The organism is Rhodanobacter sp. Root561 (assembly GCF_001427365.1).
GTDB lineage: Bacteria > Pseudomonadota > Gammaproteobacteria > Xanthomonadales > Rhodanobacteraceae > Rhodanobacter.
The window spans coordinates 112,571-288,822 of record NZ_LMGH01000012.1 but is presented as its reverse complement, the minus strand read 5'-3'; the positions used below and the strand labels follow the sequence as shown (position 1 = coordinate 288,822).

Here is a 176,252-nt window from a genome sequence, read left to right as displayed (position 1 = left end):
GTTATAGTGCTCATGGAGACTTCCTCTTCTGTTGACGGTTGTTTCGCAACACCATCATGGCCCTCGAGGTCTTAGGGGGAGGAAGTCTCTTTTTACTCATTCAAGCCGACGCCGCTTCGCGGCGCGGCTTAACTCAGGTGTTAGGCCCGCTGGAATCAACTATGGAAAACATCCCCAAAGACATCTACACGGAACCTGAGCCGGCAGTCGATACGCTCGCCAATCTGGGACCGCTCACCGGCATGGCAGGCATATGGGTGGGCACGCACGGCCTCGACGTCAATCCGAAGCCCAACGGCCCCGAAAAGCAGGCTTTCATCGAACACATGGAGTTGCAGCCGATCGATGCACAGACCAATGGGCCGCAATTGTTCTACGGACTGAGGTACCACACGCGGATCGTCAAGCCTGATGACGTCGAGACATTCCACGACCAAGTCGGCTATTGGCTATGGGAACCGGCGACGGGCACCGTGATCCAGACGCTTTCGATACCGCGCGGACAGGCAGCGATGGCCGTCGGCCGTGCCGAGGCCGATGCGAGAACGTTTCGCCTCGAGGCTGTCCGCGGGTCCGAAACAAACGGGATCGTGTCAAACCCGTTCTTGGAATATGCGTTCAGAACGAAGAGCTACATCATCACGGTTGCGATCAATGTCGATGGAACGTGGTCCTACGAACAGGACACTGTGTTGATCATCCCAGGCCAGGCGGAGCCGTTCCACCATACGGATCGCAACACGCTCCGGAAGGTCGGAGAGCCTACGCCCAATCCGACGGCGCAAGCGGCAGCGACCAAACTCCGGAAATCCTAGGGCCAGGGATGAGCCCTAACATTCAGCTCAACACGGACCTGTCGCGGCAAGCCGCGCCAGCCCGGTTAGCTGCACGTTAGGCACTCCGATGCCCATTCCAGCCACTCGTGAAAACCTCACTGCCGCTCTTGCACGGGCCGACGAATCGTCGCGGGCCGCTCGCGTGGAGCGGATTGAGTGGCTGGCTCAGCACTACTTCCATCCGGGTGCCGTGATGGGTGAGCTGGCCGTGCTCCACATGCTGGAAGAGGCTCGGCTCTGTTTCATTTCCGGTCACTTCGTCGGCGCGTTGCTCCTCGCCACGTCCTTCGTAGAGCAGACCCTTAGCGAAGAACTTGAAAACGTGGTGCCTGTACAAGAGCGCCGCACATTCGAGCTCATGATCAAAGCTGGCCGGCAACACCTGCCGCTGCCTAGCGACCTGTTTGACCGCACTGACAGGCTTCGCCTACTCCGCAACCCGTTCACTCACCGCAAAGCGCCTGATCACCCCGAGGCGTTCGGTACGCGATTCCTCGCCACCAAAGCGCACCCCGCTACAATTCTGGAAGCGGATGCGAAGCTAGCCATGGAGGTCATGTATGAGTGGTTCCGGCGTACGCTGCGGAGTGCCTAACAATTCGTCCAAGCCGACGCCGCTTCGCGGCGCGGCTTAACTCAGGTGTTGGTCGATGTCCGCTTCTGGCCGCAGGGCGTCATGCGACCCAAAGCGGACGTGTCGAGTGCCGTACCTGATATCTTCCTCGGCTGATTGTTCCACCCGCTTCGCTTTCTTGGCGCTATGACCCGAAACGTTTTCGAGCATGACCAGTTTCTCGGCGCGCGTCAGACAACTTGGCGTACGTCCGAGTTCTCGGTGTCGGAGTTGGTGCCCACGGTGCCAGAAGACGGTGTTATCGAGCACTCACACGCGGAAGCGCATTTCGTCCTGGTGCTGGAGGGAGACTATGTATCGTCCGCCTGCGGACTGGCAGGTGCCAACAAGGTGTCGAGCACCCGTGCCGGACCGATCCTTGTTTACAACCCGCCGGGGACCTTGCATCGGGATCGCTTCCGCAGCGAGTCCGGCCGGTTCGTCACCGTGTCACGGTCGCTGGCGGCGCAACGGGGGCTGGAAGAGGTCCTGACCCTGCCCGATTACGCCATGACGCCTGGTCCGGCCGCGTTGCATGCAGCGCTGCGGCTAACCCACGCCGATGATGATGGCGCGCTCGCGCTGGAATCGCATTGCATGGAATTGATGAGTGCCACGGCGACGCGTTACGAGGAGGTCTTCGAGCGGGCCCCACCCTGGCTGCTGCGGGCGCGCGACTATTTGCATGACGACCTTGAAAGCTCGCTTGCACTGGTCGAAATCGCCTACGCCTGCGGTGTGCACGCGGTGCATCTGGCTCGTGCATTCCGCAGACATTTCGGCTGCTCACCCGGTGCTTACCGGCGCCGCCTGCGCCTGAATCTTGCCGCGGCGATGTTGACCGCCGACACGGCCGACATGAGCGAGATTGCGATTCGTTGCGGATACTTCGATCAGGCCCATTTTTCGCGCACCTTCCGCGAGGCCTTTGGTTTGCCGCCAGGTAGTTACCGCCAGCGTGCCTGGTCAGTACGGCGACAGCCAGGTTCAACCCGTACAAGATCGCCGCCGCTTTAGTACCCACAATGAACTCAATCCGGACTGCGGTCGCGGTCGCGGTCGAGTATTTCCATCTATCCTGAGGTGTTGTCGATGCGCGTTGCGCTGCTTTGCCTGTTGCTGCTGCTTTCCGTGCCCGCTGATGCGGCTGTTCCGCCTGACCTTGTCGGGCTGTGGGGCAACGAGACAGTTTCCGGCCCACTTCTAGCTGGCACCATTACGGTGGATGGGCGACAGGCACCGTGGCGGGCCAGTTTGGGCGGCCTGTCTGTCACGGTCGATCGCGATGGCGATGCGGTTAGTTTTACCATGCCGGGTGACCAGGGGCACTTCAGGGGCCAGCTTGTCGACGGTGACATCAACGGCTTCTGGATCCAGCCACCCGGTCTGACGCTTGCCAGTGCTTACGCCACGCCGGTGGTTCTGGCGCATGGCCACAGCCAGGTCTGGGTGGGACAGGTAAGTCCTTTGCCGGATCGGGTGACGCAGTACCTGAATATCCAGCGCAAGCCAGACGCCTCGCTGCAGGCCTTCCTGAGCAACCCCGAGTACAACCTGGGTCGTGGTATCGCTTATGACGTGCACGTGGACAACGACGCCGTCGTGTTGACCGATCCCAAACGTAAGGGCTGGGCGTTGAACGGTCGTTTCGACGAAGAGACTGATCAACTACGCATCGATTGGCAGGGCATTGCGGTGTTTCCGTTCACGCGACGCGATCGCGATCATGCGCTTGGCTATTACGTGACGACCCCGGCCGACGCGCACAACACATATCGCGTGCCGGTTCCCGTTGATGATGGCTGGACCACGGCGGCGCTGGGAGAAGTGGGCATGCGGGTCGCCCCGATGACCGAATTGCTGCGGCATGTGCAAACCATCGCCACGCCCGAACCCGGGCATCCACAGGTGCATAGTCTGTTAGTGACGCGGCACGGCAAGCTGGCGTTCGAGGCCTACTTCCACGGCTACTCGCGCGAACAGGCTCACGACACCCGCTCCGCCGGAAAATCCTTCGCGTCCTTGCTCGTTGGCATGGCGATCGATCACGGCGCGAACCTGTCGGCGCAGACGCCGGTGCTTTCCCTGTTTCCCGAGTACCAGAAACTGGAGTATGTCGATGAGGCCAAGCGTGCCATCACGGTAGGCGACTTGATGAGCATGAGCTCCGGTTTGGCCTGCGATGACGATGCTGCCAATTCACCCGGCGCCGAAGACAAGATGCAAGGCCAGCAGGACGAGCGCGATTGGTATCGTTACGCGCTGGACCTGCCGATGGTGCAGGCTCCGGGTGCGGATAAGGCGGTGTACTGCTCGGCCGGCATCAATCTGCTCGGCGGCGTAGTCCGTCAGACTACGGGTCGCCGACTCACCGAACTGTTCCGCGACTGGATCGCCGGCCCGATGCAGATGCGCGGGTATCACCTCAATCTGACGCCGGACGACGATGCCTACCTAGCCGGCGGCATTCAGCTGCGTCCACGCGACATGCTCAAGCTGGGGCAGTTGTATCTGGATGGTGGCGTCTGGCGAGGACAGCGTCTGGTGGACTCGAGCTGGATCGATGCGTCCGTCGCTCGACGCACCACCTTCGGCCCCAACCACGACTATGGCTATGCATGGCATCTGCACACGTTCCGGGCACAGAACCACGACTATCGCGCGTACGCGGCCGAGGGTAACGGCGGCCAATTCGTGATCGTGGTCCCGGAGCTGGATTTGGTCGTGGCGATCACCGCCGGCAGCTATCGTGAGTTCTCTACGTGGTATCAGCTACAGGATCTTGTCACCGACTACGTCATCCCCGCCGCGCTGCCCGCGGGGCGATGAAGCGTCCGCTTCTGGCCGGATAGCGACCGTGCATCGTGTCGCCATCCGGCTTGGCGTTGATCTGATCAGACCTCCGTCTGCTCTGCAATCTCAAGAGCATCTTCTACTTCGATGCCGAGGTATCGCACCGTGCTTTCCAGCTTGGTATGTCCAAGGAGCAGTTGCACGGCACGTAGGTTCTTGGTGCGTCGGTAGATCAAAGTAGCCTTTGTACGGCGCATGGTGTGCGTACCGTACGCAGCAACATCCAAACCAATTCCTGCGATCCACTCATCGACGATCCGTGCGTATTGCCGGGTCGAAAGGTGGTCCGAGTTGTGGATCCGGCTCGGAAACAGATAGGCGTTCGATTGAAGCTGAGCCTGCTTGATCCAAACGGAAATTGCCTCTCGCGTCGGCGCGGTAATTTCAAACTGAACGGGGCGCTGCGTCTTCTGTTGAAGGACGATGGTGCGAGCGGAAATGTGATCCGCAGAACCAACATCGCGTACCCGAAGCTTGACCAGGTCACACGCCCTCAGTTTGCTGTCGATCGCCAGATCGAATAAGGCAAGATCCCGAACCTTCCTTGCCAGCTGAAGGCGGATTCGAATTGCCCAGATGTCGCGGAGCCTGAGCGGAGCCTTTTGTCCGGTAAGTTTGCCCTTGTTCCAGGGTTCGTGGCGTTGGGTGGATGTATCGATCGTATTCATGGTGGACTCCTACCGAGGTGGTGGAGCCTGCCAGCGTGCGCCGATATCTCGAATGGGCAATGTTCGACCCGAAGCGGTCACTTCGATACAGTCCTTAGCACGGCCATTCAAGTATCCTTCGCCTTCCTCATCGGAGATAAAGCGACCGATCAGCTCGAACCCTTAGTGCGTTCGCTGGAAACTCTGCCATCGTCATCGAAATCAATTGCGACAACCTTTAGCGGCACTTCTCCGATCGCTAAGGCCTTCTCAATGGTGAGGGCGCTTCCCCTGTCGGCAAGCAGCGAGCGCAAGCGAGTGAATTCGCCACACCAGATCGTTTCGATGTCTCGGTCCCGACCGCGATCGTGCGTTCCTGAAAGCGAGACCGCGCGCACCTGCAATTTTCCACTTTCCGCACTGCCGCCAACTTCGACGCCATACCCCGGTGTTGCCGTCTTGCGCAGCACGACGCGACCGGCGTCGGCCCATGCGGTTTGCATGCCTTCGCGCACCTCATAGCCTAGGCTGGCCAACCCGTCGAGAACGACCTGGCGACGGGCAAACGCCGCACGGCGCCGCAGTTCGTCCTGGACCGCCGCGACGCAGTGCTCAGTCAACGCGGCAACCTGCTGCAGGTCCGGATCAGGGTCAGCAAGGCAGGCCGCGACTTGTGCGGGCAAATCCGTCGTCTGCTCCAGGAGCAGGGTCTCCAACTCAAGCGCCAGGGACTTCAGCGTGGCCAGTTGGTCTCGGCGCGCCTGGTAGTCAGCTGTGGATTTGGCGATATCCACGATCAAGCTGTCGAGCAGCATGTTCCGTTGCTCGACACGCGGATCCTGCTCGATGGCAGCGAGCCGCTGCAGGAACGGTTCTGCCGTAGCGGCGCCATGCAACGTCTGCAGTTGCGCGATGTGTCGATCGATGCGATCGAAACGTGCCTCGCGGGTGGTGTGTTCTTCCGCCACCCATCTTGACGGGCGCTCGACCTGCAGCGACCTGGCCAGGTCGCGCTGGGCTTCGGTCAGCGAACCGGCAGCATCAATCTGGCCCAGGGCAGCAAACCCTTCAGCCAGAATTGCTTCGGCATCCGCTACGGCGCGACCTTCGGCAATCGCCGGCAACGCGTCGAGAAGCGATTGTTTGACGGGTCCCTTGCTGGACTGCAACGTCCGCAGCAGGGTGGCGGCGTTCTCGCGCAACTGCCGTTGCGATCTACGCTTTTGCGCCGCCTTGGCGACGGCCCGTTCCTCCTTCTGCACCATATCGCGATCAAGAAATTCGATTTCGATGGGCACCTGCTTCTGGAGCTCCGCGAACTGATTGCTACGCAGCAATTGGCGAAGACGCTCATGCCGCGCATGCGTGCTGGCCAGATCCCCTTCTTCAAGTTCTCCGATGCGTCCAGCCCGCTCCTGCCAGTTGGCCAGTGCCTGTGCAAGGCGCCGTAGGTGTCCTTCGCAGATCGTCAGAATCTCCTCGCGGGTGACGATGCGCACAACTTTCGGACCGCTCATGGGAATGCCTCCGTGGAAACCGTCAGGTCGGCATGGGTCGGCGACGTCGGGGGCTCGCCCACCGCAGCCAAGGCGCCTTCAATGGCCTGCCTGAGCGCCCGGCGTTCGGCATCACCGTCGCGGTACCAACCCTGCGATGACACCCGGTGGATGTGCGGAATGGAACGACGCAATACCTTCCGGCGCCAGATCTCGCGCGAGCGGGCGCGGCGGAGCAGTGGGTGTCGCGGGCTATCGCACTCGATACCGAGGGCATAGAGCCGCGTTTCGGGATCCTCGATCGCAAAATCCAGACCAAAAGTATCGCCTTCGTTCGCTGGCACCGGGTCCCAGCCCAGTGACCGGATGTAACCCGCCACCGCCGCGGTGAAACCGTCGCCCTGCAACCGCTGTTCGCCGCGCACCGGTAGACGATCGGTCTGCAAGCGGTTGAGCAGATTCTGGCCATTGGCGAACTCGCCCGACGACAGCAAGCGCGCGTACTCGAGATAGCCCTGCAGGTAATCGCGAGGACTCATCGGCGCCCGCTGCGTGCTGAGCATGTCGGAGACATCGGCAATCGGCATCGAGGTAATCATCACCACCTTCTTGCGCGCGCGGGTCACCGCCACATTCAGTCGACGCTCGCCGCCGGTCTGCCCGAGCACGCCGAAATTCCGGCGGAAGGTTCCCTGGCTGTTACGGCCGAAGGTCGAGGAAAAGACGATGATGTCGCGTTCGTCACCTTGCACGTTCTCGACGTTCTTGACGAACACCGACATGTCTTCGCCGTCCTCGCTGCGCTCCCGCTCTTCGGCGTAGGCGCTCTGAAAGCGATCGTCCTGCTCGGCGCGAAGCTTCAGCCGCTGCTCGATCAGGTCCACCTGTTTTCGGTTGAAGGTCACTACGCCGACGGAAGGCCGTTGCTCGGCCGGTTCGCACCAAAGTTGTGCCAGATACTCGACGACCCGATCGGCCTCCTGCGCATTGCTCTGCTCCTGATAGAGGCCGTTGACGTGGATCATCTCCAGCGGCTTGGCGGCCAGAATTTTGGCGGGTGGGTGACGGGCCGGAATGCTCAGGCGATTGCCGTAGAACGACGCGTTCGAAAAACCGATCAGCTCCCGATAAGTAGAGCGGTAGTGAATTTCCAGCGTGGTCGTCGGAAGCGCGCCACGTGCCAGTTGCAGCAGGTCCGGACAATCCTTGATCTCGCGCCGGTTCCAGGTATCCACGAACTGCTCGTGCTCCTCCTGTTGCGCTTCCTCGTCCGGCATGTCGCCGTCGAAGAGCTCAGCCTCGTCGCTTTCGACGCGGCTGGAGAAGAACGAAGACGGCGGCATCTGCTTTTCGTCGCCGCTGACAATGACCAGACGACCGCGGAAGAGCGTGGGCAAGGCAAACTCGACCGGCATCTGCGATGCCTCGTCGTAGATGACCGCATCGAACAACGCTGGGCGCAGCGGCAGCACCCGACTGGCGACGTCGGGATTCATGAGCCAGACCGGGCGCAGTTTCATCAAACCGATGTCGGCGCCAAGCTCCATGAATTCGCGCAAGCGGCGGGACCGCGGCCCGCGCAATCGGGTGACATCTTCCCACTGCCGACGGGTACCCAGGCCATCGCGATCAATGCCGGCGCCGAGCAACTGTCGATTGAGTTGGCGCATTTGTGTATCGGCTTCGGCGAGGCTAGCGATCTTCGCCAGCGCCTCGTTCTGCTCGAACAGCAGCTCGGGGTGCTCCTGTTCGATGCGCTGCTTCCAGCCCAGGCGCGCCTCGCGATTGATGAGGCGGCGAGTGGCTGCCTCCAGGCGTTCACCGAGCACCTTCTCGAGCACAGCGTGGCGCGAACGCAGAAGTGCGAAAAAGGCCAGGTCCGCCGAAGTCAGGTGCGCTGCCCTGGCGCGAAACTGCTGATACGCCGCCAGGTGCGGCGACGCGCCGGTGAGTGCGCTGAGCAGGGCCCTGTTGCTCTGCCCTTGATCGATCGCGTGGCGCAACTGCCGGATGAAATCGGCCTCGGCCCAATCGGACAGGCGTTGCAAACTATCGAGGCTGTGCTGGCGTGCTGCCTGGCGAATCAGGGCCGCCTCGGTTTCCGTCAGCAGCGCTTCCAGCGCCGGCCGGCTATCAAGAAGCACGGTGGCCTCCAACGGCGCTGCTCGCGGAGCCGCGGCGATCAGTACGGCCAATGCCCGCACCTGGCGCAATTTACCAAGCGTATCGGCCACCCCCATCGCAAGCGCGGAGCCATTGTCGATAGCAGCTGGCGACAGGCCCAGTTGTTCATGCAGTTTGGCAAGCTCGGCCCGCAGCGGGCGCAAGCTGATTTCCAGACGCGCGGCGGCGAACAGGACACCCACTCGGGGCAAATCAGGATGACCGTCGCCGTGCAGGCGGAGGAATGCATTCACCTGGCGGCCGCGAAAGAAATGCAGCGGACTGAGCTTCGCGAACCAGGACGTGGTGCGCAGGACACGCTCGGCCTGCACCATCAGACGACTCAGTTCAGGGGAAGTCAGGGTGCTCAACACGGGCGACAGCTGCTGAGAATAGTCGCGGCTCTCGCACTGCTGGAATTGGCGTTTCAGCTTTACCAGTGCCGAGATCGCGTCCGTGCCAGCATCGGACTCACCGGCCATCGGGCGGCGGAACAGCGGAAGCCAGCGTGCGAGGCGCTGGCGCTGACCTGCGGACAAATCGAGTAGCGCCTGTGCCGAACCCTGCAACCAGTTTCGGTGCGGTGTCGGCTCGTCCACGTCGAAGCCGGCAGGATGGGTTTGCAGAACGTCCAGCCTGGCGGTCTCGGATTCGTCAAAGCGGCGAAGGTCGTCCTGAAATGACTGCAACGTTGCTGCGTCGTAGGCAAATACCTGCAGCTGTGCCAGCGGGCTTTCTTCGTAGTGTGCGGGCAACCACAGCCGCACCAATGGTGCGCAAGCCTCCTCCAGTCGCGCCAGGCTGCCCATGTCCATCTCGGCCAACTTCCTGCGCAAGGCCGGAAACTCCAGCGGCGGCTCGCCTTGCTCCAGTTCAATCAATTCGCCGAGCAATTGGCGGTAACTCAGCCCTGACTGTTCGTCGTTGTCATGTAGGCAGGCATGGAACCGATCCAGCTCGCCTTCCAGTGATTCGATACGGGCAGCGAGTCGCTCGCGCTGACGGTGCCAGGCATGCGCGGCTGGCTCGCTAGCGAACAGTGCATCCACTTGCTCCCGAACGCTGCGGATCACCGGCTCCCTATCACGATTGACATCGTTGAGCATCACGATCCGGCTGCCCAGGCCCTCGGCGATCAGTCGTTTATGCACTACCTCCAAAGCCGCATGCTTCTGGCAGACGATCAAGAGGCTTTTCTGCCGGCCAATCGTGTCGGCCACCATGTTGACGATGGTCTGGCTCTTGCCCGTACCGGGCGGCCCTTCGATCAGCAGCCCCGGTGCCTGCCTGGCCTGGAACACCGCGTGCTCTTGTGATGGATCGGTGGGCGCAGTGAAGAAGCGCTCGAGTTCGGGCGGTGCAACGGCCGGCTGCGTCTCGCTGCCAGCATCAAGACGCAGCGCGGTTTCCAGCCCGGTGCCGCTAGGTGACATGGCCTTGAGTTGGCGAAGATCCTCGCCGATGGCCTGACCCATGAACGTGACATGGAAGAGGACGGCAGCGCAGGCCAATTCATCCTGATAGGCAAGCACCTCGGTCGAGGTTGGTGGCAGGTTTCCGAGCACGCGTGCGCGGGCCGTGGCGAGCAAGCCGAACGCATCCATGATGTCTTGCGCCCGCAGGGCGGATCGGCCAAGCAGTTCATCCACAGCCTTGCGCCAGGCCTTGCATTTCTCAACACCCACCAGCGCCTCCAGCGCGGGGTTGATGCGCACCTCATCGCGCTCGCTATCGAAGGCCACGGATGCCTGACCACGACCACCCAGCTCGACTTGCAGCTTGATCGGCCATAGCAGCAGCGGTGCAATCCGTGTCCGGGTATTGCTGCGTGCATCGCGCGTGAGCAGGAAGGGGAAGCCCAGATAGAGACCGTCGATGCCCGTGTCACGTTTGTACAGCGTGCTTTGCCGGGAAAGCCCATGGAGCCGCTGTTCCAGCGCCGGATTGGCGGCGAACGTTTCAGGGTCCAGCTCGATGGACTGGCCCTGCCGCTGAAGCAGGGCATCAAGCAGCGCTGGCGCCGGGCGACGGTCGGTAGTGAGCTCGTTGACGTCGATACGGGCGGTGGTCTTGCCGATGTTCATCTTGGTCAGCGGACCACGCATGACAGCGGTGCTGATTTTTTTCTCGAAGAAATCGAGAATCTGCGACACGTATTGCTGTTTCTGCGGCTCAAGCCATCCTTCACGCGGTACAGCCAGCAGTACAAGCGCCTTGGCCAACGCGATCCGCCGCTCCAGCCGGAACCGGTCGGCCCAGGCATCCACCGAACCCAGGCCGCAGCGTGAGAAACCGGTGATGCGCTCGTCGACATTTCGATACAGATCCTGACGCCCAAGCTCCAGCAAACTGCGCGCCGTGTCGGCGTCGAACAACGCCACACCTGCATCCGCCGCCAGTTGCACCGCTTCGGCGGTGATCGTATCGGCCGACCGGAACTGGCTGATCGCCGCGCCAAGCAGCACGATCAAGTCTTCCTCGCTGATCACCCGCCTATCGGACAGCGACTGCACGCCGGGATGCTCGCTGTCGGGCAGCAGGCGTTGGCGCTCCTGCCACTGCGCAACCAGGCGCGCCCGCGATGTCGACAGCAGGTAGATGCGCAACTGCTGCTCGTCCAGTTCGATGCTCTGGTGGCGCGCGCGTTGGCGCACCTCTTCGGCGCGCGCCTTCAGTCGCGACAGCCAGTTTTCGCCGCCAATCACTTCGAGCAGATCCGGCACCGGTCCGCTGATCAGCCGGTAACCTTCCAGCGGGTGTTCGAGCAACCAGCCCGGGGTGACGATCTGCCCGCGCTGGATCAGGGGGATATCCGGATTGAGCAGTTTCAGCGCAAGCATCAACCGGAAGTCGTCTTCCAGTTCCTCGTTGCGTGCGACCTGACGCAAACCGGCGAGCGACCGCGCCGCCAGCCCGACCTGCTCGGCCCAAGTGACGATCACTCCCCGCAACAGGTGGTCCAGCGCCTGCGCCCAATGTGGCTCTTCCGCCGCTACCAGCGCGAACTGGTTCGGCGTGTGAAAGCGGCGCGTGCCCAGGGTGATGACCGCACCATCCTCATGACTCCCTTCGACCGGCATCGCAGCCGGTACGCTCACGGGCTCGCCATCGAGCCATGCCTGAACTTGCGGCCATTGCCAACGCTCGTGGCGATCACGTACGAGCAGGCCACGCAGCAGCAACTCCAACTGCGGATCGAGGCCCCCGGGCAGCAGCACGCCGTGCGCCAGCACATGGATCAGATAGGCATTGGAATGGATGCCTTCGAAACAGGCGCCTTGCGTCAGCTGCTCCAGCAGGATCATGCCAAGGCTCCACCAGTCCGACGCCGGCGCGACGCCGCCGGCGATGGCTTCGGGTGCCATGTAGCGACTGATCTCAAGCGGCGAAACGATGTCGAGATCGAACTCGGACAGACGCGCCGAACCGAACCCGCTGATCACCAGGTCCAGTGGTTCGCGGCTTCTCACCAGCAACGTGCCCGGGCGCAGATCGCGATGCCGCAATCCCGCCTCGCTGAATGCATGCAAGGCCTGGCCAAGTTCGCGGACAACATGGCGAACCGTAGCGAGATCGTTGACGACGATGCCTAATCCGGCCAGGGTGCCGCCAGTCAGCTCCTCGGCAACCTCATAGGCACGATCACTCCAGCGACCGGTGGCGATGATCTCGGGCACATGCTCACGAGGCAGACGACGCAACACGACGTAGACCGCCGGGTCCGGCTCGGCACCGGCCCGATAGAGGGTCAGAACGGCCCGCCTGCCGTCCTCGTGTTGGGCCTGGTAGCGTTCGCGCACACCATCGGTACGACTGATTTCCTGCAACAGTCGCCAACCATCGATCAGCGTTTCGGTGTCGCCGGCCGTGCTGTCCGTCTCAGGCCGTTCTATGGTGTCGGACGCCTCGGATGACGGAGCCGATGCAGGTTCGGCGCTGCATTCCAGGCACATCAAATCGCCAGACTGCATGGCATGGCCGTTGGCGCAACGCAGCGTTCCAGCACCGATATCGTCAGGCGATTCCTGCTCGGCCAACGCGTGTCTGGTGACGACGGGCTGCGGCCGCCAGCCGGCTTCGTGGATCGACTCGCCTGCCAGATCCCAGCCACAAGCGCGGTCCTGCACCGTGCCTTCGCAGAAAATTTCGTGAAGCGCGCGCTCAGTTTGGCAATTGGGGCAGAAACGCATCATTCGGGCAGATTTCCTGACGCGCTGCGGGATGCGGTGTCAGCGCTGATCTGCAGACTGTGCCCATCGTTTCGCAGCAGGTCTCGCAAGCGCAGCAAGTCATCACGTGCGGGAATACCTGCCATCCAGACGCTGCCATCGTCGTCGACCATCAGGTCAAGGGCATGATCGTCCGGCCGCAACGGTCGTTCGAAATCCGCAAAGCGCTCACGCCCGAGGTCGGTCAGTAGGTTCAGTCGCTGATTGTCGCTGCCACGCAGCGCCATGGACTGGGGTTGCTGCCGATCGAAGGGATCGGAGATCAGCGCATCGATCAAGCCGTCGGCACGGCCAAGCGTCTCGGCGAGTTGCTCCCGTGGGTACCCGCTGTAGACCAGAATGTCGATGCCACTGCGCTGACGAAACGCCTCCAGCAATTCCAGCAGCGCTTCCGGCTGATCGAACGGCTCACCGCCCGACACTGTGATGCCATCGGCCTCGGCAAGCCAGGGCTGCACTTTGTCGAGCAATTGCCCGACGGTGGTCCGATGACGGCCCGAGCCCCAAGTGTCCGCGGAAATACAGCCGGGGCAGCGGATGCTGCAACCCTGGAACCAGATGCCAAGGCGGCGTCCAGGCCCCAGTGTCGTCACCGGGAAGTGCACTCGCGACAGATCGAGCGGCAAATTCAAAGCGATACCAGCCGCAACCCGCCTGCCGACAATTCCGGCACGTGAAAGCGGTCGCCCGGTTTAGCGTCTTGGTCGAACAACGCTCTTGCCAATGGATTGATCAGATGGGCTTCCAACTGATTGCGGATGCCGCGTCCGCCGTTGGAAAGATCGTTGAGGCATAGCTGGCGCAGCGACTCACGAGCCTGCTCGGCGAGTACGACCTGCAACTGCTGTTCGCCAAGATCACCGAGCGTGGCATCGACCATCTGGTCGAAGATCTCCGCGGCGACATCCTCGCGAATGAAATCGAAAACGATGATGTTCTCGCCGATGCGATTGAGGATTTCGGGGCGGTTGAGCACCAGTTTGAAGTGGCGTTCTATTTCGCTTCCCACCTTCCGTCGGACTGTCTCAAACGCGTCGCCATGCAATACGTTGGCCACCCGTTCGCCGTTTTCATCCTGGCGGTAAATGCCGAGGTTCGACGTAAAGACGATCAGCGCCTCGGAGAAGTAAACGCGGTCACCGCGACCGGAGGTAAGCACTCCGTCGTCGAGAATCTGCAGGAATTTGTCCAGGATGCGCGGATGGGCCTTTTCGATCTCGTCGAACAGCACCACGCTGAAGGGGCGCTCGCGAATGGCATTGGTCAGTTCACCGCCGACGTCGTAACCGACATACCCGGGAGGCGCGCCGATCAGGCGCTGATCGGAATGTTCGGCGCTGAACTCGGACATATCGAAGCGGATATACGCGCTCTCGTCGCCGAACAGCAGGCTCGTGATGGTTTTGGCCAGTTCGGTCTTGCCGACACCTGTCGGGCCGGCGAGAAAGGCGACGCCTCGGGGGCGGCTACCCTTCCGGCTGGCACCGACGCCGGTCATCGCGCGCTTGACGATATCCAGCATGTGGGTAACCGCGTGGGTCTGACCCTTGACGCGACGTCGGATGAAGCCGTCGGCCTCGCGAATTTTCTGGCGATCGATTTTCAACCAGGGATCTTCGGTGACGCCTACTTTGTAGCGCCGCACGGCGTCCGCGATGCGCTCCATCGCCACGCCTTCGACACGGGCCAACTGCGCTATGGCATTGAGATCAAGCAGCAGCAGACCTTCGGTACTTTCGACAAAGCTCTGGCTCGCCTTCTGCAACGCATCTGCCGTGGCGCCCCGGCCGCCATCGAGGCCGCGCAACAAGCTGGCGGCCACCGCACGACGAGCCAGCAAGTCGGGCTTGGACACGGGAATATGTCGCAAGCGCGGGTTGTCCACCAGCAGCCAGTCCGGCAAGTCGCCTTCCTTTTCCACAATCCAGAGCACGGTATTGAAGAACGGCTTGCGCCGCTCGCCGGCAGGACGGGGCCTGGCCTGATGTGCCAACACCAGTGCCTGGGTGAATAGCTGATGTTCGGCAGCTGTCAGCCCATCGCTCCGAACGACGAGGCGCGAAGCGAAATCGACGAGCAAGGCGATCGGTTCGCCACTGCGATTGATGAGACGTGGCAGTGTGGCGCTGAGAAGGTCGGGACCCGCTGCAGCGGCACCCTCCACCGGCGTGAGTCCCAAGTCACGGAGCAGCGTTTCGTCGGTGGCTGGATCGGAGTCGGACCGTGCCAGCACCCGAAAACCTGCCAGCGGATCCCAACTCAGTACCTGGTTGTACCCGGCCTCAAGCAAGGCGTCTCGCAAGCTCAGGTTGAAGGTCTGTGGCGTGATCACGCCGGGCGAAACCTCGCAGGCCTGCAAGTCGCTGACGTTTCCCGACAGGACGAACTGGCTCTTGAGCGGCAGGAAACGCAAGAGATCCCTGAGCCATCGAGGCTTCTGGAAAGACGATGAAGCTTGCACGGTAATAGCCCCTCCCCATGTCGGGCCTAATCCCTAGAGTAGCCGCATTCTGTACCCCGAAACGGCCATTTTGATCACTGGTGTCGAAGGGGCGATCCATAAACCCGTCTCACGGGGTGGGCCGGCCATAACCTATCCCGTCGCGAATGTTTCACTTTGAAATGCTGAGCCGATCCACTGGCTTTTCACTCGGATGCTCGGAGCCTGCATGTTGGTGAATGGCTGTTCTTGGCCGGATAGCGACCGTGCCTTGTGCCGCTATCCGGCGCACAGCCTTTCCGATCAGACTTCGGTCTGCTCTGCGATCTCAAGAGCATCTTCCACTTCGATGCCAAGGTATCGGACCGTGCTTTCGAGCTTGGTATGTCCAAGGAGCAGTTGCACGGCACGTAGGTTCTTCGTCCGTCGATAGATGAGCGTAGCCTTTGTACGCCGCATGGTGTGCGTACCGTACGCAGCGACATCCAATCCGATTCCTTCGATCCATGCATTGACGATTCGTGCGTACTGCCGGGTCGACAAGTGGTCCGAGTTGCGGATCCTGCTTGGGAACAGAAAGGCGTTGGATTGAAGCTGAGCCTGTTTGATCCAAGCGGAAATTGCATCTCGCGTCGGTGCGGTGATTTCAAACTGAACCGGGCGCTGCGTCTTCTGTTGAAGCACGATGGTGCGAGAGGAAATGTGATCCGCAGAGCCGACATCGCGTACACGCAACTTGACCAAATCACATGCCCTGAGCTTGCTGTCGATTGCCAGATCGAACAATGCAAGGTCGCGAGTCTTTCTTGCGAGCTGCAGGCGGATGCGAATTGCCCAGATGTCGCGGAGCCTGAGCGGTGCCTTCTGACCGGAGAGCTTGCCCTTGTTCCAGGGTTCATGGCGCTGAGCGGATGGATTGATCGTACTCATAGCAGACTCCTACCGAGTTGGTGGAGCCTGCTAGCGTGCACCGATGCCACGAATGGGCAATGTTCGACGTGAAGCTGCCGGTGGCGACCGTCTGCTTTCGGAACGGCTAGTTATCGCCGCTGGTGATTACCACAGTGCGGGCAGGTCGCTGAGCTGGCGTCGCGCATGAAGAGCCGGTGCCTACGAGCATCGACGGGGGCTTCGGATGGTCTGATCAATCCTGCTGTCGTCGTGGTTCCGTGGAAACTAGCTACGTGTTCGTTTAGCGCCTGTGGCTTATTGGCTGCCGACGGCTCAGCTGTGCGGTCATGGATTTGCCCACATCGTCTTCATCCGAACTACACGGCAGCAAGTTTCCTGCAAAAGCTGGCTCAGCGATGACCGACTCCGAACGTGGAGGCATCAGGCGGCTGCCGGCCATGGCAGCACCGTCACCGCGGCTAGCAGCGCGCGGCGATCGTAGGGCTTGGGCAGGAAGATCACGTTGTCGGGAAACCATGTGAAGCTGCTGCGTGGATCCGCCGAAGTGAGCACGATCGGCATCTGCCGCTTCATCTGCACGCGCCTAGCGAGTTCGATGCCATCGATACCGCCAGGCATCTGGATATCGCTCAGCAACAGGTCGACGGTGGCGTCGTTCTGCAGGATATCCAGTGCGATGGTGCCATTGCCGGTCGTGATCACCTTGTAGCCTGCGGCCTCTAACACCAGCGCCGTGACTTCACGGGCGTTGCGGTCATCTTCGGCCAGCAAGATGGTTCTGGTCGGGGTAAAAGTCATGAGTGATCTCGGGCAGAAGATGCACCGACCTTGACCCGCGCCATGTAAACACGCGGTGAGGCCGAATTAGCCCTATGCTCGGTCTCCATGACGAGTGCACAAATGAACGATCTTGAGCGCTACCGGCAATTGCTCGCCTTTTCGGCGGACGGCGTCCACGAACTCGACTTGCGCGGTCATATTACCCGCATCAATGCCAGCGGCTGCGCCGTGTTGTGCATCGCCGATCCGGCTGCCGCGCTCAGCCAACCGCTGGCCACGTTTTGGCCGGAAGCGGCCCGTGACGTGCTCGAAGCATCTTTGGCCACCGCGCGCACCGGCCGATCCATGCAGTTCACCCAGGTGCTGCCATCGGCCAGCGGCGAGCCGGGCTGGTGGCTGATCAGCGTTCACCCGTATGTGGATGCGACCCATCAGGTCGATGGCATGGCTGTGATCTGTCACGACATCACTGAAGCGGTCGAAGCGAAGCTGGCGCTGGACACGGCGATCGTCGGCCTGGCCAGCAGACTCAGTCTCAGCGAATCCGCTCGCGCCGTCAGCACGGTTCGCAACCAGAGGCTGGATGACCAGTTGGCGCGCGCACGGGTTTCACATCAGCAGGGCGCGGGCCGTGAGCAGTCGCTGAAGCTTCAGCTTGGCCTGGCCAGCGCGGCCCAAGCGGTCGCAGAGCACGCTGCGCTACAATCGCAGAAGAACGAGGCCATCGGTCAACTGGTGGCTGGCCTATCGCATGACTTCTCCAACATGCTGCAGATTGCTGTGGTCGCGCTCAGCAGCATCCAGGACGATCCGGCCAACCTCACCGATAGTCAGCGCCGCTTGCTGGGCTATTCGATGGACGGCGTGCACCATGCTGCGCAGCTGGCGCAGCGCCTGCTGGCATTCGCTCGCGTGCATCGCTACACGCCCGAGCCGGTCGAGCTGGTCGGCATCGTAGGTGACATCGAGAATTTCGCGCGGCACAGCCTCGGCGCCGGTATGGATTTCCAGATCGAGCGTGCCGCCACCGCACTGTCGACCATGTGCGACCGTCATGCGATCGAGCAGGCCTTCATTAACCTGTGCATCAACGCCCGTGATGCCTGCGGCGGGCAGGGTGTGATCACTGTGCGGCTGGGTGGGTTGACGGTGACCGCGGAGCACGGCAGCACGCTGCGACCGGCTGGCGACTACGTGACCCTGGCTGTGATCGACAACGGCAGCGGCATGGACGAGAGCGTGCGCGAGCGGTTGTTCGAACCCTACTTCACCACGAAGCCCGAAGGCAGCGGCACCGGCCTAGGCCTGGCCCAGGTCTACGGCGTGGTGCGCCAGGCCGGCGGTTTCGTGGACGTCGAGTCCACGTCCGGCGTCGGCACTACCATGACGATGGTGTTCCCGCGCCTGCAACTGCCTTCTGCCGACTAGCGCCTCATGCGTGCGGAAATAGGGGATCGGATTGAGGTTAGCCAATCGTGTTTCGTACGAACCCTGTTGGATGGGTGGGGCGTCGCCGTTTGCATATCAAACGTCAGCTTTGCGGCAACTTGGTTGAGGCTGTGACTGACCGCAGTTGGCCGACCACTGCCGGTCGACCCGCTGGACGGTGCTGTTGCCGAGCCTGGCGAGTTCCACTGGCGATCGTCGGCACGTTCGATGCCGGGAATGATCAGGTTGTTGGCAACAGCGAGCAGTTTGGCAGCCGGCCATGCGCAGTTGCGCTGGCGAAGCTGGTCAATTGCTGTGGCGAAGGCCGGCGGTTGCCTGGCGCCTTAAAGCCGCGCACAGCGGGTGCGTACGCCCGGTGCCGATCAACAAGTCATTTTGCGTCGGACGATCCGATCTCGGATTGATCTGTGGTGCTGGCTCGCTTCTCGTCGCTGCTTCAAGTGGCAGAAGCCGACCTAAAGCGGAAACCTACGCTTCGCTTTGATCAACCCTATTCGCCTCGACCGCGCAGGTGCAGGAGACGGCCGCCTGCTTGCCAAGCACCCACAACCACGACCGCCCGACATGGAGTTCCGTGGCATCACCCTATGCAAAATGGCGCTTCTTGTTTGGGCTCAGAAGAAACGGGGTCGCATTAGCTTCGAACGATTGCACAGCTGAGATGGATGTTCAAAACGCAACGAGGTCGAAGCAGAACTAACTCGCCGCCTGTGAACTATCTCCACATGGGTTCGTCGCAGGCTTCGACGCGGTTCGGAGAAAAAAAATCCGACTAAAAACGCCCGCCATGACGCGGTCTTTGGTCTTGTGCGAGCTAGATAGTCGGAATTTCGGGTCTAGTGGATTCACCCGGCATGGAAATACCTTGTGTCCATACCAAGCAGGGAAAACGCATCATGTCCACGGATCCAGACAAAACCGCACGCATGCCGGAGGCATGCTCGATTCTTGGGCTTTCCGAATCGACGATCCGGAACCGGTACAAGGAGTCTGGTCGCTGGTACGACCCCTCGTTCCCGAAGCCGAAGCGGCTGGGCAGTATGGGCCGTCGTAGCGCGATCGGTTGGAATGCCCAGGACCTTTACAACTGGCGCGATTCGCGCCCGGAGGCGGTCTGATTCAGTGATTCAGATCACTAACTCCACATACATCGTTGGCTCGTGATGCCTTCGTGTCGTCGAGACACCTGATGGCAGAGCAGTCGCAAAAAGCGAGCCTTGATGAGATCAATGATTACGGTTCTTTATGATATTGGAATAGCTCTTTCCAATAGAAGAAGCTAATAGAAATGCCCTTTTATCCATGAGTGATAATCCAGATATTAAATGGAGAGAGTGGGTCGTGTTCATAAATTTAATAAGAGACTGACTGCTATGAAAAGTGCCAAAGATGAAATCCGCCATGATTACGCTGCGCTGGAGTACAACCTTAGGCAGTGCTCCTTCGGCATGCTGCATCTGGCGGGTGGCCGTCGTCGCATCGTCACGGATAACCTGACTGCGTTTGGCCATCTCGCCTGGCTTGAGGAGCTCGCGATCAGGATTGCCACCAAGGACGAGAAGACCACCGAAGCAAAACGGATTGGTGGTTGCGAGGTGAGTTTTCTTACGGCACTTGGGAAAGAGATCTTTGACGTCAGCAATAATCTGGACGACAAGTTCTACAAGAGCTGTGAAAAATACGCCTTCAATCCCTACATAACGGTGATTATTCGAGCGTTTTTTCGCACGCAGAAGGCGCTCGATGCTCCGGTCCCGACGGGCTTTGCAGCGATATCTCCTTGTGAGAGGAGTGTCGCGATGGAGTGGATTGTCCACTTTGTGCGGCGGGTCTGTCGTTCGAAGCGCTTCAAAGCAATCATCCGCAACCATGATCGTCGCGGCCACAAGGACTTTCAGAGCGGCTGTCGGCATCTGGCGCACTGTTTTGCGAACCATTCGCGCATTTTGATCGTCCGGGTTGATCTGTTCTACCGCCCGGAGGATAAAGAATGGAGCTTTACCCCTGAGGCGGATAGGGCCTACAGCCGCTTCACGCGCGCGTTGAGCGAGGGGCGGATTGTCCCCGATGTAATCACCTGGGCCGGTCGTCGCGAGAACGGTTTCGATCGTGGTGTGCACTACCATGTCTTGGTCGCCATGGACGGGCATAAGCATCAGAAAGCTTTTGCATACGCTGTCGCCATGGGAAAATACTGGAGAAAGCGTTGCACCGGACCGAACCAAGTGGGGACGTATTTCAATTGCTACCCTCGGAAGGGCGCGTATCGATTTAACGGCCTCGGCTCGGTACATATCAGCGACGAGCGCATGCTCATTGGTGTGCGGGAAGCCATGCGCTACATCACCAAGGCGTACTACCAAGCTAAGGCTGGCGGTGACGTAACGAAAAACTTCCGGCGCGGTCTGGCGAAGAATCGCGCTAGCAAGCGTGGCGCACCGCGCAAGGCAGAACATGATATGTCACTGGTGATGCGCATTCTTGGAAGCGTGTGACCGCGTTAGATCGCCCCGGTCGCGTGGGGCAATTTGATTCAAGTCAGGCCACCAACGTGGTGGCCTGACTTGCTAATGGCCGGTAGTAGTTTGCTTCGACATCAGCCGGGGAAAGCGTGAGAGAAGTCCATGGTGGCTAAACCGAGTCAGGTAGTCCATCGCGGCCAGCTCCACCGCCACCTTGGCACTTCATGGTCCTGCGGCGGATATTCGCGGCTGTGTAGAGACCTTCCATGGCCGCTGCAGGCACGAGGCGCAGCTGCTGGCCCTGACCCCTCACCGCGCGTCGAACGATGCGGTGGTCGATGAGGTCAAGGCCTGGCAAGCCCGGCCGCTCGATCCGGTCTACCCGATTGTCTACCTGGACTGCATCCACGTGAAGGTGCGCGAGGGGGCCGTGCGGGTCATAGCGGTGTACCTGGCCATCGGCGTCACCATGGCCGGCGAGAAGGAGGTGCTGGGCCTGTGGCTGGCGCAGGCCGAGGGCGCCAAGTTCTGGCTGCAGGTGGTGACGGAGCTGCGCAACCGCGGCGTGTAGGACATCTTCATCGCCTGCGTCGATGGATTGAAAGGCTTCCCCGAAGCCATCGAGACCGTGTTTCCGCACACGGCCGAGCAACTGTGCATCCTGCACATGGTGCGCCACAGCCTGAACTACGTGTCGTGGAAACGCCGGGCGGAAGTGGCGGCTGACCTCAAGCGCATCTATGCCTGTGCCACCGTCGAGGAGGCCGAGCAACGGTTTGCCGAGTTCGAGGCGAAGTGGGACACCGGGTACCCGCCGATCGACCAGTCGTGGGGGCGCAACTGGCCGCGCCTGATTCCGTGCTTCGACTACCCGCTTGAGATCCGCAAAGTGATCTACACCACCAACGCGATCGAGTCGGTCAACATGAGTCTGCGCAGGCTGACCAAGAACCGTGGCTCTTTCCCCAAGCGACGAGGCACTGCTGAAATTGTTCTACCTGGCGCTGCGCAACATCAGCAAGAAATGGACGATGCCGATCCGTGACTGGAAGGCCGCCTTGAACCGCTTTACGATCCAATTCGAGGGACGACTTCCTCAGCGGTAATTCAAATCCCGGTTACACAAAATTCTGTACACCCTCATCGACTCTACCGCGGCCATAGCGATGTCTGGTCTCCGCAGTGCTGCTGCGCCATTGCGCCGCTCCCGCGGCCCTCAGCAGCAATCCTGGTGGATTTGTTCGCGGCTCCAGTCTCTCAAGAGTTGAGCCTGCTCAAATTCCGAGGCGATTCACTTCGGCTTCCATGTGATGAATGCAAGTATCGCTTTCATTTCAGCTACGCCATCGAAACCGTAGCTTTTCAGTTCAGTGGTTAGGGCGAGTAGCGCTGATGTTCCATCGGACGGTCGTTCCTTGCGCCAACCCAACCATAGTCCTGTGGCGTGAATGACGAGTGCCAGCGCGGGACTGACGAACCTCTCACGGTTGGCGTATTCGATGTTCAGTATGTGCAGAGCTTTTGCCGTGAAATCTCGGCGTTGACCATTTTGTAAGCCATGATTTCGCTTGGCATCCGGATCGGCGAGCCTCGCAGCGTGCGGCCTGTTTGTCTTGTTGAAAAGCTTTTCGGGGCCTCGGATACGCAGCTCCTCCAAAGCTTTTTTCCGTCTAGGCGCAGGCTTCTCCTTTGGCCTCAATGGTTCTCGAAAGTGAGTTCTGGCCACCTGAAAAAGAGAGTAAAGGCCCGGAGCACGGCTCTTGAGATTGTAGGGGTCGGATTCGATTTCCGGTGTTGAAGGGGATTTGTTCGGCAGCAGCCTCACTACGTTGCACTCATCGACGTAGACGTCCTTGAGCTCGACCCGCATCGTGACGGCGGGATATTCGTAGACATGCTGCTCGATCAAGCTCTTCACTCTGCGCCCAATGTGGGCGGTTCGACGAAGATAGAGAGGTCGTGACAAAGGCGCCTCAACATACAAACCTTGCCGTTGCTGTTGTGCACCCGGATGTAAGCGAAGGCCGTAAGCAAACCATTGAACATCAACTCGCCCCTCCTCCTTCAGGCTTTTGATATGTTCGGGATTGAGTGCCAGGAACCGGATTTCTGTGTGGCCTCTGGGGAACTCGATATCGGCCCTGGTTGGGATCCAAGGGTCGACAACGACCCTGAAGTCGCCTGGCGATATGAAATCGCCGTCAGGAGAGGCCCTGGTCTCCGCACAGGCCTGCATATCAGGAGGGGTGGCGAAGTACAGGTCATAATTCACGTGCGCACTTTCGACTTGGATCATCGCGTTCGGATCAGTGGATTTCCCTTGCTCGGTCGTAGCACCGGCCGCTACCACCGAGGCGGCGTCGGTCAGCACTCTGACTTGTATTTCCAGTGCGTCTTCTGCACCAGATAACGCTTCCATGAGGGAAACGAGCCGAATTCCTGTCGCGTGCGTCATTTCGCTCCCGCTGGCCTATTTGGCCGCCATCACAAAATCCGCCCAAGCCTGCATCAAGGGGCGCCTCTGCTCAAGCAGGTCTGTCCGATGGTAAGCCGCTTCTACCTTGTTCTGCACCGTGTGGGCTAAGGCCCTCTCGGCCAAGTCACGTGAATACCCCTTCTCGCTGCACCAGTCGCGAAAGCTCGAACGAAATCCATGGGCGGTAGCCGTCCGTCCCGCCACGTCGCTGACAGCTTCTACGCGCCGCAGTAGCGCCGTCAGTGTCATGTCAGACAGCGGAGCACGATCGCGTACCGAAGGAAAAACTAGCGTGTCGTGCAGGCCGTGTTGTTGCTTCAGGATAGCTACCGCCTGATTTGACAGGGGCACGCGATGGATTTGCTTGGCTTTCATCCGCTCCGCAGGCAGCGTCCATACTGCAGCCTTCATGTCGACCTCATCCCAGGTCATGAAACGAACTTCGCCGGAACGGCTTGCCGCCAGGATGAGAAACATCAATGCCTGCCGAGTCACTTCAAACCCGTGGAGTGCGTGCAGCTGTGTCGTGACAAACGCTGGAACGGCTTGCCAAGGCATCGCAGGCTGATGTTGCGTACGGACGGTCTTGCCCGGTTGTAGCGGCAAGAGGTGGCCTACCACGTCCACCGGGTTTGACTGGCAGTAGCCATGCGCCCAGCCCCAAGCCATCACGGCATGCAGGCGCTGCTTCACCCGTCCCGCTGTTTCGGGCTTTTCCAACCAGATGGGCCGAAGGACGTCCGCGATGTGGCGCGGCTGGATCTGATCTAACGGGATTGCCCCGAGCAAGGGGAGGGCGTACTCAGTGACCGTATTGATCCATTGCTGGGCGTGCTTGGCGTTTTTCCAGCCAGGCGTGAGCTCTTTGTGGACCATATACGCCGCCTCGCTCAGGACGGGCAGATGCGGCTTAGTAGCGTCGCTGGCTCTGACTTCCAGAGGGTCTTGCCCCTGGGCGATTTGCTCACGCATGGCGCGAGCCTGTTTCGCAGCATCTGCGAGGCCGACGTCGGGGTAGGGGCCTAAGCCAGCGTTACGACGCTTCTTGGTGACCGGGCTGACATATCGAAGGACCCACTTGCCCTGCCCCTTGTTGTTGGCGGAAGGGTGGAGCGTAAGTCCAGCGACCGCGCCATGGGCTAGGGGCGCGCCGCCGGGTTTAATGCTGCGCGCTTTGGTGTCCGTGAGGAGGGCCATGGGAAGTGACTCGGTGCCGAGATCGGGTATGCCATCCAGTATGCCATTAAGTGCTGGATGTGGTTGGAGCTCATTGTGCTTTGTTGGCTTCAAGTTTCACGATATGCTTGAAAACATGGGGTTTGTTGATAGTTCTTTGCAATGCCTTGACGCTGGTTGCGGACGTTGCAGGCGGTCTCTCTCTCCGCCAGATACGCAAAGCGCCCCGCAAGGGGCGTTTTGCGTATCTGGCGGAGAGAGGTGGTGGACGAACCAACCGTTCGACGAATTTGTCTGGAACAAATTCGGACAGCCGCAGGCTGGCCCTGGAGCGCGCAGCGCGGAAGGGTGAATCCCATGGATGGGATTCACAATCCCGCACTCCATGCCGCCGCGCCACTGACCGGAGCGCACGCCCCGCAAGGGGCGTTTTGCGTATCTGGCTGCGTCACCACAAGATCAAGAGCAACCCACCCCAGCCCTCCCCTGCAAGCAGGGGAGGGAGCGGAGCGTCGGCCTCGTGCTTCTGGCTCCTCCCCCTGCAAGCAGGGGAGGGAGCAAGGCTGCACTCCGTGCGATCTGCCGGGAGCAGCCCCACACCGATCCCGATGAGCAGAACCCGGCTCAGCCCACCGCCAACCCGCGCAGTTCGACGTTGCCCCGATCATCCACCCGCAACACCGAGCCGTGTTCGTACCAGTCTCCCAACACGATTCGCTCGGTCGGTTTTCCATCCACCTCAAGGCGATGGATGGCGGGTCGATGCGTGTGCCCGTGGATCAGTCGCGTCACGCCCGCTCGGCGCACCGCATCGGCTACGGCATCGGCGTTGACGTCCATGATGCTTTCCATGGTGCTGCCGGTGTGCGCCTTGCTGTCCGCGCGCGCCTTGGCGGCAAACGCGCGGCGCGCTTCCAGCGGCATCGCGAGGATCTGCGCGGCCCATTCGGGCGTGCGCACCTGGCGGCGCACGGCCTGATAGGCGGTGTCATCGGTGCACAACACGTCGCCATGCATCAGCAGAGTGGGCCGGCCCTGCACGTCATGCACGACACCGTCGTCGAGCAGGGTCAGGCCGGCACGTTCGGCGAAGGCTTCGCCGAGCAGGAAGTCGCGGTTGCCGACCATGAAATAGACCGGCACGCCGGCGTCGCGCACCGCGCGCGTTGCGGCGGCGATGCGCGCGGGCAGTTCGGCGTCATCGTCGTCGCCGATCCACGCCTCGACCAGGTCGCCCAGGATGTACAGGGCGTCGGCCTGACGGACTTCGTCGCTGGCCAGGTATTTTTCGAACAGCTCGGTGATCTGCGGTCGGCTGGCGTCCAGATGCAGGTCCGCGATGAACAGGGTGCTCATGGGCGGATCAGTCCTTGCCGGCGGGCTTGGCAACTTTCCTGGAAGCCTTCTTGCCGGACTTGGCCGCGTTCGCAGGCGTCGCCGACGAGGCTGACCTGGCGGGACTCGCGGCGCTGGCGGCGGAGGCTGGTGCCTGTTCGCCGATCACCCGGGCGCTTTCGATCAACACCAGCGGATTGGGCACGTCGCCGGCAAAGGGTCCCAGTGCGCGGGTCGGCATGGCGGCGATCTTGTCGACCACGTCCATGCCCTTGATGACCTTGCCGAACACGGTGTAGCCCCAGGTCAGCCCGCTCTGGTTGCCGGCGAAATCCAGCCGCCGATTGTCGACCAGGTTGAAGAAGAACTGCGCGGTGCCGGAGTTCGGGTCCGCTCCACGGGCGACGGCCACCGTGCCGCGCAGGTTGGACAGGCCGTTGTCGGCCTCGCTGGCGATGGCCGAGCGGGTGCGCTTGGGCTGCAGGTCGCGGGTATACAGGCCGCCTTGCACCAGGTAGCCGGGAATCGCCCGGTGCAACAGCGTGCCGTCGTAGAAGCCGTCGCGGACGTACTGCAGGAAGTTCGCCACGCTCTTGGGTGACTTGTCCGGATACAGCTCCAGCGTGATCTCGCCTTGCGAGGTGGTCAGCACGACTTGCGGTGGCGGCGCCGGCGCGGCAGCCGGCACCGGTTTGGCCGTCTGCGCGGTCAGCGTCAGCGGCAGTGACAGAAGCAGGATGGCGAGCAGGGATTTCAGCATGGGCATAAAGATGGTCGGGGCCTCGGGACATCATACGCGGCGACGCCGCGGCGCGGGTTCGCGTCAGCTGCCGGCAAGTTCCAGCCGCAGGCCGAGTTCGGCCATGGGCGCCTGTTCCTGTTGCAGGTCCGCTTCGCTGAGCGGGTGCTGCTCGAACCACGCGTGCGGCAAGGTCAGTCGCAGCGATCGGCTGCTGGCGGCCAGGCGCATCTGCGGCAGCGACTCGGCACGACGCGCGCGGCGGAACAGCACGGCCAGGCGCAGCAGCGCCGTGGTGTATCGGGCCAGTGTGCGATAACGCTGCGGCAGGGCGGTAATCACCGGCTTGTCCGGCTTGCGCCGATGCATGTCGACCACCGCGGCCAGCAGCTGCTGCTCCTGCCGCGAGAAGCCGGCCAAGTCGGCGTGCCGCAGGATGTAGGCGCCATGATGGTGGTGTTGGCTGTGCGCGATGGCCAGGCCGATCTCATGCACGCGCGCGGCCCAGGAAAGCCACTCGCGCGCATCGGCGTCCAGCTTCCAGCTGCGCGCCACCTGGTCGAACAGCATCAGTGCGGTCGATTCGACCCGGCGTGCCTGGGCACGATCCACGCCATAGCGGCTGGCCAGTGCCTCGATGCTGGCAGTGCGCGGATCGCTGCCGCCGGCGCGGCCCAGCAGGTCCCACAGCAGCCCTTCGCGCATCGAGCTTTCGCACACGCGCAGCCGGTCAATGCCCAGCGCGGCAAACGCCGCTTCCATGATCACCACGCCGCCGGCGAGCACGGGCGCGCGGTCTTCGACCAGGCCGGGCAGCTTGAGCGTGTTGATCTGGCCGTGTTCGATCAGTACGTCGCGCAGCGAGGCCAGCGAGGCGGAGGTGATGCCGTCGTCGCAGAATTTCATTTCCTGCACGACCGAGCCGATCGACTTGGCCGTGCCGGAGGAGCCGTAGGCATCCTGCCAGCCGGATTCGCGGTAGTCCTCGGCGAACTGCTGCAGCAGCACGCCGATCTCGCTCACCGCGCGCTGCCAGCGCTTGCGGTTGATCTTGCCGCCCGGGAAGAAACGCAGGGTCGAGGCGATGCAACCGGCCTGCACGCTCTCGGTGTGCAGCGGAGCCAGGCCCCGGCCAATGATGAACTCGGTGCTGCCACCGCCCACGTCGATGACCAGTCGCGGCTCGCGTGAAACGGGCAGGTCGTGGGCGGCGCCGAGGAAGATCAGGCGGCCTTCCTCGCGCCCGGAGACGACTTCGATCGGATGGCCTAGCGCGGCCTCGGCCGAGGTCAGAAAGGTCTGTGGCGAGGCTAACCGGCGTACCGTGTTGGTGGCCACCGCGCGCACCCGTATCGACGGCAGGCCGGCGATGCGCTGGCCGAAGCGGGCCAGGCAGGCGATCGCGCGGGCGCGTCGTTCGGCGTCCAGGCTGCCGTCGGCGCGCAGGCCGGCGGCCATCCGCACGGTGTCGCGCAGGCGATCGATCACGCGCGGCTCGCCATGTTCCATCCGCGCGACCACCATGTGGAAGCTGTTGGAACCCATATCGATCGCGGCGATGAGTTCGCCATCGCGGATCGGTGTCTGTTCGGCTGGGCTCACGCCGGGGCTCCCGCGATGGCAAAGGACGGATTCTCGCACGCACGCGTGAAAGGCTTGCATCGGTTCATGGCGATCGGCTCACTTGCAGTAGCGTTCGAGCAGGCCCTGCTGGGCGCTGTACGGCGGGTGCTCGCCGGGAGTGGCGCGGACATAGCGACCATCGCTGCCCAGCAGCCAGGCCTGGGTGTTGTCGGCCAGGCCGTTGGCCAGGGTTTCCTCGAACACGCGCGCCGCCAGGTCCGGGTCCAGGATCGGGAAGGCCACCTCGATACGCCGCATCAGGTTGCGCTCCATCCAGTCCGCGCTGGCGCAATAGATCTCCGCGTCGCCATCGTTGGCGAACCAGTACACCCGGCTGTGCTCGAGGAAACGCCCCACGATCGAGCGCACCCGGATGCGCTCGGAGATGCCGGGCAGGCCGGGGCGCAGGGTGCACGCGCCGCGCACGATCAGGTCGATCTCCACGCCGGCCTGCGAGGCCCGGTACAGCGCGGAGATCACCCGCGCTTCATTGAGCGCGTTGAGCTTGGCCACGATGCGCGCCGGCCGACCCGCGGTCGCGTGGGCGGTTTCGCGCTCGATCTTCCCCAGCACTTTCGGATACAGCGTGAACGGTGAATGCAGCAGGCGCTTCAGGTCGATGATGGGTCCCAGGCCGGACAGCTGCTGGAAGACCTTGTGCATGTCCTCGCCGATCTCGGGGTCGGCCGTCATCAGCCCGATGTCGGTGTACATCCGGCTGTTGGCCTGGTGGTAGTTGCCGGTGGACAGGTGCACGTAGCGGCGCAGCGCCTCGCCCTCGCGGCGCACGATCAGCATCATCTTGGCGTGGGTCTTGTAGCCGACCACGCCATAGACCACCTGCACGCCGGCTTCCTGCAGCCGCGTGGCCAGGCGGATGTTGGCCTCCTCGTCGAAACGCGCGCGCAGCTCGATCACCACGGTCACGTCCTTGCCGTTGCGGGCCGCCTCGACCAGCAGGTCGACCAGCGGCGTGTCCTCGCCGGCGCGGTACAGGGTCTGCTTGATCGCCAACACCTGCGGGTCGGCGGTGGCTTGGCGCAGCAGATCGATCACCGCGGAAAAACTCTGGTACGGATGGTGCAGCAGCACGTCGTGCTGACTGATCAGGTCGAACTTGTTGCGGTTGCTCTCGAGTGCCGGCGGCAGTTGCGGATTGAACCGCTGGAATTTCAGCTCCGGCCGATCCAGCCATTCGTAGATCAGGCCGGCGCGGATGATGTTGACCGGACCGTCGCAACGGTAGACGTCGGTTTCCTCCAGCTGGAAGTTCTGAACCAGCATCGCGGTGATCGCCTTCGGGCAATCGTTGGCGATCTCCAGCCGCACCGGCCGCGCGTAGCCGCGCCCGACCAGCTCCTCGCTGAGGGCCAGCGCGAGGTTCTCCACCTCGGCCTCCTCGACGATCAGCTCGCTGTTGCGGGTCACCCGGAACTGGTACGAGCCGACCACCCTGAGGCCGGGAAACATCAGGTCGACGAAGGCCTGCAGCAGTTCGGCGAGGAACACGAAATGCTCGCCCGGGCCGCTGACCTCGGCCGGCACCCGGATGATCCGGGGCAGCGAACGCGGTGCCCGCACCAGCGCCATGTGCCCCTCGTGGCCGAAGGCGTCGCGTCCCTTCAGTACCACCGCGATGTTCAGCGTCTTGTTGAGGATGCGCGGGAACGGATGCGCCGGGTCCAGCCCCAGCGGCGACAGCACCGGTAACACCTCGTGCTCGAAATAGCCCTGCAGCCAGCGCCGCTGGCGCGGGTTCCAGCGTTTGCGGGTGAGGATGTGGATCTGCTCGGCATCCAGCTGAGGACCGATCTGTTCCTGCCAGGTTGCGTACTGCTCGGCGACCAGGTCGAGCACGCGACTGCGGATCTGCGCCAGCAGGTCGCCGGAGCTGACCCCGTCGGGACCCGGTGCGGCCGAACCGTACGCATGGTGGTGCTTGAGCATCGCCACCCGCACCTCGAAGAACTCGTCGAGGTTGCTCGCCACGATGCTCAGGTAGCGCAAGCGCTCGAGCAGCGGCACGCTGGGGTCGCGTGCCATCGCCAGTACCCGGAAGTTGAATTCCAGCGCGGCCAGCTCGCGGCTGAGATACAACTCCGGTGCACCGGGATCGGTATCGGGTGAGGGGCAACTCGGTGATGTGGGCATGCTTCATTCTGGCCCATGACGTGCGCCAAATACATCGCGCCCGTGGCAGCGGCTTCACTCGCCGGCGTCGGGAGCCAGCAACCTTGCATCGCCGAAGTGGCAGGAAAAGGTGGAGCCCGCGCCGGCTTCGCTTTCGATCTGCAACCGGGCCTGGTGCAGGTTCAGCACGTGCTTGACGATCGACAACCCCAGTCCGGTGCCGCCGCTGTCGCGCGAGCGGCTGGAGGACACCCGGTAGAACCGTTCGGTCAGCCGTGCCAGGTGGCTGGCGGGGATGCCGAAGCCGGTATCGCTGACCGAATACACCGCGCCGCCGGGTTCGCGCCGCCAGCGGATCGCGATGCTGCCGCCGTTGGGCGTATAGCGCACCGCGTTGCTGACCAGGTTCGACAAGGCGCTGTGCAGGTCCTTCGGTGAACCGAACAGGTCTGCGTTGGCGGTGGATTCCAGGCTGATCTGGTGGCGGCCCTGGCTTAGCGCCGCGGCCTCCTTGCGCACGGTGGCCAGCAGGGCGGCCATCGGCACGCGTTCGTCGATCACCTCGTGCTGGGTCTCCAGTCGCGACAGGGTCAGCAGGTCCTCGACGATCTGGCCCATCCGTTTCGATTGCGCCCGCATCTCGCCGAGCACCGGCGCCAGCTCGGGCACGTCTTCGGGGTCCAGCAATTCGAGATAGCCGTGGATCACCGTCAATGGCGTGCGCAGCTCGTGGGAAACATTGGAGACGAAATCCCGGCGCACCTGTTCCAGTCGCTTTATGGGAGTGATGTCGTGCGCCAGCAGCAGTTGCTGATGCTCGCCGAAGGGCAGCAGGGTGACGTTGAGCTGGTTGTCCTTGTTGCCGGGGGCGGCGACGTCGTCGAGCTGGCCTTTTGCCCCGTCGCGCAGCCAGTCGGCCAGTTCGGAGTGAGCCATCCGCTGGGTCAGTAGCTGGCCGCGGTCCCGCGTCCGGTTCAGTCCGAGCAGGCTTCCCGCGGCGTGGTTGAACCAGCGGATCTGCTGTCGGCGATCCAGCAGCACCACGGCGTCCGGCAGGCGATCCGCGGCCTGGCGAAGGTCGCGCAGATTCGAGGCGAGCAGGTGCGCGCGTGTCATGAGTCGGTCATCCTGCAAGGGGCGGGCAGTCACGGATGCAGCCATCATGGCCCGCTGCAGATGACGGAGCCGAGTCAGCAGGAAGACGACTCCGATGATGGCGGCGATGGCCAGCCCGACCCAGGCGGAATTTCCGGCCAGCCAGCCCAATGCCGCCCCGGCGCACAGGATCGAGGCGAGGAGCGTGGGGAGTTTCCAGTCAGGCATGCGGGGCGGTGGCATCCGTGGGCGTATGCGGCGACCGCCAGCATCGGCAAAAGATGCTGTCGACGCAAGCGAGGCGGCGCCGTTCAGATGCTGGTGGAAAAACGGTAGCCGGTGCCGCGCACCGTCTGCACCAGTTCATCCAGCTTCCAGGGCTCCAGCGTCTTGCGCAGCCGGCGGATATGCACGTCGACGGTGCGCTCTTCCACGTAGACGCTGCCGCCCCAGACGTGGTCCAGCAATTGCGCACGCGAGTAGACCCGCTCGGCGTGGGTCATGAAGAAATACAGCAGCCGATACTCGGTGGGGCCGATCGCCACCGGCTCCTCGCCGGCGAACACCCGGTGTGCGGCCCCGTCGATGCGCAGACCGCCCAGTTCGATCACGCCCGAACCGTCATCGCCCTGGCTGCGCCGCAGGACGGCCTTGATCCGGGCGACCAGCTCGCGGGTGGAGAAGGGCTTCACCACGTAGTCGTCGACGCCGGCCTCCAGGCCATTGACGCGGTCCATTTCCTCGCCGCGCGCGGTCAGCATGATGATCGGGATCTCGCGACTGAGCTCTTCCTTGCGCAGGCGCCGCGCCAGTTCCAGCCCGCTCATGCCCGGCAGCATCCAGTCCAGCAGGATCAGGTCCGGCACCTGTTCGGACAATGCCAGCTGGGCGGCGCGGGCGTCGACCGCCTGCATGGTTTCCATGCCGGCCTTGCGCAGGGCAAAGGCGATCATTTCGCGAATCGAGGTTTCGTCTTCAACGATGAGGATGCGTTTGTGCACGCGGTGGTCTGCCGTGGCGGATGACGAAAGTATTGCAGCGAATCCATGTTACGCGGCGATGACAGTGCAGCACTTATTGCCGCGAATCATCGCCGGGACTGTCCGCGGTCCTGATCTTGCGCTTGTGCAGTTCCAGCACCAGCGGCGTCAGCTCGGTGATCCGCGCCTGGATGCGCACGCGGGCGTAGTAGTCCAGGTCGTCGCGCTTGAGCAGCCGCTTGAGCTGCTCCATGGCGTCGTACGGTCGGCCCGAGTAATAGCTCGCGTCGGCGTAGGCTTCGCCGGCGCGCACGCTGTCGCCAGCCTTGTCGCTGGCGCGGGCGTAGGTGCTGTAGATCTCCGGTTCGCTGGCATTGTCCAGCAGCGGCCGCAACTTGCCGGCGGCGAGCCGGGCCTGGTCCTTGTCGCCGCCGGCGGTGAGCGCATGGGCATACGCCAGCGCGACCGCACGGTTGCGCGGGGACTGGGTGTTGAGTTCCGAGTAGATGGCCAGCGCGGCGGCCCGCTGGCCGGCCTGCAGGCGGGCATCGGCCACGGCCAGCTTCAGCAGCAGGTTCCCCGGGTGGTTGTCCAGCAGTGGCTGCAATTGTCCCATGGCCAGCGCGCCGCGGCCGCTGCGCGTCAGCGCCAGCGCGTAACCGTAGTGATTTGCCGGGGTGTCGAAATCGCGTCGCGTCTGCAGGCTGGACGCGTAATACGTGGCCAGCCGCGTGGCGTCGCCGGCCAGCACGCGGGCGCGTTCGCGCATCAGCGCGTAGGTGTCCAGATCGCCTGCGCGATGGGCAGCGAGCAGGGTGGTGGGGTCCTTCACGAAGGGGATCGGCGCCGTGCTCCTCGCCCATTGCTGCCGATCGATCCCGGTGGTGCCCACGCGCAGCTTCTGCGCGGCGATCAGCGCATCGGCGCGCGCCTTGGCGTCGCTGATCCGGCTGGTCGTCACCGGATGCGTCTGCAACAGCGCCGGCACGTCCTCGCCGCCGGCGCCGGCGCTCATCGCATCCTGCATGCGCTGGAAGAAGCCCGCCATCGCATTGGGGTCGAAGCCGGCCTTGGACAGCGTCTGGATGCCGACGCGATCGGCCTCGATCTCGTCCTTGCGGGTGAAATTGATCGATTTCTGCGCGATCAGCCCCTGGCCGCCGGCCAGCACGGCCATCGGTGCGTCGCCGCTGTGGTTGCTGGCCCCGGCGGCGATCGCGCCGAGCAGCACCAGGGCCATCAGCGGCGCATCCTTCTTCGAGTCCTCGAACGCACGCTGCAGGTGGTTCTGGGTGATGTGGCCGATCTCATGGGCGATCACGCCGGCCAGTTCGCTTTCGTCACGGGTGATCGTGAGCAGCCCCGAGTTCACCGCGATATAGCCGCCGGGCGCGGCGAAGGCGTTGATTTCCGGGTCCTTCACGATGAAAAAGGCGAAATGTTCCTTCGGCTTGTCGCTGCTGGCGACCAGCCGGTAGCCGAGGTCGTTGATGTAGTCGTCCAGCAGCGGGTCGTCGACCACCATGTCCAGCGCGCGCATCTGGCGCAGCATGGAGGCACCGTAATCCTGCGCCTCGCTGGGCGAAATCAGCGCGTTGGCCGAACTGCCCAGGTCCGGCAGGCGCATGTCCTGCTGGGCACTGGCGGTGCTCGCCAGCGCGGCGCAGAGCAGGGTGGCGAGCAGGCAGGGAACGGGACGTGGCGACATGATCATGGGTTCGGCGACAATAGCATTGTGACCGTGTCCTGCTGCGTCGGTTCACCGCAGCCGTCCGGCTTGAGCTGGACGCGCGCGGCCCCATTTTCTGTGAAGTTTCCCCATTGTTTGTGGAGTGTCGTGATGTCCAAGATCGAGGTCTACTCGACCGCCGTGTGTCCGTACTGCGTGTCGGCCAAGAACCTGCTGAAATCCAAGGGGCTGGAGTGGACCGAGGTGCGCGTGGACGCCGATCCCGCGCAACGCGACGCGATGCTGGCGCGCAGCGGCGGTCGCCGCACGGTGCCGCAGATATTCATCAACGACCAGCACGTGGGCGGCTACGACGACCTGGTGGCCGCCGACCGCAGCGGCAAGCTGGCGCAATGGCTGGAGCAGGGCGCATGAGCGACAAGCTTGCCGAATTCACCGCCTTCCGCCAGCGCATGAACGAGCGCATCCTGGCCGAGGACAACCAGGTCGTGCGGCGCTTCTTCGCGCTGGACACGCAGACCTACAAGGCCGGCGCGCTGGACGTGAAGACCAAGGAGATGCTGGGCCTGGTCGCCTCGATGGTGCTGCGCTGCGACGACTGCATCAACTACCACGTGGCCCAGTGCAAGGAGGCCGGCGTGCAGCGCGACGAGTTCTTCGAGGTGTTCAGTGTCGGCCTGGTGGTGGGTGGCTCGATCGTGATCCCGCATCTGCGACGGGCAGTGGACTCCCTGGACAAGCTGGAAGGCGGCGAGTCCGCCACGGCGGAATGCGCCGATCACGGCTGACCCTGCGCGGGAGCCCGTTCGCGGGCGGGGAGGCAAGGGAATGCCTCCCTGCGAGTTTCTGCAATGCTCCGTGCGAGGATTTGCAACGGTTTTCCCGGGCCATCGGCTGTCCGGGAACGGTTGCATGAGCGATAATGGGCGGTCTTGACCTGCGCCGTTCCATGCGCGCACGCAATCGTCCCCCAAGGAGTATCCCATGAACAAAACCATCGCCGTGATCCCGGGCGACGGCATCGGCCCGGAGATCATGACCGCCACGCTGCGCGTGCTCGACGCGCTGGACTGCGGCCTGACCTACGATTTCGTCGACGCCGGCATGGTCGCGCTGGACAAGCATGGCGATCTGCTGCCCAAGGCCACGCTGGACAGGATCGCCGAGCACAAGGTCGCGCTGAAAGGCCCGCTGACCACGCCGATCGGCGGCGGCTTCACCTCGGTCAACGTGACCCTGCGCCGTCTTTTCGACCTGTACGCGAACGTGCGCCCAGCGGTGAGCTTCCCCGGCACCAAGTCTCGCTACGAAAACATCGACATCATCACGGTGCGCGAGAACACCGAAGGCGCCTACCGCTCCGAGGGCCAGACCCTGTCCGCCGACGGCGAGATCGCCGAGTCGGTGGCGCGCAACACCCGCAAGGGCAGCAGCCGCATCGTCCGTTACGCCTTCGAGCTGGCGGTGAAGAAGGGTCGCAAGAAGGTCACCGCCGTGCACAAGGCGAACATCCTGAAGACCAGTTCGGGCCTGTTCCTCAACGTGGCGCGCGAGATTGCGAAGGAATACCCGCAGATCGAGTTCAACGAGATGATCGTGGACAACACCTGCATGCAGCTGGTGATGAAGCCCGAGCAGTTCGACGTGATCGTCACCACCAACCTGTTCGGCGACATCCTGTCCGACCTGTGCGCCGGCCTGGTCGGTGGCCTGGGCCTGGCGCCGGGCGACAACATCGGCGAGCACGCGGCGATCTTCGAGGCGGTGCACGGCTCGGCGCCGGATATCGCGGGCAAAGGCATCGCCAACCCCTGCGCGCTGCTGCTGGCCGCCGCCGACATGCTCGATTACCTGGACATGGTGGCCAAGGGCGACCGGCTGCGCCAGGCGATCCGCGACACCATGACGAATGATCGCGACAGCGTGACGCCGGACATCGGCGGCAAGGGCAGCACCGACAGCTTCGCCGATGCGATCGTGAAGCGCATCAAGGGCTGAGCTGCGGTTTTTCGTCGAGCGTAAAAAAAGCCGCGGCGGCCGCCGCGGCTTTTTTCATGGGCGCGATGTTCAGTGCTTTGCGGGCTGGTACGCGCCCGGCGGGTTCTGGAACGGGATCGCGATGCGGTTCCACGCGTTGATCAGGATCACCGCCATGTTGAGATCGCCCAGTTCCTTTTCGCTGAACTGCGCGCGGGCCTGCTCGTAGACGTCGTCGGCTACCCCGTGGACCGGATCGAGCCGGGTGACTGCCTCGCACCACGCCAGCGCGGCGCGCTCGCGATCGCTGTAGAACGGCGCTTCGCGCCAGGCCTGCAACACATACAGCCGCTGCTCGGTTTCGCCGGCGGCGCGGGCATCCTTGCTGTGCATGTCCAGGCAGTAGGCGCAGCCGTTGAGCTGGGAGGCTCGCATCAGCACCAGCTCGATCAGGGCCGGTTCGAGGCTGCCCGAGTGCACGTATTTGTTCAGGGCGAACAGGGGTTTCATGGCTTCCTGGGTGGGGACCGAGGATTGACGGGATGACATGGGGGAACTCCTTTCTGTGGTGCGGCCGCAGTGGCCGTTCAATGCAAGGACGCAGGGCCGGCCGATTTCGTGACAGCCGCCAGCCGGGCCAGCTTTCCGGGGTGACGCAAGGCGTGGATCGCGCTGATTCCCGTCTCGTCTTCGTCGATCCAGCTGGCGGATATCAGGGTGTCGCCCTGCCAGCTGAGCAGGGCAGGCGTGCCGTTGAGCCGATGGATTTCATGGCGCACGCCCTGTCCGCGCTGATGCAGGGCGATCTGCAGATACAACCGGGCCAGGCGTTCGGCCCCGTGCAGGGGACGCAGGGTGGCGGTGACCAGGCCACCGCCGTCGGAGATGTGCACCGCGTCCTCGGCGAACAGCGCGCGCAAGGTATCCATGTCCGGTTGTTGCAGGGCCTCGGCGAAGCGCTCCAGCAAACGGTGCTGTCGATCGGTATCGGGCGCGTCCGGGCGCGGCCGTTCCTGGCGCAGACGCTGTTTCGCCCGGTGCACGCGCTGGCGGCAGGCGTCTTCGCTGATCTCGAGCATCGCCGCGGCCTCGGCGTGGCTGTAATCGAACACCTCGCGCAGCAGGAAGGCGGCGCGCTCCTCGGCGCTGAGCCGTTCGAGCAGCAGCAGGAAGCTGAGGGTCAGGCTTTCCGCCCGCTCCAGTTGCGCCTCGGGCTGGTCGGCGTCGACCAATAGCGGCTCGGGCAGCCACGGGCCAGGATAGTGTTCGCGCTCGGTCCGGGCGCGGCGCAGGCGGTCGAGCGCCAGCCGGGTGGTGACGGTCACCAGCCATGCTTCGGGATCGTCCAGCGCGGTAGTGTCCTGCGCATGCCAGCGCAGCCAGGCATCGTGCAGCACGTCTTCGGCGTCGGCGGGCGTGCCGAGCATGCGGTAGGCCAGCCCGAACAGGCGGGGGCGGTGTTGCTGGAACAGGGCGGTTTGCGGGTCCATGGCGTTCTCCATCGAGGCATCCTGATCAAGGACGCGCGCCACTCACGCGATGTGACTGCTCAGCGGAACAGCGGCCACGGCGCCAGGAAGATCAGCCACATCAGCAGCACGATGCCGGTGTACTTGAAGGCCTTGTACAGCGTCCGGTGGCGGCGCTTGAACTCCACCTTCCAGCGATGCGTGGCGCCCTTGCGCTGGCTGAGCGCGTACAGGCGGTTCACGAAGCCGGTCTTCTCGGTGCCGGCGTCGCTGTTCGGCGAGGCGGTGATCCTGCCCATGAACGCGCCGACGCGATGGTTGATCGCGCTCATCCAGCGCGTGCGCAGCGGACGCTCCACGTCGGCGAACAGGATCACCCGGGTCTGGTCGGTCTTGTTCTCGACCCAGTGCACGAAGGTCTCGTCGAACACCACGTCCTTGCCGTCGCCCCAGGCGTGCTCCTCGCCGTCGACGAAGATGCGGCAGTCGCGCGAGTTCGGCGTGATCAGGCCCAGGTGGTAGCGCAGCGAGCCGGCGAACGGATCGCGATGCGGGTTGAGCTTGCTGTTCGGCGCCAGCGTGGCGAACATCGCCGCCTTGATGCCGGGAATCGCATTGAGCAACTCGACCGTCTTCGGGCACAGCGCCTCGGCGGAGGCCAGCGGCTCGCCGTACCACTTCAGGTAGAAACGCTTCCAGCCCTGCTTGAAGAAGCTGTTGAAGCTGGCGTCGTCGTTCTTCGCGGCCGCGCGGATGTGGCCTTCGTCGAACAGCTGCAGGGCCTCGTCGCGGATGGCCTGCCAGTTCGCCTGCAGCAGGTCCAGTTGCGGAAAGCCGCGACGATCGAGGATGGGTTTCGCCGGCACGGCGGAGAACGCGTACATCAGCAGGTTGTACGGGGCGAAGATCGCCGAGTGGTCGACCAGCTGGCGGTCGAAACGCAGCCGCACGCGACCGCGCAGGTGCACCAGCAGCACGCACAACGCGAAGAACACGAATACGGCAAGCAGGATGAGGCGGGGGGTGAGGATCATGGCAACGCGAGCAGCCGTGGCAGGGATTCCGGGGCCTGCCATTCTACGCGTTTGCCGCGCCCCGGCTCGGTGCCCGCCGAATCCCCCGCGCGGCATTCAGCCGCGCGGGGAGTTTCCAGTCATCGACGAAGCGCCGGTTTCGGCCTTTCCGAATCCCGAATCCCGTTACTAAAGCGACTCCGCCGCGAAGTCCGCCAGCCGCGACCGCTCGCCGCGGCGCAGGGTGATGTGGGCGGAGTGCTCCCAGTTCTTGAAGCGGTCGACCGCGTAGGTGAGGCCGGAGGTGGTCTCGGTGAGATACGGCGTGTCGATCTGCTCGACATTGCCCAGGCAGACGATCTTGGTGCCCGGGCCGGCGCGGGTGATCAGGGTCTTCATCTGCTTCGGGGTGAGATTTTGCGCCTCGTCGATGATCAGGTAGCGCGACAGGAAGGTGCGCCCGCGCATGAAGTTCAGCGAGCGGATCTTGATGCGCGAGGCGAGCAGGTCGTTGGTGGCCTGGCGGCCCCAGCTGCCGCCGTCCTCGGGGTTGGCCAGCACTTCGAGGTTGTCGGTGAGCGCGCCCATCCACGGCGTCATCTTTTCCTCTTCGGTGCCGGGCAGGAAGCCGATGTCCTCGCCGACGGACACGGTGGCGCGGGTCATGATGATCTCGCGGTAGCGCTGCTGGTCCATCACCTGGGCCAGGCCGGCGGCCAGCGCCAGCAGGGTCTTGCCGGTGCCGGCGTTGCCGAGCAGGGTGACGAAGTCGATGTCCGGGTCCATCAGCGCGTTGAGCGCGAAGTTCTGCTCGCGGTTGCGCGCGCCGATGCCCCAGACGTGATGGTTCGCGTGCGAATGGTCGTCCAGCAGCAGCAAGGTGGCACTGGTCTCGTCCAGGTGCAGCACGCGCAGCTCGACCGCGTTTTCGCCGGGCAGGTACAGGCACTGGTTCGGATGCCAGTCGTCCTGCTCGCGCCGGTTCACCTCGTAATAGGTACGGCCGCGTTCGGTCCACGAGCGCACTTCCGGGTGCAGGTCCCAGAAGTCCTCGGGCAGTTCGGCCGAACCGGTGTAGAGCAGCGAGAAGTCGTCCAGCGCGCGGTCGTTCTCGTAGTCCTCGGCGACGATGCCGTTGATGCTGGCCTTGATCCGGAGGTTGATGTCCTTGGTGACCAGGATGACGTCGCGGCCGGGATTCTGGTCGCGCAACTCGATCACCGCGGCGAGGATCTGGTTGTCCGCCTTGGTGTGGCCGTTGCTGCTGGTGCGATGCTGGAAGTACAGGCGGCCCACCGAGCCGCCGCGCTTGAGCTTGATGCCCTGCGGATTGCTGAGTTCCAGGCCCTCGCCCAGATCGTGCTGCTTGCCCAGTTCGACCAGTTCGTTGAGGAAGCGGCTGACCTGGCGGCCATTGCGCGAGACTTCCGAGGCACCCTTCTTCTTTTCGTCCAGTTCCTCCAGCACGGTCATCGGGATGAAGACATCGTGTTCCTCGAAGCGGAACAGCGAGGTCGGGTCATGCAGCAGGACGTTGGTGTCGAGAGCGTAGATGCGCTTGCTTCCGGTCATGCGGAAGTGTCCTCACTGGTGGGTGGAAGGAACGGGCCGGCGGGTACGTCCAGGGTCAGGCAGCGGGAATGGCGTCGAGCACGGCCTGCGCATGGCCGGAAACTTTCACGCCACGCCATTCCGCGGCCAGCTTGCCCTCCGAATCGATCAGGAACGTGCTGCGGACGATGCCCATGAAGCGTTTGCCGTACAGCACTTTTTCGTGGATCACGTCGAAGGCGCGGCACCAGGTTTCGTCGGCATCGGAGACCAGCGGGAACGGCAGTTCCTGCTTGTTGGCGAAGTTCGCATGCGACTTCTGCGAATCGCGCGAGACACCGATGATCTGCGCATGGCGCTTGCGGAAGGCCGGGTAGAGGTCGCGAAAGTCCTTCGCTTCGGTGGTGCATCCTGGCGTCGAGTCCTTCGGGTAGAAATACACCACCAGCCATTGTCCCTTGAGGCTGGACAGCTTCAGTTCGCTGCCGTCGCCGGTGAGGCCTTTCAGTGCGGGCAGTTTCTTGCCGATATCGGGCATGAGGGGTCCTGCGCGGCGAGGCGATGCCGCGACGTGTGGGAAAAGGAAAGGATGGAGAAGGCCGCTGAGGTCGACGTTGCGACGGCGGCAGGGCGAGCTGTTGCGCCGGAAAGGGTCGGGGTGATTCGACAAGCTGGCTGCAATGCAACGGTCCTCCGGCAACTCACGGCCACAGACTAGCGCGGGTGGCTTGGCGCAGGACAGTCCTTGTCAGGACGCCACGATCGCGCGATGCTCGGCGGATGTCACCGGCTCAGAATTTGACCGGGTCCATGATCGCGTCGAGATTCAGGCCGTCGCACAGTTCCAGGAAGTCGTCGCGCAAGGCGGCGATGTGGATTTCCGCCGGAATGCCGATGGTGAACTGGGCCTGGAACATCTCCGCCCCGGTCTGCATGGCGTGATAGCGGGTGGAGTTGAGCTGCTCCACGCTGATGCCGTGCTGGCTGAAGAAGTCCACGATGCGGGCCACGATGCCCGGCCGGTCGGCGGCCACCACTTCTACCAGATAAGGCAGCAGGTGCGAGCTGTTCTCGCGCGGCCCGGTGCGGTAGTGCACCAGCCGCATGCTCTCGTCGCGGGTCAGCTTGGCCAGGGCCGTTTCCAGCTTGGCCAGGGCGTCCCAGGCGCCACTGGCCAGCAGCATCAGCGAGGTTTCCGTGCCGATGGTGGCGACTCGCGATTCGGACAGGTTGCAACCGGCGTCGGCGATTCGCCGGGCCAGTGCCAGCAGCGGCGACTGGGTCGAGGTGGTAAGCGCGTGGATCAGCAACTGGTTGTCGTTGCCCGAGCGTGCGGAGCCGGAAGTGGATTTCAAGGAGGCCTGCCTGCGTAACGTCGACCGCATGATGCGGAACGGTGAGACTACTCCCATCGAGCTTACTTGCCCGGCTCGCGAAGCGGCAAGTAACATGCAGGGCTTGCCTTGCAATGGAATCGGGTCTTGAACATTCGCGGAAGCATCTGCGCGCTGGCCACGCCGTTCGCGGCCGATGGCTCGCTCGATCTGGCGGCCTTCGGTCGACTGCTTGATTACCAGATCGCCGGCGGCACCCAGGCGCTGGTGGTGGCCGGCTCCACCGGTGAGGCGCACATGCTCGAACACGACGAGTTCGAGCGCCTGCTGGCGTTTGCCGTCGATCGGGTGAACGGACGGGTTCCGGTGATTGCCGGTACCGGCGAGGCGGGCACCGCAAAAACGGTGGCATTGACCCGGCGGGCCCGTGCGCTGGGCGCCGATGCGGCCCTGGTGGTGGCGCCGTTCTACGTGCGGCCGACCCAGGAAGGCATGCGCCGCCATTACCTGGAAGTGGCCGAACACGGCGAGCTGCCGGTACTGCTCTACAACGTGCCGACCCGTACCGGTTGCGATGTCCTGCCGGAGACGGTCGCCGCGCTGCGTGATCATCCCGCGATCGTGGGCATCAAGGAGGCCCGCGGTGACCAGCCGCGGATTTCGGCGCTGGCGGAACTTGTGCGTCCGGATTTCGTCTATCTGTCCGGCGACGACGGCACGGCCGGGCAGGCGATGCTGGCCGGCGCCGCCGGCACCATCTCGGTGGTGGCCAACCTGGTGCCGCGGGCGTTCCGTGACTTGTGCGACGCGGCCACCGCCGGGGATCGGGCGGCCACCGCGCGCTGTCATGCCGCGCTGGAACCCCTGATCGAGGCGCTCAACTGCGCGCCGAACCCGATCGCGGTCAAGGCCGGTTTGCCTGTGCTGGGGCTGGGACTGGCCCTGCCGAGGTTGCCGCTGGTGGAACTGAACGACGGTCCGGATCGCGCCCGATTGCACCAAGCGCTGTCCAGTCTGGCATCCTTGACGACTGCGGCCGGTGGAACGGTTGCCTGACTTACTTTACGGAATCCGATTACATGAAGAAAACTTCGCTCCTCGTGGCCTTGCCGGCCGTGGCCCTCAGTGGCCTGCTGCTCACCGGCTGCGGCGCATTCCGTTCGCACAAGGCCTGGGACACCGCGCTGCAGGAAGCGCCGCTGGAGATTCCGCCCACGCTTGACCGGCCTTCCACCACCGAAGCGCTGGTGATTCCGCCGCCGGGTGGCAACCAGCCGACCGCCAATGGCGCAACGGCCCGGGTCGGTTCGTCGAATGGCCAGATCAGCGACGGCTTCGTGGTCGCCGATGGCGCCGACAGCGTCTATCGCCGTGTCGGCCAAGCCTTGGAAGGCGGCAACCTCGGCGAGGTGATCGCGCATGACGATGCGGCGCACAGCTACACGCTGAACGTGTCCGATGCCGTTGCCCAGCAGAAAAAGAAGGGCTTCTTCGGCCGCATGTTCGGTCGCGACAAGAGCAGCGCGGTGCAGGCGCCGGGCGCCGGCTCGCACCAGGTGCAGGTCAGCATCAACACCAGCGGCGCCAGTGGCAGCGAAGTGCGCGCCACCGGAAATCCGGCCGCGGTGGGCAAGGTGGTGGATACGCTGAAGTCGCGTCTGGGCGGCTGAGTCTTCCGTCCGGCCATTGAAAACGCCGCCCTCGGGCGGCGTTTTCGCATCGGGCATCGGCGCGCCGCGATATCAGCGCTGCAGCAGTTCCAGCTTGCCGGGCTTGCCTTCCCAGTCCTTTGCATCGGCCGGGGCATCCTTGCGCTCGGTGATCACCGGCCAACCCTTGGCCAGCTCCGCGTTCAGCGCCACCAGCGCTTCCTGGCCGGCGGGAACGTCGTCTTCCGGGTAGATCGCATTGATCGGGCACTCGGGCTCGCACAGGGTGCAGTCGATGCACTCGTCCGGATCGATCACCAGGAAATTCGGGCCTTCGTGGAACGCGTCGACCGGGCAGACCTCGACGCAATCGGTGTACTTGCACTTGATGCAGTTGTCGATGACAACAAAGGTCATGGAAGAGGGCTCTCAAAGGATATGCACTGCAGACGAGTGTCGCAGAATGCGAGCTTTTGTGAGGAGTGCGGCCATGGATGGCCGCTTTTGATCTCTACCCGGAGCGCAGTCTGCACCCTAGCTTCTTGCAGTCGATGTTGCAGCGATCATGGATGATCGCACAAGCATTGGTGCTCCCTACGAGACTCGAACTCGTGTTCCCGCCTTGAGAGGGCAGTGTCCTAGGCCACTAGACGAAGGGAGCGTTATGCAGCGAGGCGCGCTAGTATAACGGAATTGTTTCGCCCGGCAATGCTTGCCGTGCATCTGCCTGCGTCGCCCGAAACGGGACCTGCCGGTGCACGTGTCCGGCGCCACGCGGAGCGGCCCGCGTTGCTCTGTGCCGCGATATATTGCAACCGACGGGCAGCTTCGCCCCGCCAAGGATTCCCACCGCTTGAATCTACAATCAAGGACTGACGCCACGCCGACGCTGCGGATCATTCCGCGCGACCAGCACATCATTTCGCGCAAGAACATCAGCAAGGCCGCCTTGCGCGTGCTGTACCGGCTGAACGAGGCCGGGCACACGGCCTATCTGGTCGGCGGTGCGGTACGCGACCTGCTGCTGGGGCTGCAGCCGAAGGACTTCGACGTGGCCACCGATGCCACGCCGGATGAAGTGAAGCAGCTGTTCCGCAACTGCCGCCTGATCGGCCGCCGCTTCCGCCTGGCCCACGTGGTGTTCGGCCCGGAAATCATCGAGGTCGCCACGTTTCGCGGCACCGGCGAGGAGGGCGGCGAGGGCGACCGTCACATCGTCGATGGCCGCATCGTGCGCGACAACATCTGGGGCACCATCGAGGAAGACGCGATCCGCCGCGACTTCCGCGTCAACGCGATGTATTACGACATCAGCGATTTCTCCGTGCGCGACTACGTCGGCGGCATGCAGGACCTGCAGGACCGGATGCTGCGCCTGATCGGCGAGCCGGACGTCCGCTACCACGAGGACCCGGTGCGCATGCTGCGCGCGGCGCGGCTGGCGGCGAAGCTGGACATGCAGATCGACGCCGCCGCGATGGCGCCGTTCGAGACGCTGGGGCCGCTGCTGGCCGACGCCGCGCCCGCGCGCCTGTTCGACGAATCACTGAAGATGTTCCTGTCCGGCAACGGCCTGAAGAGCTTCCGCATGCTGGAACACTGCGGGCTGCTCAAGTTCCTGTTTCCGGCCACCGCACGGGCGCTTCGGCGCGGCGACGACGCGCTGCGTTCGCTGGTCGAGAACGGGCTGGCCAATACCGATGCCCGCATCCACGAGGGCAAGTCGGTCACGCCGGCCTTCCTGTTCGCAGTGCTGTTGTGGGGCGAAGTGCGCGACGTGGCGCACCAGTTGATCGGGCGTGGCGTCGAAAGCAACGAGGCCTGGGCGCAGGCCGCCGCCCGCGTGGTGGGCGAGCAGTGCCAGCGCGTGGCGATCCCGCGCCGGTTCACCTTCACCATGGAGGAGATCTGGTCGTTGCAGCCGCGCTTCGAACAGATCCAGCGCAAGCGCGTATTCCGCCTGATGGCCCATCCGCGCTTCCGCGCCGCCTTCGATTTCCTGCTGCTGCGTGCCGACGAGTCACCGGCGATGCGCGAGCTGGGACAGTGGTGGGCCCACGCCCAGCAGCTGCCGCAGGATGTGCTGGCTTCGGCCCTGCCGGCCGGTGGCGGTGCAGGCGCCAATGATTACGTTCCCGCGCCGGTCGCCGCGAAGCCGCCGCGTCCACGCCGTCGTCGTCGCAAGCCGGGCAACAAATCAGGCTCCGCATGAGTCTGGCCTACGTGGCGCTGGGCAGCAATCTCGGCGATCCCCGGCAACAGGTGCTGGACGCGATGGATGCGCTGGCGCGCCTGCCCGGGACCCGACTGCGACAGCGCTCCTCGCTGTATCGCACGCTGCCGTGGGGCGTGCTGGAGCAGCCGCCCTTCATCAACGCGGTGGTGGAACTGGACACGGAGCTCTCGCCGCATGTCTTGCTGGACGCGCTGCTGGCCATCGAGCAGCGCGCCGGTCGCGTGCGGGCCGAGCGCAACGGGCCGCGCACGCTGGATCTGGATCTGCTGCATGTCGAAGGCGTGCAGCTTGACGATCCCGACCTGACCCTGCCGCATCCCCGCATGGCCGAGCGGGCCTTCGTGCTGCTGCCCCTGTGCGACATTGTGCCCACCCTGCGCCCGTCCGGCCAGGCTACCGTGGCTGAACAACTGGCCCGGCTCGATCCATCCGGTTGTGAACGCGTGGCTTGAGCCCTCAACGTGGCGCGCCGGATAATCGGCGGCCCAGCATCGATCAGGAATTGCCGTGTACGTGCAGAACGCCAGTGTCCCCGACCGCAAGCCGGTGACCGTGCCAGGCCTGCTTGCGATGAAGGCCGAGGGTCGGCGCATCGTGATGCTCACCGCCTACGACGCCAGCTTCGCCTGGCAACTGGAATCGGCCGGCATCGACATCGCGCTGGTCGGCGATTCGCTGGGCATGGTGGTGCAGGGCCATCGCAGCACCTTGCCGGTGACGCTCGATCACATGGTCTACCACACGGCCGCGGTGGCCCGCGGACTGGCGGCCACCATGCTGGTGGCCGACCTGCCGTTCATGGCCGATCGCGATATCGCGCATGCGCTGGAAGCCGGCGCGCGACTGGTCGGCGAGGCCGGTGCGGCGATGGTCAAGATCGAGGGCGCCGCGCCGCACATCCAGGAAGCGATCGCGGCGCTGAGCGCGCGGGCCATTCCGGTTTGTGCGCACCTGGGGCTCACCCCGCAGTCGGTGCACAAGTTCGGCGGCTTCCGCATCCAGGGACGCGAACAGGCCGCCGCCGATCGCGTGCTGGCCGAGGCGCTGGCGGTGCAGGCGGCCGGCGCGGACCTGCTGGTGATGGAGGGCGTGCCGGTGGAACTGGGGCGGCGAGTGACCGAGGCGCTTTCGATTCCGGTGATCGGCATCGGCGCCGGCCCGCATTGCGACGGCCAGGTGCTGGTGATCCACGACATGCTCGGCATCACGCCGGGCAAGCGCCCGAAATTCAGCAAGGATTTCCTCGCCGGGCGCGATTCTGTGGCCGCGGCCATTGCCGCCTATGCCGAGGACGTGCGCAGCGGCGCCTTTCCGGCGCCCGAGCACTGTTTCAACTGACCTTCGTTTTCATTGAGCCCGTTCAACCGGGCTGCGAGTCGACCGATCATGCAGACCGTACAAGACATCCCCGCGCTGCGGGCCGCGATCCGTGGCTGGCGCACGCAGGGCCAGACCGTGGGCTTCGTGCCGACCATGGGCAACCTGCACGCCGGTCACCAGTCGCTGATCAAGCTGGCGCGTGCGCGCACCGAGCGGGTCGTCGCCAGTGTCTTCGTCAACCCGACCCAGTTCGGTCCCAACGAGGATTTCGACCGTTATCCGCGCACCCTGGCGCAGGATCAGGCCGCGCTGGCCGAGAGTGAATGCGACCTGCTGTTCGCACCGGAGGTCGCCACGATCTATCCGTTCGGTGCCGCGCACAGCGTCAGCGTGCGCGTGCCGCGGATCACCGACGAGCTGGAAGGCGCCCATCGGCCGGGCCACTTCGATGGCATGGCCACGGTGGTGTGCAAGCTGTTCAACCTGGTGCAGCCGGACGTGGCCGTATTTGGCCAGAAGGACTTCCAGCAGTTGAAGGTGGTCGAGCGGATGGTGCGCGACCTGGGCCTGCCGCTGAAGGTGATGGCGGCGCCGATCCTGCGCGCCGAGGATGGCCTGGCGCTCAGCTCGCGCAATCAGTACCTCAGCGCCGAGGAGCGGGCGCGCGCGCCGTTGATCCACGACACCCTGCAGAAAATGCGCGAACTGCTGGCGCAGGGACATCCGTGGCAGGCGATCGAGCAGACCGCCGCCGCGCGCCTGCAACGTGCGGGTTTCGTGCCGGACTACGTGGTGATCCGCCGTACCGAAGACCTGGCCGAACCGGCCGACGGCGAGTCTGACGGGCTGATTGCGCTGGTGGCGGCACGGCTGGGCAACACGCGCCTGATCGACAACTTGCTGTTCGACTGAGGTGGCCGCATATCCGGGAACAGGCCGTTGATGTTGCGATGCAGCGTCAGCAGTTCGATAATGCCCGACTTTGCAGGCTGACCCCGCCGGAAACAAGATTCCCATGCACCTGAACATGCTCAAGGCCAAGATCCACCGTGCCACGGTGACCCACGCCGAACTGCACTACGAAGGCTCGATCGCGATCGACGGTCTGCTGCTGGACGCCTCCGGCATCCGCGAGTACGAGCAGATCCACGCCTGGAACGTCAACAGCGGCCAGCGTTTCGTCACCTATGCGCTGCGTGCCGAGGAAGGCTCCGGGATCATCTCGGTCAACGGCAGCGCCGCGCGCAGTGCCCAGGCCGGCGACATCATCATCATCGCCGCCTTCGTGCAGCTTAGCGAAGCGGAGCTGGAGAACTACCAGCCGACCTGCGTCTACGTCGCCGCCGGTCCGGGCAACCGCATCAGCCACACCAATCGTTCGATCCCGAAGCAGATGGCCGACGCCTGAGAAGTTGTGAGTTTCAACTTCTCAGGTCGATCAGGGCGAGGGCATGGATGCCCGGGTTGAGGCAACGCAGGAGCGGTTGCCCGAGGGCCGGACATGCGCCGGACTCGCGATAGAAGAAAACCACAGGACCTGGTTTTCTTCACAGGCCCTGAGCGTCAGCGGCGCTGCTTTGCCAGCGCCCATGCCACGTGTTCACGCACCACCGGCGACGGATCGTCGGCGCGTGCATTGAGTGACTCGATCGCGGCGGCCGATTGGGGTGCATTGCCCAGCGCCACCGCGATGTTGCGCAGCCAGCCTTCGTAACCGGTGCGGCGGATCGCCATGCCTTCGGTGCGCTTGAGGAATTCGTCCTCGCTCCAGGCAAACAGCTCGACCAGTTTCGCGCCATCCAGACTGTGCCGCGGCGCGAAATCCGCCTCGGTGGTGGTCTGCGCGAACTTGTTCCACGGGCAGACCAGCTGGCAGTCATCGCAGCCGAAGATGCGGTTGCGCATCGGCGCGCGCAGTTCTTCGGGGATGCTGCCCTTCAGCTCGATCGTCAGGTAGGAGATGCAGCGTTTGGCGTCGAGCTGGTAAGGCCCGATGATTGCCTGGGTCGGGCAGACCTCGATGCAGCGCGTGCAGCTGCCGCAATGCGCGCTGGCCGGTTCGTCCACCGGCAGCGGCAGGTCGGTGTACAGCTCGCCGAGGAAGAAATACGAGCCCGCACTGCGGTTGATCAGCACCGTGTGCTTGCCGATCCAGCCCATGCCCGCGTTGCGCGCCAGCGCCTTTTCCAGCACCGGCGCCGAATCCACGTAGGCGCGATAGCCGAAGTCGCCGACGACGCCGTGGATGCGTTCGGCCAGTTTCTGCAGGCGGCCGCGCATCAGCTTGTGGTAGTCGCGACCCAGCGCGTAGCGGGAAACATAACCGGCCTCGGCGTCATTCAGCACGCCCCAGGCGTTCGCGGTGCCGGGCGGGATGTAGTCCATGCGCACCGAGATGACCCGCTGGGTGCCCGGCTCCAGTTCGGCTGGCCGGGTGCGTTTGGTGCCGTGCCGCGCCATGTATTCCATCTCGCCGTGGTGGCCGTGATCGAGCCAGCTCAGCAGATGCTGTTCGTCGTCGGCCAGCTGGGTGCCGCTGATGCCGGTGTCGGCGAAACCCAGTTCGCGCGCCCAGCCCTTGATGTCGCGGGCGAGCGTGGCGTAGTCGGGTGTGCGGGCGTCGATGTCGGACATCCGGCTATTGTAGGTGCGCTGCATGCCTATAATTCGCGCATGCCCGTCCACCCGACCAGCCGCAACCTGCATACCGTCGACCAGTTGCGCGCGATCGAGCGCGCGGCGCTGTCGGCGCTGGGCATTTCCGGGCCCGAACTGATGCGGCGCGCGGCCAGCGCGGCGCTGAGCAGCCTGCGCCGGCACTGGCCGCAGGTGCAGCACGTCTGCATCCACTGCGGCCCCGGCAACAACGGCGGCGACGGCTTCCTGCTGGGCCTGCTGGCGCGCGAGGCCGGCCTGCAGGTCGACATGGTCGGGTTGACGGCCAGCTCGCATGGCGACGCAGCGGTGGCGCGCGCGGCATGGGAGTCCGCTGGCGGGCAGGTGCTGGTCTGGGACGAACAGGCCGTGCTTCCCGAAGCGGAACTGCACGTGGATGCGCTGTACGGCATCGGCCTCAATCGCGCGCCGGAAGCGGCTCCGGCACGCTTGATCGAGGCGATCAACCGCAGCGCTCGCCCGGTGCTGGCGCTGGATGTGCCCAGCGGGCTGGACACCGACCGCGGCAGCTGCGCCGCAGCGGCGATTCGCGCCGATGTCACGGTGACCTTCATCGCCGGCAAGCGCGGCCTGCATACCGGGCGCGCCGCCGATCACGTCGGCGTGCTCGAACTGGCCACCCTCGGCGTGCCGGAAAGCGTCTGCGCGGCGGTGCCGGCGGATGCCCGTCTGCTGTCCGCCGAGTCGCTGCCGCCGCGGGACCGTTACGCCAACAAGGGCAACTACGGCCATGTGCTGGTGATCGGCGGCGACCATGGCATGGCCGGTGCGGTGCACCTGGCTGGGGAGTCGGCGCTGCGCGCCGGTGCCGGGCTGGTCAGCGTGGCGACGCGGGCGGCCCATGTGTTCGCGCTGAACGCGGCGCGACCGGAACTGATGGCGCATGGTGTCGACGGTCCCCAGGCACTGGCCACGCAGCTCGACCGTGCCAGCGTGCTGGCGCTGGGCCCGGGGCTGGGCCAGGCGGCCTGGGGTCACGCCCTGTGGCTGACCGCGCTGGACGCGAACAGGCCGCTGGTGCTCGATGCCGATGGCCTGAACCTGCTGGCGCGCGAACCGCGTCGATTCACCGCGCCGACCGTGCTGACGCCGCATCCGGGCGAGGCCGGGCGCCTGCTGGGAATCACCACCGGCGAGGTCGAGCAGGATCGCTTCGCCGCGGCGCGCGAAATCGCGCGCCGCTACCACGCCGTCGTGGTGTTGAAGGGCGCCGGCAGTCTGGTCGCCGATCCGGATGGACGTCTGGACGTCTGTCCGTGGGGCAATCCGGGCATGGCCAGCGGCGGCATGGGCGACCTGCTCACCGGCATCGTGGCGGCACTGCTGGCGCAGGGCTGCAGTGCGTGGCAGGCGGCCGGGCTTGGCGCGGGCCTGCACGCCCGTGCCGGCGACCGGGCGGCGCGGCAGGGCGAGCGCGGCCTGCTAGCCGGTGACCTGCTGGCGCCGTTGCGGGCACTGGGCAATGGCATGACGGGCTACGAACGTGACCATGATTGAACCGGCGCAGGCGGTGTCGACCTGGATGCTTGCCGACGAGGCGGCCACCGCGGCACTGGGCGCGCGCCTGGCGGGTGCGCTGGACGGCGGGCTGGTGATCTACCTGCACGGCCCGCTCGGCGCCGGCAAGACCAGTTTCGCCCGCGCCCTGTTGACGACGCTGGGAGTCGGTGAACGGGTGAAGAGCCCCACCTACAGTCTCGTCGAAGGCTATGCGGCAGGCGGACGGCCCGCCTGGCACCTCGACCTGTACCGGATCGCCGATCCGGGCGAGCTGGAATGGCTGGGCCTGGACGCGCTGGCCGATCCCGACGCGGTGGTGCTGGTGGAATGGCCCGAACGCGGCAGCGGAGCTTTGCCCGCGGCGGATCTTGCCGTGACCCTGGACTACGCCGGGGCTGGCCGTCAGGCATCGCTGCGGGCCCATGGCGGGCGCGGCGCGAGGCTGCTCGACAGGATTGCCAAGTAATTCTTTTCGCTGGAAAAACCTGATTCGGTCGTTCAAGCCAAGGACTTGTGCTGGAAACACGAGTTGCATCCACTAGCTTGATCTCACCTGATAAATGCCCCGCAGGTTATGGATATTCAAGGGAAAGATCTTGCAATGCGCATCGCCCTGCGTTTCAATGCGGAGCATGAGGGCTTGCCTGAACAACCGGATCGGCTGGTGTGCCGTCGCGATCGCGGCGCTGCTGCCCGTGGGCGCGGCCGGTGCCGCGCAGTTGAAGGACGTCCGCGTCTGGGCCGGTCCGGCCTATACCCGGGTGGTGTTCGACGCGTCCGGCCCGCTGCAGTACAAGATCAGCCAAAAGAATGGCCAGGTGCTGATCGAACTGCCGGACAGCAACCCCGGCGGTGATTTCTCCGACCCGTCCGCACAGGGCCTGTTCCACGGCATGACGCATTCCCGCCTTGGCAGTGGCATGCAGCTGACCGCCAGGGTCGATCCGTCGAGCCGGCTGAAAAGCTTCCTGCTGAAACCGAAGGACGATGGCGACTATCGGCTGGTGCTGGATTTCTATCCGGCCGACAACGCCGCCGAGGTCGAGCGTGATGTCGCTGCCGACAGTGCCGCGCCGGCGCCGAAGGCTCCGGTGGCTGCCGCTGCGGTCGCGAAGCCGGCCCCCGTCGAGACCTACAGCAATCCCACGCACAGCCGCCGGGTTGCCGCCGAGCAGGCGGCAGCGATGCTCAACGGCCAGCGCCAGGTGGTGGTGGCGATCGACGCCGGTCATGGCGGCAAGGACCCCGGCTCGCACGGTCCGGGCGGCACGCTGGAAAAGAACGTCACCCTTGCGGTGGCGCGCGAGCTGGCCGCCGAGATCAATCGCCAGCCCGGCATGAAGGCCGTGCTGACGCGCGACAGCGACTTCTTCATTCCGCTGGCGCAGCGCTACAAGATCGCCCGCGAGCACAATGCCGACCTGTTCGTGTCGATCCACGCCGACGCGTTCACCAGCGGCGACGCCAAGGGGTCTTCGGTATGGGTGCTGTCGCCGCGCGGCAAGACCAGCGAGGCTGCGCGGTGGCTGGCCGATCGCGAGAACCGCGCCGACCTGATCGGTGGCACCTCGCTGGACGACAAGGACGACAGCCTGGCCAAGGTGCTGCTGGACATGCAGCAGGGCTGGGCGATACAGGCCAGCGACATGATCGCCGGCAACGTGCTCAAGGCGCTGGGGCGTCTGGGGCCGACCCATCGCGGCTATGTCGAGCGCGCGAATTTCGTGGTGCTGCGTTCGCCCGACGTGCCGTCGATCTTGGTCGAGACGGCCTTCATCAGCAATCCGACCGAAGAGCGCAAGCTGCGCGATCCGGGGCACCAGAAAAAGCTCGCCGAAGCGGTCATGGGCGGCGTGAAGAATTATTTTGAATCGACGCCGCCGCCGGGCACCTGGTTTGCTGCCGAGGCGGCGCGACGCAATGGCGTGCAGCTGGCGTCCAGCGCCAGTCAGTCGTCCGGCAAGGCGTCCGGGCGCGACGTGCACAAGGTCGGGCGCGGCGAAAGTCTCAGCAGCATCGCGCGCCAGTACGGCGTCAGCGTCGGCGCACTGAAGAACGCGAACCAGATCAGCAGCAATACGGTGCGTGCCGGCACCACGCTGACCATTCCCGCCGGCTGACTTTCCCCGCGGCATCGCGGTTGTTCGCTGTTAAAGTTGGCGGATGACCGTCATCCGCCTGCTTCCCCCCGAACTCATCAACCAGATCGCCGCCGGCGAAGTCATCGAGCGGCCCTCCTCGGTGGTCAAGGAACTGGTCGAGAACAGCCTCGACGCCGGCGCCACGCGCATCGAGGTGGACATCGAGGCCGGTGGTGCGCGACTGATCCGCGTGCGCGATGACGGCGGCGGCATCCGTGTCGACGAGCTGCCGCTGGCGGTGGCCTCGCACGCGACCAGCAAGATCGGCAGCTTCGACGACCTGGAGCATGTCGCCAGCATGGGTTTCCGGGGCGAGGCGCTGGCCTCGGTGTCGTCGGTGTCGCGCTTCGCGCTGACTTCGCGCGTGCGCGACCAGGACGCCGCATTTCGCATCGAGGTCGACGGCGGCAAGCTGCAGGCGGCGCGCCCGGCGCAGCATCCTTCCGGCACCAGCGTCGAAGTGCGCGACCTGTTCTACAACGTGCCGGCGCGACGGAAATTCATGCGCGCCGAACGCACCGAGTTCGCGCATGTCGACGACCTGCTGAAGTCGCTGGCGCTGGCCCGCGGCTCGGTGGAATTCCGGCTCAGCCACAACGGCAAGCCGGTGCGCATCTGGAAGGCCGCCCGCGATCAGCAGGCGCAATTGCAACGGGTGGCCGAGGTGCTTGGCGATGAATTTCCATCGCAAAGCCTGCGTATCGATCACGCAGCGGCGGGCCTGCACCTGTCCGGCTGGGTCGGCTTGCCGACCGCCTCGCGGGCGCAGGCCGACTCGCAGTATTTCTACGTCAACGGCCGGCTGGTGCGCGACCGCATCGTGGCCCATGCGGTGCGCCAGGCGTATGCCGACGTGCTGTTCCACGGCCGCCATGCGGTGTTCGTGCTGTACCTGGAGCTGGACCCGGCCGGCGTCGACGTGAACGTGCACCCGGCCAAGCACGAGGTGCGCTTCCGCGAGCAGCGGCTGGTGCATGACTTCCTGTTTCGCACCCTGCACGAGGCGCTGGCGCAGACGCGGGCGGGGCTGGGCACGCTGCCGGTGACGGAAGCTGTTTCGATGCCGGCCCAGGCCCATCCGGCGCCGATGGCCACCGCGTATCCGTCAGCGTGGCCCAGTGCATCCAGCCAGAGTCGGCTGGGTCTGGGCACGCGTGAGGAACCGCTGGCCGACTATGCCGCGTTGCTGGGCCCGTCTTCGTTCGCGCCGGTGGCTGCGGCGCCGCTGCCGGAGTCGGCCGAAGGCGAGGCGCCGCCGCTGGGTTTCGCCATCGCGCAGCTGAAAAGCATCTTCGTGCTGGCCGAGAACGCGCACGGGCTGGTGCTGGTCGACATGCACGCGGCGCACGAGCGGATCACCTACGAGAAGCTGAAATCCGGCCGCGTCGGCAGCAACCTGCGCTCGCAGATGCTGCTGGTGCCGTTGAGCCTGGCGGTGAGTGCCAGGGAGGCCGCCGCCGCCGAGGAACACGCCGAGGCGCTGGCCGACTGGGGCCTGGAACTTTCGCGCAGCGGTCCGGCTACGATCGTGGTGCGGCGCATCCCGGCGTTGCTGGAAGGCGCCGACGTGGCCCAGCTCAGCCGTGACGTGTTGTCCGAACTGGCCCAGCACGGCAGCTCGCGCCGACTGCAGGAGCTGGAGAACGAACTGCTGTCCACCATGGCCTGCCACGGCTCGGTACGCGCCGGTCGGCGCCTGACCCTTCCCGAGATGAATGCGCTGCTGCGCGAGATGGAGGCGACCGAGCGCTCCGGACAATGCAATCATGGGCGCCCGACCTGGGTGCAACTGAGCCTGCCCGAGCTGGACCGGTTGTTCATGCGCGGTCGCTGACGCGCCGTCGAGAAACGTTTCACTGGAGAAACCGATGCTCCGTAACAGCCTTTTTGTTGCCGCCGCCATTCTGGGAGTCGCTACCGTGCACGCCACCGACATCGATAACTACACGCAGGGTATCCAGCAGTGGCATGCCGGCCGTGTGGAACGGCTTACCGCCGCGGACGGCTGGCTCAGCCTGATCGGGCTGGAGTGGCTGCAGCCGGGCGCCAACCGGGTCGGCAGCGCCGCCGACAACGACATCGTGCTGACCGCCGGGCCGGCCCATCTCGGCGTGGTCACGCTGGCGGCCGACGGCAGCATGCGGATCGTGCTGGACCAGGACAGCCATGCCACCATCGACGGCAAGGCCGTCAGCGAAGCCGTGCTGGTGGATGATGCGCACGCCACCGCGGATGCGGCGCCGACGAAGGTGGCGTTCGGCACGGCGAGCTTCTACGTGATCGATCGCGACGGCCGCAAGGGCCTGCGGGTGAAGGACAGCGAAGCGCCCTCGCGCAAGCATTTCCTCGGCATCGACTCGTTCCCGATCGATCCGTCCTGGCGGATCGAGGCGAACTGGGTGCCGGCGCAGCCGGGCGAGACGCTGGAGATGGGCTCGGTGATCGGCACCATCGACAAGTACCCGATACCGGGCAAGCTGGAGTTCACCCGCGACGGCAAGCATTTCGAGTTGCTGCCGGTGATCGAGGAGCCGGGCGACGCGCAATACTTCATCGTGTTCGCCGACCACACCAGCGGCAAGGAAACCTACGGCGCGGCGCGCTTCCTGTACATCGACCCGCCGAAGGACGGCAAGGTCGTGCTGGACTTCAACAAGGCCTACAACCCGCCGTGCGCGTTCACCGGTTTCGCCACCTGTCCGCTGGCGCCGCCGGAGAACCGGCTGGATCTGCGCGTGACCGCGGGGGAGAAGAATTATCGTGGCTCGCATCACTGAAAGGAGCGCGCTGGTCGCGCTGGGCTCGCTGCTGGCAATCTCCGCACCGGCGGCCACGCCGGCTGATTACGTCGCCTCGGTGCAACGCGCGCGCAGCGAGCGCGTCGAGCAACTCAGGCAGATGGACGGTTATCTGGCGTTGACTGCGTCAGGTTGGCTGGAGCCCGGATCGAACAGCGTGGGCAGTGCGCCGGACAACCACTTCCCCGTCTCCGGTGCCCCTGCGCACCTGGGCGTGCTGGAGCTTGCGACGGACGGGCAGGTCAGGCTGCATCTGGCGGATACCCGCGGCATCACCGTCGACGGCGCACCGGCGGCGATCGACAACGTCTTGCGCACGCAAGGTTCCGACGGCAAGCAGCGGCCGACCCGGGTGGGTTTCGGCAGCAGCTATCTGTACGTGATCGAGAACGGCGCGCAGCGCGGCTTGCGGGTGAAGGACAACGACGCACCGCTGCGCACGCACTTCCCGGGCTTCGACTATTTTCCGATCGATCCGTCCTGGCGGATCGAGGCGGACTGGGTGCCGTTCAAGCCGTCGCACACGTTGAAGATGGCCTACGTCACCGGCACCGTGAGCGATACGCCGATCGCCGGCAAGGCGGTATTCCGGCGTGACGGCCGCAGCTACGAGCTGCTGCCGATCGAAGAGGATGGCCGGCTGTTCTTCGTCTTCAGCGACCGCACGGCGGGGAAGCTGACCTATGGCGGCGCCCGCTTCCTGTACGCGGCCGCGCCGAAGAACGGCAAGCTCGTGCTGGATTTCAACCTGGCCGAGAACCCGCCGTGCGCGATCACGCCGCACGTGGTCTGCCCGCTGGCGCCGCCGGAAAATCGTCTGAAGCTGGCGGTGACCGCGGGCGAGAAGAAATTCGACGAAGACGAAAAGTAGGGCAGGCAGCGCCTGCCCTGCGTGCAGGGCCTCAGCGCCCCTTGAACTCCGCCTTGCGCTTTTCCAGGAACGCACCGGTGCCTTCGCGCATGTCCTCGGTGGAAAACGCCAGCGCGAAACCCTGGGTTTCGAATTCCAGGCCCTGGTCGATGGCGGTTTCGCCACCTTGCAGCACCGCGTCGAGGATGCCGGCCGCGGCCAACGGCGCGGCAGCAGCCAGCTGATCGGCCAGCGCGTCGACCGCCTCGTCCAGCGCCTCGGGCGCGACCACGCGGGTGACGATGCCCAGCTCGAACGCGCGCTGCGCGTTGATCACCGCGCCGGTCAGGCACAGTTCCAGCGCGGCGCCGCGGCCGGCCAGGCGCAGCAGGCGCTGGGTGCCGCCGAAGCCGGGGATCAGGCCGAGGTTGATTTCCGGCTGGCCGAATTTCGCCTTCTCGCTGGCCACGCGCAGGTGGCAGGCCATCGCCAGCTCCATGCCGCCGCCCAGTGCGAAACCCTGGATGCGGGCGATGACCGGCTTGCCCAGCCGCTCGATCGAGCTCATCAGGCGCTGGCCGGTGCGCGAGAAGCCCTGGGCCTGCACCGGCGTATAGCCGTTCATCTCGGCGATGTCGGCGCCGGCGACGAAGGCCTTCTCGCCCGCGCCGGTCAGCACCACGACGCGCACGGCGTCGTCCTGGCCGGCCTGCGCGAAGGCGAGGGTCAGTTCGTTCAAGGTGTCGCGGTTCAGTGCGTTGAGCTTGTCCGGACGGTTGACGACGATGGTGCGCACGGCACCGCGGTTGCCGATTTCGAGATTGCGATAGGCCATGGCTGGCTCCTGACAGTGGCAAGCCGCCGATGGTAGCAGCGGGAACCTTTGCCGCCGCCGGGTTTCTCAAGCCACGTGCGCGATCCGCTGCACGGGATGCGCGAACCGCTTAGGATGTTTGCTCGGGATCAAGGCTCGCGTCGGCGAGAGGAAGGATCGGTGGAACAAGGCATCACACATCTGCGTTGCGCCGCGTTCGGCCTGCTGCTGGTTGCCGGCGCGGCCTGCGCCCAGAGCGCTGCTCCGGCACCGGCGCGAACGGACAAGGCCAGCCTGTCGTACGCGATCGGTTACCAGATCGGCAGCCAGTTCGCCGACGGCAAACCCGATGTGGAGATCCCGGTGCTGGTGAAGGCGATCGAGGATGCCTACGCCAGGCGACGGCCCGGCGTGTCGATGCAGGAGATGCACCAGCAGCTGCAGCGCCTCGACCAGCAGATGCACGCCGAGGCGCTGAGCGAATTCAAGCGGATCGCCGCGGCGAATGCACGCAAGAGCGCCGCCTACCTGGCCAGCAACCGGCAGCAGCCCGGCGTGGTGCAGTTGCCGTCGGGCATCCAGTACCGGGTGTTGAGCAAGGGCGACGGCAAGGTCAGTCCCACCGTGACCAGCCTGGTCACGGTGAACTATCGCGGCATGCTGATCGATGGCACCGAGTTCGACAGCACCTGGGCGCATGGTGCGCCGGTCAGCTTCAGCGTCGACAAGGTGATCCCCGGCTGGCAGGACGTGATTCCGCGCATGCATACGGGTGATCGCTGGAAGGTGGTGATTCCGCCGCGGCTGGCCTATGGCGAGGCGGGCGCCCTGCCACGCATCGGTCCGAACGAGGCACTCGTTTTCGAGATCGAGCTGCTGGCGATCAAGTCCGACCCGGCCCGGCCGTGACCCTTGCGGTGATAACATCCCGGGGTCATGTCGAACGATCCCGCCCGCGCTGAAGACGCCTCCCACGATGCCCCGCTGACGCCCTGCATCGGCACCTGCCGGCTGGACCCGCGCGGCTATTGCATCGGTTGCCAGCGCAGCGGCGAAGAGATCGGCCGCTGGCGCATGATGAGCCAGGCCGAACGCCGGTACGTGATGCAGCAGGTCCTGCCATTGCGCCGGCAACCATGATCGACGACCGCATCGATGGCCTGATCGACGCCTTGCTGCCGTTGTCGTCGCCACCGACCGGCCCGGGCTGGAACCATGCGGACATGGCGCAACTGCTTGGCACCACCGAGCGTCGGCCGGCGGCCGTGCTGGTGGGCTTTCGCGAAGGCGTGCAGCCGCGGCTGGTGCTCACCGTGCGCAACGACAACCTGCAGGCGCATGCCGGTCAGGTGGCCTTTCCCGGTGGCGGCACGGATCCCGCCGACGACGACGCACTGGCCACCGCGCTGCGCGAGAGCGAGGAGGAGATCGGGCTGGATCGCCAGCTGGTGAAGCCGCTGGGCTACCTCGACCGCTTCGAGACCATCAGCGGCTTCTGCATCACCCCGGTGGTGGCCAGCATCGACGTCAGTGCGCAGTTGTATCCGGCGCCGGATGAAGTTTCCGAAGTCTTCGAAGTGCCGCTGGCGTTCCTGCTGGAGCCAGCCAACCTGCGCCGCTACACGATGGAGTTCCGCGGCCAGACCCGGCCGATGGTGGAATTCGTCCACGGCGGCCATCGCATCTGGGGCGCCACCGCCTCGATGCTCTACAACCTGCTGCAGAGGATGGGACGGACATGACGCTGAAGACCACCCTGATCGATGTCGATGCACTGGCGGCGCTGCCGTCCGACGAGGTGCTGATCGTCGACTGCCGCGTCGACCTGGCCGACCGCATGCAAGGCGAGCGCACCTACCTGGCCGGCCACATTCCCGGCGCGGTGTTCGCCGACCTGGAACGCGATCTTTCCGACATGTCGCGCGTGCCTGAGGGACTGGGCCGGCATCCGCTGCCGTCGACGTCGGCCTTCAATGCCGTGCTCGGTCGCTGGGGCTGGAAGCCGGACCTGCAGGTGGTGAGCTACGACACCGGGCCGGGGGCGCTGGCAGCGGCGCGTCTGTGGTGGCTGCTGCGGCTGGCCGGCGTGCACAACGTGGCGGTGCTCGATGGCGGCATCGCCGCATGGCAGGCGGCTGGCCTGCCGCTGGAAACGGACGTCCGTCCGCGCACGTCCACCGAGGTGACGCTGGCCCGGGATGCGGGCCAGGTGATCGTCGACCACGCGGCCCTGCATGCCGCGCCGGCGCCGCTGCTGATCGACGCCCGCGCCGGCGCACGTTATCGCGGCGAGGTCGAGCCGCTGGATCGCGCCGCCGGTCACGTGCCCGGTGCCCGCAATCGCCCGTACGTCGACAACCTGCAGGCCGACGGCCGTTTCAAGCCGCCGGCGCAGCTGCGCCAGGAATTCGCCGCCGTACTGGGCGATGCCGCGCCCGGGCAGGTCGTGCACATGTGCGGCTCCGGCGTCACCGCCTGCTACAACCTGCTGGCGATGGAACACGCCGGCCTGCACGGCTCGCGGCTGTACGCGCCGTCATGGAGCGGCTGGGTCAGCGACCCGTCGCGGCCGGTGGCCAAGGGCGAGGAGTGAGTGAAGAGGAGTGAGAAGCGAGATAGAGCTATCGACTCCCACCTTCTCTTCTCACTCCTCGCCACTCACTTCTCGCTCTTGCTCTTCAGTTTCGCCACCAGCGCCTGCAGCACTGCCTGCGTTTCCGGATGGAAGAACGCGTCGACGAATTCATCCAGCGGCAGCGCGTCGACGTCGGCATAGACGCCAGCCAGGTCGGCACGAGCCAGCCGGCGGGTGGTCAGCATGGCGTTGGACGGCAGCGCCAGCAGCTCGCCCAGCCAGTGCAGGGCGCGGGTGGTGACCTGGTCCACGCCGGTCAGTTCGTCGACGAAGCCGCAGGCCAGTGCCGCGTCCGACTCGATCATCGCGCCCGCTACCAGCAGGCGTTCGGCACGGTAAGTGCCAACGACGCGGCGCAATGCCAGCTGGATGGATTCGGGCACGATCAGGCCCACCTGCACTTCGTTGAGGCCGATCCGGAACGGGCCCGAAGCCATCACGCGGTAGTCGCAGAACAGCGCCAGCACGGCGCCACCGGCAGGGCTGTGGCCGGTGATTGCGGCGACCATCGGTACCGGGCAGCGCGCCAGCGTGGCGCACAGCGCGAAGAACTCGCGCCAGTACTCGCGCACGCCGGCCCGGTCGCAGGCGAGCAGGGCGGGCACGTCGACACCGGCGGAGAACAGTCCCTGGGCGCCGGACAGCACGATGCCGCGCACGTTGTCGCGTACTGCCTCATCGATGGCGGCGTGCAGCGCCCGCACCAGCTCCAGGTTCAGCGCGTTGACCGGCGGCCGGGCCAGCTGGATCTCGCGGATCGCGTCGTGATTGATCAGGTTGAGCATGGTTGACTCCGTTCAATGATTATTGCGGCTGTTCGTCGGCGGTCCAGCTGTAGCGCACCGCGTAATCGAGCACGGCCTTGCCGTGGGCGGGCACCTCGATGCGGAACTCCAGCGTGTCCGGATTCTGCTGGCTGGGCTTGCTGCTGGACGATACCAGTACCCACTGGCGCCAGCGGCCGGGATGCTCGCGGACCGTCACGGTGCGCGCGCTCTCGCCGGCATTGCTCAAGTTGATGCGGAACGCTTCGTCCATCGTGCGGGCGGCCTTGTCGATGCTGAAGCTGGTGCGCTCGCGCTCGGCGCGCAGGTCGAACGCGGTGCCCAGGGTGATGGTGGCGTCGCTGCCCTTGGGCGTGTCCTCGATGCGGCCTTCGCCGATGAACTGGGGCGTGCCGTTGCGGTCGGCCGTGAGTACGCGCAGGTAGCCGGCCGGCAGGCTGTCGAAGGCTTTCAGCTGCAGTGTGCTGACGATGGTGTTGCCGCCGCCCTGGTTGAAGTCGCGGTTCACGATCGGCTGCTGCGGCTGGAAGCTGCCGCCGTTCTCGTACAACGCGGTGCGTGTGCAATCCATCGCGCGGCTGGCATACAGCGGCACCTGGCTGACGCTGCCATCCGGCAGCTCGATCGCGCCGGGCAGGGTATAGCTGCGATAGTCGCCGATGCTGTCCTGTTGCGGCATGGCGTCGGCCTTTGCGTTGAATCCGCGTGCCATCGCCATCATCGGTTGCGGGGCCGACGGCTTGGCCATGTTCGGCTCGCCGGCGATCAGGGTGAGTTTCGCATCGTGCCAGTCGCGCCCGCTGCGGTTGGCGATGCTGGCGCGCGCTTCGAACTGCATGCGGCAGGTGGCGCCCGGCTGCAGCGTCGCCACGTAGGCAGCGCGCCAGCCCAGGCCCGAGGTGGGATAGCTGAGCACGGCGCGGGACGTGCCGGCACGTGCGGCGTCCACGCGCAGGCTCAGGCTGGAGCCGAGCGGGAACTTGCCGTCGGTGCTGCGCACCGAGGCGTAGTTGCGCACCAGCGTGGTGCCGGTAACGCCGCGTATCAGCAGGCCGTCACCCGCGCGCAGCAGGGTGCCGTTGGCCAGCGGCAGGCCGCCGGCGCCGAGCACTTCCACCGCATGACCGACCAGTCCGGTCAATGCCGCATTCGCGCCTTGCGCCAACAGCAGGCGCTGCGAAACCACCTTCGCATTGCCTTCGGGAAAGCCCAGCGCCAGCGCCTCGGCGTCGAGCGAATTCGGCAGGTCGCCGATCACCACGTCGTGCGTGCCCGCGGCGAGATCCAGCGTGCGCTGTTCGCGCACCACGGCATAGCCGTCGTTGACATTGCCGCCATCGTTGCCGGCATACAGCGCAGCGCTGTCGCTGCGATACAGGGTGAGTTCGGTGGCGTCGGCGGCATGCGCCGCGGATGTGCCGGCAAGGGCGGCGATGCAGGCGAAGGCGAGGACGGTGCGATGTGGCGTCGTCATGGGGGCGCATTCCATCGTGGGGAGTGGATTGCCATCATAACGAGGGCGGGCGCATGCCGCGTGCCGACTGCGTCGCTGTGTGCGGTGGACGCCTGACTTGCACCTGTTCCCGTGCTGGTCAGGATTGTCCAAGCGTCGGCGCCGGGGATTCACTATCGTGGCGTGCGTATTCCGCATGGAGACCCACCATGTCCGCTACTTCGACGATCGATATCGCCGCCGCCCGGCGGCCGGACGATATCGCGATCGTGCGCGAACTGTTCCTCGAATACGTGGACAGCCTCGGCATCGACCTTTCCTTCCAGGACGTGGCCGCGGAGCTGGCACAGCTGCCCGGCAAGTACGCGCCGCCCCGGGGCGCGATCCTGATCGCGCGCGATGGTGCAGGATCGGTGCAGGGGTGCGTGGCGCTGCGCCCCTGGTCGGAGCCGGGCACATGCGAGATCAAGCGCCTCTATGTTCGACCCGCGGCGCGCGGGCAGGCGCTGGGGCGACGACTGGCCGAAGCGGTGATCGCCTCGGCGGCCCGGGCCGGCTACGTGCGCGTGCTGCTGGACACGCTGGCCTCGATGAAGGCGGCGCGGCAGCTGTATGTCGCGCTGGGCTTTCGCCCGGTCCCGCCGTACTACGACAACCCAGTGCCGGACACACTGTACATGGCGCTTGAGCTCGAGCCGGGGACGCCCTGAGCTATACCGCTGCCCAGCCCGCCTGGAAGGCGGCGGGAGTCATGCCGAACGTCTTGACGAATTCGCGGTTGAGATGGGCCTGGTCGTAGAAGCCCGCTTCGAGCGCCGCGTCGATGATCAAGGCGCGATCGCGCAACAAGGCCTTGGCCTTGTGCAGGGCCAGCATGACGTGGAAGTTGTGCAGGCTGCTGCCGGTCTCGCGGCGGAACGTGCGGGCCAGGTGGCCGGCGGAAACCGCGCAGGCTTGCGCGATCGCTTCCACGTCGGTGTGCAACGAGGGACGCTCGCCCAGCAACGCCCTGGCCTGCACGCCCAACGCATCGCGGGGACCGCCAGCCGGGACATTCTTCGTGGCTGGCGGCACGAAACGCGAGATGAACGCCCAGCCGCTGCCGTCCACCGGCTCGAAGCGGTGGATCACGCCCCCCGGCACCACGACGCTGTCGCCAGCGGCAACCTCGCGGCAGGTCGTGGGAAGGCGCAGCCGCGCCCGGCCTGCCAGCACCTCGACGATTTCGTCGCCGGCGTGGAAGTGCGGCCGGAAGCGCCAGTCATGGCGCGCGCCTGCAATCGTCTCGACCCAGCCGGACCCGCCCGGGCGGACCGTGAATGAGGTGCGGGCGACCGGGATGCGCATGGTCGGCTAGATGGCGGCGCCGCGGATCGCCTCGGGCAGCGGCACGGGCTTGCCGCTGGCCGGGTCCATCCACACCATCACCACGTGACCGTCGCAGTACAGCCGGTCGGGCTGGTCGGCGTCGACCACCCGGTGCGCGATGGTCATCGAGCTGTTGCCCATGCGCTCGCAGAACAACTGCACCTGCAGTTGCGCAGGCCAGGCGATGGGGCGACGGTAGTTGATCTGGCTGGCGGCCATCACCGGCATCGCGTGCTCGTCGAACCAGGGGCCGGGCACGTGGCTCAGCCACTGCAGCCGCGCCTCTTCCAGGTAGGTGAGGTAGCTGGAATTGTTGACGTGGTTGAACGCGTCGAGGTCGCGCCAGCGCACGCCGAGCGAGGCGACGAACAGGGGGACGTCGGACGCCCCGGTTCCGTTTTCGGCAATGCCGGGCGAAGGATTGCTCATGCAGGCTTCTTCTTTTTTCCGCTGCCGCGCATCGGCTTGTACTTGTCGGCCGAGGCGATGTGCTTGGTGGCGGCCTTGATGCGCTTGGCGGTGCCCGGCTTTTTCGGTTTGGCCGGTTTCAGGTGCGGCGCGAGGAAATGGCCGGTGTGCGATGCGGGTGTGGCCGCCACGGTTTCCGGCGTGCCGGCGACCAGGATGCGGCCGCCGCCCGCGCCACCTTCGGGGCCCAGGTCGACGACCCAGTCGGCGGTCTTGATCACGTCGAGGTTGTGTTCGATCACCACCACGGTGTTGCCCTGGTCGACCAGCTGGTGCAGCACGTCGAGCAACTGCTCGATGTCGTGGAAGTGCAGGCCGGTGGTGGGTTCGTCCAGAATGTAGAGCGTGCGGCCGGTGTCGCGCTTGGAGAGTTCCTTGGACAGCTTCACGCGTTGCGCCTCGCCACCCGACAGCGTGGTCGCGCTCTGGCCGAGCTTGATGTAGTCGAGGCCCACGGCGCGCAGCGTGTCGAGCTTGCGCGCGATGGTCGGCACGTTCTCGAACAGCTTCAGCGCATCCTCCACCGTCATGTCGAGCACGTCGGCAATGGTGTGGCCCTTGTACAGGATCTCCAGCGTCTCGCGGTTGTAGCGCTTGCCGTGGCAGACGTCGCAGGGCACGTAGACGTCGGGCAGGAAGTGCATCTCCACCTTGATCATGCCGTCGCCTTCGCACGCCTCGCAGCGGCCGCCGCGCACGTTGAAGCTGAAGCGGCCCGGCGTGTAGCCGCGCGAGCGCGCCTCCGGCACCTGCGAGAACATGTCGCGCAGCGGGGTGAACAGGCCGGTGTAGGTGGCCGGGTTGGAGCGTGGCGTGCGGCCGATCGGCGACTGGTCGATGTCGACCACCTTGTCGAACAAGTCCATGCCCGTGACGGACTTGTGCGGCGCCGCCTGCGTGCCGGCGCCGTTCAATTCGGCGGCGGCGAGGCGGAACAGCGTGTCGTTGACCAGGGTCGACTTGCCCGATCCGGAGACGCCGGTGACGCAGGTGAACAGGCCGGCCGGGATCGCCAGGTCGACGTTCTTGAGGTTGTTGCCGCTGGCGCCTTTCAGGTGCAGCCACGACTCGTCGTCGATCGGCTGGCGGCGTTCCTTGGGTACCTCGATCGCGCGCGCGCCGGAGAGGAACTGGCCGGTGACCGAGCGTGGTGAGTCCAGCATGTCCTGCACGCTGCCCTGCGCCACGATCTCGCCGCCGTGCACGCCGGCGCCGGGGCCGATGTCGAGCACGTGGTCGGCCATGCGGATCGCGTCCTCGTCGTGCTCCACCACGATCACCGTGTTGCCGAGGTCGCGCAGGCGGGTCAGCGTGCCGAGCAGGCGCTCGTTGTCGCGCTGGTGCAGGCCGATCGAGGGTTCGTCCAGCACGTACATCACGCCGACCAGGCCGGCGCCGATCTGCGAGGCGAGCCGGATGCGCTGTGCTTCACCGCCGGACAGCGAGTCGGCCTGGCGATCCAGCGTGAGGTAGTTGAGGCCGACGTCGTTGAGGAAGGTCAGCCGCTCGCGGATTTCCTTGACGATCTTCACCGCGATCTCACCACGCCAGCCGGTGAGCTTCAGTTCTTCGAAGAACTGAAGCGCGTCGTCGATCGAACGATGGGTCAACGATGGCAGCGCATGGTCGGCGACGAACACGTTGCGCGCCGAGCGGTTGAGTCGCTGGCCTTCGCAGACCGGGCAGGGCTGGTCGCTGATGTACTTCGCCAGCTCCTCGCGCACGGCGGCGGATTCGGTTTCCTTGTAGCGTCGTTCCAGGTTGGGCAGGATGCCCTCGAACGGGTGTTCGCGGGTGACCTTGCCGCCGCGTTCGGTGATGTAGCGGAACGCGATGCGTTCCTTGCCGCTGCCGTACAGGATGGCCTTCTGGACGTCCGCCGGCAGCTTCTGCCACGGCGCGTCCACGTCGAAGCAGTAGTGCGCCGCCAGCGACAGGATCAGCTGGAAATAGTGCGCGTTGCGTCGATCCCAGCCGCGCACCGCGCCGCTGGACAGCGCCAGCTCGGGGTGGCCGACCACGCGCCCGGCGTCGAACACCTGGGTCACGCCGAGGCCGTCGCAGGATGGGCAGGCGCCCACCGGCGAATTGAACGAGAACAGTCGCGGCTCCAGCTCGGGCAGCGAGTAGTCGCAGACCGGGCAGGAGTAGCGCGAGGACAGCAACTGTTCCGGTGCGTCGGCCGTGTCCATGTTCGCCAGGATCACCAGCCCGTCGCCCAGCCGCAGCGCGGTCTCGAACGATTCGGCCAGGCGCTGCTTGATGTCGTCGCGCGGGCGGAAGCGGTCGACCACCACTTCGATGGTGTGTTTCTGGCGCAAGGTAAGCGGCGGCACGGCGTCGAGGTCGTACACCGCGCCGTCGACGCGGGCACGCACGAAGCCCTGCGCGCGCAACTGCTCGAACACCTGCACGTGCTCGCCCTTGCGCTCGCGGATCACCGGCGCCAGCAGCATGTAGCGCGTCTCCGCATCGAGCGCCAGGGTGGCGTCGACCATCTGGCTCACCGTCTGCGCTTCCAGCGGGATGCCGTGGTCGGGGCAGCGCGGCGTGCCGACGCGGGCGTACAGCAGGCGCAGGTAGTCGTACACCTCGGTGATCGTGCCCACGGTGGAGCGCGGGTTGTGCGAGGTGGATTTCTGCTCGATCGAGATCGCCGGCGACAGGCCTTCGATGTGGTCGACGTCGGGCTTCTCCATCATCGACAGGAACTGTCGCGCATACGCGGAAAGCGATTCCACGTAGCGGCGCTGGCCTTCGGCGTAGATGGTGTCGAAGGCCAGCGAGGATTTGCCCGAACCGGACAGGCCGGTAATCACGATCAGCTGATCGCGGGGCAGGTCGAGGTCGATGTTCTTGAGGTTGTGCGTGCGCGCACCGCGGATGCGTATGGTGTCCATGGACGCCGGATATGGGGGGGAACCATTACTATACCAAGGAGTTTTGATGGTTCAGTGTCGACGGCGTCAGGTGGCGGTCGAATTTGGCTCACCGTTCCGGCTGTGGCTAAATGCCGGTTTCACCCGTACGGAGGCGAGTCATGAAGAAATGGGCGGGAACCGCTGCTGCTGCAGCGCTGGCGCTGGGCGCCGCCGGACAGGCCGTTGCCGCGCAGCCGAGCGAAAAGCAGGTGCGCGAACTGTTCGAGGTGATGCACATGGATCGCATGTTCGGGCAGATGAACACGCAGATGGTCACGGTGATGGGTCAGGCCGTGCCTTGCGTTCCGGCGTCCTACTGGCAGGGTTTCATCGACGCCAGCGGCACCCGGCAATTGCTGGGTCAGATGGTGCCGATCTACCAGCGCCATTTCACTGCCCAGGATGTCGCCGGCTTGCTGAAGTTCTACCGCTCCCCGCTGGGCCAGAAGGTCATCACGCAGATGCCGGTAACGATGGCCGAGGGCATGAAGGTGGGCCAGGCCTGGGGGCGCGAGCGCGGCCAGACGATGATCAGGCAGCTGCAGCAGAAGGGTACGCTGGACGCCAATGGCCAGTGTCCGGCCAGTCCCGCGGCGGCGAAGCCGGCCGTTCCAGCGCCCGGGCCGGGCCACTGAACGGCTCGCCGCGGGGGCGCGGCAAGGCCGTTCGGGTCCGGCGTGGTCAGTAATTGACCAGCGCGGGGTCACGTCGCTATAATCCGCGGTTCGCCAGACCTGTAAAGGGTCATGGCGATACCCAAGAGAATAACGACAGAAGGGCATTCCCATGAGTTATGCAGTCATCAAGACCGGTGGCAAGCAGTACCGCGTCATGCAGGGCGACGTCCTGCGCGTGGAGCTGTTGACCGCCGAAGAAGGCGCCACCATCAGTTTCGACCAGGTATTGATGGTCGGTACCGGTGAGTCGGTCGTCGTTGGCGCGCCGGTTGTAGAGGGCGCCACCGTCAGCGCCACCGTGCGCAAGCACGGTCGTGCCGACAAGATCCGCATCATCAAATTCCGCCGCCGCAAGCATTACAAGCGTCAGCAGGGTCACCGTCAGCATTTCACCGAAATCGAGATCACGGGCATCAACGCCTGAGCAACTGGAGCATTGAGTCATGGCACATAAAAAAGGCGTAGGTTCCAGCCGCAACGGTCGCGATTCGAACCCGAAATACCTCGGCGTCAAGATCTACGGTGGCCAGGCCATCGAAGCCGGCAACATCATCGTGCGTCAGCGCGGCACCCAGTTCCATCCGGGTGTGGGCGTGGGTCTGGGTCGTGACCACACCCTGTTCGCGCTGATCGACGGCACCGTCAAGTTCGCCATCCGTGGCGACAAGAACCGCCGTTTCGTCGACGTCGTCCAGGCGTAAGCCTGTCGCGATGCGATAGCGAAGGCCCCGCCTCGGCGGGGCTTTTCGTTTGCGGCAGGGAATCGGGAATGGGGAATCGGGAATGGTAAAAGCGGGGTTTCCGCAAGTCCCGTACCCTATCCTGATTGCGCGCTCTTCCCATTCCCGATTCTCCATTCCCTATTCCCGGCTCCCCCATGAAATTCGTCGACGAAGCACACATCAAGGTTATGGCCGGTGACGGCGGCAATGGCTGCATCAGCTTTCGCCGCGAGAAGTTCATCCCGTTCGGCGGCCCCGACGGCGGCGACGGCGGCTTCGGCGGCTCGATCTGGCTGGTGGCCGACGAAGGCCTGAACACGCTGATCGACTTCCGCCACCAGCGCAGCTTCAAGGCGAAGCGCGGCGAGAACGGCATGGGCAGCCAGATGTATGGCAAGGGCGGCGAGGACACCACGATCCGCGTGCCGGTCGGCACCATGATCACCAATGTCGACACCGACGAGGTGATCGGCGACCTGACCAGCCACGGCCAGCGCATGCTGGTGGCCCAGGGCGGCAAGGGCGGACTGGGCAATATCCATTTCAAGACCTCGGTGAACCGGGCGCCGCGCAAGGCCACGCCGGGCACGCCGGGCGACGTGCGCGAGCTGAAGCTGGAGCTGCGCCTGCTGGCGGATGTCGGCCTGCTCGGTTTCCCAAATGCCGGCAAGTCGACCTTCATCCGCGCGGTGTCGGCGGCGACGCCGCGGGTGGCGGATTATCCGTTCACCACCCTGCATCCGAACCTGGGCGTGGTCAGCCTGGGCACCGACCAGAGCTTCGTGATCGCGGACATCCCCGGCCTGATCGAGGGCGCCTCCGAAGGTGCCGGACTGGGCATCCAGTTCCTGCGTCATGTGTCGCGCACCAGCCTGTTGCTGCACATTGTCGACATCGCGCCGATCGACGGCTCCGATGTGGCCGGCCAGGTGCGGGCGATCGAACAGGAGCTGGAGAAGTTCAATCCCGAACTGCTGGAGCGTCCGCGCTGGCTGGTACTGAACAAGGCCGATCTGCTGGCCGAGGACGAACGCCAGGCAGCGGCGGAGCAGGTGGTCGCCGAGCTGGGCTGGACCGCGCCGTGGTTCTTGGTCTCCGCGGCCACCCGCGACAACACCATGCCGGTCTGCCAGCACGTGCAGCGTTTCTTCGAGTCCCAGCGCGAGGAAAACCGGGAGCGTACCGACATGCTGCCCAACGACGTGCGCCTGCGCGGGGAACCGCCGCAGGACTGAACCGCGTCGGCTCGCTGCCCTCCATTCCAACCGGGCTCCTGATCCAGATCAGGGGCCCGCTTGCGTTCTGCTGCCAGAATGACGCCCGTCGCCCGCAGCGATGCCAGCCCCGTGCCTTGCCGGACGGCGGGCTTGAATGCGGGCTTTCTTGTCGCCATGGTTGATAATGATTATCAATCAACTTGATGAGGCATGACCAAGCCATGAAAATCCTGATGTCCGCCTTGCTCGCCTTGATGCTGCCACTGCTGGCCAGCGCGACCGACGTGCCCGGCTACACGCTGACCCTGAAAGACCACCGCTATCAGCCCGCGGAGTTGCATATCCCTGCCAATACCCGGGTGAAGGTGGAACTGGTCAACCAGGACCCGTCACCGGAGGAATTCGAGAGCGATGATTTTCCGGCGGAGAAGATCGTGATGCCGAACAGCCGCATCAGCATCTTCATCGGTCCGTTCAAGCCGGGTCGTTACCGCTTCTACGGCGACTTCCACCAACCCACGGCCCAGGGCACGCTGGTGGTGGAGTAGCGCCATGTGGGCCATCGCCTTGCTGGTATTTCGCGAAGTGCTGGAAGCGGCGCTGATCGTCACCGTGGTCGCCGCCGCCACCCGCGGCGTGCCGCGGCGCGGCTGGTTTGTCGGCGGCGGCATCGCGCTCGGCGTGCTGGGCGCGGTGCTGGTGGCGTTGTCGGCCAACCTGCTGGCCGATGCCTTCAGCGGCGCGGGCCAGGAGTTGTTCAACGCGGCCATCCTGATCGCCGCCGTGCTGATGATCGGCTGGCACGTGTTGTGGATGTCCAGCCATGGGCGGGAATTGAGCCGGCAGATGCAGGCACTGGGCACGGCCGTGCACAGCGGCGCGAGTTCGCTTGGCCTGCTGTTGCTGGTGGTGTCCCTGGCGGTGCTGCGTGAAGGTTCGGAAGTGGTGCTGTTCCTGTACGGCATGCGCGCCGGCGGTGCGGATCACCTGTGGGCCGGGCTGACGCTTGGCGTGCTGGCCGGGGCGGCCGTGGGTTTCGGCCTGTATGCGGGCTTGTTGCGGATTCCGTTGCGCCACTTTTTCGGCGCCACCAACGCCATGCTGGTGCTGCTGGCCGCTGGACTGGCCTCCAGCGCCGCACGCTACCTGATCCAGGCCGACCTGCTGCCTGCCTGGGGGCAGCCGTTGTGGGACAGCTCGTGGCTGCTCGGCAACGGGTCGCTGCTGGGCCAGACCGCCCACGTGCTGATCGGTTACGACGCCCGCCCGGCTGGCATGCAGATGGTGTTCTATGCCATGACCTTGCTGGTGCTGTGCTGGGGCGCATGCTTCGTGCGGCGTCAGCAAACGCAGCGGGCAGGAACCGGCACGATGCCTGCGCGCACCACGTCTGCTGACGATGCCTCGTCGAACCTCGGTCAGCGAACGTTGGCCTGACCTCGGGGTTGCCTTCGCAGATCGGCCGTCCATGCCAGCATGGCTGCCGCGGCGACGACATCACCGGACGACACCAGGTCTGCGCCCAGGCCCGCATTCAATACGGCGTGGAGCACCGGAATGGCCAACAGGAGCGCCAGTCGGACGTAGCCCGAATTGAACGCCGCATAGCGGCTCGCGTGGTGGTACCAGTAGCGACGAACCGAAAGCCACAAGGCCGGGGCGATCAGCACGAGTCCGGGACCGTCCTGCCCCAAAGCGCCAAGCACCACGCCGGCACCGCACAGGAGCGGCACCACGTACTTGCGCGCGGCGCGTTGCCGTCCGGCCGGTTCCCGTTCGATGTACCAGAAGACGAGTGCAGACCAGGCCATCCAGAGAGCCCACAGCGCACTCGGCACCATCATGACGCCGACGACGACCAGCATGGGGCGAAGCGCGATTCTGTCGATGCAGAGCAAGCTCAGCAGCGGCGCCAGCACGATGCCAAGCAGCAGCATGCCCACGCTGCGGACGCCACCCAGGATCAGCCGCGGACGAGTGACGCGCTGACGATCTGCAGCGGCCAGCCAGAACCCGAGCTGGGTGCGGTCGATCGTTTCGGGCAGGTCTTCCGGGTGGTTGTCGCTTACCTCGGCGACGAAGTCCGCGATGCGTTCGGGAACGACGACATTCACGCCCAGCCAGAGCACACGCAGCCAGCGGAACGGGCGCTGCAACTGGCGCAGAACCCAATGCGCCCGCCAGCGTTGCAGCGGCGTATGCAGTTCCAGCCGCGCGCCAAGACTTTCTTCGTCGCTGTCCTGCAGTTGCCAGGCCAGTCGAGAACGCCGGGTGAGCTGCAGCATGGCCAGTGGATCGTGGTCGGCCAGTGCGTGATCGAGATCGAAGAAGCGCAGCAGGGCCTCCATGCAGTCGACCGGCATCGGTGGCACCTGTTCATGGAGCTCGTTCAGCAGGTATCGGCCGATCCGTGTCTTGAACTGCAACGACCACAGTTCCTGGCGGCCCGCCAGCCACGCCTGCAGCGCCGCGGCATCGCCGATCGAAGCCTGCGCAAACACGGCGCTGCAGAAGGCGTCCAGGTCGAAACGAGGCGGCGCGGGTGGCTCGATGGCGGCCGGGAGATCCGGTGCGGCCGTGGCTGCCAAGGATGCGGAGGGCAAGGGCAGGGATGGCTCACGCATCGGCTCATGCGATGGTACGGACTCATGGACGGCCGCGGCCCGGTAATGGGCCAGCGCCGCCTGATAGGCGGCATGCAATTGCTGGAACCCTTGCGGGTCGTCGTCGGGGCGGGTGCTGCGAAGCCGCTGGGCATACGCGCGCTTGATCGCGCGTTCGTCGGCGTCGGCGGCCAGTCCGAGCAGCTCGAGCGGCGACATCAGGCCGACTCCAGCGTATCCAGCGCGCGGCCGAATTCGCGGCGATGCTCGCGGATGATCGCCTCGTCCTGGCTTTCCAGTGCGGTGCGGAAACGCGCGATCCATTCCTGCAACTGGTCGCGCGCATGCAGGTGTTCCTCGTACAGGCGCTCGGCGCGGGCCAGCATGGCGAGGTTTTCCTGCTTGCTGCGCGGATGGATCTTCAGATCGTTCAGCGCCACCAGGCGTTCGCGGATCTGCTGCGCGTCGAGCAGGCCGGGATTCTGTTCCAGCAGCAGCTCGTAGCGACGATCACTGGTGTGCACGTGCGCTTCGACCTGCAGCACACCGTTGATGTCGTAGGTGAAGCGCACGGTCACCGCGTTCTCCGCGATCGACAGCATCGGGTCGATGTCCACCGTCAGCTCGCCCAGCTTGATGTTCTTCTCGACCAGCGGGCTCTCGCCCTGATAGACGTCCAATTGCACTTGCCTTTGCCGTTCCTGGACCGGCCAGAACGTCTCCTCGCGGCTGACCGGCACCGTGCTGTTGCGCTGGATGACCGGTTCGAAGAAGCCCGTCACGGCGCGCCCCTGTTCGTCGCGGCGCGCCACTTCGGTACCCAGCGAATACGGGCACACGTCGGTGAGGATGATCTCGTCCAGGCGCTGGTCGCGCGACTTCAGCCCAGCCGCGATGCACGCGCCCAGCGCGATGGCCTGGTCGGGGTTTACGTGACGCAGCGGCAACCGGCCGAACATACGCGACACCGTGCGGGCGACCAGCGGCATGCGGCTGGCGCCGCCAACCAGCACGATCTCGTCCAGCTGTTCCGGTTTCAGCCGGGCATCGCGCATCGCCCGCTCCAGCGGTGCGCGCATGCGCTGCACCAGCGGATCGGCCAGCCGGTTGAAGCGTTCCTCGTCGATCTGCCAGTCCAGCTGCCGGTCGCCCAGCGGAAATTCGATGCGTGCATGACCTTCGCTGCCCAGCGTGCGCTTGGCCGCCTCCAGCCGCCGTCGCAGCTGGCCGCGCTGGCTGGCGTCCAGCGCGTCGTCGGCGAGTTTCAGGTCGGCGCGGCAGGTCTGCTCCAGCAGGTCGAGGAAGTCCTCGCCGCCAAGGAAGTTGTCGCCGGCGCTGGCATGGACTTCGACCACGCCCTCGAACATCTCCAGCACCGACACGTCGAAGGTGCCGCCACCGAGGTCGAAGACCAGGAAGCGGGCGCCATCGGATTGTTCGCGCAGGCCGTAGGCCAGCGCGGCAGCGGTGGGTTCGTTGATCAGCCGCTCGACGCGGATGCCGGCCAGCTCGCCGGCGGCGCGGGTGGCCTTGCGCTGGGCATCGGAGAAATACGCCGGCACGCTGATGACGGCCTCGCCGACCTTTTCCCCCAGCGCCGCCTCGGCATCGGCGAGCAGCGAGCGCAGGATCAGCGCGGACAGTTCTTCCGGGCGGAAGCTGTGCGTGCCCAGCCGGGTCTCGCGCGAGGTTCCCATCCAGCGCTTGAAACTGGCCACGCTCATCTGCGGATGGCTGACCAGCCGGTCGCGGGCCGGCTGACCGACGATCACCTGGCCGGCCTCATCGACGCTGACCACCGAGGGCGTGAGGAACTCGCCCAGCGCATTCGCGAACAACCGCGGCCCCGTTTCGTCGTAACAGCCGATCAACGAATGCGTGGTGCCCAGATCGATACCGACAATCATCCCTGACTTCCCCTGTGAAGTCGTTGTACCAGACGGAAAAGCTTACATGCGGAACACGCCGTAACGCTGCGGTTCGATCGGCGCGTTCATCGACGCGGAGATGGCCAGGCCCAGCACCCGCCGCGTGTCGACCGGGTCGATGATGCCGTCGTCCCACAGGCGGGCGCTGGCGTAGTACGGATGGCCCTGACGCTCGTACTGCTCGCGCAGCGGCGCCTTGAAGGCTTCCTCCTCGTCGGCCGACCACTCGCCACCCTTGGCCTCGATGCCGTCGCGCTTGACCGTGGCCAGCACGCTTGCGGCCTGCTCGCCGCCCATCACCGAGATGCGGGCGTTCGGCCACATCCACAGGAAGCGGGCGCCGTAGGCCCGACCGCACATCGCATAGTTGCCGGCGCCGAAGCTGCCGCCGATCACCACGGTGAACTTCGGCACGTGCGAGCAGGCCACCGCGGTGACCATCTTGGCGCCGTCCTTCGCGATGCCGGCCTGCTCGTACTTCTTGCCGACCATGAAGCCGGTGATGTTCTGCAGGAACACCAGCGGCACGTTGCGCTGGTTGCACAGCTCGATGAAGTGCGCGCCCTTGAGCGCGCTCTCGGCGAACAGGATGCCGTTGTTGGCGACGATGCCCACCGGGTAGCCGTGGATGTGCGCGAAGCCGCAGACCAGGGTCTTGCCGTAGCGCGCCTTGAACTCGTGGAACTCCGAGCCGTCGACGATGCGCGCGATCACCTCGCGGATGTCGAACGGGCGGCGGGTGTCCTGCGGGATCACGCCGTACAGTTCCTCGGCCGGATACTTCGGTTCGACCGGCGCACGCAGCGCCAGTGGCATCTCTTTCTTGCGGTTGAGGTGGGCCACGATGTCGCGGGCGATCGACAGCGCGTGCGCGTCGTTCTCGGCAAAGTGGTCGGCCACGCCGGAGATGGACGTATGGACGTCCGCGCCGCCCAGCGTCTCGGCGTCCACCACTTCACCGGTGGCGGCCTTCACCAGCGGCGGGCCGCCGAGGAAGATCGTGCCCTGTTCGCGCACGATGATGGTCTCGTCGCTCATCGCCGGCACGTAGGCGCCGCCGGCGGTGCACGAGCCCATCACCACGGCGATCTGCGGGATGTTCAGTGCCGACATCCGCGCCTGGTTGTAGAAGATCCGGCCGAAGTGTTCCTTGTCCGGGAACACCTCGTCCTGCAGCGGCAGGAAGGCGCCGCCGGAGTCGACCAGGTAGACGCAGGGCAGGCGGTTTTCCAGCGCCACTTCCTGCGCGCGCAGGTGCTTCTTCACGGTCATCGGAAAATAGGTGCCGCCCTTGACCGTGGCGTCGTTGGCGACCACCACCACCTCGATGCCGTTGACCCGGCCGATGCCGGTGATCACGCCGGCGGCAGGGGCGTCGCCGTCGTACATGCCATGCGCCGCCAGCGGCGACAGTTCGAGGAACGGCGAGCCGGGATCGAGCAGGGCGCGGATGCGCTCGCGGGGCAGCAGCTTGCCGCGGGCCACATGCTTTTCGCGCGCCCTGGCGCCGCCGCCCTCGGCGCTGCGGACCAGTTCGCGCTGCAGGTCCTCGACCACGGTGCGCAACTGCTGGCTGCTGGCCTGGAATTCGGGCGAACGCGGATCGATCTGCGATGCAATGACGCTCATGAAAGGAAGCTCACGGTCGGGTTCCCGTCGGGGACAAACCATGGATGATAGCCGGCGTTGTGCCGTGACAAAAACATTCCGCGCAGCCGGTTAATCACGGGCCAAAAAAAACGGTCGCACGAGGCGACCGTTTCTTTAATGCAGAACCGAGAGGGATCAGTGACCCTTCATCGCGTCCTTGGCCTTGTCGGCAGCGTCCTTGGCGTTGCCAGCGGCGTCCTTCGCAGCGTCGGCAGCCTTGTCGGCGGCGTCGGCAGCGTTGCCGGCGGCGTCCTTGGCCTGCGACATGGCGTCCTTCGACGCATCGGTGTTGGCCGGAGCAGCGGCGGAAGCCGCGACGGCAGCCTGTGCAGCCTGATCGGCGGCCTGGCCAGCTGCGTCAGCAGCGGTCTTGGCCTGGTCTGCAGCCTGCTCAGTCGCCGGGGTCGGAGCTGCCGCGGCAGCCTGCTGCGCCGTATCGGCAGCCTGCTGTGCGGTATCAGCCGACTTCTGGGCGTCCTGCGCGGAATCCTGCGCGCCGTTGCTGCATGCCGCCAACAGCGCGACGAGCGCGGCGGCGAGTAGGGTACGCGTAAACTTCATGGTGGATCTCCTTTGCCGTGGAATGCCGTTTGGCCGTGTATTAATAACGCTTTCGTGGACATTGCGCCAGATGTTTATGGCGACCCTTCAGTGCGTATTAAAAACAGATTTAACCGGCCGTCATGTGAATATTGCGCGACAGTGGCCGGTCGGCCTCGGGATCAGTCAATGGATTCGATCGCGATGGCGGTCGCCTCGCCACCGCCGATGCACAGGGAAGCCACGCCGCGCTTCAGGCCACGCACCTTCAGCGCGTTCAACAGGGTTACCACCAGCCGCGCACCGCTGGCACCGATCGGGTGACCCAGTGCGCAGGCACCGCCGTTGACGTTGAGCTTGTCGTGCGGGATGCCCAGCTCCTTCATCGGCGTCATCGCGACCACGGCGAACGCCTCGTTGATCTCGAACAGGTCCACGTCGCCGACCTTCCAGCCAGCCTTGTCCAGCACCTTCTGGATCGCGCTGACCGGCGCGGTGGTGAACCACTGCGGCTCCTGCGCATGGGTGGCGTGGGCCACGATCCGCGCCAGCGGTTTCAGTCCCCGCTTGTTCGCGTCGTCGGCGGAAAGCAGCACCACCGCAGCGGCACCGTCGGAAATGCTGGAGGAGCTGGCCGCGGTGATCGTGCCGTTCTCCTTGCGGAAGGCGGGCTTCAACGTGGGGATCTTCGCCACGTCGGAACGACCCGGCTGCTCGTCGGTATCGACCACCACGTCACCCTTGCGGCCGCTCACCGTGACCGGGGCGATCTCGTCGGCGAAGGCGCCGTTCTGCTGGGCCGCCTTGGCCCGGTTGACCGACTCGATCGAGAACGCGTCCTGCTCTTCGCGGGTGAAGTGGTACTTGTCGGCGCACAGTTCGCCGAACACACCCATCGCCTTGCCGTCGTAGGGATTGGTCAGGCCGTCCCAGGCCATGTGGTCGACCAGCTGGCCATCGCCGTAGCGGATGCCGGTGCGGGCGTTGACCATGTGCGGCGCATTGGTCATCGACTCCATGCCGCCCGCCACCACCACGTTGGCCGAGCCCGCCTTGATCAGGTCATGGCCGAGCATGATCGCCTTCATGCCCGAGCCGCACACCTTATTGATGGTGGTGCAGCCGGTGCCGACCGGCAGGTCCGCGCCCAGAGCCGCCTGACGCGCCGGGGCCTGGCCGAGGTTGGCGGGCAGCACGCAACCCATGATCACCTCGCTGACGTCGGCGGGGGCCACGCCGGACTGCTGCAGCGCCGCGCGAATGGCGACGGAACCGAGCTTCGGGGTGGGGACGCCGGTGAACTGGCCCAGGAACGAGCCGATCGCTGTGCGCTTCGAACCGACGATGACGACGCTGACATCCGACATGGACAACTCCGCTTGCAAGACTTTGGTGGGGCGCGAACGCCTGAAAGGAAACTCGCTGATTATCGCAGTCCGCCGGGAAGCTGGGCAAACCGCGACGAATCCTTGAGGCGCAAGGACTTGCGGGTATTTCATTGGAATTTTGTTGTGCGAAGATGCGTGTGGGGACTGCGCCGGGTGGGCTGGCTGCACCGACGGTGGTCAGATCGAAACGCGCGTGCGGGGGCATGATGAACAGAATCGATTCGGTTTTCCGGCGTCGCGAGTTGGCGCTGCTGGTGGCGGTGGCGCTGGGGTTGAGCGCCTGCGGCGGTGGCGGCAACGTCAAGCCGACACCGCCACCGACGACGCCGAGCTCGCCGCCGCCCACCACCACGACCAACCAGCCGCCGCTGGATGCCCAGCTTGCGCTCACCAGCACCTACGGCGCGCACAGCTTTGGCTACACGGGCGTCGGCGTGACCATCGGCGTGGTCGACAGCGGCATCATGCGCAACCATCCCGCGCTGGCTGGACGGGTTAAGCAGGAACTGGTCTACGTCGATCCCGCGGCCAACAACACGGCGATCGATGACGTGGTCGGCCACGGCACCTGGGTCTCGCAGATCGCCGCCGGCCAGGCATTCGATCAGTTCCCCGGCGGCATCGCGCCAGGCGCCAGCCTGGTATCCGCGCGAATCATCAGCGATGTCACGCCCAAGGACGACGGCTCGGGGCAGGGCAACGAAGTCACCGCTGCCGATGCCGACTTCTTCGCGCAGACGCTGAACCCGGCGCTGATCAATGCCGGCGTGCAAGTGATGAACAACTCCTGGGGCGGCATCTACTGGGACACCGCGAACGCCAGCATCAACCAGGCCTTCGCCCAGGCCTACCAGCCGTTCGTGGTGCAGCATGGCGGGCTGGTGGTGTTTGCCGCCGGCAACGACTCGCGCAGCGATCCCAGCGACATCGCCGCGTTGCCCAGCCTGGCGCCACAACTGGAAGCCGGCTGGTTGGTCGCGGTAGCCGTCGACAGCAATCACCCGACCCAGTTGGCCAGCTATTCCAATGCCTGTGGCAAGGCGATGAATTACTGCCTTGCCGCGCCGGGCGACGTGATCGTCAGCGACAAGGATGCCGTGGCCGGTACCAAACCCACCTACTGGATCGTGAGCGGAACGTCGTTTGCGGCACCGGAGGTATCCGGTGCCGCGGCACTGGTGTGGCAGGCGTTTCCGTATTTCAGCAACGACCTGGTGCGGCAGACCCTGCTGGGCACGGCCAATGACCTTGGCGCACCCGGTCCCGATGCGACGTTCGGCTACGGCATGCTGAATACATTCAGGGCGGTCAACGGGCCAGCCAGGTTCGACTGGGGCGATGTCACGGTGAACTTCAGCGGTACCTCGACCTGGGGCAACGCGATCTCCGGCGCCGGCGGGTTGATCAAGCAGGGGTCGGGCAGGCTCAACCTCTGGGGCGGCAGCAGCACCTATACCGGCCTCACCCAGATCCAGGAAGGCACGCTCGCCGTGGCCGGGTTGAGCAGCCCCGTCGAGATCGGCGCGCAGGGCACCTTGATGTCCGGCGACACGCCGCAGGATCCCACCGGCTTCACGGTTTACAACAACGTGACCAACGCCGGCGTCCTGGTGGCAAGTCAGGGCGACGTCTATCTGAGCGGCAACTACGTGCAGCAGGACAATGGTCGACTGGCGGTATCGCTGGGGTCGCAACTGCACGTCAATGGCACGGCCACCCTGTCCGGTGGCGACCTGTACGTGTTCGGCGCCAATACCGGCTATACGCTCGACTCGCACACCACGGTCCTGACGGCCAACGGCGGCCTCACGGGTACCTTTTCGGCATTGAACACCGCACCCAGCGTGGTGCTGACCGCCACGCTGGGTTATGACAGCATCAGCGCCTGGCTGGACGTGCAACAGGTGAACCTGAGTCAGATCCAGGGCCTGCCTTACACCGCCGCCAGCTACGGCGCCGCGCTGCGCACACAGAACGCGTTCGCGCAGATCAACACCCAGTTGCAGGGCGCCAGTAGCGGGACACCCGTCGGCGCCAGCTTCATCGCCGGCGCCGCGAGCCTGCAGCACGCCGTGTCCACCGACGTGATGCAGCATTCGCTGGCCAGCCTCTCCGGCCAGCTGCATGCCGCCAGCGCGGCGATGACGTTCGAGGCGATCGATGCCGGTACGCGGGCGTTGTCCGATCGCTTCGACAGCCTGCTCGACGCACCGACCGTGGGTGGCTGGACGCAGAACCTCGGCTATCACGGCGGCCTGTCGCGCAGCGGCTACGACAGTGTCGGCTACGACCTTGGCGGCTCGCTGGTCGGACAGGACTATCGCGTCGACGGCAACGGCATCGTCGGTTACGCGCTGGGCCAGAGCCAGGGCCTGGGGCGGCTGACCGAGCGTGCGGACCAGGGCTACAGCCATGCGCTGGAAGCGATGCTGTATGGCGGCGTGATCCACGGCTCGTGGTACACGATGGGGCGCTTCGGCATCGGCAGCTACCGCGAAACCATGCGCCGTCAGCTGCAGCTCGGTGATCAGTTCGCCGGGGTGGCCAGCGACGGCAACGGTCGTTACGGCGTGGCCTACGGCGAAAGCGGCTATCGCCTGGCGCTGGGCCGCACGCAGGTCACTCCTTACATGAACCTGCAGTATGCGCAGATCCAGCGAGACGGTTTCAACGAGCGGGGCGCCTACGGATTCGGCCTGAAATCGGCGGCGCAAACCACGGCGCGCTGGCGGGCCGGCGCGGGCCTGCGCGCCACGCGTGACTGGGCCTTGCCCGGTGGCGGCAGCCTCAGCCTGCAGGGCCGCGTGTCGTGGCAGCAGTCGTTCGGCGTGCGCGGCGAAGTGTTCGACGCGAGTTTCAGCGGTATCGATCAGTTCGCTCCGGTCGGTGGCATCGGGCTGTCGCGTTATGGCGGCGTGCTCGGCACCACGCTGGACTGGCGCATGAGCCCGCGCGCAAGCCTGCAGATGGGCTACGACGAGTATCTCGGTCAGCGCCAGCGGGCCAGGATGGCTACGGCGAATTTCCGTCTGGACTTCTGAGCGGCGCCCGCCGACGTCAGACCAGCACGACCTGCACGCCGGCGGTGCGCAATGCCTCGACGGTTTCGGCCGGCGCGCTGGTGTCGGTGATCACGATGTCGAGGTTCTTCACCGGCGTGATCACCGACAGGCTGCGCTGGCCCAGCTTGCTGGCATCGAGCACGGCAATGGTCTGGCGCGAGACGCGGATCATCAGCGCATTCAATGCCGCCTCGAGCGGATCGGGCGTGGTTACGCCCACCTCCGGATCGAGGCCGTCGACGCCGAGGAACAGGCGATCCGCGGAAAGCTTGGCCAGCGCCTGCTCGGCATCCGGGCCGACCAGTGAATACGAAGTCTGCCGAAGCATGCCACCCAGCATCATCACTCGAATCTGCGGCAGGCCGGACAGCTCCATCGCGATATTCAGCGCGTTGGTGATCACCGTGAGCGATTCGAACTTCAGCTGGCGGATCTGCCGGGCGATCTCCACCGTGGTCGAGCCGGAGTCGAGGATGATCGTCTCGCCGTCCCGGATCATTTTCGCCGCGGCCTGGCCGATGCGCAGCTTCTGCGCGTGCCAGCGAGTTTCCTTGATATTGAGCGGGGTGTCGTTCGTTGCTGGCGCAGCCGGCAAGGCGCCGCCATGCGAGCGGGCGATTGCCGAGCTGCGCGCGAGCGCGTCCAGGTCTGCACGGATGGTGACGGTGGAGGTGCCGAAGCGGGTTGCCAGTTCTTCCACCGTGGCGCGCCCCTGCTGTTCGACCAGTTCGACGATCAGGCGGCGACGTTCTTCGACCAGCAGGCGGCGGGAGGCGACGGGGGTTTCACTCATGGGGCGATTTTCAGAAGTCGGGCGGCGTTGTCATGGTAAACCTTGCGCAGCACTTCGTCCGGCAGGCCGAGTCCATAGATCGACCAGCGACCCTGCGGCGGCGTCGGTGCTGGTGCGTAATCGAAGTATTCGTCGTCGGTTTCCAGGAAACGGTAGTAGATCTCGTAGAGCTCATCGCCGAACAGCTGCTGCGGCACGTCGTCGCCGTACGGTGATGGTACCGCGTCGGTGCCGAACATGATCCGGTCCTGGTAACGGTCGAAGAAGCGTTGCGCGATGCGTGGCTGGCGACCCAGCTCGCCGATGCGCGCGCTGATGTCGATCACCGTGTTGGGGAAGCGATCGAGACAGGCGGCCACGGCGGCGAGGTTTTCCGCGTTGTTGCCCACGTGAAGCAGGGCGAACGTGGTCTTCGGATGGCGTGCGATCAGGCGGTCGCGCGCGGCGAGCAACTCCGCATTGCCGGGGAACTCCGGACCGTAGAACGACCAGTCCGGATGATTGGCCAGTTCCTCGTAGCGCTCGTTGTTCTCGTCGGTAGGCAGGAAGAATGCCTCCGGGTCGGAGACGTGCAGGAATACCGGCAGGTCGTGGGCGGCACAGGCTTCCCACATCGGATCGAAGCGGCGGTCGTCCACCGCCACCAGCGGGCCTTCATCGATCCGCTCTCGCAGATACAAGCCCAACGTCTTCAGCAGCTTCAGTCCGCGCGCGCCGACATGTTTGGCATGGTCGATCGCGTCGCCCTGCAGCTGCGCGTAGTTCGGTTCGGCAAAGTATTCGTATGACGGTTCGGTGAGGGTGAGGAAACGGCCGGGTGCGGCCTGGTCGAAGCTGCGAATGCTCTTTTCCAGGCCGGCGCCGACACCGCCGGTGAGGTTCACCAGGGTACGGATGCCCTTGCGATCCATCACCGGCAGCAGATCCTCTGGCCGGGCGAACAAGGTCACTTCTTCGCCCACCGAGATGCCGCTGCGCACGTTGCTCGACCAGCTCAGGTGCGCGTGCACGTCGATGACCGGGAAGCGCGGTTGCTCGATGCGCGTCTTCGGTACCTGCAGCATGCTGCGCGGCTGGAAGTCCTTCAGTCGCAACCCGCTCTTGCCAGCGTCAGGCCGGGTTTGCAGGGGATTCCTGCTGCCATCGATGCGCACCGTACCGGCGCCGCCGGGCGGCGCGCAGCACAGGCAGCCGGCCTGCATCAGGAACTGCGATCGGGAGGAACTGTCGCTCATCGGGCTGCGTGCCTCGTCTGCCTGTTCAGCGCGGATATTTCGCCATGATGTCGTGGACGGAGCGGACCAGCGCCACTGCCTGATCGAACGGGCGCAGCCACATGTTGCGACCGAACATCACGCCATTGGCGCCGGACTGCATGTAGAACTCGACCTTGCGCAGTACCGCAGTGTCATCGTCGTTCTTCTCGCCGCCGGAGAACAGCACCATCGTGCGACCGGCCGAGCGCACCACGCGTTCGCAGCGGGCAGCGGCGTCCTCCTGCAACTTGTCGTAAGGCGCCGGTACATTCGCCACGCTGTCGTTCGGCTCGTGCAGCTTGACGATGTCGGCACCCATCTCCAGCGCCACGCGGGCAGCGTAATCCTGCACGTAGAGTGTATTGGTGCCACCCCTGGCGTTGACCGCGCTGCCGCGGGGATACGCCCACATGACCAGCGGCATGCCATAGCGTTCGCAGTCCTGGCGCACCTTTTCGAACTGGCGGATTTCGTCGTGCTGGCGCGGCGAACCCACGTACATGGTGTAGCCGACCGCGTCGGCACCGAGGCGCACCGCGTCCTCGACCGAGGCGAACAGCGGCGAGGTGGCTTCGGCGTCGCTGGCGATGTTGGTCTTGCCGTTGAGCTTGAGGATCAGCGGCAGCCGACCGCAGTACTCGGCCATGTACTTCTCGGCCAGGCCAATGCCCAGCGCGATGGCAGAAAAGCCACCGGCCGCGGCGAGCTCGAACTGATAGCTCGGATCGACGGCCGGCGGGTGGGGAAAGAAATCGGTGGGACCATGCTCCAGTCCCTGGTCAAGCGGGAGCACCAGCAAGCTGCCGTTGCGCGGACCGTAGCCGTACAGCAACCGCCACAGACGGGTGCGCTTGCCATGGGACAGGGCGAGCCGGGAAAGTTGGCTGCCGGTGTTCGAAACCTCTTGCAAGCTTTGTTTCATTTCGAATACTCTCGGTTCGGAAGCTTAATACTTTCATATTCAATCGAATTTGGCAAAATGTCAAAATTAAGCAATAAAACGAAAGTTTCGATCGAGCTGGACGCCTTGCATGCAGCCCCGTTGGCGGCGCAGCAGGCGCACGGCTACGCCGATACCCTGCGCGAGATCCTGCAGCAGCCGGCGACCTGGTCGGATACGGCCGAGCTGCTGCGCCAGCCGCAACTGCGCGAGCTGATGCAGGCAGCGCTGGTGCCGCGCCCGAGCCATATCGTGCTGACCGGTTCGGGCAGCTCCATGTATATCGGCGAATGCCTGGCACCCAGCCTGCAGGTCGAGTTGGGTATCCCCGCCCAGGCGATTGCAGCCGGCAGCTTGCTCACGCACTGGCGCAGTGTGCTACCACCCGGCGCCGGCTTGCTGATTTCGCTGGCGCGTTCCGGCGACAGCCCGGAAAGCTGTGGCGTGGTGGATCGCCTGCTGGCGGATGCCCCCGACTATCGCCACATGGTCATCACCTGCAACGCCAACGGCAAGCTCGCCACCCGTTATCGCAATGACCCGCGGGTCACCGTGCTGGTGCTGGACGAGCGCACCAATGACCGTAGCCTGGTGATGACCAGCAGCTTCACCAACCTGTTGCTGGCCGGCTTCGGCCTGGTTCAGCGTGGAGGCAGCGACGCCCTCGCGGCGGTAACCCGGCTGGCGCGCGGCGTCCAGCGCATCTTCGACGAGCAGGCCGATGCGCTTGCGACCGTCGCCCGTGGCGAGTTCGGCAACGTCGTCTATCTCGGCAGTGGCGGCGCGCTCGGCGCGGCCCACGAATGTGCGCTGAAGATGCTGGAGATGACCGGCGGCGCGGTCGTCACGGTGGCGGAAACTTATCTCGGCCTGCGCCACGGGCCGATGTCGAGCCTGGACGACAGGACTCTGGTGGTCGGCTTCCTGTCACCGGACCCGGCGGTGCGTGCCTACGAGCTCGACCTGCTGCGCGAACTGTCACGCAAGCAGTTGGGCATGACCCGTGTGCTGGTGGGTGAACACATTCCGGCAGATGTGCTGGGGCCGCACGACGTGGGGATCGAGCAGGCAGGCCTGGGCGCGACGGATGATGCATTGCCGCTGCTGGCGGATGTGGTGGTGGGGCAACTGCTCGCGTTCTTCCGTTGCCTCGAGCTGGGTGGCAAACCCGACACGCCGTCGCAGGGCGTACTCACGCGCGTGGTCGAGCACTTTCCGATGCACCGGGAGCGCAGCTCGGAAAGCGAGCATGAGGGGGACGCATGAAGCGCATCCTGGTCGTCGGCGAAATCAACGTCGATCTGGTCTTCAAGCACTGCCATGCCTTGCCTGCGCCAGGCCGCGAAGTGCTGGCCGACGACTTCTGCATGACGCCAGGCAGCTCCTCGATGATCTGTGCGATGGGGCTGGCCCGGCTGGGCAATCCCGTGGCATTCCGCGGCAAGCTCGGTGACGACAGCTGGGGAGCCTATTGTCTCGATGCGTTGCGTAACGCCGGCATCGACATTGCCGCCGTGCAGCCGCAGGCGAGCTTGCGCACCGGCGTCACCGTCTCGCTGTCGACGCCGCAGGATCGCGCCCTGGTGACGTTCCCCGGCGCGATCGCCACGCTGCGCGCGGACGAAGTGGACGATGCGTTGCTGGCCAGCGCCGATCACCTGCATGTCTCCTCGTACTACCTGCAGCGTGCGCTGCGGCCCGATTGCCGCGCACTGTTCGCGCGTGCGCATGCCGCGGGTCTGAGCACTTCGCTCGATCCCGGTTTCGATCCGCAGCAGGCGTGGGCGTCCGACCTGCTTGGCACGCTGGAGGAAGTCGACCTGTTTCTGCCCAACGAGCTGGAGTTGGCGGCCATCACTGGCCGCGAGCGGCTGCTCGATGGCCTGCATGCGCTGCACAACGGGCGCACGCAAACCGTGGTGAAGCGCGGACAGCTCGGCTGCGCCAGCCTGGATCAGGGACGACTGCTCGAAGTGCCGGCGTTTGCGGTCCATCCGGTCGACAGCACCGGCGCCGGCGATTCGTTCGACGCCGGTTTCCTGCATGCGTGGCTGCGTGGCCAGACCCTGCAGGACTGCATGCGCTGGGGCAGTGCCTGCGGCAGCCTCTCCACGCGCCGAACCGGCGGTACGGTCGGCCAGGCCAGCGTATCGGAAGTGGACACCCTGCTGGCGGACCTGTCGTGATCACGGTCATCGGTTTCAACACCGCGATCGATCGGCTCATCCGGCTGGATGCGCTGCGTCCCGGCGAAGTCAGCCGCGCACTCGACGAACAGGCGTATCCCGGCGGCAAGGGGTTGCACGTGGCACAGACCATTGCCGCGCTGGGTGAGCGCGTGCAACTGGTCGGCCTGGTCGACCCGGCCCATCGCAACATGATCGGTCGGCTGCTGTGTGAACGCGGCGTTGTGTTCCACGGCATCGAGGTTGCCGAGAGCCTGCGCACCTGCATCGCGTTGCAGGACGCGGACGGCCAGGTCACCGAGATTCTCGGGCAGGGGCCGCTGCTGGACGGCGCGCAGCAGGAAGCCTTGCTGCGCGCGTTTCGTCGTGGCGTCGATGACAGCGAGCTGATCGTGCTGTCCGGCAGCCTGCCGCGAGGGTTTCCGTCGACCACCTACGCTGAACTGGCAGCGCATGTGCGCGATGCCGGCAAGCGCTGCCTGATCGACGCCGGTGGCGAACTGCTGCAGCACGCGGCACAGACTCGACCATTTCTGGTCAAGCCCAATCGCGACGAGATCGCCGAGCTGCTCGGACGTCCGATCGGCGATCTCGCCGCGGCAGTCGACGCGGTTCGCGAACTGCATGCCGGCGGCATCGCGATGCCGGTGGTGACGATGGGTGCACTGGGCGCGGTGGCTGCCGATGCGAGTGGCGTCTGGCATGCCTCGATCGAACTGGAACAGGTACGCAACACGGTGGGTTCCGGCGACTGCCTGCTGGCCGGCATGACGGTGGGCATGGCGCGAAACATGAATTTGGAGGGGATCTTGCGTCTGGGCGTGGCCTGTGGCTCGGCCAATGCGCAAGGTCAGGAAACCGGTTTCGTCGAACGACGGGCGGTGAAGACGTTGCTCGCAAAGGTTCGAGTGCAGCGTCTGGCGTGATTGAAAAGCAGGAAGTCAAACCGGGCCAGTCATGGGTCCGGCAGGGAGGCTTTTGTCCGAAATTCTGGAGAACGTGCAAGCGAGTTCGTGGGCAGGAGGTGTTCCCACGGATAACCACAACCGCCTGTGGCAGAGGGGAGGGCATTTCTGCGCAGGGCGACAACGAACTACGTGAGGGGCATTTCAATGCATGCTGAAAAGAATGATGGTTTCACCGTCGCGGGCAGGAACAGGAAGTTGTTGATCGCTGCTGCACACCGGGGCGCCGGGAACAGGGCTGACGGTTTGCGGCGAACGCTGCTCGCCATGGGTTTGCTGGTGTCACTGGGTGCGAATGTCGCGCAGGCGCAATCGATCACCGGCGGCCTGTATGGCAGGGAGCCTGGCGGCAGTCATGTCACGCTCGAAGTAGCCAATCCGGCTACCGGCTACCACCGCGAACTGCAGCCGGACAGCGATGGGCGCTACAACGTGGGCGGCCTCAATCCGGGCAAGTACACCGTCACCGTGTTGCAGGACGGCTCCACCATCGGCACCCGCACTGTCGTGGTGAGCGCCAACGTGCAGACGATGGTGCCGGCGCTTTCCGGCGTCGAGGCCGCCGCCACCACGTCGGCGAGCGCCACCAATCTCGGCGCGATTCGGGTGTCCGGACGAGCCATCGATGCCGACGTGATGCCGATCGACGTGAGCACGCCGGAGTTCTCCAACAACTACAGCATGAGCGTGGTCAACCAGCTGCCGACCGGGCGCGGCCCCGAGAGCGTCGCGCTGCTGAGCTCGAAGGTGAAATACGACAACCAGACCACCGGCCTGATCCAGATGGGCGGCGCGAGTCCGGCCGAGAACCGCTACTACTACAACGAATTCGACAGCACCTACGACTACAACGGGCTCGGTGCCACCTACCTGCCGGCCGAGGCGATCACCTCGACCCAGGTATTGAGCGCCAACGCCGGTGTGAGCTGGACCAGCACCACCGGCGGCACGATCGCCTCCACCGTGCGCCAGGGCACCAACCGGTTCCAGGCGGGTTATTCGCTGTACTTCACGCCGGCGACTTCGTGGTTCAACTCGCATGCGCGCGATTCGCGCACAGCGCAGGGCGACTACTACCGCTTCAATTCCTCCAACAGCCACAGCGCCAATGTGGCCAACCAGTACCTGTTCGCGTCCGGTGCGCTGGTCAAGGACAAGCTGTTCTTCTTCGCCATGCTGGGCAACTCGCCGGCCAATACCAGTCAGAGCAATACGCAGAACCGGCACATCGACACGGCCAACCGTGACAAGAACGGGCTGCTCAACCTCACCTGGAACATCAACGCCGACCAGTCGTTCAACGTGGTCGGCAACCGTGACTGGAAGAATACCTTCAACAACCGGTACAGCCTGACGCGCGACTACGACCCGTCCTCGCAAGGCGCGTACGCAGGCTGGACCTCGACCCAGGTCAAGAACCAGTTCCTGATCGGCAACTACCACTGGCAGATCAACGACAGCATGAGCCTGCGCCTGATGGGCGGATACCTGAGCCAGTCCTCGCTCAGCCCGACTTCCACCTCGGGCACTAACCTGCCTTACGTGATCGAAGTCGATCCGGTGACCCAGGTGCACAAGAACATCGGTCTCACCACCACCAGCAGCAAGCTGTATCCGTTCGCCTACTGGCGTCGCGGCTTCAAGGGCGACTTCACCTGGAACCTGGGCGACCACAAGATCACCATCGGCGGCGAGCATTACAAGCACTTCATCAACAACGTCAGCACCACCACCGACGGCGGCGACTGGACCTATTACACCCAGCCCGGCAGCGTGCTGCCGAACGGTTCGCCGGCACCGGCCGATGGTCGCTACGTGGCGCAGTACTTCATCAGCACCGGCGGTCCGTTCTACACGGTCAACAAGGCGTTCTACATCGACGATTACTGGCAGGCGTCGGACCGCTGGATCGTCTATGCCGGCCTGCGCGACGACACCTTCATCAACAAGAACGTCAACGGCCAGAACTTCTGGCACCTGCCGCTGCTGTCGCCACGGTTCGGCGTGTCGTGGGATGTTTACGGCGACAGCACGATGAAGGTCGGTGCGAACGCCGGCAAATACACCATCCCGATCCCGTCCAGCGTCAACAACGGTGCGGCTGGCGCCGTCACCCAGTGGTACCGCTACTACACCTACGCCGGCAGGGATCCGAACACGCAGGCGCCGACCGGGCTGACCCAGATCGGTCCGCAGGAGACGCTGATCAACGGCCAGGCGCCCAGCGCCGCGAATGTCGCCACGTCCAACATCAAGGCGCCGTACCAGTACGAGTTCCAGGTGTACGTGCAGAAGACGCTGGGCAACAGCTGGTCGTCGATGGCCGAGCTGGGTTACTCCTCGCTCAAGCGCGCGATCGAGGACACCTGCTACACCCAGGGCATCACCGACTACGCGCAGGCCCATGGCTACCCGGATTACGAGGATTCCAGCGGCTGCCCGATGATCAACCCGGGCATCGCCCAGGTGTTCATGCGCGACTACGACGGCGACGGCAAGCTGGAATCGCTGACCGTGCCGGGCAGCGTGTTCGGCCCGGCGCCCACGCGCAAGTACGTCCACCTCACGCTGGAACTGACGCATGCGCAGAACAGCGAAGAGCCGTACTTCCTCGACCTCAGCTATACCTGGGCGCACCTGTACGGCAACTACGACGGCCTGCTCAATCTGGGTACGCGCACCAACGGCGGACCGTCCGAGCAGATCCTGTGGGACTTCCCCGGCCTGATGGAGCACAGCTCCGGCAACCTGGCCGGCGACGTGCGGCACAGCCTCAAGCTCAACGGCATCTACTACTTCGCGACCGGCCTGCGTATCGGCAGCACGTTCGACCTGTCCACCGGCACGCCGCAGAACTGCCTCGGCACCTATCCGGACATCGACAACCCCGCCGAGCAATACGGCGCCGCCAGCCACTTCTGCAACAACGTACCGGCACCGCTGGGCGCGGCAGGGCGTACGCCGCTGTTCTGGCAATGGAACCTGGGTGTGGGCTACGACTGGGCCATCAGCGACTCCCATCACCTGAGCCTCGATCTGCAGGTGCAGAACGTCACCAATCGCCAGGGTGGCATCGATGCGGAGCAGCGCTACGACACCGGCAGTTTCCAGAACGATGGCTCGCCGATCCTCAACCCGAGCTACGGCGCGGCAACCTGGCAGGCACCGCGGACGACGATGCTGATCGCCCGTTACACCTTTCGATGAGGACGCACGGCGTCGCGCCGATGCGGTGCGACGCCCCTGCTGATTGTCCGCGAACCACGTTCCCGCGCCACGCGGCCGACGGCATCACCTTCGCTTATCCACCGAGGTATCCCATGAAAAAATATCTGTTGCATCTCGCCTATGGGCTTGCAGGTATCGGAGCCTTCCTGGCCGGCCCGGCGCACGCCGTGATTGCGGGCGGCATGGTGGCGAATCACTACTACTACCCCGCCTCGACCGTCGCGAATGCCGACGGCCTGTACGGTTACAACGGGATCGATGCTTCCATCCGGGTGACTCATGAGCCTGGCACCAACGGCAATACGTTCTACGCCAGCCAGTTTTTCTGGACGGTCAACGTCAACCAGGGCGGCTATGCCGGGATCCAGCAAAACTCGAAAAAGACCAAGACCGTTCTCTTTTCGATCTTCGGTCAGACCTACGATTCCAGTGTCGACAAACCCGGCTCCGCCTCCGGTGCGGTATGCCGGGCATTCGGTGGCGAGGGCACCGGCACCCAATGCCTGTTCACCACCAAAGACAGCAAGGAGCCGGCGTGGAGGGAAGGGGCCAAGTACACCTTGCACGTGAAGTACGCGGGAAAGACGACGATCCCTGCGGGCGCGGCCGACGCCGGCGAAAACTATCTCTGGCAGGCCTCCATCACAGATGAGGACACGGGCACGACCACGGTGATAGGAACCATCCATTCGCCGGCGGGCAACGGCCTGTTGCAGGCCGTCGTGCCGCAGTTCGTCGAAAACTTCACCCAGGGATCGCAGCAGTATTCCTCCTGCTCCCAGGTGCCGCCCACGACGGCGGTGTTCTACGCTCCGCTCATGTACGACCCCGTGGGCAATGCCGTGCAGACCAACAACGCCTCGACACAAACCTATGGCGATTGCGCGTCCATCGCCAGTTCGATGATGAACCCGGACAGGACGGTCATCGCCACCATCAGCCAGCCGCCCGGGGCGCCTTTCATCGCCCAAAACCGCGTCCAGCACTACTGCGCGGATACGTTGGGCGGCAACCACCTGGGCCTCAATGTCTGTGCGGGCAGCGACAGCTCGTCCTGGGCGGTGGGCAACCAGCTGCTGGCGAACGATGTCGGCAACCGGCTGAATCTGATCGATCGCAACGTATGCCTGCAGGCAAACGGCAGCAGTGCCGTACTTGCCGCAAGCTGCACCGCCGACAGCAGTCAGGAGTGGCTGTACATGCCGGGCTCGGAGGCCTGGTTCAACGTGGGCTCCGGTCAATGCCTGAACGCAGCCGGCGATGCCGGCCAGAACAGCACGGTGAATCTGGCGGATTGCGATTCGTCCGACTATCAGCAGTGGATACCCAGGCAGCCGTGAGCGTGTCTGCAGGGCGCCTGTCGCTCGATGCCGCCATCGCCCATCGTCATGCGAAGCCGCACAGGCACCGGGCATCGAGCGCAACCGGCGGGTGGATATCAATGAATCAACATGAGAGGCAACCATGGCAGCAACGCATCCGCATTCCTTTCGCCTGTCGCGCATGAGCGTGCTGGCTTCCTGCCTGTTGGCCGCGCTGGCGGGTTTCAGCACGGCGCACGCCGGTGACGGCACCGTCCGGGACAAGGCCGTACTCGATCCCGGCGCAGCGACCTTCGCCGATCGGCACGGCGTGGAGCGCTTCGGCAACGCCGCGATCGAGGCGGCGTGGAAGCTGGATGGCAAGCGGCTCGTCGACATGACGATGACCGACCGGGCGCACGACCGCACGTTCGCCGTGCCCGCGCCGTTCGCGCTGTTGCTGGCCGACGGCAGCACGATCAAGGCTTCCGACATGAAGCTGCTGTCGCCGCCGCGCGCCCGCCCGCTGCCCGTGGACGCGAAGGCTTCGCGCCTCGCCATGCGCCAGCCCGGCCAGACCGTCGAGGCCAGCTTCGGTGACGTGAATGGCCGCTTCCGGGTGGACTGGAAGCTGGTGCAGCGTGACGGCTCGCCCTACCTGCGCGAGGTGGTCAGCATCGCCGCGCTGAAGCAGGACGAGAAGATCGCCAAGGTGTCGCTGCTGGAAACGCAGCTGGTGGACGCCGAAGTGGTGGGCAGCGTGAACGGCTCGCCGGTGGTGGCCGGCAACGTCTACCTGGGTTTCGAGAATCCGCAATCGGACAGCGCGGTGCGGCACAACGACGTGAAGCTCACATTGTCGCGCACGCTGCCGCTGGAAAAGGGCAAGACCGTGGATTATTCGGCAGTGGTCGGCGTGGTGCGCGACGGCCAGCTGCGGCGCGACTTCGCCAGCTACGTCGAGCGCGAGCGGGCGCATCCGTACCGGCCGTTCCTGCACTACAACTCCTGGTACGACATCGGCTACTTCACGCCGTATACCGAGGCGCAGGCGCTGGACCGCATCAACACGGTGGGCACCGAGCTGCACGTGAAGCGCGGCGTGAAACTGGATTCGTTCCTGTTCGACGACGGCTGGGACGACCGCAGCGGCAGCTGGCACTTCAGCAAGGACTTTCCGCACGGTTTCGTGCCGCTGCGCGAAGCCGCCGCGAAGTACGGCGCCGCGCCGGGCGTGTGGCTGTCGCCGTGGGGCGGCTACGGTCCGCCGGCGAAGGAGCGTGCCGAGCGTGGCGCCAGGGCCGGCTACGAGATCATCGACGGCGGCCTGGCGCTGTCTGGCCCGAAGTACTACCAGCGCTTCCACGACGCGGTGATGGACCTGGTCAAAAAGGACGGCATCAACCAGTTCAAGTTCGACGGCACCGGCAACGCCGACAAGGTGTTCCCGGGCAGCCGCTTCGACAGTGACTTCGCGGCGGCGATCCAGTTGATCGACGACATCCGCGCGGCCAAGCCGGACACCTTCATCAACCTCACCACCGGCACCTGGGCGTCTCCGTTCTGGCTGCGCTACGCCGACACCATCTGGCGCGACGGCGAGGACGACAGCGAAACCGGCGTCGGCAGCACGCGCGAGCAGTGGATCACCTATCGCGATGCGCAGACCTACCGCAACATCGTGCTGAAGGGGCCGCTGTTCCCGATCAACTCGCTGATGCTCCACGGCATCATCTACGCGAAGGAAAACCGCAAGCTCAACACCGATCCGGGCCACGACTTCGCCAACGAGGTGCACTCGTACTTCGCCACCGGCACCGAGCTGCAGGAGCTGTACATCACGCCGTCGCTGCTGAGCGATCACGACTGGGACGTGCTGGCCGAAGCGGCGAACTGGTCGCGCGCGAACGCCGACGTGCTGCGCGACACGCACTGGATCGGCGGCGATCCGGATCGGCTCGACGTGTACGGCTGGGCGTCATGGTCGCCGCGCAAGTCGATCGTCACCCTGCGCAATCCGGGCGACCACGCGCAGCTGGCGGTGGTCGACCTGCAACGTCAGCTGGAACTTCCTGCTGATGCGGCGCGCCGTTTCCATGCGCACAGTCCGTGGAAAAGCGATGCGGCCAAGTCCGGAATGACACTTGATGCGGACAAGCCGGGCACGATCACGCTGGCGCCGTTCGAGGTGTTGACGCTGGAGCTGACGCCGGTGGCGGCAGGTTCCTGACAGATCGAGGCGGCGCGAATGATCGGACGGTCACGCCCGTCATTCGCGCCGCGACGTCAAGCCTTGCCGTGGAACAGTTCGCGGCCGATGAGCATGCGGCGGAAGTCGATATGGCGTGCCGGCGCCGATGGTTCTTGATCGGCGTCGTCGAGTCAGGCCTTGCCGTGGAAAAGCTCGCGGCCGATCAGCATGCGGCGGATCTCGTTGGTGCCCGCGCCGATCTCGTAGAGCTTGGCGTCGCGCAGCAGGCGGCCGGCGGGGAACTCGTTGATGTAGCCGTTGCCGCCCAGGGTCTGGATCGCTTCCAGCGCCACCTGCACCGCATTGACCGAGGCGTTGAGCAGGCAGGCAGCCGGGTCGATGCGCGACTTCACGCCCGCGTCGAACTGCTGCGCCACCATGTAGGCGAAGCCGCGTGAGCTCTGCAGCGCGGTGTACATGTCGGCGATCTTCGCCTGCATCACGCCGAAGGTGCCGATCGGCGCGTTGAACTGCTTGCGCTCGCGCACGTAGGGCAGGGCCAGGTCGAGCGCCGCCTGCATCAGGCCGATCGGGCCGCCGGACAGCACCAGCCGTTCGGTGTCCAGGCCGTTCATCAGCACGCGCACGCCTTCGTTGACCTCGCCCACGATGTTCTCGGCGGGGATCTCGCAGTTGTCGAACACCAGCTCGCAGGTGTTGGAGCCGCGCATACCCAGCTTGTCCAGCTTCTGCGCCGTGGAAAAACCCTTCATGCCCTTCTCGACGATGAAGGCGGTCATGCAGCGGCTGCCGGCGGTGCGCGGCGCGGTGCGCATGTAGACCAGCAGCACGTCGGCGTCCGGTCCGTTGGTGATCCACATCTTGTTGCCGTTGGCGACCCACACGTCGCCGCGCAGCTCGGCCTTGCAGCTCATCGAGCCGACCACGTCGGAACCGGCGCCGGGCTCGCTCATCGCCAGCGCGCCCACGTACTCGCCGCTGCACAGTTTCGGCAGGTACTTCTGCTTCTGCGCCTCGTTGCCGTTGTGGAAGATGTTGTTGACGCACAGGTTGGAGTGCGCGCCATACGAAAGCCCGACCGAACCGGATGCGCGGGAGATTTCCTCCATCGCCACCATGTGCGCCAGGAAGCCCATGCCGCTGCCGCCGTACTCCTCGGCAACCGTCACGCCGAGCAGGCCCATCTCGCCGAACTTGCGCCACAGGTCGGCCGGGAACAGGTTGTCGCGGTCGATCCTGTCGGCGCGCGGGGCGATCTCCTTTTCCGCAAACGCATGCACGGATTCGCGCAGCAGGTCGATGTCTTCTCCAAGCGGAAACGGTCGCATCACGAACTCCATGGGTGTGCAGAACAGCGATTTTAACCCACGCGGCCCGCCAACGCCGGCGATGCCCGCCCCAAGGGAGTTACAGCTGCGATTCGATCGGCAGCCAGCTCATCACGCGGGTGGTGGCGCGCAGCCACCAGCCGGCGTCGGGCTCGTGGTCCAGCACGCGCGGCGGCTGGCTGCTGGCGTCCAGCCATTGCAGCGAGCCGTCCGGGCGCCGCTGCACCTGGTAGCTCAGGGCGGGTGAGGCCAGGCGCAGATACTCCTGGCGCAGGTCATGGGCCAGCCCGGCATCGGCGAACAGCACGCCCATTTCGGTGTTGAGGTTGGCCGAGCGCGGGTCGATGTTGAACGAGCCCACGAAACCGCGTTCGCCGTCGATCACGAAGGCCTTGGTGTGCAGGCTGGCGCCGCTGCTGCCGAACAGGCCCTGGGCCGGCTTCGGGCCATTGCGGCGGATCTCGAACAGGTGCACGCCACCCTCCAGAAGCTTGCTGCGGTAGCGCTCGTAGCCGCTGTGCACGGCCGGCACGTCGTTCGCGGCCAGCGAATTGGTGATCACGCCCACCCGTGCACCTGCGTGCGCCAGCCCGACCAGGGTGGCCGTGCCGTTCCTGCCGGGCACGAAGTAGGGCGAGATCAGCATCACCTCGCTGTGCGCGCCCGCGAGATGCGCGGTGAGGCGCGGCTGCAACCAGCTGCCGCGATCGGCGGAGCGGAACTTCAGCGGCGGATCGGAGGCGACCACGATGTTGGCGCTCCAGTGCATGGACAACTCGTGGTTGGCCAGCCGTTGTGCGGACGGCGACGCGGCAACCCGTTGCAGATACACCTGCGCGTCGGGCCCGGCGGATTCCTGGCCGAGCCGCGACACGATCCGCTGCAGGTGTTCCGGCGTCTGCGGGTTCAGCGCCTCGATCGGCACGACGGCGCTGGAGTTCCAGAACGCGTCGAAGATCGTGCTGGCGTCCGCCACCGCCGGGCCGAGCAGCAGCATGTCCAGGTCGCGGAAATTCACCCGGCTGGCGGCGTCGAAATACTCGTCGCCGATGTTGCGCCCGCCGACCACGGCGAGCCGGCCGTCGACGATCCACGCCTTGTTGTGCATGCGATGGTTGACGCTGAAGAAGCGCTGCACCATCTCCAGCAGGCGCCACACGCCGCTGCGATTGCGGAACGGGTTGTACAGGCGCACTTCGATATTCGGGTGCGCATCCAGTGCCAGCAGCGCCGGGTCGAGGCCCTGGGTGTTGATGTCGTCGATCAGCAGGCGCACGCGCACGCCACGCTCGGCCGCGGCATACACCTCGCGCGCCAGCAGGTGGCCGACCAGGTCGTCGTGCCACATGTAGTACTGCAGGTCGAGGCTGCGCCCGGCGATGCGCGCGGAAGCGGCGCGCACGGCAAACGCGTCCAGGCCGTCATGCAGCAGGGTCGCCGCGGTCTGTCCCGGGTGGGCGGCGAGGTAGGGTGCCAGTTCGCGATCGATCGGGGTCTGTGCCGCCTGCAGCGGCAGGGTCGTGCTGGCGGCGCCGCTGGCGCGCGGGGTCAGGTGGTCGGCCAGCAACAGGCCGCTGGCGACCAGCAGCACCAGGGCCAGCACGGCCCAACCCATCCAGATCATGATCCTGCGCATCCGTGGCACCTCCGGCTTCCGATTATTCGTGGGCTGTCGCAGATGCGCAAAGGCCTGCCGCGATCGACGGCAGGCCTTTGCGGAACAACAGGGCATGCCGGCAGACCGGCAGGCCCCTGGTGACGCGCTTACTGACCGCGCATGCGACCCTGGAAGCGGGTGCCGCCATTGCCCATGTGCGCCAGCTTGATCTTGCCGATCGCATTGATGCGCTCTTCGGCCAGGCGGTCAGCCGCCTTGTAGGTCGGGATGTTCTGGGTCTTGGAGATCTCGAAGATGCGGCCCAGGTTGTAGTAGATCGTGCGCATCATGCGCATGGCGCGCTCGCGGTTGTAGCCGTCGATTTCCAGCGACACGTTCATCACGCCGCCGGCGTTGACCGCGTAATCCGGCGCATACAGCACGCCGCGACGCTGCAGTTCGTCGCCGATCTCGTCGGTGGCCAGCTGGTTGTTGGCCGGGCCGCAGATGATCTTGGCCTTGATCCGGTCGATGGTCTGCTCGTTGACGGTGCCGCCAAGGGCGCACGGCGAATAGACGTCCGCATCCACGTCGTAGATCTCGTCCAGGCCCACCGCCTCGCAGCCCAGCTCGTCGACGCAGCGCTGCACCGCTTCCTTGTTGATGTCGGTGACGAACACCTTGGCGCCCTGTTCGCGCAGCAGCTTGATGTACTCGCCGCCGACGTGGCCGCAGCCCTGCACGGCGTAGCTGTACTTGCCCACGTCCTCGTTGCCGTGCTTCGCCTGCAGCGTGGCCATCAGGCCCTGCAGGGTGCCGTAGGCGGTGAACGGCGACGGGTCGCCCGAACCGCCGTGCACCTGGTGCACGCCGGTGACGTATTCGGTTTCGCGGAACACGTATTCCATGTCGTTGACGTCGATGCCGACGTCTTCGGCGGTGATGTAGCGGCCGTTCAACGAGTTGACGAAGCGGCCGAACGCGCGGAACAGCGCCTCGGACTTGTCCTTGCTCGGATCACCGATGATCACCGCCTTGCCGCCGCCCAGGTTCAGGCCGGCCACCGCGTTCTTGAACGTCATGCCGCGCGACAGGCGCAGCACGTCGTTCACCGCCTCCTGCTCGGTCTTGTACGGCCACATGCGCAGGCCGCCGAGCGCGGGGCCCAGCACCGTGTTGTGGATCGCGATGATGGCCTTCAGGCCGGCGTCCTTGTTGTGGCAGAACACGACTTCTTCGTGACCGGTGTTGGCGATGGTTTCAAAGATCATTGGAACGGTGACTCCATGATTTACGGTGCCGGTGGGCATCTACAGAGGGTGGCGGAGAGCATGCGGGACTTCGCCGGGGGTTTGAAAACGCCTGAAACTGATCGCCCCGACCGGAGCCGGGGCGATGAATCAAAGCGTCAAGTTTAGTACGTCACCCCCGCAGGTGGTGCCGCGGCGCAGCAAGGCGCCCGCGTATGGAGGCTTCGGGCGCGGCGCGGCCGACTCCGGAAGCGGGCTGCGGCCCCCTACATCCGGCAGTTCGGCGCATGCCCTCTGCTGCGCGCCTGCTGGTACGCCGGCAACAACTGCTCGGCCTGCCGGTTCAGCGCCTGGGCGCGGTTTCCCGAGGACGGATGGGTGGACAGGAACGCCGGCGGCTTGCTGCCGCCCTGGGCACCCATCTTTTCCCACAGCGTCACCGCCGCCCGCGGGTCGAAACCGGCCTGCGCCATGTAGCGCTGGCCCAGCGTGTCCGCCTCGCTTTCCTGGGTGCGCGAGAACGGCAGCAGGATGCCGACCTGGGCGCCGAGGCCCAGCGCGGCGGCCGCATAGCCGGCATTGGTGCCGCGGGTGCCGGCGTAGATCGTGCCGGCCGCCACCGCGGCCTGGGTCGCCATGTTGTCCGACACGCGTTCCGCGCCGTGCCGCGCCACCACGTGCGACAACTCATGGCCCAGCACCACGGCCAGCTGGTCCTGGTTGCTGGCCAGCTTGAACATGCCCTTGTTCACGCCGATGCGGCCGCCGGGCAGGGCGAACGCGTTGGCGCTGTCGTCGTCGACGATCTGCACCTCCCACTGCTGGGTGTTCCATGGCGGCGGCAGTACCGCGATCAGCGCGCTGGACACGCAGGTCGCGTAGGCGCGCTCGCGCGGCGCGTCGACGAACTTGCCCTGCTTGCGCATGTCGTTGAACGCGGTCAGCCCCATCTGGCTCATCTGGCTGTCCGACACCATCATCAATTGCGAACGCCCGGTGGGCGAGGTGACGCAGCCGGCCAACAACGTGGTGGCCAGCGTGACGAGCAAATGGCGGTGTTTCATGCGTGATCCCCTGAGGACGGTCGTGATTCGAGCATAACCGCAGGAAATCACGGTCGGGATCAACACGGCGTTGATGAAATGTACGAACGATCGTGCTATTTTCTGGCGCATGACGACCGCAACCCTCCCCGGCAAACGCGCCAGCACCCGCGAAACCATCCTCGACCACGCCTATGCGCTGGCTCGTCGTGACGGGCTGGAAGGCCTGTCGATCGGCAACCTGGCCGCCGACGTGGGCATGTCCAAGAGCGGTGTGTTCGCCCACTTCGGCTCGCGCGAAGAGCTGCAACTGGCCGTGCTCGACACCGGCCGCAACCGCTTCGTGAGCCAGGTGCTGATGCCCGCCCTGAAACAGCCGCGCGGCCTGCCGCGGCTGCGCGCGATCGTGGCGAACTGGTTCGCATGGAGCCGCGAACACCAGAGCGGCTGCGTGCTGCTGTCCGCCGCCAGCGAATACGACGGCCGCGACGGCGCGCTGCACGATGGCGTGGTGCGGCAACAGTCCGGCTGGCGCGATGAATTGCAAAAGGCGATCGCGCAGGCGGTCGAGCTGGGCGAGCTGCGCAGCGATACCGATGTCGCCCAGCTCGCCTTCGAGATCTACGCCCTGATGCTCGGCCTGCACCACGACGCCGGCCTGTTCGGATTCGACGAAGCCGGCCAGCGCACCCGCGCGGCCTTCGAGCGCCTGTGGCGCAGCTGGCAAACCTGAGGCGAAACCCATGTCCACCGTCATCGACCGACTCAAACTCACCACCGTGCGCACCGGCTTCGCGCTGGGCGGCCGGATCGCACCGAAGCGCACCGTGAACCGCGCCGCGCGCCTGTTCGCCACCCCGTTCGCCAGCAGCCGTGCTCGCGCCGAAGCGGTGCAGGGCGATGCGCAGATGCAGCGCGGCGAGTTGCAGCTCCGCGGCGAAACCATCGCCACCTACGTGTGGGGCGATCCCGCGACCCAGCCGTACGCACTGCTGGCGCATGGCTGGTCCAGCTTCGGCCTGCGCTTCCTGCCGTGGGTGGCGGGCTTGCGCGCGCTGGGCTTCGCCGTGGTCACGTTCGACCAGCCCGGCCACGGCCACAGCAGCGGCAAGCTGTGCACGCTGCCCGAATTCACCGCCACCATCCACGCGATCGGCGAGCACTACGGCCGCGCCGCGCTGGCCGTCGGCCACTCGCTGGGCGGTGCCGCCGTCACCTTCGCCCAGGACGAGGACTGGCATGCCGATCGGCTGATCCTGGTGGCGCCCGCGGCCGACATGAAAGCCGCGGCCGGCCGCTTCTTCCGCTTCGTGCGCCTGGGCGAACACCTGCGCCAGCCGTTCTACGACTGGCTGCTGCGTCGCACCGGCGTCAGCGTCGAGCAACTGCAGGTGCATCGCCGCCTGCCTGCGCTGGGCCAGCCCGCACTGATCGTGCACGACCTCGACGACGCCGACGTGCCGTGGGGTGAGGGCGAACGCTACGCCCAGTTTTGGCCCGGCGCGCGACTGTTCACCACCCAGGGCCTGGGCCATCGCCGCGTGCTCGATGCGCCGGAAGTGATCGACGCGGCGCTGGCTTTCGTGCGCGGCGAAGTCGTCGGCACGCGGGTGATCGGCAGCCCTGACCTGGCACGGTGCATGTGACCTCTTCCTTCGCCCTCCGGGAGACAAATCAGCAGGATGCCGATTTGCACGGCGATAGCCGCCCGAAGGGTGAGGCGCATGGACGTGCTGAATGAAGATGCCCGGAGCGCGGATGGGGGTGCGTGTTCCCCGGACGATGGTCGTGATGTCGGACATGACCGCAGGAAGTCACCACCGGGACCAACATCGCGTCGAGCAAAGGCAACCCGGTGCCTGCTTCGCCCGGGCGACGACACCTCGATCACGCCGTGGGCGCCGTGATCCGACGCACAGCCGTTGGGTTCAACCGTGATTGAGCGGGGCGAGCAGGGTGGGGCCGGCGCCTTCGGTCTGCACGGCGCCGTCGGCAAGGGCGTCGGCCGCATTCGTGTCTGGCCTGTCGACCCAGGGGGCCGGTGTATATGGTCCGGGGACGTAGGTTCGCCATACGGATTCGGACGGGGCTTTGCCGTACTCCCCCAGATTGAAGTTGACCGGAACATGGGCGGTCCAGCTGTTCTGCCTGGCCAGCTTGCCAGTCGTGGGGGTCACGTAGCTCCATTTGCGGGCGGCCTTGAGCGCCGCGTCGGCCAGGATTTCGCGGTATTGCCGGAGCAGGCCATCCGGACCAACGTTGCCAAGGTTGACCTGCTCGGCGACAGCGTCGATCACGTGGCCGTCGTGGTCCACGTGCAGTGATAGATACACCGTGCCCTGCACCCGGCCGCGGATGGCTGCCTGGGGATAGTGTGGCTGGATATTCCTGTTGCCTTCGGCAATGTGCAGCGTGTCGGTGGAGTTTTCGTCGTCGTCACCGAACGTGGCGCCTTTGACGCGCGCGCTGTAGTTTCCATCGGACGCTTTCCTGAGCACAACCCGGACATGCATGCTGGCCTTGGCAAGCACCGGCTTGCCATCGCGCATTACCGGCTGGAAGCGCCATTGCAACGCGGTCTTGCGCACCAGGTCCGCGATGGCCTTTCCGTAAAGGGCCTCGTCGTCGATGATCGCTGTCTGCACCGTGCCGTCGGTGGCCAGCACGATGGTTCCCTTGACCACGGCGGAAGATTCGAGGTCATCCCTGGAGCTGGCCTGGGCGACCATCGCCGTCATGGCGAGGAATGCAGCGAATATGACCTTCTTCATGCGTGCTGTCCTTGAAGTTGCGTTGAAGTCGATACCGTTCGGCGCGACTGGCATGCGGCCACGCGTCAGCCTTTGCCGCTTTCGACGGCGCCATGCCGGACGCGGCTGCCGTCCATTCCAGATCGTGATTTGTCCACCGGCTGGCGCCCAGTATGCGGTCAAACAATCACGCGCGAAAGGCGATCCAGCGCACCGGACTTTGTTCGGGACCTCGGGTCCATGTCCGCCGGTAAGCGCTTCGCAGCAAGCTCTTGCCGCCAATTCCCACTAGAATCGAGGGGTTCAAGCATCGATGCCGGAGTTGCCATGAGTTCCCCCGCCAAGCACGTCCCCGCCAGCGCCCCCCAGACGGAAACCACCCCGCTGCGCTTCGTCACCGCCGCCAGCCTGTTCGATGGCCACGATGCCGCCATCAACATCATGCGACGGATCATCCAGTCGCAGGGTGCCGAAGTGATCCACCTGGGCCACAACCGCTCGGTCGAGGACGTGGTGCGCGCCGCGCTGCAGGAAGACGCCGACGCGATCGCGCTGTCGTCCTACCAGGGCGGCCACGTCGAGTACTTCAAGTATATGGTCGACATGCTGCGCGAGCGCGGCGCCGGTCACGTGCGCGTGTTCGGCGGTGGCGGCGGCACCATCACGCCGGAGGAAATCCGGGAGCTGCAGGCCTACGGCGTCGAGCGCATCTACCATCCGAACGACGGCATGAAGCTGGGCCTGGTCGAGATGATCGAGGACGTGATGAACCGCACCCGCGCCGCGGTCGACCAGCGTGTCGAAACCGCCGCCAGCAAGGTCGACGTCGACGACGAAATCTCCATCGGCCACATGCTATCCACCATCGAGGAAGGCCGCCTCGGCGACGCCGAACTGGAACGCCTGCGCAAGGAATGGAAGCTGGCCGGCAAGCAGACCCCGGTACTCGGCCTCACCGGCACCGGCGGCGCCGGCAAGTCGTCCGTGGTGGACGAACTGCTGCTGCGCTTCCTGCACGCCTTCCCCGAGATGCGCATCGCCGTGCTCGCGGTCGACCCCACCCGCCGCCGTTCCGGTGGCGCGCTGCTGGGCGACCGTATCCGCATGAACTCGTTGAGGTCCCATCGCGTCTACATGCGCTCGATGGCCACCCGCCGCCAGCACGCCGCCACCAGCGTGGTGCTGCACGACTGCATCGACTTCCTGAAGAGCCAGCCGTACGACCTGGTGATCGTCGAGACCGCCGGCATCGGCCAGAGCGATTCGGAGATCGTCGACCTGGTCGACTTCCCGGTCTACGTGATGACCAGCGACTACGGTGCCGCCAGCCAGCTGGAGAAGATCGACATGATCGACTTCGCCGACCTGGTGGTGCTCAACAAGTTCGACAAGCGCGGCGCCGAAGACGCGCTGCGCGACGTGCGCAAGCAGTGGAAGCGCAACCACACCGCGTTCAGCGTGAAAGATGACGACGTGCCGGTCTACCCGACCATCGCCAGCCAGTTCAACGATCCGGGCGTGACCTGGATGTTCACCAACCTGTGCCGCCTGATGCGCGAAAAGCTGCATCTGGGCGCGGCCACTTCCAAGGCAGGGCAGCCCGCTCTGGAACCCTCCCCTTCCAGGGGAGGGCAGGGTGGGGTAGCCCCAGCCGAAGCCGGATGCAGCTGGGTCCCGCAACTCGACACCACCCTGAAAGAACCCCGCGCCACCGTGCTGATCCCCGGCGCCCGCGTGCGCTACCTCGCCGAGATCGCCGAGCAGGGCCGCGCCATCAACAAGGGCATCGAGACCCAGGCCGAATTCGCCAGCAAGGCGCAGCACTACTACGAGTCGCTGAAGGAACTGGGCGACGACAAGCTGCCGCGCCCGCTCGACCTGTACGGCAGTGCCGACCTGCACGCCGAAGGCGACCGCTCGCTGGTCACCCTGCGCCAGCGCTACAACGCCGCGCTGAAGGAACTCAGCCACGAAGCGATCCATCAGCTGCGCGAATGGCCGGCGCTGTATCAATCGGTCACCGCCGACGTCAACGAATACAAGGTGCGCGACAAGGTCATCCGCGTCGACAACTACCGCGAATCGCTGAGCCACCAGAAAATCCCGAAAGTGGCCCCGCCGAAGTCCAAGGACTGGGGCGAGCTCGTCACCTTCCTCGGCAAGGAAAACCTGCCCGGCCACTACCCGTACACCGGCGGCGTGTATCCATACCGCCGCAGCGGCGAGGATCCCACCCGCATGTTCGCCGGCGAAGGCACGCCCGAGCGCACCAACCGCCGCTTCCATTACCTGAGCCAAGGCGGCGCCGCCACGCGCCTGTCCACCGCGTTCGACTCGGTCACCCTGTACGGCGAAGACCCTGCGCCGCGCCCGGACATCTACGGCAAGATCGGCAACTCCGGCGTCAACATCGCCACGCTGGACGACATGAAGAAGCTGTACTCAGGCTTTGACCTGAGCGCGCCCAGCACCTCGGTGTCGATGACCATCAACGGCCCCGCGCCGATGATCCTGGCGATGTTCATGAACACCGCCATCGACCAGAACGTGGAGAAATACCTCAAGGCCGACGACGCCCGTTGGGCGGAAGCGGAAAAGAAGATCGCCAAGCTCTATGAAGGCCGCCAGCGCCCGCAATACCTGGGCGAGCTGCCCAAGGGCAACGACGGCCTCGGCCTCGGCCTGCTAGGCGTGTCCGGCGACGAACTGGTCGATGCCGACACCTATGCCCGCATCAAGACCGAAACCCTGACCCAGGTACGCGGCACCGTGCAGGCCGATATCCTGAAGGAGGACCAGGCGCAGAACACCTGCATCTTCTCCACCGAATTCGCGCTGCGCATGATGGGCGACATCCAGCAGTACTTCGTCGACCACAAGGTGCGCAACTTCTACTCGGTGAGCATCAGCGGTTATCACATCGCCGAAGCCGGCGCCAACCCGATCAGCCAGCTCGCCTTCACCCTCAGCAACGGCTTCACCATCGTCGAGTACTACCTCGCCCGCGGCATGAAGGTGGACGACTTCGCGCCCAACCTCAGCTTCTTCTTCTCCAACGGCATGGACCCGGAATACACCGTCATCGGCCGCGTCGCCCGCCGCATCTGGGCCCGCGCCATGCGCGAGCGCTACGGCGCAAGCAGCCGCAGCCAGATGATGAAGTACCACATCCAGACCTCAGGCCGCTCCCTGCACGCGCAGGAAATCCAGTTCAACGACATCCGCACCACGCTGCAGGCGATGTACGCGCTGTTCGACAACTGCAACAGCCTGCACACCAACGCCTACGACGAAGCCATCACCACGCCCACCGAAGAAAGCGTGCGCCGCGCCGTGGCGATCCAGATGATCATCAACAAGGAGCTCGGCCTCAACTTCAACGAGAATCCGTGGCAGGGTAGCTACGTGGTCGACACGCTGACCGACCTGGTCGAGGAAGCCGTGTACAAGGAGTTCGAGGCGATCAGCGAACGCGGCGGGGTGCTCGGCGCGATGGACACCATGTACCAGCGCGGCAAGATCCAGGAAGAGTCGATGTATTACGAGCACAAGAAGCATGATGGCTCGTTGCCGTTGATCGGCGTGAATACGTTCCTGCCGAAGGATCATGGTGGGGAGATTGCTACTGAGATCGAGCTGATCCGGTCTACCCCTGAGGAGAAGGGGGCGCAGATTGCCAATGTGAAGTTGTATGGTGAGGCGCGGAATGCGTTGGTGCCGGGGAGTTTGCGGGGGTTGCAGGACACGGCGCGGGAGCGGGGGAATGTGTTTGAGCGGTTGATGGAGGCGGTGAAGTACAACTCGTTGGGGCAGATTTCGCATGCGCTTTATGAGGTTGGGGGGGAGTATCGGAGGAATATGTAGCTAGTGGTGCAAATTCCTTGCTAATTCCAAAGCTCACACTCCCTGAATTTGGAGGTGTTGGCTTGAGAATTTCGCCTTAATGGCAATATTTTTGAGATAGGGGAGTGAGTGCCTAGATGAGAGTGATCGAGTCCGTTGACGCGGCTTCCTCTATAATGCAGGGCGATATTCTAGAGTTTCCCGAAAATTTCGAGAGACCATTTGAATGTCAATCTGCGATTGTGCTCACCGCCGACTGCGATCTGGCACAGGAGAAGCACTACGGTCAGATATTGCTTTGTCCGATCGTACCTATTTCTAGTTACCTTCGGGGGGCTTGGTCCAGACGTAAGCTTTCCAAGATGAGTTCGACGGCATTTAAGAAGCTGCTGGAAGAGCTTCCAAAAATACCTGGACTAAAAGGGTCTGGAGATGTTTCCGAAGAAGCCATTGCCTCCTTGGCTGCGTCGGAAGAAATTATGAGTCGGGCGCTGGATGAAATAGCTGATGTACCTTCTGTGCTGAAAAACAAGATACTGAAGCTAGTAAAAATATTCGCCGCGTGTCAAAGAAATCAACCTGATCCGCTGCGTGACCTCGTTAATGCAGTGTCGGTGCGCGACGACATTGACGAGAGCAAAGCCTCCTCTAAGGTGTTCGGCGAATTTCGCCAAGAAATGAAGGGCGACAATCTCGAGGCCGTTGTAATCGCTGAAGAGGCTTCAGGTAGCAATATGGCGTGTGTCGTTCTACTGCGTTGTCCGTTTCTAATCAGTTCGTCCGAAATAAGAGTTGATTGGAACGAATCGGGACGAGTGCGTCGATCAGGTACGTTTGCCGCTCCCTTAAAGTACCTTATTGCTCAAAAATTCGGCAATCTCTTTTCGCGCTTTGGTATGCCGTTGGTAGTCGAGGCTGACAGGGACGCTGCGGTCGATATGGAGGAGTTGATTTTATGAATCCAGATATTCTGGTGATTGACGCGGACGCAATTGGGCTGCTCAACTCCACACTAAATCCTAGCGAGGAATGGTTTGAAAAATTTGCCACCGCTGATTCTCAAGATAGGGTCAGGTCGGGAATCATTGATAATGTGGCAATAATATCTAGTAACGTCTCTACGGCAGCCAGCAGGCTGCTTGTAATAGACCTTGGTAGGCCAAATTTTTTTGATCGGTTTACACTTGCACATAAGCGAGAGGTTCTGCGCAGAATATTTGTGTCAGCGCTTAGCTCATTCACAAATAATATCCTAATTCCAAGATCTTGGGCATCATTCAATCACGGGAGCCGAATTTCTTATCACGCACTTCCGTTGACCGCCAAAAGGGCATCTCCTGAGGCTGATGCTCGTATCGAGATGGATAGAGCAGCTTTTGGGGACTCCAATCTTTACGTATTCAATTGTTCTAATGGGTGGAGTGATCTCGCTTCTTCTGCGTCTGATAAAGCTAAATACGATAATGGTCGCAGAGCTTTTCTGAAATTTGTAGCTGAAATTGGGTCTTTCGATCATTCTCAAAATGTGCCCGGCGCAATCCAGTTGTCAGATGATTCTTTTTTTCATCAGGAAAACCGCACCGGATACGCGGAGTGGTATAAATCACGGCTTACGACACGACAACGGGAGTTTGTGGACGCTAGCCTTAACGCGCCTATAAGGCTGCGAGGCATGGCTGGCACAGGGAAAACTCTTGCGCTCGCGGTAAAACTACTTGTCGCAGCCAAGCAGAGGCTTTCGGATCAACTACCGACACGCTTTCTATTTCTGACACACTCCGCTGCAGTTTCTCAGGCGATTAACGCCTTATTGAGTTCTCTGGACAACGAGGGAATCATCGCGCAGCTAAATTCACGGGAGGGATTTTCGCTAACGGTATCTACTCTTCTAGATGTCGCAATGGATGCGGTAGGAGCTGATCTTGAGAGCGATGGAGTTTCACCACTTGCGACTGATGCGCTTGAAGGACGGATGCTTCAACTCGAGTTAATTGAATCCGGATTAATCTCCTATGCTAAGTCCAAGGAATGGTCCTTGCTGCGTGGTTTGGCGTCAGATCACTTTAAGCGGCTGATGGCTTCTCCGAAGGGATCTTCAGAATTTCGGAGATTTGCTTGGGAAATTATGAATGAATTTGCCTGCGTGCTGGATGCGGATGGTGTTCAAGCTAAGCCGTCCTTGCGTAAGCAATACCTAAGCGCGGCACGGCAATCTTGGATGATGCCCCTAGATAAGGGTGTTGATCGCCAAGTCGTTCTCGCGCTGTACGATAGTTTCAATCGAGAAATCAGGGAGATGCACGCGATAAGCGTTGATCAAGTAATTTCGGATTATTTGAATTACCTCGACACCTTCAGGTGGAACGCCGTCCGGGAAAAACGAGGCTATGACGTCATCTTTGTTGATGAACTTCATTTATTCAATCGCCAAGAACGCATGGTGTTGCACGGCTTGGTTCGATCAGGGATGGAGTCGCCAAGTCTCTTTATGGCCTACGACGCTAAACAGGCGCCTTCCGATACGTTTATGCCGAATGAAGCAAGCGAAACTAGTTCTTCGTTTTGGGGCAGGTTAAGAGTGGGCGGCATTCATAAAGTTGAACTCGACCAAGTATTTAGATACACCCCGCAGATTGCGGCATTCATTGGCTCGCTCGATCAGTCATTCCCGGCCCTTGATTTGGGGGATGAATGGGGTGAATACAATGTTTCCTCCCAAGCTTTCGCCGCTGAGCTGCCGAGCATCACGGTCCTGAGTGACGAGAAGGAGATGTACACGAAGGTGATGAGTCGAGCTCATGCAATAAAACGTAAGGGCGGACAGAAATTTACGCTCGCCGTTTTGTGCTGCAATCCAGATCGATTTATGTTGTTTCGGGACGCGAGTGCGCACAAGAAGGATTTTTTCTCGATTTCTTCGCGAGAAGAGGCGGCGGCAGTTAAGCCTGATGCCTTTAGATTCGTTTTGAGCGCCCCTGAATATGTTGCTGGCTTGCAGTTCGACTGTGTAATGCTTCTGGATGTTAATAAGGCAGAAATTCCTGCTGGGGCTTACTCGACAAGTGTGCGCCGAAGATTCATTTCCACGGTCTATTTGGGTGCGAGTCGCGCACGGCGCCATCTAGAAATATTTTGCACTGAATTGGATGGAGGACCCTCTGATATTTTGGACAGCGCGGTCCAAAATACGACTTTGCTTAAGTTGAGTTGGTCATTGCTACCTGATATCGGTGATGTTGCGGTGGTTCCGTCTGGATCTGTCGGGGCTTGAACGAGAAAACCGATTAAAGCAATTAAAGGGGACGTGGCTAATTAACCGTATTCCCGGAGGTTTACCCGCGGTGGCCGCCCACACGGGCGGAAACAGGGGTCAGAGTGCACTTTTCGAGTGCTTATCCTTCTTGAGGCGCTTTGCGAAAACAAAGGGGTCAGGTTCATTTAATCCAGGCTTTCGGATGCTTTCGCAAGTCTCCCGCGGGGGCTGACGGTGACGGGGCGTTGTGTCAGGGCCTCGATCCGCTGCTGAAAGCGTTCGCTTCCCCATGCGCGCTGTTGTTGGGGTGTCGGGACGGCGCTCGTAGCTAGCTACCTCGCTGCTCCACCTGGTGTAGGAAAATGAACCTGACCCCTTTGTTGTAATCCTGGTTTTTGGAGGCTTAGGTGGTCTTCGGCCCTCCGTGAGCCCTCCGCATGGCTCGATCTGGCGTAGAGAAAATGAACCTGACCCCTTTGAGCCCGGGGCAATGCCTGATGTCAGATGGGTGGCTTGGATGATGAGTGGCGGCGGTTTTTGCTGACAGCGGTCGGCTGGTGGAGCGACGATGCTGCGGGTACGGCTCGACAACCTCGCTTTGATCTTGATCTTCCCGGCATTCCGCAGCATGTGGTGCAGCGGGGCAACAATCGATTGCCATGCTTTCTGGATGATCTCGACCGCCAGCGCTACCTGCAATGCCTGTGGCGGCGCTGGGGCGATTCGGTTGCCGGCTGCATGCCTATGTGTTGATGAGCAACCACGTGCACTTGCTGCTGACGCTGGGTGAAGAGAGGGCCTTGTCGCGCTTGATGCATACGTTCTCGCGGAACTATGCGGCGCTGTTCAATGCCGCCTCCGGTGAACTGGCCGACGTAACTTTTTCGTGTGACACTGGCATGAGAATTTCATTCGCCAAGGAGGACGATGATGTTTACGAATGAACAGGTTGACGAGTACGCCAAGGCAAAGGGTTATGCTCCGGGCACCATTCTTTGGGCCACAGATAAGCCACTTGACGAGGACGCGTTTCGATCTGGAAACAAATCGAGCGCTGCGATCGACTTTCTGCGATGGCAGGATATCGGTCTTGAAGACAGCAAGGGCGCGGGAAGGATCCCAATCGAAGAACAGGATGCCCATTTCGTTTCGCCCGGCAGGGGTATATCCCTCTTCATCAAACGTATGCTGCCCGAAGGCATGACGTACGCCGGTACAGCGCCGGAAGCGAGCAAAAGCGGTTTGAAGAAGCAGTTCGATCCGCTACACGAGCGTAGTTGGTGGAAGATCGAGTCGGGACATCCGATTCCAGCCGGGCTGCGGCTCGTCTACGACGGCGTGCCTCCTGGTCACTGCACGCTGACAGTGGATCGCCAGCTATCCGTCAAGCAGTTCCTGAGCTTGGTCACCAGTATCAGTTTTTCTGCAGCTGGTACCGACTATTTTGGTATGAAGAAGTAAGCGCCCTGTGGAGCGAAGCCGATGACTTATCGCAAAGTTGAGCTGACGGACATGCAGCTTTCCCATGCTGTGGTTGCAGTCCAGCGCTATATGGACGATCTCTTGCACAAAGCTGACCACGATGCCGAAGGTGGTGAACATGAAGACTATCTCGTGGCCCAAAGCGTGCTCGCTGTGTTGAAGGCGGCCAAACAGGCGGGGCACTAATTCTACTGTGGGCGAATTAAAGGGGACGGAATTAAAGGGGAGGAATTAAAGGGGAGGAATTAAAGGGGACGTGGCTAATTAAATGTCTTCCTGGATGCTTGCCCGCGGTGACCGTCCACGCGGGCGGTACACGGCAGGACATCCCAGGGCGGTTTCCACCATGGGCTGGAAGCGCTCGTCACCAAGGGCGCGTTCCTGGCTGGCATACGCACGCAGGCGCTACAGATCCCCAAGTGCAATGCCTGTGTCCAACCATTGTTGGTAGGGCAGCGTTACTTCGCTGCGTGCTGCGTCATCCCCAGCGCTTGCCTGACCGCCTTGACCACCGCGTCCGGCTGATCGATCTGAATGTCATGTGAGCTGTCCGGAACGTGTACCAGCGTGCCGCGAGAGGATGTGGCGACGATCTGCGCCTGCGTGTGAGCCCGGGCGTCTTCCAGTCCCTTGCGGTCACGCGGCAGCGCATCGGCATAGGTGTTGGCGGCGGACAGCACGATCAGGGGTATCGAGCCGTGCGTCTCCTGCTTCGACACGGGCTGCTTGAATACCTCGACATTGGCCTGGAGTACCGACAGCACGGTGTGCCAGTACGCAGGCTTCGACATCAGGGCCAGGTTCACCGCGTTGAGCTTGGCGCTGGCGCGCGGATCGGGCCCGCCGAGACACTGGCTCAGTTCCGGATGGGTAGACGTCAGTTCGTGCTTTTCGGCGGCGGCCTCGCAGCCACGAAGAAACGCGAACCGCTGTACCGAGAGGGTGTCCTCGTCCTTCTGCCATGCGGGGGCAAACCGGCCAATGTCCTGCGCGGGCGGGTCGAGCAGGACCATCGCGCCCACGTCCGCCGGATAGCGGCTTGCGTACTGCCGAACGATGTTGCTACCCAGCGAATGCCCCACCATCATCAGTGGGGTCGAGAGGCCGGCCCGCTGGATCAGCGCGTGCAGATCCGACACGTCGGCATCGAGCCCTCGCGGCATCGGCCCCTCGCTGCTGAAGCCGAAGCCGGCCCGGTCATACGCGCAGACGTGCGCGTGGGCGGCCAGCAGCGGCTGCACCTTGAACCACGTGGAGGAATCGGCGACTGCGCCAGCCTCGAGCAAGACGGTCTGCGGTCCGCTGCCCGAACAGCGCAGGTTGATATGGCGGCCATCGCCCAGGTCGATCAGCTTTGCCGCCTGCGCATAGCTGTCTGGCATGCGTTGCGCCGCGGCGACGTGGCTGGCTTCGGTGGCCCTGGCCTGACCGAGCATCATGGCCAGTAAAAGGGCACCGCCCGCTTTCAGGTGCATCCTGTTCAAGGCGTGTCTCCTGTCGATGGCCGGGCAAGGGGCGCCGGGCAGGTCCCCTCATCGACCTGAGGTGGCGCAAGAAGTTCAGGCAAAACGGAGTCAGAAACAAAGGGGACGGATGACGCTTCGCACAGCTCCTGCAGATAGCGCCGGTAGCCTGCTTCTGCCGCGAACCAGGCTTGGCGGTCATTGCCTCGTTGAATCACGTGTTGTGGGATGCCGCGGAGGTCGATACGAGACTTGCGCGCCATGCTGTGCTTCCCGCGTTGGGGCGCATCAGGTTGGGTGGCTGTTGAAACGAGTGCTGTCGGGAAGGCGGGCGTGGCGCACTTCCGCGCAGCTCAATCTGGCGTGGGAAAATGAACCTGGTCCCTCTGGGTCGAGTCGATGGCCGGAGTATCCCAGTGTGATGACGCACGGCGGCGCGTAACATCGGTGCTGCGAGACAGCGCAGGCAGGCGCATGCCAGGTCCCGAGGTGATCTAGCTTCCTCCGTCTCGCTTTCCGGTCAATCCATCACGCAGCAATTGCTGGTGGATGTCGGATCCATCGACGGGCAGGAGCGTCCGCTTCTTGATGATCCATCGACCGTCACGACGCTCCAGTTCCCAGCGATTCACCACGGCACGGTGTATCCGATAGCCCGTCGATTCGCCATGGTTCGGCAAACCGCGTGGTTCGCCCTCGTGATCCAGGTGAACGATCATGAGGTAGGAGGTCACCACGGCGGCGTCGCCCCGCAAGTCGACAAGAGGCAGTCCGCTGAAGTGGGCCAGCCCGCCGCGAATGGCTGCGGCGTGCTCCGGCCTCTGGATGAACGCGGCGATTTCCCTGGCGCCGCGTGCGCCGTCCAGCGTCGGGCCACGATCGAACACGCCGTCTTCGTGATAGACCGATATCGTGTAGTCGGCCGCTCCGGTATCGGCGCTCGGTGGATGCGATGCGACAAGTTCGTGAATGGCGAGCTTGTCCTCGACGATGCGCAGCCTGCGCCCCAGCTCGGACATGTCTGCGGTTTTCATGATCATCTCTGTGCGTGTCGTTCGTGAGCTGCCATGGCTCGCGAATCGTTGTGCCTGGGGAGCTCATCGGAAGTGCTGTGCCACCCGGGTGCCTCAGGAAACAGCGGCTCCCGCAGGTGACGACTTCTTGAAAGTCAGCCACAAGGCCGAGAGCAGGAAGTACAGTCCGCCGAACGCTGCATAGGGTGCGAGCTGGCGAAGGCCAGGGGCCACGCCGAAAGCCTGGACGATGAACACGACACCCGCCAGGGCGGATTGGACGCCGCTGATCATCATGAAGACCTGACCACCGAGTTTGCGTCGGCGAATACCGACGGCGAGCTGGAAGAGTCCGGCAAGAAGAGCCCACGCGCCGAACACCAGCACGCCCCCGGCATTCCCGTGCAGGGCGAACGCGATCGCCATGCAGGCCGCGGTGACGATGCTGACGACGGCGTTGAATTTTTGTCCTGGATTGGCCTGGAGTCCGCCGCTTCGCAGGGCATCAAGCATGTTGGCGATGGCGTCCCAGGCCGGATAGACGACGAGCAGCGCTCCTGCAAGAAGCACCGGTGCCGGTGCTGACGCGAAGACCAGCGCCACCCAGAGGAGGGCGGCGCCGGCGCGGAGAAAGTAGAAGTTTCGAAGTGAGTTCATGAGTGTTGCTCGGTTCAAGTGAAAAATCATCCTACTAGTAGGTAGATTAAAGTGTCAACTACCAGCCATGGCCGGGTCTTGCCGTGGTATCAGCATGACTTGCTATCTACTAAATGGTAGATTCAGGACATGAGCACGCAGCAGAAACTTGTCGATTCGGCCCGGTTCCTGATCCAGACCCGGGGCTACAACGGCTTCAGCTATGCAGATGTCGCCGAGCAGGTGCAGGTCCGCAAGGCGAGCATTCACCACCATTTCCCGACCAAGGCCGATCTTGCCCGCGCCGTGGTGGATGAGTCCCGCGATCTGATTGTCGAACAGACGCGCATCCTCGCCAGCGGAACCTTCGATCCGGCGAAACAACTGCGTGCGTACACCGGCTACTGGGAAAAATGCATCGCGGACGCTTCGGCCCCGTTTTGTGTTGCCGGCATGCTGGCCACCGAGTTGCCCACGCTGCCTGACGACCTGGCCGAGCATGTGCGCGAGCATTTTCGCGAGTTGTCGAAATGGCTTGAAACGGTTTTGACCAAGGGCGCGCAGATGGGATTGTTCGAGCTGCAGGGTTCGGCCCGGCTCGAAGCGGAATCGTTCATGTCGATGGTGTACGGAGCCATGCTTACCGCGCGGGCCTTCAGCGATCCCAAGGTATTCGCCGACATCGTCGAAAGCGGGCTGGGCAAGCTCCTGCGCCGCGCGGATGCGGAAGCCATCCGGTCATAGATCCCTGCCGGGATCGATCATCTCGCGCTTCGCTCGCCAGGAATCTGTCTGGTCGCGAACAGCGAACAGAACAAAGGGGACGAAGGGAGTTGGACTGGAATATTTTCCCGTCTCCTTATTGAGTGGCCACGCAGGACTTGGCCATCGCCCTGCAGATGCAGGTGGCGACGTTGATCGTTGTCATCCGCAAAAGGTGCCAGGGACAATTTCGAAAGCGTGGTCCGTGCGCGCTTCCCCACAGTTGGTCATGGCTTGGCTGAGGCTTTCTTACTTGTTCGGAGCGCACAGGGATGTTCGAGGAAATTCTGAAGGCAAGCGGCGGAAGGTTGCTGATACCTGTGGTGATCGCCGTGGTGTTCGTGGCGATCGTCAAGGCCCTGTTTGAACTTAGGCGCTCGAAGCTCGGCGAACGCAAGGATTTTCTGGAGACCTGGACGCATCAGCGCTTGCAGGATGATCTGTGGCTCGAGGTGACCGTCCGTCATCTTGCCGGCTCGTATCTCCCTGCGTCCGTGATCCGAAGGCTGTTGGGCACCATCCATCCTTCACGGGCCTTGCTCGATGTGTCTGAATGCTGGGAGTTGTTCGACATGGATGCCGTGTCAGGCGAAATTCATTGGAGGGAAGGGCGTCATGCTGATCCAGCGCAAAGGGTGCGAGAGATGCGTCTGTTCGGTGCGCTCTACTATCTGCTAACCGGCTTGGCCGGCGGCCTATCGTATTTGCTGTTGGCCACTTCGTTTCTGCCGAGCGGCGAGTGGTCCGTTGCGTTCCTGCTTCTCCTGCTGGGAATTTTCTGCCTGTCCAGATCGGAGACTTTGAAGGCAGCACAGACCGCCGCTCCGCGTTGGCTAGGCCTTCCCTGAGGGAAAGCAGCGAGACGGGGTCAGGTTGAGCTGGCCTCGTTGGCATGACCCCGTTGGCAGGGGAAAGCGAAACCGACCCCGTGCGGTTTGACCCGATCTTCCGCCCCCTGTGATCAGACGCGGTTTTTCTTTGATCTGGTCGCGCTTCCTGTTCGTGCTCGTGTAAAAATCGGGCAAGACACTCCAAGGGGCGGCAGACAGTGAGAATGCTTCAATCGGGCGCTTGCGCCAATTGCGATCGCGCCATTGCCGGTCCTGACCAGAAATTCTGTCCCACTTGCGGCCAAACCACGCCCGCACACCGCATCGATTGGCATTTCCTCGGGCATGAGCTGGAGCACAGTGTGCTGCACATGGACCGGGGCATCTTCTATTCGCTCAAGGAGCTGATGCTGCGGCCGGGCCATTTGATGCGCGACTACATCGAAGGGCGGCGCGCCAACCAGGTCAAGCCGATGTTGCTGTTGATGATCTCGGCGGCGCTCGTGGTATTGCTTGGCAAGTTTCTGCTGGGCGGCGATCTGATCGGCCCCTCCCTGCAGGCTGGCGCCGGTTATGTGGAGGGCTCCAGCATCGGGGTTGAGGGAGGCGCAGCGGCTGCAGCGTCGGCCAAGACCGCAGTTGAGGTGAAAGACTGGATCAATGCACACCTGGCTGCATTTACGCTTCTTCTCCTGCCGTTTCAGGCCGGGGCCTTCTGGTTGGCATTCAAGGGCAGGGGGCTGAACTACCCCGAATGGCTGGTGATCTCGGCCTTCCTGACTGTGCAGACGTTCATCTTCATGGCGGCTGCCGTACTCGTCCAGAGGTGGCTGCCAAGCGCGCAAATGTGGGTCGTTCCCTTTGCCTTCTTCTATCTGGTCTTTTCACTGGTGCAGTACTTCCAGAGCTCCTCGCGCTGGAAGACCGCGCTGCGCGCCTTGCTGGGCTTCATCCTGTTCACGGTGGTCAGCTCTCTGATCTCTGCTGCCGCAGGGTTTGTATTGGTCTCCATGTCGATGCTTGGCTAAAAGGGAAAACGCACCAGGGACGACTGGCACTGACTCAAGCTCGTCATCCCCGCAGATAACGGATCAGGTCCATTTAACTGGAAGTTTTAATGAACCTGACCCCTTTGTTCTTTTGCTGCTGAAACCGGAACGGAGACAGTCAAGTCCACCCGTTGCAGGTCGTGGTCGCGTGACCATCGGGTGCCTCCCCGAAGCACAGCCAAAAAGGGACGTGGCAAATTGAGCCTCATGCTGTGCGTTGGCCCGCCGTGGGCGCAGCCGAGCCTTCCCTGGACGGTGCCGCAATAGCTGCCACCCGGATGGTCTTCCGGCCGGCCGCGATGCTATCTTTCGTCGCGTATCCGGGGGGATTTCATGCCAGCCATTGCTCGTCTCGCGAGCCGCATCGCGGCTCTGTTCCTGTGTCTCGCCAGTCTGGCCGCACTGGCGCAGGCGCCGGCAGATCCTGCTGTCTGGGGCCCGTATGCCAATGTCGCCGGGACACAGCGACGCGCCCAGACGTATATCGTGCGCTGGCACTGGGCGAAGCCGGGCGCGGAACTGGTCGAGGAGTTTGTCCTGCGTGGCAGCGGCACGCTGGACTACAGCAACGTGATTACGCCTGGGCCAGGTCCCGGCCAGCTGCGTCTGGTCAGCTCGTATATGCACAAAGAGTGGCTGGGCACGTTGCAGAACGACGGCAGCGTGCTGTGGGCTGGCTCGGGTCTGCTCAAGATGCCTTACCGCGTCTCGCTTGCCGCGGACGGCGTTATCGAGATGCGCAGGGTGAAGCTGCGCAAAGGGGCGATAGCGTCGGTTGCCGCGGCAACGGCGGACTCGCGCTTCGAATTGATTCCGGACGCGGAGCCCACGCCGGCACCGGCCGATCCGATGGCCTGGGGCGTGTACGCGCGACTGGCCGGGGCGGACATGAGTGCTGGCCGTAACCTGTTCTATCGCTGGTCGTGGCGCGACAAGGACACGCTCGTCGAGGACCGCGGCGACGTGTGGGGCAAGGCATTCATCACCATCGCAGGCGCCGGCGCGTTGCGTTACGTCACCGAGGACGGCAAGGGCGTGCGCGAGGGCACCGTGCAGCCCGACGGGTCGGTAGTCTGGACAACGAAGGGTGCGGAGCCTTTCCGTGTGTCGTTGCAGGAAGGCGGGGTCGCCTACGACCACGTGACGTTGCGCGACGGCGTGGTCACGAAGTCATGGGAGATGCAACGCCTGGCGGGCACCTTGCCGCCGCCGACGGCTCGCTTGGCGCAGGCTACGCCGGCGGCGCCCGCCTCGCCCGCTACCGTTGCCGCGCCAGGGGCCGGCAAGGCGGAGCAGGCACCCGCCGTCGCTGCGGCTGGCGGCGCGACGCCCACCGAGGCGGCTCCTTCCGCCCCGGCGTTGTCCGACTTCGATGCCTCGCTGCAGGGCAGCTTCGAGGACATGTGCGCGTCCGCGACGGAGCGGAAGAGCCGCTTCTGCGACGCACTCGTGGCGCTGATTGCGAAGCGGCAGGCCGATGGCATCGCCATCGAAATCCACGAGCCGGCGCCCGAAAAACCGGCCGCGAAGAAGGGCGCCGCCGCCAGCAAGAAAAGCGCGGCGAAAAAAGCGCCGCCGCAAGAGCGGCTGTCGGCGCACCTGGGCCTGATGGCCAGGCTGGTCGACCAGCCACAATTCGTTTTCAGGACCGAGCCTGAGCGTGATCCGCCCGGTTCGCCCGACAAGGGCTACGTGTATGCGTGGGCCGTCCCCGAGACGGAGCTCGTGTGGAAGCGCATCACCGCAGGCGAGGAAGGCCCTGCTGTCGACGTCTTCCGGTGGAATGCCAAGCGCCAGAAGGTGATTGGCGTGCCGCTCGATCCCAAGGTCGCCTACGTGCTTGAGGTGGCCATCGAAAATGGGGATGTCACGAAGATATCGGCGTTGCAGCCGAACGGCCTCAGGTCGCGCTCGCTTTTACAGGCGCTGCCCGACGGTGGGATCCAGTGGACCAAGCAGGCCTTCAGGGATGGGGCATGGACCATCATCGTCAAGTCCTACGACGTTCCCGGCACGCCCGAATGGATCGCCCAATGGCAGCAGTGGCAGGCGCGTCGCCGCGAAGAGGCGCGGCTTGCAGCGGAGGCAGAGCAACGGCGCCTGCAGGCCGAACGAGAAGCGATGGCAGCGCAGGAGTTGGCGCGGCAGCAGCAGGAGGCCGAGGACGATGCGGAGTTCGAGGCCGAGCGCGCCCGCAAGGCTGCCGCCTGGAATGCGACGGCGTCGGCCGCCGAGCAGGGGCTGGCGGACTCCATCGCGCGCCTCAACGAAACCACGGCGCGGGTCCAGGCCCAGCAGGAGCAGTACCGGCTGCAACAGCAGTACGCGCAACAGGCAGCCCAGGCGGAGCAGCGCCAGCGTGAGGTCGAGAACGCGCGCCAGGCCACCCAGCGCCAGTACGAGATCGCACGCCAGTTCGAGGCGCAGCAGCAGGCGCAACGCCAGGCCCAGGCCGAGGCCCGGGCCCAGATGCAGGCGCAACACCAGGCGCAGAGGGCGTCGGCCGCAGCTGCAGGCACGGCGTCCACGCTGACCGATGCCAACACCTGCGTGAGCCGGCCGATCGTCGGCCCCAATCATGCGTGTGGCAAGGGCACGTCGGCCTCGGTCACCAACCAGTGCTCTTCGCCAGTGGACGTACGCATGTGCTCGATGACGCCCAACGGGTGGGATTGCAGCGCACGTTGGGGCCTGGCGCCCGGCGCCAGTTGGAGCCAGGCGTGGTGCGCGGGCACTTCGCAGATCTTCATGTCAGCCCGCAACAGCGGCAGCAGCACTGCGCTCGGTTCGCCCTAGGTTCCGCACGGCCGCGTGGGCGGCTTTGTTGATGTCTCGCCTGGCGTGCAATGGCGTGTCAGGCGCGGCAATGAGAGCTGGCCTTTCTGCTTGTCTGCGACTTGCGATCGTCCGTAGCGATGCGAGGCCAGCGCGCCATGCCGTGCTTCCTGCGTTGGAACACAGCAGCCAGGCAACCAATGACTTGTGGCGTTTGCTTGCCACCACCTGTCGCCATAACCTCGTTCCGTCTTCATGAAGGATGGCAGCCATGCGCGTACTTCGTCCTCTGGCCTTGCTTCTGGCTGCCGGCCTCGCATGCTCCGCCGCGAATGCGGCCGACGTTGACGGGACGGCGCAGCCAGGGGAGCGCGATGTCTTCAACCAGGTGCAGCAGAACGCCTGGTATCTGCCGACGACGGATCATGTGGCGAAGTTGTTCGTGACCGAGATCGGGCAGGGTTCGCCGGTGGTGTTCCTGCATGGCGGTCCGGGGCGCGATTTCCACTACATCATCGACGCCTTGCGCCCGCAGTTGGAACAGCATGCCTTCGTCCTGTACGACCAGCGCGGCAGCGTCCTGTCGCCGGTGCCGGCGGGAACCGAGGCCAAGCTGACCATGCGCCAGATGGTGGATGACCTGGAGGCGTTGCGCGTCGCGCTGGGCCGCGATCGGCTGGTGCTGTTCGGGCACTCGTTCGGCAGCCTGCTGGCCATGGCCTATTACCGGGCCCATCCCGCGCACGTGGAGCGCCTGGTTCTGGCCGGCTCCCTGCCACCGGTGATGGACAAGGCCATGGCGGATGCCTATGACAAGGCGCTGGACCAGCGGGAAACCGCCATGATGTCGCGCGAAGACGCCATCGCGCGGGCGCTGGCCGAGGCCGGCCTGCCGTCGGACAAGGGCCGCGACACACCGCGGCAGGCGAGGATGCGCTTGCGCATTCGCTACAACGCGCCGTTGGACCTGGTGCACGTGGAGCGCTGGCGCCAGCTCACCAGCGGCGGCATCTACTACAACCACGCGGCGGGCGCGGCGATTGCCGCGAGCATGCCTGCCTGGGACGTGCGTCCGGCGATCGCGGCGCACCCGGTGCCGATCACCGTCATCCAGGGCGACAGCGACTATCTCGATCCGTCGGCCCACTTGTGGTCCGCCCTGGGGGGAAAGATCCGCCTTCGCGTCATCCGTGATGCCGGGCACTGCGCCTGGATCGACCAGCCGCAGGCGTTCGCCGAGGCGCTGCGCGATGGTTTGGACGGCCATTGACGAGAGTGCGATCGGCGGAGCCGCTCGGTACACGGAGTAATCGGGCAGTCTCGCCTGCCCGCGAAGCTGACTCCTTCCGGGATGGATTCTTCTACCTGATCGCGCCCTTTGATCGCGAGTCTTCAGGGGCCATGGCGCAACAAATCGCTGATCGACCGCGGCGCGCCTTTTGCTCGATACTCCTGCGCGGGCTGTACTGCCGTCTCGTGATTTTCGACCATCGAAAGGATTCCCATGGCTTACTCAATGAACCAGGTGGCCCTGTACCTCAACCTCGCTGCCGCACGGGTCAAGGCGGATGGCGACCTGCGTTATCTGATGGGACCGGGAGCACCGAAGATCAGTGGCGGCGGCAATCTGCAGGAGACGCAGATACTCTTCGTGCGCGATGCGCTGTGGGTCGCCAACAACGACGATGCCGACACCGTGCTGCAGAAAGCCATACTCGAAAAGCTGCTGATCGGGACGCCGGAGGCACTCATCGAGCATGTCGAGGCCTGCCAGACACGCGTCTTCAAACGCATGAAGCTCGGCGCGAAGGAGATTTTCGTGCCGCCGGGTTCACCCGCGGAAATTCTGCTCGCCGAACTTGCCGGCCTCGACGATGCGGGGGCCAAGCGTGACCTGACCTATCCGCCTGCCCTTGGCGCCTTGCCAGTTGCCGGCAAGAAGCCCGTCGGCTACGCGCTGCAGCCACCGGGGTCGGGCACGGCGCCAGCTGTCTCGGGCATCGTTTTTGTCACCGGCAACTACGAAGGTACCGTGGGTTCGGGGGATAACGAGCATGCTGAGCAGAAGCTGCTCGCGGCCTTGAGTCGGGTGCCCGACAGTGTGCGTGGCACATTGGCGCTGTATGGTTGCAAGCGGCAATGCAGCGTTTGCAAAAGCGTGTTCGACAAGGCGATCCCGAAAGTCGCGTCGTCCTATCGCTACCTCAATTGCCGCGCCCACGACGACCCTGCGATCGAGAATTACCAGGCGCAGGCGCATCCCTCGGGGATCAAGGCGCTGGACGTCGATCGGTACTTTCCGGTGTAGTGCTCGCGGGCTTCAATAGCGACGCCGACCTGAAGGGACATGGCCAATGAAAGTTGCTCGCCACCGCCTGTTCGTGGTGGCGAGCTCCAGTGCCTCCCGGTACTTCCGGCACACTCCCTCGGCCCGCTGTCAGGTCCAGCATTCCCCGCACCGATCACCACGATCCGCTGCGGGGGAGAGACGTCATGCCGACCATGGACCGCCGACAGTTCCTGAAGCTTTCCGCCACGCTGGGTGCGGCGCTGGCCCTGGGTTGCACGCCGTTGCGTCCGTCGTCGAGCGGCTGGCGCGAGCGCCGGGAGCTATATCCGCAAGGTGTCGCCTCCGGCGATCCGGATGACAACAGCGTCCTGCTGTGGACGCGGCGCCCGTATGCGGATGGGCGCACCAGCGCCACGTTGCGGGTCGAGGTGGCGCAGGACCCGGCCTTCACCCAGGTGATCGCGACCACGGCCGCGCGGGTGTCGGCGGCGTCCGACTGGACCTGCCGGGTGCTGGTCGGCCAGCTGCCGTCGGCCCGCGAATACTGGTATCGCTTCGTGGACGAGGAGGGCAACGGCAGCCGCATTGGCCGCACGATCACGGCCCCCGCGCCGGACGACGCGCGACCGGCACGCTTCGCCTTCGTCAGTTGCCAGGACGTGTGCGAAGGCGCCCTGAATGCGTATCGACGGATGATCTTCGAAGACGAGCGCGCCGCGCCCGAAGACCGCATCGGCTTCGTGCTGCACCTGGGCGACTTCGTCTACGAGGTCGTGCAATACCCTGACCAGGTCAGGGACGGCCATCGCTACGACCGCCGCATCACGTTCCCGGTGCACTACCCGACAGGCAAGACGGTCGCCAACAACCGTTACTGGGTGCCGGCCTCGCTGGAGGATTACCGCGCCCTCTACCACGGCTACCTGCAGGACCCGGACCTGCAGGATGCGCGTGCGCGCTGGCCGTTCATGGCGGTGTGGGACAACCACGAATTCTCCTGGCAGGGCTGGCAGTCGATCCAGGAGTTCCCCGGCACGGAGGGCTGGGTGCCCGCGCAGACGCTCAAGGTGGCGGCCAACCAGGCCTGGTTCGAATACCAGCCCGCGCGGGTCGCGGCACCGGGCGCCAGCCTGGACAGCTTCGCCGCGCCGCACGTCGTCGATATGCTGGTTACCGAGTTCGACGACGACGGACTGGGGCGCGAAGCCAACAACCTCGCCGCCATCAACAGCCTGGTCGTCTATCGCGCCCTGCGCTGGGGCCGGCACATCGACCTGATCCTCACCGACCAGCACAGCTTCCGCTCGCGCGACCCGGGGTCGCACGACGAGATCAACCCGCTGTTCGAAGGCGACAAGCTGGGCTGGGTGCCCGAGGAACTGGCGATGCAGATCGACGGCGGCCGCGACTATGCCGGCGGCCATCCGCCGGCGAAGCTGTCCTTCCGCGGCAAGAGCGTGGCGAACTACCGCGCCGGCGAAGCGGCGCAGACATTGCTGGGGGCGAAGCAGAAAGCCTGGTTCCTCGAACGCCTGCGCGGCGCGCAAGCCACCTGGAAGATCTGGGGCAATTCGCTGGGCACGCCCGACTGGCGCGTGGACCCGCAGCACCTTCCGCCCGCAATCGGCTCATGGTCCGGCGAAGGTTATGCCGTGATGGCCACCAGCGACTGGGGCGGCGCGTACCACGAACGCGCGGAGATCTTCGACACCGTGCGTAACGAGGGCATCACCGGTTTCGCCATCGTCTCCGGCGACCGCCACAGCTTCTGGGCCGGCTACGCGGCCAAGGCCTTGCCGCCCGCCGCGTTCGAGCCCGTGGGCGTCACCTTCGTGGGCGGTTCGCTGATTTCACCGGGGATGCTCGAAGCCTCCGAGCACAACCTGAAAAAGGACGATCCGCTGCGTCCGTTGTATGTCGCCAATCCGGGCGACGGACCAACGCAGGCCACCGTCAACCTGCTGATGCATCACGGCGTGCGCTCGGCGCTGGAGTTCGCCAGGAGCGGCGACCTCAAGAAGGCGCACGCCGTCAGCAATCCCGAGCTGGCCCCGCACCTTGCCTTCGTCGACATGGGCGGCCACGGCTACGCGACCATTCGCGTCGACGCCAGCACGATGGCCACCGACTTCGTCTGCATCCCGCGCCCGATCGAGCGCAACCCGAGCCCGGACGGCGGCCCGCTGCGCTATCGCGTCCGCCACGAAGTGCCGCTGTGGCAAGCCGGCGAGCGTCCGCGGATGCGGCAGACGATGGTGGAGGGCGATCCGGGCCTGGCGGTGTGAAAACCCGCACGAGAAGACGGAACAACATGCCGGGAACAACTCCGTAGCTGTCGGTGACTGGTGTTGTCGTGTGGCTCAGTCGCCGATGCGCCGCCAGACCGAGATGGGCACGTTGCCGTCCGGACGCGGCGGCACCCGGTAGCTGAGCGTGTCGCCGCGCAACTCGAAGCTGCGGCTCTGCTGCTGTCCCTCCCAGTTGGGAAAGGAGGCGCCTTCGATGCGGAACACCAGATGGTGGTCCGGTTCGACCGCGACCGTGCCGTAGTGGGTGCTCGAGCCCATCACGGCTGCCTGGTATTCCGGCGCGGTCGCCCTGGCCTTGCTCGGGTCGGCAAAGCGGGGGCGGTCGCTGCGGTAGAGCTGCAGCGAGTAATGCCCCGCGTGGTCGATCAGCAGCAGGCCTTTCGGCGCGTCGCCGTAGTCGCGCGAACGCGAGCCATCCGGATGCAGCACGTCGGCCGCCACCAGGGTCCAGGTTCCGGCCAGCGAAATTTCGCCATGGGTGTCGTTTGCCGGAGTGCCGGCGGAGCAGGCCAGGCCGGGCAGCAGGCAGGCGATGGCGGCAAGACGGGAGAAGCGGCGGCGCGGGTTCATGGGGTTTTCCTCTGTCGAATCGGGGGGAGGCTGCACCGATCGTAGGGTTTGAAAGCCTGCGGAAAAAGCGAATAATTCGAGGACGATACTTTCGAATTACTTACCGATGCCGCTCCCCAACCTCGACATGGATGCACTGCGCAGCCTGGTGGCGATCCTGCGCCTGGGCGGTCTGGCCCGTGCCGCGGAGCGGATCGGTCGCTCGCCGTCGGCGATCAGCCAGCAGATGCGCAAGCTGGAAGCTCAACTGGGCGAACCGCTGTTTCGCAAGCAGGGTCGCCGCGTGGTGCTGACCGAGGCGGGTGATCGGGTGCAGGCGTACGCGCGGCGCATCCTGGAGCTCAACGACGAGGCCGTGCATGCGGTGCGTGGTGCGGCGATCGAGGGCACGGTGCGTTTCGGCCTGCCGGGCGATTTCGCCGAGTCGTGGTTGCCGGCGGCGCTGGGCCAGTTCCGCCAGGCCTATCCGGCGGTGCGCGTGGACGTGCTGGTCGAACCCAACCGGCGGCTGCTCGAACGGCTCGACCGCGGCGAGCTCGACCTGGTGCTGGCCATGAACCAGGGCGCTCGCGCGGACGCCGAACACCTGGCCACGCTGCCGATGAGCTGGATCGGACCGAAAGGCACGGGCAAACTCGTGCGGCCCGACAGCGTGCTGGACCTGGCGCTCTATCGGCCGCCGTGCTTCTTCCGCCAGGCCGGCACGGCTGCGCTGGATCGGGCCGGCATCGCGTGGCGACCGGCCTTCGTCACCGCCAGCCTGCACAGCCTGTGGGCGGGCGTGGGCGCGGGGCTGGGCATCACCGTGCGCACGGCCGCCGATCTTCCGCCCACGCTGATGCGCCTGGGCCCGCAGCACGGCCTGCCGCCGCTGCCGGGCGTGGAGCTGTGCCTGCACACCGCTCCCGGCGCGCCGTCGGCAGCGCTGACCCGGCTGCGGCAAGCCGTGATGGAGCAGGCGCAGCTGCACCTGGGCCGGACGACGAGGAAGGGAAGCGGCCCAGGCGACCGCTGACAAGGTGTCGCCGCGTTGTCGAAATGGCCAGCTTCTGTTCGTCGTGAACAGGAAGGCAGCCACGACTGCGCAACCGGAAGACATGGCATGAGCGAATACCTGATCTACTTCAACCAGGCGTGGGTCGGCGAGCATTCCGAAGCGTGGTTCGCGACGCGCGGTCCGCTGGCCAGGGCGGTGGTGGAGGAAATGAAGGCGGCCGGAGTCTACCTGTATGCCGGGGGGCTGGAGGAGGATCCGGACGCGGCCTTCACCGCGGATGCGACCGGCGGCACGTTGAGATTCAGCGACGGGCCCTACGTGCGGAATCCGCAGTTTCTGGGCGGATTCGCCGCGATCGACGTGGCCGACGAGGCAGCGGCGAGGCGATGGGCCGGCAAGCTGGCCGAAGCCTGCGGCTGGCCCCAGGAAGTTCGCCGGTTCAAGTCGTAGCCCGGAAGAAATGCGACGGACGGGCCACCGCACTCTGGCCCTTTCTTGTTTGTGGGAGGCATGAAATGACACGCGCAGTCGATGCCGGGAAGACAAGTGACAAGGTGGCAGCAAAGGCCAAGGCCAGCCGGGTCGCCAGGGCAGGGGCGAAGGCGGGCGAACCTGGCAGGCGTGCGGCGGAGCCCGTGGTCGCCACGAAGCTGCTGGCAGCCATGACCGGCCGCGCGAGCTCGGCGAAGGCCAGGGACGGGGACGAGCCGGTTTTTGCCTATATCCGCAGCCTGCCGCAACCGCAACGCGGCATCGCCGAATCCGTCGATGCCCTGGCGGCCAGGACCTTGCCGGACTTGAAGCGTTCGGTGAAGTGGGGCATGGCGTGGTACGGCGTCGGCGATGGCTGGTGCTTCTCGTGCGGCGGTTTCATCGGCCACGTCAAGCTCACCTTCGGCCGCGGCACCTCGCTGCAGCCCGTGCCGCCGGTCAAGCCGATCGGGATGGGCAAGGACTCGCGCGGCGTGGACCTCGCGTCGGTGGAGGAACTCGACGAACGCCAGGTCGCCGCGTGGATGCAACAGGCCACGGCCATTCCCGGTTTCGGCGGGAAGAAGCACTGAGAGGTTGCGATTTTTTCAACCTCGAAGCCCGGCCATGGATGGCCGGACGTGGATCGGTCACGCAAGTGACTGATTCACGTGAGCACGTCCGGGCATGTACCGGACGTGCGATAGAAGAAAACCACAGGAAGTGGTTTTCTTCACAGGCTCTGAATCGTCGGACCGGCGACGTTTCGCTGTGCTGGTCGAGGCCGCTGGTGCCGGCGTGCATGCGGCGGACGCACCTCCTGGCGACAGAACAGAGAAGTGCAGCTGCCCCGTGTCCCGCTGGTGATCACCCGGGCTGGTGGATGCGCGGCTGGCCTGAAAGCGGATCGATGTCGGACCGGGGTGCGGCGGCCGGTGCCGGACGGCGGCAGACCTGTCGTGTCGCGGGATCGACCTCGAACCGTTCTCCGCGTTCGTTCTCGATCAGCAGCTTGCCGCCTTCGACGCGCAGCGAGCGGAACCACACGTCCTGCACGTCGCCTTCCAGCTCGGGACGACGCGGATTTTCGTAGACCTTCAGCCGCCACACTTCGCGATGGGAGGCGTCGCACGCGGCGAGCATGCCGCCGATCTGGCCATCCGTTTCAAGCGCGCCGGAAACCTGGGCATAACGCATGCCCTCGATGAAAACCGGCGGCACCCGCGGAGGAGGCACGCGGCTGGCGCAGGGTTTGGCGTCGTGGGTCATGGCGTCTGCCTCGTGCATCGCTGATCCGGGTAAAGGTAGCGCAAAGGTGTCGGAGCATGAACTCCGCTCGGCATGGCCTGTGACCCTCGGCTACCATCCCTGGCCATGAATCATTCCGCCGACACGATCCGATGCAAGGCGAAGCTGCTGCGCCCTGCGATTCCGAAAGACGCGAGCTGGGCGTTCGTGGTGCTGCCGACGGCAGCGAGCGCGAAGCTGCCGACACGCAGCATGGTGACGGTGGACGGACTGCTAGACGGCCATCCGTTCCAGGCCACGCTGGAGCCGGACGGACAGGGCAGCCACTGGCTCCAGGTGGAACAGGCTCTTCGGGAAGCCGCCGGGATCGCCGTGGGTGACACGATCCAGCTGGCGTTCGCACCGGTCGAGGTGGAGCCGGAGCCGAAGCTGCCCGCCGATCTGCGCAAGGCACTCGCCGCCCAGCCCGCGGCTCTTGCGTCCTGGAACGACATCACGCCCGTGGCACGTCGGGACTGGATTCACTGGATCAGCTCGGGCAAGAAGGCGGAGACGCGCGAACGACGCATCCACACGGCCTGCGACATGCTTGCCAGCGGCAAGCGTCGCGCCTGTTGCTTCGATCGCTCGGGCATCTACAGCAAGGCTTTCAGTGCGCCGAAGGCGGCCGAATGAGGCGTTGGCGCGGCACGGATTGCGGATGGCCTCGATGCAGTGACGCATCAGGAAGATCCGCCTGCATGCGCGGGAAGGCCGCGGGCTCGGCGGTTGCCTCGCGCTGAATTCAGCGCGGCAGCGCGGCCTGGCGTTCCTGCAGGAAACGGCGGACGGCGGGGTCGCTGGCCAGGCCGATCGCCATGTCGAACGCGTCGCGGGCTTCGGGATAGGCATGGGTTCGGGCCAGCAAGGCCGCGCGTGCTGCCCAGTAAGGCTGGTATTGCAGCAGCCGCCCGTCGGCGGCGAGTGTTTCCAGGATATCCAGCGCAGCGGGCGGACCTTGCAGTTCGGCGATGGCCAGCGCGCGGTTGAGCGCGACCACCGGTGAGCCGGAGAGCGCAAGCAGCGCATCGTAGATCTGCACTTCGGGCGTCCAGTCGGTGCGCCCGCTGCGGCGGCGCTCGACATGCGCCGACTGCAGCGCGGCTTCGAGTTGATGCCGGCCGATGCGGCCCAGCGTGCTGGCGCGCAGCAGCAGGGCTTCCGCCTCGTCGATCATCGCGTTGTCCCACAGCGCGACATCCTGCTCGGCCAGCGGCACGTAGTCGCCCGCCGCGTTGCGGCGTGCACCACACCTGGCCTGCGCATGCAGCAGGCAGGCCAGCAGACCCAGCGCCTCGGGTTCCTGCGGCAGCAGCCGGGCCACCAGGTCGGCGAGGAACAGCGCTTCGGCCGTGAGGTCGCGACGGACCAGGTCGGTGCCGCCGGGATCGCTCCAGCCTTCCGCGTAAGCAGCGTAGATCGCATCCAGCACGCCATCCAGCCGTCCGGCCAGCTCGTCGCGCGCGGGGATGGCGAACGGAATGCCCGCTTCGCGGATCTTCTGTTTCGCCCGGCCCAGGCGTTTGCCCATGGCCTCGGGTGACGCGAGGAACGCCGAGGCGATCGTCTTCGCATCCAGCCCCAGCACGGCCTGCAACATCAGCGGTGCGCGGATGCCCGCGTCGATCGCCGGATGGGCGCAGGCGAACAGCAGCGCGAGGCGCTGGTCGGGGATGGCCTCGTCATCCGCGATCGCCGTTGCGTTGTCGTCGATCTCCGCCAGAAGCTGCAGCTGTGCGGCGACCGCTTCGCCACTGCGGCGGCGGCGAATGCCATCGATGCCCTTGCGCCGGGCCACGGTCAGCAACCATGCCTCCGGGTTGGCGGGACAGCCGTTGCGCGGCCAGTCCGCCAGCGCGGAGGCGAATGCCTCGGACAACGCATCCTCGGCCGCCGCCACGTCGCGCATGGCGGCGGCCAGGAACGCGATCAGCTTGCCGTAGCTGCGACGCGCCACGGCGTCTGCAGTACGGCGCGCCTGCGCCGCGGCTTCCAACTACATGCTCCAGACCGGCCGCACTTCGATCGTGCCGTGGCTGGCTCCGGGGCAGCGCGCGGCCCAGGCCAGCGCCGCATCCAGGTCCGGCACATCGATCAGGTAATAGCCGGCCAGTTGCTCCTTGGAATCCACGTACGGTCCATCCAGCACCTGCGACTTGCCGTCGGCGACATGCACGGTGGTGGCGGTCGTGCTGTTCTGCAGGCGGTTCGAGCCGACCAGCGCGCCACCGGTCTTCAGTGCCTGCGTGTAGGCCGCATAGGCGGCGACGCCCTGAGCCTGTTCGGCCGGGGTCATCTGCGACCAGCTGCCCTCGTTTCCATACAGCATCAACAGATATTGCATCGAAGTTCTCCACAGTGAGTGATCGGCGGGCAGTGTGCGCCGCCATTCCCATGACGCGCGAGCTTCGGCGATTTGGACACGTGGCGTCGATTCTCGGTAAAGCTGTCTGGCCACAGGCATGTGCGGCCGTCTGCCGGTCAGGACACGGGATCAATGCCCGTTTCCGGCGAATGCCTTCCGCTGCTCGCGAGTGGCACGTCGACAGTCATGGTCGGCCCGCCAGCCGCTGCGTTCGAGGAGGGCGGCGGCGTTGTTGTTGTCGACATTGAGGATGTCCTGGATGGCGCGCTGCTTGTCCGTGGCCTGCGCGTAATAGGCGCGCACGATGCGGTAACCCACCCAGTAGCCGAGATCGCCCGGCCGCTCGGGCGTGCCGACACCGTTGTAGAGCCAGTCGGACATCCCGGTGCCCATCGCCCCGGTTTCGAAATCGCGTTCGATGCGGCATTCGCTGCCTCGCGTCCATCGCTTCAGATGACTGTTGGTGATCTCGCCGGAAGTCAGCTCGCCGATGAACTCGGCGCCGCCTTCCACCAGCGAGGTGAACAGCAGCGTGGCATCCGCCGGCGGATCGACTCCCGCAGCCGGCTGCTGTACGTGCACGTACTCGTGGGCGATCAGGTGAACCAGCCGCTGCACGATGTCCGGGTCCAGCCAGTTCGATCGGCAGACGACTTCCAGGCCGATAGTGACGCCTCCGGGCGTGGTGGTTCCGCCGGTGTTGTTGCGCCCGATGACGATGGTCACCGGTGGCAGGGCGGCCTGCGGGTCCAGCCGGGTCAGTTCGGAAAAGACCTGGCGCAGTTGCTCGCGTGCCGCCGGAAGCATCGGTACGCACTGGCGCGCATCGCGGAAAGCCCCGGGTGATTTCCCGATTGCATCGGCGAGCTTCTGCGCGGAAAAGATGCGCGCCTGGACGAACTGCTGCAGTCCCGCCGATCCGCCGTCGAGATAACCAGCCTGCAGTGCTGCAGCCGATGGCGTGCCGTGGGCCTTGTCGTAGACGGCGTAGAAACGCGCGACATCATCGATCCGCACCACCGGTTGCCCGGGGGCTGTCGATGGTGCGGCCTTCACGACGGAAGTTGCCGGCACGGCGCCGGCAACGACAAAAAGCAGCAATGCAAATATCCATCGGCGCATCGTTAGTCCCGTGGTCTGATGGCCCGGCACGGGCCGTTCCCGAGGGCGAAGACTCGCACGATCTTCCCGTGTCGGCGACCCGACGACGGTGACCCGGCGTCCGTTCCCTGGCGACGCCTCCGCGACGGCAACCGCGACCGCGGTGCTGCCCGCAGGTTTTTGCAGGGGCTGCAGCGGCCGGCAATCCCGCTAGACTCGACTTCCCGCTTCCGTTCTGGAGATGGCTGATGAACCTGCGCCACTGGTCTTCGGTGTTTGCCTGCGTGTTGATGCTTGGCCTGTGCGTCCCGGGACGCGCGGCCGAAGCGCCGCTGCGGGTGATGACGTTCAATGTGCGGGTGCCGGCGGATACCGGCATGAATGCCTGGGAGAACCGGCGCGACCTGATGGTGCAGGTGATCAAGGAGCAGCATCCGGACCTGCTCGGCACCCAGGAACTGACCGAGGAGCAGGGCGAGTATCTTGCCGCGCACCTGCCGGGTTACGCGTGGTTCGGACAGGGACGCGACGGTGGCACCAAGGGCGAGCACATGGGCGTGTTCTACCGCACGGATCGCCTGACGGTGGAGCACTCCGGCGACTTCTGGCTTTCCGATACGCCGGACGTGCCGGGCAGCCGGACCTGGGGCCAACCGCTCCCCCGCATGGTGACCTGGGCCTGGTTTCACCGGCGCGATGGCGGCGGCAGCTTTGTCTATCTCAACACGCACTTCCCGTATCGCGACGAGGATGTGCGGCCGCGCATGTTGAGCGCGAAGGAGATCGTGCAGTGGATCGGCAAGCTGCCTGCGGACACGCGGGTGATCCTGGCCGGGGATTTCAACTGCGCGCCCGAAACGTCGGTGCACGCCGCGTTGACGCATGACCTGCAAGATGCGTGGATGACGGCGGCGTCGCGCTCCGGTCCGGCGAAGACGTTCCACAATTTCACCGGCAACCCCGACCAGCGCATCGACTGGATACTGAGCCGCGGTTTCAAGGCGATCGCCGTCCACACGATCACCACCCACGACGGCGCACGCTATCCCTCCGATCATTTTCCCGTGATCGCTGAGCTCGGTCGGTAGCGGCACAACGGACGACTGCGTCGTGAACACGACGCAAATTTTTGCGAAGTGACTGTGCTTTGAACGGAAGGTCGCGCCCGCTCTCCGGCGATTGATCCAAACGGAGTAGGCTCAGCCGCCGACGCATCGCATAGTGATCGCGTCGCCAATTCGTGGCGGCTGCCTGGCGCAACATCGGCGTCATGCTGCCAGCGCGACTTCAAATCAAAACCAGGGGCAAAAGGGAGGCCTTCATGAACCATCGTCGTGCATTGCGTGGCGCGTCCGCGCCAGTCCGTTTTCATCCGCGTCCGCTGGCTGCCGCGTGTGCAGTCGCGTTGTTTGCCTTCGCCGGCGCCGGACCTGCCGCCGCGCAGGACACCACGACCCAGCCGCAGGCGGCGTCCGTCAGCACGACTGCGACGGCGCAGGACGGCAAGGCGAAGCCCGGCGACAAGGCCGGCAAGAAGCCGAAGCAGCCGGTCACGGACATGAGCGGCGTGGTGGTGACCGGCATCGCCAGCAGCATCGCCAGCTCGATGAAGACCAAGGAGGACGCCAACAACATTGTCGAGGCGATCTCCGCCGAGGACATCGGCAAGCTGCCCGACGTCAGCATCGCCGACAGCCTGTCGCGCGTGTCGGGCCTGGCTACCCAGCGCGCCGATGGTCATGCCAACGCGATCGCCATTCGCGGCCTGTCGCCGGATTTTGCGGGCACCACGCTGGACGGGCGCGAACAGGCCACGGTGGGCGAGAACCGGGGCGTGGAATACGACCAGTATCCCGCCGAGCTGATCAACGGCGTGACCATCTACAAGACGCCCGATGCCAGCCTGGTCGGGCAGGGCCTGTCCGGCACGGTGGACCTGCACACGATCAACCCGCTGGATCTGTCCAGGCGCACCTTCGTGTTCAACCTGCGCGGCGAACACAACAGCAACGGCTCGCTGAATCCGGGCACCGGCACCGATACCAACGGCCATCGCGCCAGCTTTTCGTACGTCGACCAGTTCTTCAACCACACGCTGGGTCTCGCGATCGGTGTCGCCACGGTCGACCAGCCGATCCAGGAGAAGCAGTACCAGGCGTGGTGGTGGAGCGCCGACAACGGCAGCGCCGGCATCGACCAGAACTGGGGCGGCCCGCACACGCCGGGCATGCCGGACAACGTGATCTCGCAGGAAGGCATGCAGCTGCGCGCGCAGTCGCAGAGCCAGAAGCGCAACGGCCTGATGACCGTGCTGGAGTGGGCGCCGAACGACACCTACTACTCGAAGCTGGACATGTACTACTCGACTTTCACCAAGCGCAAGTTCACCAACGGCGCGCAGTGGTCGAGCAGCCCGTACGACAACGTCGGCTACGACAACGTGCAGACCGTGCCCGGCCAGCCGTTGCCGATCGTCACCGGCGGCACCATTCTCGGCGTCGCGCCGATCCTGCAGAACGAATACACCAAGGAGCACGACAAGCTCTACTCGTTCGGCTGGAACAACAAGCTGTACCTGGGCGACTGGACGCTGATGGCCGACCTGTCCTCGTCCAGTGCACGAGTGAAGCTGCACGATGCCTACCTGTTCAGCGGACTGGCGAACGGCGCCCTCACCGACGTGGCGTTCAACACGTCCAGTGGCTTCGGCTATCCGGACTTCCGCCCGGTGGCCAACCTGGCCGACCCCGGCACGATGGTGTTCACCGATCCGGACAACTACGGCTACAACGGTCGCGAGGAGCTGGACCGCCAGGACGACACCATCCACGCGCTGCGCCTGCAGGCCAGCCATGCGGTGGGCTGGATCTTCAGCGACATGGATTTCGGCGTGGCTTATTCGGACCGCACCAAGACCAAGCATGCCGACGTGCTGTTCGCTTACCTCGACGGCAACGGTTCGACCCAGGACACCTACCAGAACCACTTCAGCGCGCCGGTCGATCCCTCGCTGCTGTACAACCCCACCTCGCTGGGCTACGGCGGCATTTCCGGCATCCTCAATTACAACGTGCTGGGCGCGCTGTATGGCAACCAGTTCTACCGGGTGCCCAAGAACGGGCAGGGTGACTGGAGCCGCAACTATTCCGTCGAGGAGAAGGTGCCGCTGGCCTACGTGAAGTTCAACATCGACACGCGCCTGGGCGACATCCCGCTGCGCGGCAACGTGGGCGTGCAGTTCGTGCATACCGACCAGTCGTCGCGGGCGTTGCAGACCAATGGCGACAGCCTGGTCGGCAGCATCCGGGATGGCGCGACGTACAACAACGTGTTGCCCAGCCTGAACCTGGTGGCCGAGATCGGCGAGCGGCAGTACCTGCGCTTCGGTCTGGCCAAGACCATGGCGCGTGGTCGCATTGACGACGAGAAGGTGTCCACCTCGGCCGGCGTCTCGAAGATCACCGACGGTCCCGGCGCGGGCCAGGTGCTGTGGTCGGGCAGCGGCGGCAACCCGCAGCTGCGCCCGTACGTGGCGGTCGGCACCGACCTGTCGTGGGAGAAGTATTTCGGCAACGCCAGCTACGTGGCCGCGGCGGTGTTCCACAAGAACCTGCTCAACTACATCTACAACCAGACCGTGCTGGACTACGACTTCTCCAATTACACCAACGACACGCCGACCCTGGTGCCGACCAGCAACATCGGTTCGTTCACCACGCCGGAAAACGGCACCGGCGGCAAGATGGATGGCCTGGAATTGTCCGGCGCGCTTGAGGGCGGCCTGCTGGCGCATGCGCTGGAAGGGTTTGGTGCGCAGGCGAACTTTTCGCTGACCAACAGCTCGATTCCGCTGTCGTCGATTTCGTCCGTTCCGGGCGGCCCGAAGACCCTGCCCGGCCTGTCGCGCAAGGTGGCGAACCTGGCGCTGTTCTACGAGCGCTACGGCTTCTCGGTGCGCGTGGCCGAACGCTATCGCTCGTCGTTCACCGGCGAGGCGGTGGCCCTGTTCGACCAGTTGGGCTACACGAAGATCCTGGCCAACCGGCAGACCGACCTGCAACTGGGCTACGCGTTCAGCAGCGGACGCTGGAATGGACTGTCGCTGCTGCTGCAGGTCAACAACCTGACCAACTCGTCGGATTCCTCGGTGCAGGTCGCCACCTTGCCGAACAACGTGCCGATGACCCGGCCGCTGGAATACGACACCTGGGGGCGCACGGTCCTGTTTGGCATCAACTACAAGTTGTAGGCTGGACCGGCAAAACCGGACAGCTCTCCCCGACGTCATTCCCGCATGGGCGGGAATGACGATCGGAAGCGGTGGTGGTTCGCGGTTCGCACGGGTACGTGGCGCACGGGCTTGGCATCGCGCGCAGGTTTGATGATTTGAGTGAGAGTTCCGATGATCGGTAGCCGGTGGGCGGGTCTGGTTTGCGCCAGCGTGGTGATGTTGATGGCAGGCCGTGGTGCGATGGCAGCGCAGATGGCTTCGCCCGGGGTGGGCGAGCCGACGCACTACACCGACTGGCCGCACACCGCCTCGCCCCGGAAGGCCGACCCGCAGCTCGATGCCCGGGTGCACGACATCGTGGCGCGGATGAGCCTGGCGCAGAAGATCGGCCAGATGACCCAGGCGGAGATCAAGTCGATCACGCCCGACCAGGTGCGCCAGTTCTACATCGGCTCGGTGCTCAACGGCGGCGGCTCGTGGCCGCAGGGCAACAAGCATGCTGGCACGGCGGACTGGCTGGCGCTGGCGGATCGCTACTACGCCGCGTCGATGGCGGTCGATGCGCCGGTGAAGGTGCCGCTCATCTGGGGCACGGACGCGGTGCACGGCCACAGCAACGTGTTCGGCGCCACGCTGTTCCCCCACAACATCGGCCTGGGCGCGGCGCATGACCCGGAGCTGATCCGGCAGATCGGCGCGGCCACCGCGCGCGCCGTGCGCGCCACCGGTGTCGACTGGGCCTTCGCACCCACGCTGGCGGTGGCGCAGAACGCGCGCTGGGGCCGCACCTACGAAAGTTTTTCCAGCGACGGTCCGCTGGTGCATGCCTACGCCCGCGCCTACGTCGACGGCTTGCAGGGGCATTTCGGCGACGCCAACGTGCTGGCCACCGCCAAGCACTTCATCGGTGATGGCGCGACCGCCAACGGCACCGACCAGGGCGTGGCGAAAGTGAGCCGACGCGACATGATCAACGTGCACGGCGCGGGCTATGTGGGCGCGCTGGAAGCGGGCGTGCTCAGCGTGATGGCGTCGTACAACAGCTGGGACGACGCAGTCGACGGGATCAACTACGGCAAGATGAGCGGCGCCCGTGCGCTGCTGACCGGCGCGCTGAAGGAGAAGATGGGCTTCCCCGGTTTCATCGTGTCCGACTGGAACGCGATCGGCCAGCTGCCCGGCTGCAGCAATGCCAGTTGTCCCCAGGCGATCAACGCCGGCATCGACATGGTGATGGTGCCCGACGACTGGCGCGCCTTCATCGCCAACACCACGCGCCAGGTGCAGGACGGCGAGATCCCGATGGCGCGCATCGATGATGCGGTGAGCCGCATCGTGCGCGCCAAGCTGGTGATGGGCGCGTTCGGCAAGCGTCCGTCGCAGCGCGCGGGGGCCGGCGACGCGAGTCGCCTGCAGGATCGGGTGCTGGCGCGCCGCGCGGTGCGCGAGTCGCTGGTGCTGCTGAAGAACAACCACGACGTGCTGCCGCTCAGGCGCGGCAGCAGGGTGCTGGTGGTCGGCAAGAGCGCCGACAGCATCGCCAACCAGGTCGGCGGCTGGTCGATGACCTGGCAGGGCACCGACAACGGCAACGCCGACTTCCCCAACGCGACCAGCGTGCTGGCCGGCATCCGCGCGGCCGACGGCGCGGCCAACGTCAGCTACCGCGCCACGGCCGACGGCGTGGACCCCGGGACGTTCGACGCGATCATCGCGGTGATCGGCGAAACCCCGTACGCGGAAACCATGGGCGACATCATTCCCTCGGCCACGCTGCGCCACGGCGATCGTCATCCCGAGGACCTGGCCGTGCTGAAAGCTGCGGCGGCGTCGGGCAAGCCGGTGGTGACGGTGTTCCTGTCCGGACGTCCGCTTTTCGTCAACGCGCTGCTCAACCATTCCGACGCGTTCGTGGCTGGCTGGCTGCCCGGCTCGGAAGGCGAGGGCATCGCCGACCTGCTGTTCGCCGACGGGCAGGGCAAGCCCGCGTTCGATTTCATCGGCACGCTGTCGATGCCGTGGCCGGGCGTGCCGTGCCCGTACGCGGGCGACGACCAGGCGGCGAACTGGCTGTTCGGGCGTGGCTACGGCCTGCACTATCGCGCCCACCACGAGCTGCCGGCGCTGCCGCTGCATGCCGACGTCATGACCTGCGCCAACAGCTCGACGCTGCCGATCTTCCACACGCTGGCGCAGTCGCCCTTTGCGCTGTACCTGGGCGCGGGCCGTGACGGCAAGAAGGTGCAGGCGGTGGGCGCGGACCTGAATGCGGTGATCGAGTGGCCTGCCGGCCAGCCTGTTTTCAGCCTGCGCACGGTGCAGGTCAACACGCAGCAGGATGCGAAGTCGATCACCTGGCGCGGGCCCGGCCGGTTCTTCGCGCAGAGCCCGCAGCCGACCGACCTGATGCCGCTGCTGGCCACCCATGCCGCCTTGCAGTTCGACCTGGTGATCGGCACGCCGGCACGTGGTCCGGTCACGATCTACATGGGCTGCGGCGAGGGCTGCACGCGGACGGTGGATGTCAGCGCGATGTTCGCCGCGTACAAGACGGGCCAGCGACATGCGGTGTCCATCCCGTTGCAGTGCTTCATCCGGCCCGGGGCGGACCTTGCCCATGTCGACGTGCCGTTCGGCGTGCTCGCCGCGCCGCCGTTCTCGGCCGCGTTCGCGAATGTGCGGATCGCGGCGGGCAGCGCCGGCGCCGCAGAGGCGACCTGTCCCGGGACGGTGGTGCGATGAGCGCCGAACCGGGGGTGCACCGATCCATCCGGGGCAAGCGATCGCGCCATGGATGAAGCCTCGGGGGTGGGTCGCTGGACGCCCTTGCTGTCGGTGCTGCTGCTGACACTGGTGGCGCTGGCGGCGATGGACTGGCCGCGCCCGGGCCTGTTCGCGGGAACCACGGGCAAGGTGCTTGCGCTCACCGGCCCGCGGGTCCACGTGTGGCTGAGCACGGCGGATCGCCGCCTGCAGCTGGCGGCGCAGTCCGATACGTTCGCGCACCCGCAGGCCGCGAGTGCCAGCGAGGCCGATGTCGTCATCGACCTCGACCGGAAGTACCAGACCATGGCCGGCTTCGGGGCGGCCCTCAGCGATTCGTCGGCGTGGCTGATCCAGAACCGGCTCAGCCCTTCGCAGCGCAGCGCCTTGCTGCAGGAGCTGTTCGGTCCGCCGCCGGGGCTCAACTTCAACATGCTGCGCATCACCATCGGCGCCTCGGATTTCTCGCTGCAGCACTACAGCCCGGACGACATGCCCGCCGGCGAGGTCGATCCCGATCTGCAGCATTTCAATGTCGCCGTGGACCAGCGCAACGTGATTCCGGTGCTGCACGACATCCTGGCCATCCAGCCCGGCGCGCTGATCATCGCCTCGCCGTGGAGTGCGCCGGCGTGGATGAAGAGCAGCGCCAACCTGATCAGCGGCACCTTGCTGGAATCCTGGGAGGCGACCTATGCGACCTACCTGGTGCACTTCGTGGACGCGTTCCAGGGTGCCGGCATACCGATCTTCGCGCTGACCGTGCAGAACGAGCCCGCGTTCGAACCGCTGACCTATCCGGGCATGACCTTGGCCGCCGATGCGCGCGCCCGGATCATCGGCAAGTATCTCGGCCCCGCCCTGGCAGGGCGCAAGCCGGAAACGGTGATCCTGGGCTGGGACCACAACTGGGATGCACCCGACCAGCCGCTGAGCGTGCTGGCCGATCCCGATGCGCAACGCTATCTCGCGGGCATCGCCTGGCATTGCTACAGCGGCGACCCGAGTGCGCAGACCACGGTGCACCGCGCGTTTCCCCGCAAGGACGCCTACCTCACCGAGTGCTCGGGTGGCGATTGGCCGTCCGCCCGCAACGGCGAGCTGCTGCTGTTTGCGCGCAACATCGTGATGATGGGAGTGAAGAACTGGGCGCGGGGCGTGGTGTACTGGAACCTGGCTCTGGACGAAAACCATGGCCCCCACGCGGGCGGCTGCGACGAGTGCAAGGGCGTGGTCACCATCGATTCCAGCACGGGCGCGATCAGCCGCAATGACGAGTATTACGCGTTCGCCCATTTCAGCCGGTTCGTGTTGCCGGGCGCGGTGCGGGTGAAGTCCGGCAACACCAACGCAGGCGTGCACGAAGTGGCCTTCCAGAATCCGGACGAGGGCTCGGTGGTGCTGGTGGCGGTCAACGGCAACACCCAGACCAACCGCCTGTCGGTGCGGCAGGGCGCATTGCGCTTCGAGTACGACCTGCCCGCCAGCAGCGTGGCAACGTTTGTCTGGACGCGCGATGGCGCGGATGCGCCGGCCGCCGCAACGATCGCCGCGCCGAGCGCCGACACTTCCCCACACCCGGGCGGCAAGCCATGAGCGGCATGTTCCATTCGCTGCGCAGTCATAACTATCGGCTGTGGGCCGCCGGTGCCCTGGTGTCCAACGTGGGCACGTGGATGCAGCGGGTGGGCCAGGACTGGCTGGTGCTCACCGTGCTGACCCACCACAACGCGACCGCGGTAGGCACGGTGATGGCGCTGCAGTTCGGGCCGCCGCTGCTGTTGCTGCCGCTGACCGGGCTGGCCGCCGATCACCTGGACCGCCGCAAGCTGCTGCTGTTCACCCAGGCGGTTTCGGGCCTGCTGGCACTGGGGCTGGGGCTGGTCACCATCACCGGCGTGGTGCAGTTGTGGCAGGTGTACGGCTTTGCCCTGCTGCTGGGCATCGTCACCGCGTTCGACGCGCCGGCACGGCAGGCCTTCGTGTCGGACCTGGTCACCGACGATGACCTGGCCAACGCGGTGGCGCTGAACTCCGCCTCGTTCAACGCCGCCCGCATGCTGGGGCCGGCGGTGGCCGGCGTGCTGATTGCCGCGGTCGGCGAGGGCTGGCTGTTCCTGATCAACGCGGGTTCGTACGCCGCGGTGATGGTGTCGCTGTGGATGCTGCGGGTGGACGAGCTGCATGCCGAGGCGCGGCCTGCCAGCACGCGCGGCAGCCTGCTCGCGGGGTTTCGCTACGTGGGGCGACGGCCGGACCTGATGGCCGTGCTGGTGATGCTGTTCCTGCTCGGCACGTTCGGTTTCAACTTCGCCATCTACATTTCGACCATGTCGGTGACAGTGTTCCACGGCGACGCCAGCCAGTACGGCCTGCTGACCTCGTCGATGGCCGCGGGCACCATGTGCGGGGCGCTGCTTTCGGCCCGTCGCGAACTGCCCGGCATGGTGCTGATGGGCGGTGCCGCGGCGGCGTTCGGCCTCACCCTGGCGCTGGCAGCGGTGATGCCCGGTCCGCTCCTGTTCGCCGGCGTGCTGTTTTTCGTGGGCGTGGCCGCGCTCACCTTCATGACCGCCAGCAATTCCATGATGCAGCTCACCACCGAACGCGGCATGCGTGGCCGGGTGCTGGCGTTGCGGATTGCGGTGGTGATGGGCGGCACGCCGATCGGCGCGCCGTTGGTCGGCTGGGTGGTCGACCGCTTCGGCGCACGCTGGGCGCTGGGAGTGGGCGCGTTGGCCGGCGTGGCCGCAGCAGCGGTGGCGGTGACCTACCTGGTCAGGCACCGGCACCTGCGGCTGTTGCGGAGCGGAGGCCGGCTGCGTCTGGCCATCCATCCCGAACCGGCCGACGTGACCGCGGTTCGTGTGGCCGCGGGCGAGCGGGTGACTTGAGTGACACGCAGCATAGGGAAAGATCGCGGCAATCGCGGATCAACCCGTCAACCCCCAACAGGAATGCATCATGAGGCGATACGGATTTCTCGCAGTGGCCCTATCTGTGATGACGGCGCACGCCGGCCCCACCAGCCCGAGCCGGTCGGGAGTCCAGTTCCAACACGGCGATTGGGAGATCGCCTGCGACAACACCGGAACCTGTCGCGCTGCCGGCTACCAGACGGACGATGACGCCCACGCCGTCTCGGTGCTGTTGACGCGCAAGGCGGGGCCGGGCACGACGGTGGCCGGTCAGTTGATGCTTGGCCAGTACGGCGATGACGATGTGGCGATGCTCGAGCGGCTGCCCGATCCGGCGATCTTGCAGATGCGCATCGATGGCAAGGCCGTGGGCACCGTGTCGGTCAGTCACGAGACCGCGATCGGCCAGCTTTCCGGCGAACAGGTGGCGGAGCTGATCGCATCGCTGTCCCGGCACAACCGGATCGAGTTTCTCGCTGGCGGTGGCAGCTGGCATCTGTCCGGCGACGGCGCCAGTGCGGTGTTGCTGAAGATGGATGATGCGCAGGGACGCATCGGCACCCGGGGCGCACTGGTCAGGAAGGGGCTGCACGACGAGCAGCAGGTGCCGGCAGCGCAGCCGATGCCGCTGCTGCATGCGGCGAAGGTCCTCGATCACGCCACCGTGCCTTCGCCCGTCCTCCAGCGGCAGGCGGCCACGCTGCAGAAGCAGCTTGCCGCCACCACCAGCGCGGACGATTGCGCGAACCTGTTCGAGGCCAGGCCGGACGAGCTTTCCTTCGAGGCGGCGCGACTCGACGATGGGCACTGGCTGGTTTCGGTCATGTGCTGGCAGGCCGCCTACAACGAGGGCTATGCCTACTGGGTCATCCACGCCAAACCGCCCTTCGCGCCGGTGCTGGTCACCACGGACGGCTCCGGCTATGCCGATGGCGGCATCGAATCCAGCCAGAAGGGGCGTGGCCTGGGCGATTGCCTGTCCTCCGAGCGATGGACCTGGGATGGCCGGCAATTTGTACAGACGGCACTGTCCGGCTCCGGCATGTGCAAGCTGATGGCGCCCGGCGGCGCATGGGAACTGCCGATCCTGGTCATCGCGATCCGCTGACGGAGGCGCCACCGCCTCGCGCAGGTTCCGGGTCATCGGGTCGGCTCAGCAGCCTGGCGACGAAGTCGCCGAATGCGCGCACCTTGGCCGGCATCTGCCGGCCACTGTTGGCGATCAGCATGATTGGCGGTCCGTCGGTCGCGAAGCCTGCCAGCACCTGGCGCAGCCGATGCTGCACCAGCAGGTCGCGGGCGGCCAGCTCGTCGACCTGGACGATGCCGGCGCCGGCGGCCGCGGCTTCCAGCAGCGGATCCAGCGAGTCCATGCTCAGGTTGCCGTGAACCAGCATGGCGGTGATCTTGCCATCGCGAAGAAACTGCCAGGGTGCGGGCGTGCGTTGGCCTACCGGCATGAAGCCGAGGCAGTTATGCCGGGCCAGGTCCTCCGGCGACTGCGGCGTTCCGGCGCGTTCCAGGTAATCGGGCGCGGCGCAGGTGATCCAGCGCATGGCGCCCAGTTGCCGGGCGAGCAGCGAGGAGTCCGGCAGTTCGCCGATGCGGATCGCGCAATCCCAGTCGCGGCCGATCAGGTCGTTGGAGCGATTTTCCATGGTCAGTTGAAGGGTGAGCTGTGGATGCTGGCGCAGGAACACCTGCAACTGCGGGGCGATGATCCGCCGTCCCAGGATCATCGGCACGTCCGCCCGCAGCACGCCACGCAGCGTCTTGCCGTGTGAACCCAGCAGGGTTTCCATCTGCCGGATGTCGTCGAGCACCTGACGACAGTGCCCGAGATAGATCACCCCGTCCTCGGTCAACTTCAGCGATCGGGTGTTGCGGTCGAGCAGGCGCACGCCCAGCGTCTGCTCGAGCCGGCGCACGTGCATGGTCACCGTGGCGGCCGACATGCCCAGTTCGGCGGCGGCGCGACGGAAGCTCTTCAGCGCGACCACGCGCGAGAAATACAACATGCTCTGCAGGCGATCCATGGATTGTTCAGCGCGACTGAATACTGGTTTCGGGAAGTCCAGATTAGGCGGGCCATCGCGTCGGATAAAGTGCCATGGCTGGCGGACTTCCCGCAGTCATCACCCGGAGCCTTCATGCAACGACGCATCATGATCCTGGCCAGCCTGCTGCTGTTCGGCACGGTCGCCCACGCGGCCCGGCCGGAAGCCGTGTTCAAACTTGAAAGCTACCGCAAGACGGTGGCCGTGCATGCGACGGTGAACGGCCATGACGGCCTGTTCCTGCTGGATACCGCCGGCGGCATTACCCTGCTTTCGCCTTCCTTCGCCAAGGCGGCCGGCTGCAAGCCGTGGGGGCGACTCAGCGGTTTCCGGATGATGGGAGACCGGCTGGATGCACCTCGCTGTGACAACGTGGACTTCCACATGGACGGCCAGGTGTTGCGTGCGCCCGTGACCCTGGTCTTCGACGTGGCGTCGCTGGTAGCCAGGGATGCCAAGCCGGTGGCGGGTTCGATCGCGCTGGATCTTTTTGCGGGCAAGACCATCACGGTCGACCTGCCCGGCCGACGCCTGATCATCGAATCGCCATCCAGCCTGCAGCAGCGCATCGCGGTCGCCCGGGAACTGCCGGTGTTGCTGTCGCGCGAAGTGCAGGGACATGCTCTGGCGGCTTCCATAGGCGTGTCCACGCCCAACGGCATGCTGTGGTTCGAGCTGGACACGGGCAATGGCGGAACGCTTCTGGTGTCGCGTCCCTACGCGGCGCTGTTCGGCCTCGACCCCGCGATCGAGGGGCCGCAACAAGCTGACTTCCCAGTCGCCGCGGGACTGCGCGCCACCGGCGCAGCGTTCACGCCGGACATGATCCTGGATGGCAACCTGGGCATGCCCTTCCTGCGTGACAAGGTGATCACCCTGGATCTGCAGTCCGGACGCTTGTGGATTGCCCAGGGCAAGCTCTGAGCGTGCCGGCAGCCGTGACGCCTCCCGGAGGCGACGCCAGGGTTCATTCGCTCAGGGCGGGCTCGGGGAAGGGTTCGCGCCAGGCGTCGAGTTCGTTCATGCGGTCGTGCCAGCGCCGGATCGCGGGGAAGTCCTGCAGCGGGATGTGCGCGTCGTCGGCGTGGGGCAGGGCGACGGCCACGGCGAAGTCGGCCAGGGTCAGCGTGTCGCCGACCAGCCAGCGGCGATCGCGCAGGTGGCCGTCCAGCACGGCGGCGTGCTGGCGCCACGCGTCGGTGGCGCGCCCTGTCTCGACCGGATCGGCCTCGCCGATGCCGAAACGCGGCTTGATGATGTACTCGAAATACAGTGCGCCGGCCTGCGCGGTGAAGTGCTGGGCGCTCCAGCTGAACCAGCGGATCACGTCGATCTGGCGGGCGTCCTGGGGCCACAGTTCCGAATCGCTGCGGGCCGCGAGGTGGCAGATGATCGCGTCGGCCTCCCACAGCACGCGCGAGCCGTCGACCAGGGTCGGCACCTTGCCGTTGGGGTTGAGCGCGAGATATTCCGCTGTCTTGTGCTCGCCGCGACCGAGGTCGAGGTAGACGTAGTCCAGCGGCGATTGCAGGTATTTCGCCACGGCGCAGGCCTTGCGCGGCGCCAGCACATCCGACCAGTACAACTTCATGCGTGTCTCCCGATGATGCCCGTGGGCGTTTCGGGATGACGACGAATGGCGTGTCGAAAATTCGACACGCGCCGGGAAGGACGGAATCGGGATGGTGTGTCAGTCGCCGTCGTCGAGACGGCTGACCTCGAACACCAGCGCCTCGCACTGCGGGTCTTCCGTGCGGAAGAATGCCAGCCAGCGCGCCATGCCGGCGCCGTCCATGGGCGCGGTCAGCGGCGGCAGGTCGCCGGGCAACTGCGCGATCGCCGCGAGCAGCGCGGGCACGTCGGCACGGGCGAAGGCGGCATCGACGCGGGCGGCTGGCAGCGCTTTCGCATAGGCGCGAGCAAGGAAGCTGCCGATGTCCAGCGGGCCGTCGGGCAGCTCGTCCAGCTCGGCCATGGCCTGCTTCGCGGCGGCGTCTTCGTCGCGCGATTGCTGCTCCAGCCGGTCGATCTCTTCTTCGGACATCGCCGGTGCGGCAAAGTTGAAGACGGTCAGCGCCGCCAGTTCGGGATCGGCTTCGATGCGGTCGGCCAGCTCGTTCATCGCGATGCGCGACTGTTCTTCGCGCTGCGCCTCGGTCAGTCCGTCGTCGGTGGGGGGTTCGGCGTGGGCCAGATCCTCGCGGATCTCGCCCATGACCTGCTGCATCGCCAGCATCGGCAGGGCATTGGCGTGCAGCAGCAACCAGGCAAACTCGCGGCGATCCATCGCGGTCACAGCGCCGAGGCCGAAATCAGCAGGCTGCCGGCAAGCAGCAGCGGTGCCGGCCGCAGCAACGAGGCGGCGCGCTGCAGGGCCGCGATGCCGACCTGGTTGATGCGGGACGTCATCGCCTGCAGGATCGCGCGGATCACCGCGTCGGTGAGCGCCGCCTCGTTGGCCACGTGGATCTCGGCCCAGCGCGCGGCCAGCCGCAGCAGGTACTTCAGGCGCTCGCCCACTTCGCCGATCATCTTCACGCCGTCGCAGATGACGGCCGCGATCACGTCGACGCCGGTCACCGCGTCGTAGAAACCGCGGGCGGCCACACGCAGCACGTCCTCGAACAGGGTCAGCAGGGCGGCCAGCGTGTTGAGGGTGAGCTTCTTGAACCAGCTCATGCTGGCATCGGCCATCAGCGCCTGCGCCAGCTTGCTGTTGGAGTGGTCGCAGGACGCGGCCATGCCGCGCACGTCGCTCCAGTTCCTGGCGTCGCGGATGGTGTTCGCGTAGGCGTACATGTCGTGGTTGGCCAGCGCAATGCTGGAGCTGGGAGACTCCAGCGTGAAGTTGTTCGGCTCGGTATAGGGCGCCAGCACATGCTTGTAGGGATAGGTGGCGATCATCGTGATCGGATCGCGGTTGTGCGCGGTGCGGAAGATGTTTTCCTTGCCGATGCGCCGCTCGAACGCCTGGTGCGCATCGCGATAACCCACGCGCGGGCTGCCGAAGGTGTACAGCCGGACGGGACGATTCAGCGCGGCGTAGTGACCGGCGATCAGGGTCGCGATGGCGCCGCCCAGGCTGTGGCCGATGCAATGGATGACGTCGGCCGCCAGGATCGCGCCCTGTTCGCGCTGCAGCTGCGGCAGGATGCTGCCGAACGCGTTGGCAAAACCCTTGTGCACCCGGCCGAAGTCGCCGAAACCGGTATGGGCGAAGCGGAAATCCGTGCCGATGTCATACCAGCCCAGTTCGGGACGCGTGCCGCGGACGGCGATGACGGCGTGGCGCTGCCCGAACCGCTCGAAGTGCAACACGTAGCCGAAGCCCGAGGCGGTATTCCAGCCGGTGTTGCCGCTGAACACCTGGCCCAGCTGTGCACCGGGGAAACTCTTTCCGACCGAGCTGTTGGCGGGAAAGTCGCCCCGTGTCTTGCCCGAGCCCAGGACCAGGTCCTGCAGGTTGCTACGTGATTCGACGCCTGCCGTCGGCTGCTTCAGCGACCAGTCCTTCAATGCGAAATAGGCATTGAGGGCAATGTTGGCTGCCTCGGTCGGTGCCAGTGCGAAATCCGCCATGTTCCCCCTCCTTGAGTCTGGTGATTCGTTGCGTGGAAAGTGGCGCGGTCAGAACACGGACGAAAGATCCAGTGACCAGACCATGCCATCGGGTTGCTTGTCGTTGCGCCGATCCCGGGTGCGGAGCCACAGCGTCTTGTCGATGACGGTCCAGTCGATCACGTTGCCGTCGTCGAGGCCGAGCTTGATGACTTCGAGGCCCTGCGGATGTTGTGGCGAGAACAGCATGATGTGGTCGTACTTGCGTACGTAGACCTCGGCGCGCAGGCGCAGCTGATCCGTGTGGTACAGCAGCAGCGCCCGATCGGGTCCGGCGCTGCGCGTTTCGAGCAGGCTGTCGGCATGGCCTGACGGGCCGTCATAGACGGAATACCCCGCGGAGACGGCGTCGGCAATTTTCCGGACCTGATGGGTCTCCCGGTTGTAGAGGGCGACGTATTCGGACGGACGGCTGGTCGAATAGCCCAGGCCCAGGGCCAGCCAAGGCCCCGGCAGGCAGCCGACGTCGCGCGCGCTGGCGGTGATCCAGCTGCCCTGCGCAGGATCGAGCTGGACGGGAATGTTGCGCACGAAGGTCGGCGTGGCGTCGGAGGCCAGTTCCCAGAACTGCGGCAGCCGCACCTCGCCGGCGCCATTGACGATGGCCAGCGCCGGCAAGCCCGGCCGGCTCGCGACGCGGAAGGCGTCATGGACCGAGCCGGTAAAATCGGGGGACACGAAACGCGCATCCGGCGGCGTGCCGTCCACGCGTGCCTCGGTGCAGCCTTGATCGGCAGCTGCGGCCTGCCGCGGGAAGCTTGTCTCGCGCTTGAGCTGCGCGTGCAGCTCGGGCGCCACCGTCGAGGGCAGCGCCTCGGCTTTCTTCTTGAAGAGTCCGAACATTCCTGTACTCCCGCCGTCGCCGGCCATGTCGGGTTGGCAGCCTGTGACCAGCAGGCAGACGATCAGCAGCTTGCCCAGGGTTCGCCAGCTTCGCCCGGGCACTGCCCGTGCCGAGGCAGGCGGCGGCGTCATCGCCAGCGGGCGATGGGTGGAGTTGATCTTCGAGGGCTCAGGCCGTGGACGCATCTCGCCTCCCTGCGGTGGGTACTGGCGGCTGTTCCGCGGGAGATTAGCACGGGCGCGGGTCCTGCCAAGGCGGCCGGGCGGGGGCGGCGAGTGCACGCGGATTTTTCGACGCGAGGCGGCGCTTGCGGCATCATCGTTTGCCAGCATTACCGCTCGCGAAACCCGGCGAGGCCCCCCGATGACGATGAACCTGCTTGACCGACCGGTATGGTCCAGCCTGACCTCGGCCCACGCGCCACTGTCGATCGGCGATGAACTGGCGCGCCGTTACCAGCCGCAGGTCAATCGTTTCGCGTCCGCCCGCGACGACAGCCCGGCCGCGCTGGCGGCCCTGGCGGCGTTGCTGCAGCCCGCGGAGCAGGTGTTCATCCTGCAGGTGCCGGAGATCGCGATTCCCGCCGGGCTGGCGCCGGCCAAGCTGGCCCGCGGCGTGCAGATGGTGGCGCCGTCGCCGGTGGCGCCGCCGGCGACCGGCGACGACATCCTCGCGCTGCATGACGAGGACGCCGACGAGATGCTGGCGCTGGCGACCCTGACCGAGCCCGGTCCGTTCCTGCGCCAGACCCATCGCATGGGCAATTTCTTCGGCATCCGCGTCGACGGCCGGCTGGTGGCGATGGCGGGCGAGCGTTTCCGTTTCGCCGGTTACACCGAGGTCAGTGGCGTGTGCACGCATCCCGATTTTCGCGGCCACGGTTGCGCCGGGCGCTTGTCCCGGCATGTCGCTGCGGCCATCGCCGCGCGTGGCGAAACGGCCTTCCTGCATGCGTGGAAGAACAATGTGGCGGCGATCTCGCTGTACCAGACGCTGGGCTTCACGCTGCGCTGCGAGGTCAGCGTGGCCGTGCTGGAGCGCCGGCAGGAGCCGTCGAAGGATGCTTCCGGCTGAGGCCTGTTTTCGGACGATGACGTTTGGCCTGCGTCGGTGATCGTGTCACCGGCGGACCAACACGCAAACGCCGGCGGACGGATCGAACGCATCGATCCGTCCGCCGGCCTGCCTTGCCTCACGGCATCTGCGGCAGTTCCTGCGGACGCAGGTCGAACACCAGTACCTCGGCATTGTCGCCGGCGTCCAGCCGCAAGCTGCGCGCATGGCGCAGGCGCACGCCGTCACCGGCCTGCAGCTTCACGCCGTCCAGCTCGATGCTGCCGCGGGCCACATGCACGTAGGCGTGGCGGTCGCCGTCCAGCGTCAGCGTGGCGCTTTCATCGCCATCGAACAGGCCGGCATACACCGAGGCATCCTGCTGGATGCGCAGCGACTCGTCGCGACCGTCGGGCGAGATGATCAGGCGCAGGCGGCCGCGCTTGTCCGCGTCGGAGAAGTGACGCTGCTGGTAGACCGGTGCACCGCCAGCGTGCTCAGGCACGATCCAGATCTGCAGGAAGTGCACCGGCGCCTCGTCGGAGCCATTGAACTCGCTGTGTGTCACGCCGCTGCCGGCGCTCATCAGCTGCACGTCGCCCGGCTTGATCGCCGAGCCGGTGCCCATGCTGTCGCTGTGCGCCAGGGTGCCTTCCAGTACGTAGGAAAAGATCTCCATGTCGCGATGCGGGTGCTTGCCGAAGCCCTGGCCCGGGGCCACCCGGTCCTCGTTGATCACGCGCAGGTCGGAGAAGCCGATCTGGCCGGGGTCCATGTAGCTGGCGAAGGAGAAGGTGTGGCGGGAATTCAGCCAGCCGTGGTCGGCGACGCCGCGATCGGCAGCCTTGCGTACTTGCATCATGGTGTTCTCCTCGTTGAGGGGCGCAGCTTCTGCTGCATCTGAAGCGGGATGTTAGAGTCGCCACGTGCTTCAATAAAGACGGTGAACTGCTTAATACTGTCAACCGGAGAGCGACAATGAGCCAGCTGGAGGACATGCGCATCTTTGCCGAAGCGGTGGAGGCGCAAAGCTTCACCGCGGCGGCCGAGCGGCTGGGGCTGTCCAAGCAGTTCGTCAGCAAGCGCATCGCCGCGCTGGAGAAACGGCTGGGCGCCCGGCTGCTGCTGCGCTCGACCCGGCAGCTGCGTGCCACCGACCTGGGCCTGGCCTACCACGAGCGCGTCCGGCGCATCCTGGAGGAGGTCGATGCCGCCGAGCAGCTGATCACCAGCCAGACCGCCGCGCCCCGCGGCCTGTTGCGACTCAGCGCGCCGATGTCGTTCGCCACCCTGCATCTGGGCGCGCTGATTCCCGCGTTCATGCAGCGCCATCCCGAGGTCACGGTCGAGCTGGAACTCAACGACCGCACCGTCGACCTGATCGGCGAGGGCTATGACATGGCCGTGCGCATCGGCACGCTGGCCGACTCCAGCCTGATCGCGCGGCCGATCGCCACGGTGCAGCTGATCACCTGCGCCAGCCCCGACTATCTGCGCCGGCGCGGCACGCCGTCGGCGCCCGATGAACTGGCGGCGCATGCCTGCCTGACCTACGGTCATGCGTCGCGGATGGAGTGGTCGTATCGCGTGGGCGAGCGGGTGCGCAAGGTGTCGGTAAGCGGGCCGATGCGCGCCAACAATGGCGAGATGCTGCGTGACGCCGCGATCGCCGGGCTGGGCATCACCAGCCTGCCGGATTTCATCGTGGTCGACGCGCTGGCCGATGGGCGCCTGCTCGCCGTGCTGGAGGCGTTCCGGCCCGAGGGGTTCACCGTGCACGCGGTGTACCCGCAGCATCGCCAGTCCTCGCTGCTGGTGCGCGCGTTCAGCGACTTCCTGGTGGAACAATTCGGCGCGGCGGCACCGCGGAGGTCATGAGCGCAGTTCGCGTCGCAGCACCTTGCCTACCGCGGTCTTGGGCAGGCTGTCGCGAAATTCGACCTGTTTCGGTTGCTTGTATGCGGTGAGATGCCGGCGGCAATGGGCGCGCAGGTCTTCCTCGCTCAGCGCCGGGTCCTTGCGTACCACCACCAGCCGCACGGCCTCGCCGGTCTTCTCGTCCGGCATGCCGACCACGCCGGCTTCGAGCACGCCCGGATGCATCGCGACCACGTCTTCCACTTCGTTGGGAAACACGTTGAAGCCGGACACCAGGATCATGTCCTTGCGCCGATCGAGCAGGAAGTAATAGCCGTTCTCGTCGACGCGGGCGATGTCGCCGGTACGGAACCAGCCGCCCTCGAAAAAGGCCTCGCGCGTTTCGCCCGGCTGCTGCCAGTAGCCGGTGGTGATGTGCGGGCCACGCGTGCAAAGCTCGCCCGGTTCGCCATCGGCCACCACGCGACCGTCGCTGTCGCGCAGGGTGATTTCCACCTCGGCCAGCGGCAGGCCGATCGAGCCGACCGGGTTGTCCGCGTCCCAGCGATTGAAGGTGATCGCGGCGCTGGTTTCGGACAGCCCGTAGCCCTCGACCACCGCCATTCCGGTCAGCGCCTTCCAGCGTTCGGCGGTGCCGCTGCGCAGCGCCGTGCCGCCTTGCAGGCACAGCTTGAGTCCGGACAGGTCGAGCCTGGCGAAGTCGGGCGAGTTGAGCAGGGCGTCGTACAGCGTATTGACGCCGGCGAAGGCGGCCGGCCTGACCCTGGCGAAGGTGGCCACCAGGCCGGGGATGTCGCGCGGGTTGGTGACCAGCACCGAATGGAGGCCGTGCGCCATGTTGTACAGGGCGTTGCTGTAAGCGGCGATGTGATACATCGGCAGGCAGACGATCACCGCGTCGGTGGCCGGGTCGAGCCGGTGTCCCAGCCATTGTTCGGCCGAAGCCACGTTGGCGACCAGGGCCGAATGGGGCAGCACGGCGCCCTTGGACAGCCCGGTGGTGCCGCCGGTGTATTGCAGTTGCGCGGTGTCGGTCGCGCTGGCGCGTGACTGCACGGCCGGCAGCCGCTGCCCTTCGGACAGCGCGCGGGGCCAGCGGATGGCGCCGTCGATATGGAACGGCGGGATCATCTTCCGGACATGCTTGAGCACCGCGTCCACCAGCAGCGATTTCGGCCACGGCAGCATGTCGCCCACGCGGGTGGTGACGACGTGCCGGACCGTGGTGCCTTCCAGCGCCTCGGCGGCCACCGCGCCGAAGTTGTCCAGCACGATCAGCGCGGCCGCGGCCGAGTCGACCAGCTGGTGATGCAGTTCGCGCGCGGTGTACAGCGGGTTCACCAGCACCGCGACCAGGTCGGCGCGCAAGACCCCCAGCGCGGCTATCGGAAACTGCAGCAGGTTGGGCAGCATGATCGCCACGCGCTCGCCGCTGGCCAGTCCCAGGCCTTCGCGCAGATGGCTGGCGAGCAGGCCGCTCAGGCGGTCGACCTCGCCGAAACTCAGGCTGTGCCCGAGGTTGCTGAAGGCCGCACGCCCGGCGTGGCGCCGGCATGCATCGATCAGCATCTGCGGCAGGGTCTGGCTGCTGTCGAAGGCGGCACTGGCGACGTTGGGGAAATCGGCCCGGCTCAGCGCCGATGGCACATGCTTGCCGAATGGTTTGAGCACTTCAGCGTCCCCCGCCGTGATTGCCGATGCCATATCTCCCCGCTGGCGATACCTTACGATGGTCCTGGCGGTTGTCACAGGGCTGCCACCTCGCCCGCCGGGCTGTCAGCAGGGCAGAGCGTGGCCGACCTGCGTTCGCTTGCCGATGGAAGACGATTGCGCCGGTGCGGCCTGGTAGGACCGGGGCGATCGGTACATCGGGTACAGCGAGCGCTCCTCGCGGGTGAAGCAATGCCGGAGCAGGTCCTCGATCAGGGCCAGTTCGTCGAGAAACTCGTCCCGTCTTTCCTCGCTGATGCCGGCCTCCTGGCAACGGCTGAGGAAGCGCGTGGTCTGGCGCGAGATCTCGCCGGTTTCCCGGCGCATATGGCGCATGAATTCCAGGCCTTCGGGGTCCGACTTCAGGCAGCGGCCCAGGTAGGTATACAGGCGCAGGTTCTTGTCCAGCATATGTTCGTTGAACAGCAGGCGGAATCGGTACAGGCACCTTTCCGCCTCGTCGAACTTCGACGCCCGCGCCGCGCTGCCGCCAAGCGCCAGCAGGTCCATCAGGCTGACCGCATGGCCGCACAGGCGCTCGACGAGCCGACTGTCGTAATGGAGCTGGGTACCGGGGGCCACCTGCTGTTCCGCGAGGTGATCCTCCAGCGATACCTCGAGTCCCGCACGCTGCTGTTTTTTTCCGAAGAAGTTCATGGCCTGGTCTCCCTGCTGGATTGCGCTGGTGCCGTTCCACCCGACCCTGTCGCCCCGGACCATCAGCAAGCCCCGGACGATGCAAGACGCCAAAACCCGATTCCTTTCGACCGCCTTCCGCTGGTGCCGACGGCGGTGCCTGCATGAGTCCTGAAGCAGAATGTGTGCCATGTGGCGGAAAGTGGCGAAGCCCGCGCCGGCAGGCCATGGGATCTGCTGCGACAGGGCCGCTGGCGGTGCGGCCCGGCGTCAACCGGCGGGCAGGTCGGGACGATTTATGACACTGCGTGGCACGCGCGGCACCGCCGGCCGAACAGTGGTGATAGTTTTGTCCATTCACCTGCCTGCCGGAGTTCCCCATGCCCGTTCCCACCCCCACCTGGTCACGCCCCCGACGCACGCTGGCCGCGCTCGCCGCCGCCGTGATGCTGGCCCTGGCCGCCACGGCCGCGCCGGCGCAGACGATCGGCGCTGACCAGGTGCCGCCGCCGCAGGACACGCCGTATCCGGGCACCATCGCGCTGCATGTCGATGCCAGCGACACGGTACAGGGCATCTTCCGGGTACGCGAGACGATCCCCGTCGCGGCCGGTCCGCTGACCCTGCTGTATCCGCAATGGATTCCCGGCGACCATTCTCCGAGCGGCCCGATCGCCATGCTGGCCGGCCTCAGGATCACCGCCGACGGCAAGCCGGTGATGTGGAAGCGCGACAAGTACAACGTGTTCGCGTTCCATCTCGACGTGCCGGCCGGCGTGACCCGCCTGGAGGTGGCGTTCGAATACATGTCGCCGCGCGACGGCGGCTTCGAGATCACCGACCGCATGATGGACATGGAATGGAGCAAGATGGCGCTGTATCCGGCCGGGCACTTCTCGCGCGCGATCACCTTCGCCCCCAGCGTGACGCTGGCCCATGGCTGGCAGATGGGCACGGCGCTGGAGACGGCCTCGCAGTCGGGCGACACCACCACCTTCAAGCCGGTGACGTTCAACAACCTGGTCGATTCGCCTATCTACGCCGGGCAATATTTCAAACGGGTCGACCTCAACCCGGGCGGCGCCGCGCCGGTGCACCTGGACATCGTCGCCGATGCGCCGAAGGACCTGGAAATGTCGCCCGAGCAGCTCAAGGCGCATCGCGCCCTGGTCACCCAGGCGGTGAGCCTGTTCGGCTCGCATCACTACGACCACTACGACTTCCTGTTCTCGCTGTCCGACGTGCTCGGCGGCAATGGCACCGAGCATCACCAGTCCAGCGAGAACGGCCTGGGCGCCGACTATTTCACCGCCTGGGACAGCAACGCGCCGGAGCGTGACCTGCTGGCGCACGAGTACGCCCATTCGTGGAACGGCAAGTTCCGCCGCCCCGCCGACCTGTGGACGCCGAACTTCAACGTGCCGATGGGCGATTCGCTGCTATGGGTCTACGAAGGCCAGACCCAATACTGGGGTTACGTGCTCACCGCGCGCTCGGGCATGTGGACGGCGCAGCAGTTCCGCGACGGTCTGGCGATGGTCGCCGCGAACTACGATCGCAACCGCCCCGGCTTCCAGTGGCGCACGCTGGAGGACACCACCAACGACGCCACCGCGGCGCATCGTTCCAGCCTGCCGTATCGCAGCTGGCAGATGAGCGAGGACTACTACAGCGGCGGCCAGATGCTGTGGCTGGCGGTGGACGCGCGGATTCGCTCGCTCACCCACGACGGCAAGTCGCTGGATGATTTCGCCCGTGCGTTCTTCGGCGTCGACAATGGCAGCTACGTGACCAGGCCCTACACTTTCGACGACGTGGTGGCGACGTTGAACGGCGTGGCGAAGGACGATTGGGCCAGCTTCCTGCACGCGCGCGTCGACACGCTGAATCCGCCGCTGGCCGGCGGCCTCGAAGCCACCGGCTGGAAGCTGGTCTACACCGACCAGCCCACGGCATTCGAAAAGCAGTACAACTCGCGGCCCGAGCCCGCGCGCCACCTGTACAACTTCGCCTGGTCGATCGGCCTGACCATGAACGACAGGGGCGAGGTCAACGACGTGCGCTGGAATGGCCCCGCGTTCAGGGCCGGTGTCAGCACCGGTGCCACGCTGGAAGCGGTGAACGGCCAGGCGTATTCGAAAGAGGTGCTGAAGGAAGCGATCGCCGCGGCGAAAGGCAGCAAGTCTCCGATCCAGCTGCTACTGAAATACCAGGGCGGCTATCGCACCGTGCCGGTGGACTACCACGACGGCATGCAGTACCCGCACCTGCAGCGCATCGAGGGCACGCCGGATTATCTGAGCCGGATCATCGCGGCGCGGAAGTAGGCAAGCTTGGGGCGGAACGAAGTTCCTGCTTCGTTCCGCACCGGCCAGTCATCAGTCCGGAATCACATGCCGCTGTTGCCGGCACCCTCGATCGCCTTCACCGCCTTGAGCGTCTCTTCGACGTGCTTGTTGGGGCTGAGGTCGGAGTAGACGTAGGTGATCTTGCCGGACGGGGCGATCACGTACGAGGTGCGGTCGGACCAGCCCGGGCGCATCAGCAAGGTGGCGTCGTATTGCTTGGCGATCTTCGCGCCCGCATCGGCGGCGACCGGGAACTTGCCGCCGCAGTGTTCGGTTTCCTTCGAGAACGCGGCCAGCTGGTCGAGGTTGCCGGCGGTGACACCGATCACCGTGGCGTGCTCGGCCTTGAACTTGTCGATCGCCTCGGAAAACAGATGCGCCTCGACGTTGCAGCCAGAGGTGTGTGGCGCGGGGAAGAAGTACACCACCACCGGGCCTTTCTTCAGTGCATCGGTCAGATCGAAGGTGAACGGCTGGCCGGCCAGGTAGGCGGGTGCGCTGAATTCCGGTGCCTGGGTGCCGGCTTTCAGGGCGGCGAAGGCCGGCATCGCGACGGTGGCGCCGCCAAGCAGGGCAAGCGTGGCGAATTTCATCAGTGGCTTCATGGGGGACTCCGGGGTGGGGGCAGGACGCCAATGTACCTGTATACGCCGGAACGGGGCAGGTGGATGTACGCATGCCGTCCTGGCTCGGCCATGCCCGCGCTGCCTGCTCAGTACGGTCGCGCCGCGCGGGTCTCGTCGATCATGTTCATGGGCTGCCCCCTTTGCAGGCAGCGCAGGAATCATCGGTCAGTTGCAGGATGCTGTCCGCCATGTCCCTGCGCCGGGACGATGGCCAGGCCGGATCTTCGTGCCGTGCATGATGTCGTCGCCGGCCGCTCAATCTGCCTCGGTGCCATCGCCGACGAGCGGCTTGCTTGCCGAGACCAGCGTGGTCGGCATCCACGGGCCACCCCACCACATGCGCCAGCCCAGCGAACGCCGTTCGGCAGAGATGCCCTTTGCGGCGAGACGCCTGCGGTACTGGCCGCCTTTCGAGATGTCGGCGATCAGCAACTGCCCGCCGGGACGCAGCACCCGCCACGCCTCGTCGATCGCCTGGTCGCGACCGGCGGCATCGCCGATGTTGTGGATCGCCACGCTGGAAACCACCAGGTCGAAGCTGGCGTCGGCGAATGGCAGGGCGCGCATGTCGGCGGTTTTCAGCTCGACGCGGTCGGCCACGCCTTCGGCTTGGGCATTGCGGGCGGTGACATCGATGCCGTTGCCCGACTGGTCCTTGCTGCTCCAGATATCGATGCCGGTGGCCCGCCCGCGCGGGACGTGATCCGCCGCCATCAGCAGGACGGCGCCGCGACCACAGCCGATGTCAAGCACCTGTTCGTCGCCGCGCCATTGGCGCGCGTCGAGCAGGTTACGCCACACCGCGAATTTCCCGCGCAAGGTGGTGTGCATGTAGATGGCCAGAAGAAGCGCCACCAGGCCTGCGCTGAACCACCAGCCCCGCAGGGATGTGAAGGCGATCACGCCCAGGCAGGCCAGCAGGCCCACGGCCATCAGCGCGGGAACATAGGGCGCGTCGATCCCGTAACGACCATGACGTGAAGTGTTCAAGCTCGGTCCTGTCAGCCTCGAATGGACGGAGTCTTGCGTCGCCGCCGCGGGGAAACCAGTGACGCGTGTCATGCCCGTCGCCTGCACGCAAGGCGGCCGGCGTGCCGCTGCCATTCGCGGAGGTTCTAGAATGGCGGGGTTTTCGCCCGTCGCGACTCATCGCGATGCGGTTTCTCCGCCATCTTTCGGTCCGGTGCGGGCGCCGCTCGCCGGGTCATCAGGAGTGTCATGCGTTCGACTATCTGCCTGCGTCTGCTGTGCCTCGTGTCGTGCTGGGCGGTGGCGTGGCCCTTGCTGGCCAGCGAAACGCCGTCGGTCGGCCAGCAGCGCGAAGACGTGCTGTTCTGGAGCCAGGCCGAACACACGGCGCGCTTTCCGCGCATGTACGAGATCTTCCCCGCCGACCGCGTGGATCACGGCGCGCACGTGCATGCCTTGCCGCATGGCGCCGCACTGACGCCGCAGTGGCAGGACGGCTCGTCCACGCTGGCCGGCTACATGACGACGCACCACCTGGCCGGCGTGATGGTACTGCAGCATGGCCGCATCCGCCTGCAGCGCCATGCGCCGGGTTTCGATGACAGCACGCGCTGGACCTCGTTCTCGGTGGCCAAGTCGGTCACCTCGACCCTGCTGGGCATCGCCTTGCGCCGGGGCGACATCCACGGCATGGACGACACGCTGGACACCTACATCCCCCAACTGCGCGACAGCGCCTATGCCAAGGTCACCGTGGAACAACTGCTGACGATGACCTCCGGCGTGCGCTGGAACGAGGATTACGCCGACCCGCATTCCGACGTGGCGCAGATGTATCGCGCCGCCTGCGAGAACGGCCAGGCACACGTGATCTCGTACCTGGCCAAACTGCCGCGTGCGTATCCGGCTGGTACGCACTGGAACTACAACACTGCCGAGACCGACCTGCTCGGCATCCTGGTCCAGCGCGCCACGAAGCAGTCGCTGGCGGCGTATCTGTCGCAGGCGATCTGGAAGCCCTACGGCATGGCGTCCGACGCGTACTGGCTGAAGGACGAATGCGACGGCAGCGACACCGGCGGCAGCGGCTTGTCCGCCACGCTGGCCGACTACGCCCGGATCGGCCAGTTCATGCTCGATGGCGGCAAGATCGGCGGCCAGCCGGTGATCGCCGAGGCGTGGATGCACGGCGCCATGCGCAAGCAGCAGGACGTGGACAGCCCCGGCCATGGCTACGGCTACCTGTGGTGGACCGACACCGACGGCAGCTACGCGGCGATCGGCATCTACGGCCAGATGGTCTACGTCGATCCGGCACGCCAGCTGGTCATCGTGCAGGTCGGCGCGTGGCCGCAGGCGACCTCGAAGGAGCTGGTCGCCGCGCGTCGCGACTTCGTCGACGCGGTGAAGCGCGCCGTCGACGGCGGACCGACCCGCTGACGCTTCTAACGCCGCGTGGCCAGCACGCCGTCCAGCGCGAGCTCGGCCCTGAAGCCGGCTTTGTCCAGCCGCTTCTGCACTTCGCGGGGCACGTCGCGGCCGCTGGTCAGCTTGTTCGGGCTGCCGGTGTAATGGAACAGCCGCCCGCCACGGCGCAGCACGCGCGCCAGCTGGTCGTAGAACGCCTGCGAATACAGCTCGCCGGCGATGCCGAAGCGCGGCGGATCGTGCAGCAGCGCATCCACCGAGGCGTCGGCGATCTGCGTGATCGCCTGCGCCACGTCGGCATGGGTCAGTTGCAGACGGCCGCCGCTGGCGGGCGATTGCGGATCGGGCGACCACGGGTTCAGCGTGCGCAGCCACAGCACGTCGGCGTTCTTCTCGAACGAGTGGATGCGCGCCACGCCCGCTTCCAGGCAGCACGCCGCGAAATAGCCCAGCCCGCCGCAGGTATCCAGCACCATCTTGCCGCGAGGTTCGACCAGGGCCACCTTGCGGCGGGCGTCGTCGAACGGTGATTCCTTCGACGTCGGCAGCATCTTGATGCCGTCGATCTCGAAGGTCGGTGCGCCCCATTCGGTGGGCACCAGCTTGATCAGCGAGTTGGCGTAGCGCGCCACCGGGGCGAAGTCGTCGCCGTCCCAGTGATAAATCGTGCGGTCCTTCAGCCGTTCCGGATACGGATAACGCAGGCCACCGCGTTGCCAGGCCTCGGGCTCCAGCGCGACCGCCTCGCTGCTGACGCCAAGGTCCAGCGAGCCCACCCATGCACCGGCGCCGGCAGCGCGTGCCGCCAGCAGGGCTTCGGCGGTGGAGCGCGTGAGCAGGGGGCCGGAATAGTGCGACACGGTGGGCGATCTCCTTGGGCGACGGCAGCGCGCGGAACGGGGCGACGGGGCGGCATCGTAACCCGGCGGCGAACGCGGCGCCCGTCTGAACCGCGCAGGCTGTGGCGTATCACTGGCTGGCAGCACGCCCGGACTCGCTCACGAAACAGCCGCCTCTCAGTGCGACGAAGCGGCGATCTGCGAAGGGCTCATGCCCAGCAGACGGCGCATGCAGCGGGCCATGTGGCCGGGATGGGCGAAGCCGGCTTCCAGCGCGATGTCGGTCAGGCTGGCGCGGCCTTCGAGCAGTCGCGTCCGCGCGCGCTCCACGCGCCGCTCCAGCACGAAACGATGGGCCGGCATGCCCACGGCCTCGCGGAACAGCGGCTTGAAGTGCGACAGGCTGAAGCCCGCCACGCCCGCCAGTTCGGCGAGCGTGAGGTCCTGGTCGAGGTTCGCCTCGATGTACTCGAGCACGTGGCGCAGCCGCCATGCCGGCAGCGCGCGACCCGGGGATGGAGCCGGCCTGCGCGATTGCAGGGCGAGCAGACGCGCGGCCAGCGCCGCAGCGAGGCTGTCGGCGAACAGGCGGCCACCCGGATAGGCGTCGTGATCCTCGGCCTGCATCATCCAGCCGATCCGTTCGACCTGGGGATCGCGGATGTGGATCGACGGCGCCAGCCCGGCGTCCTGCGATGCCAGCCCCATCGCGTCGGCGGTATCCCCCAGCAGTGCCGGGGTCAGCCGCAGCAGCAGCGAGCGGGCGGGCCGCGTCAGCGTCCAGCGCGTGCTCGAACCGGCGGGGACGACGCAGAACTGGCCATGGATGCGCGTGCCGCGCCGTTCGTACCGGCCCATGCGGTAACTGACCGGCACCGGGTCGCCCAGATGCAGGCAGAGCACGTGGCGATCGTCCAGCGGCGAATCGAACCGGCCCGACGGCACCGGCGAGGTGAGCACGTCGAGCAGCGGCATGCGGTTCGGGCTGCTGCCCGACAGCAGCGGTGCCGGTGGCGCGGGATAGCAGGCGGGGCGATCGCTCATCGCCTCATCCTCGCGACGGCGCGGGGTGGTGCACAAGTGCCGAAAATCATCCTTCCGTGTCCGCCAGCGTCCGTTTGTGCGCGCCCGATCCGCGGCTAGGCGTCAGCATGTCCCCGGTGCAGCAGCACATGGCAAGGAGATCGAAATGAAGCGCAGGCAATTCCTGCAGTTGACCGGGGCGGCGTTGGCCGGCGGTGTCGCCGGCGTGTGCATGGCGCGGACGGACATCGCCCGGCTCGCCACGGCCGTGGCGATGCCGCCGACCGACGCGGCCACATTCGGCAGGGCGCGGCGTTTCGCCGAACTGCCCTGTGGCCGGATCGCCTACGTCGAGCGTGGCGCGGGCGAGGCGGCGCTGTTCCTGCACGGCGCGCCGTTGAACGGCTTTCAATGGCGCGGCGCGCTTGATCGGCTGTCCGCCCATCGGCGCTGCATCGCGCCGGACTTCATGGGGCTGGGCTATTCGCAGGTTCCCGCGGGGCAGTCGCTGGCGGCCGATGCCCAGGCCGGCATGCTCGCCGCGCTGCTCGATGCGCTGGCGGTCGGCAAGGTCGACATCGTGGCCAGCGACAGCGGCGGCGCGGTGGCCCAGCTGTTCCTGGTTCGCCATCCCGAGCGCGTGCGCAGCCTGCTGCTGACGAACTGCGACGTCGAACCGGACAGTCCGCCAGCCGGGGTGATGCCGGCGATCGGGATGGCGCGCGCGGGCACGCTGGCGGAGGCCACGGCTCGATGGCTCACCGACAAGGCGCTGGCGCGCTCGACGTTCGGCGCGGCCGTCTATCGTGATCCGGCCCGGCTTGCCGACGAGACCATCGAGTATTACGTCACGCCGCTGGTGAGTTCGCCGCTGCGTCGGGCGCAGTACGAGGCGTTCCACATCGCGCTGGCGCCCAATCCGCTGGCCGGCATCGAGGCCGCGCTCAGGCGCAGCGCGGTACCGGTGCGCATCGTCTGGGGCGCTGCCGACCAGGTCTTCGCGCTGGCGGATGCCGAGTATCTGGACCACACCTTCCCGCAGTCGCGCGGCGTGCGCAGCGTGCCGGGCGCAAAGCTGTTCTTTCCCGAAGAGTTCCCCGACCTCGTCGCCGAAGAGGCGCGACACCTGTGGGGTATCGGCTGATGGAAAGGCTTCCCGTTTCCTGCCCGTCCCGCCCAAACCGATGGAGTCTGCGTACCGTGCGATCGATCATCCTGTTGTCCGCCTTGATGTCCGGCCTGTGCCTGGGCCAGCCTGCCGCCGCCGCGCCATCACCCGATGACACCAGCAGGATCGACCACGTCCTGCTGTGGGGGCGCAGCATCGACCAGGTCAGTGCGGTGATGACCGTCAAGCTGGGCTTCCAGGTCCGGCCGGGGCGCAATCCCGACGGCGTGGCCAATCGCTATGTGCGGATGTCCGACGGAAGCTATGTCGAGCTGGAGGGCATCACCCGGCCGGACGCGCGGATGGACCCGGGCATGCGCGCGGATCAGGTCGCGCTGCGTGGTGGCCCGGGCGCCCGCACCTTCGGTTTGCGTTCGTCGACGCTCGATCGGGAGCGCGTGTTGCTGCGCCAGCGCGGCTTCGCCCCGACGGAGATTTTCTCGGCAGCGCCGAATGATCCCGACGGCGACGGGCCCTCGGCGCCACCGCGCTGGCGGCTGTTCGCGTTCGAGCGCCAGCCGCTTTCGAGCAACCTGTTCTTCATCGACTACGCCGCAGGCAGACCCACGCCAACCCGCGTCGCCGACGCGCGGAGCGCGCGCGTGCATCCCAATGGCGCTCGCGAGCTGTCCGCGATCTGGCTGCTTTCGTCGAACGCCGAGGCGGACCGGCAGCAACTGGCCGCGATGGGTTTTGCCGGCGCCACGCCGGTGAGCGTGGCCCAGGTGGGCGCGCGCGGGTATTGCGTGCCGATCCATCGCAAACGCGTTCTGGTGTTGCAGCCGGATGGCGCGGGGATCGCTGCCGACGCGCTGCGCAGCGGTGGGCCGCAAGTGCTCGGGATCAGCGTGGCCGTGGCGGACATCGCGAGCGCAAGGCGGCAGGTCGAACGCGGATACGAAAAGCCGCTGGCCGGCTATCAGGGCCTGCTGGGGCCGTCCTTCCTGGCGCCGACGCGGGAGGATCTCGGGCTGCTGGTCGAATTCCACGCCGGGTCCGGCGTTGCCGCAACCTCGCCCTGCAGCGGCTGATGCCGCGGGAGCATGGCCGTCCTGTCGATCCGGCCACGCTTCGTTCGTCGCCATGGCAGGAGCGCGGTTTGCCGCGCGACCGCAGCCTTCCCACAGGAGATGACGATGCGATTCCTTTCGATGATCCGGATCAACGAGAACAGCGGGCAGCGGCCCAGCGAGCAGCTGATGGCCGACATGGGCAAGCTGATGGCGGAAATGACCGCAGCCGGCAGCCTGCTGGACACGGCAGGCCTGCGGCCCACGGCGGAAGGCGTGCGCGTGCGCCTGTCGCAGGGCCGGCAGACCACCACGGACGGCCCGTTCGCCGAAACCAAGGAAGTGATCGGAGGCTACGCGATGCTGCAGGCCGATTCGATGGAGCAGGCGCTGGCGCTGACCCGGCGCTTCCTCGACGTGCACGGCAGCGATTGGGAAATCGAGTGCGAAGTGCGCCAGGTCGACGAGGACTGCTCACCGCAGCGATGAGCCGGTGCGGCCGCCGGGGACCCGCGGTGGCCAGGGATCGCCGGGCCGGCTCAGGCCCGGTCGATCTTGTCCCCCTGATCAGTCCGCCTTGACCAGTTCCACGCGGCGATTCTTCGCCCGTCCTTCCTCGCTGCGGTTGTCGGCCACGGGGCGCTCCTGGCCGAAGCCGGCGGCGCCGAGTCGCTCGGCTGGCACGCCGGCCTGCACGATGGCGTCCATCACGCTGTTCGCGCGGGCGTCGGACAGCGCCTTGTTGGAGGCGGCGTCGCCCACGTTGTCGGTATGGCCTTCCACACGGAGCTTCAGCGCGGGCGAAGCCTTCATCATCATCGCGACCTGCTGCATGGTGGCCAAGTCGTCGGGTTTCAGCACTGCCTTGCCGGTGTCGAAGTTCACGTGCAGGGTGATGAAGCCGTTCTTGTCGAGTTCGTCGCGCAGCTGGTTGGCGGTCACCGCCTGCGCCATCGCCGCCACTTCGGTGACCACCAGCAGGTAATCCTGGGTGGGCGCGCCGTAGATGTCCGGCACCAGCTTGACCCACACGTCCTTGCCGCCGGTGTGCACCTTCAGCGTGGTCTCGCCGCCATCGCCCTCGCTGGGCAGGCGTTCGTAGGCCACCTCGCCACCGATCTGCCTGATCGCGTTCTGGTAGTTGCGGATGATCTGCAGCGGGCTGGCCTGGGTCTCGGGACTGCCGTAGAAGTAGCGCAGGCTGGTGGTGTCGCCTTCCACGGTTTGCGTGGTGGCGTTGTCGCCCTTGCCGACCTTGAACTCGGTGGCGTTGTAGGCCTTGCTGTATTCGCTGATGTACGAACCCGGATAGCGGGTGAGCAGGGGGTGATCCTTCGAACCGGCGATATCGTCGCCGGCGACTGCAAGCAGGGGCAGGGCAAGGCTGAGCGCGAACATGAAGACACGGACGATCCGATTCATGGCGGGCACCGGCAGTGGCAGGTGGCGGCATGATGCGCCCGATCGGCTGGCCGGGGGAAGCTGGGCGGAGGGCGGTGTCAGGCCGTGTCGGCGTGCTCCGGTCGGCCGTACCCGGCCTGGTCCAGACAGTCGCGCAATTGCCGCAATGCAGGCAGCAGCTGCTCGGGTTCGCGCAGGGCCTTGCGCGCCGCGCCGATGCTTCGGCGCACCTCGACCGGCGGCGCCGTGCCTTGTTCCAGCAGGACGATGGCCGGGTCGATGCAGGCGTGCAGGGCGTCGATCCAGTCCGCGGGTTGCGCTGCCTCGCCTCGGCGCACGGCCCATCGGCTGGCCCTGAATGCCGGGACGATCTGTGCGACCTGCGCCCACGCCGCCAGCACCTCGTCTCGCGTCCGCGCCGGCGTGGCCGGGTCGAAGGCGTCGCCGAGCACGGCCAGCGCATCGGCGATGCGCCGGCGCAGCACGTTGCGCGAACGCACCGGGTAGACCAGCCAGGCGGCGGCCACGCCGATCACTGCGCCGATCACGATTTCCTGCAGGCGCAGCCCCAGGTCATGGCTGGCCGAGTGGCCCTCGAAACCCTGCAGCAAGGCCAGCGCCAGGGTGACGAACAGCGCCCACCAGGCGTAGCCGAGCGGACGCAGCCAGATGCCGAAGAACACCGCGGCGAGGATCAGCGCGACGGTGGCGCCATCGTGGCTGCCCAGGTGCACGCTGAAGCCCAGCGCCAGCACGGCGCCGAACGCGGCGCCGAGCACGCGCAGCACGCTCTTGTACGCCACATCCAGCCGTCCGCGGTTGCCGCTGTTGACGATGAAGGCGGTCAGCACGATCCACGCCCAGCGCTGCGCGAAGAAGGTGTAGCCGACGACGAACGACAGCGCCAGCGCCACGGCCATCTGGATGGCCATGCGCGTGCTCGCGATCGGCCGCAGCGAGCTCTCGTGCGCGGGCGCAATCGCGATCGTGGTGGTCGCTGCCTGCACGGGCGGCAGCGCGTGCAGCCGCCGTGCCAGCGCGTGGAAGGCCGCCACCCAGCCCAGCGCCAGCAGCGCCACGACGATCGGCACCAGCGCCGCCATCAGCGGTCCCAGCCGCTGGCTAGGTACATGCGGCGTGGTCAGGATCACCACGAACGGCAACGCGATCAGCGAGCCGGCGCGGCGCGTCATCGGGCCAAACCGGCGCAGCCAGATCGACACGAACATGCCGGCCACGAAGACGAGGGCGCCCAGCCACGGCGCGTGCAGCAGCAACATGCCCACCGCGGTTGCCAGCAGGCCGACGATCGGCAGTGCCACCGCCGCTTCCAGCCGGCCGCGCAGGTCGCGATCCAGATGGCTGCGCGCGAACGACAGGCACAACACCACGGCCAGCACGGCAGGACCGGGTTCGGCATCGATCGCCATGGCGCAGCCGAGGGTGGCCAGCATCGCCAGCATGGTCACGACCGCCTCCCTTCCGGCGCGACTGAACGCGGAGGTGGCGGCATCGAAGGCGATGCGGGCGGTGGTCGGTGTTTTGCCGGCAGGCGTCATCCGGGCATAGGGTAGTCGAGCCGGCGGGCGACGCGGGGGCGTCGCGGCGGCGTGGCTCAGTGCGCGGGCAGGGTGTAGCTGAAGTCATAGTCGTGCCGACCATCGGCGATGGTGATCGTCATGGAGCCGTCGAGGCCAACCAGCTCGCCGGTGCCGGAGCCGGGCACCACCACCACGGTCCATTCCCGCGGCGTGCCAGCGACCATCAGGGCGCGGTGCACCAGCGCGAAACTGCCGCTGCGGCCGTGCAGTTTGCCGCTGACTGTCTCCAGCGCCACGTAGGCGCCGGACGTGCTGCCGTCGCCGGCGGCCAGCATCTCGCCCTGGCTGATGGCGTCCAGATCGCCGTGGAACTGCTTGTCCAGCGACAGTCGCGCCAGGCCCGAGGCTTTGGCCTGGGGATTGTCGGGCGTCTGCGGGGAAACCTTGACGTCGAAATGGCCGGTGGCGTGCATGGTGACGGGCTCCGTGTGGGTTTGTGCGAGCGCTGCCGCAGGCAGCGAAACGGCGAGGGCAAGCAGGAGTCGTGCGGCGCTTTTCATGGGAGACTCCTGGGTGATGTCACGTGCCGACAATGAAAGCACGGTTGGGGACGCGATGATTGTAAAAACGCGACAGGTGCGTGCCACCCCTTGCGGACGATGCGGATGAACGGCGGCGTCGGCAAGGCCCGTGGCGTGTTGCGTCCGGCGCCAGGCGCGCCGTCGACGGGCCTGTTCCACCACGCCCGCATCGCACCGCCGCCGGCGCTGGCCGGCGTCGTGCAGCATTACTGGATCGTGCGCTGGGATCTGCAGGGCGGCCCGCCGCAACGGCGCGAAACGCTGCCGCACCCGAACGTGCACCTGGCATGCGAGGCTGCCGGCAACCGCATCCATGGTATCCACACCGGCCGCTTCAGCACCGTGCTGGAAGGCTGCGGCGGCGTGTTCGGGGTGAAGTTCCGTCCCGGCGGTTTCCACGGCTTCCTGCGGCAACCGGTATCCGTGTTGCGCAATCGCTCGATCGCGCCGGAACAGGTGTTCGGCACCGTCGCCGCCGAACTGGCGACGATCACGCAGGCGTCGCCGGACGATGAACACATGGTGTCGCTGGCCAGCGACTTCCTGGTCACCCGTCTGCCGCCTCCCGATGCCCAGGCGCTGCGCGTGGGCGAGATGGTGGACGCCATCGCCATCGACCGCAGCCTGCGCACCCTCGACGACCTGGCGACCCGCTGTAGCATCACGCCGCGCACCCTGCAACGCCTGTTCAACCAGTACGTGGGCATCGGCCCGAAGTGGGTGATCAACCGCTACCGCATGCACGAAGCACTCGAACGCGTCGACGCGGGCAAGCCGATGGACTGGACGCAACTGGCGCTGGACCTGGGCTACTTCGACCAGGCCCACTTCATCCGCGACTTCAAGGCGCTGGTGGGGTGTTCGCCGGTGGGGTATGCGCGGCGCGGGCAGTCGGGTTGAGGTCGCGTCGGCGCGATGCAAATTCCCTCCTGTCCAGAACGCTGCCAGCATCCGACCCCATCGTTGGTTTGCAGGACTTGTCCGCTTGACCAGGCTTGGCTGAAAGCTGAGCATCGATTGCACATGCCCTGATATGAGGTTTGCCAAGCACTGGCATCCATGAACCCTGTTTCGTCGTGCCCCATTTGCAAGAAAGCCATCCATCCCTCTTTGGTTGACTGCCTGCCACGTAACGCAAATCTCTGGCCATACAAGTGCGAGCATTGCTCCGCACTACTTGCTGTAAGCGGCCGGACAAAGTTTAGACTCTTTGCCGCCCTTGCCATTGGTGGCATGACATCGGTCGTGGTTCTTGACTACATTGGCAGCGCTCTGGTGACTGCTGGCTACGTCCGTTCGCCACCGCTCCCGACGATGTGCGTCCTTTATGGGATATACAGTATCGTATTTTCCTTTGCGCTTGCTCGACTGGCCCGGCGCACTTCGGGATGGGTGCCCGCTTCCGAATGAATATTGCGTAGTCGGCCAATACCTCGTTTGCGGCGAACGAATTCGCCGCCGTCCAACTCAAGCGTTGAACCTGCCATGCAAAGCGTCTCTTCGGAAACATTGGCTGAAGTTGCCGCTTTGGCAGCTGCGTCCGTCTCCACTGAATCATGCGAAGCGGCAGTGAGTCAGCTTCTCGGAGACCGAGCCCTCGCGCGCCGGGCGCTGGATTGGCTGCCCGAGGCGTTCGGTCTTGTCCTGATCGCTCACATCGAGCCCAGCCTGGAGCTTCCAACGACGTTTCTGGCGACGGGGCATGGCGGTGAGTGGATCGAGCTTGCGCTGGCAGTCGATCCGCTTTTCGCTCAATGCCTTCAGCTGGCCAGCGTGGTCTTTCATAACGGGCCGCGTGAACTCTTTGAGCGTCTGGCGCTTGCCAGCTCGGTTCATGCGGCCGTGAATGACGCACTCAACCACGGAGTCAGTCTGAAAAATGGCAGACTTCATCCAATCCGCATGTTGGGTTTGTCCGCGGAGACGTATGACGGGGCCTGAGCATTTTTGAGGGACTTTTCGGCGGCTCTGGGCGCACGGTTTTTCTACAACCTCGTCAGAGCGCACGATGAAACTCTTCCTACGCCCCACATTCGGCATCGTGGTTCTTTTGCTCGTCAGCAGCTGCGTCAAGCCACGCCCTGACCAGATTTACCGCGGCACGTATTTCTACAATTTCGAGTCCTCCTCGTTTACGCCCGAAGGCACAAACGAGAACTGGTGCCTGAGCGGGGACCTCCGCAAGGCGGAGTTGCCGGCCAGGGGCCCCGGCGGTCCCTGGGGTTCGGCTTACGTGGTGGTTCGTGGCGAACTCGGCCCCCCGGGTCACTACTGCAACATGGGTGCCTCGAAGTACGTGCTCACGGTCCACGATGTCATTGAGGTCAGGGACAGGGTCGCCAGGGATTTGTAACGTGCGCTCCGGCATCTTGTGACGAAAGCGCGCCACATGGATGCCGCGCCCGCTTTTCTGTATGTTGGCGGCTTCCCAACGCCAAGGCGCGCCGCATGACCGCATCGCTGGAACACCCGGACCATCTTCGGCGCAGCCTTTCCAACCGGCACCTGCAGCTGATCGCCATTGGCGGCGCGATCGGCACCGGCCTGTTCATGGGCTCGGGCAAGACGATCAGCCTGGCCGGGCCGTCGATCCTGCTGGTCTACCTGATCATCGGCGTGATGCTGTTTTTCGTGATGCGGGCGATGGGCGAGCTGCTGCTGTCCAACCTGGAGTACAAGTCGTTCATCGACTTCTCCACCGACCTGCTGGGGCCGTGGGCCGGTTTCTTCTGCGGCTGGACGTACTGGTTCTGCTGGATCATCACCGCGATCGCCGACGTGATCGCGATCGCCGCCTATACGCAGTTCTGGTTTCCCGACCTGGCGCCGTGGATTCCCGCGGTGCTGTGCGTGTTGCTGCTGCTGAGCCTGAACCTGGTCACGGTGAAGCTGTTCGGCGAGATGGAATTCTGGTTCGCGCTGATCAAGATCATCGCGATCTGCGCGCTGATCGCCGCCGGCTTCGCCCTGGTGGCCTGGGGCTTCACCTCGCCGACCGGACACCAGGCGTCGGTGGCGAACCTGTGGAATGACGGCGGCTTCTTCCCGAAGGGGCTCAGCGGCTTCTTCGCGGGTTTCCAGATCGCGGTGTTCGCCTTCGTCGGCATCGAGCTGGTCGGCACCACGGCGGCCGAGACGGCCGACCCGCAGCGCAACCTGCCCAAGGCGATCAACTCGATCCCGGTGCGCATCATCATTTTCTACGTGCTGGCCCTGGTGGCGATCATGATGGTCACGCCGTGGCGCATGGTGGAGCCGGGCAAGAGCCCGTTCGTGGAACTGTTCGTGCTGGCCGGCATTCCGGCCGCGGCCACCCTGATCAACTTCGTGGTGCTGACCTCGGCCACGTCCTCGGCCAACAGCGGCATCTTCTCGACCAGTCGCATGCTGTACGGCCTGGCCGAGGAGCAGCACGCGCCGAAGACGTTCGCGCGGCTGTCGCGGGCCGCGGTGCCGTCGCTGGGCCTGCTGTTCTCCTGCGTGTGCCTGTTGCTGGGCGCGGCGCTGATCTACCTGATCCCCGACCTGATCACCGCGTTCACCCTGATCACCACCTTGTCCGCGGTGCTGTTCATGTTCGTGTGGTCGCTGATCCTGTTCGCCTACATCGCGTACCGGCGCAAGCGCCCGCAGTTGCATGAAGCGTCGACCTACAAGATGCCCGGTGGCGTGTTCATGTGCTGGGCCTGTCTGGCGTTCTTCGTGTTCGTGCTGGTGCTGCTGAGCCTGCAGCCGGATACCCGCGAGGCGCTGATCGCCAGCCCGGTGTGGTTCGTGCTGCTGGGTATCGGATACGCGTGGAAGGGGCGCAAGGCGCGCGGCGCCTGAGTCCGGTCCTGGCATGATGCGGCGTTCCACGCGGCGAGTCCTGTTGTTGCTGCTGGGCCTGGTCGCCGCAGGCCACGCCGCTGCCGAAGACGTCGCGATGCCGGCGCATGCGTCGTTCAACATCGATTCGGCGGTGCTGCAGGAGGCGCGGCACATCAACGTGTACACGCCGCCGGCTTACGCCACGGCGAAGGACGCCCGTTACCCGGTGCTGTACATGCCCGACGGCGGGTTGCAGGAGGATTTCCCGCACGTGGCCGCCGACGTCGACGCGGCGATCCGGGCCGGCGCGATGCGGCCGATGATCGTGGTCGGCATCGAGAACACCGAACGCCGGCGCGACATGACCGGCCCAACCACGCTGGCCAGCGACCGCGAGATCGCGCCACGCGTGGGCGGATCGGCCGCGTTTCGAGCCTTCATCGCGGACGAGCTGATGCCCGAAGTGCAGCGTCGCTATCGCACGGACGGCCATCGCGCGATCGTCGGCGAATCGCTGGCCGGCCTGTTCGTGGTCGAGACGTTCTTCGCGCAGCCGAAGCTGTTCGACACCTGGATCGCACTCAGCCCCAGCCTGTGGTGGAACGACATGGCGCTGGCCCGCGGTGCCGCGGCGCGACTGCAGGCGCAGCCATCACTGGCGTCGACCCTGTACGTGGCCAGCGCCAGCGACGATGGCCTGGATGAGAGCGGCGGCGGCCTGCTGCGGGAAGCCCTGCGCAAGCACGCGCCGCGCGGACTGCGCTGGTACTACCAGCCGTGGCCGGAACTGAAACACGCCACCATCTATCGCGGCGCGTCACCCGCGATATTCCGCCAGCTGTTCGCGCCGAAGTAGCGGTTCTCGCTCTGCAGGGCGGGCACGGCCCGCCCTGCGCATCGACTTCGCTCGTGCAAGCGCGCGTGGGCTCAATCGCGGTCAGGTGCGCCGAGCGGGAAGTACGAGCGGTAGGGGCGCGCCTCGTCCACTGCGCGGGCGAACGAGGGACGCGCCAGCAGGCGCTGCCGATACGCGACGAGGTTTGCGAAGGCGGCGGGGATCGGGTGCGCCCAGTCGGCGTAGAACAGGGCGGGCGCGGCGGCGCAGTCGGCGAGGCTGAACCCGCCGCCAGTGGCCCAGTGCCTGTCGGCGAGTTTGTGGTCGAGCCAGGCATAGGCGGTGTCGAGCATGCGGCGGGCTTCCTCCACGCCGCGGGCATCGCGCTCGGTGGCGGGGCGCAACTGGTCGAACACCATCTTCTGCAGCGGCGTATGCACGTAGTTGTCGAAGAACCGGTCGAGAAAACGGGTCTCCAGCGCGGCTTCGGCATCGTCGGGAATCAACCGCTGCGGACCGGGATGATGCTGACCCAGGTACTCGATGATGATGCTGGATTCGACCACGTTGCGTTCGCCGTCGCGCAGCAACGGCATGCGCCGCAGCGGCCACCAGGCGGTGAATTCGCGGTCGGTTTCGGCATCGTCCGGGGTGAGCAGGCGCAGCTCGAAGGCGAGGTCATTCTCGTACAGCGCGATCAGCACCTTCTGGCAGTAGGACGAGAACGGGTGGGCGTAGAGCTTGAGGGTCATGGTGGAGCACCTGGCTGGGGATACGCGAAGGCGACGAACGAAGGTGGGCGGAATCGACAGGCCATGCTCGACGCTCCCGGATTGCCCCAAGGAAGGTCGCGCCGAATCAGCGGCTGCGAGGCGTGCCGGATTCGCGCAGGCAGCAGTGGCGCCGCCGGTGGAACGGATCGCCGTCTGTCTCGACCGGGCTTGACCGCGATCAAGGAAACGCCGCGGCGGGGCGACCACGATCGACACCGGCGACACCGGCCAGGTGTCGGTGTAGCGAGGAACTTCGATGGAATTTCATATTGCGCTGGTCGACGCGTCCCCCGAGCCCGGCGTGGTGCAGGACGCCCTGTTCGATGTCGATCCCACGGCCGTGGTCGACCTGGACATGAGCGGACTGGTGATGCGCATATCGTCCTCGGCCACGGTCACCGACCTGGTCGAGGTGCTGGGGCAGGTCGGCTGGACGGTGGCGCCCGCACAGGTCGCGCAACAGCCGACGATCTGCTGCGGCGGCTGCAGCGGCTGAACCGCATCGACACAAGCGTCTCTTGTTGATCGCGCGCCATTCGCTCGCGCGCGTCGGCGCGCGGGCCTTTTCTCCGGAGTACCTGCCATGTCTTGCGATATCGTGATCATCGGCGCCGGCCCCGCCGGCTTGTGTTTCGCCCGCGCGCTGAAAGGCAGCGGCCTGCGCATCGCGCTGGTGGAGCGCCAGCCCGAAGCCGGCCTGATCGCGCCGCCGGATGACGGTCGCGAAATCGCGATCACCCACCACTCGCAACGCCTGCTGCGCGAGCTGGGCCTGTGGGCGCGCCTGCGCGAGGAGGAGATCGGCACGCTGCGCGACGCGATGGTGCTCGACGGCGACGACCGCGAGGGGCTGATGTTCCGCCACGACGAGGCGGGCAAGCCGCAGCTGGGCTGGTTGCTGTCCAACCACGCGATCCGGCGCGCCGCGTACGCCGGGGTGATGGAGTTGCCGGAGGTGGAACGGATCACCGGCGTCCAGGTGAGCACGGTGCGCACCGGTCGCGACGGCGCCGAGGTCGAGCTGGCCGATGGCCAGACGCTGCGCGCGCAACTGGTGGTGGCGGCGGACAGCCGCTTCTCCGACACACGCCGGGCCATGGGCATCGGCGCCGACCTGCATGATTTCGGCAAGACCATGCTGGTGCTGCGCATGCGCCACGAGATGCCGCACGAACAGGTGGCGTGGGAATGGTTCGGCCACGGCCAGACCCTGGCCCTGCTGCCGCTGCACGATCCGCACACCTCCTCGGTGGTGCTGACCCTGTCGCCGCCGGCGATGCGCGAGATGCTGGCGCTGGACGACGCGGCGCTGGAACAGGCCATGGCCGAACGTTTCGAGCAGCGCCTGGGCGCGATGCGCGTGGCCGGGCCGCGCTGCGCCTATCCGCTGGTCGGGGTGTATGCGCAGCGCTTCATGGCCGAGCGCTTCGCGCTGATCGGCGACGCCGCGGTGGGCATGCATCCGCTCACCGCGCACGGTTTCAATTTCGGCCTGCTGGGCCAGGACACGCTGGCGGGCGAAATGCGCGCCGCGATGGCCGCGGGCCGGCCGTTCTGGGAGGCATCGGTACTGCAGCGCTATGAGCGCCGGCATCGCCTGGCCACCCGGCCGCTGTATCTGGCCACCCGGATGCTGGCCGGCCTGTACACCGACGACCGCCGCCCGGCGCGGGTGTTGCGCAAGCTGGCATTGGGCGCGGGCGCGCGACTGGGGCCGTTCAAGCGCCTGGTGATGTCGGGGCTCACCGCCGAGTCGGCCGGCGTCCCCGCCTTGTTGCGCCGGCGCTCGACCTGAGAGTTGTGACTTTTCAACCTCGAAGCGACAGAAGAAAACCACAGGCAGTGGTTTTCCTCACCGGCATGGCCGGTGCCGGCCTGCTCAGGCGGGGTAGCTGGCCAGGCTGCTGGCGATGCGCACTTCGCCGGTCAGCACCTTGTGGATCGGACAGGCGTTGGCGATCTGCAGCAGGCGTTCGCGCTGCTCGTCGGTGAGGTCGCCCTGCAGGGTGATCACGCGGGTGATGTCGTTGCCGCTGGCCGGCGTGCCTTCGGGGTTGAACTGCAGGTCCACGCCGACCCGGCGCAGCGGCCATTGCTTGCGCGCGGCATACATCTGCAGGGTGATCGCGGTGCATGCGCCCAGCGCCGACAGCAGCAGGCGGTGCGGCGCCGGCCCGGCATTGGCACCGCCATCCTCGACCGGTTCGTCGGCCAGCCAGGCATTGCCCTGGTCATCGATGAAACTCACCGTGTACGGCGTTTGCCCGGTGACGGCGTGGACGGAGTAGATGGTCATCGGCATGGTTCCTGCGGCAGGGAAGGCAAGCTTGGCGGGCGCACTCAGATCACGTCCCACATGTAGCCATCGTTGGCCAGCACGGCGCCGGCCAGTTGCTCCACGGCGGCGTCCTCGTTGCGCTCCAGCCCGCGCACGTTGCGCGACATCCGTCGGCGCGCCTGCCTGGCGAACATCTCGGCGATGCTGACGGCCTGCGCCGCGGCGGGATGCGATTTCTTTTCCAGGCTGTCGGCACGCGACAGCACGCACAGGCCCACGAACAGGTCGATCGCGATGTCGGCCAGGCGTTTCTGCGCGTGCTGCATGTCGGTGGCCTTCTTGCCATGGCGACGCAACAACTGGTCCGACGACTTGGACAGCTCGACCGTGTACTTCTCGTAGGTCGCCGCGACCTTGCGCAACCGCGGCGACAGTTCGTGGGCGATGCGATCGATGCCGTAGCCGGTGGCTTCACGCATGCGCCGGCCGGTATAGCTGCCGAGCACCCCGAAGCCCTTGATCGGGTCGTTGAAGATCTCGCCCACGGCGGATTTCAGCTCGCTCAGCCCGGTGCCCACATCCTTCAGCCCGGACAGCGCGATGTACAGGTGCAGGATCTCGTTGGTGCCCTCGAAGATCGACAGGATGCGCGTGTCGCGGGTGATCTGCTCGTACGGGAACTCGCGCATGAAGCCGTTGCCGGCGGCGATCTGCAGCGCTTCGTAGGACGCGCGCTGCACCGCTTCGCTGGCGAACACCTTGCTCATCGCCGCCTCGACCGAATAGTCGCTGCCGCCGGCGTCGATCAGGTGCGCCACCATCCACACCGCGCTCTCGGCGGCGAAACAGTCCATCGTCATCTGGGCGATCTTTTCGCGCACCAGGCCGAACTCGGCGATCGGCTGGCCGAACTGCTTGCGGTCCTTGGCCTGGGCGCAGGCCAGGCGGATCAGCGAGCGCATGCCGCCCACCGCGCCGCCACCCAGGCCGGTGCGGCCCGAGTTGAGAATGCTCATGGCCACCTTGAAGCCCTTGCCGACCGGGCCCAGCACGTTCTGCGCCGGCACCTGCACGTCGGCGAACGCCACCGTGGTGGTGCTTGATGCGCGGATGCCCATCTTGTCCTCGTGCGGACCGTGGCTGACGCCGGGCCACGCCGCTTCGACGACGAAGGCGGTGATCTTGCCCTCGGGCGTGTCGGTGCGGGCGAACACGGTATAGAAGTCCGCGATGCCGCCGTTGGTGATCCAGATCTTCTCGCCCGAGAGCGTCCAGCTGCCGTCGTCGTTGCGCACGGCCTTGGTGCGGATCGAAGCGGCGTCGGAACCGGCGCCGGATTCGGTGAGGCAGAACGCGGCGATCATCTCGCCGGTGGCCAGCTTCGGCAGGTAGCGCTGCTTCTGTTCGTCGCTGCCGAACAGCAGCAAGCCCTTCATGCCGATCGAGCTGTGCGCGCCGATGGTCAGCGAGACCGAACTGTCGTGGCTGGAGGTCTGGCCCAGCACCCGGGCATAGGCGCCGTTGGAAAGTTCCAGCCCGCCGAACTCCTCGGGAATGATCAGGCCGAACAGGCCCATCTCGCGCAGCGCCTGGATGAATTCGGCCGGCTGCTCGGCGTCGCGGTCGTACTGTTTCAGTTCGGCGGTCTTGTCGGCGAGGAACTGGTCGATCGCGTCGGTCATCGCGCCCAGCATTTCCCGGTCGCGGGCGCGGATTTCCGGATACGGGAACAGGTTCTCTTCGAGGATGTTGCCCAGGAACAGCTGCTTGGCGACGCTGTGCTCGCTGCGCAAGGCGGGGGTGGCGGGCAAGGGCGTGTTCACGGCGTTCTCCGGACGGGGGCTGAAACGGCATTCTGGCACCTGTGGCGCGCCTGGCCATGACGCCAATCGCCGCAGGCCGATCACGCAAGCCGACGGGTTATGCTGGCCGTGCATCTGAACAGGGGAAGTCCATGCATCGTTTCGTCATCTTCGCCGCGCTGGCTGCGGCTTCCATGCTGGCCGGCTGCGCGCCGCACACCGCGGTCAAGCCGGCCAGCACCATCACCTTGAACGTCGATGCCGCGGGCAAGCCGGGGGCCGATGCGGACATGAAGAAAGTGCTGGGCGCCCTGGAGATGATCCAGGCTGGCCGCATCCAGCTGGCCATCGATGGCCCCCTGAACGAGGTGATCGACAAGTACGAGGCGCTCTACAAGGGCAGGGCGGGCATGGTGTTCTGCGCCCGCGGCCTGGGCGATGCGCTGATCTACGCCACCCTCGGCAGCAAGACGGTCAATGGCAAGGCGGATGTACCCGTAGAGGTGATCGGTTCGGCCTGGGCGCTGGCCTACTGGGCGCGTGGCTACGCGTACAGTGAAATGGCCCGCTACGCGGATGCGCGGGCCGAGCTGGAAAAGGCGCTGGCCCTGTCGCCGATGGACAGCCAGTACAAGAACGAGCTGGCGTTCACCTATCAGCGCAGCGGGGACTGGAGCCGGATGCTGGCCCTGTATCAGGAAGCCGAGGGGACTGCGGAGATCAGCGGCACCACCCCGGAAGCGACCACCGAGCTGAAGTGCGTGGCGCTGCGTGGCCAGGGTTATGCCCTGGTCGAGCTGCACCGCCTCGACGAGGCGACCAAGGCCTACCAGGGCTGCTTGAAACTGGTCCCCGGCGAACCCAAGTCATTGGGGGAACTGGGATATATCCAGGATTTGCGGGCGAAGGCGCACTGAGCTGCCGGCGCCCGCCCTGAAGTCTCGCGGAGGCAAGCCATGGCAACCGGTTGGGCCGGCGACGGCGCCGTCCAGGATCAGATCGATGCCACCGTCAGCGATGCGGTGCAGCGGGCGCGCCGGCAGCTGCGACAAGGCCCGGGGCTGAGTCACTGCGAGGAATGCGAGGCGCCGATTCCCGAAGCGCGGCGCCGGGCCGTGCCCGGCGTGCGCCTGTGCGTGACCTGCCAGCAGGCGCAGGACACGGAACAGCGCAGCAGCGGCCCGTACAATCGCCGGGGCAGCAAGGACAGCCAGTTGCGCTAGCTGCCTGGGTGGTGGCGGGCTACGGCCATCGCGATGGAAGACGCTTGTGCGACTGCCCGGCGCGGGGCAAGCTCCGCAGGCTGCCGGACTGACGATGGGTTGACCTGATTGCAGCCGCCAGTTTGGGTAAGCTTGGCGACAGCGTTCGAAGCGCTGCCGGCGTGACCAGGGGGGACACCATCATTTCCAATCCGTCGAATCCTTGCGGACTTGCAGCTGGCATCAACTATTTTTTTGCCCTGCTGCCGGACGAGTGCGCGCGAACCGCGATGGCTGGCGTGGGCGAGCGTTTCCGCAAGACCCACCGCATGGGCGGCACGCCGGTGGGCGTCGACAGCCTGCACCTGACCCTGTGCCCGATGGGCAAGCCCGAGCGACTGCGGCAACCGCTGGAGCAGGCCCTGCTTGCCGCCGGCGACGAAGTGCACGAGCAAGGGTTCCTGGCCACCTTGGACGCGGCGATGCGGTTCACCGCCCGCGACGGCCAGTTTCCATTCGTGCTGTGCGCGGACAGCGCCACCGCCGAGGCGGCGCTGGGCCTGCGCAAGGCGATTGCGGCGGGGCAGGCTCGCGCGGGCCTGCAGGTCAGCGGGGTGTCCAGCTTCCTGCCGCATGTCAGCCTGCTGCACGGCGCCGCCATCGAGGCGATCGAGGAATCGGTGGTGCCGATCCAGT

151 protein-coding genes, 1 tRNA gene and 2 pseudogenes (1 of these 154 cut by a window edge) are annotated in these 176,252 nt (G+C 65.5%); 83 read left to right on the top strand and 71 right to left on the bottom strand.

Annotated features, from left to right (window positions below; genetic code table 11):
- The first annotated feature begins 56 nt into the window (after window positions 1-56).
- The 4 genes from ASD55_RS12260 (at window position 57) to ASD55_RS12245 (ending at window position 4,278) form a co-directional block, all read left to right on the top strand.
- A complete protein-coding gene (locus ASD55_RS12260) occupies window positions 57-815 on the top strand; it encodes a heme-binding beta-barrel domain-containing protein (protein WP_200946165.1) in 759 nt (252 codons plus the stop codon).
- Window positions 816-903: 88 nt separating this feature from the next.
- On the top strand, window positions 904-1,431 hold the full coding sequence (locus tag ASD55_RS12255) for a hypothetical protein (protein WP_235577798.1): 528 nt from the start codon (window positions 904-906) through the stop codon (window positions 1,429-1,431).
- Window positions 1,432-1,596: 165 nt separating this feature from the next.
- A complete protein-coding gene (locus ASD55_RS12250; protein ID WP_056766471.1) occupies window positions 1,597-2,466 on the top strand; it encodes an AraC family transcriptional regulator in 870 nt (289 codons plus the stop codon).
- 75 nt (window positions 2,467-2,541) lie between these two features.
- On the top strand, window positions 2,542-4,278 hold the full coding sequence (locus tag ASD55_RS12245; RefSeq protein WP_082542763.1) for a serine hydrolase: 1,737 nt from the start codon (window positions 2,542-2,544) through the stop codon (window positions 4,276-4,278).
- Window positions 4,279-4,343: 65 nt separating this feature from the next.
- Here the strand turns inward: ASD55_RS12245 and ASD55_RS12240 are convergent, their stop codons facing one another.
- From ASD55_RS12240 to ASD55_RS12210, 7 genes are all read right to left on the bottom strand, one after another.
- On the bottom strand, window positions 4,344-4,970 hold the full coding sequence (locus ASD55_RS12240; RefSeq protein ID WP_056766468.1) for a tyrosine-type recombinase/integrase: 627 nt from the start codon (window positions 4,968-4,970) through the stop codon (window positions 4,344-4,346).
- Window positions 4,971-5,119: 149 nt separating this feature from the next.
- Window positions 5,120-6,466, bottom strand: coding sequence for a hypothetical protein (locus ASD55_RS12235; protein ID WP_056766466.1), 1,347 nt, complete (start codon window positions 6,464-6,466; stop codon window positions 5,120-5,122).
- The gene (locus ASD55_RS12230) at window positions 6,463-12,801 is read right to left on the bottom strand and encodes an AAA domain-containing protein (RefSeq protein WP_056766464.1); all 6,339 of its coding nucleotides are present in this window, start codon (window positions 12,799-12,801) and stop codon (window positions 6,463-6,465) included. The genes ASD55_RS12235 and ASD55_RS12230 overlap by 4 nt, the downstream gene beginning before the upstream one ends.
- Complete coding sequence (locus ASD55_RS12225; RefSeq protein WP_200946164.1) at window positions 12,798-13,469, bottom strand: 4Fe-4S single cluster domain-containing protein; 672 nt, start codon at window positions 13,467-13,469, stop codon at window positions 12,798-12,800. The genes ASD55_RS12230 and ASD55_RS12225 overlap by 4 nt, the downstream gene beginning before the upstream one ends.
- Window positions 13,466-15,250 carry an AAA family ATPase gene (locus ASD55_RS12220; RefSeq protein WP_235577797.1) on the bottom strand — a complete coding sequence of 595 codons (1,785 nt, stop codon included), beginning with the start codon at window positions 15,248-15,250 and terminating at the stop codon, window positions 13,466-13,468. Before ASD55_RS12220 ends, ASD55_RS12225 begins: the two co-directional genes overlap by 4 nt.
- A 330-nt stretch (window positions 15,251-15,580) precedes the next feature.
- Window positions 15,581-16,207: a tyrosine-type recombinase/integrase gene (locus ASD55_RS12215; protein WP_056766459.1), complete on the bottom strand. Its 627-nt coding sequence runs from the start codon at window positions 16,205-16,207 to the stop codon at window positions 15,581-15,583.
- A gap of 402 nt (window positions 16,208-16,609) precedes the next feature.
- Complete coding sequence (locus ASD55_RS12210; protein WP_235577796.1) at window positions 16,610-16,960, bottom strand: response regulator; 351 nt, start codon at window positions 16,958-16,960, stop codon at window positions 16,610-16,612.
- Window positions 16,961-17,089: 129 nt separating this feature from the next.
- Between ASD55_RS12210 and ASD55_RS12205 the strand changes: the two genes are divergently transcribed.
- The 4 genes and pseudogenes from ASD55_RS12205 to ASD55_RS12190 all read left to right on the top strand — a co-directional run.
- The gene (locus ASD55_RS12205) at window positions 17,090-18,397 is read left to right on the top strand and encodes a PAS domain-containing sensor histidine kinase (RefSeq protein ID WP_056766458.1); all 1,308 of its coding nucleotides are present in this window, start codon (window positions 17,090-17,092) and stop codon (window positions 18,395-18,397) included.
- Between the two features lie 917 nt (window positions 18,398-19,314).
- Window positions 19,315-19,536, top strand: coding sequence for an AlpA family phage regulatory protein (locus tag ASD55_RS12200; protein WP_162248789.1), 222 nt, complete (start codon window positions 19,315-19,317; stop codon window positions 19,534-19,536).
- A gap of 255 nt (window positions 19,537-19,791) precedes the next feature.
- A complete protein-coding gene (locus ASD55_RS12195) occupies window positions 19,792-20,913 on the top strand; it encodes an inovirus-type Gp2 protein (protein ID WP_056766454.1) in 1,122 nt (373 codons plus the stop codon).
- A gap of 292 nt (window positions 20,914-21,205) precedes the next feature.
- Window positions 21,206-21,986, top strand: a pseudogene (locus ASD55_RS12190) (IS256 family transposase); the annotation flags it as partial.
- A gap of 185 nt (window positions 21,987-22,171) precedes the next feature.
- On the opposite strand, the gene ASD55_RS12185 reads toward ASD55_RS12190, so the two are convergent.
- The 9 genes from ASD55_RS12185 to ASD55_RS12145 form a co-directional block, all read right to left on the bottom strand.
- Window positions 22,172-23,335 (bottom strand): hypothetical protein, encoded by a 1,164-nt coding sequence (locus tag ASD55_RS12185; protein ID WP_056766452.1) that lies wholly within the window; start codon window positions 23,333-23,335, stop codon window positions 22,172-22,174.
- 15 nt (window positions 23,336-23,350) lie between these two features.
- Entirely contained in the window at window positions 23,351-24,553 is a 1,203-nt protein-coding gene (locus ASD55_RS12180) for a tyrosine-type recombinase/integrase (RefSeq protein ID WP_056766450.1), read from the bottom strand.
- A 603-nt stretch (window positions 24,554-25,156) separates the two neighbouring features.
- Window positions 25,157-25,888, bottom strand: coding sequence for a UDP-2,3-diacylglucosamine diphosphatase (locus ASD55_RS12175; RefSeq protein WP_056766447.1), 732 nt, complete (start codon window positions 25,886-25,888; stop codon window positions 25,157-25,159).
- A gap of 7 nt (window positions 25,889-25,895) precedes the next feature.
- On the bottom strand, window positions 25,896-26,627 hold the full coding sequence (locus ASD55_RS12170; RefSeq protein ID WP_056766445.1) for a peptidylprolyl isomerase: 732 nt from the start codon (window positions 26,625-26,627) through the stop codon (window positions 25,896-25,898).
- Between the two features lie 63 nt (window positions 26,628-26,690).
- On the bottom strand, window positions 26,691-28,208 hold the full coding sequence (locus ASD55_RS12165; RefSeq protein ID WP_056766443.1) for a Ppx/GppA phosphatase family protein: 1,518 nt from the start codon (window positions 28,206-28,208) through the stop codon (window positions 26,691-26,693).
- 78 nt (window positions 28,209-28,286) lie between these two features.
- Complete coding sequence (ppk1, locus tag ASD55_RS12160) at window positions 28,287-30,380, bottom strand: polyphosphate kinase 1 (protein ID WP_056766441.1); 2,094 nt, start codon at window positions 30,378-30,380, stop codon at window positions 28,287-28,289.
- Between the two features lie 54 nt (window positions 30,381-30,434).
- Window positions 30,435-31,697, bottom strand: a complete 1,263-nt coding sequence (gene phoR / locus ASD55_RS12155) for a phosphate regulon sensor histidine kinase PhoR (protein ID WP_056766439.1) — start codon at window positions 31,695-31,697, stop codon at window positions 30,435-30,437.
- Window positions 31,698-31,765: 68 nt separating this feature from the next.
- Window positions 31,766-32,455: a phosphate regulon transcriptional regulator PhoB gene (phoB, locus tag ASD55_RS12150; RefSeq protein ID WP_056766437.1), complete on the bottom strand. Its 690-nt coding sequence runs from the start codon at window positions 32,453-32,455 to the stop codon at window positions 31,766-31,768.
- Between the two features lie 73 nt (window positions 32,456-32,528).
- Window positions 32,529-34,148: a M48 family metalloprotease gene (locus tag ASD55_RS12145; protein ID WP_200946162.1), complete on the bottom strand. Its 1,620-nt coding sequence runs from the start codon at window positions 34,146-34,148 to the stop codon at window positions 32,529-32,531.
- A gap of 126 nt (window positions 34,149-34,274) precedes the next feature.
- On the opposite strand from ASD55_RS12145, the gene grxC reads away from it, so the two are divergent.
- The 3 genes from grxC (at window position 34,275) to ASD55_RS12130 (ending at window position 36,122) form a co-directional block, all read left to right on the top strand.
- On the top strand, window positions 34,275-34,538 hold the full coding sequence (gene grxC / locus ASD55_RS12140; RefSeq protein ID WP_056766433.1) for a glutaredoxin 3: 264 nt from the start codon (window positions 34,275-34,277) through the stop codon (window positions 34,536-34,538).
- Window positions 34,517-34,912, top strand: a complete 396-nt coding sequence (locus ASD55_RS12135) for a carboxymuconolactone decarboxylase family protein (protein WP_056766432.1) — start codon at window positions 34,517-34,519, stop codon at window positions 34,910-34,912. Before grxC ends, ASD55_RS12135 begins: the two co-directional genes overlap by 22 nt.
- 196 nt (window positions 34,913-35,108) lie before the next feature.
- Window positions 35,109-36,122 (top strand): isocitrate dehydrogenase, encoded by a 1,014-nt coding sequence (locus tag ASD55_RS12130; RefSeq protein ID WP_056766430.1) that lies wholly within the window; start codon window positions 35,109-35,111, stop codon window positions 36,120-36,122.
- 69 nt (window positions 36,123-36,191) lie between these two features.
- Here the strand turns inward: ASD55_RS12130 and ASD55_RS12125 are convergent, their stop codons facing one another.
- From ASD55_RS12125 to ASD55_RS12100, 6 genes are all read right to left on the bottom strand, one after another.
- Window positions 36,192-36,611, bottom strand: coding sequence for a carboxymuconolactone decarboxylase family protein (locus ASD55_RS12125; RefSeq protein ID WP_235577795.1), 420 nt, complete (start codon window positions 36,609-36,611; stop codon window positions 36,192-36,194).
- Between the two features lie 77 nt (window positions 36,612-36,688).
- Entirely contained in the window at window positions 36,689-37,591 is a 903-nt protein-coding gene (sigJ, locus tag ASD55_RS12120) for an RNA polymerase sigma factor SigJ (RefSeq protein ID WP_056766500.1), read from the bottom strand.
- Between the two features lie 59 nt (window positions 37,592-37,650).
- A complete protein-coding gene (locus ASD55_RS12115) occupies window positions 37,651-38,604 on the bottom strand; it encodes an aspartyl/asparaginyl beta-hydroxylase domain-containing protein (protein ID WP_007806164.1) in 954 nt (317 codons plus the stop codon).
- 168 nt (window positions 38,605-38,772) lie between these two features.
- Window positions 38,773-40,155 carry a PhoH family protein gene (locus ASD55_RS12110; protein WP_056766426.1) on the bottom strand — a complete coding sequence of 461 codons (1,383 nt, stop codon included), beginning with the start codon at window positions 40,153-40,155 and terminating at the stop codon, window positions 38,773-38,775.
- 55 nt (window positions 40,156-40,210) lie between these two features.
- The gene (locus ASD55_RS12105) at window positions 40,211-40,672 is read right to left on the bottom strand and encodes a peroxiredoxin (protein WP_056766424.1); all 462 of its coding nucleotides are present in this window, start codon (window positions 40,670-40,672) and stop codon (window positions 40,211-40,213) included.
- A 253-nt stretch (window positions 40,673-40,925) separates the two neighbouring features.
- On the bottom strand, window positions 40,926-41,519 hold the full coding sequence (locus tag ASD55_RS12100; RefSeq protein WP_200946160.1) for a glycine cleavage system protein R: 594 nt from the start codon (window positions 41,517-41,519) through the stop codon (window positions 40,926-40,928).
- A 96-nt stretch (window positions 41,520-41,615) separates the two neighbouring features.
- Here ASD55_RS12100 and dapA point away from each other — a divergent pair, with 96 nt between their 5' ends.
- Together dapA and ASD55_RS12090 are read left to right on the top strand one after the other, a co-directional pair.
- Window positions 41,616-42,524 (top strand): 4-hydroxy-tetrahydrodipicolinate synthase, encoded by a 909-nt coding sequence (gene dapA / locus ASD55_RS12095; RefSeq protein WP_056766422.1) that lies wholly within the window; start codon window positions 41,616-41,618, stop codon window positions 42,522-42,524.
- Between the two features lie 23 nt (window positions 42,525-42,547).
- Window positions 42,548-43,138, top strand: a complete 591-nt coding sequence (locus ASD55_RS12090) for a hypothetical protein (RefSeq protein ID WP_056714938.1) — start codon at window positions 42,548-42,550, stop codon at window positions 43,136-43,138.
- Window positions 43,139-43,210: 72 nt separating this feature from the next.
- On the opposite strand, the gene fdxA is transcribed toward ASD55_RS12090, so the two are convergent.
- Together fdxA and ASD55_RS12080 are read right to left on the bottom strand one after the other, a co-directional pair.
- Complete coding sequence (gene fdxA / locus ASD55_RS12085; protein WP_056714941.1) at window positions 43,211-43,534, bottom strand: ferredoxin FdxA; 324 nt, start codon at window positions 43,532-43,534, stop codon at window positions 43,211-43,213.
- 168 nt (window positions 43,535-43,702) lie between these two features.
- Window positions 43,703-43,778, bottom strand: a tRNA-Glu gene (locus ASD55_RS12080).
- A gap of 192 nt (window positions 43,779-43,970) precedes the next feature.
- Between ASD55_RS12080 and pcnB the strand changes: the two genes are divergently transcribed.
- From pcnB to panD, 5 genes are all read left to right on the top strand, one after another.
- Window positions 43,971-45,329, top strand: coding sequence for a polynucleotide adenylyltransferase PcnB (gene pcnB, locus ASD55_RS12075; RefSeq protein WP_056714943.1), 1,359 nt, complete (start codon window positions 43,971-43,973; stop codon window positions 45,327-45,329).
- Window positions 45,326-45,805 carry a 2-amino-4-hydroxy-6-hydroxymethyldihydropteridine diphosphokinase gene (gene folK / locus ASD55_RS12070; protein WP_056714948.1) on the top strand — a complete coding sequence of 160 codons (480 nt, stop codon included), beginning with the start codon at window positions 45,326-45,328 and terminating at the stop codon, window positions 45,803-45,805. The genes pcnB and folK overlap by 4 nt, the downstream gene beginning before the upstream one ends.
- 55 nt (window positions 45,806-45,860) lie before the next feature.
- Window positions 45,861-46,691 carry a 3-methyl-2-oxobutanoate hydroxymethyltransferase gene (panB, locus tag ASD55_RS12065; RefSeq protein WP_056714951.1) on the top strand — a complete coding sequence of 277 codons (831 nt, stop codon included), beginning with the start codon at window positions 45,861-45,863 and terminating at the stop codon, window positions 46,689-46,691.
- Window positions 46,692-46,739: 48 nt separating this feature from the next.
- The gene (panC, locus tag ASD55_RS12060) at window positions 46,740-47,585 is read left to right on the top strand and encodes a pantoate--beta-alanine ligase (protein WP_056714954.1); all 846 of its coding nucleotides are present in this window, start codon (window positions 46,740-46,742) and stop codon (window positions 47,583-47,585) included.
- A gap of 103 nt (window positions 47,586-47,688) precedes the next feature.
- The gene (panD, locus tag ASD55_RS12055) at window positions 47,689-48,081 is read left to right on the top strand and encodes an aspartate 1-decarboxylase (RefSeq protein ID WP_007806142.1); all 393 of its coding nucleotides are present in this window, start codon (window positions 47,689-47,691) and stop codon (window positions 48,079-48,081) included.
- Window positions 48,082-48,236: 155 nt separating this feature from the next.
- Here the strand turns inward: panD and queG are convergent, their stop codons facing one another.
- Complete coding sequence (gene queG / locus ASD55_RS12050) at window positions 48,237-49,331, bottom strand: tRNA epoxyqueuosine(34) reductase QueG (protein ID WP_056766420.1); 1,095 nt, start codon at window positions 49,329-49,331, stop codon at window positions 48,237-48,239.
- A 15-nt stretch (window positions 49,332-49,346) separates the two neighbouring features.
- On the opposite strand from queG, the gene ASD55_RS12045 reads away from it, so the two are divergent.
- From ASD55_RS12045 to ASD55_RS12020, 6 genes are all read left to right on the top strand, one after another.
- Complete coding sequence (locus ASD55_RS12045) at window positions 49,347-50,846, top strand: bifunctional ADP-dependent NAD(P)H-hydrate dehydratase/NAD(P)H-hydrate epimerase (RefSeq protein ID WP_056766418.1); 1,500 nt, start codon at window positions 49,347-49,349, stop codon at window positions 50,844-50,846.
- Entirely contained in the window at window positions 50,839-51,315 is a 477-nt protein-coding gene (tsaE, locus tag ASD55_RS12040; RefSeq protein ID WP_157598976.1) for a tRNA (adenosine(37)-N6)-threonylcarbamoyltransferase complex ATPase subunit type 1 TsaE, read from the top strand. Before ASD55_RS12045 ends, tsaE begins: the two co-directional genes overlap by 8 nt.
- A 166-nt stretch (window positions 51,316-51,481) precedes the next feature.
- Window positions 51,482-52,969, top strand: a complete 1,488-nt coding sequence (locus tag ASD55_RS12035; RefSeq protein ID WP_056766415.1) for an N-acetylmuramoyl-L-alanine amidase — start codon at window positions 51,482-51,484, stop codon at window positions 52,967-52,969.
- Window positions 52,970-53,012: 43 nt separating this feature from the next.
- Entirely contained in the window at window positions 53,013-54,824 is a 1,812-nt protein-coding gene (mutL, locus tag ASD55_RS12030) for a DNA mismatch repair endonuclease MutL (protein WP_056766413.1), read from the top strand.
- A 34-nt stretch (window positions 54,825-54,858) separates the two neighbouring features.
- The gene (locus ASD55_RS12025) at window positions 54,859-55,767 is read left to right on the top strand and encodes a DUF1684 domain-containing protein (protein WP_056766411.1); all 909 of its coding nucleotides are present in this window, start codon (window positions 54,859-54,861) and stop codon (window positions 55,765-55,767) included.
- The gene (locus tag ASD55_RS12020) at window positions 55,751-56,659 is read left to right on the top strand and encodes a DUF1684 domain-containing protein (protein ID WP_056766408.1); all 909 of its coding nucleotides are present in this window, start codon (window positions 55,751-55,753) and stop codon (window positions 56,657-56,659) included. The genes ASD55_RS12025 and ASD55_RS12020 overlap by 17 nt, the downstream gene beginning before the upstream one ends.
- Window positions 56,660-56,690: 31 nt before the next feature.
- Here the strand turns inward: ASD55_RS12020 and ASD55_RS12015 are convergent, their stop codons facing one another.
- A complete protein-coding gene (locus ASD55_RS12015; protein ID WP_056714976.1) occupies window positions 56,691-57,473 on the bottom strand; it encodes an enoyl-CoA hydratase-related protein in 783 nt (260 codons plus the stop codon).
- Between the two features lie 159 nt (window positions 57,474-57,632).
- Here ASD55_RS12015 and ASD55_RS12010 point away from each other — a divergent pair, with 159 nt between their 5' ends.
- The 3 genes and pseudogenes from ASD55_RS12010 to ASD55_RS12000 all read left to right on the top strand — a co-directional run bounded on the left by ASD55_RS12010 (window position 57,633) and on the right by ASD55_RS12000 (window position 60,045).
- On the top strand, window positions 57,633-58,361 hold the full coding sequence (locus ASD55_RS12010) for an FKBP-type peptidyl-prolyl cis-trans isomerase (protein ID WP_007806123.1): 729 nt from the start codon (window positions 57,633-57,635) through the stop codon (window positions 58,359-58,361).
- Between the two features lie 27 nt (window positions 58,362-58,388).
- A pseudogene (locus ASD55_RS12005) lies at window positions 58,389-59,194 on the top strand (DUF1289 domain-containing protein).
- The gene (locus ASD55_RS12000) at window positions 59,191-60,045 is read left to right on the top strand and encodes a sulfurtransferase (protein WP_056766407.1); all 855 of its coding nucleotides are present in this window, start codon (window positions 59,191-59,193) and stop codon (window positions 60,043-60,045) included. Before ASD55_RS12005 ends, ASD55_RS12000 begins: the two are co-directional and overlap by 4 nt.
- Before the next feature lie 65 nt (window positions 60,046-60,110).
- Here ASD55_RS12000 and ASD55_RS11995 read toward each other — a convergent pair whose 3' ends face one another.
- The gene (locus tag ASD55_RS11995; protein ID WP_056714984.1) at window positions 60,111-60,872 is read right to left on the bottom strand and encodes an enoyl-CoA hydratase/isomerase family protein; all 762 of its coding nucleotides are present in this window, start codon (window positions 60,870-60,872) and stop codon (window positions 60,111-60,113) included.
- A 19-nt stretch (window positions 60,873-60,891) separates the two neighbouring features.
- Window positions 60,892-62,346: a DUF4139 domain-containing protein gene (locus ASD55_RS11990; protein ID WP_056766405.1), complete on the bottom strand. Its 1,455-nt coding sequence runs from the start codon at window positions 62,344-62,346 to the stop codon at window positions 60,892-60,894.
- A 188-nt stretch (window positions 62,347-62,534) separates the two neighbouring features.
- Here ASD55_RS11990 and ASD55_RS11985 point away from each other — a divergent pair, with 188 nt between their 5' ends.
- Complete coding sequence (locus ASD55_RS11985) at window positions 62,535-63,035, top strand: GNAT family N-acetyltransferase (protein WP_056714990.1); 501 nt, start codon at window positions 62,535-62,537, stop codon at window positions 63,033-63,035.
- Between the two features lies 1 nt (window position 63,036).
- Here ASD55_RS11985 and ASD55_RS11980 read toward each other — a convergent pair whose 3' ends face one another.
- The 3 genes from ASD55_RS11980 to uvrA are packed head-to-tail and all read right to left on the bottom strand — an operon-like array spanning window position 63,037 to window position 67,061.
- Window positions 63,037-63,672: an AraC family transcriptional regulator gene (locus ASD55_RS11980; protein ID WP_056714993.1), complete on the bottom strand. Its 636-nt coding sequence runs from the start codon at window positions 63,670-63,672 to the stop codon at window positions 63,037-63,039.
- Window positions 63,673-63,678: 6 nt separating this feature from the next.
- Window positions 63,679-64,122 carry a thioesterase family protein gene (locus tag ASD55_RS11975; RefSeq protein ID WP_082542758.1) on the bottom strand — a complete coding sequence of 148 codons (444 nt, stop codon included), beginning with the start codon at window positions 64,120-64,122 and terminating at the stop codon, window positions 63,679-63,681.
- Window positions 64,119-67,061, bottom strand: a complete 2,943-nt coding sequence (gene uvrA, locus ASD55_RS11970; RefSeq protein WP_056766403.1) for an excinuclease ABC subunit UvrA — start codon at window positions 67,059-67,061, stop codon at window positions 64,119-64,121. The genes ASD55_RS11975 and uvrA overlap by 4 nt, the downstream gene beginning before the upstream one ends.
- Window positions 67,062-67,201: 140 nt before the next feature.
- On the opposite strand from uvrA, the gene ASD55_RS11965 reads away from it, so the two are divergent.
- From ASD55_RS11965 to ASD55_RS11940, 6 genes are all read left to right on the top strand, one after another.
- Complete coding sequence (locus ASD55_RS11965; RefSeq protein ID WP_056766402.1) at window positions 67,202-67,717, top strand: DUF2059 domain-containing protein; 516 nt, start codon at window positions 67,202-67,204, stop codon at window positions 67,715-67,717.
- A gap of 151 nt (window positions 67,718-67,868) precedes the next feature.
- Window positions 67,869-68,183, top strand: a complete 315-nt coding sequence (rplU, locus tag ASD55_RS11960) for a 50S ribosomal protein L21 (protein ID WP_056766400.1) — start codon at window positions 67,869-67,871, stop codon at window positions 68,181-68,183.
- 19 nt (window positions 68,184-68,202) lie between these two features.
- Entirely contained in the window at window positions 68,203-68,460 is a 258-nt protein-coding gene (rpmA, locus tag ASD55_RS11955) for a 50S ribosomal protein L27 (RefSeq protein ID WP_007806105.1), read from the top strand.
- 176 nt (window positions 68,461-68,636) lie between these two features.
- On the top strand, window positions 68,637-69,716 hold the full coding sequence (gene cgtA / locus ASD55_RS11950) for an Obg family GTPase CgtA (RefSeq protein ID WP_056715621.1): 1,080 nt from the start codon (window positions 68,637-68,639) through the stop codon (window positions 69,714-69,716).
- A gap of 203 nt (window positions 69,717-69,919) precedes the next feature.
- Window positions 69,920-70,246: a cupredoxin domain-containing protein gene (locus tag ASD55_RS11945; protein WP_056715623.1), complete on the top strand. Its 327-nt coding sequence runs from the start codon at window positions 69,920-69,922 to the stop codon at window positions 70,244-70,246.
- 4 nt (window positions 70,247-70,250) lie between these two features.
- Window positions 70,251-71,135 carry an FTR1 family protein gene (locus ASD55_RS11940; RefSeq protein ID WP_056715627.1) on the top strand — a complete coding sequence of 295 codons (885 nt, stop codon included), beginning with the start codon at window positions 70,251-70,253 and terminating at the stop codon, window positions 71,133-71,135.
- On the opposite strand, the gene ASD55_RS11935 is transcribed toward ASD55_RS11940, so the two are convergent.
- The 5 genes from ASD55_RS11935 to ASD55_RS11915 all read right to left on the bottom strand — a co-directional run bounded on the left by ASD55_RS11935 (window position 71,117) and on the right by ASD55_RS11915 (window position 77,786).
- On the bottom strand, window positions 71,117-72,520 hold the full coding sequence (locus tag ASD55_RS11935; protein ID WP_056715630.1) for a hypothetical protein: 1,404 nt from the start codon (window positions 72,518-72,520) through the stop codon (window positions 71,117-71,119). The genes ASD55_RS11940 and ASD55_RS11935 overlap by 19 nt on opposite strands.
- Window positions 72,520-74,208 carry a molecular chaperone HscC gene (locus tag ASD55_RS11930; RefSeq protein ID WP_056766397.1) on the bottom strand — a complete coding sequence of 563 codons (1,689 nt, stop codon included), beginning with the start codon at window positions 74,206-74,208 and terminating at the stop codon, window positions 72,520-72,522. Before ASD55_RS11930 ends, ASD55_RS11935 begins: the two co-directional genes overlap by 1 nt.
- Before the next feature lie 42 nt (window positions 74,209-74,250).
- Window positions 74,251-75,858: a carboxyl transferase domain-containing protein gene (locus tag ASD55_RS11925; protein WP_056766395.1), complete on the bottom strand. Its 1,608-nt coding sequence runs from the start codon at window positions 75,856-75,858 to the stop codon at window positions 74,251-74,253.
- A 156-nt stretch (window positions 75,859-76,014) separates the two neighbouring features.
- Window positions 76,015-76,440 (bottom strand): hypothetical protein, encoded by a 426-nt coding sequence (locus ASD55_RS11920; RefSeq protein ID WP_056715640.1) that lies wholly within the window; start codon window positions 76,438-76,440, stop codon window positions 76,015-76,017.
- A 161-nt stretch (window positions 76,441-76,601) separates the two neighbouring features.
- Window positions 76,602-77,786, bottom strand: a complete 1,185-nt coding sequence (locus ASD55_RS11915) for an acetyl-CoA C-acyltransferase (RefSeq protein ID WP_056766394.1) — start codon at window positions 77,784-77,786, stop codon at window positions 76,602-76,604.
- A 227-nt stretch (window positions 77,787-78,013) separates the two neighbouring features.
- Here ASD55_RS11915 and ASD55_RS11910 point away from each other — a divergent pair, with 227 nt between their 5' ends.
- On the top strand, window positions 78,014-80,848 hold the full coding sequence (locus ASD55_RS11910; RefSeq protein ID WP_056766496.1) for a S8 family serine peptidase: 2,835 nt from the start codon (window positions 78,014-78,016) through the stop codon (window positions 80,846-80,848).
- 16 nt (window positions 80,849-80,864) lie between these two features.
- On the opposite strand, the gene agaR is transcribed toward ASD55_RS11910, so the two are convergent.
- The 3 genes from agaR to ASD55_RS11895 are packed head-to-tail and all read right to left on the bottom strand — an operon-like array spanning window position 80,865 to window position 83,828.
- Window positions 80,865-81,662 (bottom strand): transcriptional repressor AgaR, encoded by a 798-nt coding sequence (gene agaR / locus ASD55_RS11905; protein WP_056715648.1) that lies wholly within the window; start codon window positions 81,660-81,662, stop codon window positions 80,865-80,867.
- Window positions 81,659-82,897 carry an amidohydrolase family protein gene (locus ASD55_RS11900; RefSeq protein WP_056766392.1) on the bottom strand — a complete coding sequence of 413 codons (1,239 nt, stop codon included), beginning with the start codon at window positions 82,895-82,897 and terminating at the stop codon, window positions 81,659-81,661. The genes agaR and ASD55_RS11900 overlap by 4 nt, the downstream gene beginning before the upstream one ends.
- A 25-nt stretch (window positions 82,898-82,922) precedes the next feature.
- A complete protein-coding gene (locus ASD55_RS11895) occupies window positions 82,923-83,828 on the bottom strand; it encodes a fructose-bisphosphate aldolase (protein WP_235577794.1) in 906 nt (301 codons plus the stop codon).
- On the opposite strand from ASD55_RS11895, the gene ASD55_RS11890 reads away from it, so the two are divergent.
- The 6 genes from ASD55_RS11890 to ASD55_RS11865 all read left to right on the top strand — a co-directional run bounded on the left by ASD55_RS11890 (window position 83,775) and on the right by ASD55_RS11865 (window position 93,768).
- Entirely contained in the window at window positions 83,775-85,124 is a 1,350-nt protein-coding gene (locus ASD55_RS11890; protein ID WP_235577793.1) for a tagatose-6-phosphate ketose isomerase, read from the top strand. The genes ASD55_RS11895 and ASD55_RS11890 overlap by 54 nt on opposite strands.
- Window positions 85,121-86,044 (top strand): carbohydrate kinase family protein, encoded by a 924-nt coding sequence (locus tag ASD55_RS11885; protein ID WP_056766386.1) that lies wholly within the window; start codon window positions 85,121-85,123, stop codon window positions 86,042-86,044. Before ASD55_RS11890 ends, ASD55_RS11885 begins: the two co-directional genes overlap by 4 nt.
- On the top strand, window positions 86,041-86,970 hold the full coding sequence (locus ASD55_RS11880; RefSeq protein WP_056766384.1) for a 1-phosphofructokinase family hexose kinase: 930 nt from the start codon (window positions 86,041-86,043) through the stop codon (window positions 86,968-86,970). Before ASD55_RS11885 ends, ASD55_RS11880 begins: the two co-directional genes overlap by 4 nt.
- A 306-nt stretch (window positions 86,971-87,276) precedes the next feature.
- Window positions 87,277-90,216 (top strand): TonB-dependent receptor, encoded by a 2,940-nt coding sequence (locus tag ASD55_RS11875; RefSeq protein ID WP_056766382.1) that lies wholly within the window; start codon window positions 87,277-87,279, stop codon window positions 90,214-90,216.
- Window positions 90,217-90,329: 113 nt separating this feature from the next.
- Entirely contained in the window at window positions 90,330-91,577 is a 1,248-nt protein-coding gene (locus tag ASD55_RS11870) for an RICIN domain-containing protein (RefSeq protein WP_056766380.1), read from the top strand.
- A gap of 124 nt (window positions 91,578-91,701) precedes the next feature.
- Window positions 91,702-93,768: an enterotoxin gene (locus tag ASD55_RS11865; protein WP_200946158.1), complete on the top strand. Its 2,067-nt coding sequence runs from the start codon at window positions 91,702-91,704 to the stop codon at window positions 93,766-93,768.
- A gap of 152 nt (window positions 93,769-93,920) precedes the next feature.
- Here the strand turns inward: ASD55_RS11865 and ASD55_RS11860 are convergent, their stop codons facing one another.
- The 4 genes from ASD55_RS11860 to ASD55_RS11845 form a co-directional block, all read right to left on the bottom strand.
- The gene (locus ASD55_RS11860) at window positions 93,921-95,078 is read right to left on the bottom strand and encodes an isovaleryl-CoA dehydrogenase (RefSeq protein ID WP_056715690.1); all 1,158 of its coding nucleotides are present in this window, start codon (window positions 95,076-95,078) and stop codon (window positions 93,921-93,923) included.
- A 79-nt stretch (window positions 95,079-95,157) separates the two neighbouring features.
- Window positions 95,158-96,714, bottom strand: coding sequence for a phospholipase D family protein (locus tag ASD55_RS11855; RefSeq protein WP_056766378.1), 1,557 nt, complete (start codon window positions 96,712-96,714; stop codon window positions 95,158-95,160).
- 128 nt (window positions 96,715-96,842) lie between these two features.
- Window positions 96,843-97,946, bottom strand: a complete 1,104-nt coding sequence (locus tag ASD55_RS11850) for a Glu/Leu/Phe/Val dehydrogenase dimerization domain-containing protein (protein WP_056715671.1) — start codon at window positions 97,944-97,946, stop codon at window positions 96,843-96,845.
- 245 nt (window positions 97,947-98,191) lie between these two features.
- Window positions 98,192-98,989: a M48 family metallopeptidase gene (locus tag ASD55_RS11845; RefSeq protein WP_056766376.1), complete on the bottom strand. Its 798-nt coding sequence runs from the start codon at window positions 98,987-98,989 to the stop codon at window positions 98,192-98,194.
- 109 nt (window positions 98,990-99,098) lie between these two features.
- Between ASD55_RS11845 and ASD55_RS11840 the strand changes: the two genes are divergently transcribed.
- Window positions 99,099-99,701 carry a TetR/AcrR family transcriptional regulator gene (locus tag ASD55_RS11840; protein ID WP_056715677.1) on the top strand — a complete coding sequence of 201 codons (603 nt, stop codon included), beginning with the start codon at window positions 99,099-99,101 and terminating at the stop codon, window positions 99,699-99,701.
- Between the two features lie 10 nt (window positions 99,702-99,711).
- Entirely contained in the window at window positions 99,712-100,614 is a 903-nt protein-coding gene (locus ASD55_RS11835; RefSeq protein ID WP_056766374.1) for an alpha/beta fold hydrolase, read from the top strand.
- Between the two features lie 282 nt (window positions 100,615-100,896).
- Here ASD55_RS11835 and ASD55_RS11830 read toward each other — a convergent pair whose 3' ends face one another.
- Entirely contained in the window at window positions 100,897-101,739 is an 843-nt protein-coding gene (locus ASD55_RS11830) for an energy transducer TonB (protein ID WP_056766372.1), read from the bottom strand.
- A gap of 306 nt (window positions 101,740-102,045) precedes the next feature.
- Between ASD55_RS11830 and ASD55_RS11825 the strand changes: the two genes are divergently transcribed.
- The 7 genes from ASD55_RS11825 (at window position 102,046) to ASD55_RS11800 (ending at window position 110,482) form a co-directional block, all read left to right on the top strand.
- A complete protein-coding gene (locus ASD55_RS11825) occupies window positions 102,046-105,582 on the top strand; it encodes a methylmalonyl-CoA mutase family protein (RefSeq protein ID WP_056766370.1) in 3,537 nt (1,178 codons plus the stop codon).
- Between the two features lie 116 nt (window positions 105,583-105,698).
- The gene (locus tag ASD55_RS18455) at window positions 105,699-106,520 is read left to right on the top strand and encodes a hypothetical protein (RefSeq protein WP_157598968.1); all 822 of its coding nucleotides are present in this window, start codon (window positions 105,699-105,701) and stop codon (window positions 106,518-106,520) included.
- Window positions 106,517-108,832 carry a UvrD-helicase domain-containing protein gene (locus tag ASD55_RS18450; protein WP_157598966.1) on the top strand — a complete coding sequence of 772 codons (2,316 nt, stop codon included), beginning with the start codon at window positions 106,517-106,519 and terminating at the stop codon, window positions 108,830-108,832. The genes ASD55_RS18455 and ASD55_RS18450 overlap by 4 nt, the downstream gene beginning before the upstream one ends.
- A gap of 486 nt (window positions 108,833-109,318) precedes the next feature.
- Window positions 109,319-109,567 carry a hypothetical protein gene (locus ASD55_RS18860; protein WP_235577792.1) on the top strand — a complete coding sequence of 83 codons (249 nt, stop codon included), beginning with the start codon at window positions 109,319-109,321 and terminating at the stop codon, window positions 109,565-109,567.
- 11 nt (window positions 109,568-109,578) lie between these two features.
- Window positions 109,579-109,758 carry a hypothetical protein gene (locus ASD55_RS18855; protein WP_235577791.1) on the top strand — a complete coding sequence of 60 codons (180 nt, stop codon included), beginning with the start codon at window positions 109,579-109,581 and terminating at the stop codon, window positions 109,756-109,758.
- Window positions 109,745-110,275 (top strand): hypothetical protein, encoded by a 531-nt coding sequence (locus tag ASD55_RS11805; RefSeq protein ID WP_157598964.1) that lies wholly within the window; start codon window positions 109,745-109,747, stop codon window positions 110,273-110,275. Before ASD55_RS18855 ends, ASD55_RS11805 begins: the two co-directional genes overlap by 14 nt.
- 21 nt (window positions 110,276-110,296) lie before the next feature.
- Window positions 110,297-110,482: a hypothetical protein gene (locus tag ASD55_RS11800; protein WP_056766361.1), complete on the top strand. Its 186-nt coding sequence runs from the start codon at window positions 110,297-110,299 to the stop codon at window positions 110,480-110,482.
- 272 nt (window positions 110,483-110,754) lie between these two features.
- Here the strand turns inward: ASD55_RS11800 and ASD55_RS11795 are convergent, their stop codons facing one another.
- From ASD55_RS11795 to ASD55_RS11785, 3 genes are all read right to left on the bottom strand, one after another.
- On the bottom strand, window positions 110,755-111,771 hold the full coding sequence (locus ASD55_RS11795; RefSeq protein WP_235577801.1) for an alpha/beta hydrolase: 1,017 nt from the start codon (window positions 111,769-111,771) through the stop codon (window positions 110,755-110,757).
- Window positions 111,772-112,253: 482 nt separating this feature from the next.
- On the bottom strand, window positions 112,254-112,793 hold the full coding sequence (locus ASD55_RS11790) for a nuclear transport factor 2 family protein (RefSeq protein WP_056766493.1): 540 nt from the start codon (window positions 112,791-112,793) through the stop codon (window positions 112,254-112,256).
- A 93-nt stretch (window positions 112,794-112,886) separates the two neighbouring features.
- A complete protein-coding gene (locus ASD55_RS11785; protein ID WP_157598962.1) occupies window positions 112,887-113,429 on the bottom strand; it encodes a DUF308 domain-containing protein in 543 nt (180 codons plus the stop codon).
- Window positions 113,430-113,558: 129 nt separating this feature from the next.
- On the opposite strand from ASD55_RS11785, the gene ASD55_RS11780 reads away from it, so the two are divergent.
- The 7 genes from ASD55_RS11780 (at window position 113,559) to ASD55_RS11750 (ending at window position 123,399) form a co-directional block, all read left to right on the top strand.
- The gene (locus ASD55_RS11780) at window positions 113,559-114,152 is read left to right on the top strand and encodes a TetR/AcrR family transcriptional regulator (protein ID WP_056766354.1); all 594 of its coding nucleotides are present in this window, start codon (window positions 113,559-113,561) and stop codon (window positions 114,150-114,152) included.
- A 290-nt stretch (window positions 114,153-114,442) separates the two neighbouring features.
- Window positions 114,443-115,018 (top strand): hypothetical protein, encoded by a 576-nt coding sequence (locus ASD55_RS11775; RefSeq protein WP_056766351.1) that lies wholly within the window; start codon window positions 114,443-114,445, stop codon window positions 115,016-115,018.
- A gap of 206 nt (window positions 115,019-115,224) precedes the next feature.
- Window positions 115,225-116,028, top strand: a complete 804-nt coding sequence (locus ASD55_RS11770) for a DUF3667 domain-containing protein (RefSeq protein WP_082542755.1) — start codon at window positions 115,225-115,227, stop codon at window positions 116,026-116,028.
- Window positions 116,029-116,382: 354 nt separating this feature from the next.
- The gene (locus ASD55_RS11765; RefSeq protein ID WP_157598961.1) at window positions 116,383-118,845 is read left to right on the top strand and encodes a hypothetical protein; all 2,463 of its coding nucleotides are present in this window, start codon (window positions 116,383-116,385) and stop codon (window positions 118,843-118,845) included.
- A 250-nt stretch (window positions 118,846-119,095) separates the two neighbouring features.
- Entirely contained in the window at window positions 119,096-120,094 is a 999-nt protein-coding gene (locus ASD55_RS11760) for an alpha/beta hydrolase (protein ID WP_162248788.1), read from the top strand.
- A 234-nt stretch (window positions 120,095-120,328) separates the two neighbouring features.
- Window positions 120,329-121,132 carry a hypothetical protein gene (locus ASD55_RS11755; protein WP_157598959.1) on the top strand — a complete coding sequence of 268 codons (804 nt, stop codon included), beginning with the start codon at window positions 120,329-120,331 and terminating at the stop codon, window positions 121,130-121,132.
- A gap of 185 nt (window positions 121,133-121,317) precedes the next feature.
- Window positions 121,318-123,399 carry an alkaline phosphatase D family protein gene (locus ASD55_RS11750; protein WP_056766342.1) on the top strand — a complete coding sequence of 694 codons (2,082 nt, stop codon included), beginning with the start codon at window positions 121,318-121,320 and terminating at the stop codon, window positions 123,397-123,399.
- A gap of 75 nt (window positions 123,400-123,474) precedes the next feature.
- On the opposite strand, the gene ASD55_RS11745 is transcribed toward ASD55_RS11750, so the two are convergent.
- Window positions 123,475-123,993 (bottom strand): lipocalin-like domain-containing protein, encoded by a 519-nt coding sequence (locus ASD55_RS11745; protein ID WP_056766339.1) that lies wholly within the window; start codon window positions 123,991-123,993, stop codon window positions 123,475-123,477.
- A gap of 106 nt (window positions 123,994-124,099) precedes the next feature.
- Between ASD55_RS11745 and ASD55_RS11740 the strand changes: the two genes are divergently transcribed.
- The 3 genes from ASD55_RS11740 to ASD55_RS11730 all read left to right on the top strand — a co-directional run bounded on the left by ASD55_RS11740 (window position 124,100) and on the right by ASD55_RS11730 (window position 126,054).
- On the top strand, window positions 124,100-125,008 hold the full coding sequence (locus tag ASD55_RS11740; protein ID WP_056766337.1) for a LysR substrate-binding domain-containing protein: 909 nt from the start codon (window positions 124,100-124,102) through the stop codon (window positions 125,006-125,008).
- Between the two features lie 87 nt (window positions 125,009-125,095).
- Window positions 125,096-125,440, top strand: coding sequence for a YciI family protein (locus ASD55_RS11735; RefSeq protein WP_007806013.1), 345 nt, complete (start codon window positions 125,096-125,098; stop codon window positions 125,438-125,440).
- A gap of 185 nt (window positions 125,441-125,625) precedes the next feature.
- The gene (locus ASD55_RS11730; protein ID WP_056766336.1) at window positions 125,626-126,054 is read left to right on the top strand and encodes a DUF1801 domain-containing protein; all 429 of its coding nucleotides are present in this window, start codon (window positions 125,626-125,628) and stop codon (window positions 126,052-126,054) included.
- Window positions 126,055-126,328: 274 nt separating this feature from the next.
- Here ASD55_RS11730 and ASD55_RS11725 read toward each other — a convergent pair whose 3' ends face one another.
- Complete coding sequence (locus tag ASD55_RS11725) at window positions 126,329-126,748, bottom strand: hypothetical protein (RefSeq protein ID WP_056766334.1); 420 nt, start codon at window positions 126,746-126,748, stop codon at window positions 126,329-126,331.
- Window positions 126,749-126,835: 87 nt separating this feature from the next.
- On the opposite strand from ASD55_RS11725, the gene ASD55_RS11720 reads away from it, so the two are divergent.
- Window positions 126,836-127,384, top strand: a complete 549-nt coding sequence (locus ASD55_RS11720) for a YdeI/OmpD-associated family protein (protein ID WP_056766331.1) — start codon at window positions 126,836-126,838, stop codon at window positions 127,382-127,384.
- A 109-nt stretch (window positions 127,385-127,493) separates the two neighbouring features.
- Here the strand turns inward: ASD55_RS11720 and ASD55_RS11715 are convergent, their stop codons facing one another.
- The 3 genes from ASD55_RS11715 to ASD55_RS11705 form a co-directional block, all read right to left on the bottom strand.
- Window positions 127,494-128,744 (bottom strand): DUF6596 domain-containing protein, encoded by a 1,251-nt coding sequence (locus ASD55_RS11715; protein ID WP_056766330.1) that lies wholly within the window; start codon window positions 128,742-128,744, stop codon window positions 127,494-127,496.
- Complete coding sequence (locus ASD55_RS11710; RefSeq protein WP_056718254.1) at window positions 128,745-129,092, bottom strand: YciI family protein; 348 nt, start codon at window positions 129,090-129,092, stop codon at window positions 128,745-128,747.
- Between the two features lie 150 nt (window positions 129,093-129,242).
- Entirely contained in the window at window positions 129,243-130,214 is a 972-nt protein-coding gene (locus ASD55_RS11705) for a DUF2268 domain-containing putative Zn-dependent protease (RefSeq protein ID WP_056766327.1), read from the bottom strand.
- Between the two features lie 248 nt (window positions 130,215-130,462).
- On the opposite strand from ASD55_RS11705, the gene ASD55_RS11700 reads away from it, so the two are divergent.
- The 6 genes from ASD55_RS11700 to ASD55_RS11675 all read left to right on the top strand — a co-directional run bounded on the left by ASD55_RS11700 (window position 130,463) and on the right by ASD55_RS11675 (window position 141,234).
- On the top strand, window positions 130,463-131,302 hold the full coding sequence (locus tag ASD55_RS11700; RefSeq protein ID WP_200946156.1) for an endonuclease/exonuclease/phosphatase family protein: 840 nt from the start codon (window positions 130,463-130,465) through the stop codon (window positions 131,300-131,302).
- A gap of 233 nt (window positions 131,303-131,535) precedes the next feature.
- Window positions 131,536-134,463: a TonB-dependent receptor gene (locus tag ASD55_RS11695; RefSeq protein ID WP_056766325.1), complete on the top strand. Its 2,928-nt coding sequence runs from the start codon at window positions 131,536-131,538 to the stop codon at window positions 134,461-134,463.
- Between the two features lie 204 nt (window positions 134,464-134,667).
- The gene (locus ASD55_RS11690; RefSeq protein WP_235577790.1) at window positions 134,668-137,187 is read left to right on the top strand and encodes a glycoside hydrolase family 3 N-terminal domain-containing protein; all 2,520 of its coding nucleotides are present in this window, start codon (window positions 134,668-134,670) and stop codon (window positions 137,185-137,187) included.
- Between the two features lie 48 nt (window positions 137,188-137,235).
- Window positions 137,236-138,804, top strand: coding sequence for a glycoside hydrolase family 30 beta sandwich domain-containing protein (locus tag ASD55_RS11685; RefSeq protein WP_056766323.1), 1,569 nt, complete (start codon window positions 137,236-137,238; stop codon window positions 138,802-138,804).
- Entirely contained in the window at window positions 138,801-140,102 is a 1,302-nt protein-coding gene (locus ASD55_RS11680; RefSeq protein WP_056766322.1) for an MFS transporter, read from the top strand. The genes ASD55_RS11685 and ASD55_RS11680 overlap by 4 nt, the downstream gene beginning before the upstream one ends.
- Window positions 140,103-140,196: 94 nt before the next feature.
- Window positions 140,197-141,234, top strand: coding sequence for a DUF1176 domain-containing protein (locus ASD55_RS11675; protein ID WP_162248787.1), 1,038 nt, complete (start codon window positions 140,197-140,199; stop codon window positions 141,232-141,234).
- Here the strand turns inward: ASD55_RS11675 and ASD55_RS11670 are convergent.
- On the bottom strand, window positions 141,218-142,162 hold the full coding sequence (locus tag ASD55_RS11670) for a LysR family transcriptional regulator (RefSeq protein WP_056766319.1): 945 nt from the start codon (window positions 142,160-142,162) through the stop codon (window positions 141,218-141,220). The genes ASD55_RS11675 and ASD55_RS11670 overlap by 17 nt on opposite strands.
- A 114-nt stretch (window positions 142,163-142,276) precedes the next feature.
- Here ASD55_RS11670 and ASD55_RS11665 point away from each other — a divergent pair, with 114 nt between their 5' ends.
- Entirely contained in the window at window positions 142,277-143,107 is an 831-nt protein-coding gene (locus ASD55_RS11665) for a hypothetical protein (RefSeq protein WP_056766317.1), read from the top strand.
- A gap of 43 nt (window positions 143,108-143,150) precedes the next feature.
- Here ASD55_RS11665 and ASD55_RS11660 read toward each other — a convergent pair whose 3' ends face one another.
- The 4 genes from ASD55_RS11660 to ASD55_RS11645 all read right to left on the bottom strand — a co-directional run bounded on the left by ASD55_RS11660 (window position 143,151) and on the right by ASD55_RS11645 (window position 146,977).
- A complete protein-coding gene (locus ASD55_RS11660) occupies window positions 143,151-143,774 on the bottom strand; it encodes a glutathione S-transferase family protein (RefSeq protein ID WP_056766315.1) in 624 nt (207 codons plus the stop codon).
- A 99-nt stretch (window positions 143,775-143,873) separates the two neighbouring features.
- Entirely contained in the window at window positions 143,874-144,470 is a 597-nt protein-coding gene (locus ASD55_RS11655; protein WP_157598958.1) for a hypothetical protein, read from the bottom strand.
- 5 nt (window positions 144,471-144,475) lie between these two features.
- Window positions 144,476-145,762: a lipase family protein gene (locus tag ASD55_RS11650; protein WP_056718244.1), complete on the bottom strand. Its 1,287-nt coding sequence runs from the start codon at window positions 145,760-145,762 to the stop codon at window positions 144,476-144,478.
- Between the two features lie 48 nt (window positions 145,763-145,810).
- Window positions 145,811-146,977, bottom strand: coding sequence for a hypothetical protein (locus ASD55_RS11645; protein WP_157598956.1), 1,167 nt, complete (start codon window positions 146,975-146,977; stop codon window positions 145,811-145,813).
- A gap of 37 nt (window positions 146,978-147,014) precedes the next feature.
- Here ASD55_RS11645 and ASD55_RS11640 point away from each other — a divergent pair, with 37 nt between their 5' ends.
- The gene (locus ASD55_RS11640; protein ID WP_056766488.1) at window positions 147,015-147,719 is read left to right on the top strand and encodes a GNAT family N-acetyltransferase; all 705 of its coding nucleotides are present in this window, start codon (window positions 147,015-147,017) and stop codon (window positions 147,717-147,719) included.
- A gap of 118 nt (window positions 147,720-147,837) precedes the next feature.
- Here ASD55_RS11640 and ASD55_RS11635 read toward each other — a convergent pair whose 3' ends face one another.
- On the bottom strand, window positions 147,838-148,560 hold the full coding sequence (locus ASD55_RS11635; RefSeq protein ID WP_056766310.1) for a pirin family protein: 723 nt from the start codon (window positions 148,558-148,560) through the stop codon (window positions 147,838-147,840).
- A gap of 116 nt (window positions 148,561-148,676) precedes the next feature.
- On the opposite strand from ASD55_RS11635, the gene ASD55_RS11630 reads away from it, so the two are divergent.
- A complete protein-coding gene (locus ASD55_RS11630) occupies window positions 148,677-149,576 on the top strand; it encodes a LysR family transcriptional regulator (protein ID WP_056766308.1) in 900 nt (299 codons plus the stop codon).
- Here ASD55_RS11630 and ASD55_RS11625 read toward each other — a convergent pair.
- On the bottom strand, window positions 149,571-151,247 hold the full coding sequence (locus tag ASD55_RS11625; protein WP_056766487.1) for an AMP-binding protein: 1,677 nt from the start codon (window positions 151,245-151,247) through the stop codon (window positions 149,571-149,573). The genes ASD55_RS11630 and ASD55_RS11625 overlap by 6 nt on opposite strands.
- A gap of 105 nt (window positions 151,248-151,352) precedes the next feature.
- Window positions 151,353-152,006, bottom strand: coding sequence for a hemerythrin domain-containing protein (locus ASD55_RS11620; protein ID WP_162248786.1), 654 nt, complete (start codon window positions 152,004-152,006; stop codon window positions 151,353-151,355).
- Window positions 152,007-152,302: 296 nt separating this feature from the next.
- Between ASD55_RS11620 and ASD55_RS11615 the strand changes: the two genes are divergently transcribed.
- Window positions 152,303-154,249: a M61 family metallopeptidase gene (locus ASD55_RS11615; protein ID WP_056766304.1), complete on the top strand. Its 1,947-nt coding sequence runs from the start codon at window positions 152,303-152,305 to the stop codon at window positions 154,247-154,249.
- 62 nt (window positions 154,250-154,311) lie between these two features.
- Here the strand turns inward: ASD55_RS11615 and ASD55_RS11610 are convergent, their stop codons facing one another.
- A complete protein-coding gene (locus ASD55_RS11610) occupies window positions 154,312-154,875 on the bottom strand; it encodes a peroxiredoxin (protein WP_056766302.1) in 564 nt (187 codons plus the stop codon).
- 276 nt (window positions 154,876-155,151) lie between these two features.
- Window positions 155,152-155,886, bottom strand: a complete 735-nt coding sequence (locus ASD55_RS11605) for a class I SAM-dependent methyltransferase (RefSeq protein ID WP_200946154.1) — start codon at window positions 155,884-155,886, stop codon at window positions 155,152-155,154.
- Between the two features lie 228 nt (window positions 155,887-156,114).
- Between ASD55_RS11605 and ASD55_RS11600 the strand changes: the two genes are divergently transcribed.
- Complete coding sequence (locus ASD55_RS11600; protein ID WP_056766297.1) at window positions 156,115-157,305, top strand: serine hydrolase; 1,191 nt, start codon at window positions 156,115-156,117, stop codon at window positions 157,303-157,305.
- A gap of 5 nt (window positions 157,306-157,310) precedes the next feature.
- On the opposite strand, the gene ASD55_RS11595 is transcribed toward ASD55_RS11600, so the two are convergent.
- Both ASD55_RS11595 and ASD55_RS11590 read right to left on the bottom strand, forming a co-directional pair.
- Window positions 157,311-158,153, bottom strand: coding sequence for an MnmC family methyltransferase (locus tag ASD55_RS11595; protein ID WP_056766296.1), 843 nt, complete (start codon window positions 158,151-158,153; stop codon window positions 157,311-157,313).
- Window positions 158,154-158,309: 156 nt separating this feature from the next.
- Window positions 158,310-159,176 (bottom strand): AraC family transcriptional regulator, encoded by an 867-nt coding sequence (locus ASD55_RS11590; protein WP_056766294.1) that lies wholly within the window; start codon window positions 159,174-159,176, stop codon window positions 158,310-158,312.
- A gap of 145 nt (window positions 159,177-159,321) precedes the next feature.
- On the opposite strand from ASD55_RS11590, the gene ASD55_RS11585 reads away from it, so the two are divergent.
- The 3 genes from ASD55_RS11585 (at window position 159,322) to ASD55_RS11575 (ending at window position 161,822) form a co-directional block, all read left to right on the top strand.
- Window positions 159,322-160,299: an alpha/beta fold hydrolase gene (locus ASD55_RS11585; RefSeq protein ID WP_056766292.1), complete on the top strand. Its 978-nt coding sequence runs from the start codon at window positions 159,322-159,324 to the stop codon at window positions 160,297-160,299.
- 86 nt (window positions 160,300-160,385) lie between these two features.
- A complete protein-coding gene (locus tag ASD55_RS11580) occupies window positions 160,386-161,354 on the top strand; it encodes a VOC family protein (RefSeq protein ID WP_235577800.1) in 969 nt (322 codons plus the stop codon).
- Between the two features lie 105 nt (window positions 161,355-161,459).
- Window positions 161,460-161,822, top strand: a complete 363-nt coding sequence (locus ASD55_RS11575; RefSeq protein WP_056718278.1) for a YciI family protein — start codon at window positions 161,460-161,462, stop codon at window positions 161,820-161,822.
- Between the two features lie 78 nt (window positions 161,823-161,900).
- On the opposite strand, the gene ASD55_RS11570 is transcribed toward ASD55_RS11575, so the two are convergent.
- From ASD55_RS11570 to ASD55_RS11560, 3 genes are all read right to left on the bottom strand, one after another.
- Window positions 161,901-162,755: an OmpA family protein gene (locus ASD55_RS11570; RefSeq protein WP_056766288.1), complete on the bottom strand. Its 855-nt coding sequence runs from the start codon at window positions 162,753-162,755 to the stop codon at window positions 161,901-161,903.
- Between the two features lie 77 nt (window positions 162,756-162,832).
- On the bottom strand, window positions 162,833-164,293 hold the full coding sequence (locus ASD55_RS11565) for an FUSC family protein (protein WP_056766285.1): 1,461 nt from the start codon (window positions 164,291-164,293) through the stop codon (window positions 162,833-162,835).
- Window positions 164,294-164,349: 56 nt separating this feature from the next.
- A complete protein-coding gene (locus ASD55_RS11560) occupies window positions 164,350-164,748 on the bottom strand; it encodes a DUF3224 domain-containing protein (protein ID WP_056766485.1) in 399 nt (132 codons plus the stop codon).
- Window positions 164,749-164,940: 192 nt separating this feature from the next.
- Between ASD55_RS11560 and ASD55_RS11555 the strand changes: the two genes are divergently transcribed.
- Window positions 164,941-165,756 carry a helix-turn-helix domain-containing protein gene (locus ASD55_RS11555; RefSeq protein WP_056766283.1) on the top strand — a complete coding sequence of 272 codons (816 nt, stop codon included), beginning with the start codon at window positions 164,941-164,943 and terminating at the stop codon, window positions 165,754-165,756.
- A gap of 654 nt (window positions 165,757-166,410) precedes the next feature.
- Here ASD55_RS11555 and ASD55_RS11550 read toward each other — a convergent pair.
- Window positions 166,411-166,749 (bottom strand): hypothetical protein, encoded by a 339-nt coding sequence (locus ASD55_RS11550; protein ID WP_056766281.1) that lies wholly within the window; start codon window positions 166,747-166,749, stop codon window positions 166,411-166,413.
- A 555-nt stretch (window positions 166,750-167,304) separates the two neighbouring features.
- On the opposite strand from ASD55_RS11550, the gene cycA reads away from it, so the two are divergent.
- Complete coding sequence (cycA, locus tag ASD55_RS11540; RefSeq protein ID WP_056718227.1) at window positions 167,305-168,684, top strand: D-serine/D-alanine/glycine transporter; 1,380 nt, start codon at window positions 167,305-167,307, stop codon at window positions 168,682-168,684.
- A 13-nt stretch (window positions 168,685-168,697) separates the two neighbouring features.
- On the top strand, window positions 168,698-169,522 hold the full coding sequence (locus ASD55_RS11535) for an alpha/beta hydrolase-fold protein (protein ID WP_056766276.1): 825 nt from the start codon (window positions 168,698-168,700) through the stop codon (window positions 169,520-169,522).
- A gap of 71 nt (window positions 169,523-169,593) precedes the next feature.
- On the opposite strand, the gene ASD55_RS11530 is transcribed toward ASD55_RS11535, so the two are convergent.
- On the bottom strand, window positions 169,594-170,253 hold the full coding sequence (locus ASD55_RS11530; RefSeq protein ID WP_056766274.1) for a glutathione S-transferase family protein: 660 nt from the start codon (window positions 170,251-170,253) through the stop codon (window positions 169,594-169,596).
- A gap of 277 nt (window positions 170,254-170,530) precedes the next feature.
- Between ASD55_RS11530 and ASD55_RS11525 the strand changes: the two genes are divergently transcribed.
- Together ASD55_RS11525 and ubiM are read left to right on the top strand one after the other, a co-directional pair.
- Entirely contained in the window at window positions 170,531-170,770 is a 240-nt protein-coding gene (locus ASD55_RS11525; RefSeq protein WP_056766272.1) for a hypothetical protein, read from the top strand.
- A gap of 87 nt (window positions 170,771-170,857) precedes the next feature.
- Window positions 170,858-172,069: a 5-demethoxyubiquinol-8 5-hydroxylase UbiM gene (gene ubiM / locus ASD55_RS11520; protein ID WP_056766270.1), complete on the top strand. Its 1,212-nt coding sequence runs from the start codon at window positions 170,858-170,860 to the stop codon at window positions 172,067-172,069.
- 84 nt (window positions 172,070-172,153) lie between these two features.
- Here the strand turns inward: ubiM and ASD55_RS11515 are convergent, their stop codons facing one another.
- Window positions 172,154-172,570, bottom strand: a complete 417-nt coding sequence (locus ASD55_RS11515; protein ID WP_056766268.1) for an OsmC family protein — start codon at window positions 172,568-172,570, stop codon at window positions 172,154-172,156.
- A 44-nt stretch (window positions 172,571-172,614) separates the two neighbouring features.
- A complete protein-coding gene (locus ASD55_RS11510) occupies window positions 172,615-174,375 on the bottom strand; it encodes an acyl-CoA dehydrogenase family protein (protein WP_082542751.1) in 1,761 nt (586 codons plus the stop codon).
- Between the two features lie 131 nt (window positions 174,376-174,506).
- Between ASD55_RS11510 and ASD55_RS11505 the strand changes: the two genes are divergently transcribed.
- The 3 genes from ASD55_RS11505 to ASD55_RS11495 all read left to right on the top strand — a co-directional run.
- Entirely contained in the window at window positions 174,507-175,271 is a 765-nt protein-coding gene (locus ASD55_RS11505; RefSeq protein ID WP_056766263.1) for a hypothetical protein, read from the top strand.
- Window positions 175,272-175,310: 39 nt separating this feature from the next.
- Window positions 175,311-175,577, top strand: coding sequence for a DksA/TraR family C4-type zinc finger protein (locus ASD55_RS11500; RefSeq protein WP_056766261.1), 267 nt, complete (start codon window positions 175,311-175,313; stop codon window positions 175,575-175,577).
- A 269-nt stretch (window positions 175,578-175,846) separates the two neighbouring features.
- Window positions 175,847-176,252 carry the 5' portion of a 2'-5' RNA ligase gene (locus tag ASD55_RS11495; RefSeq protein ID WP_200946152.1) on the top strand. 164 nt of this gene lie beyond the right edge of the window, so only the first 406 of its 570 coding nucleotides appear in the window; the start codon lies at window positions 175,847-175,849; the stop codon falls past the right edge of the window.

Excerpts from the sequence above, each read along its gene's own strand:
- tsaE (WP_157598976.1), top strand. The coding sequence starts at position 50,839 with ATGATTGAACCGGCGCAGGCGGTGTCGACCTGGATGCTTGCCGACGAG.
- ASD55_RS11505 (WP_056766263.1), top strand. The coding sequence starts at position 174,507 with ATGCATCGTTTCGTCATCTTCGCCGCGCTGGCTGCGGCTTCCATGCTG.
- ASD55_RS11665 (WP_056766317.1), top strand. The coding sequence starts at position 142,277 with ATGCAACGACGCATCATGATCCTGGCCAGCCTGCTGCTGTTCGGCACG.
- ASD55_RS11580 (WP_235577800.1), top strand. The coding sequence starts at position 160,386 with ATGTCCGGCCTGTGCCTGGGCCAGCCTGCCGCCGCCGCGCCATCACCC.
- ASD55_RS11600 (WP_056766297.1), top strand. The coding sequence starts at position 156,115 with ATGCGTTCGACTATCTGCCTGCGTCTGCTGTGCCTCGTGTCGTGCTGG.
- ASD55_RS11800 (WP_056766361.1), top strand. The coding sequence starts at position 110,297 with ATGACTTATCGCAAAGTTGAGCTGACGGACATGCAGCTTTCCCATGCT.
- ASD55_RS11615 (WP_056766304.1), top strand. The coding sequence starts at position 152,303 with ATGCCCGTTCCCACCCCCACCTGGTCACGCCCCCGACGCACGCTGGCC.
- ASD55_RS11570 (WP_056766288.1), bottom strand. The coding sequence starts at position 162,755 with ATGAATCGGATCGTCCGTGTCTTCATGTTCGCGCTCAGCCTTGCCCTG.
- ASD55_RS12110 (WP_056766426.1), bottom strand. The coding sequence starts at position 40,155 with ATGACCGGAAGCAAGCGCATCTACGCTCTCGACACCAACGTCCTGCTG.
- ASD55_RS11965 (WP_056766402.1), top strand. The coding sequence starts at position 67,202 with ATGAAGAAATGGGCGGGAACCGCTGCTGCTGCAGCGCTGGCGCTGGGC.
- sigJ (WP_056766500.1), bottom strand. The coding sequence starts at position 37,591 with ATGGACCCGCAAACCGCCCTGTTCCAGCAACACCGCCCCCGCCTGTTC.
- ASD55_RS11560 (WP_056766485.1), bottom strand. The coding sequence starts at position 164,748 with ATGCACGCCACCGGCCATTTCGACGTCAAGGTTTCCCCGCAGACGCCC.
- ASD55_RS11995 (WP_056714984.1), bottom strand. The coding sequence starts at position 60,872 with ATGCTCAACCTGATCAATCACGACGCGATCCGCGAGATCCAGCTGGCC.
- ASD55_RS11920 (WP_056715640.1), bottom strand. The coding sequence starts at position 76,440 with ATGAAGTTTACGCGTACCCTACTCGCCGCCGCGCTCGTCGCGCTGTTG.
- queG (WP_056766420.1), bottom strand. The coding sequence starts at position 49,331 with ATGCAGCGCACCTACAATAGCCGGATGTCCGACATCGACGCCCGCACA.
- ASD55_RS11725 (WP_056766334.1), bottom strand. The coding sequence starts at position 126,748 with ATGCACGAGGCAGACGCCATGACCCACGACGCCAAACCCTGCGCCAGC.
- ASD55_RS12185 (WP_056766452.1), bottom strand. The coding sequence starts at position 23,335 with ATGACGCACGCGACAGGAATTCGGCTCGTTTCCCTCATGGAAGCGTTA.
- ASD55_RS12000 (WP_056766407.1), top strand. The coding sequence starts at position 59,191 with ATGACGCTGAAGACCACCCTGATCGATGTCGATGCACTGGCGGCGCTG.
- ASD55_RS11870 (WP_056766380.1), top strand. The coding sequence starts at position 90,330 with ATGAAAAAATATCTGTTGCATCTCGCCTATGGGCTTGCAGGTATCGGA.
- ASD55_RS12015 (WP_056714976.1), bottom strand. The coding sequence starts at position 57,473 with ATGGCCTATCGCAATCTCGAAATCGGCAACCGCGGTGCCGTGCGCACC.
- ASD55_RS11555 (WP_056766283.1), top strand. The coding sequence starts at position 164,941 with ATGAACGGCGGCGTCGGCAAGGCCCGTGGCGTGTTGCGTCCGGCGCCA.
- cgtA (WP_056715621.1), top strand. The coding sequence starts at position 68,637 with ATGAAATTCGTCGACGAAGCACACATCAAGGTTATGGCCGGTGACGGC.
- ASD55_RS11765 (WP_157598961.1), top strand. The coding sequence starts at position 116,383 with ATGCCAGCCATTGCTCGTCTCGCGAGCCGCATCGCGGCTCTGTTCCTG.
- ASD55_RS11910 (WP_056766496.1), top strand. The coding sequence starts at position 78,014 with ATGAACAGAATCGATTCGGTTTTCCGGCGTCGCGAGTTGGCGCTGCTG.
- ASD55_RS11945 (WP_056715623.1), top strand. The coding sequence starts at position 69,920 with ATGAAAATCCTGATGTCCGCCTTGCTCGCCTTGATGCTGCCACTGCTG.
- ASD55_RS11835 (WP_056766374.1), top strand. The coding sequence starts at position 99,712 with ATGTCCACCGTCATCGACCGACTCAAACTCACCACCGTGCGCACCGGC.
- ASD55_RS11930 (WP_056766397.1), bottom strand. The coding sequence starts at position 74,208 with ATGATTGTCGGTATCGATCTGGGCACCACGCATTCGTTGATCGGCTGT.
- ASD55_RS11680 (WP_056766322.1), top strand. The coding sequence starts at position 138,801 with ATGAGCGGCATGTTCCATTCGCTGCGCAGTCATAACTATCGGCTGTGG.
- ASD55_RS11550 (WP_056766281.1), bottom strand. The coding sequence starts at position 166,749 with ATGAAGTCTGCCATTTTTCAGACTGACTCCGTGGTTGAGTGCGTCATT.
- ASD55_RS11875 (WP_056766382.1), top strand. The coding sequence starts at position 87,277 with ATGGGTTTGCTGGTGTCACTGGGTGCGAATGTCGCGCAGGCGCAATCG.
- ASD55_RS11760 (WP_162248788.1), top strand. The coding sequence starts at position 119,096 with ATGCGCGTACTTCGTCCTCTGGCCTTGCTTCTGGCTGCCGGCCTCGCA.
- cycA (WP_056718227.1), top strand. The coding sequence starts at position 167,305 with ATGACCGCATCGCTGGAACACCCGGACCATCTTCGGCGCAGCCTTTCC.
- ppk1 (WP_056766441.1), bottom strand. The coding sequence starts at position 30,380 with ATGCCCACATCACCGAGTTGCCCCTCACCCGATACCGATCCCGGTGCA.
- ASD55_RS11885 (WP_056766386.1), top strand. The coding sequence starts at position 85,121 with ATGAAGCGCATCCTGGTCGTCGGCGAAATCAACGTCGATCTGGTCTTC.
- ASD55_RS11640 (WP_056766488.1), top strand. The coding sequence starts at position 147,015 with ATGAACCTGCTTGACCGACCGGTATGGTCCAGCCTGACCTCGGCCCAC.
- ASD55_RS11660 (WP_056766315.1), bottom strand. The coding sequence starts at position 143,774 with ATGAAGTTGTACTGGTCGGATGTGCTGGCGCCGCGCAAGGCCTGCGCC.
- ASD55_RS12045 (WP_056766418.1), top strand. The coding sequence starts at position 49,347 with ATGCCCGTCCACCCGACCAGCCGCAACCTGCATACCGTCGACCAGTTG.
- ASD55_RS18450 (WP_157598966.1), top strand. The coding sequence starts at position 106,517 with ATGAATCCAGATATTCTGGTGATTGACGCGGACGCAATTGGGCTGCTC.
- ASD55_RS11525 (WP_056766272.1), top strand. The coding sequence starts at position 170,531 with ATGGAATTTCATATTGCGCTGGTCGACGCGTCCCCCGAGCCCGGCGTG.
- ubiM (WP_056766270.1), top strand. The coding sequence starts at position 170,858 with ATGTCTTGCGATATCGTGATCATCGGCGCCGGCCCCGCCGGCTTGTGT.
- ASD55_RS12215 (WP_056766459.1), bottom strand. The coding sequence starts at position 16,207 with ATGAGTACGATCAATCCATCCGCTCAGCGCCATGAACCCTGGAACAAG.
- ASD55_RS12205 (WP_056766458.1), top strand. The coding sequence starts at position 17,090 with ATGAACGATCTTGAGCGCTACCGGCAATTGCTCGCCTTTTCGGCGGAC.
- ASD55_RS11860 (WP_056715690.1), bottom strand. The coding sequence starts at position 95,078 with ATGCGACCGTTTCCGCTTGGAGAAGACATCGACCTGCTGCGCGAATCC.
- ASD55_RS11565 (WP_056766285.1), bottom strand. The coding sequence starts at position 164,293 with ATGACGCCTGCCGGCAAAACACCGACCACCGCCCGCATCGCCTTCGAT.
- ASD55_RS12250 (WP_056766471.1), top strand. The coding sequence starts at position 1,597 with ATGACCCGAAACGTTTTCGAGCATGACCAGTTTCTCGGCGCGCGTCAG.
- ASD55_RS12245 (WP_082542763.1), top strand. The coding sequence starts at position 2,542 with ATGCGCGTTGCGCTGCTTTGCCTGTTGCTGCTGCTTTCCGTGCCCGCT.
- ASD55_RS11770 (WP_082542755.1), top strand. The coding sequence starts at position 115,225 with ATGCTTCAATCGGGCGCTTGCGCCAATTGCGATCGCGCCATTGCCGGT.
- phoR (WP_056766439.1), bottom strand. The coding sequence starts at position 31,697 with ATGCCACCGCCCCGCATGCCTGACTGGAAACTCCCCACGCTCCTCGCC.
- ASD55_RS11710 (WP_056718254.1), bottom strand. The coding sequence starts at position 129,092 with ATGCAATATCTGTTGATGCTGTATGGAAACGAGGGCAGCTGGTCGCAG.
- ASD55_RS11840 (WP_056715677.1), top strand. The coding sequence starts at position 99,099 with ATGACGACCGCAACCCTCCCCGGCAAACGCGCCAGCACCCGCGAAACC.
- ASD55_RS11935 (WP_056715630.1), bottom strand. The coding sequence starts at position 72,520 with ATGTCGCCGCTCGAGCTGCTCGGACTGGCCGCCGACGCCGACGAACGC.
- ASD55_RS12255 (WP_235577798.1), top strand. The coding sequence starts at position 904 with ATGCCCATTCCAGCCACTCGTGAAAACCTCACTGCCGCTCTTGCACGG.
- ASD55_RS12195 (WP_056766454.1), top strand. The coding sequence starts at position 19,792 with ATGAAAAGTGCCAAAGATGAAATCCGCCATGATTACGCTGCGCTGGAG.
- ASD55_RS11610 (WP_056766302.1), bottom strand. The coding sequence starts at position 154,875 with ATGAAGCCACTGATGAAATTCGCCACGCTTGCCCTGCTTGGCGGCGCC.
- ASD55_RS11620 (WP_162248786.1), bottom strand. The coding sequence starts at position 152,006 with ATGGTCCGGGGCGACAGGGTCGGGTGGAACGGCACCAGCGCAATCCAG.
- ASD55_RS12235 (WP_056766466.1), bottom strand. The coding sequence starts at position 6,466 with ATGAGCGGTCCGAAAGTTGTGCGCATCGTCACCCGCGAGGAGATTCTG.
- ASD55_RS11790 (WP_056766493.1), bottom strand. The coding sequence starts at position 112,793 with ATGAAAACCGCAGACATGTCCGAGCTGGGGCGCAGGCTGCGCATCGTC.
- ASD55_RS12115 (WP_007806164.1), bottom strand. The coding sequence starts at position 38,604 with ATGATCCTCACCCCCCGCCTCATCCTGCTTGCCGTATTCGTGTTCTTC.
- ASD55_RS11700 (WP_200946156.1), top strand. The coding sequence starts at position 130,463 with ATGAACCTGCGCCACTGGTCTTCGGTGTTTGCCTGCGTGTTGATGCTT.
- ASD55_RS11985 (WP_056714990.1), top strand. The coding sequence starts at position 62,535 with ATGTCCGCTACTTCGACGATCGATATCGCCGCCGCCCGGCGGCCGGAC.
- ASD55_RS11940 (WP_056715627.1), top strand. The coding sequence starts at position 70,251 with ATGTGGGCCATCGCCTTGCTGGTATTTCGCGAAGTGCTGGAAGCGGCG.
- ASD55_RS12100 (WP_200946160.1), bottom strand. The coding sequence starts at position 41,519 with ATGCGGTCGACGTTACGCAGGCAGGCCTCCTTGAAATCCACTTCCGGC.
- ASD55_RS12240 (WP_056766468.1), bottom strand. The coding sequence starts at position 4,970 with ATGAATACGATCGATACATCCACCCAACGCCACGAACCCTGGAACAAG.
- ASD55_RS12135 (WP_056766432.1), top strand. The coding sequence starts at position 34,517 with ATGGCTGGAGCAGGGCGCATGAGCGACAAGCTTGCCGAATTCACCGCC.
- ASD55_RS11590 (WP_056766294.1), bottom strand. The coding sequence starts at position 159,176 with ATGAGCGATCGCCCCGCCTGCTATCCCGCGCCACCGGCACCGCTGCTG.
- ASD55_RS11735 (WP_007806013.1), top strand. The coding sequence starts at position 125,096 with ATGAGCGAATACCTGATCTACTTCAACCAGGCGTGGGTCGGCGAGCAT.
- ASD55_RS11720 (WP_056766331.1), top strand. The coding sequence starts at position 126,836 with ATGAATCATTCCGCCGACACGATCCGATGCAAGGCGAAGCTGCTGCGC.
- ASD55_RS11990 (WP_056766405.1), bottom strand. The coding sequence starts at position 62,346 with ATGACGACGCCACATCGCACCGTCCTCGCCTTCGCCTGCATCGCCGCC.
- ASD55_RS11645 (WP_157598956.1), bottom strand. The coding sequence starts at position 146,977 with ATGCTGGCAAACGATGATGCCGCAAGCGCCGCCTCGCGTCGAAAAATC.
- ASD55_RS11650 (WP_056718244.1), bottom strand. The coding sequence starts at position 145,762 with ATGGCGGATTTCGCACTGGCACCGACCGAGGCAGCCAACATTGCCCTC.
- panD (WP_007806142.1), top strand. The coding sequence starts at position 47,689 with ATGCACCTGAACATGCTCAAGGCCAAGATCCACCGTGCCACGGTGACC.
- ASD55_RS11805 (WP_157598964.1), top strand. The coding sequence starts at position 109,745 with ATGTTTACGAATGAACAGGTTGACGAGTACGCCAAGGCAAAGGGTTAT.
- ASD55_RS11865 (WP_200946158.1), top strand. The coding sequence starts at position 91,702 with ATGGCAGCAACGCATCCGCATTCCTTTCGCCTGTCGCGCATGAGCGTG.
- ASD55_RS11925 (WP_056766395.1), bottom strand. The coding sequence starts at position 75,858 with ATGAGCGTCATTGCATCGCAGATCGATCCGCGTTCGCCCGAATTCCAG.
- ASD55_RS11745 (WP_056766339.1), bottom strand. The coding sequence starts at position 123,993 with ATGAACCCGCGCCGCCGCTTCTCCCGTCTTGCCGCCATCGCCTGCCTG.
- agaR (WP_056715648.1), bottom strand. The coding sequence starts at position 81,662 with ATGAGTGAAACCCCCGTCGCCTCCCGCCGCCTGCTGGTCGAAGAACGT.
- ASD55_RS11690 (WP_235577790.1), top strand. The coding sequence starts at position 134,668 with ATGGCAGGCCGTGGTGCGATGGCAGCGCAGATGGCTTCGCCCGGGGTG.
- ASD55_RS11915 (WP_056766394.1), bottom strand. The coding sequence starts at position 77,786 with ATGTCGGATGTCAGCGTCGTCATCGTCGGTTCGAAGCGCACAGCGATC.
- mutL (WP_056766413.1), top strand. The coding sequence starts at position 53,013 with ATGACCGTCATCCGCCTGCTTCCCCCCGAACTCATCAACCAGATCGCC.
- ASD55_RS18455 (WP_157598968.1), top strand. The coding sequence starts at position 105,699 with ATGAGAGTGATCGAGTCCGTTGACGCGGCTTCCTCTATAATGCAGGGC.
- ASD55_RS11785 (WP_157598962.1), bottom strand. The coding sequence starts at position 113,429 with ATGAACTCACTTCGAAACTTCTACTTTCTCCGCGCCGGCGCCGCCCTC.
- folK (WP_056714948.1), top strand. The coding sequence starts at position 45,326 with ATGAGTCTGGCCTACGTGGCGCTGGGCAGCAATCTCGGCGATCCCCGG.
- ASD55_RS12200 (WP_162248789.1), top strand. The coding sequence starts at position 19,315 with ATGTCCACGGATCCAGACAAAACCGCACGCATGCCGGAGGCATGCTCG.
- ASD55_RS11795 (WP_235577801.1), bottom strand. The coding sequence starts at position 111,771 with ATGCACCTGAAAGCGGGCGGTGCCCTTTTACTGGCCATGATGCTCGGT.
- ASD55_RS18860 (WP_235577792.1), top strand. The coding sequence starts at position 109,319 with ATGGGTGGCTTGGATGATGAGTGGCGGCGGTTTTTGCTGACAGCGGTC.
- ASD55_RS11635 (WP_056766310.1), bottom strand. The coding sequence starts at position 148,560 with ATGATGCAAGTACGCAAGGCTGCCGATCGCGGCGTCGCCGACCACGGC.
- ASD55_RS12260 (WP_200946165.1), top strand. The coding sequence starts at position 57 with ATGGCCCTCGAGGTCTTAGGGGGAGGAAGTCTCTTTTTACTCATTCAA.
- ASD55_RS11780 (WP_056766354.1), top strand. The coding sequence starts at position 113,559 with ATGAGCACGCAGCAGAAACTTGTCGATTCGGCCCGGTTCCTGATCCAG.
- ASD55_RS11775 (WP_056766351.1), top strand. The coding sequence starts at position 114,443 with ATGTTCGAGGAAATTCTGAAGGCAAGCGGCGGAAGGTTGCTGATACCT.
- ASD55_RS11530 (WP_056766274.1), bottom strand. The coding sequence starts at position 170,253 with ATGACCCTCAAGCTCTACGCCCACCCGTTCTCGTCCTACTGCCAGAAG.
- ASD55_RS11630 (WP_056766308.1), top strand. The coding sequence starts at position 148,677 with ATGAGCCAGCTGGAGGACATGCGCATCTTTGCCGAAGCGGTGGAGGCG.
- ASD55_RS11500 (WP_056766261.1), top strand. The coding sequence starts at position 175,311 with ATGGCAACCGGTTGGGCCGGCGACGGCGCCGTCCAGGATCAGATCGAT.
- ASD55_RS11825 (WP_056766370.1), top strand. The coding sequence starts at position 102,046 with ATGAGTTCCCCCGCCAAGCACGTCCCCGCCAGCGCCCCCCAGACGGAA.
- ASD55_RS12180 (WP_056766450.1), bottom strand. The coding sequence starts at position 24,553 with ATGGCCCTCCTCACGGACACCAAAGCGCGCAGCATTAAACCCGGCGGC.
- ASD55_RS11670 (WP_056766319.1), bottom strand. The coding sequence starts at position 142,162 with ATGGATCGCCTGCAGAGCATGTTGTATTTCTCGCGCGTGGTCGCGCTG.
- ASD55_RS11585 (WP_056766292.1), top strand. The coding sequence starts at position 159,322 with ATGAAGCGCAGGCAATTCCTGCAGTTGACCGGGGCGGCGTTGGCCGGC.
- ASD55_RS11900 (WP_056766392.1), bottom strand. The coding sequence starts at position 82,897 with ATGAGCGACAGTTCCTCCCGATCGCAGTTCCTGATGCAGGCCGGCTGC.
- rpmA (WP_007806105.1), top strand. The coding sequence starts at position 68,203 with ATGGCACATAAAAAAGGCGTAGGTTCCAGCCGCAACGGTCGCGATTCG.
- ASD55_RS12170 (WP_056766445.1), bottom strand. The coding sequence starts at position 26,627 with ATGCTGAAATCCCTGCTCGCCATCCTGCTTCTGTCACTGCCGCTGACG.
- ASD55_RS11890 (WP_235577793.1), top strand. The coding sequence starts at position 83,775 with ATGGGACAGGGCGAGCCGGGAAAGTTGGCTGCCGGTGTTCGAAACCTC.
- ASD55_RS11830 (WP_056766372.1), bottom strand. The coding sequence starts at position 101,739 with ATGAAGAAGGTCATATTCGCTGCATTCCTCGCCATGACGGCGATGGTC.
- ASD55_RS11850 (WP_056715671.1), bottom strand. The coding sequence starts at position 97,946 with ATGATCTTTGAAACCATCGCCAACACCGGTCACGAAGAAGTCGTGTTC.
- ASD55_RS12125 (WP_235577795.1), bottom strand. The coding sequence starts at position 36,611 with ATGAAACCCCTGTTCGCCCTGAACAAATACGTGCACTCGGGCAGCCTC.
- ASD55_RS11845 (WP_056766376.1), bottom strand. The coding sequence starts at position 98,989 with ATGAAACACCGCCATTTGCTCGTCACGCTGGCCACCACGTTGTTGGCC.
- ASD55_RS12230 (WP_056766464.1), bottom strand. The coding sequence starts at position 12,801 with ATGATGCGTTTCTGCCCCAATTGCCAAACTGAGCGCGCGCTTCACGAA.
- ASD55_RS11535 (WP_056766276.1), top strand. The coding sequence starts at position 168,698 with ATGATGCGGCGTTCCACGCGGCGAGTCCTGTTGTTGCTGCTGGGCCTG.
- ASD55_RS11655 (WP_157598958.1), bottom strand. The coding sequence starts at position 144,470 with ATGGATCGCCGCGAGTTTGCCTGGTTGCTGCTGCACGCCAATGCCCTG.
- ASD55_RS11575 (WP_056718278.1), top strand. The coding sequence starts at position 161,460 with ATGCGATTCCTTTCGATGATCCGGATCAACGAGAACAGCGGGCAGCGG.
- ASD55_RS11740 (WP_056766337.1), top strand. The coding sequence starts at position 124,100 with ATGCCGCTCCCCAACCTCGACATGGATGCACTGCGCAGCCTGGTGGCG.
- ASD55_RS11515 (WP_056766268.1), bottom strand. The coding sequence starts at position 172,570 with ATGACCATCTACTCCGTCCACGCCGTCACCGGGCAAACGCCGTACACG.
- ASD55_RS12130 (WP_056766430.1), top strand. The coding sequence starts at position 35,109 with ATGAACAAAACCATCGCCGTGATCCCGGGCGACGGCATCGGCCCGGAG.
- ASD55_RS12090 (WP_056714938.1), top strand. The coding sequence starts at position 42,548 with ATGAAGAAAACTTCGCTCCTCGTGGCCTTGCCGGCCGTGGCCCTCAGT.
- ASD55_RS11755 (WP_157598959.1), top strand. The coding sequence starts at position 120,329 with ATGGCTTACTCAATGAACCAGGTGGCCCTGTACCTCAACCTCGCTGCC.
- ASD55_RS12175 (WP_056766447.1), bottom strand. The coding sequence starts at position 25,888 with ATGAGCACCCTGTTCATCGCGGACCTGCATCTGGACGCCAGCCGACCG.
- ASD55_RS12035 (WP_056766415.1), top strand. The coding sequence starts at position 51,482 with ATGAGGGCTTGCCTGAACAACCGGATCGGCTGGTGTGCCGTCGCGATC.
- ASD55_RS12145 (WP_200946162.1), bottom strand. The coding sequence starts at position 34,148 with ATGATCATGTCGCCACGTCCCGTTCCCTGCCTGCTCGCCACCCTGCTC.
- ASD55_RS12025 (WP_056766411.1), top strand. The coding sequence starts at position 54,859 with ATGCTCCGTAACAGCCTTTTTGTTGCCGCCGCCATTCTGGGAGTCGCT.
- panC (WP_056714954.1), top strand. The coding sequence starts at position 46,740 with ATGCAGACCGTACAAGACATCCCCGCGCTGCGGGCCGCGATCCGTGGC.
- ASD55_RS11855 (WP_056766378.1), bottom strand. The coding sequence starts at position 96,714 with ATGCGCAGGATCATGATCTGGATGGGTTGGGCCGTGCTGGCCCTGGTG.
- ASD55_RS11695 (WP_056766325.1), top strand. The coding sequence starts at position 131,536 with ATGAACCATCGTCGTGCATTGCGTGGCGCGTCCGCGCCAGTCCGTTTT.
- fdxA (WP_056714941.1), bottom strand. The coding sequence starts at position 43,534 with ATGACCTTTGTTGTCATCGACAACTGCATCAAGTGCAAGTACACCGAT.
- ASD55_RS11750 (WP_056766342.1), top strand. The coding sequence starts at position 121,318 with ATGCCGACCATGGACCGCCGACAGTTCCTGAAGCTTTCCGCCACGCTG.
- ASD55_RS11685 (WP_056766323.1), top strand. The coding sequence starts at position 137,236 with ATGGATGAAGCCTCGGGGGTGGGTCGCTGGACGCCCTTGCTGTCGGTG.
- ASD55_RS11975 (WP_082542758.1), bottom strand. The coding sequence starts at position 64,122 with ATGAGCAATCCTTCGCCCGGCATTGCCGAAAACGGAACCGGGGCGTCC.
- ASD55_RS11980 (WP_056714993.1), bottom strand. The coding sequence starts at position 63,672 with ATGCGCATCCCGGTCGCCCGCACCTCATTCACGGTCCGCCCGGGCGGG.
- rplU (WP_056766400.1), top strand. The coding sequence starts at position 67,869 with ATGAGTTATGCAGTCATCAAGACCGGTGGCAAGCAGTACCGCGTCATG.
- uvrA (WP_056766403.1), bottom strand. The coding sequence starts at position 67,061 with ATGGACACCATACGCATCCGCGGTGCGCGCACGCACAACCTCAAGAAC.
- ASD55_RS12105 (WP_056766424.1), bottom strand. The coding sequence starts at position 40,672 with ATGCCCGATATCGGCAAGAAACTGCCCGCACTGAAAGGCCTCACCGGC.
- grxC (WP_056766433.1), top strand. The coding sequence starts at position 34,275 with ATGTCCAAGATCGAGGTCTACTCGACCGCCGTGTGTCCGTACTGCGTG.